This window comes from Actinoallomurus rhizosphaericola, from assembly GCF_024055675.1.
Lineage (GTDB): Bacteria > Actinomycetota > Actinomycetes > Streptosporangiales > Streptosporangiaceae > Actinoallomurus > Actinoallomurus soli.
Map to the genome: position 1 here is coordinate 1 of NZ_JAMXMW010000005.1, position 223600 is coordinate 223600.

232 protein-coding genes (1 of these 232 cut by a window edge) are annotated in these 223600 nt (G+C 71.2%); 147 read left to right on the forward strand and 85 right to left on the reverse strand.

Annotation, left to right across the window (positions count from 1 at the left end; all coding sequences use genetic code 11):
- The 3 genes from NE234_RS13455 to NE234_RS13465 all read right to left on the reverse strand — a co-directional run.
- Positions 1-240: hypothetical protein (locus NE234_RS13455; RefSeq protein WP_252779311.1), on the reverse strand; the 240-nt coding region annotated here is incomplete at its 3' end.
- A gap of 8 nt (positions 241-248) precedes the next feature.
- On the reverse strand, positions 249-587 hold the full coding sequence (locus NE234_RS13460; RefSeq protein WP_252779312.1) for an ASCH domain-containing protein: 339 nt from the start codon (positions 585-587) through the stop codon (positions 249-251).
- A 413-nt stretch (positions 588-1000) separates the two neighbouring features.
- Positions 1001-1417 carry a hypothetical protein gene (locus NE234_RS13465; RefSeq protein ID WP_252779313.1) on the reverse strand — a complete coding sequence of 139 codons (417 nt, stop codon included), beginning with the start codon at positions 1415-1417 and terminating at the stop codon, positions 1001-1003.
- Between the two features lie 88 nt (positions 1418-1505).
- Here NE234_RS13465 and NE234_RS13470 point away from each other — a divergent pair, with 88 nt between their 5' ends.
- From NE234_RS13470 to NE234_RS13480, 3 genes are all read left to right on the forward strand, one after another.
- Positions 1506-2162 carry a MerR family transcriptional regulator gene (locus NE234_RS13470; protein WP_252779314.1) on the forward strand — a complete coding sequence of 219 codons (657 nt, stop codon included), beginning with the start codon at positions 1506-1508 and terminating at the stop codon, positions 2160-2162.
- Positions 2163-2219: 57 nt separating this feature from the next.
- A complete protein-coding gene (locus NE234_RS13475; RefSeq protein WP_252779315.1) occupies positions 2220-2387 on the forward strand; it encodes a hypothetical protein in 168 nt (55 codons plus the stop codon).
- A gap of 88 nt (positions 2388-2475) precedes the next feature.
- A complete protein-coding gene (locus NE234_RS13480; protein ID WP_252779316.1) occupies positions 2476-3963 on the forward strand; it encodes a hypothetical protein in 1488 nt (495 codons plus the stop codon).
- Positions 3964-3985: 22 nt separating this feature from the next.
- Here NE234_RS13480 and NE234_RS13485 read toward each other — a convergent pair whose 3' ends face one another.
- Positions 3986-4867, reverse strand: coding sequence for a helix-turn-helix domain-containing protein (locus NE234_RS13485; protein ID WP_252779317.1), 882 nt, complete (start codon positions 4865-4867; stop codon positions 3986-3988).
- Between the two features lie 211 nt (positions 4868-5078).
- Here NE234_RS13485 and NE234_RS13490 point away from each other — a divergent pair, with 211 nt between their 5' ends.
- Positions 5079-5636 (forward strand): helix-turn-helix domain-containing protein, encoded by a 558-nt coding sequence (locus NE234_RS13490; protein WP_252780967.1) that lies wholly within the window; start codon positions 5079-5081, stop codon positions 5634-5636.
- On the opposite strand, the gene NE234_RS13495 is transcribed toward NE234_RS13490, so the two are convergent.
- On the reverse strand, positions 5623-6783 hold the full coding sequence (locus tag NE234_RS13495) for an efflux RND transporter periplasmic adaptor subunit (RefSeq protein WP_252779318.1): 1161 nt from the start codon (positions 6781-6783) through the stop codon (positions 5623-5625). The genes NE234_RS13490 and NE234_RS13495 overlap by 14 nt on opposite strands.
- A gap of 179 nt (positions 6784-6962) precedes the next feature.
- Here NE234_RS13495 and NE234_RS13500 point away from each other — a divergent pair, with 179 nt between their 5' ends.
- The 5 genes from NE234_RS13500 to NE234_RS13520 are packed head-to-tail and all read left to right on the forward strand — an operon-like array spanning position 6963 to position 11201.
- Positions 6963-8168 carry an efflux RND transporter periplasmic adaptor subunit gene (locus tag NE234_RS13500; RefSeq protein WP_252779319.1) on the forward strand — a complete coding sequence of 402 codons (1206 nt, stop codon included), beginning with the start codon at positions 6963-6965 and terminating at the stop codon, positions 8166-8168.
- Positions 8165-8905 carry an ABC transporter ATP-binding protein gene (locus NE234_RS13505; RefSeq protein ID WP_252779320.1) on the forward strand — a complete coding sequence of 247 codons (741 nt, stop codon included), beginning with the start codon at positions 8165-8167 and terminating at the stop codon, positions 8903-8905. Before NE234_RS13500 ends, NE234_RS13505 begins: the two co-directional genes overlap by 4 nt.
- Positions 8902-10164: an ABC transporter permease gene (locus tag NE234_RS13510; protein ID WP_252779321.1), complete on the forward strand. Its 1263-nt coding sequence runs from the start codon at positions 8902-8904 to the stop codon at positions 10162-10164. The genes NE234_RS13505 and NE234_RS13510 overlap by 4 nt, the downstream gene beginning before the upstream one ends.
- Positions 10157-10756: a DUF5666 domain-containing protein gene (locus tag NE234_RS13515; protein WP_252779322.1), complete on the forward strand. Its 600-nt coding sequence runs from the start codon at positions 10157-10159 to the stop codon at positions 10754-10756. Before NE234_RS13510 ends, NE234_RS13515 begins: the two co-directional genes overlap by 8 nt.
- Before the next feature lie 28 nt (positions 10757-10784).
- Positions 10785-11201, forward strand: a complete 417-nt coding sequence (locus tag NE234_RS13520) for a hypothetical protein (RefSeq protein WP_252779323.1) — start codon at positions 10785-10787, stop codon at positions 11199-11201.
- A gap of 16 nt (positions 11202-11217) precedes the next feature.
- Here NE234_RS13520 and NE234_RS13525 read toward each other — a convergent pair whose 3' ends face one another.
- Positions 11218-12405 carry an NADH-quinone oxidoreductase subunit D gene (locus NE234_RS13525; RefSeq protein WP_252779324.1) on the reverse strand — a complete coding sequence of 396 codons (1188 nt, stop codon included), beginning with the start codon at positions 12403-12405 and terminating at the stop codon, positions 11218-11220.
- A gap of 60 nt (positions 12406-12465) precedes the next feature.
- Between NE234_RS13525 and NE234_RS13530 the strand changes: the two genes are divergently transcribed.
- Genes NE234_RS13530 through NE234_RS13540 form a run of 3 tightly spaced genes read left to right on the forward strand, consistent with a single transcriptional unit; the run spans position 12466 to position 15757 of the window.
- Complete coding sequence (locus NE234_RS13530; RefSeq protein WP_252779325.1) at positions 12466-13128, forward strand: PH domain-containing protein; 663 nt, start codon at positions 12466-12468, stop codon at positions 13126-13128.
- A complete protein-coding gene (locus tag NE234_RS13535) occupies positions 13125-14570 on the forward strand; it encodes a PH domain-containing protein (protein WP_252779326.1) in 1446 nt (481 codons plus the stop codon). Before NE234_RS13530 ends, NE234_RS13535 begins: the two co-directional genes overlap by 4 nt.
- Entirely contained in the window at positions 14567-15757 is a 1191-nt protein-coding gene (locus NE234_RS13540) for a cytochrome P450 (RefSeq protein ID WP_252779327.1), read from the forward strand. Before NE234_RS13535 ends, NE234_RS13540 begins: the two co-directional genes overlap by 4 nt.
- 44 nt (positions 15758-15801) lie before the next feature.
- Here the strand turns inward: NE234_RS13540 and NE234_RS13545 are convergent, their stop codons facing one another.
- The gene (locus NE234_RS13545; RefSeq protein WP_308206884.1) at positions 15802-16809 is read right to left on the reverse strand and encodes an SAM-dependent methyltransferase; all 1008 of its coding nucleotides are present in this window, start codon (positions 16807-16809) and stop codon (positions 15802-15804) included.
- A gap of 91 nt (positions 16810-16900) precedes the next feature.
- On the opposite strand from NE234_RS13545, the gene NE234_RS13550 reads away from it, so the two are divergent.
- A complete protein-coding gene (locus tag NE234_RS13550; protein ID WP_252779328.1) occupies positions 16901-18112 on the forward strand; it encodes a sensor histidine kinase in 1212 nt (403 codons plus the stop codon).
- Positions 18109-18789 (forward strand): response regulator transcription factor, encoded by a 681-nt coding sequence (locus NE234_RS13555; protein WP_252779329.1) that lies wholly within the window; start codon positions 18109-18111, stop codon positions 18787-18789. Before NE234_RS13550 ends, NE234_RS13555 begins: the two co-directional genes overlap by 4 nt.
- Here NE234_RS13555 and NE234_RS13560 read toward each other — a convergent pair.
- On the reverse strand, positions 18753-19340 hold the full coding sequence (locus NE234_RS13560) for a TetR/AcrR family transcriptional regulator (RefSeq protein ID WP_252779330.1): 588 nt from the start codon (positions 19338-19340) through the stop codon (positions 18753-18755). The genes NE234_RS13555 and NE234_RS13560 overlap by 37 nt on opposite strands.
- A gap of 111 nt (positions 19341-19451) precedes the next feature.
- Between NE234_RS13560 and NE234_RS13565 the strand changes: the two genes are divergently transcribed.
- The 8 genes from NE234_RS13565 (at position 19452) to NE234_RS13600 (ending at position 27649) form a co-directional block, all read left to right on the forward strand.
- A complete protein-coding gene (locus NE234_RS13565) occupies positions 19452-20462 on the forward strand; it encodes an NADP-dependent oxidoreductase (RefSeq protein WP_252779331.1) in 1011 nt (336 codons plus the stop codon).
- A gap of 159 nt (positions 20463-20621) precedes the next feature.
- The gene (locus NE234_RS13570; protein ID WP_252779332.1) at positions 20622-21368 is read left to right on the forward strand and encodes an ABC transporter ATP-binding protein; all 747 of its coding nucleotides are present in this window, start codon (positions 20622-20624) and stop codon (positions 21366-21368) included.
- 2 nt (positions 21369-21370) lie between these two features.
- Entirely contained in the window at positions 21371-23869 is a 2499-nt protein-coding gene (locus NE234_RS13575) for an ABC transporter permease (RefSeq protein ID WP_252779333.1), read from the forward strand.
- 163 nt (positions 23870-24032) lie between these two features.
- On the forward strand, positions 24033-24338 hold the full coding sequence (locus NE234_RS45065; protein WP_252779334.1) for a chaplin: 306 nt from the start codon (positions 24033-24035) through the stop codon (positions 24336-24338).
- A 185-nt stretch (positions 24339-24523) separates the two neighbouring features.
- Positions 24524-25441 carry a Rossmann-like and DUF2520 domain-containing protein gene (locus NE234_RS13585; RefSeq protein WP_252779335.1) on the forward strand — a complete coding sequence of 306 codons (918 nt, stop codon included), beginning with the start codon at positions 24524-24526 and terminating at the stop codon, positions 25439-25441.
- Positions 25438-26307: a pantoate--beta-alanine ligase gene (gene panC, locus NE234_RS13590; protein ID WP_252779336.1), complete on the forward strand. Its 870-nt coding sequence runs from the start codon at positions 25438-25440 to the stop codon at positions 26305-26307. The genes NE234_RS13585 and panC overlap by 4 nt, the downstream gene beginning before the upstream one ends.
- Positions 26308-26312: 5 nt before the next feature.
- Positions 26313-26732 (forward strand): aspartate 1-decarboxylase, encoded by a 420-nt coding sequence (gene panD, locus NE234_RS13595; protein ID WP_252779337.1) that lies wholly within the window; start codon positions 26313-26315, stop codon positions 26730-26732.
- Between the two features lie 50 nt (positions 26733-26782).
- On the forward strand, positions 26783-27649 hold the full coding sequence (locus NE234_RS13600; protein WP_252779338.1) for an alpha/beta fold hydrolase: 867 nt from the start codon (positions 26783-26785) through the stop codon (positions 27647-27649).
- A gap of 3 nt (positions 27650-27652) precedes the next feature.
- On the opposite strand, the gene NE234_RS13605 is transcribed toward NE234_RS13600, so the two are convergent.
- Positions 27653-28564: a nuclear transport factor 2 family protein gene (locus tag NE234_RS13605; protein ID WP_252779339.1), complete on the reverse strand. Its 912-nt coding sequence runs from the start codon at positions 28562-28564 to the stop codon at positions 27653-27655.
- An 89-nt stretch (positions 28565-28653) separates the two neighbouring features.
- Here NE234_RS13605 and NE234_RS13610 point away from each other — a divergent pair, with 89 nt between their 5' ends.
- Complete coding sequence (locus NE234_RS13610; protein WP_252779340.1) at positions 28654-29247, forward strand: TetR/AcrR family transcriptional regulator; 594 nt, start codon at positions 28654-28656, stop codon at positions 29245-29247.
- Here NE234_RS13610 and NE234_RS13615 read toward each other — a convergent pair.
- The 3 genes from NE234_RS13615 to NE234_RS13625 form a co-directional block, all read right to left on the reverse strand.
- Entirely contained in the window at positions 29226-31394 is a 2169-nt protein-coding gene (locus NE234_RS13615) for an MMPL family transporter (RefSeq protein ID WP_252779341.1), read from the reverse strand. The two genes, NE234_RS13610 and NE234_RS13615, sit on opposite strands and share 22 nt — an antisense overlap.
- Before the next feature lie 118 nt (positions 31395-31512).
- Positions 31513-31782, reverse strand: a complete 270-nt coding sequence (locus NE234_RS13620; protein ID WP_252779342.1) for a hypothetical protein — start codon at positions 31780-31782, stop codon at positions 31513-31515.
- Positions 31782-32105 carry an ArsR/SmtB family transcription factor gene (locus NE234_RS13625; protein WP_252779343.1) on the reverse strand — a complete coding sequence of 108 codons (324 nt, stop codon included), beginning with the start codon at positions 32103-32105 and terminating at the stop codon, positions 31782-31784. Before NE234_RS13625 ends, NE234_RS13620 begins: the two co-directional genes overlap by 1 nt.
- Positions 32106-32268: 163 nt before the next feature.
- Here NE234_RS13625 and NE234_RS13630 point away from each other — a divergent pair, with 163 nt between their 5' ends.
- From NE234_RS13630 to NE234_RS13640, 3 genes are all read left to right on the forward strand, one after another.
- Positions 32269-33900 (forward strand): L-aspartate oxidase, encoded by a 1632-nt coding sequence (locus tag NE234_RS13630; RefSeq protein ID WP_252779344.1) that lies wholly within the window; start codon positions 32269-32271, stop codon positions 33898-33900.
- Positions 33897-34778, forward strand: coding sequence for a carboxylating nicotinate-nucleotide diphosphorylase (gene nadC / locus NE234_RS45900; RefSeq protein WP_252779345.1), 882 nt, complete (start codon positions 33897-33899; stop codon positions 34776-34778). The genes NE234_RS13630 and nadC overlap by 4 nt, the downstream gene beginning before the upstream one ends.
- 86 nt (positions 34779-34864) lie before the next feature.
- The gene (locus tag NE234_RS13640; protein WP_252779346.1) at positions 34865-35656 is read left to right on the forward strand and encodes a type III pantothenate kinase; all 792 of its coding nucleotides are present in this window, start codon (positions 34865-34867) and stop codon (positions 35654-35656) included.
- Between the two features lie 23 nt (positions 35657-35679).
- Here the strand turns inward: NE234_RS13640 and NE234_RS13645 are convergent, their stop codons facing one another.
- Positions 35680-36036, reverse strand: a complete 357-nt coding sequence (locus tag NE234_RS13645; protein WP_406566991.1) for a VOC family protein — start codon at positions 36034-36036, stop codon at positions 35680-35682.
- Between the two features lie 65 nt (positions 36037-36101).
- On the opposite strand from NE234_RS13645, the gene NE234_RS13650 reads away from it, so the two are divergent.
- From NE234_RS13650 to NE234_RS13660, 3 genes are all read left to right on the forward strand, one after another.
- Entirely contained in the window at positions 36102-36533 is a 432-nt protein-coding gene (locus NE234_RS13650) for a MarR family winged helix-turn-helix transcriptional regulator (RefSeq protein WP_252779348.1), read from the forward strand.
- Between the two features lie 56 nt (positions 36534-36589).
- Positions 36590-38077 (forward strand): bifunctional lysylphosphatidylglycerol synthetase/lysine--tRNA ligase LysX, encoded by a 1488-nt coding sequence (lysX, locus tag NE234_RS13655; protein ID WP_406566992.1) that lies wholly within the window; start codon positions 36590-36592, stop codon positions 38075-38077.
- Between the two features lie 276 nt (positions 38078-38353).
- Entirely contained in the window at positions 38354-38812 is a 459-nt protein-coding gene (locus NE234_RS13660) for a DoxX family protein (protein WP_252779349.1), read from the forward strand.
- Between the two features lie 160 nt (positions 38813-38972).
- Here NE234_RS13660 and NE234_RS13665 read toward each other — a convergent pair whose 3' ends face one another.
- The 4 genes from NE234_RS13665 to NE234_RS13675 form a co-directional block, all read right to left on the reverse strand.
- A complete protein-coding gene (locus NE234_RS13665) occupies positions 38973-39776 on the reverse strand; it encodes an SAM-dependent methyltransferase (protein WP_308206885.1) in 804 nt (267 codons plus the stop codon).
- A gap of 444 nt (positions 39777-40220) precedes the next feature.
- Positions 40221-40463 carry a Scr1 family TA system antitoxin-like transcriptional regulator gene (locus NE234_RS45905; protein ID WP_406566993.1) on the reverse strand — a complete coding sequence of 81 codons (243 nt, stop codon included), beginning with the start codon at positions 40461-40463 and terminating at the stop codon, positions 40221-40223.
- 288 nt (positions 40464-40751) lie between these two features.
- Positions 40752-40946, reverse strand: coding sequence for a DUF5999 family protein (locus NE234_RS13670; protein WP_252779351.1), 195 nt, complete (start codon positions 40944-40946; stop codon positions 40752-40754).
- 153 nt (positions 40947-41099) lie between these two features.
- Positions 41100-41867, reverse strand: coding sequence for an IclR family transcriptional regulator (locus tag NE234_RS13675; RefSeq protein ID WP_252779352.1), 768 nt, complete (start codon positions 41865-41867; stop codon positions 41100-41102).
- A gap of 160 nt (positions 41868-42027) precedes the next feature.
- Between NE234_RS13675 and NE234_RS13680 the strand changes: the two genes are divergently transcribed.
- Entirely contained in the window at positions 42028-43248 is a 1221-nt protein-coding gene (locus NE234_RS13680; RefSeq protein WP_252779353.1) for an ABC transporter ATP-binding protein, read from the forward strand.
- A 111-nt stretch (positions 43249-43359) separates the two neighbouring features.
- Here NE234_RS13680 and NE234_RS13685 read toward each other — a convergent pair whose 3' ends face one another.
- Positions 43360-44364, reverse strand: a complete 1005-nt coding sequence (locus NE234_RS13685) for a LacI family DNA-binding transcriptional regulator (protein WP_308206886.1) — start codon at positions 44362-44364, stop codon at positions 43360-43362.
- Positions 44365-44820: 456 nt separating this feature from the next.
- Between NE234_RS13685 and NE234_RS13690 the strand changes: the two genes are divergently transcribed.
- The 4 genes from NE234_RS13690 to NE234_RS13705 are packed head-to-tail and all read left to right on the forward strand — an operon-like array spanning position 44821 to position 46840.
- Complete coding sequence (locus tag NE234_RS13690; RefSeq protein ID WP_252840607.1) at positions 44821-45051, forward strand: transcriptional regulator; 231 nt, start codon at positions 44821-44823, stop codon at positions 45049-45051.
- Between the two features lie 33 nt (positions 45052-45084).
- Positions 45085-45600 (forward strand): amino-acid N-acetyltransferase, encoded by a 516-nt coding sequence (locus NE234_RS13695; protein ID WP_252779356.1) that lies wholly within the window; start codon positions 45085-45087, stop codon positions 45598-45600.
- Positions 45597-46229, forward strand: a complete 633-nt coding sequence (locus NE234_RS13700; protein WP_252779357.1) for an RDD family protein — start codon at positions 45597-45599, stop codon at positions 46227-46229. Before NE234_RS13695 ends, NE234_RS13700 begins: the two co-directional genes overlap by 4 nt.
- Positions 46226-46840: an RDD family protein gene (locus NE234_RS13705; protein WP_252779358.1), complete on the forward strand. Its 615-nt coding sequence runs from the start codon at positions 46226-46228 to the stop codon at positions 46838-46840. The genes NE234_RS13700 and NE234_RS13705 overlap by 4 nt, the downstream gene beginning before the upstream one ends.
- Here the strand turns inward: NE234_RS13705 and NE234_RS13710 are convergent.
- Entirely contained in the window at positions 46826-50074 is a 3249-nt protein-coding gene (locus NE234_RS13710; protein WP_406566994.1) for a UvrD-helicase domain-containing protein, read from the reverse strand. The two genes, NE234_RS13705 and NE234_RS13710, sit on opposite strands and share 15 nt — an antisense overlap.
- 631 nt (positions 50075-50705) lie before the next feature.
- Between NE234_RS13710 and NE234_RS13715 the strand changes: the two genes are divergently transcribed.
- From NE234_RS13715 to NE234_RS13730, 4 genes are all read left to right on the forward strand, one after another.
- Positions 50706-50858 (forward strand): hypothetical protein, encoded by a 153-nt coding sequence (locus NE234_RS13715; protein WP_252779360.1) that lies wholly within the window; start codon positions 50706-50708, stop codon positions 50856-50858.
- A 146-nt stretch (positions 50859-51004) separates the two neighbouring features.
- Complete coding sequence (locus tag NE234_RS13720) at positions 51005-51325, forward strand: histone-like nucleoid-structuring protein Lsr2 (protein WP_252779361.1); 321 nt, start codon at positions 51005-51007, stop codon at positions 51323-51325.
- A 241-nt stretch (positions 51326-51566) separates the two neighbouring features.
- Positions 51567-54074 (forward strand): ATP-dependent Clp protease ATP-binding subunit, encoded by a 2508-nt coding sequence (locus tag NE234_RS13725; RefSeq protein ID WP_252779362.1) that lies wholly within the window; start codon positions 51567-51569, stop codon positions 54072-54074.
- Positions 54075-54157: 83 nt separating this feature from the next.
- Complete coding sequence (locus NE234_RS13730) at positions 54158-55126, forward strand: aldo/keto reductase (RefSeq protein ID WP_252779363.1); 969 nt, start codon at positions 54158-54160, stop codon at positions 55124-55126.
- On the opposite strand, the gene NE234_RS13735 is transcribed toward NE234_RS13730, so the two are convergent.
- Positions 55123-55518 carry a type II toxin-antitoxin system VapC family toxin gene (locus NE234_RS13735; RefSeq protein WP_252779364.1) on the reverse strand — a complete coding sequence of 132 codons (396 nt, stop codon included), beginning with the start codon at positions 55516-55518 and terminating at the stop codon, positions 55123-55125. The genes NE234_RS13730 and NE234_RS13735 overlap by 4 nt on opposite strands.
- On the reverse strand, positions 55515-55742 hold the full coding sequence (locus NE234_RS13740) for a FitA-like ribbon-helix-helix domain-containing protein (protein ID WP_252779365.1): 228 nt from the start codon (positions 55740-55742) through the stop codon (positions 55515-55517). The genes NE234_RS13735 and NE234_RS13740 overlap by 4 nt, the downstream gene beginning before the upstream one ends.
- 192 nt (positions 55743-55934) lie before the next feature.
- Between NE234_RS13740 and NE234_RS13745 the strand changes: the two genes are divergently transcribed.
- Both NE234_RS13745 and NE234_RS13750 read left to right on the forward strand, forming a co-directional pair.
- Entirely contained in the window at positions 55935-56768 is an 834-nt protein-coding gene (locus tag NE234_RS13745; protein WP_252779366.1) for an SAM-dependent methyltransferase, read from the forward strand.
- Between the two features lie 86 nt (positions 56769-56854).
- Positions 56855-58840 carry a glycoside hydrolase family 44 protein gene (locus NE234_RS13750; RefSeq protein WP_252779367.1) on the forward strand — a complete coding sequence of 662 codons (1986 nt, stop codon included), beginning with the start codon at positions 56855-56857 and terminating at the stop codon, positions 58838-58840.
- Between the two features lie 39 nt (positions 58841-58879).
- On the opposite strand, the gene NE234_RS13755 is transcribed toward NE234_RS13750, so the two are convergent.
- A complete protein-coding gene (locus tag NE234_RS13755) occupies positions 58880-59518 on the reverse strand; it encodes a PadR family transcriptional regulator (RefSeq protein ID WP_252779368.1) in 639 nt (212 codons plus the stop codon).
- Between the two features lie 77 nt (positions 59519-59595).
- Between NE234_RS13755 and NE234_RS13760 the strand changes: the two genes are divergently transcribed.
- Together NE234_RS13760 and NE234_RS13765 are read left to right on the forward strand one after the other, a co-directional pair.
- On the forward strand, positions 59596-60453 hold the full coding sequence (locus NE234_RS13760; protein WP_252779369.1) for an SDR family NAD(P)-dependent oxidoreductase: 858 nt from the start codon (positions 59596-59598) through the stop codon (positions 60451-60453).
- Positions 60454-60478: 25 nt separating this feature from the next.
- Positions 60479-61306: an SDR family NAD(P)-dependent oxidoreductase gene (locus tag NE234_RS13765; RefSeq protein ID WP_252779370.1), complete on the forward strand. Its 828-nt coding sequence runs from the start codon at positions 60479-60481 to the stop codon at positions 61304-61306.
- A gap of 40 nt (positions 61307-61346) precedes the next feature.
- Here NE234_RS13765 and NE234_RS13770 read toward each other — a convergent pair whose 3' ends face one another.
- The gene (locus NE234_RS13770) at positions 61347-62237 is read right to left on the reverse strand and encodes a LysR family transcriptional regulator (protein ID WP_252779371.1); all 891 of its coding nucleotides are present in this window, start codon (positions 62235-62237) and stop codon (positions 61347-61349) included.
- Between the two features lie 99 nt (positions 62238-62336).
- On the opposite strand from NE234_RS13770, the gene NE234_RS13775 reads away from it, so the two are divergent.
- Positions 62337-62882, forward strand: a complete 546-nt coding sequence (locus NE234_RS13775; RefSeq protein ID WP_252779372.1) for a YceI family protein — start codon at positions 62337-62339, stop codon at positions 62880-62882.
- Between the two features lie 47 nt (positions 62883-62929).
- On the opposite strand, the gene NE234_RS13780 is transcribed toward NE234_RS13775, so the two are convergent.
- From NE234_RS13780 to NE234_RS13785, 3 genes are all read right to left on the reverse strand, one after another.
- Complete coding sequence (locus NE234_RS13780) at positions 62930-63382, reverse strand: DinB family protein (protein WP_252779373.1); 453 nt, start codon at positions 63380-63382, stop codon at positions 62930-62932.
- A gap of 71 nt (positions 63383-63453) precedes the next feature.
- The gene (locus NE234_RS45910) at positions 63454-63600 is read right to left on the reverse strand and encodes a DUF397 domain-containing protein (protein WP_406566995.1); all 147 of its coding nucleotides are present in this window, start codon (positions 63598-63600) and stop codon (positions 63454-63456) included.
- Positions 63601-63602: 2 nt separating this feature from the next.
- Entirely contained in the window at positions 63603-64394 is a 792-nt protein-coding gene (locus NE234_RS13785) for a helix-turn-helix domain-containing protein (protein ID WP_252779374.1), read from the reverse strand.
- Between the two features lie 125 nt (positions 64395-64519).
- Between NE234_RS13785 and NE234_RS13790 the strand changes: the two genes are divergently transcribed.
- The gene (locus tag NE234_RS13790) at positions 64520-64732 is read left to right on the forward strand and encodes a hypothetical protein (RefSeq protein WP_252779375.1); all 213 of its coding nucleotides are present in this window, start codon (positions 64520-64522) and stop codon (positions 64730-64732) included.
- A 64-nt stretch (positions 64733-64796) separates the two neighbouring features.
- Here the strand turns inward: NE234_RS13790 and NE234_RS13795 are convergent, their stop codons facing one another.
- Positions 64797-65672 carry an HhH-GPD family protein gene (locus NE234_RS13795; protein WP_252779376.1) on the reverse strand — a complete coding sequence of 292 codons (876 nt, stop codon included), beginning with the start codon at positions 65670-65672 and terminating at the stop codon, positions 64797-64799.
- 66 nt (positions 65673-65738) lie between these two features.
- Here NE234_RS13795 and NE234_RS13800 point away from each other — a divergent pair, with 66 nt between their 5' ends.
- Positions 65739-66401 carry a hypothetical protein gene (locus tag NE234_RS13800; RefSeq protein ID WP_252779377.1) on the forward strand — a complete coding sequence of 221 codons (663 nt, stop codon included), beginning with the start codon at positions 65739-65741 and terminating at the stop codon, positions 66399-66401.
- A 639-nt stretch (positions 66402-67040) separates the two neighbouring features.
- On the opposite strand, the gene disA is transcribed toward NE234_RS13800, so the two are convergent.
- On the reverse strand, positions 67041-68120 hold the full coding sequence (gene disA / locus NE234_RS13805) for a DNA integrity scanning diadenylate cyclase DisA (protein ID WP_252779378.1): 1080 nt from the start codon (positions 68118-68120) through the stop codon (positions 67041-67043).
- Positions 68121-68212: 92 nt separating this feature from the next.
- On the reverse strand, positions 68213-69613 hold the full coding sequence (gene radA / locus NE234_RS13810; RefSeq protein ID WP_252779379.1) for a DNA repair protein RadA: 1401 nt from the start codon (positions 69611-69613) through the stop codon (positions 68213-68215).
- Positions 69614-69785: 172 nt separating this feature from the next.
- Here radA and NE234_RS13815 point away from each other — a divergent pair, with 172 nt between their 5' ends.
- Positions 69786-70646, forward strand: a complete 861-nt coding sequence (locus tag NE234_RS13815; protein ID WP_252779380.1) for an SGNH/GDSL hydrolase family protein — start codon at positions 69786-69788, stop codon at positions 70644-70646.
- A 13-nt stretch (positions 70647-70659) separates the two neighbouring features.
- On the opposite strand, the gene NE234_RS13820 is transcribed toward NE234_RS13815, so the two are convergent.
- Complete coding sequence (locus NE234_RS13820; protein ID WP_252780970.1) at positions 70660-71247, reverse strand: class I SAM-dependent methyltransferase; 588 nt, start codon at positions 71245-71247, stop codon at positions 70660-70662.
- Positions 71248-71483: 236 nt separating this feature from the next.
- Between NE234_RS13820 and NE234_RS13825 the strand changes: the two genes are divergently transcribed.
- Both NE234_RS13825 and NE234_RS13830 read left to right on the forward strand, forming a co-directional pair.
- A complete protein-coding gene (locus tag NE234_RS13825) occupies positions 71484-72344 on the forward strand; it encodes a sugar phosphate isomerase/epimerase family protein (RefSeq protein ID WP_252779381.1) in 861 nt (286 codons plus the stop codon).
- A 43-nt stretch (positions 72345-72387) separates the two neighbouring features.
- Positions 72388-72972, forward strand: coding sequence for a TetR/AcrR family transcriptional regulator (locus tag NE234_RS13830; protein ID WP_252779382.1), 585 nt, complete (start codon positions 72388-72390; stop codon positions 72970-72972).
- A 79-nt stretch (positions 72973-73051) separates the two neighbouring features.
- Here the strand turns inward: NE234_RS13830 and NE234_RS13835 are convergent, their stop codons facing one another.
- On the reverse strand, positions 73052-73624 hold the full coding sequence (locus tag NE234_RS13835; RefSeq protein WP_252779383.1) for a TetR/AcrR family transcriptional regulator: 573 nt from the start codon (positions 73622-73624) through the stop codon (positions 73052-73054).
- Positions 73625-73769: 145 nt separating this feature from the next.
- On the opposite strand from NE234_RS13835, the gene NE234_RS13840 reads away from it, so the two are divergent.
- The 4 genes from NE234_RS13840 to NE234_RS13855 all read left to right on the forward strand — a co-directional run bounded on the left by NE234_RS13840 (position 73770) and on the right by NE234_RS13855 (position 77214).
- The gene (locus tag NE234_RS13840) at positions 73770-74606 is read left to right on the forward strand and encodes a class I SAM-dependent methyltransferase (RefSeq protein WP_252779384.1); all 837 of its coding nucleotides are present in this window, start codon (positions 73770-73772) and stop codon (positions 74604-74606) included.
- Between the two features lie 96 nt (positions 74607-74702).
- Positions 74703-75431 (forward strand): ABC transporter ATP-binding protein, encoded by a 729-nt coding sequence (locus tag NE234_RS13845; protein WP_252779385.1) that lies wholly within the window; start codon positions 74703-74705, stop codon positions 75429-75431.
- Positions 75428-76162, forward strand: coding sequence for an ABC transporter permease (locus tag NE234_RS13850; protein WP_252779386.1), 735 nt, complete (start codon positions 75428-75430; stop codon positions 76160-76162). Before NE234_RS13845 ends, NE234_RS13850 begins: the two co-directional genes overlap by 4 nt.
- A gap of 125 nt (positions 76163-76287) precedes the next feature.
- The gene (locus NE234_RS13855) at positions 76288-77214 is read left to right on the forward strand and encodes a proline dehydrogenase family protein (RefSeq protein WP_252779387.1); all 927 of its coding nucleotides are present in this window, start codon (positions 76288-76290) and stop codon (positions 77212-77214) included.
- A 207-nt stretch (positions 77215-77421) separates the two neighbouring features.
- Here the strand turns inward: NE234_RS13855 and NE234_RS13860 are convergent, their stop codons facing one another.
- Positions 77422-80727 carry a S8 family peptidase gene (locus NE234_RS13860; RefSeq protein ID WP_252779388.1) on the reverse strand — a complete coding sequence of 1102 codons (3306 nt, stop codon included), beginning with the start codon at positions 80725-80727 and terminating at the stop codon, positions 77422-77424.
- A 158-nt stretch (positions 80728-80885) separates the two neighbouring features.
- Between NE234_RS13860 and proC the strand changes: the two genes are divergently transcribed.
- Positions 80886-81680, forward strand: a complete 795-nt coding sequence (gene proC, locus NE234_RS13865) for a pyrroline-5-carboxylate reductase (protein WP_252780971.1) — start codon at positions 80886-80888, stop codon at positions 81678-81680.
- A 79-nt stretch (positions 81681-81759) separates the two neighbouring features.
- Here proC and NE234_RS13870 read toward each other — a convergent pair whose 3' ends face one another.
- A complete protein-coding gene (locus NE234_RS13870) occupies positions 81760-82950 on the reverse strand; it encodes an ROK family protein (RefSeq protein ID WP_252779389.1) in 1191 nt (396 codons plus the stop codon).
- Positions 82951-83064: 114 nt separating this feature from the next.
- Here NE234_RS13870 and NE234_RS13875 point away from each other — a divergent pair, with 114 nt between their 5' ends.
- From NE234_RS13875 to NE234_RS13900, 6 genes are all read left to right on the forward strand, one after another.
- Positions 83065-84117 carry an SIS domain-containing protein gene (locus NE234_RS13875; protein ID WP_252779390.1) on the forward strand — a complete coding sequence of 351 codons (1053 nt, stop codon included), beginning with the start codon at positions 83065-83067 and terminating at the stop codon, positions 84115-84117.
- Entirely contained in the window at positions 84114-85007 is an 894-nt protein-coding gene (locus NE234_RS13880; RefSeq protein WP_252779391.1) for an N-acetylglucosamine kinase, read from the forward strand. The genes NE234_RS13875 and NE234_RS13880 overlap by 4 nt, the downstream gene beginning before the upstream one ends.
- A gap of 23 nt (positions 85008-85030) precedes the next feature.
- Positions 85031-85966 carry an ABC transporter substrate-binding protein gene (locus tag NE234_RS13885; RefSeq protein WP_252779392.1) on the forward strand — a complete coding sequence of 312 codons (936 nt, stop codon included), beginning with the start codon at positions 85031-85033 and terminating at the stop codon, positions 85964-85966.
- A 4-nt stretch (positions 85967-85970) separates the two neighbouring features.
- Complete coding sequence (locus tag NE234_RS13890; RefSeq protein ID WP_252779393.1) at positions 85971-86933, forward strand: amino acid ABC transporter permease; 963 nt, start codon at positions 85971-85973, stop codon at positions 86931-86933.
- Positions 86930-87694, forward strand: coding sequence for an amino acid ABC transporter ATP-binding protein (locus NE234_RS13895; protein WP_252779394.1), 765 nt, complete (start codon positions 86930-86932; stop codon positions 87692-87694). The genes NE234_RS13890 and NE234_RS13895 overlap by 4 nt, the downstream gene beginning before the upstream one ends.
- 61 nt (positions 87695-87755) lie before the next feature.
- The gene (locus NE234_RS13900; protein WP_252779395.1) at positions 87756-88193 is read left to right on the forward strand and encodes a hypothetical protein; all 438 of its coding nucleotides are present in this window, start codon (positions 87756-87758) and stop codon (positions 88191-88193) included.
- Positions 88194-88243: 50 nt separating this feature from the next.
- On the opposite strand, the gene NE234_RS13905 is transcribed toward NE234_RS13900, so the two are convergent.
- Positions 88244-89143, reverse strand: a complete 900-nt coding sequence (locus tag NE234_RS13905; RefSeq protein ID WP_252779396.1) for a DNA-3-methyladenine glycosylase family protein — start codon at positions 89141-89143, stop codon at positions 88244-88246.
- A 190-nt stretch (positions 89144-89333) separates the two neighbouring features.
- Between NE234_RS13905 and trpS the strand changes: the two genes are divergently transcribed.
- Positions 89334-90317 carry a tryptophan--tRNA ligase gene (gene trpS, locus NE234_RS13910; RefSeq protein WP_252779397.1) on the forward strand — a complete coding sequence of 328 codons (984 nt, stop codon included), beginning with the start codon at positions 89334-89336 and terminating at the stop codon, positions 90315-90317.
- Positions 90318-90365: 48 nt separating this feature from the next.
- On the opposite strand, the gene NE234_RS13915 is transcribed toward trpS, so the two are convergent.
- Positions 90366-91373 carry an alpha/beta hydrolase gene (locus NE234_RS13915; RefSeq protein WP_252779398.1) on the reverse strand — a complete coding sequence of 336 codons (1008 nt, stop codon included), beginning with the start codon at positions 91371-91373 and terminating at the stop codon, positions 90366-90368.
- Between the two features lie 127 nt (positions 91374-91500).
- Here NE234_RS13915 and NE234_RS13920 point away from each other — a divergent pair, with 127 nt between their 5' ends.
- Both NE234_RS13920 and NE234_RS13925 read left to right on the forward strand, forming a co-directional pair.
- The gene (locus NE234_RS13920) at positions 91501-92175 is read left to right on the forward strand and encodes a FadR/GntR family transcriptional regulator (RefSeq protein ID WP_252779399.1); all 675 of its coding nucleotides are present in this window, start codon (positions 91501-91503) and stop codon (positions 92173-92175) included.
- Positions 92172-93356: a CynX/NimT family MFS transporter gene (locus tag NE234_RS13925; RefSeq protein ID WP_252779400.1), complete on the forward strand. Its 1185-nt coding sequence runs from the start codon at positions 92172-92174 to the stop codon at positions 93354-93356. The genes NE234_RS13920 and NE234_RS13925 overlap by 4 nt, the downstream gene beginning before the upstream one ends.
- A gap of 37 nt (positions 93357-93393) precedes the next feature.
- On the opposite strand, the gene NE234_RS13930 is transcribed toward NE234_RS13925, so the two are convergent.
- Positions 93394-93567 (reverse strand): DUF1272 domain-containing protein, encoded by a 174-nt coding sequence (locus NE234_RS13930; protein WP_252779401.1) that lies wholly within the window; start codon positions 93565-93567, stop codon positions 93394-93396.
- A gap of 81 nt (positions 93568-93648) precedes the next feature.
- Here NE234_RS13930 and NE234_RS13935 point away from each other — a divergent pair, with 81 nt between their 5' ends.
- The 7 genes from NE234_RS13935 to NE234_RS13965 all read left to right on the forward strand — a co-directional run bounded on the left by NE234_RS13935 (position 93649) and on the right by NE234_RS13965 (position 99213).
- Positions 93649-94788, forward strand: a complete 1140-nt coding sequence (locus NE234_RS13935) for an acetoin utilization protein AcuC (RefSeq protein ID WP_252780972.1) — start codon at positions 93649-93651, stop codon at positions 94786-94788.
- Positions 94785-95600, forward strand: a complete 816-nt coding sequence (locus NE234_RS13940) for a phosphatase (protein WP_252779402.1) — start codon at positions 94785-94787, stop codon at positions 95598-95600. Before NE234_RS13935 ends, NE234_RS13940 begins: the two co-directional genes overlap by 4 nt.
- A gap of 108 nt (positions 95601-95708) precedes the next feature.
- Entirely contained in the window at positions 95709-95912 is a 204-nt protein-coding gene (locus NE234_RS13945) for a helix-turn-helix domain-containing protein (protein WP_187233448.1), read from the forward strand.
- A 158-nt stretch (positions 95913-96070) separates the two neighbouring features.
- Complete coding sequence (locus tag NE234_RS13950) at positions 96071-96169, forward strand: 30S ribosomal protein bS22 (protein WP_018654693.1); 99 nt, start codon at positions 96071-96073, stop codon at positions 96167-96169.
- Positions 96170-96294: 125 nt separating this feature from the next.
- The gene (locus tag NE234_RS13955; protein WP_252779403.1) at positions 96295-97257 is read left to right on the forward strand and encodes an NAD-dependent epimerase/dehydratase family protein; all 963 of its coding nucleotides are present in this window, start codon (positions 96295-96297) and stop codon (positions 97255-97257) included.
- A gap of 10 nt (positions 97258-97267) precedes the next feature.
- Entirely contained in the window at positions 97268-98197 is a 930-nt protein-coding gene (locus NE234_RS13960) for a lysophospholipid acyltransferase family protein (protein WP_252779404.1), read from the forward strand.
- Positions 98198-98241: 44 nt separating this feature from the next.
- Positions 98242-99213: an aldo/keto reductase gene (locus NE234_RS13965; protein WP_252779405.1), complete on the forward strand. Its 972-nt coding sequence runs from the start codon at positions 98242-98244 to the stop codon at positions 99211-99213.
- An 87-nt stretch (positions 99214-99300) separates the two neighbouring features.
- On the opposite strand, the gene NE234_RS13970 is transcribed toward NE234_RS13965, so the two are convergent.
- From NE234_RS13970 to NE234_RS13980, 3 genes are all read right to left on the reverse strand, one after another.
- On the reverse strand, positions 99301-100425 hold the full coding sequence (locus tag NE234_RS13970) for a methyltransferase domain-containing protein (protein WP_252779406.1): 1125 nt from the start codon (positions 100423-100425) through the stop codon (positions 99301-99303).
- Positions 100426-100436: 11 nt separating this feature from the next.
- A complete protein-coding gene (locus NE234_RS13975; protein ID WP_252779407.1) occupies positions 100437-101327 on the reverse strand; it encodes a radical SAM protein in 891 nt (296 codons plus the stop codon).
- Between the two features lie 251 nt (positions 101328-101578).
- The gene (locus NE234_RS13980) at positions 101579-102100 is read right to left on the reverse strand and encodes an ATP-binding protein (protein WP_252779408.1); all 522 of its coding nucleotides are present in this window, start codon (positions 102098-102100) and stop codon (positions 101579-101581) included.
- Between the two features lie 139 nt (positions 102101-102239).
- Here NE234_RS13980 and NE234_RS13985 point away from each other — a divergent pair, with 139 nt between their 5' ends.
- Entirely contained in the window at positions 102240-103427 is a 1188-nt protein-coding gene (locus NE234_RS13985; RefSeq protein ID WP_252779409.1) for a helix-turn-helix domain-containing protein, read from the forward strand.
- Positions 103428-103468: 41 nt separating this feature from the next.
- Here NE234_RS13985 and NE234_RS13990 read toward each other — a convergent pair whose 3' ends face one another.
- Positions 103469-104347 (reverse strand): HAD family hydrolase, encoded by an 879-nt coding sequence (locus NE234_RS13990; protein ID WP_252779410.1) that lies wholly within the window; start codon positions 104345-104347, stop codon positions 103469-103471.
- A 124-nt stretch (positions 104348-104471) separates the two neighbouring features.
- Positions 104472-105089 (reverse strand): sigma-70 family RNA polymerase sigma factor, encoded by a 618-nt coding sequence (locus tag NE234_RS13995; protein WP_252779411.1) that lies wholly within the window; start codon positions 105087-105089, stop codon positions 104472-104474.
- 187 nt (positions 105090-105276) lie between these two features.
- Here NE234_RS13995 and NE234_RS14000 point away from each other — a divergent pair, with 187 nt between their 5' ends.
- From NE234_RS14000 to hemL, 9 genes are all read left to right on the forward strand, one after another.
- A complete protein-coding gene (locus NE234_RS14000; protein WP_252779412.1) occupies positions 105277-106833 on the forward strand; it encodes a putative quinol monooxygenase in 1557 nt (518 codons plus the stop codon).
- A complete protein-coding gene (locus NE234_RS14005; protein ID WP_252779413.1) occupies positions 106826-107071 on the forward strand; it encodes a glutaredoxin family protein in 246 nt (81 codons plus the stop codon). The genes NE234_RS14000 and NE234_RS14005 overlap by 8 nt, the downstream gene beginning before the upstream one ends.
- A 262-nt stretch (positions 107072-107333) precedes the next feature.
- Positions 107334-108038: a redox-sensing transcriptional repressor Rex gene (locus NE234_RS14010; RefSeq protein ID WP_252779414.1), complete on the forward strand. Its 705-nt coding sequence runs from the start codon at positions 107334-107336 to the stop codon at positions 108036-108038.
- A 67-nt stretch (positions 108039-108105) separates the two neighbouring features.
- Positions 108106-109371, forward strand: coding sequence for a glutamyl-tRNA reductase (locus NE234_RS14015; protein WP_252779415.1), 1266 nt, complete (start codon positions 108106-108108; stop codon positions 109369-109371).
- Between the two features lie 29 nt (positions 109372-109400).
- Positions 109401-110273 carry a hydroxymethylbilane synthase gene (gene hemC, locus NE234_RS14020; RefSeq protein ID WP_252780973.1) on the forward strand — a complete coding sequence of 291 codons (873 nt, stop codon included), beginning with the start codon at positions 109401-109403 and terminating at the stop codon, positions 110271-110273.
- A 47-nt stretch (positions 110274-110320) separates the two neighbouring features.
- Entirely contained in the window at positions 110321-111877 is a 1557-nt protein-coding gene (locus tag NE234_RS14025; RefSeq protein WP_252780974.1) for a bifunctional uroporphyrinogen-III C-methyltransferase/uroporphyrinogen-III synthase, read from the forward strand.
- Between the two features lie 20 nt (positions 111878-111897).
- A complete protein-coding gene (gene hemB, locus NE234_RS14030; RefSeq protein WP_252779416.1) occupies positions 111898-112884 on the forward strand; it encodes a porphobilinogen synthase in 987 nt (328 codons plus the stop codon).
- A gap of 286 nt (positions 112885-113170) precedes the next feature.
- Positions 113171-113839 carry a bifunctional DNA primase/polymerase gene (locus NE234_RS14035; protein WP_252779417.1) on the forward strand — a complete coding sequence of 223 codons (669 nt, stop codon included), beginning with the start codon at positions 113171-113173 and terminating at the stop codon, positions 113837-113839.
- A gap of 19 nt (positions 113840-113858) precedes the next feature.
- A complete protein-coding gene (hemL, locus tag NE234_RS14040; RefSeq protein ID WP_252779418.1) occupies positions 113859-115151 on the forward strand; it encodes a glutamate-1-semialdehyde 2,1-aminomutase in 1293 nt (430 codons plus the stop codon).
- A gap of 448 nt (positions 115152-115599) precedes the next feature.
- Here hemL and NE234_RS14045 read toward each other — a convergent pair whose 3' ends face one another.
- From NE234_RS14045 to NE234_RS14060, 4 genes are all read right to left on the reverse strand, one after another.
- Complete coding sequence (locus NE234_RS14045) at positions 115600-116358, reverse strand: amidase domain-containing protein (protein ID WP_252779419.1); 759 nt, start codon at positions 116356-116358, stop codon at positions 115600-115602.
- Between the two features lie 203 nt (positions 116359-116561).
- Positions 116562-117485: a TIGR03619 family F420-dependent LLM class oxidoreductase gene (locus NE234_RS14050; protein WP_252779420.1), complete on the reverse strand. Its 924-nt coding sequence runs from the start codon at positions 117483-117485 to the stop codon at positions 116562-116564.
- The gene (locus NE234_RS14055) at positions 117482-118351 is read right to left on the reverse strand and encodes a dihydrodipicolinate synthase family protein (RefSeq protein ID WP_252779421.1); all 870 of its coding nucleotides are present in this window, start codon (positions 118349-118351) and stop codon (positions 117482-117484) included. Before NE234_RS14055 ends, NE234_RS14050 begins: the two co-directional genes overlap by 4 nt.
- Positions 118352-118356: 5 nt before the next feature.
- Positions 118357-119265 carry an EamA family transporter gene (locus NE234_RS14060; RefSeq protein WP_252779422.1) on the reverse strand — a complete coding sequence of 303 codons (909 nt, stop codon included), beginning with the start codon at positions 119263-119265 and terminating at the stop codon, positions 118357-118359.
- Between the two features lie 73 nt (positions 119266-119338).
- Here NE234_RS14060 and NE234_RS14065 point away from each other — a divergent pair, with 73 nt between their 5' ends.
- From NE234_RS14065 to NE234_RS14075, 3 genes are all read left to right on the forward strand, one after another.
- Positions 119339-120244, forward strand: a complete 906-nt coding sequence (locus NE234_RS14065; RefSeq protein WP_252779423.1) for a LysR family transcriptional regulator — start codon at positions 119339-119341, stop codon at positions 120242-120244.
- 86 nt (positions 120245-120330) lie between these two features.
- Positions 120331-120843, forward strand: coding sequence for a hypothetical protein (locus NE234_RS14070; RefSeq protein WP_252779424.1), 513 nt, complete (start codon positions 120331-120333; stop codon positions 120841-120843).
- 68 nt (positions 120844-120911) lie between these two features.
- Complete coding sequence (locus tag NE234_RS14075) at positions 120912-121466, forward strand: Rossmann-fold NAD(P)-binding domain-containing protein (protein ID WP_252779425.1); 555 nt, start codon at positions 120912-120914, stop codon at positions 121464-121466.
- A gap of 66 nt (positions 121467-121532) precedes the next feature.
- On the opposite strand, the gene NE234_RS14080 is transcribed toward NE234_RS14075, so the two are convergent.
- Both NE234_RS14080 and NE234_RS14085 read right to left on the reverse strand, forming a co-directional pair.
- Positions 121533-122732 carry an RNA-guided endonuclease InsQ/TnpB family protein gene (locus NE234_RS14080; protein ID WP_252779426.1) on the reverse strand — a complete coding sequence of 400 codons (1200 nt, stop codon included), beginning with the start codon at positions 122730-122732 and terminating at the stop codon, positions 121533-121535.
- Between the two features lie 76 nt (positions 122733-122808).
- Positions 122809-123630 carry an alpha/beta fold hydrolase gene (locus NE234_RS14085; protein WP_252779427.1) on the reverse strand — a complete coding sequence of 274 codons (822 nt, stop codon included), beginning with the start codon at positions 123628-123630 and terminating at the stop codon, positions 122809-122811.
- Positions 123631-123821: 191 nt separating this feature from the next.
- Here NE234_RS14085 and NE234_RS14090 point away from each other — a divergent pair, with 191 nt between their 5' ends.
- Together NE234_RS14090 and NE234_RS14095 are read left to right on the forward strand one after the other, a co-directional pair.
- Positions 123822-124382, forward strand: coding sequence for an RNA polymerase sigma factor (locus NE234_RS14090; RefSeq protein ID WP_252779428.1), 561 nt, complete (start codon positions 123822-123824; stop codon positions 124380-124382).
- A gap of 14 nt (positions 124383-124396) precedes the next feature.
- Positions 124397-125584 carry a CU044_5270 family protein gene (locus tag NE234_RS14095; protein WP_252779431.1) on the forward strand — a complete coding sequence of 396 codons (1188 nt, stop codon included), beginning with the start codon at positions 124397-124399 and terminating at the stop codon, positions 125582-125584.
- A 73-nt stretch (positions 125585-125657) separates the two neighbouring features.
- On the opposite strand, the gene NE234_RS14100 is transcribed toward NE234_RS14095, so the two are convergent.
- Positions 125658-126563 (reverse strand): alpha/beta fold hydrolase, encoded by a 906-nt coding sequence (locus NE234_RS14100; protein WP_252779433.1) that lies wholly within the window; start codon positions 126561-126563, stop codon positions 125658-125660.
- A 65-nt stretch (positions 126564-126628) separates the two neighbouring features.
- Between NE234_RS14100 and NE234_RS14105 the strand changes: the two genes are divergently transcribed.
- Positions 126629-127171 (forward strand): helix-turn-helix domain-containing protein, encoded by a 543-nt coding sequence (locus NE234_RS14105; RefSeq protein WP_252779445.1) that lies wholly within the window; start codon positions 126629-126631, stop codon positions 127169-127171.
- Between the two features lie 9 nt (positions 127172-127180).
- A complete protein-coding gene (locus tag NE234_RS14110) occupies positions 127181-128101 on the forward strand; it encodes an LLM class flavin-dependent oxidoreductase (protein WP_252779447.1) in 921 nt (306 codons plus the stop codon).
- A gap of 330 nt (positions 128102-128431) precedes the next feature.
- On the opposite strand, the gene NE234_RS14115 is transcribed toward NE234_RS14110, so the two are convergent.
- Positions 128432-128806 carry an ATP-binding protein gene (locus NE234_RS14115; protein WP_252779449.1) on the reverse strand — a complete coding sequence of 125 codons (375 nt, stop codon included), beginning with the start codon at positions 128804-128806 and terminating at the stop codon, positions 128432-128434.
- Here NE234_RS14115 and NE234_RS14120 point away from each other — a divergent pair.
- The 5 genes from NE234_RS14120 (at position 128781) to NE234_RS14140 (ending at position 131424) form a co-directional block, all read left to right on the forward strand.
- Positions 128781-129737, forward strand: coding sequence for a helix-turn-helix domain-containing protein (locus NE234_RS14120; RefSeq protein WP_252779460.1), 957 nt, complete (start codon positions 128781-128783; stop codon positions 129735-129737). The two genes, NE234_RS14115 and NE234_RS14120, sit on opposite strands and share 26 nt — an antisense overlap.
- A complete protein-coding gene (locus NE234_RS14125) occupies positions 129734-129847 on the forward strand; it encodes a DUF397 domain-containing protein (protein WP_252779463.1) in 114 nt (37 codons plus the stop codon). The genes NE234_RS14120 and NE234_RS14125 overlap by 4 nt, the downstream gene beginning before the upstream one ends.
- A 7-nt stretch (positions 129848-129854) precedes the next feature.
- Positions 129855-130316: an HIT family protein gene (locus tag NE234_RS14130; RefSeq protein WP_252779473.1), complete on the forward strand. Its 462-nt coding sequence runs from the start codon at positions 129855-129857 to the stop codon at positions 130314-130316.
- Positions 130317-130396: 80 nt separating this feature from the next.
- On the forward strand, positions 130397-130855 hold the full coding sequence (locus NE234_RS14135) for an excisionase family DNA-binding protein (protein WP_252779476.1): 459 nt from the start codon (positions 130397-130399) through the stop codon (positions 130853-130855).
- A 2-nt stretch (positions 130856-130857) separates the two neighbouring features.
- Positions 130858-131424 carry a PIN domain-containing protein gene (locus tag NE234_RS14140; protein ID WP_252779479.1) on the forward strand — a complete coding sequence of 189 codons (567 nt, stop codon included), beginning with the start codon at positions 130858-130860 and terminating at the stop codon, positions 131422-131424.
- A gap of 153 nt (positions 131425-131577) precedes the next feature.
- Here NE234_RS14140 and NE234_RS14145 read toward each other — a convergent pair whose 3' ends face one another.
- Complete coding sequence (locus NE234_RS14145) at positions 131578-132369, reverse strand: SDR family NAD(P)-dependent oxidoreductase (RefSeq protein ID WP_252779491.1); 792 nt, start codon at positions 132367-132369, stop codon at positions 131578-131580.
- Between the two features lie 100 nt (positions 132370-132469).
- On the opposite strand from NE234_RS14145, the gene NE234_RS14150 reads away from it, so the two are divergent.
- The gene (locus NE234_RS14150; protein ID WP_252779494.1) at positions 132470-133360 is read left to right on the forward strand and encodes a helix-turn-helix transcriptional regulator; all 891 of its coding nucleotides are present in this window, start codon (positions 132470-132472) and stop codon (positions 133358-133360) included.
- Between the two features lie 58 nt (positions 133361-133418).
- Here NE234_RS14150 and NE234_RS14155 read toward each other — a convergent pair whose 3' ends face one another.
- Entirely contained in the window at positions 133419-134324 is a 906-nt protein-coding gene (locus NE234_RS14155) for a LysR family transcriptional regulator (RefSeq protein ID WP_252779496.1), read from the reverse strand.
- A gap of 82 nt (positions 134325-134406) precedes the next feature.
- Between NE234_RS14155 and NE234_RS14160 the strand changes: the two genes are divergently transcribed.
- The gene (locus NE234_RS14160; protein ID WP_252779498.1) at positions 134407-135132 is read left to right on the forward strand and encodes an SDR family oxidoreductase; all 726 of its coding nucleotides are present in this window, start codon (positions 134407-134409) and stop codon (positions 135130-135132) included.
- Positions 135133-135201: 69 nt separating this feature from the next.
- On the opposite strand, the gene NE234_RS14165 is transcribed toward NE234_RS14160, so the two are convergent.
- Positions 135202-136218, reverse strand: coding sequence for an NAD(P)-dependent alcohol dehydrogenase (locus NE234_RS14165; RefSeq protein ID WP_252779500.1), 1017 nt, complete (start codon positions 136216-136218; stop codon positions 135202-135204).
- A 93-nt stretch (positions 136219-136311) separates the two neighbouring features.
- On the opposite strand from NE234_RS14165, the gene NE234_RS14170 reads away from it, so the two are divergent.
- Positions 136312-136884: a TetR family transcriptional regulator gene (locus tag NE234_RS14170; RefSeq protein ID WP_252779503.1), complete on the forward strand. Its 573-nt coding sequence runs from the start codon at positions 136312-136314 to the stop codon at positions 136882-136884.
- Positions 136885-136886: 2 nt separating this feature from the next.
- On the opposite strand, the gene NE234_RS14175 is transcribed toward NE234_RS14170, so the two are convergent.
- Positions 136887-137495: a hypothetical protein gene (locus tag NE234_RS14175; protein WP_252779505.1), complete on the reverse strand. Its 609-nt coding sequence runs from the start codon at positions 137493-137495 to the stop codon at positions 136887-136889.
- Positions 137496-137727: 232 nt separating this feature from the next.
- Here NE234_RS14175 and NE234_RS14180 point away from each other — a divergent pair, with 232 nt between their 5' ends.
- Positions 137728-138489, forward strand: a complete 762-nt coding sequence (locus NE234_RS14180) for a maleylpyruvate isomerase family mycothiol-dependent enzyme (RefSeq protein WP_252779508.1) — start codon at positions 137728-137730, stop codon at positions 138487-138489.
- A gap of 56 nt (positions 138490-138545) precedes the next feature.
- Here NE234_RS14180 and NE234_RS14185 read toward each other — a convergent pair whose 3' ends face one another.
- Complete coding sequence (locus tag NE234_RS14185) at positions 138546-139715, reverse strand: L,D-transpeptidase (RefSeq protein ID WP_252779511.1); 1170 nt, start codon at positions 139713-139715, stop codon at positions 138546-138548.
- 168 nt (positions 139716-139883) lie between these two features.
- Here NE234_RS14185 and NE234_RS14190 point away from each other — a divergent pair, with 168 nt between their 5' ends.
- The 6 genes from NE234_RS14190 to NE234_RS14215 all read left to right on the forward strand — a co-directional run bounded on the left by NE234_RS14190 (position 139884) and on the right by NE234_RS14215 (position 145805).
- On the forward strand, positions 139884-140516 hold the full coding sequence (locus tag NE234_RS14190) for a histidine phosphatase family protein (protein ID WP_252779513.1): 633 nt from the start codon (positions 139884-139886) through the stop codon (positions 140514-140516).
- A gap of 55 nt (positions 140517-140571) precedes the next feature.
- Positions 140572-141150, forward strand: coding sequence for a TlpA family protein disulfide reductase (locus NE234_RS14195; protein WP_252779516.1), 579 nt, complete (start codon positions 140572-140574; stop codon positions 141148-141150).
- A gap of 97 nt (positions 141151-141247) precedes the next feature.
- Positions 141248-141949, forward strand: a complete 702-nt coding sequence (locus tag NE234_RS14200) for a cytochrome c biogenesis CcdA family protein (protein WP_252780975.1) — start codon at positions 141248-141250, stop codon at positions 141947-141949.
- A 25-nt stretch (positions 141950-141974) separates the two neighbouring features.
- Complete coding sequence (resB, locus tag NE234_RS14205) at positions 141975-143585, forward strand: cytochrome c biogenesis protein ResB (protein WP_252779518.1); 1611 nt, start codon at positions 141975-141977, stop codon at positions 143583-143585.
- Between the two features lie 5 nt (positions 143586-143590).
- Positions 143591-144547, forward strand: a complete 957-nt coding sequence (gene ccsB / locus NE234_RS14210) for a c-type cytochrome biogenesis protein CcsB (protein ID WP_252779532.1) — start codon at positions 143591-143593, stop codon at positions 144545-144547.
- A gap of 76 nt (positions 144548-144623) precedes the next feature.
- The gene (locus tag NE234_RS14215) at positions 144624-145805 is read left to right on the forward strand and encodes a L,D-transpeptidase (RefSeq protein ID WP_252779534.1); all 1182 of its coding nucleotides are present in this window, start codon (positions 144624-144626) and stop codon (positions 145803-145805) included.
- A gap of 64 nt (positions 145806-145869) precedes the next feature.
- Here the strand turns inward: NE234_RS14215 and NE234_RS14220 are convergent, their stop codons facing one another.
- Positions 145870-146220, reverse strand: a complete 351-nt coding sequence (locus tag NE234_RS14220) for a PLD nuclease N-terminal domain-containing protein (protein WP_252779537.1) — start codon at positions 146218-146220, stop codon at positions 145870-145872.
- A 168-nt stretch (positions 146221-146388) separates the two neighbouring features.
- Here NE234_RS14220 and NE234_RS14225 point away from each other — a divergent pair, with 168 nt between their 5' ends.
- Together NE234_RS14225 and NE234_RS14230 are read left to right on the forward strand one after the other, a co-directional pair.
- A complete protein-coding gene (locus NE234_RS14225) occupies positions 146389-147351 on the forward strand; it encodes a hypothetical protein (protein WP_252779539.1) in 963 nt (320 codons plus the stop codon).
- Positions 147352-147362: 11 nt separating this feature from the next.
- Entirely contained in the window at positions 147363-147626 is a 264-nt protein-coding gene (locus tag NE234_RS14230; RefSeq protein WP_252779542.1) for a hypothetical protein, read from the forward strand.
- Positions 147627-147680: 54 nt separating this feature from the next.
- Here NE234_RS14230 and NE234_RS14235 read toward each other — a convergent pair whose 3' ends face one another.
- Positions 147681-147896, reverse strand: a complete 216-nt coding sequence (locus NE234_RS14235) for a BldC family transcriptional regulator (protein ID WP_252779585.1) — start codon at positions 147894-147896, stop codon at positions 147681-147683.
- A gap of 217 nt (positions 147897-148113) precedes the next feature.
- Here NE234_RS14235 and NE234_RS14240 point away from each other — a divergent pair, with 217 nt between their 5' ends.
- Entirely contained in the window at positions 148114-149118 is a 1005-nt protein-coding gene (locus NE234_RS14240; protein ID WP_252779589.1) for a threonine ammonia-lyase, read from the forward strand.
- Positions 149119-149227: 109 nt separating this feature from the next.
- Positions 149228-149545 carry a DUF4229 domain-containing protein gene (locus NE234_RS14245; RefSeq protein ID WP_252779601.1) on the forward strand — a complete coding sequence of 106 codons (318 nt, stop codon included), beginning with the start codon at positions 149228-149230 and terminating at the stop codon, positions 149543-149545.
- Between the two features lie 8 nt (positions 149546-149553).
- On the opposite strand, the gene NE234_RS14250 is transcribed toward NE234_RS14245, so the two are convergent.
- Complete coding sequence (locus tag NE234_RS14250; protein WP_252779603.1) at positions 149554-150246, reverse strand: demethylmenaquinone methyltransferase; 693 nt, start codon at positions 150244-150246, stop codon at positions 149554-149556.
- 254 nt (positions 150247-150500) lie between these two features.
- Between NE234_RS14250 and NE234_RS14255 the strand changes: the two genes are divergently transcribed.
- The 16 genes from NE234_RS14255 (at position 150501) to NE234_RS14330 (ending at position 168622) form a co-directional block, all read left to right on the forward strand.
- Positions 150501-151781 carry a geranylgeranyl reductase family protein gene (locus NE234_RS14255; protein ID WP_252779606.1) on the forward strand — a complete coding sequence of 427 codons (1281 nt, stop codon included), beginning with the start codon at positions 150501-150503 and terminating at the stop codon, positions 151779-151781.
- 116 nt (positions 151782-151897) lie between these two features.
- Positions 151898-152257, forward strand: a complete 360-nt coding sequence (locus tag NE234_RS14260; protein WP_252779618.1) for an NADH-quinone oxidoreductase subunit A — start codon at positions 151898-151900, stop codon at positions 152255-152257.
- A 2-nt stretch (positions 152258-152259) separates the two neighbouring features.
- Complete coding sequence (locus NE234_RS14265) at positions 152260-152814, forward strand: NuoB/complex I 20 kDa subunit family protein (protein WP_252779634.1); 555 nt, start codon at positions 152260-152262, stop codon at positions 152812-152814.
- Complete coding sequence (locus NE234_RS14270; protein WP_252779636.1) at positions 152811-153557, forward strand: NADH-quinone oxidoreductase subunit C; 747 nt, start codon at positions 152811-152813, stop codon at positions 153555-153557. The genes NE234_RS14265 and NE234_RS14270 overlap by 4 nt, the downstream gene beginning before the upstream one ends.
- The gene (locus NE234_RS14275) at positions 153554-154900 is read left to right on the forward strand and encodes an NADH-quinone oxidoreductase subunit D (RefSeq protein WP_252779638.1); all 1347 of its coding nucleotides are present in this window, start codon (positions 153554-153556) and stop codon (positions 154898-154900) included. Before NE234_RS14270 ends, NE234_RS14275 begins: the two co-directional genes overlap by 4 nt.
- Positions 154897-155568 carry an NADH-quinone oxidoreductase subunit NuoE gene (gene nuoE, locus NE234_RS14280; RefSeq protein WP_252779641.1) on the forward strand — a complete coding sequence of 224 codons (672 nt, stop codon included), beginning with the start codon at positions 154897-154899 and terminating at the stop codon, positions 155566-155568. Before NE234_RS14275 ends, nuoE begins: the two co-directional genes overlap by 4 nt.
- Positions 155565-156866, forward strand: coding sequence for an NADH-quinone oxidoreductase subunit NuoF (gene nuoF, locus NE234_RS14285; protein ID WP_252779643.1), 1302 nt, complete (start codon positions 155565-155567; stop codon positions 156864-156866). The genes nuoE and nuoF overlap by 4 nt, the downstream gene beginning before the upstream one ends.
- Positions 156863-159307: an NADH-quinone oxidoreductase subunit G gene (locus NE234_RS14290; RefSeq protein ID WP_252779646.1), complete on the forward strand. Its 2445-nt coding sequence runs from the start codon at positions 156863-156865 to the stop codon at positions 159305-159307. Before nuoF ends, NE234_RS14290 begins: the two co-directional genes overlap by 4 nt.
- The gene (gene nuoH, locus NE234_RS14295; protein ID WP_252779649.1) at positions 159304-160650 is read left to right on the forward strand and encodes an NADH-quinone oxidoreductase subunit NuoH; all 1347 of its coding nucleotides are present in this window, start codon (positions 159304-159306) and stop codon (positions 160648-160650) included. The genes NE234_RS14290 and nuoH overlap by 4 nt, the downstream gene beginning before the upstream one ends.
- Positions 160643-161170, forward strand: coding sequence for an NADH-quinone oxidoreductase subunit NuoI (gene nuoI / locus NE234_RS14300; protein ID WP_252779663.1), 528 nt, complete (start codon positions 160643-160645; stop codon positions 161168-161170). Before nuoH ends, nuoI begins: the two co-directional genes overlap by 8 nt.
- Entirely contained in the window at positions 161167-161997 is an 831-nt protein-coding gene (locus tag NE234_RS14305) for an NADH-quinone oxidoreductase subunit J (protein WP_252779674.1), read from the forward strand. Before nuoI ends, NE234_RS14305 begins: the two co-directional genes overlap by 4 nt.
- A complete protein-coding gene (gene nuoK / locus NE234_RS14310; protein ID WP_252779706.1) occupies positions 161994-162290 on the forward strand; it encodes an NADH-quinone oxidoreductase subunit NuoK in 297 nt (98 codons plus the stop codon). The genes NE234_RS14305 and nuoK overlap by 4 nt, the downstream gene beginning before the upstream one ends.
- Before the next feature lie 10 nt (positions 162291-162300).
- Positions 162301-164241, forward strand: coding sequence for an NADH-quinone oxidoreductase subunit L (gene nuoL, locus NE234_RS14315; RefSeq protein ID WP_406566997.1), 1941 nt, complete (start codon positions 162301-162303; stop codon positions 164239-164241).
- Between the two features lie 157 nt (positions 164242-164398).
- Positions 164399-165934 carry an NADH-quinone oxidoreductase subunit M gene (locus NE234_RS14320; protein WP_252779708.1) on the forward strand — a complete coding sequence of 512 codons (1536 nt, stop codon included), beginning with the start codon at positions 164399-164401 and terminating at the stop codon, positions 165932-165934.
- A gap of 112 nt (positions 165935-166046) precedes the next feature.
- On the forward strand, positions 166047-167609 hold the full coding sequence (gene nuoN, locus NE234_RS14325; protein ID WP_252779722.1) for an NADH-quinone oxidoreductase subunit NuoN: 1563 nt from the start codon (positions 166047-166049) through the stop codon (positions 167607-167609).
- Between the two features lie 17 nt (positions 167610-167626).
- On the forward strand, positions 167627-168622 hold the full coding sequence (locus NE234_RS14330; RefSeq protein WP_252779725.1) for a polyprenyl synthetase family protein: 996 nt from the start codon (positions 167627-167629) through the stop codon (positions 168620-168622).
- On the opposite strand, the gene NE234_RS14335 is transcribed toward NE234_RS14330, so the two are convergent.
- On the reverse strand, positions 168619-169194 hold the full coding sequence (locus NE234_RS14335; protein WP_252779727.1) for a hypothetical protein: 576 nt from the start codon (positions 169192-169194) through the stop codon (positions 168619-168621). The genes NE234_RS14330 and NE234_RS14335 overlap by 4 nt on opposite strands.
- Positions 169195-169345: 151 nt before the next feature.
- On the opposite strand from NE234_RS14335, the gene NE234_RS14340 reads away from it, so the two are divergent.
- The 3 genes from NE234_RS14340 to NE234_RS14350 all read left to right on the forward strand — a co-directional run bounded on the left by NE234_RS14340 (position 169346) and on the right by NE234_RS14350 (position 172193).
- Entirely contained in the window at positions 169346-170272 is a 927-nt protein-coding gene (locus tag NE234_RS14340; protein ID WP_252779729.1) for a trypsin-like serine peptidase, read from the forward strand.
- Positions 170273-170365: 93 nt separating this feature from the next.
- The gene (locus NE234_RS14345; protein WP_252779743.1) at positions 170366-171262 is read left to right on the forward strand and encodes a trypsin-like serine peptidase; all 897 of its coding nucleotides are present in this window, start codon (positions 170366-170368) and stop codon (positions 171260-171262) included.
- Between the two features lie 25 nt (positions 171263-171287).
- A complete protein-coding gene (locus NE234_RS14350; RefSeq protein ID WP_252779757.1) occupies positions 171288-172193 on the forward strand; it encodes a trypsin-like serine peptidase in 906 nt (301 codons plus the stop codon).
- Between the two features lie 8 nt (positions 172194-172201).
- On the opposite strand, the gene rarD is transcribed toward NE234_RS14350, so the two are convergent.
- Entirely contained in the window at positions 172202-173107 is a 906-nt protein-coding gene (gene rarD / locus NE234_RS14355) for an EamA family transporter RarD (protein ID WP_252779759.1), read from the reverse strand.
- Positions 173108-173210: 103 nt separating this feature from the next.
- Between rarD and msrA the strand changes: the two genes are divergently transcribed.
- The 7 genes from msrA to NE234_RS45310 all read left to right on the forward strand — a co-directional run bounded on the left by msrA (position 173211) and on the right by NE234_RS45310 (position 178760).
- Positions 173211-173867 (forward strand): peptide-methionine (S)-S-oxide reductase MsrA, encoded by a 657-nt coding sequence (msrA, locus tag NE234_RS14360; RefSeq protein ID WP_252779773.1) that lies wholly within the window; start codon positions 173211-173213, stop codon positions 173865-173867.
- 10 nt (positions 173868-173877) lie between these two features.
- Positions 173878-174201, forward strand: coding sequence for a DUF4288 domain-containing protein (locus NE234_RS14365; RefSeq protein ID WP_252779786.1), 324 nt, complete (start codon positions 173878-173880; stop codon positions 174199-174201).
- A complete protein-coding gene (locus NE234_RS14370; RefSeq protein WP_252779788.1) occupies positions 174198-174722 on the forward strand; it encodes a flavoprotein in 525 nt (174 codons plus the stop codon). Before NE234_RS14365 ends, NE234_RS14370 begins: the two co-directional genes overlap by 4 nt.
- A gap of 20 nt (positions 174723-174742) precedes the next feature.
- Positions 174743-175960, forward strand: a complete 1218-nt coding sequence (locus NE234_RS14375; RefSeq protein WP_308206887.1) for a helix-turn-helix domain-containing protein — start codon at positions 174743-174745, stop codon at positions 175958-175960.
- A 76-nt stretch (positions 175961-176036) separates the two neighbouring features.
- A complete protein-coding gene (locus NE234_RS14380; RefSeq protein WP_252779793.1) occupies positions 176037-176339 on the forward strand; it encodes a hypothetical protein in 303 nt (100 codons plus the stop codon).
- Positions 176339-176560: a hypothetical protein gene (locus NE234_RS14385; protein WP_252779795.1), complete on the forward strand. Its 222-nt coding sequence runs from the start codon at positions 176339-176341 to the stop codon at positions 176558-176560. The genes NE234_RS14380 and NE234_RS14385 overlap by 1 nt, the downstream gene beginning before the upstream one ends.
- 1432 nt (positions 176561-177992) lie before the next feature.
- Positions 177993-178760: an ASCH domain-containing protein gene (locus tag NE234_RS45310; RefSeq protein ID WP_252779798.1), complete on the forward strand. Its 768-nt coding sequence runs from the start codon at positions 177993-177995 to the stop codon at positions 178758-178760.
- Positions 178761-178802: 42 nt separating this feature from the next.
- On the opposite strand, the gene NE234_RS14395 is transcribed toward NE234_RS45310, so the two are convergent.
- The gene (locus tag NE234_RS14395) at positions 178803-179804 is read right to left on the reverse strand and encodes an aldo/keto reductase (RefSeq protein WP_252779800.1); all 1002 of its coding nucleotides are present in this window, start codon (positions 179802-179804) and stop codon (positions 178803-178805) included.
- Positions 179805-179899: 95 nt separating this feature from the next.
- Here NE234_RS14395 and NE234_RS14400 point away from each other — a divergent pair, with 95 nt between their 5' ends.
- Positions 179900-180229, forward strand: a complete 330-nt coding sequence (locus NE234_RS14400) for a hypothetical protein (RefSeq protein ID WP_252779803.1) — start codon at positions 179900-179902, stop codon at positions 180227-180229.
- 155 nt (positions 180230-180384) lie between these two features.
- Here NE234_RS14400 and NE234_RS14405 read toward each other — a convergent pair whose 3' ends face one another.
- Together NE234_RS14405 and NE234_RS14410 are read right to left on the reverse strand one after the other, a co-directional pair.
- Complete coding sequence (locus NE234_RS14405; RefSeq protein ID WP_252779816.1) at positions 180385-181542, reverse strand: alpha-hydroxy-acid oxidizing protein; 1158 nt, start codon at positions 181540-181542, stop codon at positions 180385-180387.
- A 108-nt stretch (positions 181543-181650) separates the two neighbouring features.
- A complete protein-coding gene (locus tag NE234_RS14410; RefSeq protein WP_252779830.1) occupies positions 181651-182160 on the reverse strand; it encodes a hypothetical protein in 510 nt (169 codons plus the stop codon).
- Positions 182161-182376: 216 nt separating this feature from the next.
- Here NE234_RS14410 and NE234_RS14415 point away from each other — a divergent pair, with 216 nt between their 5' ends.
- Complete coding sequence (locus tag NE234_RS14415) at positions 182377-182574, forward strand: DUF4236 domain-containing protein (RefSeq protein WP_252779842.1); 198 nt, start codon at positions 182377-182379, stop codon at positions 182572-182574.
- 8 nt (positions 182575-182582) lie between these two features.
- Here NE234_RS14415 and NE234_RS14420 read toward each other — a convergent pair whose 3' ends face one another.
- The gene (locus NE234_RS14420) at positions 182583-183446 is read right to left on the reverse strand and encodes a DMT family protein (protein WP_252779855.1); all 864 of its coding nucleotides are present in this window, start codon (positions 183444-183446) and stop codon (positions 182583-182585) included.
- A 181-nt stretch (positions 183447-183627) separates the two neighbouring features.
- Here NE234_RS14420 and NE234_RS14425 point away from each other — a divergent pair, with 181 nt between their 5' ends.
- Both NE234_RS14425 and NE234_RS14430 read left to right on the forward strand, forming a co-directional pair.
- Positions 183628-184074: a lamin tail domain-containing protein gene (locus NE234_RS14425; RefSeq protein ID WP_252779857.1), complete on the forward strand. Its 447-nt coding sequence runs from the start codon at positions 183628-183630 to the stop codon at positions 184072-184074.
- 92 nt (positions 184075-184166) lie between these two features.
- A complete protein-coding gene (locus tag NE234_RS14430) occupies positions 184167-184823 on the forward strand; it encodes a maleylpyruvate isomerase N-terminal domain-containing protein (protein ID WP_252779860.1) in 657 nt (218 codons plus the stop codon).
- Between the two features lie 310 nt (positions 184824-185133).
- Here the strand turns inward: NE234_RS14430 and NE234_RS14440 are convergent, their stop codons facing one another.
- The 4 genes from NE234_RS14440 to NE234_RS14455 form a co-directional block, all read right to left on the reverse strand.
- A complete protein-coding gene (locus tag NE234_RS14440; RefSeq protein ID WP_252779862.1) occupies positions 185134-185454 on the reverse strand; it encodes a hypothetical protein in 321 nt (106 codons plus the stop codon).
- Positions 185455-185591: 137 nt separating this feature from the next.
- Positions 185592-186065 (reverse strand): hypothetical protein, encoded by a 474-nt coding sequence (locus NE234_RS14445; protein ID WP_252779865.1) that lies wholly within the window; start codon positions 186063-186065, stop codon positions 185592-185594.
- Positions 186066-186323: 258 nt separating this feature from the next.
- On the reverse strand, positions 186324-188135 hold the full coding sequence (locus NE234_RS14450) for an ABC transporter ATP-binding protein (protein ID WP_252779867.1): 1812 nt from the start codon (positions 188133-188135) through the stop codon (positions 186324-186326).
- The gene (locus tag NE234_RS14455) at positions 188132-189907 is read right to left on the reverse strand and encodes an ABC transporter ATP-binding protein (RefSeq protein WP_252779869.1); all 1776 of its coding nucleotides are present in this window, start codon (positions 189905-189907) and stop codon (positions 188132-188134) included. Before NE234_RS14455 ends, NE234_RS14450 begins: the two co-directional genes overlap by 4 nt.
- 213 nt (positions 189908-190120) lie before the next feature.
- Here NE234_RS14455 and NE234_RS14460 point away from each other — a divergent pair, with 213 nt between their 5' ends.
- Complete coding sequence (locus tag NE234_RS14460) at positions 190121-191398, forward strand: FAD-binding protein (protein WP_252779883.1); 1278 nt, start codon at positions 190121-190123, stop codon at positions 191396-191398.
- 10 nt (positions 191399-191408) lie between these two features.
- Here NE234_RS14460 and NE234_RS14465 read toward each other — a convergent pair whose 3' ends face one another.
- The 3 genes from NE234_RS14465 to NE234_RS14475 all read right to left on the reverse strand — a co-directional run bounded on the left by NE234_RS14465 (position 191409) and on the right by NE234_RS14475 (position 194905).
- Positions 191409-192290 (reverse strand): hypothetical protein, encoded by an 882-nt coding sequence (locus NE234_RS14465; protein ID WP_252779886.1) that lies wholly within the window; start codon positions 192288-192290, stop codon positions 191409-191411.
- 73 nt (positions 192291-192363) lie between these two features.
- Positions 192364-194163 (reverse strand): asparagine synthase (glutamine-hydrolyzing), encoded by a 1800-nt coding sequence (gene asnB, locus NE234_RS14470; protein WP_252779888.1) that lies wholly within the window; start codon positions 194161-194163, stop codon positions 192364-192366.
- Positions 194164-194311: 148 nt separating this feature from the next.
- Positions 194312-194905: an HD domain-containing protein gene (locus tag NE234_RS14475; RefSeq protein WP_252779895.1), complete on the reverse strand. Its 594-nt coding sequence runs from the start codon at positions 194903-194905 to the stop codon at positions 194312-194314.
- A gap of 141 nt (positions 194906-195046) precedes the next feature.
- Here NE234_RS14475 and NE234_RS14480 point away from each other — a divergent pair, with 141 nt between their 5' ends.
- The gene (locus NE234_RS14480) at positions 195047-195391 is read left to right on the forward strand and encodes a VOC family protein (RefSeq protein ID WP_252779906.1); all 345 of its coding nucleotides are present in this window, start codon (positions 195047-195049) and stop codon (positions 195389-195391) included.
- 33 nt (positions 195392-195424) lie between these two features.
- On the opposite strand, the gene NE234_RS14485 is transcribed toward NE234_RS14480, so the two are convergent.
- The 6 genes from NE234_RS14485 to NE234_RS14510 form a co-directional block, all read right to left on the reverse strand.
- Complete coding sequence (locus NE234_RS14485; RefSeq protein WP_252779909.1) at positions 195425-196054, reverse strand: DJ-1/PfpI family protein; 630 nt, start codon at positions 196052-196054, stop codon at positions 195425-195427.
- An 11-nt stretch (positions 196055-196065) separates the two neighbouring features.
- The gene (locus NE234_RS14490; RefSeq protein WP_406567004.1) at positions 196066-197010 is read right to left on the reverse strand and encodes a GlxA family transcriptional regulator; all 945 of its coding nucleotides are present in this window, start codon (positions 197008-197010) and stop codon (positions 196066-196068) included.
- Between the two features lie 191 nt (positions 197011-197201).
- The gene (locus NE234_RS14495) at positions 197202-198635 is read right to left on the reverse strand and encodes a serine hydrolase (protein ID WP_252779923.1); all 1434 of its coding nucleotides are present in this window, start codon (positions 198633-198635) and stop codon (positions 197202-197204) included.
- Between the two features lie 132 nt (positions 198636-198767).
- Positions 198768-199751, reverse strand: a complete 984-nt coding sequence (locus NE234_RS14500) for a ribose-phosphate diphosphokinase (RefSeq protein ID WP_252779925.1) — start codon at positions 199749-199751, stop codon at positions 198768-198770.
- Between the two features lie 45 nt (positions 199752-199796).
- Complete coding sequence (locus tag NE234_RS14505) at positions 199797-200456, reverse strand: response regulator (protein WP_252779928.1); 660 nt, start codon at positions 200454-200456, stop codon at positions 199797-199799.
- On the reverse strand, positions 200453-201613 hold the full coding sequence (locus NE234_RS14510) for a sensor histidine kinase (protein ID WP_252779931.1): 1161 nt from the start codon (positions 201611-201613) through the stop codon (positions 200453-200455). The genes NE234_RS14505 and NE234_RS14510 overlap by 4 nt, the downstream gene beginning before the upstream one ends.
- Before the next feature lie 141 nt (positions 201614-201754).
- Between NE234_RS14510 and NE234_RS14515 the strand changes: the two genes are divergently transcribed.
- The 3 genes from NE234_RS14515 (at position 201755) to NE234_RS14525 (ending at position 204202) form a co-directional block, all read left to right on the forward strand.
- On the forward strand, positions 201755-202630 hold the full coding sequence (locus tag NE234_RS14515) for an ATP-binding cassette domain-containing protein (protein ID WP_252779934.1): 876 nt from the start codon (positions 201755-201757) through the stop codon (positions 202628-202630).
- The gene (locus NE234_RS14520; RefSeq protein ID WP_252779936.1) at positions 202627-203622 is read left to right on the forward strand and encodes an ABC transporter permease; all 996 of its coding nucleotides are present in this window, start codon (positions 202627-202629) and stop codon (positions 203620-203622) included. Before NE234_RS14515 ends, NE234_RS14520 begins: the two co-directional genes overlap by 4 nt.
- 121 nt (positions 203623-203743) lie before the next feature.
- Positions 203744-204202 (forward strand): GNAT family N-acetyltransferase, encoded by a 459-nt coding sequence (locus NE234_RS14525; protein ID WP_252779938.1) that lies wholly within the window; start codon positions 203744-203746, stop codon positions 204200-204202.
- Here NE234_RS14525 and NE234_RS14530 read toward each other — a convergent pair.
- Positions 204195-205043, reverse strand: a complete 849-nt coding sequence (locus NE234_RS14530; RefSeq protein WP_252779940.1) for an ABC transporter permease — start codon at positions 205041-205043, stop codon at positions 204195-204197. The genes NE234_RS14525 and NE234_RS14530 overlap by 8 nt on opposite strands.
- Before the next feature lie 53 nt (positions 205044-205096).
- Positions 205097-207697 carry an alpha/beta fold hydrolase gene (locus tag NE234_RS14535; RefSeq protein ID WP_252779943.1) on the reverse strand — a complete coding sequence of 867 codons (2601 nt, stop codon included), beginning with the start codon at positions 207695-207697 and terminating at the stop codon, positions 205097-205099.
- 82 nt (positions 207698-207779) lie between these two features.
- On the opposite strand from NE234_RS14535, the gene NE234_RS14540 reads away from it, so the two are divergent.
- The 4 genes from NE234_RS14540 (at position 207780) to NE234_RS14555 (ending at position 212528) form a co-directional block, all read left to right on the forward strand.
- Positions 207780-209660, forward strand: coding sequence for a hypothetical protein (locus tag NE234_RS14540; RefSeq protein WP_252779945.1), 1881 nt, complete (start codon positions 207780-207782; stop codon positions 209658-209660).
- A gap of 45 nt (positions 209661-209705) precedes the next feature.
- Positions 209706-210380 carry a response regulator transcription factor gene (locus NE234_RS14545; RefSeq protein ID WP_252779947.1) on the forward strand — a complete coding sequence of 225 codons (675 nt, stop codon included), beginning with the start codon at positions 209706-209708 and terminating at the stop codon, positions 210378-210380.
- Positions 210377-211837, forward strand: a complete 1461-nt coding sequence (locus tag NE234_RS14550) for a sensor histidine kinase (protein WP_252779949.1) — start codon at positions 210377-210379, stop codon at positions 211835-211837. Before NE234_RS14545 ends, NE234_RS14550 begins: the two co-directional genes overlap by 4 nt.
- Positions 211838-211967: 130 nt before the next feature.
- On the forward strand, positions 211968-212528 hold the full coding sequence (locus tag NE234_RS14555; RefSeq protein WP_252779951.1) for a GerMN domain-containing protein: 561 nt from the start codon (positions 211968-211970) through the stop codon (positions 212526-212528).
- Positions 212529-212535: 7 nt separating this feature from the next.
- Here the strand turns inward: NE234_RS14555 and NE234_RS14560 are convergent, their stop codons facing one another.
- A complete protein-coding gene (locus tag NE234_RS14560; RefSeq protein ID WP_252779962.1) occupies positions 212536-213501 on the reverse strand; it encodes a TIGR03557 family F420-dependent LLM class oxidoreductase in 966 nt (321 codons plus the stop codon).
- 794 nt (positions 213502-214295) lie between these two features.
- On the opposite strand from NE234_RS14560, the gene NE234_RS14565 reads away from it, so the two are divergent.
- Positions 214296-215090 (forward strand): SecDF P1 head subdomain-containing protein, encoded by a 795-nt coding sequence (locus tag NE234_RS14565; RefSeq protein WP_252779964.1) that lies wholly within the window; start codon positions 214296-214298, stop codon positions 215088-215090.
- On the opposite strand, the gene NE234_RS14570 is transcribed toward NE234_RS14565, so the two are convergent.
- From NE234_RS14570 to NE234_RS14585, 5 genes are all read right to left on the reverse strand, one after another.
- The gene (locus tag NE234_RS14570; RefSeq protein WP_252779967.1) at positions 215091-215891 is read right to left on the reverse strand and encodes a crotonase/enoyl-CoA hydratase family protein; all 801 of its coding nucleotides are present in this window, start codon (positions 215889-215891) and stop codon (positions 215091-215093) included.
- 43 nt (positions 215892-215934) lie between these two features.
- Positions 215935-216966 carry a 2-oxoacid:ferredoxin oxidoreductase subunit beta gene (locus NE234_RS14575; RefSeq protein ID WP_252779969.1) on the reverse strand — a complete coding sequence of 344 codons (1032 nt, stop codon included), beginning with the start codon at positions 216964-216966 and terminating at the stop codon, positions 215935-215937.
- Positions 216963-218801 (reverse strand): 2-oxoacid:acceptor oxidoreductase subunit alpha, encoded by a 1839-nt coding sequence (locus NE234_RS14580; protein WP_252779972.1) that lies wholly within the window; start codon positions 218799-218801, stop codon positions 216963-216965. The genes NE234_RS14575 and NE234_RS14580 overlap by 4 nt, the downstream gene beginning before the upstream one ends.
- Before the next feature lie 256 nt (positions 218802-219057).
- Complete coding sequence (locus NE234_RS45915) at positions 219058-219144, reverse strand: putative leader peptide (RefSeq protein ID WP_406567005.1); 87 nt, start codon at positions 219142-219144, stop codon at positions 219058-219060.
- 164 nt (positions 219145-219308) lie between these two features.
- Entirely contained in the window at positions 219309-221084 is a 1776-nt protein-coding gene (locus NE234_RS14585) for a hypothetical protein (protein WP_252779985.1), read from the reverse strand.
- A 1139-nt stretch (positions 221085-222223) separates the two neighbouring features.
- Between NE234_RS14585 and NE234_RS14590 the strand changes: the two genes are divergently transcribed.
- Complete coding sequence (locus NE234_RS14590; RefSeq protein WP_252779987.1) at positions 222224-222595, forward strand: NADH-quinone oxidoreductase subunit A; 372 nt, start codon at positions 222224-222226, stop codon at positions 222593-222595.
- A gap of 15 nt (positions 222596-222610) precedes the next feature.
- Here NE234_RS14590 and NE234_RS14595 read toward each other — a convergent pair whose 3' ends face one another.
- A complete protein-coding gene (locus tag NE234_RS14595) occupies positions 222611-222748 on the reverse strand; it encodes a hypothetical protein (RefSeq protein WP_252779990.1) in 138 nt (45 codons plus the stop codon).
- 232 nt (positions 222749-222980) lie between these two features.
- Here NE234_RS14595 and nuoB point away from each other — a divergent pair, with 232 nt between their 5' ends.
- Positions 222981-223600, forward strand: the beginning of a protein-coding gene (gene nuoB, locus NE234_RS46250; protein WP_305886691.1) for an NADH-quinone oxidoreductase subunit B. The gene runs 637 nt beyond the window's last position; the window shows 620 of its 1257 coding nt (coding positions 1-620); the start codon lies at positions 222981-222983; its stop codon lies off the right edge, out of view.

Sequence of the window (223600 nt, forward strand, 5' to 3'; positions counted from 1 at the left end):
GCCTGCCGCCTGCCGCCTGCCGCCTGCCGCCTGCCGCCTGCCGCCTGCCGCCTGCCGCCTGCCGCCTGCCGCCTGCCGCCTGCCGCCTGCCGCCTGCCGCCTGCCGCCTGCCGCCTGCCGCCTGCCGGACGCCGCTCGGCGGCGAGCCGGCCGGTTCGCCTGCGGCAGGTCCGGCCACCACGCGCCGGAGGACCGCTCGGAGCAGATCGCCGCCGCCGTCTTCGACGGGGCGGACCGCATGGCCTGCGCTAGGAGGTCAGCTCGAAGTAGACGATCGTGATCTCGTCGTCCGGCCGGATGTCCGGGTAGTGGTACCGGAGCCGGTCCCGTAGTTCGGCGAGGTCGCGGAAGCCGTCCGCGACCGCGTCCGGCTCGGTCAGCTCGGCGACCCGCTTGCCGACGACCCCGGTGATCACGCCCGGCAGCGTGACCTCCTCCTCCAGCTCGAACACCAGGTTCACCGGCCCGACGGTAACCGGGTCACGATGCCGGATCGTGGTGACCTTCGTGCCCGCGCGTACGGCGTCGAGGTAGTCGCGGTGGAAGTACAGGGACGGGACGGCCGAGGGCGGCGCCGGAGTGTCCATCCGGCAGAAGTCACCGCATGACCGAAGCCGGTCCGGCGCCCGCCGAGGGCGGCTCTCGGCTCGCGGGGGAGCGGCCGCGCTCGTGCTCGATCGCCGGCGCCCCCTTTCCTGGCGCTGGTTGCGGCAGCACGGCGCGGCCCGGCACCGGAGAGCCGGGCTGGGGACGGCGCGGTGGCGACGTCGCCGCCACTGCGGCCACGCTGCCGCCGTTGCGGTCTCCCTGCCGTCGGTGGTGACCCATGGATGACCGGTTCGCCGGTTCTGTGAGGTCACTACCGGCGTCGCAGTGGCGGCGCGGCCGGCGGACGGGGGGCGACAGCCGCCGTATTCTCGCGGTCCCTCGTCACCTCGGCTGCTGAAGACCAGATCACTGCGTCCTATGAGCGGTGATCGCCAACGATCAACGTCACCGGTCACGCCGTCAGCAGGCCCACGCCTAGGGTCAGGACACCGGCCGCGAGGGACAGCGCGCCGATCCACAGCATCCAGACGAACCGGTTGGGTGCGGTGGCGCCTCGACCGGCGGAGGCGGCGAAGAACCCGCCGGACATCAGGATCGCGGCCACCGGCACGCCCAGCCGTGCCGTCCACAGCAGAACGCCGGTCAGGCCGGTGGCGTCCGCGTACAGCAGGCCGATCAGGCCGAGCAGCACGAGGACGCCGGCGTGGCCGTGCCCGGCGCGCGCGAAGGAGCGCTGGAAGTCGGTCATCGGCACGCCGCCGCGCGCGATCCGGGTCATGAACCAGCCGCCGAACTCGATGGTGACGATCGTGAGGAGCACGGCCCCGGCGATCATCCGGGACTCGGTGCTGAGGGCCAAGGTCTCCATGGCCACGTCCTTCCTGACGAGGGGAGACGAGCGGATAGTGGAGCTATCCGCTCTATGGATAGTGATACTATCCATAAGGTCGGAGAGGATGGCAAGGATGCGTATCGGGGAGTTGAGCCGGCGATCGGGCGTCTCGGTGCCGTCGATCAAGTTCTACCTGCGCGAGGGGCTCCTGCCCCCCGGCGAGCTGACCAGCCCCAACCAGGCGGACTACGCCGAGGCGCACCTGCGCAGACTCCGGCTGATCCGCGCCCTCATCGATCTGGCCGGTCTTCCCGTGGCGCGCGTCAAGGAGGTGCTGGAGTCGCTCGACTCAGACGACCAGGCGCTGCACCACCGGATCGGGGCCGTGCATCGCGCCCTCGCCCCGACGCGGCAGCCGGTGGAGGACGACGGCGCCCGCGCCGAGGCCCAGGTCCGTGAGCTGATCGAGAAGCGCGGCTGGGCGATCGAGCCGGACGCGCCCGCCATCGGGACGCTGGCCGAGACCATCGCAGCCCTGTACGCGCTCGGCCAGGCCGACCTGGCCGCCGACCTGGACTCCTACGCGGACGCCGTCGAACGCCTCGCCGAGCGCGAGGTCGCGGCGGTCGCGTCCCGCCCGGACACCGATCGCATCGCCGAGAGCGTCGTCGTCGGGACCATCCTCGGCGAACGACTCATGACGGCCTTCCGCCTCCTGGCCCAGGAACACGTCTCGGCCCGGCTCCTGGGCTCCGCCCCGGGCGACGCGGAATCGGAATGAACCGTTCGGTACGGGGGATCTCCTGGCGGCACGAGCGCAGCCGAAGGAGTGAGTGCGATGGGACTGTTCACCCGCTCGAAGACGAGGACGAGTCGTAAGCCGACCCGGCGGGAGCGCCGCGCCGCCGAGCGGACCGCCCAGGCCGAGGCGAGACTGCGGGACACCGAGAAGAAGATCCACGAGATCGCGAGCGAGGTCCGATCCGACCTCCGTCGATCCGCCTGAGGCTGGCCTGGTTCGGCCAAGCGAGGTGCGGGCGGTGCCCGGAATGTAGGGTTTGTGATCTTCATTCTGGGTGTGGCGGAGGGTGGCCATGGGGTTGGGGAGACGCGCGCTCGTCACCGGGATCGCCGGGGCTCTCGTCCTCGGCTCGCCGCCCGCGATCGCCTCGGCGACGACCACGCGGTACCTCACGATCAAAGGGCTGAGCCGGGCCGGAAAGGTGCCCTGGATCACCGCCCAGATCTACGACCCGGCGAGCGGGAAGTCGTGGCCGGTGATGGGCCGTGACACCGCCGTGGCGAAGCTCCCGGACAAACGGACGTACGAGATCTACGCGACGCTCGCGCGGAACGAGCCGGGCGAGTCGCCCGAGAACACCGTCGTCCTCGCCACGTACAAGGTGTCCAAGGGCCACGACCACGTCACGTTGAGCGCCAAGGGCGGGAGGCCGATCGACGTGTCGGTCGGCGATCCGTCCGTGCAGGGCCGGATCCGGGTCCACGTACGGCACGGGTCGATGGACTTCACCACCGACGACGTTCCCGGGCGGCTGTACGCGGTGCCGGTGAAGCGCTCCGGGGTGACGTTCACCCAGGGCAGCACCTGGACCGGGCCGGGCGTGCTGTACCGCCTCGGCACCTCCTACTCCGGGGGCATCCCGGCCGGGGTGACCCAGCACGTCACCAAGGCCGACCTCGCGCAGGTCAAGGTGACCTACCGGTCGTTCGGCGACGGGATGAAGGTGAACCCGCGCTGCCGGGGCGCCGTCTGGGGAGGGGACGACGAGATGTGGCTCGACGCGCCCGCGACCCTCACCGAGTACGTCCAGCCGGGCGCGGCCTGCAAGCGGGAGCTGTGGTACGAGTCGTCGTCCCACCCGCTGTTCGGCAACGTCACCCTGGCCACCCGGACGTACGCGAAGGGCACGGCGCCCGACGAGACCTGGAACGCCGCGGTGTTCGCGCCCGCCGCCCCCGGTGGTCACCGTACGGGCGACCGGCTGCACTACACGCCGGTCAACCTGCTGTCCGACGCCGCCGGGAACTGGGGGTTCGACCAGTTCACGATCGCGAACGTGAAGCTCCGGGCCGGCGCGAAGACGCTCGCCCTCGACGCGTACGAGCCGGACGTCACCCTCGGGAGGTCGGCGGCGACCTACCACCTCGACGTGACGGCCACCCGTGACGCCGCCGAGGCGACGCTGTCCGACCGCGTCCAGGTGAGCTGGGTGTTCACGTCCGCGCGGACGAAGAAGAAGACGGCACTGCCGCTGACCACGGTGCGGTTCGCGCCGCGCGGCCTCGACGGCCGGAACGCCGCCGCGCCCGGCTCCACCACCGAGATCCCGGTCCGGGTCGTGACCAACTCCGGTGCGACCGCGCACGCGGTCAGGACGCTGAAGGTCGAGGCGTCCACCGACGGGTCCAAGACCTGGCAGAGTCTCCCCGTCGCGAACGGCGTCGCCTCCGTGACCAACCCGGCCGGCCTGGGGTTCGTGGCGCTGCGCGCGACCGTCGTCGACAGCGCGGGAAGCCAGGTCACCGAGACCGTCTCGCGCGCCTACCGGGTGGCGGGCTGAGCGCCGAGCGCCCCGGCGTCGCTCACCAGTAGTTCGTGCAGGCGTCGCGCGGATGGTCCGCCGCCGGGCGCGGAGTGTCGGCGCAGGCTCGGAAGTGCCATCCCGGCGCGATCTCGTGGGCGCGGCTCGAGAAGGTCGCGCCGGTCGTCGTGAAGGGCCCGCACTGGATCCAGGTCCTGCCGTCGTTCCGGCTCCAGTCCATCCAGACCCGGTCGCCGTACCGGGCGTGGCCGAGCTGAGCCCACACCATCTGCCGGCCGTTGATGCTTCCGCTCCGCAGCTCGACCGTCGCGGTGTGGTCGTGGCCGTACGCGGCGGCGGGCGGGACCACCACCTGACCCGGTGCTCCGTTCGGCCAGGGCCAGTCTCCGCACGCGGTGGACTGCTCGACGACGGGAGGGCGGGTCCGGTCGGGCGCCAGCCACAGTCCCACGAGGACTCCGGTGCCGAAGAGGGCGAGCGCGGCCACCGTCGTCAGGCCGCCGACGACCAGTCTCCTGGGGGCGGTGAACCGCCGCCGGGAGGGCTCCGGGGCCGCCTCCTCGGCCGGCGGCCGGGACGGCTGCCCTCCCGCGGGAGGCTCCACCACGGGAAGCACCGAGCACGTCCCCTTCCGGTGGCGGTCGTCGTTGAGGTGCTCCCAAAGGGGACGCAGCCGCGCGGGGTCGTCTCCGGCCAGCCGCGACAGCCGTTCGATCACCTGCCATGGCGGCACGATCCGTCCTGACAGATAGCGGGATATCGAAGAGTCGCTGGCATGGATCAGTTGTTCGAGTTCTTTGAGGCTCTTCCCGGTGCGCGTCCGCAGGGCGCGCAACTCGGTGGCCAGGCGCGTGCCGACCGTGCAGTCATCCGGAGTCGGCCGCCGGGGGTCGCTCAGCCCTGCCTCGGTCTCCCGCTCCATCCCAATCCGTCCCATCCCCGGGTGGGGCCGGGATCGGGGCCCTGAGGCGACCTGCGCCGTCGCGGTCGCCCGGTTCGACGAACATCCCAGCCCATCCCATTTTGAGCTCCGATCGGCATCTTGAAGATATCGACGACTTAGCGTCAGGGACAGCGATATGGACGTCTTCCGTCCCATCTGATCCGAAAGGAGAAACCTCGCCTTGCGCGATATGGACGCGGAGTTCGCTGCGGCCAATCTTTTGCGGCCCGAAGACCTGCAGGCGGTGGCGTCGTCGATTCAGCGCATCGACGATCTGCCCGATGGGTGGGGCCTCCACCTCGCCGACGCGCTGGCCTCGCTGCTCGTCGCCTCCTTCACCGACACCGGCCCGCGACGGGTCGAGATGGCCGCCGACCTCACCGACCGGATCATCGCCTACGCCCTCGCGAATCTGAACGACCCGGCCCTGTCCGTCGACTCCGTCGCCCGCCGCCACGGCATCTCCTCGCGCTACCTGCACCGGCTCTTCCAGCGGCGGGGTACCACCTTCGCCGCCTGGGTCCGGCGCGAGCGGCTCATCCGGATCCGCCGGGATTTGCAGGACCCCGCTCTCGTGACCCGTACCGCCGCCGCGATCGCCGCGCGGTGGGGGATCCGCGATGCCGGCCACCTGAGCCGGGCCCTCAAGAGGGAGTTCGGCCGTACCGCGGCCGACATCCGCCGCGAGGCGTCACCGGGGCGCGGCGGCCCTGGACGGGCGGGTCGCGAGGGTCTCAGCCGGACGTGACCACCCGCTCGCCCTTGGACAGGCCCGAGGTGATCTCGACGCACGCGTCACCGCGGACGCCGACCTTGACGGTACGGGTGACGGTGCGGCCGCCTTGGCGCACCCGGACGGTCGAGGTCCCGTTCGCGGCGGTCCGTACGGCCGATGAGGGCACGTACAGGACGTCCGTCGCGGACGCGGTGGTGACCGACACGGTGCCGGACTGACCGATCAGCACCGTGGACGGCACGTCGTCGAAGGCGATCATCACGCCGTACTTGACGAGCTGGTCGCTGGTCGTCGCGTTCGTGTCGACGTGCGTGACCGAGCCGGCGTAGGTCTTCGTGCTGTCGGTGCTGAGGGTGATCTCGGCCTCCTGGCCGATGCGGATGCGCGCCACGTCGTTCTGGGAGAAGGTCGCCTGCAGCTGCAGTTCCTCCAGGTCACCGATGGTGATGAACGTACTGGAGGCCGAGGCCGTGTCGCCGGCTCGGCCGTTCACGGCGAGGACGGTGCCGTCGATCGGCGCCGTGATGACCGTTCCGGCCAGGGTGCGCTCCGCCTGGGTCAGGGTGTTCTTCGCCTGGATGACCCGGGCCTCGAGCTGCGCCGCCGAGGTCGTGCCCCCGGAGGTCCCGCCGCCCGAGGACCTGCTGGACGCCGGCGCCCTCGACGTCGGCGTCTGCCGCGGAGTGCTCGGCCGCGTCGACGGGCGTTTCGTCGCGCTCGGACTCGCCGACGGTGTGGGGCTCGGCGACGTCGTCCGGTAGGCCGCCAGGGAGATGGTCGCGCGGCCGGCCGCCGCCGCTGCCGCGTTCGCGCCGGTCGCGCCGGTCCCGGAGGACTCGGCCGCCTCGGCGGCGGCGAGCGTCGCGCGGGCCGCCGCCACGTCCTCCAGGGCCCGGGTCTGGTCGACGCGGGCCAGGCGGGCGCCCGCGCGCACCTTCGCGCCGACCTTGACGTACACCTTCGTCACCGTTCCGGAGGTGCTGAAGGCCAGATCGCGGCTGTCGGCGCTCCTGACGTTCCCCGCCGCCCCGGCCGTGGCGGTCACCGCGCCCTCGGCGACCGTCGCGTACGTCGGCGCCGCCCCGCTCCCGCCGCCGGTGCCGACGGCGACGGCCGTCACCGCGCCGATCACCGCGACGCCGATTGCGCCGGTGGCCATCTGGGTACGTTTCAGCCGGAAATTCGGCGCGGACACCCGAAATCTCATGGCGCGCCATCATGACGTGCTCGGATGAGACTGATCTGGGCCTTAAATGAGAGTTTCCTGGGGAAGGCCTCTCATCATATTTTCATTTATGAATTAGGGTAATCCCACCTTCCTCCGCCAGCTTGTGCCGGGTGAAACGTCTACTCGGGCGCAGATCCCTCATGGTCAACGGCGCGCTGGGCGTGCTGTTGGTCACCGGCATCGGCGTCGGATACCTCTCGCTCACCGGCGGGGACGACTCGGCGGGGGCGTCCGCCCTCAGCCGTACGACGCGGGTCATGCGCGGCACCGTCGTCTCGTCGGTGTCGGCCTCGGGATCGGTGGAGAGCGCCAGGAGCCGTTCGCTGTCGTTCACGACCTCCGGCACGGTCGCCAAGATCTACGTGCAGGCGGGCGACAAGGTCTCGAAGGGCGAACTGCTCGCCCGGCTCGACACGACCTCCGCCGAGGAGAACGTGACCTCGGCCAAGGCGAACCTCACCGCCGCCGAGGACGGTGACACCTCCACGGCCTCCGGCTACTCTTCGTACGTCTCGGCGAAGAACGCCTACAACCAGGCCGTACGCGCGCTCGCGGGGACCGAGCTGCGGGCGCCCTTCGCCGGCACGGTCGTCACCGTCAACGGCACCGTCGGGGGCTCGTCCTCCGGCTCGGGATCCTCCGGCTCCACCTCCCAGGGCTCTTCGTCCGGGGGATCGGACGGTCCGTCCGGGAGCGGCGGTTCCGGGGGCTCGTCCGGGTCGTCGAGCACGAGCAGCTCGTCCAGTTCGTCCAGTTCGTCCGGGAGCGGGTTCATCGAACTGGCCGACCCGAAGAAGCTCATGGTCACCGGGGAGTTCACCGAGGCCGACGCGATCAAGCTGAAGACCGGCCAGCGCGCCACCGTCTCCTTCGACGCGCTCAGCGGCGTCACCGCCACCGGCAAGGTCACCCAGATCGACATGTCGCCGACGACGAGCAACAACGTCGTGCAGTACGGCGCGACCATCACGCTCACCTCGATCCCGGGCTCGGTGCGGATCGGCCAGACCGCGACCGTCCAGGTGACCACGGCCACGGCGCAGAACGTCCTGTACGTCCCGGCGGCCGCCGTCCGCACCGCCGGCGGGCAGAGCACGGTCACCGTCCTGCAGAACGGCGAACAGGTGATCAAGACCGTGACGACCGGCGTCAAGGGCACCCAGGGCACCGAGATCAAGTCCGGGCTGAACGAGGGCGACCAGGTGGTCATCACCACGACGACGACCAGCACCAGCGGCACCAGCGGCTTCGGCCGGGCCGGCGGCGGGTTCGGCGGCGGAGGCTTCGGCGGGGCGCCCGGGGGAGGCCGGCCGTGACGCCCGAACCCGCGGTCCTCGACGTCCGCGCGCTGACCAAGGTGTACGGCCAGGGCGACACCGCCGTGCACGCCCTGCGCGGCGTGTCCCTCCGCGTCGAGCGCGGCGACTACGTGGCGATCATGGGGGCGTCCGGCTCCGGCAAGTCGACGCTCATGAACATCCTCGGCTGCCTCGACGTGCCGTCCGGCGGCCGGTACCTGCTCGACGGGACGGACGTCGGCGTGCTCGACGAACGCCGCCTCTCGATCCTGCGCAACCGCAGGATCGGCTTCATCTTCCAGTCGTTCAACCTGATCCCGCGGATGTCCGCGCTCGCCAACGTCGAACTGCCCCTGGCGTACGGCGGCGTGAAGCCGGCGGAGCGGCGGAGGCGGGCCCGCGCCGCCCTCCGGCAGGTCGGCCTCGGCGACCGCATGGATCACGAGCCGAACGAACTGTCAGGCGGCCAGCAGCAGCGCGTCGCCGTGGCCCGCGCCCTCGTCACGGCGCCCGCGCTGCTGCTGGCGGACGAGCCGACCGGCAACCTCGACACCCGCTCCACCGCCGACGTCCTCGGCATCCTCGACCGGCTCAGCCTGTCCGGCCGCACCATCGTGCTGATCACCCACGAGGACGAGGTCGCCGCCCGCGCCAAGCGGGTGATCCGGCTGGTCGACGGCGAGATCATCGAGGACCGCCGGCAGGCCCCGGTGGACGGCCCGCCACCCGCGGCCGTCGTGGAGGGCGTGCGGTGAGCCCCTGGGAGATCCTGCGATTCGCGCTGCGCGGCCTGACCGCCAACAAGCTGCGCAGCGCGCTGACCATGCTCGGCATCCTCATCGGCGTCGGCGCCGTGATCATGCTGGTCGCGGTCGGGAACGGCTCCTCCGAGCAGATCAAGAACAACATCTCCCGGCTCGGCGCCAACTCCCTCACCGTGACGAAGTCGACGTCCGGCGGCGGAGGAGGCGGCTTCGGCGGGTTCGGCGGCATGCGGAACCGCGGGCAGTCCAGCGGCCCCCGTACGCAGGCGCACGACCTCACCGTCGACGACGCCAAGGCGCTCGTCGATCCGGTCAACGCCCCCTCGGTCAAGAGCGCGTCCCCGGTCGTGACCTCCTCGTCGGTGACGACGACGTACGAGGGGACGAGCCACTCGATCAGCCAGTTCGTCGGGACGTACCCCGCCTACCTCGGCGCCGCGAACAAGGAGCTCGCGCGCGGCGCGGCGTTCACCGACGACGACGTGACGGGCGGCCGGAAGGTCGTCGTGATCGGCCGGACCGTCGCCGAGGACCTCTTCGGCGCCGTCGACCCGCTGAACAAGCAGATCAACGTCGGCGGCACGCCGTTCACGGTCGTCGGGGTGCTCAAGGAGTCCGGCTCGTCCGGCATGCAGGACGCCGACGACATCGCGATCGGCCCGCTCACCGCCGTCCAGCAGAACCTCACCGGGTTCGGCGGCCTGAACTCCATCGTCGTGGAGGCCAAGAGCTCGAAGGTCACCGACCAGGCCCAGAGCGAGGTCACCGACATCCTGGACCAGCGGCACGACATCTCCGGGTCCAACACCGCCGACTTCCAGATCATGAACCAGGCGAGCCTGCAGTCGGCGGTCAGCGCCTCCAGCAAGACCTTCACCGTGCTGCTCGGCGCGGTCGCGGCCATCAGCCTGCTGGTCGGCGGCATCGGCATCACCAACATCATGCTCGTCACCGTCACCGAACGGACCCGCGAGATCGGCATCCGCAAGGCCATCGGCGCGCCCAAGGGGGCGATCCTCGGCCAGTTCATCGCGGAGGCGACCGTGCTCAGCCTCGTCGGCGGCGTACTCGGCGTGCTGGTCGGCGTCCTCGGCAGCCTCTTCAAGGTCGTCGGCGTGAAGCCGGTGATCGTGCCTTCCTCGATCGCGCTGGCGCTGGGCGTGTCCGTCGCGATCGGGCTCTTCTTCGGCAGCTACCCGGCCAACCGCGCGGCCAAGCTGCGCCCGATCGAGGCCCTGCGCCATGAGTGACATCGAGGAGAACGACGTGACCGGCCGCAGAACGTGGACGCCGTACGAGGAGCCCGAGGCCACGGTGACCCGGGACGACGTGCTGTCCGCCTCGCCGTTCGACGGCGACCTGGAGACCGAACTCGCCGCGGCCCCCAGGGCCCGCAGGCGACTCGGCCTGACCGCCTACCTCGGCGCCGGCGCGCTGCTGGCCGCCGGTTTCGGGGCCGGAGCCCAGGTCGACCGCCACTTCGGCGACCACACGACCACCGCGGCCCAGGGCTCACGCGGGACGACGGGCGGTCAGCTGCCCGGCGGCCGTGGGACGTACGGCGGCGGCATGCCCGGCGGCGGCCGCCCGTCGGACTCCGGCGACGGCGTGAGCCCGGGGACCACCGGGACGGTGCAGAAGGTCACGGGCACGACGATCTACGTCAAGACCGCGAACGGCGTCGTCCAGGTCAAGGTGACCGGCACGACCAAGGTCCGCGTACTGCGGAGCGGCAAGGCCTCCGCCCTCAAGACCGGCACGACCGTCACCGTCCAGGGGTCCCAGGCCGCGGACGGCACCCTCACCGCCACATCCGTCCAGGGCACCTCGTCCGGCGGCTGACGGTAATCCTCCTAGAACGGGAACCAGAATGCTCACCAAGCGACTGACCATCCGACTGCTCGGCGGCACGGCCGTCGCCGGCACCCTCCTCCTCGGCGCCGCGTGCGGAGGCGGCAAGACCTCGACCCAGAGCGGGCAGCAGACCGGCCAGGGCGGCGGCCCGAACGCCGGCGCCATGTCCGCCTACCGGCAGTGCATGGAGAAACAGGGCGTGACGATGCCCAGCCGGGGACCGGGCGGCGGACCGGGCATGGGCGCCCCCGGCGGCCGGCCCTCCGGCAACCCGTCCGGCATGCCCTCGGGCAGGCCCACCGCCCGGCCGTCGGGTCGCCCGAGCGGCATGCCGAGCATGTCCGCGGCCCAGAAGAAGGCCGCCCAGGCATGCGCCTCCCTCCGCCCCACCGCGCCGGGAAACCAGAACGGCCCCGCCCAGCCCACCGGCTGACGGGTCGTGGGACGGGCTACTTGTCGATGTCGCCGACGACGAAGAACATCGAGCCGAGGATGGCGATCATGTCGGCGACGAGGTGGCCCGGCAGCATCTCGCGGAGGACCTGGATGTTGTTGAAGGACGCCGACCGGAGCTTCAGCCGCCACGGGGTCTTCTCGCCGTGGGAGACCAGGTAGTAGCCGTTGATGCCGAGAGGGTTCTCCGTCCAGGCGTACGTGTGACCCTCCGGCACCTTCAGCACCTTCGGCAGCCGTACGTTGATCGGGCCGGGCGGTAGCTCCTTCAGCCGGGCGACGCAGGCGTCGGCCAGGTCCAGTGAGGCGTGGACCTGGTCGAGGAGGCACTCGAACCGCGCCAGGCAGTCGCCCTCGGTCCGGGTGACCACGCGGAGCACGTCCTGCAGCTCGCCGTACGCGAGGTACGGCTCGTCGCGCCGCAGGTCGAAGTCGACGCCGGAGGCGCGGGCGATCGGTCCCGACACGCCGTACTGCTCGATCTGGTCGCGGGTCAGCACGCCGACGCCACGGGTGCGGGCCCGGAAGATCTCGTTGCCCCGGATGAGCTTGTCGATGTCGCCGACGCCGTGGCGCACCGCGGTGACGGCGTCGGTGACGCGGCCGAGCCAGCCGGCGGGCAGTTCGTCCTTCAGGCCGCCGACCCGGTTGAACATGTAGTGCAGCCGGCCCCCGGAGATCTCCTCCATGACGCGCTGCAACTGCTCGCGCTCGCGGAAGGAGTAGAAGATCGGCGTGATCGCCCCGACCTCCAGGGGGTACGAGCCGAGGAACATCAGGTGGTTGAGCACGCGGTTCAGCTCGGCGAGGAGGGTGCGCGCCCACACCGCGCGGACCGGCACCTCCATGCCCAGCATCCGCTCGACCGCCAGGACGACGCCCAGCTCGCTGGCGAACGCCGACAGCCAGTCGTGGCGGTTGGCCAGCACGATGATCTGCCGGTAGTCGCGGACCTCGAAGAGCTTCTCCGCGCCCCGGTGCATGTACCCGATGATCGGCTCGGCGGCGGCGATCCGCTCGCCGTCCAGGGTGATCCGCAGGCGCAACACGCCGTGGGTGGAGGGGTGCTGCGGCCCGATGTTGAGCGTCATGTCCTCGGTGGCGAGGTCCTTGGTCCCCGCGCCCACGCCCACGATCCGCTCGGTGCTCACCGCTGCCGCCGCCTTCTCACTCGCTTCGATCATCCATCCTGCCATGACGGGTCTCGCGGGAGGCGGCCCGGTTGGGGTTGACTTACTCCCGACATGAACGCTGGCGATCAGTATCCGAATCCGCGCGCGGCGCAGGACATGCCGCCGGGCAGTCCGAGCATGCTGCCGCCCGGCGCGTCGCTCGGCCCGCAGTACGGCCCGTTGCCTCCGCCGCCCGCCCCGAGCGGGCCGTCGATGCCCTCCGCGGTGCCCATCGGCGCGCGGGCGGAGCAGGCGTTCGACCCGCCGAGCGGCATGGCGTGGGTGCGGGTCTCGCCCAAGCTCACCTGGCAGCGGCGCATCACCGTGCTGCTGTGGGCGCTTCCGGTGACGATCGTCGGCGCGTTCGTGCTGTCGCGGACGCGCGGCCTCGCCGGCGGCCTGATCTGGCTCGCGGTGGTCCTGGTCGCCTGCGCGGTGGGCTGGATCGTCGCCGAGCTGAGCTACCGGTCGTGGGGCTTCGCCGAGCGGGCCGACGACCTGCTGGTGACGCACGGCTTCTTCGTCCGGCACCTCGTCGTCGTGCCGTACGGGCGCATGCAGTACGTCGACGTGACCGCCGGGCTGCTCGAACAGTGGCTGGGGGTGGCGACGGTGCGGCTGCACACCGCGGCGGCGGCCACCGACGCGCGGATCCCCGGCCTGCCCGCCCGCGACGCCGCGATCCTGCGCGACCGGCTCGCGCAGAAGGGCGAAGCGAGGTCGATCGGACTTTGAACGGTCCCTACGGGCCGGGGCGGCCGCCGTACGGGCCTCCGCCGCGCCCTCGGTTCACCCCGCCGATGTACGGGCCCGCGCCGTACGGGTACGGGCCGCCGCAGTACGGTCCGCCGCCCAAGCCGCCCGTGCACTTCTCCCGTGGCGTGCACCGGCTGCACATGGCCACCGCGGTGATCAACGCGGCCGGGGTCGTCGTCATCGCGTTCGTGCTCGGCGGCTACTCGCTACTGCTCACCCAGACCCCCGACGGCGTCGCCCTGGTCCTCACCCCGGCGGTCATCGCCCGCTTCCTCGCCGTGATGCTGCCGGCGACCGTCGTGGCCGCGGCCATCGGGTTCTGGATCTGGTGGTCGCTGAAGTTCTGGATCTCCGGGGACGATCTGGTCGTCGAGACCGGCATCCTGCGGCGCCGTAACCGCCGGATCCCGCTGGCGCACATGCAGGCCGTGGACGTCGTACGGCCGCTGGTGTCCCGGCTGTTCGGGCTCGCCGAGGTGCGGGTGGAGCTGGCCGGCGGCGATCAGGCCGAGACGAAGTTCCGCTTCCTGGGACGGCCGTTGGCCGAGCAGCTGCGGGCCGAGCTGCTGGCCCGGGCCGCCGGGCTGCCCGGCCACACGCCCGAGGCGCCCGAACGCCCGTACTGGCGGGTCGGGTTCGGGACGCTGCTCGGTTCGCAGCTGATGAAGCTACCGGTCATCGGCGCGCTGATGCTGCTGGTGGCCCTGCTGGCGTTCGGAGTCGTGTTCGGGGAGCCCGGCGTGCTGGCGGCCGCGCTGCCGGTGCTGCTGGGCCTGGCCCGCGGCGTGGTCGCGCCGCTGGTCATGCACACCAACTTCACCGCGGCCCTGTCCCCGGACGGCCTGCGGCTGCGGTACGGCCTGATGGAGACCCGGATGCAGACCGTGCCGCCGGGCCGGGTGCAGGCCGTCCGGGTCGTCGAGCCGGTGCTGTGGCGCGGGAACGGCTGGGCGCGCATCGACGTCACCGTCGCCGGTTACGTCGGGGACCGGCAGGCGCTGTCGTCGGTGCTGCTGCCGGTCGCGCCCCGGGAGGTCGCGCTGCGCATGGTCGGCCTGGTCTTCCCCGGCACGAACGCCGAGGCGGTGCCGCTGCTGCCCGCCCCCCGGTCGTGGCTGGCGCCGTTCCGCAAGGGGGAGGCCGGCACCGACGACCGGCTGTTCGTCACCCGGCGAGGCCGGGTGTGCCGCCGGCTCGACGTGATCGCCCACGCGCGGGCGCAGAGCGTCCGCCTCACCGCCGGCCCGTTCCAGCGTTTGCTGGGGCTCGGTACCGTTCACATCGACGCGCCACCTGGACCGGTCCAGGTCGCCGCGGAGAATCGCGAGCTCGGAGAGGCCCGCGCGATCGTCGAGTCGGCGGCCGGGCGGGCGCACCGGGCGCGTGCGACCGACATCCGTACCGAACGGTGGGCCCGTTGAACGAATACAACCCTGGGTCGCCGGCCTTCGTCGCCGACCCGTACCCCGTCTTCGAACACCTGCGCCGCGAGTCGCCGGTCTTCTTCCACGAGCCGACGAACCAGTGGGTCATCTCCCGCTACGCCGACGTCAACACGCTGCTGCGGGACCGGCGGCTCGGCCGGACGTACCATCACGTCGCCACCGACGAGGAGTTCGGCCGCGCGCCGCAGCCGGAGTCCCTGAAGCCGTTCTGGGACCTCAACGACGCGGGCATGCTCGATATGGAGCCCCCGGACCACACCCGCCTGCGGCGGCTGGTGTCGAAGGCGTTCACCCCGCGGATGGTCGAGGACCTGCGGCCCCGGATCCGGGCGCTCGCCGAGGGCCTGGTCGGCGGCCTGGTCGCGCGGGGCGGCGGGGACCTGATCGCCGAGGTCGCCGAGCCGCTGCCGGTGACCGTGATCGCCGAGATGCTCGGTGTCCCCGAGGCCGACCGGCACCTGCTGCGTCCGTGGTCGGCCGACATGTGCGGGATGTACCAGCTGAACCCGTCCAAGGAGATCCAGGACGCGGCGGTGCGCTCCTCGATCGAGTTCTCCGGCTACCTGCGCGACCTGTCCCGTGCCCGCCGGAAGGACCCCCGCGACGACCTCATCAGCGCGCTGTGCCAGGTCGAGGGCCTGACCGAGGGCGAGCTGATCGGCACCTGCGCCCTGCTGCTCAACGCGGGGCACGAGGCGACCGTGAACGCCACCGGCAACTCCTGGTGGGCGCTGTTCCGCAACCCCGGAGAGCTGGAGCGGCTGCGCGCCGACCACGACCTGATCCCCACCGCGGTGGAGGAGCTGCTGCGGTACGACACGCCGCTGCCGCTGTTCGAACGCTGGGTGCTGGAGGACATCGAGGTCGGCGGGGTGCCGATCCCGCGCGGAGCCGAGGTCGCCCTGCAGTTCGCCTCGTCCTGCCGGGACCCGGAGGTGTTCGCCGATCCGGACGTGCTGGACCTGTCGCGGACGCCCAATCCGCACCTGGCGTTCAGCGCCGGAATCCACTTCTGCCTCGGCGCCCCGCTGGCGCGGGTGGAGCTCGCCGAGTCGTTCCGCGCGTTCCTCCGGCTCGCGCCCGGACTCACCGTCAAGGCGGACCCCGAGTGGAAACCGGGCTACGTCCTGCGCGGCCTGCGGGCGCTCCAGGTCGAGGTCTGAGCCCTCACACCGAGGTCTGAGCCCTCACACCGAGGGCCGGGCCCTCACGCCGAGGGTTGGGCCTTGCGCAGGACGGCGGGCACGTCGACCCCGACGGTCTGGACCAGCCATCCGAAGCTGCCCAGGCCGGACGGGTCGATGAGCTCGGCGTCCTCGCCGGCGGCGCGCAGCGCCCGGAGGTAGCCGCGCGGGTCCGACCGGGCCAGGTCGAGCGCGGGCCGCTCGCCGCGCAGCCCGAGCGCGCGCAGCGCCGTGCGCTGGGTCGTGAGCAGGGTGCCGGTCGCCCCGCCCCGGAGGCCCGCCTCGGCGCAGGCGTCGAGGGCGACGTGCGCGGTGATGTCACAAGAGCCGTCGGGCACCGGGGCGACGCAGCGGCCGTCCCGGTAGCCGGTCAGGGTGCCGTACGGCGGGCGGTGGTCCCGCTCGTGCGCGTAGTCGACGGCCAGGGCCAGACCGCCTCGTAGCCGCCGCAGGACGGACTCCCACGCCGCGCAGCGATGGCGGCCGATCTCGGCGCGGTCACCGGGCTCGCGCAGCGGCCACCAGCGTTCGAACCACTCGGTGTCCTCCGCGGAGGGCGCGGGGCCCGGGATCTCCGCTCCGGTGCGCGGGTCCACGACGACCAGGCGCGGCCCCTCGTCGGTCAGCTCGACGACGTCGACGGGCACGTTGTCCAGCCACTCGTTGGCGACCACCAGCCCGGTGATCTCCTCGGGCGGTGTGGAACGCCACTCGATCGCCCCGCTCAGCCCCTCGGGCCGCGGGGCCACCTCGACGGCGATCGGCCGCAGCCGCCCGGCCAGGCTCGTCACGGGCAGGATCTCGGCGAGCAGCTCCCCGCAGCCGGCACCCACGTCCACCAGGTGGAACGGGTCCGGGTGACCCAGGGCCGTGTCGACCTCGACGATCAGCCGGGCCAGGGCCAGGGCGAACCGGTGCGAGGCGTGCACCGAGGTCCGGAAGTGCGCGGCGGGCCGCTCGCCCCGCGTGTAGAAGCCCTCGGGCCCGTACAGCGCCCACTGCATCGCCGCCCGCCACCCGACCTGACCCACCTCTCGACCGTACCGCGTGCGCCTCCCGGTGGACTCCGCCTCAGACTCGCGGCTGACGCGCCACCGGCGCCCCCGAACGTACGCTGATGCGGTGTTCGCCCGTCTCTTCGCCTGGCTCCGGCGCCATCCCCGGCTCGTCGACCTCCTGTGGGCGCTGCCGCTCACCGGCATGTCGCTGGCCTTGACCAGCTCGTACACGAGCCCGGGCATTCCCGGTCGCCGTGTGATCCCGTGGTACGCCTATCTGGTCTTCGTGACCGCCATGTGCGTTCCGATGATCTGGCGCCGGCGATGGCCGCGTGCGACGTTCGCGATCCTCGCGGCCGTCGCGTTGGTGCAGTGGGCCCTCGACGTCCAGATCGGCCCGGCGGACTTCAACCTCTTCGTCGCGCTGTACACGGTCGCGGCCGCGTGCGCGTTCCGCTGGTCGCTCGCGGCGGCCCTCGTCGTCGAGCTCGGCGCCGTGATGGCCACCTGGCGTTGGCAGAAGGGGCCGAACAGTTTCGGGAGCTGGAGCACGCTGCTCCCTCAAGCGGTCTTCACCGGGGCGATGTGGATGTGGGGGCTCTACATGAGCACCCGGCGGAAGTACACGGCCGAGCTGGAGGAGCGCGCCAAGCGTCTCGAACGCGAGCGGGACGCCCACGCCCAGGTGGCGGCGGCCGCCGAGCGCGCGCGGATCGCGCGGGAGATGCACGACGTCATCGCGCACAGCGTCAGCGTGATGGTGGTCCAGGCCGACGGCGCTTCGTACATGGTGGACATCGACCCGGCGCGGGCGCGGCGGGCGATGGAGACGATCGGGGCGACCGGGCGGCAGGCGCTCACCGAGATGCGGCGCATGCTGGGCGTCCTGCGCGAACGAGAGGACGCCGGCCCGTACGCCCCGCAGCCCGGCGTCGAGCAGCTCGCCGAGCTGGTCGACCAGATCCGCTCGGCGGGGCTCCCGGTCGGCCTCACGATCGAGGGGGTGCCGTCGGAGCTGCCGACCGCGCTGCAGCTGACGGTGTACCGCATCGTCCAGGAGGCGTTGACGAACACCCGCAAGCACGCCGGACCCGCGGCCACGGCGGAGGTGAACCTCCACTACGGTGATGAGGCGGTGGAGATCCGCATCCGCGACGACGGCCGGGGCGCGGCCACCCTGACCGACGGGCAGGGCCACGGGCTGGTCGGCATGAACGAGCGCGCCGCCCTGTACGGCGGGTCGGTGCGCACCGGGCCACGGCCCGGCGGCGGATGGGAGGTCTTCGCCCACCTCCCGGTGACCGAGTCCCGACGAGCTGAGACGAGCGCGGCATGACCGACGAGACCAAGCCGATCCGGGTCGTGCTCGTGGACGACCAGGAGCTCGTACGCGCGGGGTTCCGCATGGTGCTCGACGCGCACCCGGACCTGGAGGTCGCCGGTGAGGCCGGCGACGGCGAGCAGGCCGTGCGGGTCGCCCGGCAGACCCCGGCCGACGTGGTCCTGATGGACGTGCGGATGCCGCGCATGGACGGAATCGAGGCAACCCGGCAGATCTGCGCGCTGCCGGACGCTCCCAAGGTCATCATCCTGACCACATTCGACCTGGACGAGTACGCCTTCGCCGCGCTGAAGGCCGGAGCGGCCGGGTTCCTGCTGAAGGACGCCGGCCCGACGCAGCTGATCGAGGCGATCCACGCGGTCTGCTCCGGTGACGCGGTCGTCGCGCCCAGCACCACGCGGCGCCTGATCGACAAGTTCGTGCCGCACCTCCCGGCGGAGGAGCCGGCACCGGACGGCAGGCTGGACACCCTCACGGCCCGCGAGCGCGAGGTCCTCAACCTCGTGGCCAAGGGCCTGTCGAACAGTGAGATCGCGGGCCGCCTGTACGTCTCCGAGGCGACCGTCAAGACCCACGTCGGCCGCATCCTCATGAAGCTGGAGCTCCGCGACCGCGTCCAGGCGGTGGTCTTCGCCTACGAGACCGGCCTCGTCCGCAGCGGCATCGACTGACCGGCGGCGGCCGGCAGGACCGCGCTCGCGACGACCTCGAAGAGGCGATCGGCGCGCGGGGCGAGCGAGGGCTGATCGCCGGCCCAGGCGAGCATGGCGATCAGCGCGAACAGGTCGTCGCCATCGATGTCGCCGCGCGCCATGCCCGCGGCCTGGGCGCGGGTGAGGAGCCGCGCGCCGGCTGCGCGCAGGGTGACGCACGAGGCGTGGAGCGCGGACTCGGTGTCCTCGATGGCGGCTGCCATCAGCACGGTCACGCCCCGGTACTCGGTCGTCCACGCGACGCAGTCGCGTAGCCACGAGACGAGAGCGTCCTCGGGCGAGCGCGTCGCCTCGAGCTCGCCCGCCTTCGCCGTCAGTGCGTCGAAGCTCGTGTGGAGCAGGGCGTCGAGCAGCGCCTCGCGCGTCGGGAAGTGCCGCAGCAGCGTCGCGAGCCCGACCTCGGCCCTGCGCGCGATGTCGCGCAGGGCCACGTCGACGCCTTGCTCGGTGATGGCGGTGCCCGCCACTGCGAGCAGGTGGTCACGGTTCTTCCTGGCGTCTGCGCGCATCTGTCCCTCTTGACTATCCGGATCAGTGGTTCATATATTCGGATCAGTGGTCCACTTATGTGGATCGCTGGTCCGAATCAGCGTATCCCGCAGTACGAGCAGGAGAGAATGATGCCGACGCACACGATGAGAGCGGTCCGGTTCCATGAGCACGGCGGCCCCGAGGTTCTGCGTTACGACGAGGTGCCGATGCCCGACCCGGGGCCGGGTGAGGTGCTCGTTCGCGTGCACGCGGCCGGCGTCAATCCTCCGGACTGGTACGTGCGCGGCGGCATGACCACGATGCCCGGGGAGCCCGAAGCGACCGTCAGGCTGCCGATGATCCCGGGGACGGACGTGTCAGGCGTCGTCGAGGCCGTCGCCGCGGACGTGGACGGCCTTGCCGTCGGTGATGAGGTCTTCGGTCTGCTGCGTTTCCCCGGCTTCGACGGCGGCGCCTACGCCGAATACGTGGTCGCGCCGGCGTCGGACCTCGCACGCAAGCCGGTCGGCGTCGACCACGTGCACGCCGCCGGGGCGCCCATGGCCGGGCTCACCGCGTGGCAGTTCCTGATCGACGTCGGGCACGATCACCCCTCGCCCTTCCAGGAGGCACGGCACCGCCCGACGGCACTCGACGCCGGCACGACGGTGCTCGTCAACGGCGCCGCGGGCGGCGTGGGGCACTTCGCGCTCCAGTTGGCGAAGTGGAAGGGCGCCCACGTCATCGCGGTCGCTTCGGGCGCGCATGAGTCGTTCCTGCGCGAGCTCGGCGCCGACGAGTTCATCGACTACACCAAGACCCGACCTGAGGACCTCGTGCACGACCTCGACCTCGTCCTCGACACCGTCGGCGGCCCCGGCAGCAGGCGCTTCCTGCGCACGCTCAAGCGCGGCGGCTCCCTGTTCCCCGTGTTCTACGCGGACTTCGACGAAGAAGAGGTCGCGAAGCTGGGCGTCACGGTCTCGATCGCCCAGGTCCGCTCGAACGGCGCGCAGCTCGCCGAACTGGGACGCCTGCTCGACGCGGGCACGGTCCGCGTTGCGATCGACGGTACGTTCCCGCTCGCGGACGCCCGGGCAGCGCACGAACGCGCCGCCCGAGGGCACATCCAGGGCAAGATCGTCCTCACGGTCGCCTGAGAACCACCCTGCTCATCCTGGCCCGTACTACCTGAGGCTGATGGGGCTCATTCCTGTCACCGAGGAGGCTGACTCAACGCTGTCCGCAGGGGCGATGGCGGCGCGGCTGCGGAAATCTACCGTCGATCACGACGTTCCGACCCAGACCAAGGAGTAGTCGTGACAAGCACCGCCGTGGGCGCTCCGCCCGCCGTCCTGGCGCACAACGTGATCAAGGACTACGGCACCGGTGAGGCCGCCGTCCGGGCGCTGCACGGGGTGAGCGTGGGGTTCGCCCGCGGCGCGTTCACCGCCATCATGGGCCCGTCGGGCTCCGGCAAGTCCACGCTCATGCACTGCCTGGCGGGCCTGGACACGGTGAACGAGGGCGCGATCCGCATCGGCGACGTGGAGATCACCCGCCTGTCGGACAAGCAGCTCACCCACCTGCGCCGGGACCGGATCGGCTTCATCTTCCAGGCGTTCAACCTCCTGCCGACGCTCACCGCCGAGCAGAACATCCTCCTGCCGCTGGAGCTGTCGGGCCGCAAGCTGGATCGCCGATGGTTCGACCACGTCGTCGACACGGTGGGGCTGCGGCCGCGCCTGTCGCACCGGCCGAGTGAGCTGTCCGGCGGTCAGCAGCAGCGGGTGGCCTGCGCCCGCGCCCTCGTCAGCCGACCGGAGGTCATCTTCGCGGACGAGCCGACGGGCAACCTCGACTCGAAGTCCGGCGCCGAGGTCCTGGCGTTCCTGCGCTCCTCGGTGCGGGAGATGGGCCAGACGATCGTGATGGTCACGCACGACCCGGTGGCGGCCTCGTACGCCGACCGGGTGGTGTTCCTGCGCGACGGGCGGATCATCACCGAGCTGTACGGCCCGACCCCGGACGGCGTTCTGGACACGCTGAAGAGCCTGGAGTCCTGACGATGCTGAAGACGACACTCGCCGGGTTGCGCGCGCACCTGCTGCGCCTCATGCTCACCGCCCTCGCCATCACCCTCGGCGTGGGCTTCGTCGCCGGCACGTTCGTGCTGACCGACACGATGAAGGCCGGGTTCGACCGTCAGTTCACCGCCTCCGCCCAGAAGGTCTCGGTCGCCGTCCTGACAGACGACAAGAAGATCCCGGACGCGACGCTGCGCGCCGTACGCGCCGTGCAGGGGGTCCAGGACGCCCAGGGCCTCGTACGCGGTGACGCCGCGCTGATCGGCAAGGACGGCCGGGCCTACGGCGAGACGCCCACCCTGGGGATGTCCATCGTCAGCGGGCCGCTGGCCCGCTACACGATCACCAAGGGCCGCGCCCCGGGCGGTCCGGGCGAGGCCGTTCTGGAGAAGGGCGTGGCCGGGCACACGGGGTACGGGGTCGGCGACACGATCCGGGTCCTGGACAAGAAGGGCACCGCGCACTCCTTCACGGTCACGGGGCTGGTCGACGTCGGCGTCGACCAGGAGATCGGCTTCCGCGGCGCCGTCGGCTTCACCGAGCCGGTGGCGCGGCAGCTGACCGGGGAACCCGGCTACGTCGAGGTCGACGTCAAGGGCGCCCCCGGCGTCTCGAACGACCGGCTGCGTACCGCCGTCGCCGCGGCGGCCGGGCCGTCGTACACGACCGTGACCAGCCACGGCCTCGCCAAGAGGCTCGCCGCCACGTCGGGCCTGAACGTGGACGACATCGCGACGTTCTTCCTCGCGTTCGCGTTCGTGGCGCTGTTCGTGGCCGCGCTCGTCATCTACAACACGTTCAACATCCTGATCGCCCAGCGGACGCGGGAGATGGCGCTGCTGCGCTGCGTCGGGGCGACCCGCGGCCAGGTGTTCCGTGGGGTCCTGGTCGAGTCGGTGGTGGTCGGCCTGCTGGCCTCGGTGCTCGGCGTGCTCGTCGGGATCGGGCTCGGGTACGGCGCCGCGCTCATCTTCGACTCCGGGGGCGGCGTGCCGGGCGGTTCGCTGGTCGTCTCGCCCACCCCGTTCCTCGTCGGCATCCCCGTGGGACTCGCGGTGACCGTGCTGTCGGCGCTGATGCCGGCCCGCGCGGCGACGCGGGTGCCGCCGGTCGCGGCGCTGCGGACGCAGTCGGAGGGCCGGGTACGGGGACGCGCCGGGATCGTCCGGATCGTCTTCGGGGCGCTCCTCGGCGTCGCCGGGGTGGGCGTCGCGGCCCTCGCGCTGACCGCCAAGCCCGGTCAGGGGCCGTTCCTCGAGATCGTGGCGGCGGGCGCACTCGTCTTCCTGGGCGTCATCGCGCTCAGCCCGCTGATCGTCGGGGCGCTGAGCGGGGTCGTCGGCGGGCTGCCGGCACGGGTCTTCGGCGTCCCCGGCCGGCTGGCCCTGGCCAACTCGCGGCGCAATCCCAAGCGCGCCGCGGTCACCACGGTCGCGCTGACGGTCGGCGTCACGCTGATGACGATGTTCTCGGTGGCGCTGGCGTCCGTACGGACCACGGCGGACAACAACATCCGCGACCACTTCCCGGTCGACTACCGGCTGACCGCGCAGTCGGGCCAGGACGACCGGCCGATCCCCGGCGCCGCGGTGGCGCACCTGCGCGCCGATCCGCAGTTCTCGGCCGTCATCGAGGTACGGACGGCGTCGGCCACGGTCGGCGGCCGGAAGCAGGACGTCAGCTCGGTCACGCAGGGGACCCTCGGACACGAGCTGAAGCCCAAGGTCTCCGCCGGCTCCCTCGCGGACCTGCGGCCGGGCGCCCTCGTGCTGCACGAGGACGACGCCAAGACGTTCGGCGTACGGGTCGGCGGGACGGTGCCCGTACGGACCGTGCACGGCACCATGACCCTGCGCGTCGCCGCGATCACCTCCGGCGAGTCGGTCCTCCCGGACATCCTGCTCGACCAGGCGGACTTCACCCGGTCGTTCGGGCCGAAGGACCCTGAGCAGGTCTACCTGATCGCCGGGAAGGGGGTCTCGGCGAACGCCTCCCGGGCGGCCGTCAACGAAGCGCTCCGGGACTACCCGGCGGTGCGGGTGAGCTCGGCCGCGGACATCAAGGACCAGCTGTCGAAGGCCCTCGACCAGGTCTTCCTGCTCGTCGCCGCCCTGCTCGCCCTGGCGATCATCATCTCGCTGATCGGCATCGCGAACACGCTGACCCTGTCGGTGGTGGAGCGGACCAGGGAGTCGGCCCTGCTGCGGGCCCTCGGCCTGACCCGGCGCGGCCTGCGCCGGATGCTCTCCCTGGAGGCTCTGATCATCTCGCTGATCGGCGCGCTCGTCGGCGTGGTGATGGGGATGGCGCTCGGCTGGGCGGCGATCTCCGCCGCCGTCGACGACGCGGCGCTCGGACTGCCGGTCGGCCGGATCGTCCTGTTCATCCTCCTGGCGGCCGTCGCCGGCGTCGTCGCGTCGATCATGCCCGGCCGGCGGGCCGCGCGGACCTCGATCGTCGAGTCCCTCGCCGCCGATTAGACGGGACGTTATCGACGCACGGCGACATAACAGTCACCCGATGTAACGATTCGATTTCGCCAAGGTAGATCCGCTTACCATTACCTGGGGGTAGCTGAGTAACTACCGTACGTACCGGCCGCCCTCCGGGGCGGCTGCGAACCGAAGTACGGGAGGAGCTCAGGTGCTCAAGAAACTCACCGCGGCCGGGGTGGCGGCGGCCGCCGTCACGGGTGCGCTGCTGCTGGCCGCCCCGGCCAACGCGGCCGACATCGGTACGAGCGGCGAGGGAGGCGTCCTGTCCGGCAACCAGGTCCTCGTGCCGATCACGGCCCCGATCAACGTCTGCGGCAACAGCGTCGCCGTCATCGGCGGCGCCCTCGCCGGCTGCCGCGGCGGCGCCTCGGTCGGCGGCGGGCACGGGTACCGCCCGCCGTGCCACCACCACCACCGCCCGCCCTGCCACCACCGTCCGTGGTCGTCGTCCTGACCCGGCCGCACAGGTAACAGCGTTTACCGGCCCGCCCGCAGTGCCACCGGGCGGGCCGGTGTGCTGCCCGGCCCCCGCCTCGGCCTCGGCCCCGCCCCGGCCGCGAGGCGCGGAACGGTGTGCTGCCCGGCCCGATATAAGCTGTGGCGGCACCGTCCGGTACCCGCGAAGGACTGGAACGATCAATGACCGCCTCCCATGACCGGCCGGGACGACTGGCCGTCGGCGTGGTCGGCGTCGGCCGCGTCGGCTCGGCCCTCGGCCACGCGCTCACGCTCGCCGGCCACTCGGTCGTGGCCGCCGCCGGCGTCTCCGAGGCCTCCCGCGAACGCGCGAGCCAGCGGCTGCCCGGCGTGCCCCTTCTTCCCGTCCAGGACGTCGTCTCCGCCGCCGACCTGGTCCTGCTCACCGTCCCCGACGACGCGCTCGCGCCGCTCGTCGCCGGGCTCGTCGCGACCGACGTCAAGGTCGAGGGCAAGCTGCTGGCGCACACGAGCGGCCGCTACGGCGTCCGCGTCCTCGACCCGGCCGCGCGCGCCGGAGCCCTGCCGCTCGCCCTGCACCCGGTGATGACCTTCACCGGGCGGCCCGACGACGTCCACCGGCTCGCCGGGATCAGCTTCGGCGTGACCTCGCCCGAGCCGCTGCGGCCCGTCGCCGAGGCCCTCGTCGTGGAGATGGGCGGCGAGCCCGTCTGGATCCCCGAGGAGCGTCGCGCCCTCTACCACGCGGCCCTCGCGGGCGGCGCGAACCACCTCGTCACGCTCGTCGCCGAGTCGATGGACCTGCTGACACGGGCCGGCGTCGAGGAGCCGGGCCGGATGCTCGGGCCGCTGCTCGGCGCGGCGCTCGACAACGCGCTGCGGCTCGGCGTCCGCGGCCTGACCGGCCCGGTCGTGCGCGGCGACGCCGGTACGGTCGCCGAGCACGTCACCGAACTCGCCCGCATCTCACCCGAGGCGCACGACGCGTACATCGCGCTGGCCCGGCTCACCGCCGACCGCGCGCTGGCGGCCGGGCTGCTCCGCGCCGAGGACGCCGAACGCCTGCTCGACGCCCTCGCGGGCGGCCGTGGAGACGACATCGAGGGGACCGAGGATTGACACCCATCATCGCCCGCACACGTGAGGAGCTCACCGCCGCCCGCGCCACCCAGGGCACGCTGGCGCTGGTCCCGACGATGGGCGCGCTGCACGAGGGCCACCGGTCGCTGCTGCGCCGGGCCCGCGAGCTGGCCGACACCGTCGCGGTGAGCATCTTCGTCAACCCGCTGCAGTTCGGGCCGAACGAGGACCTCGACCGATACCCCCGTACCCTCCCCGACGACATCGAGATCTGCGCGGCGGAGGGCGTCGACCTGGTGTTCGCGCCGACCGTCGACGTCATGTACCCGCCGACCGCGCTCGGCGCGCGGGTCACCGTCGACTCCGGGCCGATGGGGACGGTCGTGGAAGGGGCCTGCCGCCCCGGCCACTTCGACGGCGTGCTGACCGTCGTCCTCAAGCTGTTCAACCTGGTCCGCCCGGACGTCGCCGTCTTCGGTGAGAAGGACGCCCAGCAGCTCGCGGTGATCCGCCGGATGGTCGCCGACCTGAACGTCCCCGTCCGCATCGTCGGCTCCCCGACCGTGCGCGAGGCGGACGGCCTGGCGCTGTCCAGCCGCAACCGCTACCTGTCGGCGGCCGAGCGCCTCACCGCCGTGTCGCTGTCGATGGCCCTGCGCGCGGGCGCCGAGGCGGTCGGCGACGGCCCCGCCAAGGTCGTACGGGCGGCGCGGACCGTGCTCGACGGCGCGATCGCCGCCGACCCGCCGCTCGAGCTCGACTATCTGGTGCTCGTCGACCCGGAGACGTTCCAGGAGGTCGACGACGCCCACACCGGTCCGGCCGTGCTCGCCGTCGCGGGCCGGGTCGGCACCACCCACCTCATCGACAACGTCCCCCTGCTCTTCGGTCCTGCCTCGGAGTGACCCCCATGTTCCGCACGATGTTCAAGTCCAAGATCCACCGGGCCACGGTCACCCAGGCCGACCTGCACTACGTCGGCTCCGTCACGATCGACGAGGACCTCATGGAGGCCGCCGACCTGCTGCCGGGCGAGCAGGTCCAGATCGTCGACATCACCAACGGCGCCCGCCTGGAGACCTACGTCATCACCGGCCCGCGCGGCAGCGGGGTCATCGGCATCAACGGCGCCGCCGCCCACCTCGTCCACCCCGGCGACCTGGTGATCATCATCAGCTACGCCGCGATGACCGACGCGGAGGCCCGGGCGTTCCAGCCCAGCGTCGTCCACGTCGACCGCGACAACCGGATCGTCGCCCTGGGCACCGACCCGGCCGAACCGGTCCCGGGCACGGCCGACGTCCGCGGCGACGCCCTGACGCCGCGCTGAGACCCGTGCGTGGCCGATGAGTTCCGTCGGCCTGGCCGGTCCGTACCTACATGACCGAACTCGAGACGTACACGCTGGCCGTGCCGGGCGCCGTGCTCCACTACGACGTCCGGCGCAATGACGCGAGCACCGAGCCGGTACTGCTGCTCATCGGGTCGCCGATGGGCGCCGCCGGCTTCGTCACCCTCGCAGGGCACTTCGCCGACCGTACGGTCGTGACCTACGACCCGCGCGGCGCGGAGCGCAGCAAGATCCCGGGCGAGGTCGCGGAGTCCACACCCGACGACCACGCGGACGACCTGCACCGGCTGATCTCCGCGCTGGACGTGGGGCCGGTGGACGTCTTCGCCAGCAGCGGCGGCGCGGTGAACGCCCTGGCCCTGGTGGCCCGGCACCCGGAGCAGGTGCGGACACTGGTGGCGCACGAGCCGCCGGCCTCCCGGGAACTCCCGGACCGGGAGGTGGTCCTCGCCGCCTGCGTCGACATCAACGCGACCTACCGGCGCAGCGGCTCCGGTCCGGCGATGGCGAAGTTCATCAGGCTCGTCTCCCATGACGGCCCGCTCCCGGCGGGGTACGCCGACGAGCCCGCTCCGGACCCCGCCGCCTTCGGGCTGCCGACCGAGGACGACGGCTCTCGCGACGACGCGCTGCTCGGCCGGAACATGATCTCCTGCAACCACTACCGGCACGACTTCGACGCGCTCCGCGCGGCGTCGACCCGCATCGTGATCGGCGTGGGCGCCGCGTCGGGGGAGACCCTCGCCAGGCGCGCGGCCGCGGCCGTCGCCGAGCGGCTCGGGATCACGCCGGTCACCTTCCCCGGGAACCACATCGGCTTCGCCGGCGGTGAGTACGGCCAGACGGGCGAGCCGGACGCCTTCGCCGCCACCCTCCGCTCCGTCCTCGCCGACTGACGGTCACCGGCCGGCCGCGGCGGCCGCCGCGAGCACGTCCAGGTAGTCGCGTTGGTGGACGATGCGGCCGTCGCGGACGGTGAGGACGATGAGGTTCGCGATCGAGCACGGCAGGCCGCTCGCCGTCGCGGTGCCCACGATGGCGTGCTCGGCGACGATCACCTCGGGGTCCGTCGTCTCGTGGACGACGACGCCGCGGAACTCCTCGATCTTCAGCGCCCCGCCCATCGCCGCCCGCAGGTGGGCCCGGATCCCCTCCCGGCCGCGCAGGGAGCGCGGGAGGCCGGGCGCGGCGAAGGGGAACTCCAGGACCGCGTCCGCCGCGTACAGGTCGGCGTAGTCGTCGGGCGACCCGTCGAGCGCGGCCCGCAGGATCCGCTCGTACACCGCGCGCGGCCCGGAGACCAGACCGTCGGCGGCGTGCGGGCCGGACGGCGACCAGGGGGAGAGTGCCGGGTCCGGAGCAGGGGCCGGGATGCCGCGGACGCCGGCGCGCAGCGCGTCGAGCGAGCCGAGGGCCTCGGCGATGGCCAGGACGGGCTGGTACTCGCGCCACAGCCGGACGCGGCCGTCGCGGACCCGTAGGACGAGGACGAACGGCGCGGAGGCGGATCGGCCGGTGGTCGTCACCGTGCCGGCCATCGCGTACTCCACGACGACGACCTCGGGGTCGGTGGTCTCGTGCACGCGGACGTCGCGGAACTCCTCGAACCGTACGGGCAGGGCCGCCCGGCTCGCCTCGGTGTGCGCGTGGAACTCCGCGCCGTTCTCGAAGCGCCGGGGTGCCCCCGGCGGCGCGCAGGGCAGCTCGATCGTCACGTCCCCGGAGCGCAGTGCCTCGGGGGCGCCCCACTCGCCGCGCAGCACCCTGGCGCGAAAGCTCTCGAACACCTGCCGTGGACCGGTCGCCGGCATGCTGAGACCTCCATTCGCTCAACGTTCGTTGAGACTCAACGAGCGTAGAGTGAAATCGGATCTTCGGTCAACGCCGGTAGATTCAGGCCGTGCGCGACGCCAACCAGCCGATGAGCCGGGCGGAGCGGAGACGCCGGACGGAGGGGCGGATCCTCGCCGCCGCCCGCGCGCGCTTCGCCGAGGTCGGGTACGACCGGACGACGATCCGCGCGGTCGCGGCGGCGGCCGAGGTGGATCCCGCGCTCGTCATGCAGTACTTCGGGGACAAGAAGGAGCTGTTCCGCCGGGCGGTCGAGGTCCCGCCCGACGACGAGCTGCCCGGCGACCCCGCGGGACTCATCGACCTGCTCCTGTCCATCGTCGGAGTCAAGCTCGGCGAGCTCCCGCAGACGTCTCTGCCGCTGCTGCGCTCGACGTTCACCCATCCGGAGGCGACCGAGCGGATGCGGGCCGCGATGACCCGGCAGGTCGAGCAGGCGAGCGCCGCCATCCCGGGCGAGGAGGCCGAGCTGCGGGCCGCGCTGATCCTGGCGATCCTGTTCGGCGTGTCCACCGGACGGAACCTGATCGAGCTCGGCCCGCTCCGCGACGCGACGCCGGAGCAGATCACGCGGCTGCTCCGGCCGTGCTTCGAGGCGCTGACCGGTCAGGTCTCGCCCGGTCAGGCGCCGCCCGAGACGTGATCCGCCGACGCTCGTGGCCCGGGGGTCCGCGGACCGTCGTCGGCGGCGGCCGGACGACGCCAGACGCGCTCGCCGAGCACGGCCATCGCCGCGGGCAGGAGGACGCCGCGCACCAGCGTGGTGTCGATCAGGACGGCGGCCGCCAGGCCGACGCCCATCATCTTGTACTCGATGGCCGTCAGGACGGCGAAGACGCTGAACGCGGCGGTCATGATCGCGGCCGCGCTGGTGACCACGCCCGAACTGGCGCCGATCCCGGTGACGACGGCCTCGACCGCCGTGTCGCCCGCCGCGCGGCGCTCGCGGATCCGGCTGAGGATGAAGATGTGGTAGTCCATGCTCAGCCCGAAGAGGATCACGAACATGAACAGCGGCAGCCAGTCGACCACCCCGCCGTACGCCGTGAAGCCGAGGGTCGAGCCGAGATGTCCCTCCTGGAAGACCCAGGTCAGTGCGCCGTAGGCGGCACCGATCGACAGGAGATTGAGCAGGATCGACACGAGCGGGACGGCCACCGAGCGGAACGAGACCGCCAGCAGCACGAACGACAGGGCCAGCACGAACCCGAACACCAGCGGCGACCGGTCCTTGATCACCTTGGTGAAGTCGTAGGCGAAGGCCGTCTTGCCCGCGACGGCGTGGTCCACCCCGTCCAGCCGGTCGAGTGCGGCCGTCTTCCGGCGGAGGTCCCGCAGCGACCGGTCGGCCTTCTCCCCGGTGCCGAAGTCGGCGAGCGGGATCCGTGCCACCAGGATCCGGTCGACGCGCGTGGTCGAGATGGGGTGCAGGCCCGTGACGGCCGTGCGCACGGCCGGATCGTCCAGCGCGCCGGGGCGCTTCTCCCACAGCACCACCCACGCGGGCGAGGGGCTGCCGGGGAAGGCGTCCTGCATGCGGATGGCCGCGTCCACCACGGGAACCCTGCGCGGCAGGCTGTCGGTGACCGCCGCGTCCTGAAGCCGCATGCCGAGCGCGGGAAGGGTCATGAGGAGCAGGGTTAGCGCGGCCACACCACCCCACAGGAGGGGACGGCGGACGACGTGTCGTGTCACCGCGGTCCAGAACCGGGACCGTCCGGCCGCGGTACGGCGGCGGCCGAGCCAGGGGACGCGGGCCTTCTCGACGTGGTGCCCGAGCAGGGACAGCAGCGCGGGCAGCACCGTCACCGACCCGGCCATGGCCAGGCCGACGACCAGGACGGCGCCGGCGGTGAGGCCCTTGAAGTTGTCCAGCCCGGTGAACAGCAGACCGGCCAGGCAGAGCATCACGGTCAGGCCGGAGACGACCACCACGTGCCCGGACGTCCTGGCGCTGATCCTCAGGGCCTCGGCGACCGACCGGCCCGCGGCGCGTTCCTCGCGCTCCCGGCGCAGGTAGAACAGCGAATAATCGATACCGACGGCGAGGCCGATCAACAGGACGATGGACGAGACCGCGCTGTTGACCGGAACCCAGTGCCCGACCACCTGCAGCAGTCCGAACGTCCCCGCGACGGTGGTGATCGCCAGCAGGAGCGGAATCCCCGCCGCGATCAGCGAGCCGAACACGACCAGCAGGATGATCACGGTGAGCGGCAGGGAGAAGTACTCGGCTCGTTTCACGTCGTCCTTGATGCCGCCGTCCACCGCGTCGGACAGGCTCTTGTCCCCGGCCTGCGCCAACCGGACCTGCGGATGCCGGGCCGCCACGTCCCCGACGCCCTTGACGATCGCGTCGTAGTGCTCGAGGAAGGCGTCGTCGGGACCGGCGATCTGGATGTTCACCAGGCCGGACCGCCCGTCCTCGGAGATCAGATCCGCCCCGTCCCGGTCCAGGGGCGAGCGCAGGGTGCCGAGACCGCGCAGCGTCCGGGTCAGGTCCAGGGTGGCCGATCGCAGTTCGGGGTCGTCGGCGAAGCGGCCCGTGCCCGTCCTGGACTGGACCAGGACGTTCTCCTGCAGCGGCACGTACGCGGTCTGGGCGTCCAGGACCCGGTCGACGCGACCGGACTCTCCCGGATCGGTGCTGTGCGTCTGCTCCAGGCCGAGCACGCCACCGGCCGCCACCGCCACGATCACCAGCGCGAACCAGCCGCAGATCGCCAGGACCCGGTGCCGGATGGACCAGCCCGCGATCCGCTCGGTGATCGGCTTGCGTTCAGGCAGCACGAAATGCTGTCCTTTCCGTGAGGAAGTGTTCCTGTGAGAGCCCGCCTTCGGGCGGGATGGTGCTTCTTCGGTTCGCTGGGCCGTCGAGTTGCCGCTCGGCGGCCCAGCTCGTTGTCCGTTACTCCACGGTCTGCAGGATCTTCTCCAGCGAGCTCATCCGCTCTTCCATCGCGGCCAGGCGCCGTCCGGCCTCGGTGAGCTGCCGTTCGATGCTCTGCTGTGTCTCGACGCCGCTCTCGGCGAGCCTGCGGTACTCCTCCTCGCGGGCCAGCGCCGCGCGGGCGCGCACCGTGGCGCCCACCTGAACGATGATCACGGTGATCACCGTCGTGATGAAGGTGAAGATGCCGATCGCGCCGGCCACCTCCGCGAGTTCATGGCCGTCCATCACGTGTCACCCTTCTCTTCGCCCGGCACGGTCAGCGTGCGCACCGCGGCCTCGATGGCCTGCGGCGTCAGCTCGATCCGGAACGGGTTGACCTCGTAGAACTTCATCGCCTTCCCGTCCTCGGACACCTCGGCCCGGCCCGTCACCAGTCCAGCCGCTTCCAATTTGCGCAGGTGGACTTGGAGGAGGGGCCGGCTGATACCCAGCTCGCGGGCGAGCCTGCTCACGTAGTTGCGCTCGCCCGACAGCGCCGCCAGGACACGCAGGCGGTGCGGGTTGGCCAGCGTGGCCAGCACCTTCAGCAGCTCGTCCCCACTTGTCATGGCACATCCCGGCACATGCAAAGAAAAGTTAGCACATGCCTATTCAAGTTGACCATGGCCTGGTGTGGCGGGGTTGGGGGCGTACGGGGGTGACCCGGCGGAATGGGGCGGTACGGGCGAGGGGTTATAGTCAATCTGACGAGAATGCCTCCGAGGAGGGTCCATGATCCCCCGACGCCTCACCGCGCCCGATCCGGGCTGGACGATCGACACCGACATCATCGTGATCGGCTCCGGCGTCGCCGGGCTCGTGACGGCCCTGCGCGCACGTACGGCCGGACGGGTGCTGCTGGTCACCAAGGCGCTGCTCGACGACGGGTCCACTCGCTGGGCCCAGGGCGGCGTCGCGGCGGCCCTGCACCCGGACGACTCCCCGGAGGAGCACCTCCGGGACACGCTCACCGCCGGCGTCGGCCTCTGCGACGACGAGGCCGTACGCGTGCTCGTGACCGAGGGCCCCGACGCCGTACGCGAACTGATCGAACTCGGCGCCGAGTTCGACCGGGGCGAGGACGGGCGGGTGGCCCTGACCCGCGAGGGCGGGCACCTCAAGCGCCGCATCGCGCACGCGGGCGGTGACGCGACCGGCGCCGAGGTCAGCCGGGCGCTGCTCGCGAAGATCAAGGATTCCGGCATCGAGGTCATCGAGCACGCCCTGGTGCTCGACCTGCTGATGGAGCAGGGCCGGGCCGCCGGGGTGACGCTGCACGTCATGGGGGAGGGGCGCCGCGACGGCGTCGGAGCCGCCCGCGCCCGTGCGGTGATCCTCGCGACCGGCGGCCTGGGCCAGGTCTTCCAGGCCACCACGAACCCGGAGGTGTCGACCGGCGACGGCGTCGCGCTCGCGCTGCGCGCCGGAGCGGCCGTGACGGACCTGGAGTTCGTGCAGTTCCACCCCACGGTCATGTGGCTCGGCCCGGACGCGAAGGGCCGGCAGCCGCTGATCTCCGAGGCCGTACGCGGCGAGGGGGCGTACCTCATCGACGAGCGGGGCGACCGGTTCATGGCCGGGCGTCACCCGCTGGCCGACCTCGCGCCCCGGGACGTCGTCGCCAAGGCGATCATGACGGTGGTGCGGGAGACCGGTGCCCCCTGCGCCTACCTCGACGGCCGGAACCTCGGGCCGCGGACCTGGGCGAACCGGTTTCCGACGATCCTCGCGACCTGCGAGGAGCACGGCATCGACCCGGTGCACGAGCCGATCCCGGTGCTGCCGGCCGCGCATTTCTCCAGCGGCGGCGTCCGTACGGACCTGTGGGGCCGCACGTCCGTGCCCGGCCTGTACGCCTGCGGCGAGGTCGCCTGCACCGGCGTGCACGGCGCGAACCGGCTCGCCTCCAACTCCCTCCTCGAAGGTCTCGTCTTCGGCCGCCGGATCGCCGAGGCGCTGCCCGCCGACCTCGCCGCGGCCGCTCCCGCCGGTACTGCTTCGGGTGGGGCCGTCGCGGGGCCCGCGTTGCTGGACCCGAGCGTGCACGCCGACGTTCAGCAGATCATGACCTCCTGCGCCGGCGTTCTGCGGAACGGTCCAGGACTGGAGCGCGCCGCACGCGACCTCGCCGCGCTCGCGGACCGTACGACCCGCGAGCCGTGCACCGAGGCGTGGGAGGCGACCAACCTGCACACTGTCGCGTCGCTGATCGTGGCGGCGGCCCGGCGCCGGGAGGAGACCCGGGGCAGCCACTGGCGGGAGGACTTCCCCGACGCCGACGAGGACTGGCTCGGTCACCTGGTCTCGACCCTCGCCGACGACGGAACCATCACCACCGACTACGAGCCCCGGGAGCTTTCGTGAACGCCGAACTCGAGACGAGACTGCGCGCCGCCGGACTCGATCCCCAGGCTGTGGACGGCCTCGTCCGTACGGCGCTGGCCGAGGACGGCGACACGGACGTCACCAGCGAGCCGATCTTCCCGCCCACCGCCACCGGCCGCGCCGACATGGTGGCCCGGCAGCCCGGCGTCGTCGCCGGCCTCCCCGTCGCCGAGCTCGTGTTCGCGATCCTCTCCCCGGAGACGGGCGACGGCCTGAAGGTCGTGACCCGCGTCGAGGACGGGGCCCGGATCGCGCCCGGCGACGTCCTGCTCACCGTCGAGGGTCCGCTGGTGCCGCTGCTGCGCGCGGAGCGCACCGCGCTGAACTTCCTCACCCACCTGTCCGGCGTCGCGAGCCTCACCCGCCGCTGGGCGGACGAGATCGCGCACACGAAGGCACGCGTCCGGGACACCCGCAAGACGCTGCCGGGGCTGCGCGCGCTGCAGAAGTACGCCGTCCGCCTCGGCGGCGGCGTGAACCACCGCATGTCCCTCGCCGACGCGGCGCTGATCAAGGACAACCACGTGGCCGCCGCCGGGTCGGTGACCGCCGCGTTCACCGCCGTCACCGCCCCCGGCCTGCACGTTCAGGTGGAGTGCGACACCCTCGACCAGGTGCGCGAGGCGCTGGCCGCCGGGGCGCGCTCGATCCTGCTGGACAACATGAGCATCGCGGAGATGACCGAGGCCGTGCGCCTGACCGACGGCCGGGCCGAACTGGAGGCCAGCGGCGGGCTCACGATCGACGGGGCCCGCGCTGTGGCCGAGACCGGAGTCGACTACCTTGCCGTGGGGGCGCTGACCCACTCGGCAGGCGCGCTCGACATCGGCCTTGACCTCTCGGGAGCGGCGAGCTGACGAGTGAGCGGAGTGGACGGCGAGGAACGAGCCGTCCGCGAAGCGAGCGAGGAGGCGAGCGCGACCATCAACACAGCGGGGACCTGATGCTGCTCACGATCGACGTCGGTAACACCCACACGGTGCTCGGCCTCTTCCAGGGAGAGGAGGTCATCGAGCACTGGCGCATCAACACCGACGCCCGGCGTACCGCGGACGAGATCGCGGTCGTCCTGCAGGGCCTCGTGCAGCAGAGTCCGCTGCTGGCCGACACCGACATCAGCGGCATCGCGCTGTGCTCCACCGTTCCCTCGGTCCTGCACGAGATGCGGGAGATGTGCCGCCGCTACTACGGGGACGTCACCGCCGTCATCGTCGAGCCCGGCGTGAAGACCGGCGTGCCGATCCGGATGGACAACCCGAAGGAGGTCGGCTCCGACCGGATCATCAACTCCCTCGCCGCCGGCCACATCTACGGCGGCCCGGCGATCGTGGTCGACTTCGGCACCGCGACGACGTTCGACGCCGTCTCGGGCAAGGGGGAGTACGTCGGCGGCGCCATCGCCCCCGGCATCGAGATCTCCGTCGACGCGCTGTCCGCGCGCGGCGCCCAGCTGCACAAGGTGGAGCTCGTGCGGCCCCGCAGCGTCATCGGCAAGAACACCGTGGAGGCGCTGCAGTCCGGCATCATCTACGGCTTCGCCGGCCAGGTGGACGGCGTCGTACGGCGCATGTCGGAGGAACTGGCCGACGACCCGGAGGAGGTCACCGTCGTCGCGACCGGCGGCCTCGCCCCGCTCGTCCTGGAGGAGGCCCGCAGCATCGACGTGTACGAGCCGTGGCTGACGCTGATCGGCCTGCGCCTCGTCTACGAGCGCAACGTCGGCGTCTCCGGCTGAACCACCAGGCGGGGGCCGACGGGTCAGCCGCCGTGCACCGTGACGACATAGCCGTCGGGGTCGCGGAAGGCGAACGTCCGGCCGAACGGCGAGTCGGAGGGCGGCCGGACGATCGGCACTTCGGCCGCGGCGAGATCGTCGTGGGTCTTGTCGGCGTCGTCGGCCTTCAGCCAGAGCGCCACGCCGAGCCCGGCCGGCCCGGCGTCCAGGTCCACGCCGGGCAGCGGCTCGCGCACCGCGAAGCTGATCGGTTCCGTGGCGAAGACCACGGCGCCCGGCGGTGACGCCGGCGCCCGCCGGAGGCCGAGGCGCTCCTCGTAGAAGGCGGCCGCCGCCGCGACGTCGCGCACCTGGAGGGCGATGAAAGAGGGTCCGCTCACGGTCATTGTCGACTCCCGTTCGATGTCAGGACTTTGACATAGGGACCGTATGTCAGGATGTTGACATGACGCAAGACGAGCTCGACCTGAGCGTGGGCTACGTGCTCAAACGCGTGCAGTCCGCGCTCCGGGCCGCCATGGACGCCGCCCTGCGTGAGCACGGGCTGACCACCCCGCAGTACGCCTGCCTCGAACTGCTCGACCAGCGGCCGGGGCTGTCCAACGCCGACCTCGCCCGAGGCGCCTTCGTGAGCCGTCAGTCGATGAACGTCGTCCTGCGCGGCCTGGAGGAGAACGGGCTCGTCGAGCGTCCGGCGCGGGCGGCTCAGGGGCGGGCGCTGCCCGTCCGGCTGACCGCCGAGGGCAGAGAACGGCTCCGCCGCGCCCACGCCGACGTCTTCGAGATCGAACGCCGCATGGTCGACGTCCTCGATCCCGAACGCGTGGCGCTGCTGCGCGCGGACCTGACCCGCATGGCCGAAGAGCTCGGTGGCTGAGCGCACGGGGACTCGGCGGCCGGTGGGGGTCCACCGGACCGGTAGCCTTTTTCCTCGTGAGCGAGTCGTACGACGATCTTCCGGAGCAGATGCGGGTCCGCCGCGAGAAGGTGGACCGGTTGCGCGAGCAGGGGGTGGATCCCTACCCCCTCGGGTTCCCGCGCACCGCGACGATCGCGGAGGTCCGCGCGAAGTATCCCGACCTCGAGCCGGGCGCGTCGACCGGGGAGAAGGTCGGCGTCACCGGCCGCGTCATCCTGGCCCGCAACACCGGCAAGCTCTGCTTCGCCACGATCCGGGACGGCAGCGGCGACATCCAGGTCATGCTCTCGCTCGCCAACGTGGGCCCGGAGGCGCTGGAGTCCTGGAAGCGCGACATCGACCTCGGCGACCACGTCGGCGTCGAGGGCGAGGTGATCACCTCGAAGCGCGGTGAGCTGTCGGTCATGGCGGACCGGTTCGCGCTGACCTCCAAGTCGCTGCGCCCGCTCCCGGAGAAGCACGCCGGCCTCACCGACCCCGAGCAGCGGGTCCGCATGCGCTACGTCGACCTGATCGTCAATGACGAGGCGCGGCGCATGGCCCGCCTGCGCAGCGACACCGTACGGGCGATCCGCGAGTACCTCACCGGCCGTGAGTTCCTCGAGGTCGAGACGCCGATGCTGCAGCCGATCCACGGCGGTGCGGCCGCGCGCCCCTTCGCCACGCACATCAACGCGTACGACATGGACCTCTACCTGCGGATCGCGATCGAGCTGTACCTCAAGCGGCTCGTCGTCGGCGGCATCGAGAAGGTCTTCGAGATCAACCGTAACTTCCGCAACGAGGGCGCGGACTCCACGCACAACCCCGAGTTCACGATGCTCGAGGCGTACGAGGCGTACGGCGACTACGACACGATCGCCACCCTCACCCGCGAGCTGTACCAGGCGGCGGTGGTCGCCGCGCTCGGCACGACGGTCGTCGTGCACAAGGGCCGGGAGATCGACCTCGCGGGCGACGAGTGGCCGCAGGTCACCCTGTACGGCGCGGTCTCCGACGCGGTCGGCGAGGAGATCACCACCGAGACGCCGATCGACGACGTCCGGAAGATCTTCGAGCGGCGCGAGCTGGAGTTCGACCCCAAGTGGGGCCAGGGCAAGCTGGTCCAGGAGCTGTTCGAGGCGCTGGTCGAGCACACCCTCGTCCAGCCGACGTTCGTGCGGGACTACCCCCTGGAGACCTCGCCGCTCGCCCGCACCCACCGCGACAACCCGCTGCTGACGGAGAAGTGGGACCTCATCGGCTTCGGAACCGAGCTGGGCACCGGCTACTCCGAGCTCATCGACCCGATCGAGCAGCGCCGCCGGCTGACCGAGCAGTCGCTGCTGGCCGCCGGGGGCGACCCCGAGGCCATGCAGCTCGACGAGGACTTCCTCCGCGCTCTGGAGTACGCCATGCCCCCCACGGGCGGCGTCGGCATCGGCATCGACCGCATGATCATGGCTTTCACCGGCAAGAACATCCGCGAGACGATCCTGTTCCCGCTCGTCAAGCCGGAGTGACCGCACGCGGGCTCCGGCGGGACGTTCCGCCGGAGCCCGGTTGCGAATCGCTGGTTCTTTCACTGTGGATCCGTCGTGTCATCGGCGAGTTCCCAGGTCAGCGGCGTCCGGGAGTTAACTGAAAAGTTGCCTGATTGACAGGTACGGTTGTCAGATCGATCCTTGGTCCAGCCTGATCAGCTGCTGAACTCCCCGCCCCGCCCGGCGACCGATCGGGAGTACGGCGACCTTCATCACCGCGCGGTCGATGGCCCCTGCTCTACCCGAGAGGCTCTGATGAACCTGAATCGACTCGACGGCCCGGTGCTGTCGCTCTTCCGCATCGTCGTCGGCCTGCTCTTCACCCTCCACGGCCTGGCCTCGCTGTTCGGCGTCTTCGGCGGCAACCGGGGCACCGGTCACGCCATCGCCGCCGGCACCTGGCCCGGCTGGTACGCCGCGCTGATCCAGCTGATCTGCGGCGCACTCGTCCTGATCGGCCTGCTCACCCGCCCCGCCGCGACGCTCGCCTCCGGCTCCATGGCGTACGCCTACTTCACCGTCCACATCAAGAGCGGGATCATCCCGCTGCAGAACGGCGGCGAGCCGGCCGCGATGTTCAGCTGGGCGTTCCTGCTGATCGCCGTCCTCGGCCCCGGCACCTGGGCCCTGGACTCGGTGATACGGCACCGCCCGCACCGTACGGTCGCCGCACGTCCCGCCGACCCCCGCCCCGACCCCGCCACCACGGCGTGATGATCCTCGCCCCGCACGACGACGTGAACGGTCTCTCGATCAGCGGCGAGCCCGACCCGGCCTGCTGATCACCCGCCGGGAGACCGCGTCCGACGAACCGTCCGGCGTCGCAGAGCCGGTCCGGATCCCCGTATCCGAACCGCCCGCGACGCCGGACGATCTAAGGCTTGCGGCCGACGCCCGCGTAGAACCAGGTCTGTACGGCCTCCTCCAGGGAGACCGGCCGCTCGGGACGCCACAGCGGCGCCCACACCAGACCGGGGTCCACCAGCGCGAACTCGCCGAACAGGTCCGTCACCTGCTCCCGGGTGCGGGGCGTCCCAGGGGCGGAGGTCCGCCGGTACACCTCGACCACCTTGGCGACCACGTCGGGCACGCCGTCGGCCGACGCGTGGGTCAGGGCCAGGTGGCTGCCCGGCGCCAGTGCCTCGCGCAGCTTCGTCATGATCCCCTGTGGGTCGTCCTCGTCCGGGATGAAGTGCAGGGTCGCGATGGTGAGCAGCCCGACCGGCCTGTCGAGGTCGAGGAGCCGCTTCCCTTTGACGTGATCGAGGATCTCCTCAGGCCGGCGCAGGTCGGCGCGGATCATCTCGGTCTGGTCCGAGTCGGCGAGCAGGGCCCGCCCGTGCGCGACCACCTGTTCGTCGTAGTCGACGTAGACCACCCGGGCACCGGGGTTCACCGCGTGGGCGATCTGGTGCACGTTCTGCTGGGTGGGCAGGCCGGTGCCGATGTCGAGGAACTGGTCGATGCCCTGCTCGGCCATGTACCGCACCGCGCGCCCGATGAAGGCGCGGTTCTCCTTGATCAGGTTGACCAGCGTGGGGTCGGCCGCGACGGCCTCCTCCGCCCGTACGCGGTCGGCCTCGTAGTGGTCCTTCCCGCCGAGGTAATAGTCGTACATTCGGGCAATATTCGGCACATTAGCATCGAATCCGCCCAGCCGGGGTACCTCGCTCGTCACCGCTTCTCCGCCCTTGACGCCCAGCCGGTCTCGGCCGACAGGGAAGCTCGCCCACTTTCCGGCACTTTACCGACTTTCCGCCCGGAGTCACCGAATCTCCCCATCGGACCGGATGTGACGGACGTCTCTCCGGCGACTCCTCCAGGGAGAACGACGGCAGCTTCAATGCGGACAATCGTTATGTGGTTTCCGGATGCAAGATAACGACCATTTCGCCGAGATTGGCGTACCGGGCGTACGCAATGCTCGGCGGAAGCGGGATGCGGGCGTCACGCCTCCCCGCGCCGGCCTGCCGGGACGTCCGGCAGACCGAAGCGGCGGCCGGTGCCGCCGGCCGTTCGGCCGTACGGGCGGGTCACGAGTGAGTGCCCTGTCACCTGAGCAGGGATTTGTTCCTGCGGGGGTTGCAGCGTCGGATCGCTTGGGGCGGACCCGGAGGTTCGGTCAGAGTGCACTAGGGCTCGCCCGGCTACTGATGCGCCGGCTCCACCTTCCCCTCAGGAGTGGCCGGCTTCGCCGGACCACTCGGTGACCTCGACGCAGTTGGATTCCCCATTTCTTTGTCTGGAGTAGCCCCGGCACAAGTCTCATGTCGTACTCGTAGATCGCGTCAGCGCGTTGTTCGAGTTCGATGCGGTCGCCGAAGGGGGTGCTGTCGTCTTGGGCCTTTTTGGAGAGTTCGGTCATGACGCCGGGGAGGTTGAAGAGGGCGTCGGCGTGTTCGCCGAGGCCGGGTGGGGGCTTGCGGCGGCCCTGTTCGACGGACGCGACCGTCCCGGCGGGTCGGCCTATAAGCGGCCTGGGGCCGGCGGGGGCGGTGGAGTAATGAACGCCGGGGCCGGCACGGTGGGTATGCCCACCCCGGCGCTCACTCAGGGGGCCCGGGGGGTCAGTGGGGGTGCCTGACGTGGGGGCGGCCGGTCCGGACCCTCAGGTCCGTCGACGGCCTCTTACTGTGATCCGCAGGCAGATGGTCTAGGCGGCTGGTACGAGGTACCCGCGGTGGTTGGGGACGCTACTGCCGTCGGGCAGCAGCTCTCCGGTGTCCTCGAAGACGATGACGCCGTTGCAGAGGAGTCCCCATCCCTGTTCGGGGTGGTAGGCGACGAGGCGTGCCGCGTCGTGATCGGGGGCACCCGCCGGTGGGCACGGCGGACGGTGCTGACACATCGCGGAGTTCATCCCCTTTCGACTGGTTCCAGCAGTTGTTCTCATTCACGAGCATGCCGTGCCGCTCGCGCTACCGAATTGGGAAAAATACCCGGTTAACTACCTGGAACCACGTAGGTAGGGGTACGCGGGCCGGGGGTGCGGCGGGCGTGGTCAGGGGTGGATCAGGTGGTACGCCGCGTACTCGATGCGCTCGCGGGCCTGGAGCAGGAGCGCCGAAATCTCGCGTTCGCGGGTCTCGTTGAGGCGGATCGCCGGGATCGACACGCTGATCGCGTCGCGTGCGGGCCGCTGGAGGCGGAGGACGACGCCGAAGCAGCAGACGCCCACGGTGTTCTCCTCCCGGTCGACGGCGTGGCCGCGTTCGCGGATCCGGCGGAGCTCGGCGCGAAGCGCGTCGCGGTCGGTGATCGTGCGCTCGGTCTGGCGCTCGAGGGTCTCGGGGAGGGCCGGGTCGGGGTGGTCGGCGAGCAGCGCCTTGCCGAGTGAGGTGCTGTGTGTCGGCACGCGCCGGCCGACCCGGATGACGGGCCGCAGGTTGTGCCGGGAGGGGCGGGAGGAGAGGTACACGACGTCGTGGTCGTCGAGGCGGCCGAAGTGAACGGTCTCGCCGGTGACCTCCGCGAGCCAGTCGAGCGTCTCGTGCGCCATGCCGACGACGGGGTCGCCGTCGATGTAGGACGCGCCCACGAGCAGGGCCCGCATGCCGATGCGGTAGAGCGTCCCCGTCGGGTCGGTCTCGACCCAGCCGAGCTGCACGAGGGTCCGCAGCAGGGCGTACAGGCTGCTCTTGGGGTAGCCGAGCTCCTGCTGGATCTCGGTCAGGCTGTACATGCCGCCCTGGCGGGCGAAGAAGTCGAGCAGCTCGACGGTCCGCGTCGCGGACTTGACGCCCGGCGCGGTCCTTTCAGATGCGTCCATGAAGCCTCCCGAGGCACCTGGCCTGCGCTGACGCGCGGCCCGGCGACCACGCCGGAGCCAGGGAACAGCTTAGTCCCGGGTAGGGCTTGTTCATATATGCGAACACTGGCTATGGTTGTGGACACTTTTAACCGGCGATGCATCCTCGGAGGATTCCCCTATGGCGAAGATCGTGCTTAGCCATGTGGACAAGGCCTACTCGAACGAAGTGAAGGCGGTGAACGACCTCAACCTGGAGATCCAGGACGGGGAGTTCATGGTGCTCGTCGGCCCGTCCGGGTGCGGCAAGTCGACCGCCCTCCGGATGATCGCCGGTCTTGAGGACATCACCGGCGGGGAGATCTCGATCGGTGACCGGGTGGTCAACAACCTGGCGCCGAAGGACCGCGACATCGCGATGGTCTTCCAGAACTACGCGCTCTACCCGCACATGACGGTCGAGCAGAACCTCGCGTTCGGCCTGCAGCTGCGCGGCACCCCGAAGCCGGAGATCAAGAAGCGGGTCAACGAGGCCGCCAAGATGCTCGGCCTCGACCAGTTCCTCAAGCGCAAGCCGGCCGCCCTGTCCGGTGGTCAGCGGCAGCGTGTCGCGATGGGCCGCGCGATCGTCCGCGAGCCGCAGGCGTTCCTGATGGACGAGCCGCTGTCGAACCTCGACGCCAAGCTCCGCGTGTCCATGCGCGCCTCCCTCAACCAGCTGCACGACCGGCTCGGCGTCACGACGGTGTACGTCACGCACGACCAGATCGAGGCCATGACCCTCGGCGACCGCGTCTGCGTGCTCCGCGAGGGCAAGCTGCAGCAGGTGGACACCCCGCAGAACCTCTTCGACAACCCGGTCAACCTGTTCGTCGCCGGGTTCATCGGCTCGCCGGCGATGAACTTCGTCACCGCGGAGCTCGTCCGCGACGAGGGCCCGGCCGTGGCCTTCGCCGGATACAAGCTGCCCGTGCCGGAGTCGGTCCTGACGGGCCGCCCCGGCTTGGACGACTACTTCGGCCGGGAGGTCATCCTCGGCGTCCGGCCGTCCGATTTCGAGGACGCCGGGCACAACCCGAACGAGTGGCCGACGATCCGGGTGCACGCGGACGTCACCGAGGAGCTCGGCAGCGAGATCAACGTGATCTTCGCGATCGACGCGCCGCCGGTCGAGCACAAGGACACCGCCGACCTCGCCCACGACGCCGACGAGGACGACGCGGCGATCCCGCTCGCCGACAACAAGGCGCTGTGGACCGCGCGCGTCAACGCCCGCTCGCACGTGCGGCCCGGCCAGGACATCGACCTGTCGATCGACACCAGCCGCCTGCACTTCTTCGACGCCGACAGCGGCCTGGCCATCGGCCACCCGGAGGTCGCGCCGGCCGCCGCCACGGCCTGACCGAGCGCACGCGGGGCCTCCTCCCCCTCTCGGGGGCGGAGGCCCTTGTTCAGGCGACAGGCGGATTCGCCGACGACGCCGTCACGGGCGGACGGTCCGTGGCGACGCCGCTCAGGCGGACTCGCGGACGATGAGCTCGGGGGACAGGACGACCTGCCGGTGCTCGTGGTGCTCCGGGTCGCCGGTCTCCGCGAGCGCGAGCTCGGTGGCGGTACGGCCGAGGTCCGCGCGCGGCTGGCGTACGGTCGTCAGCGGCACGACGGCGGTCGCGGCCAGGTCGATGTCGTCGTAGCCGACCACGCTGATCTCCGCGGGCACCTTCACCCCGGCCCGTACGAGCTCGTTGACCAGACCCAGCGCGAGCAGGTCGTTGGCGCAGAAGACACCGGTCGGCAGAGGGTCGAGCGTGAGCAGCCGGACCGCCGCCGCCTGGCCGGCCGCGGCGGTCATCTCCGCCTGCTCGAACGTCGTCAGGTCGCGCTCGGTCAGCCCGGCGTTCAGCGCCGCGCGTACGGCGCCGTGGTGGCGCTCACGTACCGGTCTGGCGGACAGCGGGCCGGTGACGAACACGAGCCGTCGGTGCCGCCGGGTCAGCAGGTGGCGGGCGGCCAGCGCCCCGCCCGCCCGGTGATCGGCCGCCACGGAGCAGACGCGGACGCCGACCCGGTCGAGCAGCACGACGGCGAGGCCGTGGCCGTGGAGCTCGGCGACGCGGTCCTCGTCCAGGTCGATCGGGCTGATGAGCACGCCCGAGACGTTCTGTTCCTCGAGGAAGTCGAGGCAGCGTTGTTCCTTCGCACGGGAGCCGTCGCTCGTGCACCACAGCGCGTCGAACCCGTCGGCGTTCATCGCCTCCTCGGCGGCGCGGCCGACCTCCGTGAAATGCGGGTTGGACATGGTCGGCAGGACCACGCCGAGGATGTGCCCGCGCCCCTGCCGGAGCTGCCGCGCGGTCTCGTTGCGAACGAAACCGAGCTCGCCGATGGATGCCTGCACGCGCTCGCGGGTGGCTTCGGCCACGAGGTTTGGCCGATTAAGGACATTCGAAACCGTGCCCACCGAGACACCCGCATGGATCGCCACATCTCGGATGCTGATGCGCGCCAACGCTTCCACCTTCCCGGTGAGACCGATTTCCGCAGGTCGACGAGGGTGAACAACTGTGGCCGATGTGTTATGTAGCGGAACGGATACGACGGCGTACGCGGCGTAACATGCCAACCCTTGACGCTCGGAAGACGGCCGCTTAGCGTTCCGGAGCGGAGCGTACCTTGAAACGATTCACGATCTTGCCGGATCGCTGCGCGAAAGGATGGGGGCGAGGGCGCACACATGACCCCACCCGGACACGCCGAAATCGGTCCCGGCAACGCCGCCGGGACGTTCCCTCGTGCACCCGAGGCGACGTTCCCGCTCAACTCTCCAACGTATGAATCGTTACCCGGAGTTCCCGCGTCGCGCATCCTCATGCGGGCGGGCGGCCAACTCCGGTCAAGTGCGCCTTCGCCTACCCGTGCCCATGCGGCGGTCGCCGCACCCCCGCAGCCATCACCCGGGATGAGGGAGGACGGAGTGGAACAGGCCACACTCGCACGCCGTGGCACCGACGATCCGCGTCTGAGCGAGGACGAGCTCCGCTTGCTCGCGCAGATCGCCACGGGCGTCACCGCAGATGTGGCGGCGCGGAAGCTCGAGCTCAGCGCACGCACCCTGCGGAGGAGGCTGCGATCGATCTGTGACCGGCTCGACGTGAACACCCCCATCGAGGCCGTCGTCTGGGCGGCGCGGCGGCAGCTGATCTGACCAGTGGGCCCTACCGGCTAGGGTTCCCTGTTCGTGGATATAGCGACCCGCCGTGCCCGCGTCAGCGACGTCCGGGCGATCCGGCGGCTCATCGACCTGTACTCCGGGCCGGGCCGCCTGCTGGAGAAGACGACCGTCACCCTGTTCGAGGACGTTCAGGAGTTCTGGGTGGCGGAGGACCGGGCGAGCGGTGAGATCGTGGGATGCGGCGCGCTCCACGTCATGTGGGAGGATCTCGCCGAGGTCCGTTCGGTGGCCGTCGATCCGTCCCGGCGTGGGCATGGCGTGGGGCACCGGATCGTCGCGCGGCTGCTCGACACCGCGCGCGAGCTGGGGGTACGCCGGGTGTTCTGCCTGACGTTCGAGGTGGAGTTCTTCGCCCGGCATGGGTTCGAGCGTCTCAAGGGCACGCCGGTCTCTCCTGAGGTGTACGAGGAGTTGCTGCGCAGTTACGACGACGGCGTGGCGGAGTTCCTCGACCTGGAGCGGGTCAAGCCGAACACCCTGGGCAACACGCGGATGCTGCTGCACCTGGAAGGTGATCGATGAGCGAGGCCTACCCGTCGTACGGCGACCAGGGCGGATACGGCGGTCAGAGCGCGTACGGCCGCCAGGACGGTGGCGGCCAGGACGGGTACGGCGGCCAGGGCGCGTACGACGATGGCGGCGCGTACGGCGGGCAGGAGCCGCCTGCGGAGCTGTTGCTGGCCCCGATCGCGCGGCGGGCCGCCGCGCGGCTGATCGACGCCGGGCTGCTCGGGGTGGTCGGGTTCGCGCTCATCCTTCCCTTCATGATCGCGGCGGTGGGGCTCAACGAGCCGGGCAGCCACGTCAAGAACGGCGGCGGCATCTGGTCTGGCACGGCCATCGTCGGCTGGATCCTCGTCCTGGGGATCCTGCCGTTCGGGTACGAGGCGGTGCAGCTCGCGCTCTGGGGGCAGACGCTCGGCAAGCGGGTGCTGCGGCTCCGCGTGGTCGGCGAGACCGGCGAGCCCCTGACCCCGGCCCGCGCGTCGGCCCGCGCGGCGGTCAACAACGTCATCTATCTCTTCGGCTGCGGAGTGGGCACCGTGATGGCGTACCTCTGGGCGATCTGGGACCAGCCCCTGCACCAGGGGCTGCACGACCGGCTGGCGGCCACCGTCGTGGTCGACGACCGAGAGTTCGCGGACGAATGACCGAGGAGGGCGTCGGCGCGGTCGCGGAGCCGTCCCAGCGGCTGGTCGCCCGGATCATCGACATCCTCATCGTCGGCGTGCCCATCGGTCTGGGCGCGACCGAGCTGTTCCCCCGCGAGACCGCGCAGCGCGTCGTCGCCCCCCTCGCCTTCGCGGTGGCCTTCTTCCTGTACGAGGCGGTGCAGGTGGCGATCTGGGGCCGTACGGTCGGCAAGCGTCTCACCGGGCTGCGGGTGATCTCGGTGACGGGGGAGCGGCCGACCGTGGTGCAGGCGCTCGTCCGGACGGCGATCTACACCCTGCCGCCCGCCGCGCGCCCCGTACCGGTCCTGAACATCCTCGCCGGGATCTTCTGGCTGGCCGAGAACGGCCTGCTGTTCGAGGGCTCCTACCGCCAGGCCCTGCACGACCGCGCGGCCGGCACGCTCGTGCTCGACGTACGGTCGCCCGCGCCGGAGCCCGGGGAGGAGCCGTCCTCGCCGGGCCCCGTGGAAGCGGAGCCCGGCGAGAGGGAAGCGGAGCCCGGCGAGAGGGAAGCGGAGCCCGGCGAGAGGGAAGCGGAGCCCGGCGACCCCTATCTCGTGGACGAGCCCGGCTCAGAGCAGCCGTAGCTGCCGGTCGCGGGGGCGGCGGCGGGCCGCCTCCGGGCGGGTCACCAGCTCCGCCGGGATCGCCCGCAGGAACGGCGAGGGCTCCCGGCGGCGCGTTGACGACAGGAACAGGTGCGTCTGCGCCCGCGTCATGCCGACGAAGAACAGCCGGCGCTCCTCCGCCTCGTCGCTGTCCGGCAGCCGCAGCGGCAGCAGCCCGTCCTCACAGCCGATGACGAACACGACCGGGAACTCCAGCCCCTTGGCCGCGTGCAGCGTCAGCAGCGCGATCCGGTCCGCGCGCGGGTCGTACGCGTCGACCTCGGCGCCCAGGGCCAGCTCGCCCAGGAACGCCTCCAGATCCTCGCCGTGGCGGCCGGCGAGCGGCGTCATCAGCTCGGCCGCCGACCGCAGCACCGCCTCGTCGTGCACCTCGGCGAGCACGCCCGTCGCGGCCCGGAGCCGGTCGCGCAGCGGGCCGCCGTGGTGCCGCAGCTCGTGCGCGAGCTCACGGACGCCGGGCCGGCCCAGCAGCCGGTCGTGCGAGCGCTTCTGGTACGGCATGCCGGCCCGCGTCAGCGCCTCCATCACCGGCTCGGACTGAGCGTCCGTGCGGTACAGCACGGCGATGTCGGAGAAGTCCAGGTGGTCGGCGTGGTGGCCGTCGGAGCGCCCGGAGTCCATCGAGTGGAAGGACGCCCCGCCCAGCAGCCGGTCGATCGTGCCGGCGACGTGGTCGGCCTCCGCCTGCGCGTCGGCGGTCTCGTGCACCTGGATGAGCCGATCGCCGGACAGCTGCGGGACGAGCGTACGGCCGGGCACCAGGCTGGTGGCGGCGATCGCGTGTACGGCTCCGTCGACGATCGCCGGCGCCGACCGGTAGTTGCGGGTCAGCTGGACCGTCGTCGCGCCCGCGAAGTCCTCCTGGAAGCGCAGGAAGAATCCGACGTCCGCGCCGCGGAAGGAGTAGATCGCCTGGTCCGGGTCGCCGATCGCGGTCAGCCCGCCGTCCGCCGGGCTCTGGGCGGTCGGCCCGCGGTCCGCCGTGCTCTGGCCGGTCGGCTCGGCGTCCCCGGAGCTCTCCCCGGTCGGCTCGCCGTCCCCTCGGCGCCGGCCGGTCAGCAGGCGCAGGAGGGCGTACTGCGTCTCGTCGACGCTGATCCACGGCCAGCGGTCGCGGTAGGTCCCGGCCAGCTCGGGGTCCTCGCCCAGGAGGCGTACGGGGAGGCGGAGCAGGTCGGTGAAGTCGGCCAGGCCGCGCTCGCGCAGCAGCTTCTCGAACGCGCTGCGGGACTCGGACTCGTCCCGCCCGCCGTCGCCCTCCGGCCGGTCGAACTCGGCCAGCAGCCGCCGCGCCTCCTTGTCCGAGCCGGTCATCTCCCGCGCGACGTCGAGCCGGTCGGTCTCGTCCGCGATCCGGAAGCCGTCGGGCAGCCCGGCGCGGGCGTGCTGCTCCCGCAGGATCAGCGCGCCCAGGCCGTGGAAGGTCGTCACGGTGAGCCGGCGGGCGCGGCCGGGCAGGAGCGCGTCGAGGCGCTCGCGCATCTCCTCGGCGGCGCGGCGGGTGAACGTGATCGCCAGGCACCGCTCGGGCGGGACGCCGCGCTCGCCGACGAGGTGGGCGATGCGGTGCGTCAGCGTACGGGTCTTGCCGGTGCCGGGCCCCGCGATGATCAGCAGTGGCCCGCCGGGATGAGCGGCCGCGGCGCGCTGGTCCGGGTCGAGCCCGTCCAGGATCGACGTCTCCTCCTCGGCCGGGAGCGACCGATCGACGGCCCCGACGGCCCCGACGGCCCCGACGGCTTCGTCGGTCTCCTCGGCTTCATCCGCCTCGACGGCCTCGACGGCCTCCAGGATGTCCTGTTGGCCCTCGATCGGTGTTTCGTCGGGGATGGTCTCCTCGACCTCCTCGCGGGGCTCTGAGGGCTCCGGGACGGCGCTCTCGAGCGGGGACGGGCGGTCCTCGGCGCCCGGAACGTCGAACAGGCCGGGTTCGCGGACCACCGGCGCCGCGTCCCGTACGACGGGTGCGAGCGCGGCGGACGGCTCGGGCAGGTCGAACAGGCCCGAGTCGTCGGGCGCGCCCATCAGGCCGACGGCGCGCTTGCCCTCCCGGCGGAGCTCGCCCGTCTCGAAGAGACGGATCACGCCGTACTCGCCGTCGAACCCGGCCTCGCGGATCACCTCGCCCCGCCGTAGCCGGGCGATCGCCTCGCCCAGCAGCTCGCCGCCCGCGCGGCGCACGTCGTCGAGCGGCACCTCGTCGAGGATCGCCAGCTCCGGCCCGAGGGCGGCCACGAGTTCGGCGATGTGGCCCAGGACGGACTTCGAGCGCGGCCCGACCCCGCGGATCTCACTGACGATCTCCGGCAGGGGGATGAGGTTGCGGAAGTCCGCCGCGCCCTCGGGCCGGCGCCCCTCCGGGTGGTCGGCGAGTTCGTCGACGCGGTAGAGCACGCCGACGGTGAGCGGGCGGCCGCAGGCCGGGCAGCGGCCGTCCTGAGCCTTGGTCTCCTCCGGCTCCAGCCGTACGCCGCACTTGCGGTGCCCATCGAGGTGGTACTTGCCCTCCTCGGGGAAGAACTCGACGCTGCCGGCGTACCCCTCACCGGTCTCCAGCGCCGCGCGCAGCGCGTAGTAGTCCAGGTCCGTCGAGAAGGCCGACGCCTCACGGGCCAGCGCGGGCGGGGAATGCGCGTCGGAGTTGCTGACGAGGCGGTACCGGTCGAGCGATCCGACCCGCCAGTTCATCAGGGGGTCGGAGGACAGACCGGTCTCCACGGCGAAGATGTGGTCCGCGAGGTCGTCGTAACAGTCCGCGACGGCGTCGAAACCGGACTTCGACCCCAGCACCGAGAACCACGGGGTCCACACGTGCGCCGGAATGAGGTAAGACCCGGGGTCGCTCTGCAGCGTGATCTCCAGGAGATGCCGGGAGTCGAGGCCGAGGATGGGCCGCCCGTCCGATGTCAGGTTCCCGATGCGGGACAGGGCGGCGGTGATGCGCTCGGCCGCCTCGAACGTTGGAGCATAAAGAAGGTGATGCACCTTCCGTGTGCGTTCACCCTTTTTGTAGATGGTCGAGATCTCCACGGAGAGCAGAAAGCGCACCGGAGCCCGGCAGGCGGGCGGTAGTGTACGGGCCACCCGCCGCTCCAGCTCGGGCCGCAGCCGGAACAGCCCGGGTTCGGCGGGAACGAGGTTCTGCCGCAGCTCCTCCATCCACGCCGGATGCGTGAAATCCCCGGTGCCCACGACCGATACGCCTTTGCGCCCGGCCCACCAGGCCAAGTGTTCAAGGTCACAGTCCTTGCTGCAGGCGCGGGAGTACTTCGAATGGATATGAAGGTCCGCGTAGAACATCACGTCGTCGCCGCCGTCTCTCGATCGTCCGACCCAACCCCAATGGATCCTGCCATGTCCCGGGACTTATGATCGCCCGATCGCCGGGGCGGCCGGATTCCCCGGAACCCCTTGCCCCACAGGGGATCTGGGACTGCGGGGGCATGACCCGCAGGCCGCATTCTCGAGCAGGCTGGGGGTTAAGGGCAGCTTCGAGGCTGTTATTCGCGATGCCGGAGGTGTCGCCAAATCGGAGAGACGCCCGTTTAGCGGGCATGGCTGTGACGGCCGTCGCCGACATGCCCACCAACCCCGGACGCTGCGGGAACGCCGAGGGCGGGCCCGTACGTTGATCAGTGGGCTCCCGGCCGGCCTCGTTCAATCCCGGAGCTCCCACGAGGCCCCGCATGGTCGCCGAGGCCGGGCCCGAAAGGGGGCGGTGCACGCCCCGGCTCGGCGCTGGGAGACAATTTCACGGTGAGGATGCAGGTCCAGAAGCGCAGCGTTCGGGGCAGGCGTCCCTTAAACCCGGCCAACGGAAGGCGTGGACAGGATGTGGAAGGACCTGGCGGCCCTCGCGCCGCCTCTCACCGTGGCCGCCGCGTTCTTGGCGGGCGTGTTCTGGGTGGTGCGGCGAGAGATGGGCGGTAAGCGACGGCGCGAACGCACCTCCGAGAAGCGCCGGAGCGGCCAGTAACCCGGGGGATCCAGAGCGATTGCCGGGGATAACGCTGCGTAACGGGCGTGCTAAACTCGGATCTGTGGTTCGAATTGTCATCGGCCACCGTCGCGGTATATCTTTGGCAACCGAATGCAGTTTGCTCCGGTGAAAGGTCAGTCTCCATGGCAGAGCAGATCATTAAGCGCCTCATCGACGACCTCGATGGTGGCGAGGCGGAGGAGACGGTTCCGTTCTCTATCGACGGTGTCTCCTATGAGATCGATCTCAGCAGCGACAACGCGAAGAAGCTGCGCGATTCTCTGTCCCCGTTCGTGGAGCACGCGCGGAGGGCCGGCGTGGGACGCCGCCGCCGCAGCCGTGCCGCCTCGAGCCGCGAGCGTAGCGCGGACATCCGTGCGTGGGCGAAGGCGCGTGGGATCAAGGTCAACGAGCGCGGCCGCATCCCCGCGACGGTCGTCGAGGAGTACGAGCGCGCGCACTGACCCGCGGCAGAGAGAAGCCAGACCGGCCCGTTGCCTGAGTTTGTCGGCGGCGGGCCGTTCGCTTGCGGCGTACGGGGAACATCCCGGGGCCGCGCGGTAGTTGGATGAGGATGAACAGCCCTAGCCCGGGGAATCTTCTCTGGTACGGCGCCGAGGTAGGGACCGCGGGGCGGGCTAGCATGCGGGAGGACAGGGTCGGACATCCCGGCCCCTGCCCGACCGCTCTGTGAGGAGCGACGAGATGTTCGAGAGGTTTACGGACCGCGCGCGGCGGGTTGTCGTCCTGGCTCAGGAAGAGGCCAGGATGCTCAACCACAACTACATCGGCACCGAGCACATCCTCTTGGGCCTCATCCACGAGGGCGAGGGTGTTGCCGCCAAGGCTCTGGAGAGTCTGGGCATCAGCCTCGAGGCCGTCCGCCAGCAGGTCGAAGAGATAATCGGCCAGGGGCAGCAGGCACCTTCGGGACACATCCCGTTCACTCCGCGGGCGAAGAAGGTCCTTGAGCTGTCGCTGAGGGAGGCGCTGCAGCTCGGCCACAACTACATCGGGACCGAGCACATTCTGCTGGGCCTGATCCGCGAGGGTGAGGGTGTGGCGGCCCAGGTCCTGGTCAAGCTCGGGGCCGACCTGAACCGCGTCCGCCAGCAGGTGATCCAGCTGCTGCACGGCTACCAGGGCAAGGAGCCGGCGTCGTCCGGCGGCCCGTCGGAGGCTGCGCCTTCGACCTCGCTCGTGCTGGACCAGTTCGGCCGCAACCTGACCCAGGCCGCGCGCGAGGGCAAGCTCGACCCCGTCATCGGGCGAGAGAAAGAGATCGAGCGGGTCATGCAGGTGCTGTCCCGCCGTACCAAGAACAACCCGGTGCTGATCGGGGAGCCCGGCGTCGGCAAGACCGCCGTCGTGGAGGGCCTGTCCCAGAAGATCGTCAAGGGCGAGGTCCCCGAGACGCTGAAGGACAAGCAGCTCTACACGCTGGACCTCGGCGCGCTGGTCGCCGGTTCCCGCTACCGCGGTGACTTCGAGGAGCGCCTGAAGAAGGTGCTCAAGGAGATCCGCACGCGCGGCGACATCATCCTGTTCATCGACGAGCTGCACACGCTCGTCGGCGCGGGCGCCGCCGAGGGCGCGATCGACGCCGCCAGCATCCTCAAGCCGATGCTGGCCCGCGGCGAGCTGCAGACCATCGGCGCCACGACGCTGGACGAGTACCGCAAGTACCTGGAGAAGGACGCCGCGCTGGAGCGCCGCTTCCAGCCGATCCAGGTGGCCGAGCCCTCGCTCAGCCACACGATCGAGATCCTCAAGGGCCTGCGGGACCGCTACGAGGCGCACCACCGCGTGTCGATCACCGACAGCGCGCTGGTCGCCGCCGCGCAGCTCGCCGACCGCTACATCAGCGACCGGTTCCTGCCCGACAAGGCGATCGACCTCATCGACGAGGCCGGCTCGCGGATGCGCATCCGCCGCATGACCGCGCCGCCGGACCTGCGCGAGTACGACGAGAAGATCGCCGATGTGCGGCGCGACAAGGAGTCCGCGATCGACGCGCAGGACTTCGAGAAGGCCGCCGCGCTGCGCGACAAGGAGAAGCAGCTTCTCCAGGCCAAGGCGCAGCGGGAGAAGGAGTGGAAGGCCGGCGACATGGACGTCGTCGCCGAGGTCACCGAGGAGCTCATCGCCGAGGTCCTCGCGACGGCCACCGGCATCCCGGTCTTCAAGCTCACCGAGGAGGAGTCCGCGCGGCTGCTCCGCATGGAGGACGAGCTCCACAAGCGGGTCATCGGCCAGAACGACGCCATCAAGGCGCTGTCCCAGTCGATCCGGCGTACCCGCGCCGGTCTGAAGGACCCGAAGCGTCCCGGCGGTTCGTTCATCTTCGCCGGCCCGTCCGGTGTCGGTAAGACGGAGCTGTCCAAGACCCTGGCGGAGTTCCTGTTCGGCGACGAGGACGCGCTGATCCAGCTCGACATGTCCGAGTTCATGGAGAAGCACACGGTCTCGCGGCTGTTCGGCTCCCCGCCCGGCTATGTCGGGTACGAAGAGGGCGGCCAGCTGACCGAGAAGGTCCGCCGCAAGCCGTTCTCCGTGGTCCTGTTCGACGAGATCGAGAAGGCCCACCCGGACATCTTCAACTCGCTGCTGCAGATCCTGGAGGACGGTCGCCTGACCGACGCCCAGGGCCGGGTCGTGGACTTCAAGAACACCGTCGTCATCATGACGACGAACCTCGGCACCCGGGACATCTCCAAGGGCGTCTCCGTCGGCTTCGCCCGGGAGAACGACCAGCAGGGGTCGTACGACCGGATGAAGGCGAAGGTCCAGGAGGAGCTCAAGCAGCACTTCCGGCCGGAGTTCCTCAACCGTGTCGACGACATCGTCGTCTTCCACCAGCTCACCCCGGTGGAGATCATCGAGATCGTCGACCTCATGATCGCCAAGGTGGACGAGCGGCTCAAGGACCGCGACATGGGCATCGAGCTGCGGCCCGAGGCCAAGGACCTGCTGGCCGAGCGCGGGTACGACCCGGTGCTCGGCGCCCGTCCGCTGCGCCGCACGATCCAGCGGGAGATCGAGGACAACCTGTCCGAGAAGATCCTGTACAACGAGCTGCGCGCCGGGGAGATCGTGATCGTCGGTGTCGAGGGCACCGGCGAGACCGCCAAGTTCACCTTCACCGGTGAGCCTAAGCCGGCCTCCGTGCCCGACACCCCGCCGCCCGCGGCCGAGTCGGTCAACCGCCAGTAGCCCGGCCTGATCGTCCCTGAGGCCCCGCGCTCCACGCGAGCGCGGGGCCTTCGGCATTGCGATGTTCGAGGAGATGGAGACAGATGGAGTACGTGAAACTCGGTGCGACCGGCCTGGACGTGTCCCGGATCTGCGTGGGGTGCATGAGCTTCGGCATCCCGGACCGGGGCAACCACGCCTGGACCCTGGACGAGGAGCAGAGCCGCCCGCTGATCCGCCGGGCCGTCGAGGCCGGGATCAACTTCTTCGACACGGCCAACGTGTACTCCGACGGCACGAGCGAGGAGATCGTCGGCCGGGCGCTGGCCGACTACGCCCGGCGGGACGAGATCGTCCTGGCGACCAAGGTGCACGGGCGGATGCGGCCCGGCCCGAACGGCGGCGGCCTGTCCCGTAAGGCGATCATGACGGAGATCGACAACAGCCTGCGCCGCCTCGGCACCGACTACGTCGACCTCTACCAGATCCACCGCTGGGACCCCTCGACGCCGATCGAGGAGACCATGGAGGCGCTGCACGACGTGGTGAAGGCCGGCAAGGCCCGCTACATCGGCGCCTCGTCCATGTGGGCGTGGCAGTTCGCCAAGGCGCAGTTCACCGCCGAGCGGCACGGATGGACACGCTTCGTGACGATGCAGAACCACTACAACCTCCTCTACCGCGAGGAGGAGCGCGAGATGATGCCGCTCTGCGTGGACCAGGGCGTCGGCGTCATCCCGTGGAGCCCGCTGGCCCGTGGCCGCCTCGCCCGCGCCTGGGACGAGACGACCCACCGCGCCGCCACCGACGAGTTCGGCAAGACCCTCTACCAGGAGGGTGACCGGGAGATCGTCGAGGCCGTCGGCGCGATCGCCGAGGCCCGTGGCGTGCCGCGTGCCCAGGTGGCGCTCGCCTGGGTGCTGAGCCGGCCGTTCGTGACCGCGCCGATCGTCGGCATGGGGAGGGACCGGCACCTCGACGACGCCTTGGCCGCGCTGGACCTGCGGCTCACCGACGACGAGATCGCCCGGCTGGAGAAGCCCTACACCCCGCACGCGGTCGCGGGCTTTTAGGCGGGTGGGTAGACCTCGACCTCCGCGTAATGCCCCGACGCCTTCTTGAGCTTGGCGTCGCTCGTGACCAGCGGGCAGTCGAGCGCTTCGGCCAGCGCGACATAGCAGGCGTCGGAGGCGGTGAGGTTGCCTCGCAGGCTCCAGACACGCTCCCCGAGGTCGCGCACCGGATAGCGCGTGAGGGGGAGCGCGGCGAAGTCTCGTCGTGCGTCATTGGCGCGATCCGGCGTCATCTTCCGCCCGAGCACCAGCCCCCGTAGTGCGTGGAGGATTTCCGTGTCGATGAGGTGAGGTACGTGCATCGGCGCGCCGGTCAAGCGTTCCGTGAGCCTGGCGTCCGGTTTCTCGTCGGCCAGCGCGCGAAGGATCGCGGACGTGTCAACGACGATCACTCGCCGCGCTCCTCCCGGATCACGGCCACGATGTCCTCACCGCGGGCGCCCCCGCTGCGCTGCCTGACCCGTTCGAAGACCTCGGCCGCGGTCGGTTGGTCGGCGAGTTCGGTGATCTGACGGAGGAGGTATTCCGAGAGGGAGAGTCCTTCTGCGGCGGCGCGCGCTCGCACTGTGGCGTGCACCCGGTCGGGCACATTGCGTATCTGCAGGTTCTTGGACATGTACTCAGCATGCCATGCGCATTGCATGATCGCCATGCGTATTGCATGCAGTCTGCGGCGGTGGGCGTGCCGAGGCCGATGCCGGTCCTCCGGCCGGGGCCGTCGAACTCTCGGGTAGCGGTGAATCGCACCGTTGGGCGGCAGGTTCTGATTAAGATCACTTGCGCCAGGCACCTTACGGGGAGGTCGTGCGTGGGGGCGAACGGGATCGGCGATGGAGTGGCCGACGCAGGGCAGCCGCTGGATCTGCGCACGGATGTCGCGCATTCGGCGCGCATCTACGATTACATGCTCGGCGGTAAGGACAACTTCGCGGCGGATCGCGCCGCGGCCGACGCCATCGCCAAGCACCTGCCGACCCTGCCGATCTCCATGCGGGCCAACCGCGACTTCATGCTCCGCATGACGCGGTACCTGGTCGGGGACCTGGGCATCCGGCAGTTCCTCGACATCGGCACCGGCCTGCCGACCTCGCCGAACCTCCACGAGGTCGCTCAGGAGCTCGCGCCGGAGACGCGGGTCGTCTACGTCGACAACGATCCGATCGTCCTGGCGCACGCACGGGCGCTGCTGACGAGTTCCGCCGAGGGACGCACGGCCTACATCGACGCCGACCTGCGGGACACCGGGGCCATCCTCGGCTCCACCGTCCTCCGCGAGACCCTCGACCTCGGCCGGCCGGTGGCGCTGACCCTGATCGCGATCCTTCAGTTCTTCGTCGACGAGGACGAGGCGCTCGCGGTCGTACGGTCCCTGGTCGAGCCGCTGGCGCCGGGCAGCGTACTCGCGCTGTCGGTGGTGCCCGCGGCCGACGAGGAGAGCCCGCTCGCCGACGGGGTGAACGCCTACCGCTCGCAGGGCATCCCGATGAAGATGCGCACCAGGGCCGAGACCGAGCGCTTCTTCGCGGGCCTGGAGCTGGTCGATCCGGGCGTCGTCAAGGTCACCGAGTGGCACCCCGACGAGCCGGCCGACCCGGACGACCCCGTGCCCCACATGTACGGCGGCGTGGCCGTGAAGCGCTGAGCGGTTCTGAAAGATTCATGGGTTTCGTTGACGTGACGCGGTGAGCTGTGTGCTATGGGAGCGCTCCCACGACGAAAGGACGCTCCGTGCGCACTGCTCCCGCACTGCTCTCGGTCGCGCTCGCCGCCGCCCTCGGCGGCAGCGTGATCGCGGCACGGCCGGCCCGGGCCGCCACCGGCCCGGCGCTGGCCGTCGACACCACGGCCGCCCGGCACGCCATCAGCCCCGACATTTACGGAATGAACTTCGCCGACGAGGATCTCGCCCGTGACCTGCGCCTGCCCGTACGGCGCTGGGGCGGCAACGCGACCTCCCGCTACAACTTCCGCAACGACACGACCAACCGCGCCGCGGACTGGTACTTCGAGAACATCCCCAACGACAACCCCGACCCGTCCACGCTCCCGGACGGATCGGAGACCGACCGCTTCGTCGAGCAGGACCGGGCCACCGGCACGAAGACCATCCTCACCCTGCCGATGATCGGCTGGGTGGCGAAGGACCGGGCGAAGGCGTGCGGCTTCAGCGTCGCCAAGTACGGCCCGCAGCAGCAGACCGACCAGTGGGCGCCGGACTGCGGGAACGGCGTCACGCCGGACGGCACCCAGATCACCGGGAACGACCCGACCGACACCAGCGTCCAGGTCGGCCCGCAGTACGCGAAGGACTGGATCGCCCACCTGAAGAGCCGCTACGGCGGTGCCGCCGACGGCGGAGTGCAGTACTACGACCTGGACAACGAGCCGGACATCTGGCACAGCACCCAGCGCGACGTGCGCCCCACCGGCCTGGGCTACGACGAGCTCCGCGACCGTACGTACCAGTGGGCCGCTGCCGTCAAGGAGGCCGACCCGGACGCCAAGACGCTCGGGCCGGTCGGCTGGGGCCTGAACTCGATCTTCTACTCCGGACTCGACCAGGACCAGTGCAACCGCACCGGCTGCTGGTCGAACCCGCCGGACAAGGCGGCGCACGGCGGTGAGGACCTCGGTCCGTGGTACCTCGACCAGATGCGCGCGTACGAGCAGGCGCACGGCACCCGCATCCTGGACTACTTCGACATCCACCTGTACCCGCAGCAGTCCGGGGTCTCCGGCAGCGATCCGGGCGACGCGGCCACCAAGGAGCTGCGCCTGCGCTCCACCCGTCAGCTCTGGGATCCGACGTACGTGGACGAGAGCTGGATCAACCAGCCGGTGCAGATGATCCCGAGGATGCGGGCGCTGGTCGACCAGCATTACCCCGGCACGAAGACCGCCATGACCGAGTACAGCTGGGGCGCCTTCGGCGACATCAACGGGGCGCTCGCCGAGGCGGACGTCCTCGGCATCTTCGGCCGCGAGGGGCTCGACATGGCCGACCTGTGGACCGCCCCGACCAGCGACCAGCCGGTCGCCGACGCCTTCCGGATCTACCGCAACTACGACGGCAAGGACGGGGCGTTCGGCGACACCTCGGTCAAGGCGACCAGCGAGGACCAGGGCAAGCTCGCGATCTACGCCGCCCAGCGGTCGAGCGACAAGGCGCTCACGATGGTCGTCGTGAACAAGACCGGCGACGACCTCACCAGCCCCGTCGCGCTCACCGGCGCCTCCGCCGGAACCGCGCAGGTCTACCGCTACAGCTCCGCCGACCTGACCGGCGTCGTACGGCAGGCCGACCAGCCCGTCACCGCGACCGGCTTCAACGCCACCTTCCCGGCCGACTCGATCACCATGGTCGTGCTGCCGAGCGGCGGCGCCACCTCGGCGGGAACCTGCAAGGTCGCGTACACGATCGGCAGCAGCTGGCCGGGCGGCTTCACCGCGAGCGTCTCCGTCACCAACACCGGGACGAAGGCGGTCGACGGGTGGAAGCTGGGGTTCGACTTCCCGGACGCCGGCCAGCGGGTCACGCAGGGCTGGTCCGCCACCTGGCAGCAGACCGGTAAGAGCGTCACCGCGACCAGCCTGAGCTGGAACGGCCACCTGAATCCCGGCGCGGCCACGTCGATCGGGTTCAACGGCACGTGGACCGGCCAGAACCCGGTGCCGACGGCGTTCACCCTGAACGGGCAGAAGTGCGGTAGCTGACCACCATGCCGGGGGCCCGCCGCGGTGCGGGCCTCCGGCTCAGGTCTCACCCGCCGCGCGGGCAGCCGCAGCGCCCTCGCCGTCCGCGTCCGACACGGCCTCGCCGTCCGCGGCCGGTACGGCCGGGGGGACGGTCTGCGCCCACTCGGCCCAGTCGGCCAGCGCCTGGTAGATCCGGTTCGCCGCCTCGATGGCGACGCGCATGGAGCGGGTCTGCTCGCTCGTCCCGAAGTCGCCGCGGTCCTTGGCCGCCGCGTAGCCGCGCGCCACTGCGGCGGTCTCGGCGAAGAACTCCTGCTCGCGCCGGAGGTGCGCCTGGAGGTCGTCGGTCTCCATGAGCCAGAAGAAGAACGACCGGAGGACGGACTCGATGCGGAGGGTGTGGTCGACCTTCTCCTCGGTGAGCCAGCGGCGGATCTCGGCCAGCCCGGCGTCGGTGATCCGGTAGGCCTTCCGGCCGCGTGGGCCGTGGCTGTCGACCTCGATCATCCCGGCGTCCGAGAGCCGGGACAGCTCCGCGTAGATCTTCGGGTGCTGAGCCGGCCACACCGGGCCCAGGTGCTCCTCGAAGCGCCGGGCCAGGTCGTAGCCGCTGGCCGGTCCTTCGGCGAGCAGCCCGAGCAGCCCATGCCGCAGCGACACCGCCTCACCGTCCTCACTCGTGATCCGGACGTCCATCTTGACATGTCCTCTCGGGACGGCTGATGATCATCATGTCCCAAGGTACATGTCCCGAAGTACATGTGAGGTCGATCATGAGTCAGGCAGCGCAGTGGAACGAACGCGCCGTCTTCGTCACGGGGGCCGGCGGAGGCATCGGCACCGCGACCGTCCGGGCCCTGGCCGAGCGCGGGTACCGCGTCTACGCCGGAGTGCGCCGCGAGGCCCCTCACCTGCGAGGACGGGAGCGGATCGAGCAGGTACGGATCGACGTCACCGATCCGGAGAGCGTCGCGGAGGCCGCCGCCGAGGTCGCCCGGCTCCAGGACGGCGAGGGTCTGCACGCCGTCGTCAACAACGCCGGGATCATCATCCAGGGGCCCCTGGAACTCGTGCCCGCCGACGAGCTGCGCCGCCAGTTCGCGATCAACGTCTTCGGGCCCGCGGAGGTGGTACGGGCGTTCGCGCCGCTGCTTCGGAGGAGCGGCGGCCGCCTGATCAACATCAGCGCCCCGACGGCCAGGCTCGCGGCGCCGTTCGCCGCTCCGATCTCGGCGAGCAAGGCCGCGCTCGACGCGCTGTCCGACGCCCTCCGCATCGAGCTCGGGGCACAGGGCATCGCCGTCGTCACCGTCGTCCCCGGCGCCGTCGACACACAGATCTTCGCCAAGGCGGACGAGGCGGCCGAAGCCGCCCTCGCGGACGCCGACCCCGCGCGCCTCGCGCTCTACCGGCCGCGGCTGGCGGCCATGGGAGCCGCCATGGCCAAGATGCGGACGTCCAAGCCCGAGACGGTCGCCCACACAATCGTCAAGGCGATGGAGGCGGCCAGACCGAAGCCGCGGTACCTCGCGAACCCCGACGTCCGGCCGATGCTGCTCCTGGCACGGCTGCCCGTCCGGCTCCGGGATCGGATGGTCATCCGGGTCCTCGGCCTGGCCAAAGCGGCCTGAGCCGACCGGGAACAGGAGAGAGACGATGACGAACACCGGGATCGCCCTGGTCACCGGCGCCACCGCGGGCCTCGGCCGGGCCGTCGCCACGGGCTTGGCGGAGCACGGGATGCACGTCCTGGTCCACGGCAGGGACGCCGACCGGGCCGCCGACGTGGTCGGCCGGATCGAGAAGGCCGGCGGCACCGCCGAGGCGTACCTCGCCGACCTCGCGTCGCTCGCGCAGGCACGGGAACTGGCCGACCGGGTGAGCGCCGACCACGGCGGGCTCCGGCTGCTGGTCAACAACGCGGGGATCGGCGCCGGCCGGCCGCCCTACCGCAGGCGGCGGCTGAGCGCGGACGGCCACGAGCTGCGGTTCGCGGTGAACTACCTGGCTCCGGCGCTGCTGGCCCGGCTGCTGACGCCGGCCCTGCGGGAGGGGGCGCCCGCCCGGATCGTGAACGTCGGCTCGGTCGGACAGGCCCCGATCGACTTCACCGATCTGAGGATGGACACCGGCTACACCGGCGCCCAGGCCTACTACCGCAGCAAGTTCGCGCTCGCCGCGTTCACCTTCGACCTGGCGGACGAACTCGCCGGCGACGACGTCACCGTCAACTGCCTGCACCCCGCGACGTTCATGAACACGCACATGGTCCGGGAGTCGATGATGCCGCCCATGTCGACCGTGGGCACGGGCGCCAGGGCGGTGCTGAACCTCGCGGCCGGACCGGCCGGCGGTGCGGTCACGGGCCGGTACTTCGACGGAGAGAGCGAGGCGAGGGCGCACGAGGGCACCTACGATCCGGCGATCCGCGCCCGGCTGCGCGCCGTCACCGCCGAGCTGCTGGAGCCCTTCCTGGGCGGCTGACCCGGGGAACGCCGGTCCGCCGGCTCCCACGCGTCGCCGGTCACAGCGCGATGGGACCGACGTCGGCGGCGGTCTGGACGAGCGCGCGGATCGCGGGACCGTCGGCGGTGGAGCGCCAGACCAGCGCCCACTGGAGGTCGGGCGCCTCGTGGATGGGCACGAAGACGATGCCCGGGTGGCGGTTGTAGCGGGCGGCGTGCGCGCTCAGCGGGTGAACGCAGTCCCCGGCGGCGACCAGGGAGAGGATCTCCTGGAAGGTGCGCGCGGCCGGTCCGCGCGGGACCCGGCGGCCGAGCGGCGTCCGCGTGGGAACCATGGACGCGAGCCAGTACTCGGGGGCGCCGGGGCCGAGGTCGACGACGTGGCCGTCGGCGAGGTCCTCCAGGGAGGCCGTGCCGCGATCGGCCACCGGATGGCCCACCGGCACGGCCAGCACACGGCCTCCGGTGGCGACGGTGGGGCCGACGGTGAGGTCGGGTTCGGCGACGGGCAGCCACAGCACGTTCACGTCCGTCTCCCCGGTGCGCAGCGACGTGAACGGGGCGCCGCCCACGACCTCGACGAACTGCACGTCGCTGCCGGGGTAGCGGCTGCGGAAGGCGTCGAGGTGGGGGCGCAGCTCGTGCCCGAACTGGCCGATCACACCCATCCGCAGGGTCTGGCCGGCGCCGAGACCGGCCGCCTCCGCGCGGGCGAGCCCCGCCTGCAGGAGGTCGTAGGCCTGCCGGAGGTCCTCGCGGAGGCGCCGGCCGATCGGGGTCAGGGCCACGCGCCGGCTGGTCCGGTCGAACAGCGCCGCGCCGATGCGCCGTTCCTGCTTGGCGATGGCCTGGCTGACGCGGGCCTGGGACACGTGCAGCCGTTCGGCGGTACGGCCGAAGTGCAGCTCTTCGGCCAGCGTCAGGAAGATCTCGATGTCCCGCAGCTCCATCGATAACCCCAATGTTATTGATTGCCGCACGAAGCCTACCTTGTTCCGCCGCTGACCTGCCTCGATGCTGAACTCACGAGATCCCTAGGAGTGATCAGCATGACGACCACGACGACGCTCGGCGCGTTGTCCGGCGACTACGTCCTCGACACGGCGCACACCAGGATCGGCTTCGTCGCCCGGCACACGATGGGCCCCAAGGTGCGCGGGCGGTTCGAGCGGTTCGAGGGGCACGCGCACCTGGACGGCGGCGATCCGTCGAGGTCGAGCGTCGAACTCACGATCCAGGCCGACAGCCTCCAGACGCACAACGCGCAGCGCGACGGTCAGCTGCGCGACCGGTTTCTGGGCCTGAAGGACCACCCGACCATCACCTTCACCTCGACCGAGACGCAGTTCATCGACGAGACCGGCTTCAGACTCACCGGTGACCTGACCATCCGCGGCGTCACCAGGCCGGTCACCGCGACCTTCCAGCGGACCGCTGCCGAGCCCGCCGCGAAGGGCGACCTGCGGGTCCGCTTCACGGGCGGCGCCACCATCGACCGCGCGGACTGGGGCGTGAACTGGAACGCCGCCACCAGGCTCCTGATCGGCAGGAAGGTGGACCTGGAGTTCGACGTCACCGCGATCCGGCAACCCTGACGAGGTGATCGAGTTCGCCGGCCTACCCGCGGGGGCGTACGGCCGGCTCAGTGCCCCGTGGCGCCGTCGATGCGCTCGCGGAGCAGGTCCGCGTGGCCGTTGTGCCGGGCGTACTCCTGGATCATCGTCGTGTACACCCAGCGCAGGCTCATCTCGACGCCGACGCGCGGGTCGAGGAAGGTCTCGTCGAGCGACCGCCCCGCCGTGGTCTTCCGCACGAGTTCGATCTCACCGGCGTACGCGGCCAGGTCCGCCTCCGCGTCGGCGTCGGCCACATCGAACTCGGCGTTCAGATCGTCGTCGGTGCAGTACAGATAGCCGGGCCGCTCCCCGGCGAACCGATACCGGAACCAGTCGCGCTCGACCTCGGCCATGTGGCGGACGAGACCGAGCAGCGACAGACCGGACGGCTCGACACTGCGAAGCTCGAGCTGCTCGGCGGTCAGCCCCCCGCACTTCCACAGCAGCGTCCGCCGATGATGGTCCAGCCAGGCGTCCAAGGTGGTGCGTTCATCCGCGGTGACCGCCGTGAAATGGGCAGAATCGCGCGGTGCCTCCGGCGCCGTCCAGGTCATGAGCTTCCGCTAGGCCATGCGGCGACCTCGACGCAGTTGGACTCACCGGTGCCGCTGTAGGCGGCCTTGCGCCACCGAAGCTGTACCTCGACACACTGGGACTCACCTTGGGTGCTGTACGTGCTCCGGCGCCATCCGGCCATACCTATGCCTCCTCTAGATACGCCTGGATCATCTCCCTCGTTAGATCCGGCGGCAATGCTAAAGCAGCGATCTGTTCGAACGCTTGCTGTGCGCGGATTACTTCGGCCGGAGTATCGATGAGCCGTCCCTCCGGCCAGCCGTCGGCGTAGGCGACGTCTGGTTCGTCGGGGAGGCGCATGATGGTGATCGGGCCGACTATCCCATCGTGGCTGCCGGCAGAGAAGGGAAGTACCTGCACCATCACATTGGGACGCGACCGGCACAACGCGGCGAGCTGCTCGCGCATGACTCGGCAGTCACCGATCTGTCGGCAGAGGACGGCTTCGTCGATGACTGCATGCAAGGTCGGTGCGTTGTCGCGATCGAGGAGTCTCTGTCGTTCTATACGCATGCGGACCACCCGGTCCAATTCCTGCGGGGGAAGCGACCGTCCGGGCAACTGGTTGAGAGCGCGGGCATATGCCGGCGTTTGCAAGAGGCCGGGAACGACTCGCATGTCGAAGAGCTTGACCAACAGCGCCCGCTGCTCCAGATCGACGAAGTCGCCGAAGGGGGTGCTGTCGTCTTGGGCCTTTTTGGAGAGTTCGGTCATGACGCCGGGGAGGTTGAAGAGGGCGTCGGCGTGTTCGCCGAGGCCGGGTGGGGGCTTGCGGCGGCCCTGTTCGACGGAGGCGACCGTCCAGACGGACCAGGGGACGCGCTCGGCGAGTTGTTCGCGGTGCCAGCCGAGGCGTTCGCGGTGGCGTCGTAGTTCGGTGCCGAAGTAGGCGACGAAGCCGGAGGAGTTCGCCATGGGTACGGGCTCCTTGTACGCGTGGGGGGAGAGCGTAGAGGTACGAGCTGGAACCATTCCGCAGCGTAATCACCCGGTGACACCATCGTCAGGCAGATGGCGAAATCCGATCACAGGAGGTCACCGTGCTGATGAAGGTCGAGGGCGTCCACGTCTCCACGTGCGCCCATGTCCCCGAGAACACGGCGCTGCGCGTCATCCGGCACGCGGATGAGGAGATCACGTCCGTGCGGTTCGGCGAGGACGAGCTGCTCGTCGTCGAACTCGACGACGCCATGGTCCCCACCCTCATCGAGGCCATCCAAGGCGCCCAGCAGCCCAAGGCCGACACGGTCTGATCGGGGGGCCTCAGGCCGGGGCGTACGCGCCCCGGCTGTCGGGTCAGGGGACTGCCTCGAAAGGTCAGCGGGGGAGGGCGAAGCGGCCGTCGTCCAGGGGGTCGATGAGGCCGTCCTCGATGAGGGACGCGAGGGCGCGTTCCCGCTGCCGTACGTCGTCCCACGCGTCGTCCAGCGCCGCGCGCTCCACGGGACCGCTGGCGTGCCGCAGGACGGCGAGGAGCCGGCCCCGGCACTGGCGGTCGGTGCCGGCGTACGCCTGGCCCTTACGGGCCGGGCCGTCGTACGCGGGTTTGCCCGCCAGCCGCCAGGCGCAGGACGCGGTGACCGGGCAGTCGGCGCAGCGCGGGGTCCGTGCCGTGCAGACGAGCGCGCCCAGCTCCATCACGGCCACGCCCCAGGTCGCGGCCGTCTCGGCGTCCGGGGGCAGCAGCGACTCGGCGAGGCGGACCTCCGCGGCCGTCTGCGTCTTCGGCGGGTACTCCACGCCGGTGACCATCCGGGCCAGCACGCGGCGCACGTTGGTGTCCAGGACGGCGTGCCGCTGCCGGTAGGCGAAGCTCGCCACCGCCGCGGCGGTGTACGCGCCGACGCCCGGCAGCGCGCGCAGATCGTCGTACGCGGACGGCACCTGCCCGCCGTGACGCTCGACGATCGCGCGGGCGCTCGCGTGGAGGTTCAGCGCGCGCCGGGGGTAGCCGAGCCGTCCCCAGGCGCGGACGGCCTCACCGGGCGGCTCGGCGGCCAGCGCGCCGGGGGTGGGCCAGCGGGTCAGCCACGCCTCGTACGCGGGCAGGACACGGGAGACCGGTGTCTGCTGAAGCATGATCTCGCTGACCAGGACCGCCCACGGGGAGGCGTCCGGCCGGCGCCACGGAAGATCCCGTGCGTTCTGGGCGTACCAGCTGAGAATGGGCTCGGCGTAGGTAGGTCGGTGCATGGTGAGTTCGATCCTGGCACGGCGGGTCGCGATGGCACGCACTGATCGAAAAAGGATACTCAGCGTATGGACTCCGACACACACGGGGACCTGGGGGAGGCGGACGCCTACTGGCGCCGCCGGGTCTACGTTCTCGCCGGGGGGATCACCGCCATCGGCCTGATGGCGTGGGCCTGCTCGGGTCCCGATCACAAGAAGCCGGCGGCCGAGGTGCGAAACGCCGCCGCCACCACGATGACGCCACTGCAGGTCACCCCGACTCCCGCTGTGACACCGGCCGCCCCGTCGGCCGCCGCGACGCCCACGGTGACGGTCACGGTGACCGCCGGCGTGCCCGTCGCGAAGCCGCGCGGCGGTGATCCCTGCGACGAGGCGGACGTCGTCGTCGGGCTCACGTCCACCAAGGACGTCTACCAGGACAGGGAGCACCCGCGGTTCCGGATCAGCGTCGTGAACACCGGCCGCCGGGCCTGCGCGTTCGACGTGGGCGCGAAGGCGCTACGGCTTCGGATCACCTCCGGCTCCGATCCGGTCTGGTCGTCCGACCGGTGCGCCGACCGTCCCGCCTCCGATCTCCGCGTCCTACGGCGGGGCGTGCCGTACATCGCGGACGTCGACTGGAACCGCACGCGCTGCGACGGCGACTCGCGCGCCCGGCCCGGGACGTACGTCGTCACCGCCAAGAGCGGCGGCGTGCGGACGCGGAGCCAGGTGTTCCGCCTGCGCTAAGACCTGTCCGGCGACGATGGGCGGCCACGTCAGACCGGCCGGCGACCCGGCCGCCTCCTGGCCCGCGTACGACCTTGCCCACTCCGGCGACGAACGGACAAAAACCCCAGACCACGCCGCCAGGTGGCCCGCCCTCTTCCACGGCCGTCTACTCAGAGGAGACGAATTCTCCCCTGAGTAGACAGCCTGAAAAACGATGCACCCACCCCGTGGGCGAACCACGTCCCGGGGCGCGACCGGGCGTCCGGTCGCCGGTGCCGTACCCTCACCGGCCGCGCCGCTCTCCAGGCCGTCCACCCTGTGGGTGCGCCACCTTCGCGTCGAAGGTGGCCTTAGCGGCTCATCGCCGGTAGCGCGGCCGGGCCGTCCGGCCGGCGCCGGAGATGGGTGCCGGGCAATGGCACCGAATCGGGCGCCCGGGTGGGTGTCCGCCTTCAGCGTGTGTCCCGCCAGAAGGAATTCGTTCCTCCTAGCGGGACAGTGTCTAACGCGACGGGGCACTCCGGCAGAGTGGACGTGCGGCGACGGCGCGTCGCGGGGATCACGCAATGCTCCCGACGGCGTCCGATCTGCCCCGATGGTGCGCTGTCCCCCGGCGTGGCGGCCGGGTCGTCTCGATCGGCGGTTTGCTGCGGGTGCTCAGACGTAGCGCTCGAGGATCGAGGACTCGGCCAGGCGGGACAGGCCCTCGCGGACGCTGCGGGCGCGGGACTCACCGACTCCGCCGACCGACTGCAGGTCGTCGATGCTGGCGGCGAGGAGCTTCTGCAGGCCGCCGAAGTGCTCGACGAGGCGCTCCATCAGCAGGCCGGGCAGGCGGGGGACCTTGGCGAGCAGGCGGTAGCCCTTGGGGCTGACCGGCGTGTCCAGCGGGTCGTTACCGCCGAAGTCGAGCACGTCGGCCACGGTGGCCAGGTCGAGGAGCTCGGAGGCCGACAGCTGGTTGAGCGCGGCGAGGACCTCATCGACCGAGCGGGAGTGGTCCTCCGGCTGGTAGTCGCGGACGATCAGCTCGCGGTCGACGTCGACGCCGGACACCAGTTCGTCGAGCTGCAGGGACAGCAGCCGCCCGTCCGTGCCCAGCTCGACGACGTAGCCCTTGATCTCGTCGGCGATGCGGCGCACCATCTCCAGGCGCTGCACGACCGCGCTGACGTCGCGGGCGGTGACGAGGTCCTCGATCTCCAGCGCCGACAGCGTGCCGGAGACCTCGTCGAGGCGCAGCTTGTAGCGCTCCAGCGTGGCCAGGGCCTGGTTGGCGCGGGACAGGATGGCGGCCGAGTCCTCCAGGACGTAGCGCTGGCCGTTGAGGTACATGGCGATGATCCGCATCGACTGGCTCACCGACAGCACCGGGTAGCCGGTCTGGCGGGCGACCCGCTCGGCCGTGCGGTGCCGGGTGCCGGACTCCTCGGTCGGAATCGTCGGATCCGGCATGAGGTGCACGCCGGCGCGCACGATGCGGGTGCAGCCGGCGTCCAGGACGATCGCGCCGTCCATCTTGGCCAACTCGCGGAGCCGGGTGGACGAGAACTCGACGTCAAGCTCGAAACCACCCGTGCACAGGCCGGCGACGACACGGTCGTAGCCCATCACGATCAACGCGCCGGTGTGACCCCGAAGGATGCGTTCCAACCCGTCGCGGAGCTGCGTCCCCGGAGCGACGGCGGCAAGGGTTGCGCGGCGTCGCTCGTCTCTGCCTCTGTCTTGTGCTGGCACGTGACCCCCGGAGGTCTCTGAACGGCGGTCAGTTTATCGGTGAACGCGAGACGCCCACCCGCTCCCCTCGCCGGTTGGCGACCGGCGCGCGGTCACGCGTCCGCGGCCGCCGTCGCGAACGCGAGGGCGAGCGCCGTCCAAACGTCGTCCACTTCTGTCACTTGCATACCCTCATCCGTCACGATCGTGCCACTGGTGCGGCCGGAAGTCGGATCGATCGACCCGCCGGGCACGATCGCGCGCCGGTAGCCGAGCCGGGACGCCTCGGCGAGCCGCCGCTTGGCCGCCTGCACGCCGCGCACCTCGCCCGCCAGGCCGACCTCGCCGAAGGCGACCAGGTCGGAGGGGAGCGCGGAGTCGTTGGCCGCGCCGGTGACGGCGAGCGCCACGGCCAGGTCGACGGACGGCTCGCTGAGCCGCACGCCGCCGACCGTCGCGGCGTACACGTCGCGGTCGTGGAGCTTGATGCGGCAGCGGCGCTGCAGCACCGCGAGCATCATCGCGATCCGGGCCGAGTCGAGCCCGGACGTCATACGGCGCGGGTTGGCCAGCGGCGACGGTGCGACGAGCGCCTGCACCTCCGCCACCAGCGGCCGCCGGCCCTCCAGCGTCACGGTCACACAGGTGCCCGGCGCGGGCTTCTCCTGCCGGGTCAGGAACAGGCCGCTGGGATCGGCCAGCCCGATGATCCCCATCTCCGACAGGTCGAAGCAGCCCAGCTCGTCGGTGGGGCCGTAGCGGTTCTTCACCGCGCGGATCATCCGGAGCCGGCTGTGCCGGTCGCCCTCGAAGTAGAGCACGACGTCGACGAGGTGCTCCAGGACGCGCGGACCGGCGATCGAGCCGTCCTTGGTCACGTGGCCGACGACGACCGTCGTGATGCCGCGCTCCTTGGCGACCCGGATCAGGTTGGCCGCGACCTCCCGCACCTGGCTCACCCCGCCGGCGGCGCCGTCGATCTCCGCAGAGCCGATCGTCTGGATCGAGTCGACCACGACCAGCTCGGGGGCGACGGAGTCGATCTGCCCGAGGACGGCCGCCAGGTCGGTCTCGGCGGCGAGGTAGAGCCGGTCGGCGATCGCGCCGATCCGGTCGGCCCGCAGCCGGACCTGCTCCGCCGACTCCTCGCCCGTGACATAGAGCGCGGTGCCGCGGTCGGCGTGCAGCGCCGCGACCTCGAGCAGCAGGGTGGACTTGCCGATGCCGGGCTCGCCGGCCAGCAGCAGGACCGCGCCCGGCACCAGCCCGCCGCCGAGCACGCGGTCGAGCTCGTCCAGCCCCGTGGCGGCGGTCTGCGCGGCCTGCACGTCGACCTGGCCGATCGGCCGGGCCGGCGCGCTCACCGGGCCGGGCGTCACGACCCGCGCCGGCTTGGCGGCGCCCGCCACATCGACGGTGCCCCACGCCTGGCATTCGCCGCACCGCCCGACCCACTTCGAGGTCTGCCACCCGCATTCGGTGCAGCGGTACGCCTGCTTCACGCTCTTCGCCATGCCCGCGACTGTACGGCCCGCCGCCGACAAATGAGAGTGACCTCGGTGACTCGGGGTGACATAGTAGTCACTGGCCGATCTCGGACAAGAGAGTTGACGGAGCCTGTCCGCCGGTCCTTACTGGCGGACAGGAGGGCAGGGGGAGGGCGCGATGCGCAGGTGGCTTGCAGTCGTGTCATTGGTTCCGGCGCTTTTCGCCGGGGGCTCGGCGCGGGCGGTCACCGCCGCCGACGGCCCGGCGCGGGAGGTCACCGGCGGCCGTTACGTCGCGCTCGGCGACTCGTTCACGGCGGGGCCGTTCATCCCGCACCGGCACGGCAGCCCGATCGCGTGTCTGCGCTCCGACCACAACTACCCCTCGCTCGTGGCGCGGATGCTGCAGCCCGCCTCGTTCACCGACGTGAGCTGCAGCGCGGCCACGACCGAGGACCTGAGCCGGTCCCAGTCCGTCCTGTTCGGCCACAACATCCCGCAACTCGACGCCGTCACCCGCGACACGACCCTGGTGACGATCGGCATCGGCGGCAACGACATCGGCTACAGCCGCATCGTGCTGACCTGCGCGGCGTTCAGCCTCGTCGATCACCACGGCGCGCCCTGCGAGCGCTACTACGGCACGACCCTGGACGAACGGATCGCCGCGACCGCGCCGAAGGTCGCCGCGATCCTGCGGGCCGTTCACGCCCGCGCGCCGCGCGCCCGCGTCCTGCTCGTCGGCTATCCCCGCATGCTGCCCTCCCGTGCGGGATGCTGGCCGAACGTCCCCACGGCCTCCGGCGACATCCCGTTCCTCGACCGGTTCGAGCGGCGGCTCAACGAGATGCTGGCCGCGGAGGCCCGGCTCGGCGACGCGCGGTTCGTCGACGCGTACACCACCGGGCGGCGCCACGACATGTGCTCCGCCGACCGGTGGGTCGAGGGCATCCTGGTGAAGAACCCGGCCGCCCCCGTCCACCCGAACGCCAAGGGCATGCAGGCCGTCGCCGACCGGGTGCTGGCCGTGCTCGGCGCGTCCCGCGTGTCCGCCGGCTGAAACGGGTACCGCGTCAGTAGCGCCGCCACCACAGGTTGACGGCGTAGTCGACCTCGCAGCCCTCGACCTCGCCCAGGAACTCCTCGGCGAGCTCGGCGGGGAACTCGATCTTCAGTACGGCCTCGAGATCCGCGCGGTCGTCGAAGCGCCAGCGCATCTCCAGTGGCGTACGGGAGAACCCATGCCGAGACCAGAACCGCTCGACGGCGCCCGGGTCGTACGACGGCAGCCAGCGCCGGAACCACGCCCCGAACGTCGACCGCGTGGCGTCGTTGTCGATGACGAACGCCGCGCCCCCGCGCCGTACGACCCGGCCCAGCTCCGCCAGGCCCGGTTCGCAGCCGGGCCCGAAGAAGTACGCCCAGCGGGCGTGGACCACGTCCACCGACGCGTCGGGCACCGGGAGCGCCTGGGCCGCGCCGACGCGTACGGCCACGTTGGGCACGTCGGCGACGCGCCGGCGGGCGAGGCCGGCCAGCCCGGCGTGCGGTTCGACGCCGACGACCTTCGCCGCCGTCCGTGCGAACGCGGGCAGGTGGAAGCCGGTGCCGCAGCCCACGTCGAGCACCACCGCGCCGTCCCAGGACCGGATCTCGCGCATGGCCCGCTCGATCCGCCCGTCCGGGTCGACCGCGCGGTTCTCCAGCTCGTAGATCTGCGGGCTGTTCCAGATGTTGGGGCTGGCGATGGCTCCAGGGGCGATCACGCCTCCACGGTAGACGGCCCCGGAGACGACCACGCGTCCGCGGTGGCCGGTGCCGGGAACGATCACGCGTCCGTGGTACGCGCGGGCGCGGTTGGCCGGACCAGACGATGGAACGCATAGGCTTGCCGATTGTGGAAGAAGTCCTCCAGGTCCCCGACGCGCCCATCGTTCTGTCCTCGGCGTCGGTCTACCCGGAGAAGACGCCGGCCGCGTTCGACCTCGCCGCGCGCCTCGGGTACGACGGCATCGAGATCATGGTCACCGCCGATCCGGCGAGCCAGGACATCGACGTGCTGCGCAGACTGTCCGACTATCACCAGATCCCGATCACGTCGATCCACGCGCCCTGTCTCCTGCTGACCCAGCGGGTCTGGGGGCGTGAGCCCTGGGGCAAGCTGCTCCGCTCCAAGGACACCGCCGAGAAGCTCGGCGCCGAGGTCGTCGTGGTCCATCCCCCCTTCCGCTGGCAGCGGGAGTACGCCCGGGAGTTCGAGCAGGGGCTCGCCCGCATGCAGGAGGAGACCGACGTCGTCTTCGCCGTGGAGAACATGTTCCCCGTACGGGCGCGCACGGCGGAGGTCGGGATGTACTCCCCGCACTGGAACCCCGTCGACATGGACTACCCCAACGTGACGATCGACCTGTCGCACGCCGCGGTGTCCGGCTCGGACCCGCTCACCATGGCGGACTCCCTCGGCGACCGGCTGGCGCACATCCATCTCGCCGACGGCATCGGCATCGTCAACCGCGACGAGCACCTGGTCCCCGGCCGGGGCAACCAGCCGTGCGCGGAGATGCTGGAGCGGCTGGCCGCGCAGGGCTACGGCGGCCAGATCGTCGTCGAGATCAACACCCGCCGCGCCACCGACCGTGAGCAGCGGGAGAGCGATCTCGCCGAGTCCCTCGCGTTCGCGCGCCTGCACCTCGCCGCGGCCGCTCCCGCCGCCGGTCCCTGGCAGGTGGACTCCGAGGGCGAGGTCACGCCCTCGTGACCGCGCCGGCGGCCCCTCGGACCCGTGACGAGGGGCGCCGCCGATGACGACGCCGACGCGCCGCCCGGGACGCCGTCCCGGGCCGTCCTCGTCGCGGGACGACATCCTGGCGGCCGCGCGCGTGCTGTTCGGCGAGCGCGGCTACGACAAGGCCTCGATCCGGGCCATCGCCCGTGAGGCCGGGGTGGACCCGGCGCTGGTCCACCACTTCTTCGGCTCCAAGGAGGAGCTCTTCGCGGCGGCGATGGAGTTCCCGGTGGACCCGGCGGTGTTCCTCGGGCAGGTGATGGCCGGCCCGCGGTCGCAGATCGGTGAGCGGATGGCGCGGACGTTCCTGCGGATCTGGTCGGATCCGCGGCTGCGGCCGCAGTTCGTCGGCATCTTCCGGTCGGCGGCCACGACGGAGCAGGGTGCGGCGCTCCTGCGGGAGTTCGTCACCCGGGCGATCCTGGCCCGCGTCGCCGACGCCCTGGCCCTGCCGCCGCTGAACCTCGCGGCGGCCGCGGCCCAGATGATGGGCGTCGTGATGCTGAAGTACATCGTGCAGGTCGAGCCCGTGGCGTCGGCGACCGAGGACGAGCTCGTCGCGCTGCTCGCGCCGACCCTTCAGCGCTACCTCGAGGGCTGACCCGCTCGACCGCATGAGACACCGATCACGAGCATGCCGATGCGCGTGGATGCCACCAGAACGACAGGCAAAAAGCTTGTCACCCCGAGCAGAGCTGCGAGCGCAGGGTGTCGTACGACCAGCGCTCCCATCGCTCGGGCGACCAGCCTCGGTCTCGGACGAGCAGTAGGTAGAGCTCCGGGCTGAGGAGGCCGTACAGCACGTCTGCGGTGTGCTCGGCCGTCACTCCGTCGCGGATCCCCGGTTTGGCCGACAGGGACCGGGCGGCGGCCGCGTGGACGGTGAACCTCGGATCGGTGTCCTGGCCCCACAGCTCGGCGATCTCCGGATCGGCCGTGGCCGCGGCGCGCAGCATCTCGATGATCGGGGCGACTCGCTCCAAGATCTCTCGCGTCCCTTGGACGTGAAGCAGCAACTGGGCGTCTGCGGTCTCCGCGGCGACGGCCTCACGGAACCACGGACGATCCATCGTCGCGATCGCCTCCTCATCGCCCGCGATGGACCCGTCGACGAGTTCTTTGAGCAGCACCCGCTTGTTGCCGAATGTGAAGTAGATCGTCTGGACGGAGACGCCGGCCCGGTCGGCGATCTCCTGAAGCGTCGTCGCGCCGTATCCGCGCTGGACGAACAGCTCGCGTGCGGCCTCCAGCATGCGCCTTCGGGTCTCCTTGGGTTTCCGGCCCCGCCTGTCCCCACCCTTGACTCCCGTCATGGCTGTAGTCTACATCTAGAGTTCAACTCTAAAGTCGGACTTCAAAATGCGGTCCGCGTACCGTCGCACCCACCGGAGGAAGACCATGCAGGCCATCGCCAACTCCCAGCACGCGGATGCGTGGAACGGCTGGGAGGGCGTCCACTGGGCGCAGAACCACGACCGTTACGACGCGACGGTCTCCGCCTTCAACGACGACCTGTTCCGCATCGCCGCGATCGGTGCGGACGACCGCGTCCTCGACATCGGCTGCGGGACGGGCCAGACCACACTCTTGGCGGCGCGCCGGGCATCCCGAGGGCGCGTCGTCGGCGTCGACATCTCGGCGCCGATGTTGGATCGCGCCCGCGCCGAGGCGACGGATCAAGGGATCGTCAACGTCAGCTTCGAGCAGGGAGACGCCCAGGTCCATCCGTTTCCCGACGGAGGCTTCGACGTCGCGATCAGCCGTGGCGGGGTGATGTTCTTCGAGGACCTGGTGGCTGCGTTCGCCAACATCCGGCGAGGGCTGCGACCGGGCGGCCGGCTCGCGTTCATGGGCCCCCAGGGCGGCAGTCCCGACAGTGACTATGCCCGCGCCACCGCGGCGTTGAAGCCGCTCATGCGGGCGCCGTCCCCCGCCGCGCGCGGGATGGGGGCCTTGACCGACCCGGCCCGCATCCGGGAGGTACTCGGTAGGGCCGGGTTCGCCGACGTCGGCGTCATGCCGGTCGAGGCGCTCATGGACTACGGCCGCGACGCCGCCGACGCGACGGAGTTCATCCTCGGTCAGGGACCGGTCCGCTTCAACCTGCAAGGAGTCGGAGAGGACGTCGTCGAACGCACGCGCCGGCAACTACGGGCAGGGCTCGCGGCCTATGAGACCTCGGACGGGGTCCGCATTCCCGGCGCCGTCTGGTTGGTGAGCGCCGTCCGCCCCTGACCGTTGGCATGGCCGCCGCCGTGTTCAGCCTGTCAGCGATCCGCCATGAAGCCCGGATGTCTTGACACCTCGGAAGTGCGGGCCTAATTTCAACGCATGATGAATTCTGTCGTCGAGGCCCGGGACCTCCGGGTCGCGCGCGGCGGGCGTACGGTCCTGCACGACCTGACCTTCGCGGTGCCGCGCGGTTCCGTCGTCGGCCTGCTCGGGCCGAGCGGCTGCGGCAAGACGACGCTCATGCGGGCCGTCGTCGGGGTCCAGATCGTCCAGAGCGGCACCGTCACCGTGCTCGGCCGCCCGGCCGGCCACCGCGCGCTGCGCCACCGCATCGGCTACGCCACCCAGAAGCCGGCCGTCTACGCCGACCTGACCGTCCGGGAGAACCTCCGCTACTTCGCCTCCGTGCTCGGCGCCGCCAAGGGCGACGTCGACCGGGTCGTCGACGAGGTCGGTCTCGGCGGCGCCCGCGACCAGCTCGTCGCCTCCCTCTCCGGCGGACAGCTGAACCGGGCGAGCCTCGCCGTCGCGCTGCTCGGCCGGCCGGAGCTGCTCGTCCTGGACGAGCCGACCGTCGGGCTGGACCCGGTGCTGCGCGGCGAGCTGTGGGAGCTGTTCCACGAGCTGGCGGGCCGGGGGACGACGCTGCTGGTCTCCAGCCACGTCATGGACGAGGCCGCCCGGTGCGAGCGGCTGCTCCTCATGCGGGAGGGCCGGATCATCGCCGACGACACGCCCGGCGCGCTGCGCGAGCAGACGGGCACGGGCGACCTGGAGCAGGCGTTCCTGAAGATCATTGAGCGGCGAGAGACGGTGGGGCGGCGATGAGCGTCACCATCACGCTCGCGACGGCCCGGCGGATCCTGAACCAGCTCCGGCACGACCACCGCACGCTCGCGCTGATCGTGGGCGTCCCCAGCCTGTTGATGATCCTGCTGCGGTACGTCATGGACCGGCCGGAGGCGTTCGACCGGTTCGGGCCGATGCTGCTCGGCGTGTTCCCGCTCGTCGTGATGTTCATCGTGACCAGCGTCGCCACGCTGCGGGAGCGGACGAGCGGCACGCTGGAGCGGCTCATGACGATGCCGCTCGGCAAGCTGGACCTGCTGCTGGGCTACGCGCTGGCGTTCGGCGTCACCGCGCTGGTCCAGGTCGCCGTGGTCGCCACGATCTCCTTGACCTGGCTCGGCCTGGACCTGCGGGGATCGGTGTGGACGCTCGTGGTCCTGACCCTGCTCGCCGCGCTGCTCGGCGTCGCGCTGGGGCTGTTCACGAGCGCCTTCGCGCGTACGGAGTTCCAGGCGGTGCAGTTCATGCCGGCGTTCGTCCTGCCGCAGGTGCTGCTGGCCGGGTTGTTCGTGCCGCGCGACCAGATGTCCACGGTGCTGCGGTGGATCGCCGACGTCCTGCCGCTGTCGTACCTCGTCGAGGCGATGCGGCAGCTGACCGATCACCCCGGCCTGACCGGCACCCTCTGGCGCGACATCGCCGTCATCGCCGGCTGCACCGTCCTCGCCCTGCTGCTGGGCGCCGCCACCCTCCGCCGCCGTACGCCCTGACCACCCGGGCCGGTTCCCCTGTCCCCGGTCAATCCGCGGGAGATCCACCGTGACCAGGGCCGTCACGGCTGGCATAGCCTGATGGGCGATCGGGACAGTGTGGTCCCTTGGGGAGAGGGGGAAGCTTGCTCCGTCAGGCTCTCTTGGCCGCCTCACACAGCAGCGGCGTACGCCGGGTCGTCGAGACCGCGCCGTACAGCAGAAGCGTCGTTCGCAGGTTCGTCGCGGGGGAGGCCGCCGCCGACGTCCTGACCACCACCGACCGGCTGATCTCCGACGGCCTGCTGGTCACCATCGACCACCTCGGCGAGGACACCGTCGAGGCCGTCCAGGCCAAGGCGATCACCACCGAGTACGAACGGCTCCTGGAGCGACTCGCCGAGGCCGGGTACGGCCCCCGCGCCGAGGTGTCGGTCAAGCTGACCGCGCTCGGCCAGCTGCTCGACGGCGGCGAGCGCACGGCGCTGGAGAACGCCCGGCGCGTCTGCGCGGCCGCCCGCCAGGCGAACACCACCGTGACCCTCGACATGGAGGACCACACCAGGGTCGACTCGACGCTGCGCATCCTGAAGGAGCTGCGGCAGGACTTCCCCGAGACCGGGGCGGTCATCCAGGCGTACCTCCGCCGCGCCGAGGAGTACTGCGCCGACCTCGCCTACGAAGGGTCGCGGGTACGCCTGTGCAAGGGCGCCTACAACGCCCCGGACTCGGTCGCGTTCACCGGCAAGGACGCCGTGGACAAGTCCTACGTGCGGTGCATGCGGGTGCTGATGGCCGGGCGCGGCTACCCGATGCTGGCCACGCACGACCCGCGGCTGATCGAGATCGCCGGTGCGCTCGCGATCCTCAATGAGCGCTCCCCGGACGGCTTCGAGTACCAGATGCTGTACGGCATCCGTCCGAACGAGCAGCGGCGCCTGACCGAGCTCGGCGGGCAGGTGCGCGTCTACGTTCCCTACGGCCGGGAGTGGTACGGCTACCTCATGCGGCGGCTGGCCGAGCGCCCGGCCAACGTCGGCTTCTTCCTGAGGTCCCTGGCCTCCAGGTCCTGAGACGGGTAAGGGCGAACCGCCCCGGCCAGGGTGGGATAACGCGCACACGCGGGAGGTGCGGGCCGGGGCGGTTCGCCGTACCCGGGGCCCGAAAGCCCCGAGGCCCCCTTAGTACTTGTCCGATAGACCGGTTTCGGTTCCCGGCCGGCCGTTCACGATGGCCGCCCGGGAACGGGCGGCCGCTCACGGCGGCCGCCCGAGGGGCGGTCAGCCGCCGGTGTAGGCGCGGATGATCGTCTGGTCGATCCTGCCGCCGGCGTCGTCGGTGGCCTGGACGCGCAGGGACACGGCCTGGCCCTTCGCCGCCGCAGGCAGCTTGGCGGTGTACCTCCCGCCGCTTCCGCTCACGGTGGCGGCCTGCCAGGTCGTGCCGTCGTCGAGGGAGGTCCACAGCTTCAGGCCGGTGACCTTCGCGGCGGCCGCTCCCTTGACGCGGGTGACGGTGAAGGTCGCGGTGTCGCCGTTCGGGTGGTTCAGCACGTCCAGCGGCAGCGCGTAGTCCACCGTCAGCAGCGGCACCCGCTCCTCACCCGGCTTCGAGCGGAACGTCCACGTCGTCGAGGTCTTCGTCGACACCGGGATCCACTTCGACACGTCGAGGTCGTAGACGAGCCGGTAGGTGCCCGCCCTGGCCGGAACGCCGAAGTCGCCGTAGGGACGCGTGGTGGTCCCGGCGAGCCTCCCGTCCGCGTACAGCCGCATCGTGCGCGACGTCGAGCTCTCCCACACGGGATCGCCGGGCAGGCAGTCGAAGCCGTCCGGCAGGTCCTGCAGGTCGACCATCTGGACGTGGATGTTCCCCCGGGCCCGGGTCGTCGGCGCCGGTTGGCAGCCGCTCGCCGACGGATCCGTCGCCGAGTACGGGCCCGGCCGGAGCGGCTGGCGGAACCAGTCGTTCGTGTAGGTCCGCCCGGCCTCGTAGCGCCGGATCGGCACCTCCGTCACCCAGCCGTATTCGCCGAGGTCGTTGCGGAACGCCTCGTCGCTCCACTGGACGCCGGTCTCGCCGGACACGTAGTCGGTCCGCGTCGAGCCCGCGGGAACGTCGCTGGACGCCTCGTTCACCAGGAAGCCGGCCGGAGAGACGCCGTACCGCTTCTCGGTGTCCGGGTGGGAGGTGTCGCCGGCCAGGGCGTCGAAGCGCTCGTCGATCCGCGCGAGGTCCTTGGGGACGGCCGTGTAGTCCACCGTCGTGGGAACCCCGGAGCCGAGGTCGTGGAGGATGTCGTAGACCGTTTTCCCGCCGTCGGTCAGCCGGCCGAAGGCGTACGCGTGGAACGTACCGGTCCGCGCGGGATCGATCGGCGTGCTGTACACGGCGGGAGAGCCTTCGAACGCCAGCACGCCGGTGCCCCAGACCTGGTTCCCGACGCCGCGTTCGGCCATGAGGCCCTGGACGGCCTCCGGGTCGGCCGTCGTGCCGGGCGCCGACAGCCGTACGGGCCGGGCGCGGGAGCCGTCGAGCGTCACGGTGGTGTCGGCGTCCACGGTGACGTCGGGGTTGCCGACGAACGCGGATCGCGCCGCGCCCTCCGTGGTGTCGTCCACGCTGCCGAACAGGGAGTAGTGGCCGGCCGGCACGGTGACGCGCGCGACGCCGTCGGCGGAGATCTCCGCGGAGTCGTCGTACAGGTTCGGATCGTCGTTGTTCACGATCCCGACGTAGCCGCCGAGCGCCCCGTCGGGGGTGCCCGGGATCGGGGTGGCCTTCAGCGTCAGGGTGTGGGTCTCCGGCTCGGCGGTCGCGCCGACCGGGACGCGGAGGGCGACGCCGTCCGCCGTCGCGGTGACCGCGCCGCTGTAGTGACCCGCCGTCGTCAGCCGGCCGGGGTCGAGCGTCAGCGTGACGGACGCCGATCCACCGGCCGGGACGCTGACCGTCGCGGGCAGGCTCAGCGCGCCGACGCTCTCGCCCTGCGGGGTGGCGAGGTGGCCGGCGAGCTTCAGCGTGACGGCGGCCGATCCGGTGTTCGTCCAGCCCAGCTGCTGGGTGAGGGCCCCGGTCGACCCGTGCGGGATCGCTCCGAACGAGACGCCCGGACGGTCGCCGACGACGGTCGCCCCGACCGCCGCGCCGACGTCGAGCCGGCCCGCGCCCGTCTCGTACACCGTTCCCGACGCCTCGTGCGCGGTGGTCACCAGCGCGGCCTTCAGCTGCGCCGGCGTCCAGGACGGGTGGCTCTGCAGCAGGTCGGCCGCCGCCCCGGCGACGTGCGGGGTGGCCATGGAGGTGCCGCTCGCGGAGGTGTACCGCGCGTCGACGACGTTGCCCATCGCCGTGCCCGCGGCGCGGGCCGCGACGATGTCCACACCGGGGGCGGAGATCTCCGGCTTCATCAGCGCGCCGCCGCGGCTGGAGAAGCCGGCGACCTTGTCGTTCCCGTCGACGGCGCCGACGGTGAGCGCCGACGGGGCGACGCCGGGCGACTCGATGCTGTCGGGGAGCCCGTCGTTCCCGGCCGCGACGACGAACAGGGTCTTGTCCTGGGCCGTGAGCTCCTCGACGGCCTTGGCGGTCGGGTCGTTCGCCGGGTCGTCGGTCCAGCCGCCCAGGCTCATGCTGACGATCCTGGCCTTGGGAGCGGCCCACTCCATGCCGGCGATGACGTCGGAGTCCCGGCCGCCGCCGTCGTCACCGAGCACCTTCCCGATGAGGAGGTCGGCGTCGGGGGCGACACCCTTGCGTTCGCCGTGGGCGGCGGCGCCGGTCCCGGCGATCGTCGCCGCGACGTGCGTGCCGTGCCCGACCCGGTCGACGGTGTCGGCGCTGTCGCTGAAGTTCTGCTGCTCGGCGATCCGCCCCTGGAGGTCCGGGTGGGTGGCGTCGACGCCGGTGTCGAGAACGGCGACCTTGACGCCCTTCCCGGTCGCGCCGGCCCTCCAGGCGGCAGGGGCGCCGATCTGGTCGAGGTTGTGGTCGAGCGCCTGCGCGTGGACCTTGCGGTCGAGCCAGATGTGCTGGACGTCCCCGGCCAGCGCGCTGCGGGCCAGCGCGGGTCCCTTCGCCCGCGGCTGGCGGACCGCGGTGGCGCCGATGCTGCGGAGGCTCCGGCCGCCGGCCGCGAGCGCCTTCACCCCGCCGCCGCTCTTGACGATCAGCGGCAGCCCGGTGCTCGCGGCGTCGTCGTCACCGTCCTTGATCAGCGTGGTGACGTCGAAGAGCGCCGGATCGTAGACCTTTCCGATCTTCGAGACGACGTCCTGGGGGACCACCCGGACGGTCCCGTCCGGCCGGATGTCCTTGACGAACGGGATGTTCTTCCGGCCCGCTCCGGGTTGCACCGAGACGAGGGGCGGGCGGTTGGCGACGGTCTGCACCCGGACGACGTCCCCGGTGAGCAGGGTCACCGTCCAGGACCTGCCGGAGGGGAGCTCGGCCGTCGCGGGCTTCGCCGTCGCGGGCCCGGCCGTCTTCCGTGGCTGGGGGGCGGTCGCGGCGTGCGCGGTGGCGGGGACGCCGGCGGCCACGACTCCGGCGAGTGTGATCACCACACTCGCTCTGGGTCTTCTCATGCGGACTCTCGATCCTCATGGACAACAGCGGTCACAAGGAATTCACCGAAGAGGCCGAGATCTTTCCGGCCCGGGAGGAGTTCTCCGGCGGCCGCAGGTCAGGGAGCGGCCGGGGCGGACGGCTCGGTACGCTTCGGGGAGACGGGAGGCTGGAGACGATGATCGCGATTCTCGGTGCCGGCAAGATGGGCGAGGCGCTGCTGTCCGGAGTGCTGCGGGCCGGGCGCAAGCCGGCCGAGCTGCTGGTCACGACGCGGCGTGAGGAGCGCGGAGCCCTGCTGCGGGAGCGGTACGGCGTCCAGGTCGTCACCAACGCCGAGGCCGCCGCGACGGCGGACACCCTCGTCCTCGCCGTCAAGCCCCAGGACATGGGCACGCTGCTGGGGGAGCTGCGGGATCACGTCCCGGCGGGCCGGCTCGTCATCTCGATGGCCGCCGGCATCCCCACCGCGTTCGTCGAGGAGCGCCTGCCCGAGGGCGTCGCGGTCGTCCGCGTCATGTCGAACACCCCCGTCCACGTCGACGAGGCGATGAGCGTCATCTCCGCCGGCACGCACGCCGGAGAGGAGCACCTGAAGCTGACCGAGGAGCTGCTGAGCCCGGTCGGCAAGGTGCTGCGCATCCCCGAGTCGCTGCAGGACGCCGCGACCGCCCTGTCCGGCAGCGGCCCCGCGTACTTCTACTACCTCGTCGAGGCGATGGTCGACGCGGGCATCCTGCTCGGCATGCCGCGCGCGGCCGCCCTCGAGATGGTGATCCAGTCGGCGGTGGGGGCGGCCATCATGCTGCGCGACTCCGGCGACCACCCGGTCATGCTCCGCGAGGCGGTCACCTCGCCCGCCGGGACGACGATCTCGGCCATCCGCGAGCTGGAGCGCCACGGCGTACGCGCCGCCGTGATCGAGGCCATCGAGGCCGCCCGCGACCGCGGCCGCGAACTCGGCGCCGGCTGACCGCCGTACCGGCCGGCCGAGCCCGCCGTGACATCGCGCGAGACCGCGCGGGCAGCACGGCGGGATCGATGCGCCGGCCTCAGGCGGTGACGACCGAGGGGCGCTCGACCAGCGGTGAGTGATAGCCGTCCAGGATCGAGCCCAGCGCGTAGTCGCCGGTCAACAGCGCGGCGCCTTCGAGGGTCGCGTCGTCGCCGAGTTCGGTGACGGTGACCGCGATCTCCTGGCCGAGGTCGCGCAGCGCCGCGCCCACACCCGGCAGCAGCTGCGGATTCTTGCCGACCCCGCCGCCGAGCACGACGAGACCGGGATCGAGGATCGCGGCGACGGCGGCGACGAGACGCCCGACCTCACCCGCGTGGTCGGCGACCTGAGCCTGAGCGGCGGCGTCACCGGCGGCGGCCGCCTCGAACAGCTGCTGGGCGGTCTCGGGCGGGGGAACGACACCCGCCCGCCGGGCCCGGTCGAGCAGGGCGTCCGAGCCGAGGTGGCGTTCGAGAGCCTCGCGTTCCGGATGAACGCCGGGAGCCCAGGGGAACGGCAGGAAGGACACTTCTCCTCCCGCGCCGGTCGCGCCGCGCAGGAGCCGGCCGCCCATCACGATTCCCAGGCCGATCCGCACGCCGATCTGCAGGTACGCGAAGTCGCCGGTGCCGCGGGCGGCGCCCTGGTGGGATTCCGCGAGGGCGGCGCAGTTGACGTTGTTCTCGAAGATGACCGGGACGCCGTCCGGCAGGCGCATGGCGGTGACGAGGTCGCGGGCGAGCCGTTCGATCGGTCGTGCGGTCCGGTCGGCGGGGGACAGGTCGAGGCCGGGCGGGATGATCCTGCCGACGGCGACCGCGACGGCGCGCAACGGGCCGTGCGCGGCCAGGCCCTCCGTGATCGCGCGGACGATGTCCCCGGCGTGCGCGGCGACGTCCTGGGCCCGGCCCTGGCGCACGGCGTGCCGCTCGCGTTTGAGGTCGTCACCCGCCAGGGACCGCGCCAGGACGTCGACGTGGGTGTTGCCGAGGTCAACGCCCAGCACCCAGCCGAGTCCCGGGCCGGGGCCGTAGACGGTCGCGGCGCGGCCGAGCGCACCCTGCGTGGTGCCGACCCGGGCGACGAACTCGCGGCGTTCGAGCTCGGCGAGGGCGGTGCCGACGGTCGGATGCGAGAGGCCGACGTCCGCCGTGAGCTGCGGCCGGGTGACCTGTCCGCGATCGACCACCTTGGCCAGCACCGCTTTGGCGGTATCGGGTAGCGGGGCCTCCGCACGCGTCGGCATCACCGAACATTCTCCCCTCTCGGGTTCCGTCTCGGAACACTCTTGACCGTACTTATTTAAGTAGATTACTTTTACAAACCATCGCAGGTCACAGCCTTAAGCAAGGAGTTCGACGTGGTCGATCGGCAGCACGCCGCCCAAGAGCGCATCCCGTACCTCGAGGCCTTCGCCGCCCAGCCCCGCCAGCTCGACAAGGCGGCCGTGTTCGTCGCCGACCGGCTCGCCGCCGGGTCCTTCGACGTGTGGCGGGCACCGCAGAGCGTGCTGCTCGCCGGGATCGGCGCCAGCCACGCGGCCCTCGCCGCACCGGTCCACGCGCTGCGCGCCCGAGGCGTCGTCGCTCAGCGGACGTCGTGCGGGGAGCTCCCGGCACACCGGAAGACGCAGCCCGCCCGTCTGGCCGACCTCTACGTCGGCGTCTCCCAGAGCGGCCGGAGCCGGGAGACGGTCCAGACCCTGCTCGACGTCGAACGGGAGGCGCGCGCCGGGGTCGCCAACTACGCGGACTCGCCGCTCGGTGACGTCTGTGACGCGCTCCTGTCATTCGGCGACCTACCCGACAGCGGGGTCTCCACCATCGGCTTCACCGGCACCCTCCTGGCGCTCGGCATGGCCGTGGAGCGCTGGACCGAAGGGGCCGTCGGAGCCGGCTGGTCCGGCCTCGGCGACCAGGTCGAGGCCGTCATGGAGGAGGCGGAGCCGGTCGTCGACGCGTTCGCCGAACAGGTCGTGGGCGTCCGCGCGGTCGACGTCGTGGGCGGAGGGCCTTCGGTGACCGCCGCGGAGGAGGGCGCTCTGCTGCTGCGGGAAGGAGTGCGCTACCCCGCCATGGGCATGGAGACCCGCTCCTACCTGCACGGGCCGATGGACAGCGCCGGTGACACCGCGCACGTCGTGCTCGGCCGGGAACGCGAGGGACTGCTGATCGACCAGCTCGCCGAGCGGACGGACAACCTCCTGTTCATCACCGACCGGGACGTTTCCACGTCCGCCGGCCGGGTGATCCGGCTGCCCGAGGTGAGCGCGTGCCGGCGGGCCATCCTCGAGATCGTCGTCCTCCAGCTGCTGCTGCGGTCGACGGCCCGGCTCCTGTCGGCCGACATCGACGAGTCGGTGTTCCGGCGGCTCGACACGAAGATCGACGCAGTACGCGAGCTGTCCGCATGACCGACGTGGTGGCGGGCTTCGACGTCGGAGCCACCAAGACGCGGCTGCGCGCCGAGACGCCGGCCGGGGAGGCGGTCGTCGACCTGACCTGGCCGAGCGGGGACTGGCGCCGGTACTCCTATCCGGTCCGGGCCAAGCGGCTGGCGGACCTGCTCGAGGAGGCGCTCGGCGCCGGATCCACCCTCGTCGCGCTGGCCGTCGGCGCCCATGGGTGCGACAGCGCCGAGCAGTGCGCCCGCTTCCAGGAGGTGCTCGCCCCGCTCGTCGACGTCCCGTGCACGGTGGTCAACGACGCCGAGCTGATCGTCCCGGCGAGCGGCCGGCCGACCGGCATCGGCCTCATCGCCGGCACCGGGTCCATCGCGGTCGGCCGGACCTCCGACGGCGAGACCCTCTACGCGGGGGGCTGGGGCTGGTTCCTCGGCGACGACGGCGGCGGCGCCGGCCTCGTACGCGAGGCGGCCCGCGCGGTGCTGCGGGCCCGCGACCGCGGGCACGACGACGACCCGCTCATCGGCCACCTGCTGCAGGCGCTGCAGCTGCCCGACACCGCGGGCATCTCGACGCGCCTCACCACCGGGACGCCGGAATGGTGGGCCGGATGCGCGCCCGTCGTGTTCGCCGCCCACCGCGACGGGTCCGCCGCGGCCCGCCACGTCATCGAGTCGGCGGGACGGGAACTCGCCGAACTGGTCCGCACCCTCGCCGATCGAGGGGCGTCCGCCGACCGCGTCGTTGCGGCCGGCGGCGTGATCGTCCACCAGCCGCCGCTCCTGGCGGCGTTCACCGCGGCGCTCGGCGACCTCGTTCCCGGGTGCCGCGTCGAGGTCCTGACCGAACCCCCCGTCAATGGAGCGGTCCGGCTGGCCCGCGCCCTGGCGACCGCCTGACACGACAGCAGGGAGACAGTGAGATGAAGACCACGGCCAGATGGCAGCGCGCCGTCCTGCCCCCGGCGGCCCTCATGGTGCTGCTGGGGGCATGCGGGAACGGACCCGCGGCGGACGGCGGATCGGCGAAGGCGGCCGCGCTCGGGCCGATGCAGGGCATCCCCACACCCGCCAAGGACGCGAAGCTGGCCGCGCTCGTGCCCACGGCGATCCGGAACAAGGGCGAGATCACCGTCGGTACCGACGCGACCCTCGCCCCGAAGGAGTTCGTCGCCGAGGACGGCAAGACCATCCAGGGCCTCGACATCGACATGGTCTATGCGGTCGCCGGGGTGCTCGGCCTGAAGGTACGGCTGCAGAACCTCAACTTCCAGAGCCTCATCCCGGCGGTGACCAACGGCAAGTTCGACATGGGGCACTCCTCCGCCGCGCCGACCCCCGAACGGGAGAAGGTCCTCGACTTCGTCACGACGGACTACTCCGGCGAGTCACTGCTCGTCCGGAAGGAGGACGCCAAGACCATCACCGGCCTCGACGACCTGTGCGGCAAGACCGTCGCCGTCGTCCAGGGATCGCTCGAACTGACCGACGCGCAGGACCAGAGCAAGAAGTGCACCCAGGCCGGCAAGCCCGCCGTGACGACCCAGGCCTTCCCGGACCAGTCGTCGGCCAACCAGTCGCTGGCCAGCAGTCGTACGCAGGTGCTGTTCGCCGACTATCCCGTCACCGCCTACCAGGCCCAGCAGTCCCACGGCACGCTCGTCACCGTCGGGCCGATCATCCGCGCCGGCCTCGAGGCGATGTTCATGAAGAAGGGCTCCGGCCTCGACAAGCCCCTCGTAGGCGCGATGAACAAGCTCATCGCCGACGGGACCTACTCCAAGATCCTCGCCAAGTGGGGGCAGCAGAAGTCCGCCCTCACCAAGTCCGTCGTCAACCCGCCGACCGAGAAGGGGTGACCCGATGAGCCTCACCGAGCAGGCGCGGGAGGTCGACGCCCCCGCCCCCGGCGACGAGATCCACGCCCGGCGCCGGCGGCAGCCCGCGAGCTGGGTCGGGGCCGCGGTCGTGGCCGTCCTCGCCGCGATGCTGGTCCACACCCTGATCCGCAACCCGCGCTACCAGTGGTCCGTGGTCGGCGACTACTTCACCTCCCGGCAGATCCTCTCCGGCCTGCTCCAGACCCTGGAACTGACGGTCCTCGCGATGCTCATCGGCGTGGTGCTCGGCACCGTGCTGGCGATCATGCGGCAGTCGCGCAACCCCATCCTCTCCGGAACCGCGTGGGGCTACATCTGGTTCTTTCGCGGCACTCCACTGCTCGTACAGGTCATCTTCTGGTACAACCTCGCGTCGCTGTACCCGCGGCTCTCCGTCGGGATCCCGTTCGGGCCCGCGTTCGCCACCGCCGACGCCAACCACCTCGTCTCGCGGCTCACCGCCGCGCTCCTCGGGCTCGGCCTCAACCAGGCCGCCTACACCGCCGAGATCGTGCGCGCCGGCATTCTGTCGGTGCCGCGCGGCCAGATCGAGGCCGCCGCGTCGCTCGGCATGACCCCGATGACCCGGATGCGGCGCATCGTCCTGCCCCAGGCGATGCGGATCATCATCCCGCCGATCGGCAACGAGACGATCGGCATGCTCAAGACCACCTCGCTCGTCAGCGTCCTGGCCATGCCCGAGCTCCTCTACAGCGCCCAGCTCATCTACTCCCGGACATACCAGACGATGCCCCTGCTCATCGTCGCCAGCATCTGGTACCTCATCGTCACCACCGTCCTCACCCTGATCCAGACCCGGATCGAGAAGCACTTCGGCCGCGGCACCGGACGGCGTCCGGACCAGGGGGCCGTACGCCGCTTCGGGAGGCGTGCGTTCACGTTCCACGGCGCGCCCCGCGTCACCGAGGGAGGCCCGACCCGATGACCGAGCCACTGGTCCGCGCCGAGCGGGTGTGGAAGCGCTTCGGCGACCACCACGTCCTGCGCGGCATCGACCTGGACGTACGGCCGGGGGAGGTCGTCTGCCTCCTCGGGCCGTCCGGGTCCGGCAAGACGACGTTCCTGCGCTGCATCAACCACCTGGAGAAGATCGACGCGGGCCGGCTGTACGTCTCCGGTGAGCTGATGGGATACCGCCGCCGCAAAGGCCGCGTCGAGGAACTGCCGGAGCGGGACGTGGCCCGCCAGCGCGCCGGCGTCGGCATGGTGTTCCAGCAGTTCAACCTCTTCTCCCACATGACGGCGCTGCAGAACGTCACCGAGGCCCCGGTCCGGGTCCAGCGGCGGGCCCGCCCGGACGCGGAGAAGCAGGCGCGCGAGCTGCTGGCCCGCGTCGGGCTGGCGGACAAGGCCGGGCACTATCCCGCCGAACTGTCCGGAGGCCAGCAGCAGCGGGTCGCGATCGCCCGGGCCATGGCGATGCGTCCCCGCCTGCTCCTGTTCGACGAGCCGACCAGCGCGCTGGACCCGGAACTCGTCGGCGAGGTCCTCGACGTGATGCGCGACCTCGCGCGCGACGGCATGACGATGGTCGTCGTCACGCACGAGATGGGCTTCGCGCGCGAGGTGGCCGACCGGGTCGTGTTCATGGACCAGGGCGTCATCGTGGAGAGCGGGGCGCCGGCGGAGGTCTTCGACGAGCCCCGGAGTCCTCGTACCCGCGCCTTCCTCGCGAACGTTCGCTGAGCCGCGCCGATTTCTCGGCCTGACGTTGAACCGGAACGGCCCCGCGAACGGTGATGCAGGTATGGGCCTGATACTTCGCCTGCTCGTCGTCGCGGGGCTCGCGGTCGACGCGTACGTTCACTTCCACCTGGCCGGGGACACGGGGTCGTCGGGCGGCGGCCTCACCGAGGGGACGCTGTTCTGGATCCAGGGGGTGCTGGCCGCGCTCGTCGCCGTGCTGGTGCTCATCCGCGCGACCCGGCTCACGTACGGGATCGCGTTCCTGGTCGCGGCCGGCGCGCTCGGCGCCGTCCTGCTCTACCGGTACGTCGACGTCGGGTCGCTCGGCCCGCTCCCGAACATGTACGAGCCGGTGTGGTACGCCGAGAAGGTCGTCACCACCGTCGCCGAGGCCGTGGCCACGGTGGCCGCCGCCTTGGGCGTAGGGCTCACACCAGCGCGAGGGGACGGCCGGCGCCGGGAATCCTCGTCGCCGACGCGACGAGAGGCCTCGGCATAGGGCGCCGGGAACACGACTGCCCACCCACCGCGCACAGACCGCCGGAGAACTCAGCGGGTGACGCGGCGGCCGCGGGCGATCTCGGCGGTCTCGGTCTCGCGCCGGGCGCGCAGCAGCAGCGCGACCCACGACCGGTAGGGCCGCCAGGCCTCGGCGATCGCCGCGAGGCGTGCCGGGCTGGGGTCGTGCAGGCCGTACTCGTGGGCCATCTCGTCATGCAGCCGTCGCTCGGAGGCCGGGAAGACGTCGGGGTGCCCCGCGCCCCGGATGAGGATCAGCTCGGCGGAGAACAGCCCGATGCCGGGAATCCGCTGCAGCTCGACGAGCGCCTGCGCGATCTCCATCGCCCGCAGCCGGCCGGCGTCCAGGTCGCCGTTCAGGGCGGCGCGGGCGATGCCGTGCAGGCGCTCGATCTTGACCGGCGGCAGCCCCGGCACGTCCGTGACGGCCAGCAGCCGCTCCGGGCCGGGGAAACTCGCCACCCCGCCGACGGCGTCGCCGAGACGCTCGGCCATGCGCTGCTTGATGCCGGCCGCCTGGGCGATCCGGATGCGATGCCCGATCACGGACCAGCAGGCCGCCTCGTACGGCGAGTGGAACAGCACCGGCCGCAGCCCCGGGAACCGCTCCCGGAGCCGTACGACGTGCGGGTCGTCGAGCGCGGCGAAGCCGGTGCCGTCGACGTCCAGCGACAGGATCCGCCGGGCGTGCTCGGCGGCCGGCGCAACGTCGTCGGGATGGGCCTCGATCTCGGCGCGGACCGCGCTCCCCTCCTGCCGGAGCCGGACGCCCACGGGACGCCAGGACGGCGCGGCGGGGAAGGCGAGCGCGAGGGCGCCCCGGTGCCGCCCGGCGTCCGGCCGGCCCGCCGGCGTGAATCCCTCCAGGAACCGGATGCTCGCCGCCAGGTCGAACGGCCCCCGCACGGCGAGCGCGACAGTTTCTGCCATGACGCGATGGTCACACCCGGGTACGACGTTTCCGGGTTAAACTGATCGGCATGCGAGGATCGCTCCACAGCAGTAGCTGGTGGGCCGCCTGACGGCGGCCGACCTCCCTCGCGTACCCATTCGACGGCCGCCGCCTCGGCGGCCGTTTCTCGTGACGCCGGTGCGGTGGCCCTGTCCACAAGGAGTCACCGTGGCCCGCGTCCTCAGCCTCTTCACTCCGTCCGGCCGTCCGACGCTCGGCAACCTGCTCGGCGCGCTGCGGCCGTCCGCGCAGCGCCTGACCGCCGACGCCGCCCGCACGGACCACGTGTACGGGATCGCCGACCTGCACGCCCTCACGAGCCCGCACGACCCGGCGCTGCTGAACGACCGGGCGCTGGAGCTCGCCGGGCTCGCGGTCGCGGCCGGCATCGACCCGGAACGCTGCGTGTTCTTCCGGCAGAGCGCGGTCGCCGCGCACACCGAGCTGTCGTACCTGCTGGAGAGCACCGCGCACTACGGCGAGATGCAGCGGATGATCCAGTTCAAGGAGAAGTCGGCGCGCCATGAGGTCGTGCGCCTGTCGCTGCTCACCTACCCGGCCTTGATGGCCGCCGACATCCTGCTCTACCAGGCGACCGACGTCCCGGTCGGCGCGGACCAGTCCCAGCACCTCGAACTCGCCCGTGACCTGGCCGACCGGTTCAACCGTGAGTACGGTCCGGTGTTCACGCCGCCCCGCGCGGTCCTGCCGGCGACCGCGGCGCGCGTCATGGACCTGGCCGACCCGTCGCGGAAGATGAGCAAGTCGGTGGACTCCCCGGGAACCATCCACCTGCTCGACCCCGTCGACGTCGTACGCCGCAAGGTCATGCGGGCGGTCACCGACTCCGGCTCGGAGGTGACGTACGACCCGGCGGCCAAGCCGGGCGTGTCCAACCTGCTGGCCATCCTGTCCGCGTGCACGGACACGCCGGTCGAGGCGCTGTCGTACTCCTCGTACGGCGCGCTGAAGCGGGACACCGCCGACGCGGTGATCGCGCTGCTCGAACCGCTGCAGCAGCGGTACGCCGTCATCGCCGCCGACCGGCCCGGGCTGGAGGCGGTCCTGCGCACCGGTGCCGAGCAGGCCCGCGCCCTGGCGGCGCCGACGCTCGCCGCCGCGAAGAGCGCGATCGGACTGACGGCCGCCTGAAGGACGTCCGCCTTAAGGACCCCGCCGCCCACGGCCGGGCGGCGGGCGTCAGGCGGCTTCGGGGACCGAGCCGTGGTCGGCGTCGCGGCGGATGAAGCGCGCGGCCTCCCGCATCGCCTCGCCGGCCTCCGGGATCAGGCCGTTGAACATCTGGAACACGTGCATCTGGCCGGGCCAGACCTGCAGCTCGTAGTCGGCCCCGGCCTCGGCCAGCACCTCGGCGAACCGCTCGGCCTCGTCCCGCAGCACCTCGATCCCGCCGACCTGAATGAGGAACGGTGGCAGCTCGGCGCTCGCGCAGCTGAGGATGGACAGTCGTGGATCGTTCCAATCCCCGGTTCCCACGTACAGCCGGCCGAACCGCGTCGCGACGGCCGGGACGATGAACGGGTCCCGCCGCAGCATCGCCGAGGTCGTCGCCAGTTCGCCGGTCAGGTCGATCCAGGGGGAGAACAGCACGACCTTGCCGGGCGTCGGCAGGTCCGTACGGCACGCCTCGCCGGTCAGGGCGGCGGCGAGGTGCCCGCCGGACGAGTCGCCCACGAGGGTGATCCGCTCGGCCGGTATGCCGCGCGCCAGCAGCAGGCGGTACGCGTCCAGGGCGTCCTCGAACGCCGCCGGGAATGGGTGTTCCGGCGCCTGCCGGTAGCGGGGCACGAGCACCGGCATGCCCGTCTCCATGGCCAGCCGGGTGGTGATCACCCGATGGGTGCGCGGTGAGCAGATCGCGTACGCCCCGCCGTGCAGGTAGAGGACCACGCCGCGGCCCGCCTCGCCGCCCGGCGGCCGCAGCCACTCGCCGCGGACGGGGCGCCGGATCCGCGGCACGTCGACGCACGGGTCGCTGAACGGCTCGACGCGGACGCGGGGATCGGCGCGCAGGCAGTGCGAACCCGCGCCCAAGAGGGTGCGCCACAGCCGGATCCCGGCCGGGCCGCCCTTGACGCGGCCGGAGAAGGGGCGGATCCCCAACCGGATGGCCGCGGCCAGCGCACGGCTCTGGGAGCTGGGGATCCGCTCGTACGGCGGAAGTTCGGCTTCTGTGACGTGCGTCATGGCAACCGCCTCCTGGGCCAGGAGTCACCTGGTTAGTTAGATGCCCCACATGTCCTGTTCCTCACGTCACAAACATGTAGAGTCAAGCGAAAGATGTCTGACATCTGGCAACTGAGGGGAGACGGGCGTGTCGCTGCAGCCGGTGCGACGGGAGTCCGCCGTCGAGGCCGTGCTCGACCAGATGCACGACCAGGTCGCCTCCGGTGCCTGGGCGGTCGGTGACCGCATCCCCGGCGAGCACGAGCTCAGCGCCCGGTTGCACGTCAGCCGGCCCGCCGTGCGGGAGGCGATCCGCGCCCTGAGCCACGTCGGCGTGCTCGAGGTCCGGCGCGGCGACGGCACCTACGTGCGCAGCGCCGCCGACCCCCGGCCGCTGTTGCGCCGGGTCGAGCGGGCGTCGCTGCGGGACGTGTTCGAGGTGCAGCTCGCCTACGACGTGCAGGCGGCCAAGCTCGCCGCGCTGCGCCGTACGCCCGAGGACCTGCGGCGCCTCGAAGGGCTCCTGCGGAACCGCGACGCGGCCGAGGATCCCGCCGACTTCGGCGAGGCGGACTCCCGGTTCCACCTGGCCGTCGCCGAGACCGCGCGGAACCCGCTGCTGACCGAGGCGTTCCGGTTCTTCCGGCACCGCCTGCGCGAGTCGCTGAGCGCCGTCCGCGAGGACCGCGACCTGGCCGAGGGCGGCCCCGAGCGCCACCATGCCGTGCTGGCGGCGATCGCCGCCGGCGACGCCGAGGCGGCCGGTCGCGCCGCGTCCCGGGTCGTCGAGCCGACCCTTCGCGCGCTGGAGGATGTGCTGTGAGGCGCTACGCCGGAATCGCGTTGATCGTTCTTGTCGCGCTCAACCTGCGCCCCGCCATCGTCGCGGTCGGCCCGCTGCTCAGCCAGATCTCAGGCGACCTGCACCTGTCGGGGGCGGCGGCCGGCGCGCTGACCACGCTCCCGCTGGTGTTCTTCGGCTCGTTCGGGCTGGTGCTGCCGCTCCTGCGGCGCTCGCCGCGCGGCGAGCGCCTCCTCGTCGCCAGCATGCTCGTGCTCGTCGTCGCGCTGCTGGTCCGCGTGCTGCCCTCCACGGTCGCGCTGTTCGGTGGGGCGCTCCTCGCCGGGATCGCGATCAGCGTCGGCAACATCGCCGTCCCGTCGATCATCAAGCGGGACCATCCCCAGGCGATCATGGCGGTCACGGCGGTGTACACGATCGCCGTGACCGTCGGCGCGGCGGTCTCCTCCAGCGTCGCCGTGCCGGTCGAGCACGCCGCCAGGTCGTCCTGGCGGCTTCCCCTCGCGCTGCTGGCGATCCCCGCGGCCATCGCCGCGCTGGCCTGGCTGCCGCGGGCCCGCAGGGCGGCGGCCGGGGTGGCGGCCGCCGCGGGCTCGCGGCAGGTCTGGAGGTCCGGGCTGGCCTGGCAGGTCACCGCGTTCATGGGGATCCAGTCGCTGCTGGCCTACGTCGTCTCCGGCTGGCTGCCGACCCTCTGCCAGGACCGGGGGCTGAGCGAGACGGCGGCCGGCTACGCCCTCGGCGTCACCAGCCTCCTGCAGGCCGTCGGCGCGCTGGCCGTCCCGGTGATCGAGCGCCGGCTGCGCGACCAGCGGCCCCTCGTCGTCCTGGTCGGCGTGCTCTGCCTGATCGGCTTCGCGGGCACCGCCTGGGCCCCGATCGGCTCCGTCTGGCTGTGGATCATCGTGCTCGGGCTCGGGCAGGGCGTCGGGTTCGCCACCGCCCTGTCGTTCATCGGCCTGCGCGCCGCCGACGCGCACGTGGCGGCGCAGCTGTCGGGGATGGCGCAGGGCGTGGGCTACGTGATCGCCGCGCTGGGCCCCCTCGCCGTCGGCGCGGTGCACGACGCCACCCACGGGTGGAGCGTTCCGACGGTCATCCTGCTGGCCGTGTCGGTGATCCTCGTGCTGCCCGGCCTCGGCGCCGGCCGTACCCGCACGATCGGCGCCGAACCCGAGCCCGCCCTCGCCGGCCGCTCCTGAAGCTCACCGTCGGCTTGCGGCTTCCCGCCGCGGCGCGTCAGACGCGGGTGGGGCGGCGGACGAGCTCGCCGCCGCACACGGAGCAGACGTGGGACAGCCACCGGGTGCAGGCCCCGCAGAAGGAGTCCTCGTAACTGCAGATGTAGGCGAGGCCGTTCTGGTCCAGGGGGGCGTCGCAGCGTTCGCACGCGCCGCGCATCTCGAGCGCCATGGCCGTGCACTGTACAGGTACCGTGACCGGTGGGAGTTTTGGGCGCGGTCGGGAGGTCGAGCGGTGAGTGCCTCGTTTCGGGTGTTCTGGGACGACCGGCTGGTGACGTACGACTTCGGCGCCGAGCACCCGATGAACCCCGTCCGCGTCGAGCTGACGATGGCGCTCGCCCGTGAGCTGGGGGTGTTCGACGCGCCGCACGTGTCCGTCGAGGGATTCGAGCCGGCCGGTGACGACCTGCTGACCCTCGTCCACGACCCGGCCTACATCGAGGCGGTCCGCCGGGAGCGGCTCGACGTCGCGCGGGGCCTGGGCCTGGCCGACAACCCGGTCTTCTCTGGCATGCACGACGCGTCCGCGCTCGTCGCCGGGGCCTCGGTGGCCGCGGCGCGCGCCGTGTGGACCGGCGAGGCGGAACACGCGGCCAACATCGCCGGAGGGCTGCACCACGCCATGCACGGCGCGGCCTCGGGGTTCTGCGTCTACAACGACCCGGCGATCGCGATCGCCTGGCTGCTCGGCCAGGGCGCGGAGCGGGTCGCGTACGTCGACGTCGACGTGCACCACGGCGACGGCGTCCAGGCGGCGTTCTACGACGACCCGCGCGTCCTCACGATCAGCCTGCACGAGACGCCCCGGACGCTGTTCCCCGGCACCGGGCTGCCCAAGGAGACGGGGGCGCGGGGCACGGCGGTCAACGTCGCACTGCCGCCCGGCAGCGGTGACCGGCACTGGCTGCGCGCCTTCGACGCGGTGGTCCCGCCGCTCCTGCGGCAGTTCCGGCCGCAGGTCCTGGTCACCCAGCAGGGCTGCGACAGCCACGAGCTCGATCCCCTCGCCCACCTGACGCTGAGCGTCGACGGGCAGCGCGCCGCGTACGCCGCGCTGCACCGGCTGGCCCACGAGACGGCCGGCGGCCGCTGGGTCCTGACCGGCGGGGGCGGCTACGAGCTCGTCCACGTGGTCCCGCGTGCCTGGACCCACCTGCTCGCCGAGGCGGCGGGGCGGCCGATCCCGCCCGGCACGCCGACCCCGGAGTCCTGGCGGGAGCTCGTACGCGACCGCACGGGGCGGCGGGCGCCCGAGCGCATGACCGATGGAGCCGACACGGAGGTGCGAACGTGGGAGAGCGGCTACGACCCGGCGGATCCGGTGGACCGGGCCGTGCAGGCGACGCGGCAGGCGGTGTTCCCGGAGCACGGTCTGGACCCGATGCCGTGAGCCTCGCCGACCATCCGGTCCCGACGCGCGACGAGCTGCGCGCGCACCTGGTCCGTACGCTGATCGCCGGGGTGGTCGCGACGCCGCGCCAGGGCAACCTCCTGCACTACCGGCGGATGGCGGCGCGCAAGCCGTACTACCTGTTCGGGCTGGAGCTGGAGCAGGAGTGGGGGTTCGACCAGATCTTCGCGCTGATGGTCAAGAAATGCGGGATCAACCCTGACCCGGCGCACCTGTACGGCGACGACACGATCGACCCCGACCGGACGATCGACGCGCTGGAGGCCATGGCCGGCCGGCTCGCGCGGGCGGCGGAACGGCGGGAGACGGTGCTGCTGGCCACGGGGCATCCGGGCGGCCTGCTCCCGGTGTACCTCGCGGTGGGCCGGGCGCTGCGGGCGCGGGGCTGCCGGGTGCTGACGCCCGCGTCGGGCTGGGCGTACGAGGTGGAGACGCCGCGCGGCGCGGAGCGCCGGGTGATCCGCTACATCGAGGGCGTCGCGGCGTTGAGCGGGGGCGCGGCGCTGCACCATACGCACGACGCGGAGCCCATGCGCGCGATTTTGCGAGAAGTTTCCGGCGACGGTGGCCCCTGGCCGGATCTGGTCATGGCGGACCATGGTTGGGCCGGCGCGGCGGGCCAGGCGGGTATCGACACGGTCGGCTTCGCGGACTGTAATGACCCGGCCCTGTTCGCGGGGGAGGCGGAGGGGAAGGTCCATACGGTGGTGCCCCTGGACGACAACGTGCTCCCGGATCACTACACCGCGCTCACTGTGTATCTTTTGACACATTCGAGCCTGATTGATTGAACTCCCCTCTTGCGACTCGGGAATCACGATTTACGCTGGAGGAAAGTACACGGCCGTGATCAAAGTCACCCAAAGGTCTGACGCGCGGCGTGTGGAAGAGGGCGTCCGATGAGCTCAGGCGAGCGACCTCTGAGCGAGGTCAGGTTCCTGACTGTGGCCGAGGTGGCTGCGGTGATGCGGGTGTCCAAGATGACCGTATACCGCCTCGTTCACTCGGGAGAACTACCGGCGATTCGCGTGGGACGTTCGTTCCGCGTACCGGAGCAGGCTGTCCACGACTATCTGCGGGACGCGTACATCGAAGCGGGCTGACGCGCGCGCGATCCGCCGGAGTCACGGCGGTTTCCACGGCGCGTGGCGGCGGCCCGCGAACGATCGGCGTCGAGGCGGCGGTACCCTTGGGCACCGGGCTGTGTGCCCGCCAAGGGTGCTGATCGCCCGTCTCCTGCTGATCATCGAGTGAGGGTTCCGTGGGCTCTGTCATCAAGAAGCGTCGTAAGCGCATGGCCAAGAAGAAGCACCGTAAGCTGCTGAAGAAGACGCGCATCCAGCGTCGCAACAAGAAGTAACGCAGCCGTCCACGGATGGGGGGACACCGGTGCCGTCGACGCGTCCCTCCGCGAGCGCAGCATCAGGTTCCGGCGCGAGCCGGGTGGTCCTGGTCACCGGCGTTTCCCGGTGGCTCGGAGCACGGGTGGCCGAGGCCCTGCAGGCAGAGCCGAGCATCGAGCGGGTCATCGGCGTGGACACCGTGCCGCCCGAGGCGACCCTCGGACGCACCGAGTTCGTCCGGGTCGACATCCGCACGCCGAGCATCGCCAAGATCATAGATTCGGCGCGCGTCGACACGGTCGTGCATCTGAACCTCGTGACGATGACCGCGGCCGCGCGGATGGCGACCAAGGAAGCCAACGTCATCGGCACGATGCAGCTGCTCGCCGCCTGCCAGCGGTCCGCGGCCATGCGCAAGCTGGTGGTGCGGTCGTCGGCGGCGGTGTACGGCTCGTCGGCCCGTGACCCGGCCGTGTTCACCGAGTTGGACGAGCCCGTGGCGCCGCCGGCGCACGGCTACGCCAAGGACGCGGTCGAGGTCGAGGGGTACGTCCGCGGGCTGGCCCGGCGCCGTTCTGACCTGCTCGTCTCCGTGCTGCGCTTCGCGAACTTCCTCGGCCCGAACGTCGACAACCCGCTCAGCCGCTACTTCCACATGCCGGTGGTGGCGACCGTGCTGGGGTTCGACCCGCGCCTGCAGTTCATCCACGAGGACGACGGGATCGAGATCCTGCGCCGGATGGCCGTGGAGGACCATCCCGGCTGCTTCAACGCGGCCGGAGACGGCGTCGTGCTGCTCTCCCAGGCCCTGCGCCGGGCGGGCCGCCCGATCGTGCGGCTCCCGTCGCCCGCCGTCCAGACGCTCGGCGACGTCGGCCGCCGGTTCGGCGGGCTCAAGGGCTTCTCGCCCGAGCTGCTGCGCTGGCTGACGTACGGCCGGGTCATCGACACCACGCGCCTGACCAACGAACTGTCCTGGCGCCCCAAGTACAGCTCCGAAGAGGCCTTCGCCGACTTCGTCGACTCGCAGGGGCTCGGGCGAAGCCTGCGAGCGGGCATCTTTGACCTGGTCACCGGCGGGGTAGGGGGCTTCAGCAGGAGGTGACCGCAGTCTGATGTCCGAGGAAGCGAGAGCGGTGGTGGGTCGCGCGGCCGAGGTGATCCCACTCCACGGCGACAGGGCCGAACACCGCGCCGAACCACCCGGTGAGCTGGAGCAGAAGGTCGCGTCGGCGCTGCGCTTCGTGCGCCGCCGGATCGAGGGCGACTACCACGTCGACGAGTTCGGCTTCGACCCCGAGCTGAACGACACGCTGCTGATGCCGCTGGCCCGTCAGCTGTACGAGCGGTGGTTCCGCGTGGAGATGTTCGGGCTGGAGAACGTCCCCGACACCGGCCCCGCGCTGGTCGTCGGCAACCACTCCGGCACCCTCCCGCTGGACGGCGTCATGCTCCAGGTGGGGCTGCACGACCACCATCCGGCCAAGCGCAACCTCCGGCTCCTCGGCGCCGACCTCGTCTACCAGATCCCGGTGCTGGCCCACCTGGCGCGCAAGAGCGGGCACACCCTCGCCTGCCAGGCCGACGCCGCGCGGCTGCTGGCCAAGCGGGAGCTCGTCGGCGTGTTCCCCGAGGGGTTCAAGGGCGTCGGCAAGCCGTACAGCCAGCGGTACAAACTGCAGCGGTTCGGCCGGGGCGGGTTCGTCGCGACCGCGCTGCGCGCCCAGGTGCCGATCATCCCGGCCGCGATCGTCGGCGCGGAGGAGATCTACCCGAAGATCGCCGACCTGCGGCCGATCGCCCGGCTCTTCGGCCTGCCGTACTTCCCGGTCACGCCGACGTGGCCGATGTTCGGCCTGTTCGGCCTGGTCCCGCTGCCGTCCAAGTGGATCATCGCGTTCGGCGAGCCGATCATGACGGACGAGTACGACCCGGACCAGGCCGACGACCACATGACCGTGCTCAACCTGACCGACCAGGTCCGCGAGACCATCCAGAACATGCTCTACGACCAGCTCCGCCGCCGGGCCTCGATCTTCTTCTGATCGCATTTGACTTAGAGCGCGCTCTAAGGGGCAGCCTGGTTGCCATGGAGAAGAGAAGACTGGGCACACAGGGACTCGAAGTGTCGGCGCTCGGCCTGGGCTGCATGGGCATGACCTGGGCGTACGGTCAGGGCGACGACACCGAGTCCATCGCCACCATCCACCGGGCGCTGGAGCTCGGCTGTGACTTCTTCGACACCGCCGAGGTCTACGGCCCCTGGACCAACGAGGAGCTCCTCGGCCGGGCGCTGCGGGGCCGCCGCGACGAGGCCGTCATCGCCACGAAGTTCGGCTTCGATCTGGACGAGAACGGCGAGCGCCGGGGAGTGAACAGCCGTCCGGAGCACATCAAGGAGGTGCTGGAGCAGCAGCTGCGGCGGCTGGGCACCGACCACGTCGACCTGCTCTACCAGCACCGGGTGGACCCCGACGTGCCGATCGAGGACGTCGCCGGCGCCGTCGGCGAGCTCGTCCAGCAGGGCAAGGTCCGCTACTTCGGCCTCTCCGAGGCCGGCGCGCAGACGATCCGCCGCGCGCACGCGACCTTCCCCGTGTCGGCCCTGCAGTCGGAGTACTCGCTGTGGGAGCGGGGTCTCGAGGACGAGATCCTGCCGACCGTCTGGGAACTGGGCATCGGCCTCGTGCCGTACTCCCCGCTCGGCCGCGGCTTCCTCACCGGTGACGTGCGCCGGGCCGAGGACTACCCGGAGGACGACTACCGCCGCACCGACCCGCGCTTCCAGGGCGCCAACTACGACGCCAACGTCAAGGCCGCCGAGACCGTCCGCGAGATGGCCGCGAGCAAGGGCGTGACGGCGGGCCAGCTCGCCCTCGCCTGGCTGCTGCACCAGGGTGAGGCCGTCGTGCCGATCCCCGGCACGAAGCGCCGCGCCCGGCTGGAGGAGAACCTCGCGGCCGCCGACATCCGGCTCACCGACTCGGAACTGGCCGAACTGGAGCTGCCGGTGTCCGGTGCCAGGTACCCCGAGGCCATGCTGCGGATGGTCCGCCGCTGACCGGCCGTGCAGGTCCGAGCGCCCCGCTCCGGTGGGGTGGGGCGTTTCGGGCGTTCGTGGTCAGGCGACATCGATGCGATACCGCGCTCAGACGATGGTCGCTTGCCAGTCCCCACGGGCAAGATGGATCTTGCCCCCTTCCGGGGGGATGAACGCCTGAGCGCCGTACAAGTGGAAGTAGCCGTGACTGAGCCAGTAGTCGCGGAGTTCGTCGAGGATGTCCCACAGTCGGCGAGGGCCGCCCTGGTGGACGACCGGGGCATCGGTGCCGTGCGCGGTGGCACGAGCCCAAGACTTGTCAGCGTGCACCATCCATGCCGTGCGCGTACCATCCTCTGTCTCGTCGTAGTAGTGCGTGATGCCCGGTGCCGTGATCTCAAGCACCGACGACAGTTCCCACGCCTCGGCGACTTGGATCACCGGATACCGCCCGGTCGTCACCTCCTCGCCGTCCGCGTACTCGATCGCGGTGAACAGCTCTCCCGCGTCAGGCGGGTAGTCCGGGCATGAACGGGCTGCCATGAACCCGGCGCGGTCCCATTCGATACGTCCTTCCGCCCAGCCATCGTTCTGCTTGGTGGCCGTGAGGATCGCGGTCGTGCCCGCTATGACCGTGACGAGCCGGCCGCCCGGCCGGAGCGCGGCCATCCAGCCCGCGGGGATCGGCTTGACTGACACCGACGCGACGATCCGGTCGTAAGTGCCGGGGAGCGGACCGGTCGCATCCACGGTTTCTACTCGTGGGTGCAGACCGGTGGCGGCGAGCCGCTGGGAAGCCGCTTCGCTCAGATACGGGTCGACGTCGACGCTCGTGACCTGCGCGTCCCCGAACCGCTTCGCCAGCAATGCGCATCCGTACCCGGATCCGGTCCCGACGTCGAGGATGTCCGCGCCGTCGAACAGGCGGCCATGCCGGTACATCCGCACCATGAGGCTCGGCAGGGTCGCCGAGGACGTCGGCAGCCCTTCCGGACGGTCGTCGGGCTCAGCTGCGTCGGCATGCAGCGGGCCGAGACGAGTGACCAGCGTGCGGTCGCTGTAGGCGGCTTCGAACCACGCCGCCTCGTTGTCCGGGCCGTTCCGCAGCACGCGATTCTCCCACCATCGGGGGACGAACACATGCCGGGGAGTGGCGGCGACCGGCTCGCGCCAGCGCGATACCGGGTCGGTGACTTCGCCGGCGAGCCGTTGAGCGTGCGAGTGCCAGTCCACGTGACCGATCCTCACTTATACGCGGGATTGCATGCCGGCTTTTCCGCAGGGTGACAGTCGCCGCCGTCCACCTTCGGCCTGCAGCCTGCCTTGTCGGGACCGCACGGCTTCGGCGGCTGATCGGGCTGGAAAGGACCTCTCCGCCCTGCCCGTGGTGCAGCGATCGATTCCACGAGTTCCCGCATCGCCGGACCGGTGAGAATTTCGGCCAGCGTCCGCTCTTTGACGTTGCCCGCGCTCATCCAGCGTGACATGACGCACGGATGCACGTCGCCTTCCGGCGTGATCGCTGCGAGCCCTCTCCCGCAGTGACCGCACAGCTCTGCAGGGGTCGGGAGCATGCCGGCCGGCGCTCTGCGGCCGATGCCGCGGAGCCGGTCGGTGCCGATGCTGGTGACGCCCAGGGAACGGAGGTCGGCCTCGGCTTCGGCGGCCCGCCGGGCGTCGCCAACGTCAATGATGCCGACACGGAGGGGGATGGAGCGGCGGACGGCTTCGGCGATGTTCGCGCGGGTGCGGGCGTGACTGCCCCGGCGCTGGGTGATGGCTTCGTGCCCGGTCGGGCCCGCAGCATAGTAGCTGGTGGCCAAAGACACGCGCGTGCTGGTGAACAGGTCCCACCAGGCCGCTTTGATGGATACGAGGTTGGAGAAGATCTCCACGTTCAGGCCGGTGCCAGCTGCCTGTTCGATGAGGCGGGCGAAGTCGGGGTGGAGTGTGGGCTCGCCGCCGATGAACTGGATGGTGCGGACGCCGATCTCGGCGGCCTGGTCGATGACCTGGTACCACTCCGATGTGGTCATGGTGCCGTGGGTGCCACGGGGGCTACTGTCGGCGTAGCAGTGGGTACAGGCGAGTTGGCAGCGGCCGGTGATCTCCAGCCAGAGTAGATCGAGGTTCATCGCGTTCCTTCCTCGGTTGGGAATGTCCGTACTCGCACCGTGGCGGCTGGGCGGAATCCGCGCCATGCCCAGAGGATTCGGTGTCTGGTGGCCGCCAGGTCCGTCCCCTCTCACGGACCCGGCGGCGGTCCCGGTCCTCTCCTGCCGAGTCGTTCTGGGGCAGCCGAGAGGGTGCCGAACTTGTGCGGTCCGGCGCTGTAACGCCGGCTGCTGACTCTCTCGGCGGCCCGGCGCGCCCGGGAAGCTGCGCGTCACGTCGGCATCCCGACCTTCTCCAGCTCGGCGGGCGACAGGATGACCCCTGTCGCGGCGATCAGGACGTGGACGGTCTTGGATCGCTCGTCGTACGTCACCCAGCGCGCGGCGGCCAACTGGTCGACGATGGACAGTCCGCGGCCGTACTCGGCGAGCCGGCCGCCCCGGTCCGCGCCGGCGAGGGGCCGGTGGTCAGGGTCGGTTACGGCCAGGTGCACGTACCGATCGGTGGCGATCATTCGGATGCTGATCGGTGACATGCGGTCCGGCCACGCCCCCAGGGCGCGGGCGGCGTTGACCGCGTTGGTGACGAGCTCGCTGGTGATCAGCCCGATCTCGTAGGCGTCGAACGGCAGGCCGAACACCTCGGACGAGGCGAAAGACCGTGCCCGGGCGACTTCGCCGGGCCGCGCGCGAAGGCCGCACCATGCGGGCCGGCGGGATGCGGGCCGGTCGGCGACGACCAAGCTTTTGCTCGTGCGGACCGGTGGTGAGGGATTCTCGTCCTGTGAGTGCATCTGTCACTCCTTGATGTGCGCGGCGTCGAGGTGCTGAGCACGCTATGAGCGCTCACACGGAAGCAGAAGTGACAGAGTGTCCTAACTTCGTTACCCATAGTCGCTATCGAGATGGGGCATGTCGTCCTACTCTGAATCCATGGGTGACGGGCTGACCATTGGTGAGCGGGTAGCGAGAGTGCGCCGGCAACGGCACCAGACCCAACAGGAACTTGCCGACCGGGCGGGCGTCAGTGTCGACCTGGTACGCAAGCTCGAACAGAACCAGCGGCGACAGACCAGACTCGCCAGCTTGCAGGCCATCGCCGGAGCGCTCGACGTCCAGGTGTCGGCGTTGCTCGACGGGCCGACAGCCAACGATGCGAGGAATCCAGGGGCAGGGATCAGCGAGATACGTCGGGCGCTCACTCCGTCCGGCCGCTCCGGCCCGGCCGAACTCCCGACCGAGCTGGAGATACGGCTCAGCGCTGACGAAGCCTGGCGGCTGCACCAGCGCGGTGACTACGTAATGCTGGCGCGGATCTTGCCTGGCCTCGTCGACGGCGCCCGCATCCGCGCCCAGGAGGAGCCGGGAGACGACGCCTACCGGCTGCTCGCCGAGGCATACCAACTTGCAGCCATGCTGCTGCTCGGAGTTCGCTCCGAAGATTTAGCGTGCGTGGCCGCAGACCGGCTACAAGCCGCCACGGACAACGTCGGTGACCCTGCGACGGTCGCCCGTGCTGCTGACACCTGGGCGTGGGTCTACAGCCGTCAGGGCCGCCATGACGACGCCCAGGACGTCACCATCAAGGCCGCAGACGAGATCGAGCCTGCCCGGTTCGCCTCGGCATCGCCGGAGGAGCTATCGGTGTGGTGCGGGCTGCTACAACGAGGCGTGATGGTGGCCTCCCGCAAGGACGACGCACCCATGGTCGACAACCTGATCAGCCTCGCCGGTGCGGTCGGTCGGCGCATCGGTGAGGACCGCATCGACCAGTGGACGGTGTCCGGTCCGACGAACGTCGCGATGCACGCCGTACGGTCCGCGATCGAGTTGGGAGACCCGCATAAGGCGTTGCGGCTCGCTGAGGATGTTCCGCGTTCGGCGTCGCTGCCGACCGCGTGGTGGAATCGGCATCTACTCGAGGTGGCGCACGCCCAGTACGCCGTCAAGCGCGACGAGGACGCCGTGTCTACACTGCTGCGGATCGATCGCCGGGCGCCCGGGTGGCTGCCGTATCAGGGCATGGCGCGGGAGATCGTCACGGAGATGCGGCGCCGGGAAACACCCTCACGGATCCGAGGTCTTCGACAACTCATCGAGGCGATCGGCATCGATGAGTAGGGGCGCGCCTCTACGTTGCTCATGCGTGGGTCCTCTGCGGGTCAGCGGTCGCGGTAGTGGCGGCGGAGCGCGACGCCGGCGGCGACGCCGCCGGCGAGCGCGCCCGCCCCGGCCGCGGTCGGCAGCGCGACCATGGTGACCTTGCGGCCGGTGCGGAAGTCGTGCACCGGCCAGCCGTGTTCGCGGGCGTGCTCGCGCAGGTCGGCGTCGGGGTTGACGGCGTGCGGATGGCCGACCGTGGTGAGCATCGGCAGGTCGTTGAAGGAGTCGCTGTAGGCCGAGCACCGCGCGAGGTCCAGACCCTCGCGCTTGGCGAGGGCGCGGACGGCGCCGGCCTTGGCCGGGCCGTGCAGGAGGTGACCGACGAGCCGGCCGGTGTAGACGCCGTTCTCGGTCTCCGCGACGGTGCCGAGGGCGCCGGTCAGGCCGAGCCGGTGGGAGATGATCCGGGCCAGCTCGACCGGCGTGGCGGTGACGAGCCAGACCTGCTGGCCGGCGTCCAGGTGCTTGAGCGCGAGGGCGCGGGTGCCGTGCCAGATCCGGTCGGCCAGCTTGTCGTCATAGATCTCCTCGCAGAGACTGACGAGCTCGCTGACGCTGCGCCCGGCCACGAACGCCAGGGCGGCCTCGCGCGCCGTGCTGATGTGCTCGGCGTTCTCCGCGCCGCGCATCCGGAAGGCCGCCTGGCCCAGTGCGAACAGCGCCAGGTCGCGAACGGTGAACAGCTTCCGTGAGGCGAGCCCGCGCGCGAAGTGGTAGATGGAGGCGCCGCGGATCAACGTGTTGTCCACGTCGAAGAAGGCCGCCGCGCTGGGGTCGGGGTCCGGTGGCGGCGCGTCCACCACCGCGGCGGCCGCCGCGGCGGCCTCACCCGCCAGCTCCGCGTCATCGGCATCATCACGCCTTGGCCAGAACCGCATGAGACGAGCGTAACCACTTTCGATCACCGGTAACCGAGAGGGAGCGTCAGTGTCCCCTCCGCAGCCGCGCCGGACCCCTCGGCGGATGTCGCGGGAGACCCTCGGCGGACGTCGCCGGGGATCCTCAGCGGACGTCGCGGGGGACGACGCGTGCGAGGGAGCGTACGGCGCGGTGCTGGAGCGCCTTGATCGCCCCGCTGTTCTTGCCCATCACCGTGGCGGTCTCCGCGACCGACAGGCCGTGCAGGAACCGCAGGACGACGCACTCGCGCTGCTCCGATCCGAGGGCGCGGACCGCCGAGAACAGCGCCCGGTGGGTCCAGGCGTCCAGGACGGCGCGCTCGGGGCCCTCCTCCCAGCGGTCGCCTTCGCCGGGCTCCGCCGTGCAGACCTCCATGCGGTACCGGCTGGACTTGTAGTGGTCGAGGATCAGGTTGCGGGCGATGGTGACGAGCCAGGCGCCGAAGTCCTTGCCCTGCCAGGTGAACACGCTCATCCGGCGCAGCGCCCGCAGGAACGTCTCGCTGGTCAGGTCCTCGGCGAGCGGGTGGACGCCGACCCGGTAGTAGACGTAGCGGTAGACGAGATCCACGTAGCGGTCGTACAGGGCGGCGAACGCGTCGGACTCGCCGGCACGGGCGCGGAGTACCAGCTCGCGCAGCTCATCCTGGTCGCCGGCCGGTTTGAGGGCGGCCGGCCCCGCGGGCGACACGGGCGGGGGGTCGAGGGTGAGGCTGCGCATCGGGACTCCTCGGTGCTGATCGGCCACCGGGTGTGTCGAAACATGCTAGATACTCACCAGTAACTGGTGCAATGGTGACGGATGATGAATCCCGCCTGATATCCGCGCGGCCCGGACGTAGCGAATCCACGCGCGGACAGGGGGATCCGTTACCTGTCCGCTCCGGAGATCGGGCACCATTGGTCCGATGGTGAACGTCGCGGTGGCGCTTGTGGCGACCCTCGCCGCCTTCGGGTGCGCGGGTCTGCTCGGCGTGCGCGGGTTCCCCGAGCGGCGGATCCACCTGTTCCTGTGGACGTTCACGCTGGCCGCGCTCGGCCTCGCGCTCGGCGCGATGACCGCGGGCTACGCGATGGGCTTCTCGCCCGCCCTGCTGCGGTGCGTCACGCTGTTCGGCGCCCTGCTGGCGCCCTTCAGCCTCGCGCTCGGAGTCGTCGAGCTGGCCGCGCGCTCGGTCCAGGCGCGGTTCGCGGCCCGGCTCATCGCCGGGTCGTACGTCGTCGTGGCCGTGGTGATCGTCCTGCTCGACCCGATCATCGGCACGTTCGGCAAGAGCCTGCCGGAGGCGACGGGGCACTACTCCTCGCTGCCCAAGCTGGTCATCAACGGGGCGCACGTCTTCGCGGTCGTGGCCCTCGTCTCCTGCGTGGCGGTCACCGCGATCCGCGGTAACAAGCGCGACCGGCGGGCGACCGAGATCATGCTCACCGTGGCGATGGTCGCCTTCGCGGGAGTCCTCCTCGTCACCGCGACGCGCGGTTTCCTGCCCGGCCCCCTGGCGCCGCTGGCGCTCGGCGGCGCCGTCGCCCTGATCTGGTTCGGCGTCTCCCGCATCCTGTCGAAGCGGGCCGATGACGACGAAGACGAAGATGAAGAAGAAGCGGAGGCGTACGACGAGATGTCCAACTACGCAGGGCAGCCTCCCCTCGGCCGGCCGTCCGGCCCGCCGCCGCAGGGGCCGCACGCCCAGGGCCACCAGACCGGCGGGCAGTACCACTCCCAGCCGTCGTTCGCGCCGCAGCCCGCGGCCCCGGCGCTTCCGTTCCCGCTCGGGCAGTACGGCCGGATCACGATGTACACGCTGCACGACGGCCACCAGGAGGCGTTCGACCGGCTGGCCGCCGAGGTCACCCGCGCGGTGATCGAGCGCGAGCCGGGCACCCTCGTCTACGCCTGCCACTCCGTCGACAGCGCGCCGCTGCAGCGGATCTTCTACCAGCTCTTCCGCGACGCCGCGGCGGTGGAGAACCACACCCGGCAGCCGCACGTGCAGCGGTTCGCGGGCGAGGTGCGCTCGCACGTCGCCGGCACGAACGTCATCGAGCTGACCGCGACCGCCGCGAAGGTTGCGCCGCCGCCCGACGCCCAGCGGCCGCCGCACGACCCGCAGCGCCCTCCGTACGACCAGTCGCGCCCGCAGGACTCGCAGCGGCCCGCGTACGACGCCCAGCGCCCGCAGGAGCCGCAGCGTCCCGCGTACGACGCCCAGCGTCCCCAGGAGCCGCACCGGCCCGCCTACGACCCGCAGCGCCCGCAGGAGCCGCAGCGCGCCCCGTATGACCCCTCCCGGCAGCCCGCGGCCCCGCGGCCGCACGACGTGACGGGCCCCCGCCCGGTCCAGCGGCCCGCCCAGGACCCGGGCCGCCCGCGGCACGACATGACCGGCCCGCGGCCGATCCAGCCGCCGCCGAACGGCCGGCCTCCCCACCAGCCGAACCCGTCCGGACGTTGGCCCCATGGCTGACACCTCACGCGTCCTGCTGCTGAGCAAGCCGGGCTGCCACCTGTGCGACGACGCCCGCGAGATCATCGCGCGGGTGTGCGGTGACCTGGGCGTCGGCTGGGAGGAGCGGGACATCACCGCGTCCGAGGAGGACACCCGGCTGTACTGGGAGCAGATCCCGGTGACCTTCGTCGACGGCGTCCAGCACGATTTCTGGCGGGTCGACGAGGGACGCCTGCGCGCGGCCCTCGGCGCCTGACCAGCGTGTCAATGTTCTCTGCGTCACACCGGGCGACGGTCCCAGCCGGCTCGTGAAGATCGCCCGAACGCACCGGAGGCCCGGCTGAGCTGGGGGTCGAGGGCCCCGTGACGACCCGCTCCGGGTGGCCGGGCGGGACCTGCGCGGATGAGCACCGACTTTGTGCGTGCGTTCACAAAGGCTTAATCTGAGGGAAGTCCAGGCGACCGGGCCGACGGGCGACTCAGGACCGGCCGCGAGTCGAGTCCCGAAGAGCAGGCTTGTGACCCGTCGATCCACCCTCGGTGCGCGGAACCGAGGCATCCCCGAGGCGACCGTCGCCAGGCTGCCGGTCTACCTCCGCGCCTTGCACACGCTCGCCGAACGCGGCATCGTCACCGTCTCGTCGGAGGAGCTCGCCGCCGCGGCGGGCGTCAACTCGGCCAAACTCCGCAAGGACCTGTCCCACCTCGGGTCCTACGGCACCCGGGGCGTCGGATACGAGGTGCAGTACCTCGTCTACCAGATCTCCCGCGAGCTCGGCCTCACCCAGGACTGGTCGGTCGCCATCGTCGGACTCGGTAACCTCGGCCGCGCCCTCGCGGGGTACGGCGGGTTCGCCTCGCGCGGGTTCCGGATGTCCGCCCTGCTCGACGCCGACCCGGCCATCGTCGGGGAGCGCATCAACGGCCTGACCGTCGAGCACATCGACAAGCTGGAGCAGGTGATCGCGGACTGCGGGATCTCCATCGCGGTCCTGGCCGTGCCCGCCTCGGCCGCCCAGCCGGTCTGCGACCGCGTGGTGGCGAGCGGCGTGACGAGCATCTTGAATTTCGCCCCTGTCGTCCTGACTGTGCCAGACGGGGTGGATGTGCGTAAGGTCGACTTGTCGATCGAGCTTCAGATCCTCGCGTTCCACGAACAGCGCAAGGCCGGCGGCCCCGCCGGTGTGGAGCAGGAGTATCTCGAAGCGGTGGACGGCTCATGAGCAGCGCGGACGTGGCGACACCGCCGTCCCGCCGCTCGGGGCCGTCGGGTGAGGGACGGGAGCACCAGTGAGCATTCTCGTGGTCGGGCTGAGCCATCGCAGCGCCCCGGTCGCTCTTCTGGAGCGCACCGCGGTCACCGGAGAGCGTTTGGTGAAGCTGCTGCACGACGTCCACGGTTCCCCCAATGTCAGCGGGGTCGTCGTCGTCTCCACCTGCAACCGCATCGAGGTGTACGCCGACGTCGACAAGTTCCACGCCGGCGTCTCGGCGATCTCCGAGCTGCTGTCCCGGCACTCGGAGGTGCCGCTGGGCGAGCTGTCCCGGCACCTGTACGTCCACTACGAGGAACGCGCGGTCCAGCACGTCTTCTCGGTCGCCTGCGGCCTGGACTCGATGGTCGTCGGCGAGGGCCAGATCGCCGGCCAGCTCCGTACCGCCCTCAAGCTCGCCCAGAAGTACGGCACCGTCGACCGGGCGCTGAACGAGGCGATCCAGCAGGCGCTGCGCGTCGGCAAGCGGGCGCGGAACGAGACCGGCATCGACCGGGCGGGCGCCTCACTCGTCAGCGTCGGTCTCGGCCGCGCCGGCTCCCTGGAGGGCCGGCGCGCGCTCGTGGTGGGCGCCGGTTCGATGAGCTCGCTCGCCGCCGCGACCCTCGCCCGCGAGGGCATCGGCGAGATCATCATCGCCAACCGCACGTACGAGCGCGGCCAGCGCCTGGCCGAGGCCACCGACGCCCCTGCGCGGGCGATCCGCCTGGAGAACCTGCGGGAGGCCCTCGCCGAGGCGGACATCGTCGTCTCGTGCACGGGGGCCACCGGCCTCGTGATCACCCCGGACATGGTCCGGGGCCCGGTCTTCCTGCTCGACCTCGCCCTGCCGCACGACGTCGACCGCGCCGTCCGCGACCTGCCCGGCGTCACCCTCGTGGGCCTGGACGACCTCAGCGCCGCCGACGACGCGCCCGCCGAGGCCGACACCGACGCCGTCCGGCGGATCGTGTGCGAGGAGGTCAAGGCCTTCCAGCTCGGCCTCGTCGCCGCGACGGTCGCCCCCACCGTGGTCGCGCTGCGGAGCAAGGCCGCGGAGGTCGTCGAGGCCGAGCTCGGCCGGCTCGGCGGCCGCCTGCCCGAACTCGACGACAGGTCACGGGCGGAGATCGCCCAGACCGTACGCCGCGTGGTCGACAAGCTGCTGCACGCCCCGACCGTGCGCGTGAAGGAGCTTGCGGCCTCCCCTGGCGGCGACGCGTACGCCGACGCGCTGCGCGAACTCTTCGACCTCGACCCCAAGGCCCCGGAGGCGGTCATCCGGGCGGAGGACGTCCAGTGACTCTTAAGCTCGGCACCCGCCGCAGCCTGATGGCCATGACGCAGTCCGGTCTGGTGGCCGACGCGCTGACCGCGCGTACCGGCCGGCCGGTCGAGCTCGTCGGCGTGACCACCGAGGGCGACGTCTCCAAGGCGCAGCTGGCCCAGATCGGCGGCACCGGCGTGTTCGTCAACGGGCTGCGCGAGCGGCTCCTCTCCGGGGAGATCGACTTCGCCGTCCACTCGCTGAAGGATCTGCCCACCGGACCGGCCGAGGGCATCGCCCTCGCCGCCGTCCCGCACCGCGACGACCCCCGCGACGCCCTGTGCGGCCCGGCCAAGCTGGCCGACCTGCGGTCCGGCGCCCGGGTCGGCACCGGCTCGCCGCGCCGTGTCGCGCAGCTGCGGGCGATGCGGCATGATCTCGACGTCGTGCCGATCCGCGGCAACGCCGACACGCGCCTGCGGAAGGTCACCGAGGGCGAGGTGGACGCCGTCGTGCTGGCGTACGCGGGGCTGAACCGGATCGGCCGCCTGGAGGCCGTCTCGGAGATCTTCGAGTCCGACCAGATGCTGCCCGCGCCGGGCCAGGGCGCGCTGGCGGTGGAGTGCCGGGCCGACCGCGAGGATCTCATCGAGCTCCTCGCCACCCTCGACCACGCCCCGACCAGGGCGGCTGTTACGGCCGAGCGGACGCTTCTGGCCACGCTGGAAGCGGGCTGCTCGGCTCCCGTGGGCGCATACGCTGCATGGGAAGAGCAAATCGTGCATCTGACCGGAGTCGTTGTCGGGTATGACGGTGAACGGCAGATTCGGTTGTCGGTAAGCGGCTCCCCGGATGATTCCGAGCGTCTCGGGCGTGATCTCGCGCTCAGGATGCTGGCGGAGGGGGCCGACCAGTTGATGGGGGAGAGCACATCTTGAGCCCCGCGAGCAAAAAGGCCGCACATGACGAGGGCGAGGCCCCCACGATGACGGACGAGACGACGTCCGCCGCACGGCAGGGCCGGGTCGCCTTCGTCGGCGTCGGCCCGGGCGACCCGGAGCTGCTGACGCTCCGGGCGGCCAGGATCCTCGGCGCGGCCGACGTCATCGTGGTCCACGAGACCCTGGCGCCGCCGTACGAGCCGCACTTCAACCCCGCCGCCGAGGTGATCGGCCCGGCGGGCGTGAACCTCGCGAGCCTGGCCCGGCCGGGCAAGGTCGTCGCGCGGGTCTTCGCCGGCGACCCCGGTGTGGGCTGCGCCGTGGCCGAGGACGCGAAGGCCTGCGCCAAGGCCAAGATCCCGTTCGAGATCGTCCCCGGCGTCTCGTCGGTCATCGGCGTGCCCGGCTACGCGGGCATTCCGCTGACGGACGGCAAGCACCGCGAGGTGACGATCGTCGACGCCCAGGAGGGCGGGATCGACTGGACCGCCCACGCGGGCGCGGCCACCCTCGTGATCCTCGGCGTCGAGAACACCATCGGCGAGGTCGCCAAGGGCCTGATGGCCGCCGGGCGGTCCGACACGACGCCGGTGGCGGTCACCTCGATGGGCACGACCACCGAGCAGTACACCGTCGACTCCACGCTGGCCAAGGTCGCCTCCGACACCAAGCACCTGGAGTCCCCGGCGCTGCTGGTCGTCGGCGACGTCGTCCGCTGGCGCGACAAGCTGTCGTGGTTCGAGACCAAGCCGCTGTTCGGCTGGCGGGTGCTGGTGCCCCGCACGAAGGAGCAGGCCGCGTCGCTGTCGGACCAGCTCCGCTCGTACGGTGCCGTGCCCGACGAGGTGCCCACGATCTCGGTGGAGCCGCCGCGCACGCCGCAGCAGATGGAACGTGCCGTTCGGGGTCTCGTGACCGGCCGCTACGAGTGGGTGGTCTTCACCTCGACCAACGCCGTGCGCGCCGTACGCGAGCGGTTCGAGCAGTACGGCCTGGACGCCCGCGCGTTCGCCGGCCTGAAGGTCGCGGCCGTGGGCGACCAGACCGCCGCCGCGCTCGTGGAGTTCGGCGTCAAGCCCGACCTCATGCCGAAGGGGCAGCAGTCCTCCGAGGGGCTCGTCGAGGTCTGGCCGCCGTACGACAAGGACCTCGACCCGATCAACCGGGTGCTCCTGCCGCGCGCCGACATCGCCACCGAGACCCTCGTCGCCGGGCTCACCGAGCTGGGCTGGGAATGCGACGACGTGACCGCCTACCGGACCGTACGCGCGGCGCCGCCGCCGGCGCCGATCCGCGAGGCGATCAAGGGCGGCGGCTTCGACGCCGTGCTGTTCACCTCCTCCTCGACGGTCCGCAACCTCATCGGGATCGCCGGCAAGCCGCACAACGTCACGGTCATCGCGTGCATCGGCCCGCAGACCGCGCGCACGGCGGAGGAGTACGGCCTGCGCGTCGACGTGATGGCGGACAAACCGTCCGTCAGCGCCCTCGCCGAGGCCCTCGCGGAGTACGGTGCGAAGCGGCGGGCCGCCCAGGTCGAGGCCGGAGACCCCCTCCGCAAGCCGAGTGAGATGCGCCGCGGCGCGCGCCGGCGCAAGTGATCGTCTGAAAGAAGGCCCTCGTGACCGCGCAGTTCCCCGTCGTACGTCCCCGGCGGCTCCGCCGCACCCCCGCGCTGCGGCGGATGGTCGCCGAGACCCGGCTGCACCCGAGCGACCTGGTGCTGCCGCTGTTCGTGAAGGAGGGCATCACCGAGCCGCAGCCGATCGCGTCGATGCCCGGCGTCATGCAGCACACCCGGGACTCGCTGCGCAAGGCCGCGCACGACGCGGTGGAGGCCGGCGTCGGCGGGCTGATCCTGTTCGGGATCCCGGCGGTCAAGGACGGCCGCGGCTCGGCCGCCGACGACCCGGCCGGCATCGTCCAGAAGGGCCTGCGCGACCTGTCCGCCGAGCTCGGCGACTCCACGGTGCTCATCGCCGACCTGTGCCTGGACGAGTACACCGACCACGGGCACTGCGGCATCCTCACGCCCTCCGGTGAGGTCGACAACGACGCCACCCTGGAGCGCTACGCCTCCATCGCCGTCGCCCAGGCCGCGGCCGGCGTCGACGTCGTCGCCCCGAGCGGCATGATGGACGGCCAGGTCGCCGCGATCCGTACCGCCCTCGACCAGGCCGGCTACGGCAACGTCGCGATCATGGCGTACGCCGTGAAGTACGCCTCGGCGTTCTACGGCCCGTTCCGCGACGCCGCCGAGTGCGCCCCGCAGTTCGGCGACCGGTCCGCGTACCAGCAGGACCCGGCCAACGCCGAGGAGTCGATGCGGGAGGCGCTGCTGGACCTGGACGAGGGCGCCGACTTCGTCATGGTCAAGCCCGCGCTCACCTACCTCGACATCGTCCGGCGGGTGCGCGACGCGGTGCACGTCCCGGTCGCCGCCTACCAGGTCAGCGGCGAGTACGCCATGGTCGAGGCCGCCGCCGCGCAGGGCTGGATCGACCGCGAGCGGATCATCATGGAGACGCTGCTCTCCGTCCGCCGCGCGGGCGCCGACATCGTCCTCACCTACTGGGCCACCGAGGTGGCCCGCTCCCTGCGCGCCTGACCTGGGCTGCGCTGTCGGGTCGCTCGCGGGCCTCACTCGCTCCGCGAGCGACCTCGTCCCTCGGCCGCTCACTCCACTCGCTCCGGCGGCTTCGCTGCGCTCACGGGTCGCTCGCGCGCCTCACTCGCTCCGCGAGCGACCTCGTCCCTCGGCCGCTCACTCCACTCGCTCCGGCGGCTCGCTCCTCCCGCCCTAGCAGGTCACGGCTTCGCCGCTATTCAGGGGTTCCCGCAACTCGGGAAAGAGCGGCGCGCCATCATCGAAAGAGGAGCGGAGGGGGAGCAGGATGCTGGACGTAACAGCGAAGCGAACGAACCGGTCGGCGCGCCGCCGCCAGACGGGCGAGTCGGCCAGGCGCGAGCGCATGGCGGCCGCCGTACAGGAGTACGCCGCCCTGGGCTGGCCCTGTTATCCGGGCGAACATCCGGCGACCGACGGCACGCGGGCGTGTTCCTGCGACCGGATCGGCTGCCCGTCGCCCGCGGCGCATCCCCGGTCCCAGGTGTGGCAGCGGCAGGCCACGGTCGACGCCGACACCCTGGGACGCTGGTGGGCGGAAGACCCGGACGCCAACATCGTCCTGCCGACCGGGCGGGTCTTCGACGTCTTCGACGTGCCGGCCGAGGTGGGCCGCGCGGCCCTGGAGCGGATGGAGCGCGACGGCGTCCAGGTCGGCCCGGTGGCCGCGCACGGCGACGAGCGCTACCTGTTCTTCGTCGCCACCCGCGGCGCGCCCGTCGACGAGGACGAGTGGTGGTCCTCCCAGCTCGACACCGTCCCGGAGACGATCGCCGACAACCCCGGTATTCGCTGGCACTGCCGGGACAGCTACGTCGTCGCGCCGCCGTCGATGCTGCCGTTCGACCGCGCGGTGACCTGGGTCAGGGAGCCGCACGGCGTGCCGCTGCCGGACCCGGTGCGGCTACTGGAGATCCTGGCCGACGACGCCGAATGACGTCTGGGAGACTCGTGGGGTGACTTCCACGAATCGTTCCGAAGAACTCTTCGACCGGGCGGGCGCCGTCATCCCGGGCGGGGTGAATTCCCCGGTGCGCGCCTTCGGGGCCGTGGGCGGCACCCCGCGGTTCATGGCCTCGGCCCGTGGCCCGTACCTCGTCGACGCCGACGGCAACGAGTACGTCGACCTGATCTGCTCGTGGGGCCCGATGATCCTCGGGCACGCGCACCCGCAGGTCGTCGAGGCCGTGCACCACGCCATCGAGCGCGGCACCTCGTACGGCGCGCCGACCGAGGGCGAGGTCCTCCTGGCCGAGGAGATGGTCGAGCGCACGCCGATCGACAAGGTCCGCCTGGTCAGCTCCGGCACCGAGGCCACCATGTCGGCGATCCGGCTGGCGCGCGGTTTCACCGAGCGCTCGAAGATCGTGAAGTTCGCCGGTTGCTACCACGGCCACTCCGACGCGCTGCTGGCCGCCGCCGGGTCGGGCGTCGCGACCTTCGGCCTGCCCGACTCGCCGGGCGTCACGGGCACGGCCACCGCCGACACGATCGTGCTCCGCTACAACGACATCGCCGCCGTCGAGGAGACGTTCGGCGAGTACGGCCACGAGATCGCCTGCGTCATCACCGAGGCGTGCCCGGCCAACATGGGCATCGTCCCGCCGACCCAGGACTTCAACGCCGCGCTGAAGCGCGTCTGCGAGCGTCACGGCGCCCTGCTCATCATCGACGAGGTGCTGACCGGCTTCCGCGTCTCCCGCTCCGGCTGGTACGGCCTGGAGGGCGTCGCCGGCGACCTGTACACCTTCGGCAAGGTGATGGGCGGCGGCCTGCCCGCGGCGGCGTTCGGCGGCCGCGCCGACATCATGGACCACCTCGCCCCGGCGGGCCCGGTGTACCAGGCGGGCACCCTGTCCGGTAACCCCCTGGCCACCGCCGCCGGCCTGGCCACCCTCCGCGCCGCCACCGACGAGGTGTACGCGCGGATCGACCGCGCCGCGAGCGTCGTCGCCCAGGCCGCCACGGAGGCGCTGGCCAAGGAGGGCGTCCCGCACCGGCTGCAGACGGCGGGCAACCTGTTCTCCATCTTCTTCGCCGACGAGGCGGTGCTGGACTTCGAGCAGGCCCAGCGGCAGAACACCCGCAAGTACGCGGCGTTCTTCCACACGGCCCTGGACCACGGCGTCTACCTGCCCCCGTCGGCGTACGAGGCGTGGTTCCTGTCCGCCGCCCACGACGACACGGCCCTGGAGCGCATCACCGAGGCCCTCCCGCATGCGGCGAGAGCCGCCGCCGAAGCCGCATAGCCAACGACCCGGCACGTTCGCCGGCGCCGAGACTTTTCGTCGCCATCGCAGCGGAAAGTCTCGGCGCTGCCGGGCCGCCCGGTCTGGGCGCCGGAACGCCCGCGGAAAAAAGAAGATCCGGCCCACGAGGCGCCGGGTGACGTCTCTGTTCGCATTAGCCGAACTCATATTCGGTTAATGCGAATGATCCAGTCCGGAGGCCGGTCAGGCGTCGGGCCCACTCTGGCCGACCTGATCGGCCGCGAACCGCTCAGCTTCTGAGGCCGTCCTCCGCGAGCAGCTCACCCGATAGCCGTTCGGTCGGACACTCCCGACCACCCTCACCGACCCCCGCCGGCAAGCCCGCTTCCGCCATGGGCCGTTCGGTCGTCGCGCAAGGGCCGTCACCCAGGAGGCGGCGGACGGGACGCTTCTCTGGTCCCGTCCACCACTTCCCGGTCGTTATCCCTCAGACACCGTTGAGGTTGACGTCCGGATGGTGGTCCGGCGGCGTCGTGAGCTTGATGGAGTAGATCCACCAGTCGAAGTCGTGGTCCGAGTCGGCCCAGCCCGTGAGCGTGGTGACGTGGTTGGGGCTGTGCTGGGCGATCTGAAGGCCGCTGGCCTGCCCGGGATTGCCGGTGATCATGCCTGCGTGGCCGATCCCTCTGGTCCCCGGGTAGAGCGGTGAGTCCTTCCAGTTCGCGAAGATGACATCACCGGGTTTCACGGCGTGGACATCGATGCCGTTCAGGTCGTTCGAGCCTGAGGCGACGAGGGTCGCGAACCCGCTGACCTGCAGGAAGTCGTGCAGGTCAGAGGAGCTCGCCCAGGAGTAGGAGGCTTTGTCGGAGGGGCTGGTGACGCCGCGCGGGAACCAGTAGTAGTCGCTGCGGTACAGCCCGGGGCCGTCCACCATGCGGTACTGCATGCCGCCTCCGAAATGCATGGCCTTGGAGACGAAGTCGGTGCAGTCGTCGTCTCCATACTCGTTGCTGGATGGGTCGTCGTTGGCGTGAGTGGACGCCCACTGCGCCGCGCCTGCCGCGTCGTAGACGTCCTGCGCCGTGGCCGTGCCCGCGGGCAGCGCGTCGGCGTGGGCGGGGACGGTCCAGACGGCGGTGACGGACAGTGCCATGGTGGCCGTGATGGCGATCGCCAGCGCGAGGACGAGGCGCCGCATGTTCGCCGTGAGGATCCGGATGGCCGGGGCTGGGAGACGTTTCATGGAAGGGTCCTCCTTCTGGGGGGAGCGGTCACCCCAGATGTAGGACCCGCGTCATTGTTCGTCATCGCCCGAACGACGTGGACAAACAAATGGCGAACAATCCCATCCGCCAGGTGACGGGCCCGCCCCGCCGGCCGCCGGGCCCATCGGAGCGCGAGGGGAGTGCTTGACCTGTGGTTCGGATGGATCCGCCGGATCGGCGGTCAGGCGTCGGGGGAGAGAGCCTCGATGATCTCTTCGGCGCGGGCGGTCGCGGCCTTCGGCTCGGCGTCGGGGCTGCCGACGAGGGGGTCCCAGTTGAGGTCGTAGAACAGTTCGGTGACGCCCTGCTCGGCGAGCCAGGCCGTGTCCTCGCGGATCTGGTCGTAGGAGCCGGACAGCCGCAGGCGCTTGCCGGCGTCGTAGGTGGCCTCCTCGCCCGCCCGTACGACGCCGCGGACGACGACGCGGACGGCTTCGGGGTCCTTCCCGGCGTCCTCGGCCGCCTGCCGGACGATCGCGATCTGCTCGTGGATGCGGGACAGGTCGGTGGCGCTGCGGCTGAGCCAGCCCTCCGCGATCCGGCCCGCGCGCTTGAGCGCGGCCTCGGCCACGCCGCCGAGCAGCACCGGCGGGTGCGGCTTCTGCACGGGCTTGGGCGCCTGACGGCTCGGCGGGATCGTGTAGAACTCGCCGTCGTACTCGCTGACCTCGTCCTCCCACAGCGTGCGCAGCGCGGCCACGAACTCCTCGGCGCGCGCGCCGCGCCGCTCCTCCGACGTGCCGCTGGCGACGAACTCCTCGTGCTGCCAGCCGGCGCCCAGCCCGAGGTCGAACCGCCCGTTGGACAGCACGTCCAGGGTGGCGGCCTCCTTGGCGAGGTAGACGGGCGTGACGAACGGGAAGTTGACCAGCGAGACGCCGAGGCGGATCCGGGAGGTGCGGGCGGCGGCGTAGGTCAGCGTGAGGAGCGGGTCGAGCACGCTGCGGTACACCGGGGCCAGCGCGTCCTTCTCGGCCGGGGTGAGCAGACGGTGGAACGTCCACAGCGACGCGTACCCGAGATCCTCCGCGCGCTCCGCGAAGTGACCGACGTTCCGTGGCGTGGCCCATGCCCCCGACACCGGGGCGCCGAATCCGATCCTCATGATTCCAATGTTCGCAGCCGTTCGAGCGCCGTGGTCAGCGAGGCGGCGGTCGGCGGCCGCAGCGGCGACCGTACGGTGGCGTCGGCGATCAGCCCGCGCTCGGCGAGCACCGCCTTGATGACGCTCGGGGAGGGCTCGGCGAACAGCGCGTTCACCAGGGGCAGCAGCGCGTTGTGGAGCTCGCGGGCGCGAGACGCGGCCCCGTGCCGTACGGCGTCGGCCATCGCCGTGAAGGCCGCCGGGGCGACGTTCGCCGAGGCGGTGATGCCGCCCGCCGCGCCGAGGTGCAGCAGCGGGTACAGGAACGCGTCGTCCCCGCCGAGCACGCCCCGTCCCTCGGCCAGCAGGGTCAGGGTGTCCGCGTCGATCGCTCCCGCGCAGTGCTTGATCCCGGCGACGTACGGGGTGGCGAGCAGGTCGAGGAGCGTCTCGACGCGGAGCGTCTTTCCCGTGCGGTACGGGATGTTGTAGAGGATCAGCGGCACCCCGGCCGCCGCGGCGATCGCCGCGAAGTGGTCGCGGACGCCCTCGTCGGACGGCCGGAGGTAGTACGGCACGACCGCGAGCAGCAGGTCCGCGTCGGCCGCGCGGTCGATCGCCTGCCGGACGGACTCGTCGGTGCCGATCGTGCCGACGCCGACCGTGAGCGGCGTCCCGTACCGTTCGCTGATCTTCCGGCAGGTCACGATGACGGTGCGCCGTTCGTCGCCGGTGAGCAGCGCGGCCTCGCCCGTGGTGGCGAGCACGACCAGCCCCGCAGCGCCCTCGGCCAGGACGTGGTGGGCCAGGCGTTCGAGCGAGGGGACGTCGAGGGCGCCGTCCGGCCCGAAGGGCGTGACGAGCGGAACGTGGATTCCGTGGAGCATCGGGGTCACCTCTCGGCGAGTGCGGCGGCCGGGGCGTCGGCCGGGGAGAGGACGGGCCGCGGACGGCGGCGAACGCCGCCGAGGGCGACGCCGCCGACGATGAGGACGCCGGCGACGACGTCGGGGACCGTGACGCGCTCACCGAGCAGGAGCGCGGCCGAGGACACCCCGAACAGCGGCACCAGCAGCGAGTAGATCGCCACCTGCCCGGCGTCGTACCGGCGCAGCAGCGCGCCCCACAGGCCGTACCCGACCAGCGTCGACAGGTACGCGATGTAGGCGAGCGCGCCGAGGCCTCCGGCGGAGATGTGCGCCAGCGCGTGCAGGTCCGCGCGCGGCCCCTCGAAGATCAGCGACAGCGCGAGCAGGGGCAGCGGCGGGACCAGGCTGACCCAGACCATGAACCCGAACGTGTCCGGCGGCTGGGCCTTGCGCAGGCCGATGTTGGCCAGCCCCCACATGCCCCCCGAGCCGAGACACAGCGCGAAGGCGAGCACCGGCCCGCCCTGGCCCAGCGACACGGCGATCACCGCGATCCCGGTGAAGGCCACGAGCATGCCCGCGACCTGCGCCCGGCGCATGCGCTCGCCGAGCATCGGCACGGCGAAGGCGGCGGTGAACAGCGCCTGGGTCTGCACCACGAGCGACGACAGCCCGGCCGGCATGCCCAGGTGCATCGCGATGAACAGCAGGCCGAACTGCCCGACCCCGAGCGGCAGCCCGACGAGCGTCATCCGCCGCCACGGGATCGCGGGCCGCCGTACGAACAGGACCGCGGGGACCGCCGCCGCCAGGAACCGCAGGGCCGCGAACAGCAGCGGCGGCAGGGCGCCGAGCCCCACGTGGATGACGACGAAGTTGAAGCCCCAGATCGCGGCGATCATCACCGCGATCGCGATGTCGCGAGGTCTCATGACGTCGATCGTTCCGGCCATGACGTTTTAGGACAAGCGAATGTTCCTTAAGGCGTCCATGTAGCATGTCTACATGCTCGATCTGGAGCGGCTCCGTGCCCTCAACGCCGTGGCCACGTACGGTTCCGTCAGCGCCGCGGCCGAGGTCCTCCACGTCACGACGTCCGCCGTCTCCCAGCAGGTCGCCAAGCTGGAGCGGGAGACCGGTCAGAAGCTCCTGGAGCGGAACGGCCGGGGAGTCCGCCTCACGGACGCCGCCGCCCTCCTCGCCGCGCACGCCGAGCGCATCCTCGCCATGGTCGAGGCCGCGGAGTCCGACCTGGAGGCGCACCGCGGCGCCGCCGTCGGCGAGCTCGCGGTCGCGGCGTTCCCCACGGCGGCGCGCGGCCTGATGCCGCGGGCGCTGAGCCTGCTCGCCAAGGAGCACCCCCGCCTGACGGTGACGCTGCGCGAACAGGAGCCGCACGCCAGCGTGCCCCTCGCCGCACGCGGCGAGATCGACCTGGGCATCGTCCAGGACTGGTTCAACGTGCCGCTCGCCATCCCGGACGGCCTGGTCAAGGCGCCGCTGCTCGACGACGTCGCGGACGTCGCCCTGCCCTTCGACCACCCGCTCGCCGACCGGAAGGTCATCGACCTGGCCGACCTGCGCGGGGAGACTTGGATCGCCCAGTCGGTCGGCGCGATCTGCCGCGACTGGCTGGAGCACACCCTGCGCACCGCCGGCCTGGAGCCGCGCATCAGCCACACCGCCGACGAGTACGCCACGCAGCTCGCGCTCGTCGCGTCCGGGCTGGGCAGCGCCGTCCTGCCGCGCCTGGGCCGCTGCGACGTCCCGCCCGGCGTCCGCATCGTTCAGGTGCGCCCCGCGCTGAACCGGCACGTGTACGGCATCTGGCGCGCCGAGGCGGCCCGCCGCCCGGCCATCCGCGCCGCCGTCGCCGCCCTCCGCGCCGCCGCCGCGGACGTGGACGTCTGAGCACGGCCCTCGCGCTCACAGAGGGTCACGGAGCGCCGCGCCCGGGTAGGGGCGCGGACATGTGGACACGAGCAACGATCGAAGGAATGGCCGCCGGACTCGTCGGCGCGCTGGCGATGACGGCCGGTGAGAAGCTGGAACAGCGATGGACCCGCCGCCCGGACTCCCACGTCCCGGCGCGGACCCTCGAACGCCTGACGGGCCTGCCGGAGCACCACCGGGGGCGGCCGGCCGCGCGCAACCTCGCCATGCACCTCGGCCAGGGCGCGCTGCTCGGCGGGCTGCGCGGGGTGATGGCCACGGCCGGGCTGCGCGGTCCCTGGGCGTCGGCGATGTTCGGGGTGGTCCGCCTGACCAACGACCAGATTCTGGAGAACGCCACCGGCGTGGGCGCCCCGCCGTGGACCTGGCCACGCCGCGAACTCGCCGTCGACCTGCTGCACAAGGGGGTCTACGCCGCGGTGACCGGCCTGGTCGCCGACGCGCTGGCCGCCTGGCACGGCCCGGGCCCCGGCCAGTGGCACGCGGCCCTGCGCCCGGGCCGCCGAGGCGACGTCGCACCGGTCCCCAGACGGCGGCCACACCCCGTGCCCAGGTGACGACCCAGAATTAATCTTTCGGCCGAGATTGCGGATCTCGACCGCATTCCCGCAGGTCAGCGAGAAATGTGCGCGGCCACAACGATCCGAGCCGTGACGACGACGATCCCATCGAGGCGCCCCACCGCGTCCTGCACCGGGCCATCGAGACTTCCGGCCTCGAACGGACGCACATCTTCCCCGGCGAGTTCATGGCCAACACCCGCGAGTGGACCGCCTCGATCAGGACGGAGAGCGTCGTCCGCGCCCCGTTCGGCGACTGGACGAGCGCGATGGTCCACGAGGCCGACATCGCCGCCGTCGCCATGGCGGCGCTCCTTGACGAGGGCCACGCCGGGCGCACCGACGTCCCGACCGGTCCCGAACCCGTACGGCGTCGCGACGCCGTACGGATGATCGGCGAGGCCATCGGCCGCGAGGTCCGGTTCATCGAGCTGACCCCCGACGAGGCGCGCGAGCACTGGAAGGACCGGTACCCCGAGCAGGTCATCGAGTGGTTCCTGGAGATGGGCCGTCACCTCGACGGCAACGCCTGGGTCTCGCCCGCCGTCGAGGAGGTCACCGGCCGTCCGGGCCGCACGTTCGCCCGGTGGGCCGCCGACCACGCCGACGACTTCCGCTGACCGGCGGCGCGTCAGCCCTTGTTGACGTCCTCCCCCGCCTGAAGGCGGGGGATTCCAACCCGATCCCTACCCGGAGGAGAGAACAGGTTGAGGTTCGCGGTTCACGGCCCCGCCCAACGGCTGGAGGGCTCCCCGCGCTGTCACCGTCCGCCCGACGGCGATGTCTCTGATGTTCTTGGCCGCGTTCACATCCGCATGATCGACATGCCCGCAGGCGCGACAACGAAAAACCGCTTGGCTCTCACGGCTCTCCGCAACGCAATGCCCACAGGCATGACAGATCTGAGACGTGTACGCGGGATTGACCTTCTCCACCCGGCCCGGCGCCTTCTGCTCCAGACGGGTGACCAGCAGACCCCAGCCGGCGGCGTGGATGGAACGGTTGAGCCCGGCCTTGGCCCGGACGTTCGTGCCCGGCGCGGCGGTCGTGCCGCGTGCGGATCGCACCATGTTCTTGATCCTCAGGTCCTCGACCCGGATGAGATCGAACCGGCGGGCCAGATCAGTGGAGGTCTGCTCCACCCAGTCGTTGCGGCGGTCGCTCTCACGCGCCTTGACCCGGGCGATCGCGGCCTTGACCCGGGCGCGGCGATTCGACCCGCGCTTCGCGCGCGCCAGCCTGCGCTGCAACCGCCGCATGCGTGTGGCCTCGGTGGCACGCAGGCCGGGCACCGACAGCCGCTCGCCGGTGGACAAGGCCGCCGAGACGGCCACGCCGCGGTCGATGCCGACGACCTGTCCGGTACCTGGCCCGTCGACGGGCGGCGGGATCACCGCGAACGCAACGTGCCAGCGGCCCGCCCGATCCCGCCTCACCCGAAACGACTTCGCGATGCCGGACACCTGCCGGGACCAGCGGAACCGCACCCAGCCGACCTTCGGAATCCACACCTGCCCGACCTTGCGGGACAGGCGGCGCACGTCCCAGGCCTTGCCGCGCTGCCCGACGATCCGGAACCCCTCATGCACACCCGCCTTACGCCACGTCGGCCGCCGATGAGTCCCGGCGAAGAAGTTGCTCAGGGCCTGGGCGAAGTCCCGCAACGCCTGCTGCTGCACCGTCTGCGACCCCGCCCCCAGCCACGCCAACGCCCGCCTGGCCTCGGTCAACTGACGCGACAGCTCCGCATAACCCGGCGCACCCGCCCGGCCCGGCCGCCAATGCCGATGCTGCTCCACCGCAAGATTCCACACATAACGGGCGTGCGAACAATGCTCCAGCAATGCCTGCTCCTGGGCGGGCGTGGGCGCAAGCCGGAACCGCATGCCCGCACCCTGAACACCACCACCGACAATCCGAGGAGGGAACGGCGTTTCCTCCTCGGCCTGAAGGCCGGGGACTTCACGCCGAGAAGCCGATGAACTCGAGGAGGTCGGCGTTGAGCTCGTCCTGGTGGCTGACGAAGATGCCGTGCCCGGCGGTCGGGTACTCCTTGTAGACGGTGCCCGGGATGATCTCGGCGGTACGGCGGCCGGTCACGTCCACCGGCGCCGAGAAGTCCGCCGCGCCGTGAACGACGAGCGTGGGGATGGTGATCTCGCGCAGCCCGGCGCGGTGGTCGGCGTGGAACAACGCGTGCTGGAACTTCAGCACCGCCCACGCCGAGGTCTTCTCGCACTCCCGGATCATCCAGTCGACGAGGGCGGGGGAGACCGCCGGGCCGAGGTGGGTGGCGAAGAAGACCTGGGCCTGGTCGGAGAGCCACTTGGGCCGGTCGGCGCGGATCTTCGCCTCCGTGGCCTCGAAGAGGGCCTCCGGGATGCCGGCCGGGTTGTCCTCGGTCTGCTTCATGAACGGCAGCATGGCGGAGATGAACACCGCGCGGGCGACGCGCTCCTCGCCGTGCCGGGCGAGGTAGCGGGCGATCTCGCCGCCTCCCATGGAGTGGCCGACGAGGGTGACGTCCCGCAGGTCGAGGTGCTCGATCAGCGCGGCCAGGTCGTCCGCGCTGGTGTCCAGGTCGTATCCGCCGGAGGGCCGGTCCGAACGCCCGTGGCCCCGCCGGTCCAGCGCGACGCAGCGGTAGCCCCGCTCGACGAAGAAGGGGATCTGGTACTCCCACATGTCGGTGCTCAGCATGCAACTGGCGACGAAGACGATCGCCGGGCCCTGGCCGTAGTCCTCGTAGGCCAGGCGGGTTCCGTCAGCGGTCTCGAAGAACATGGGGTCGCTCCTTGATCTGTCTCGTGTGGTCCGACGTCATGAATCCTCCCGGCGGGAGGGAACGCGGTCGATTACGTCTCAGGTAAGCGACGACGCTCGGCGATCTTGTTCGGGAGTCTTCGGTAAGGGCGGCAGGGGCCGCCGGAAGTACTGGTGAAAGGTCACCGACTCACCGAAGGGCAGGGACTCCGTTGGACGACTCCGAGGAATCCCGAAGACGCTTCACCGAGCTGTACGACGACAACTACCGGCGCGTGCTCGGCTACGTGATCACGCGGACCGAGCCGCACGTGGCAGAGGACATCGTCAGCGAGACGTTCTTCGTCGCGTGGCGCCGCCTGGACCACATCCGCGATCCGGCGCTGCCCTGGCTGCTGGGCGTCGCACGGAACCTGCTGCTGAAGCAGCGGGACAGCGGCTTCCGGCGGCGCGCGCTCGTCGACCGGGTCACCGCGATGACCACCGACGCCGACCTGGTCGCGTGGGACGTCGCGGACCACGTCGTCGAGCGCGACAGCGCCCTGGCGGCGATCGGCCGCCTCTCCGACGGCGACCTCGAGGTCCTCTCGCTCGTCATGTGGCACGGCCTGGCTCCACGCGAGGCCGCCCGGGTCGTCGGCTGTACGACCGCGGCCTTCTTCGTCCGCCTGCACCGGGCGCGGCGCCGCCTCGCCAGGGCGATCGAGAACGCCCCCGCGACCCGCGCCTGCCGTCCCGCCGCCTCCCGCGCCGCCGACAAGGCCGCCCGTTGAACCCCGGAGCCTCCATGAACCACGACACCGACGCCATGTTCCGTACGCTCAAGCCCGCCGGCCTGGACACCACGGTCGCCGAGGCGCACGCCCGCCGCCGCGAGCAGGACCTCGCCGCAGCGTGGGACGCCACCGGGTCCGGCCGCGGCGTCTCCGCGCCGGCCGCGCGGCGCCGGATGCCGCGCGTCCTGGTGGCCGGTCTGGCCGCCGGGGCGGTCGCCGCGAGTGCGGCGTTCGTCATCGCCGCCACCGACGGCTCCGGGAACTCCCCGGGCGCCCGGCCGACGGCCTCCGGGACCGTACGCGCGCTGGACGCGCGCGCCATCCTGCTGGCCAGCGCCGACAGCGCCGCCAAGGCACCGCTCACCACCGGCGCCTACTGGTACACCCGCGAACGCGAGACCCATTTCGTCGCCCCCATGAAGCTCACCGAGGCGCAGCAGAAGGAAGTGGACCGGAAACTGGGCACACGCCTGAAGGGCAAGACGAAAGCGGACAAATCATCGCCGGTGACCGCCTGGGTGAGCCACACGCAGGAGAGCTGGTCCGGCCGCGACCGGCACGCACGCACGATCGTCGGCATCGACCCGAAGATCAAATTCGCCTCACCGGCGGACGAGGCGAAGTGGAGGACTCTGAGCGAGTCGCAGCGGGCGAGGCTCCAGCTGGACGTCCCGGCCGAGCCGCACGTCAATAATTACGACTTCTCGCACGCCAAGCTCCTCAAGACGGATGAGGAGAAGCAGGTCAGTGCGCTGGCCAAGCTGCCGTCGGATCCGGCCGGCCTCGAGAAGACCCTGCGGAAGTGGTACCAGGACGAGCGCGCGCTGGAGATGTCGCTCGACGGCAGGACGTCGGAGAACAGCTTCGCCGCTTATGTCTTCGGCGAGGCGCAGGACCTGCTGGCCGGGCCGCTGACGCCGGGCGCGAAGGCCGCGCTGTACCGGGTGCTCGCCGAGCAGCCGGGTATCCGTTACCTCGGCACGGCCACTGACTCGATGGGCCGTAAGGGCGCGGTCCTGGCCCTGGGGACGAACGGCGACGATACCGGGCCGATCGGGAAGAACTTCGAGATCCGTCTGATCGTCGACCCGCGGTCGGGCCGGCTGCTCGCCCAGGAGTCCGGGGACCGCAAGGCGCCCAGCCTGACCATGACGTACGAGGCGATGGGCTGGGTGAACAGCCTCGGCGCCCGCCCCTGACCCGCCCGCTCCCTCCCCGCGCCGGCGGCGCCTGGATCCTCCGCCGTCGCGACGCTGATCCCGAAGCAGCGGGTCAGCTCGCGGCGCGGAGGAGGTCGGTGAGGGCGGCGAGGACGGCGTCGGGGCGTTCCTCGTGCATCCAGCCGTGCCCGACGTCGTCGAGGACCCGCTGTTCACCGCGGGGGACCGACGCGGCGAGCTCCCCGTGGATCGTCCGTTTCATGTCGTTGATCTCGCGCAGGAGGTCGCCGGGCCACAGGTGGGCCTGGGTGGCGTCGTGGCCCATGGCGGTGAGCACGATCAACGGCACGTCGGGCAGGCCCGGTGCGTTCCGGAGCTCGGCGGCCACCTCGGTGTAGAGGTTCTTGTCCTCGTTCCACGCCGTACGCCACGCGGTGAGGTGGTACTCGACGAGCGGCCCTCGTACGGCCTCCGGCCAGGCCGCGAAGTGTTCGGCGAGCGCCTCACGGGACCGCTGGATCTGGTCCTCGGTCGGCTCCGGCAGCTCCCGGCTCTTCATCTGCTCCAGCATCTCGGGCACCTGCGCGGGCGCGCGGACCAGGAAGTCCTCGTGGCTGGGGTCGAGGAGGAGCAGCCCGGCGACCTCGCCGGGGAAGCGCTGCGCGTAGTGCCGCGCGTAGGCGCCGCCCAGGGAGTGCCCGACCAGCACGTACGGGCCGGGGACCCCGGCGGCGGCCAGCAGGGCGCGCAGCTCGCCGGTGACCTCGCCGGCCGTACGAGGCAGAGAAACGGGGTCGCTCCAGCCGGTGCCGGCCCGGTCGTAGATCACGCTGGTCGTCAGGCGGGCGACGCGGTCGTGGAGATTCGCGTAGTCGAGGCCGACGAGGCCGGCCCCGGCCAGGAGGACCACGGCGGGCTCTCCGGCGCCGGACCGGTGCAGCATCAGCCGCCGGCCGCCCACCTCGTACAGCCGCCCCAGCGGGGGCTCGGTCCGGGACTCCGGTGTCGCAGGTCGCATGGCTGACGCCCTCCCCTGATCGTTCTCAACTTTGAGAAAGGTATCAGGTGTGAGACCGTCAGGCCATGGACCCGGTGGATCTGCTCCTGCACCCGGTGCGGCTTCGCATCGTGCACGCGATGTCGGGCGGGCGGACGCTCACGACCGCGCAGCTGTGCGAGCTCCTCCCGGACGTCTCGAAGGCGACCGTGTACCGGCACGTCGGGTTGCTGGCCGAAGGAGGGCTCCTGGAGGTCGACGGCGAGCAGCGGGTGCGCGGCGCCGTCGAGCGGACGTACCGCCTGCGCCGGGCCCGCGCGGTGATCGACGCCGAGACGGCCGCGTCCGTCTCCCCGGAGGACCACCGCCGCGTCTTCGCCGTGGCCATGGCCACCCTGCTCGCCGAGTTCAACGCCTACCTCGACCGCGACCCCGACCCGGCACGGGACATGGTCGGCTACCGGCAGCACGCGATCTGGCTCAGCCCGCGCGAACGCGCCGAGATGATCGAGGAGCTGCGCGACGTCATCGTCGCGCGGATGGCCAACGAACCCTCACCGGAGCGCATCCGCCACCTCCTCAGCCCGATCCTCTTCCCCGCCGAGGAGCCCCCGGCCGCGCTCGAATAGCGTGAACGCATGCGCTTCGCGATCTCGATCCCGCAGTTCTTCGCCGACGGGGAGTTCGACCCGGCCGCGTTCCGCACCTATCTCACGCGGGCGGAGGAGCTCGGCTTCCACAGCGGCTGGACCCAGGAACAGGTCCTCGGCTCGGCGCCCAACCTGGGTCCGATCGAGACGATGACGTACGCGGCCGCCTGCACCGAACGCCTGCGGCTGGGCTGTGCGGTCTTCGTCAGCACCCTGCACAACCCGCTGCACCTGGCCAAGAGCATCAGCACGCTCGACCAGCTCAGCCGGGGGCGGCTGGAGGTGGGCGTCGGCACGGGCGGTCGCGGCCGGGCGTTCGCGGCGTTCGGCATCGACACGGACGCGTTCGTCGCCCGCTTCACCGAGGGCATCCGGCTGATGAAGGCATGCTGGACCGAGACCGAGATCGCATTCCCCGGGCGGTTCTGGCAGCTCGACGGCCAGGGCATGGAGCCGAAGCCGTTCCAGAAGCCGCACCCTCCGCTCTGGTTCGGCGGCAACCACCCCAACGCGATCCGCCGCGCGGTCCGGTACGGCGACGGCTTCTTCGGCGCGGGGTCGCAGACGACCGCGCAGTTCACCGACCAGGCCCGCGTCGTACGGGAGGCGCTCGACGAGGCCGGCCGTGACCCGGAGGGCTTCCGGCTCGCCAAGCGCGTCTACATCGCGGTCGACGACGACGCCGCGCGGGCCCGCCGGCGTATGACCGACGCGCTGAACCGGCTGTACGGCCGCTCCGGAGACGACGACCTGACTCCCGTCGCGGTCTTCGGCCCGCCGGACGAGTGCGTGACCCGGCTGCGCGAGGTCGCGGACGCGGGCGCCGAGATGATTCTGTTCACGACGCTCTTCGACGAGGCCGACCAGATGGAGCGCTTGGCCGCCGAGGTCATGCCCCACCTGTCCTGAGACGGGAAGGGCCGGCGACCCGGCGACGGGCCGCCGGCCCTTCTTCCGCCCCGGCTCGGCCGATCCTCCGGCCACGTTCCTGGGGGCGGCCGGTTCGACGACCGGGCGGTCAACGGAGCGCCAGCGGCGCCACCAGAAAGCCTAACGGCCTCGGCTCAAGATCAATTTGAACGATCATATCGAGTCCGCGGTGCACTTGTGCCGACGCCGCTGAAGTGCGCCTGACGTCGTACGGGCCACGGCGAGCACCGGCCCCTCACCTCCGTGCTCGCCGTGGCCCCTGCCGCGCGACCGGATTCGGGGGAAGGCCCGACCGCGCGGAGCCTCGGGTCAGCCGCCGCACCGCGCCCAGACCGTCTTGCCGTCGCCCTCCGGCCGCCAACCCCACTCGGTGGCGTACGCCTGGATGATGAACAGCCCCCGGCCGTCCTCCTCGTCCAGCCCGGCGGCCCGGATCTCGGGCTCGCCGTCGGCGAAGTCCCGCACCTCGATCAGTACGACACGGTCACGCGGCCGGCTGATGGTCAGCTCGAAGACGGCACCGAGCCGTGCGGCGTTGGACACCAGCTCGGTCGTCACGAGGTGGACGTCGTCCAGCAACTCCGGCAGCGCCCAGTCCTGCAACCGCCGCTCGACCGCCAGCCTGGCCACCTTGGCGGCGCCCGGATGCGGACCGAGCTTGAGGGAGTACGAGTCGGCGATCATGGCCCTGCCCATCGCGTCCGTCGGGGGATTTTCGATTCGCCTCTCACTCTGTTGCCGTGTGACTACGCTCGGCAACGGAAGCGGACCGACAACCCCCGACAGCGACAGCCCGGAGGGCGACATGGGATATCGGCGCGAGGTCGACCCGACGACATCAGTGGCGGCGCTCTTCGCCCACAAGCTCCGTAGATACCGCGACGCGAACGGCTGGACGCAGGACGCCCTGGCCGACCGCGTCGGCTGCACCGGCGACCTGATCTCGAAGATCGAAACCGCCAAGCGCTCGGCGACGACCTCCATGTCGGAGGACTTCGACCGCCTGTTCGCCCTCGACGGCTACTTCGCCGAGCTCCAGCCCCTCGCCGCCCGTGAACTGGCCCTCGGCTGGTTCCGCCCGTTCCTCGAAGCCGAGGGCACCGCGTCCTCCATGCACATCTTCGAGCCGATGCTGATCACGGGCCTCCTCCAGAACGAGGACTACGCCCGCGCCGTCCTCAGCGCCGGCAACCACCCCGACAAGGTCGAACAGCTGGTAGCCACCCGAATGGAACGCCAGCAGATCCTCCGCCGCGACGAACCCCCGTGGATCGTCCTCCTGCTCGCCGAGTACGCCATCCGCCGCAAGGTAGGCGGCCCCGAAGTGATGCGCGCCCAACTCCAGCGCCTCCTCGACGCGATGAAAGAGCCGAACATCACCGTCCAGCTCCTTCCAGAGGAAGCGCCCGTCTACCTCGCGATGCCCTTCACAATCATGGGCTTCGAGGATAGGCCGGACGTGGCCTACGCGGAGACGAGCGAAATCCCAAGTGGTATCACGAAGGAACATCGGCACGTCGGGAAGCTCAAGGCCCGCTTCGATCTGGTCCGGGCAGCAGCCTTGTCTGCCATGGCGTCCGAGGAACTCATTCGCTCCGTTCTGGAGGACACATGAACCTGGAAGAACTGCCGTCGCTCCAATGGCGGAAGAGCACGCGGACCAACGAGGAAGGCGGTCAGTGCGTGGAGGTGGCCGTCGTCGAAGAGGTCCGTGTCGGCGGCTGAGCAGGAGGTGCGTGACGGATGCATCGCGTGTGAGCTGAGCTCCGGGGTGCGGCCGTTGCCGGGTGGGCGGCTTCACGAGGTCTCCGGTCTGGTCGTGGAGCACTGCGTCGGTCCGCTCGGCGTCGGCACGCTCGTGGTCAAGCCGTTGCGGCATGTCCTCCACGTGGCCGACCTCGACGAGACCGAGAGCGCGGCGCTCGGCCCGCTGTTGCGGCGGACGGCGGCGGCGGTCACGGAGGTGGTCCGGCCGGAGCAGGTCTACGTCTGCCTGTGGTCTCACGCGGACGGGAGGCCGGGCCACATCCACTTCGTCGTCCAGCCGATCACCAGGGCGGACATGACCCGCTTCGGAGAGTCCGGCCCCAAACTCCAAGTCGCGATGTCCCGCGCCGGTGAGTTGCCGGGGGAGGCCGAAGTCGACGCCGTCTGCGCGCGCCTGCGTCCGCTCCTCGCAGATCAGCGCCATTGATCCGAGGACATCGACGGACCGGCAGCTGTTGCGTTTGCTTCGACTGTTGCGCATACTGCGGTTAGGAGGGAGGGGTGGCCATGCCTGCTGCCCAGGTCAAACGATCAATCGAGCCGGGAGCGATCGACGCCGAGGTCGCGGCGCGTGCGCTCAGGCGTATCAAGGACTACCTCATGCGGCATCCAGACCGTGATGCCATTCCGGTCATCGGTGAACACGGCGCTGAAGAAGCTGTGATCCTCCCACGAGAGGCCGTCAGCCTGTTCGCCTACATCCTGGCTCAAGCGGCTGAGGGTAGAGGGGTCTCGGTGATACCGTCGCATGCCGAATTCACCACTCAGCAAGCGGCGGACGTACTGAATGTATCCCGCCCGTACCTTATCGGCCTGCTGGAGGCGGGGAAGATTCCTTATCGGATGGTGGGGAGACATCGCCGTATCACCGTCGATGCGCTGATGGAGTACAAGCGACGCGACGATCAGGAGCGGCGCACCGCCGCGGACGGCCTCGCCGCGCTCGGCCAGGAACTCGAAGCCTGACCATGGCCTTCGTTGTTATCTACGACGCTAACGTCCTCTATGGGAATACGATCCGTGATCTCCTTATTCGTCTGGCTCAGGCCGGTATGGTCCAAGCCAAGTGGACGAACCAGATCTTGGACGAGATGCTCAAGAATCTCGCCGCGAATCGTACCGACATCCCGGCAGAGAAGATCGCGCGTCTGGGCGACCTCATGAACGCTGCGATCCGGGATTGCTTAGTAGAAGGTTATGAACCGCTGATAGAGGGCTTGAAGCTGCCGGATCCCGAGGATCGGCATGTTCTCGCGGCCGCGATCAAGGCGGGTGCTCAGGTCATCGTCACTTCCAACCTGTCGGACTTCCCGAGGGAGGAGCTTGCGGTCTGGGGCATCGAGGCGAAGTCGCCAGACGACTTCCTGCTCGATCAGATCGACTTGGACGACCGGATCGTCTGGGCCTGCATTCAGCAGATCGTGGACTCTCGAGTGAATCCGCCGGAAACGATCGAGGATGTTCTCGACGCGTTGGAACGTGCCGGTCTTGTCGAGTCCGCCGCCGCATTGAGAGACGGCCGGTATCCGGCCTGACGCGCAGTCGGCTCCTGAGGCGGACTGCGGTGGGATATCCGAATCGTCGCGATCGGCCGATCTGAGGCGGAGGTGAGTCCGTCCCCGCCTCAGACGGTCCGGGTGGCGAGGCGATCGCCGGCACGGCGGCGGTCAGTTCGCTTCTCCGCGGCGTCAGGCCAGGCGGGTGGTGGTGATGCCGCCGTCGACGTAGAGGGTGGTGCCGTGGATCATGCGGGCCTCTTCGGAGGCGAGGAAGGCGACAGCGTGGGCGATGTCCTCGGGGGTGACCGGGACTCCGGCCGGAGTTCCGGCGGTCATCTGTTCGATCACGGGGCGGGCGCTCTCGTTGCCGGGAGTCAGGGTGACGCCGGGAGCGACGGCGTTGACCCGGACACCGCGCGGGCCGAATTCGGCGGCCCAGGTCCGGGTCATCTGCTCGTCGGCGGCCTTGGTGGCGGTGTAGAGAGCGGCGAACGGACTTCCCACAGTCGCCATCCAGGACCCGATCGTCACGATCACCCCGGCGCCCCGGGCCGCCATGTCCGGCGCCATCTGGGCGACGAGCACATGGGGTGCCCGGATGTTCACGGCGAGCATCGCGTCAAGGGCGTCGTCGGGGAGGTCCGGCGTGGACGTCGCGGGATAGATGCCGGCGTTGTTCACCAGGATGTCCACCTTCCCGTCCGCGGCCGCCGTCGCCCGGACGGCGAACTCGCGCACCGCGTCGGCGTCGCCCGCCAGGTCGGCGGGGACGAAGTCGGCCTTGTCTCCCGCGGCGCGGATCCCGGCTACCACCTCCTCGCCGCGTCGCGGGTCACGGCCGCTGATGATCACGTGGGCGCCACGTGCCGCGAGCACGCGAGCGATGGCGGCGCCGATGCCGCTGGTCGACCCGGTCACGACGGCGCTGCGGCCGTGAAAGGGCGGTACGGGGGAGGGGCGGAGTTCGTTCGATGAGGTCATGACGCCATTTCACGGGCCCTACCGGCGCGGGACCAGTGCGAGTGTTCCCTAGGCACGGCGTGACCAGGCAAGGCCGTGCCGGCGGCCGTACCGTAGGGGCATGGGTCGAGACCGCTCCGCTTTCGGCGCCTTCCTGCGGGCCCGCCGAGACCGGCTTACCCCCGCCCAGGCCGGGATCGACGCGTTTCCCGGCCCCCGACGGGTGCCCGGCCTGCGCCGGGAGGAGCTGGCCATGCTGGCGGGCCTGAGCACCGATCACTACAGCCGGTTGGAACAGGGCCGACAGGCGACGGTGTCCGAATCCGTGCTCGTCGCGCTGACGCGTGCTCTGCGGCTGAACGAGGTAGAGGCGGCGCATCTTCGGGACCTCGCGGCTCCGGAGATCCGTACCCGCCGGCCGGCGCCGGAGGTGCAGCGCCTCGATCCGGGGCTGATGCGCCTGGCCGCGACCCTGGACCACGTCCCGGTGCTGCTGCTCGGCCGGCGTTCCGAGGTGCTCGCGCACAACGCACTGCTCGAAGCCGTTCTCGGGCGCACTCTGCCGCCGGGCTCTTCCTTCATGGACTACCTGTTCCGCGATCCTCTGGCCCGGGAGCGCATCGTCAACTGGGCCGAGTTCGGCGCCCGGTCGGTCGCCGCGATGCGGATGGAGGTCGGCAGGCGACCGGACGACCAGCGGCTCCTGGCCGCCGTACGCGACCTGCGGCGTACCGACCCGGACGTCGCCCGCTGGTGGGACGACCACACCGTGCGTGACTACGCCTCGGTTCCTAAACGCATCGCGCACCCCGAAGCCGGGGTCCTCGACTTCAATATCGAGATCGTCACCGCGCCCCACGCCCCCGATCAGCACCTCATCGTGTACACCGTCGAGCCCGACTCGTCCACGGCCCGGGTCCTGCCGATCCTGGCCAGCTGGGCCACACCGGCGAGCGCCCGGTCCGGCCGGCAGGGCGGCCAGTGGGTGGAGGATGCCGAGTCCGGTGGCTGAGCAGGCGGCACGCGGCGGATGCGTGGCGTGTGAGCGTTCAACCGATCACCAGGGTGGGCTATCGCTTTCCGCGCCCGGATGGTGCGCGGTCCGCGGGTGAAGGCGGGGCGGTGTCGCGGAGTTCGGCCGCCGAGCGGACGAGTGCGGCGACCGCCTGCGAGCGACTGTTCGGCGGCCATGCGATCACCGTGGTGACCTCCGGCGCGTCGACGACGGGCACGGCGACGTGTTCGGGCCACTGCCAGGCACGGCTGGAGACCGGGATGACGAGCAGCGTCCTGCCGAGCGCCACGAGCTGGGCGAGCTGCGACTGGGTGCGCACCTCCGGTCCGGGCCCGTCCGGGTAGGTCCCGTCGAGCCGGGGCCACCGAGCGATCGGCAGGTCCGGCACATCGCTGACCTCGGCCATCGTGAGCAGATCGCGTGACGCGAGCGGATGCTTCGCGGGAAGGATCGCGACCTGCCCTTCGACGCAGAGGTCCTCGGTGTCGAACCCGGCGAGGTCGTCGAACGGCCGGTGCATGAGGGCCACGTCGGCGTGCCCGTCGCGGAGCAGCCCCGCCTGCTCGCCGACCTCGCACAGGAGGACCTCGATCGGTGCCGCACCGGGTTCGTTCGCGCGCGCGTCGAGGAGCCGCTGCAGCAGTTCGTGGGACGCCCCGGCCTTCGTCACGAGCACCAGTGGCCGTTTCGGATCCCCGGCACGCCGCGTCCGGCGCGCGGCGGCCGCCACCGCGTCGAGGGCCGTTCCGGCCTCGCGGAGCAGCACCCGGCCGGCGTCGGTGAGCGCCACTCCGCGACGGTCCCGATCGAACAGCCGGACTCCGAGCCGCCGCTCCAGCAGGCGGATCGCGCGGGAGAGCGGCGGTTGCGCGATCCCGAGCCGATCGGCGGCGCGTCCGAAGTGCAGTTCCTCGGCGACGGCGACGAAGTACCGGAGCTCGCGGGTCTCGAGATCGTCCACGGACGGAACCTACCGCCTGATACCCGGTGAGTATCACAGCCCACTTAGACGATCTTGGACGCCGAGTGCGCGGCTCACGAGCATGGATGGAGTGAACGACAGGAAGACCGCGCTGGTCACCGGCGCGAACAAGGGAATCGGCTTCGCCATCGCCCAGGGCCTCGGGGCGATCGGCTTCACGGTTGCGGTGGGGGCGCGTGACGATGTCAGGCGCGAGGAGGCCGTCGAGCGGCTGCGCGCCGCAGGCGTCGACGCGTTCGGGGTCGCACTCGACGTCACCTCCGACGACAGCGTCGCCGAGGCGGCGGTGGCGATCGAGAAGACGACGGGGCGGCTCGACGTGCTCGTCAACAACGCGGGTATCGCCGGCCGGACCGACGGCGGCGCGCAGGACCCGACGACGCTCGACCTCGACGTCGTCCGTTCCATCCTCGACACGAACGTGTTCGGGGTCGTCCGGGTGACGAACGCGATGCTGCCGCTGCTCCGCCGCGCGGAGTCGCCGCGCATCGTCAACATGTCGAGCACCATGGGCTCGCTGACGCTGCAGGCCGGCCCGATCATGGCCGCGTACGCCCCGTCGAAGTCGATGCTGAACAGCGTCACGGCGCAGTACGCCCGCCGGCTCGCCGACACGAACGTCATCGTGAACGCCGCCTGCCCCGGCTACGTGGCGACCGACTTCACCGGCTTCAACGGGACGCGGACCCCTGAGCAGGGTGCCGCGATCGCGATCCGGCTCGCCACCCTGCCGGATGACGGGCCGCGCGGCGGCTTCTTCGACGACGAGGGCGTCGTCCCCTGGTGACGCCCGGGCCGTGAGCGCCGAGGATCCTCGTCGTGGGAACGACGAGGATCCTCGGCGTTCCCCTCTGGCTCAGAACTCCAGGACGGCGCGGTAGTGGGCGCGACCCTGGCGGACGTGGTCCAGGGCCTCGTCCATGCGCGTGACCGGGAAGAGCTCGACCTGCGGGCGGATGCCGTGCCGGGCAGCGAAGTCGAGCATCTGCCGGGTCTCCGTCGGTGATCCGGTGATGCCCCCGACGATGGTCCGTTCGCCGGGGAGGAGGCTGAGCGGGCTGATGGTGAGCGCGCCGCTGGGAAGGCCGAGGACGCACAGCCTGCCGCGCGGGCGCAGGGTCGCCAGGTAGGCGTCCCACGGCAGATCGGCCGAGACGGTGGAGAGGACGAAGTCGAACGAGTTCGACACCCGCTCGAGCCCCGCACCCTCGGCCGTCGCGACGAAGTCGTGGGCGCCGAACCGGTGGGCGTCGTCCCTCTTGGCAGGCGTGGAGGAGATGGCGGTCACATGGCAGCCCCACTTCACGAGGAACTGGATCGCCAGGTGCCCCAGACCACCGATCCCGACCACGGCGACGCGGTCCGTCGGCCGTACGCCGTGATGAAGGAGCGGGGGGAAGACGGTCGTCCCGGCGCACAGGAAGGGCCCGGCGTGCTCGGAGGCGATCACGTCGGGGATGGGCTGAACGTGCCGCCAGTCGCTGGCGCGGACGTGGCCGGCGAAGGCCCCTCCGGTCCCGCGGACCACCACGTTGTCCTTGGTCGGGCACAGTTGCTGCCGGCCGCTGAGGCACCATTCGCAGGCGAAGCAGGAGCCGGCCGTGGCTCCGACGCCCACCCGTTGGCCCACGGCCAGCCGCGTGCGATCGACCCCCTCGCCCAGGGCCTCGACCACGCCGACCGCCTCGTGGCCCGCGACGACGGGGAACCTCGCGACGCCCCACTCGTCGTCGATCACGCCGAGGTCGGTGTGGCAGATCCCGCAGTGGGTCACCGCGACCTCGACCTCGAGGGGCCCCAGGGGCGCCGGCTCGTACTCGTGGACCCGTACGGGGCCGCCCGCCCGTTCGACGGCGTACGCACGCCTCGTCATCATTCGCTCCTCAGGTAACTAACTAGATAGTTACAACCTAGGCGGTCGATTCGTTGCACGTCAACCAACTAACCGGTCAGATACCATCGGCGGATGCCCGTCCGCGATGCCGAGGCCACCCGTCGCAGGCTCCTCGCCGCCGCCACCGCCGACTTCGCCGCCCACGGGATCGCCGGTGCGCGGGTCGACCGGATCGCGGCCGAGGCCGGCGTGAACAAGGCGCTGCTGTACTCCCACTTCGGCGACAAGCTCGGACTCTTCGACGCCGTCTTCCGCATGAACGCGGACGCCGTCGTGGAGACGACCCCGTTCACCCCTGAGGATCTTCCGGACTACGCCGTACGCCTGTACGACGCGGCGATCGCGCGGCCGGAGCTGATCCGGCTCGCCACCTGGGCACGGCTCGAACGCGTCACGCCCGGCGGCCTCGTGATGGACGAAGCGGCGAGCGACGCCAAGCTACGGGCGATCGCCGAAGCGCAGCGGACCGGATTCATCACGCCCGCGATGGAGCCGCGGGACGTGCTCGCGCTGGTCATCGCGATGGCCCTGACCTGGTCCTGCGCGAGCCTGTCCTACGTCGCCGCCCCCGGCGACCCGGACGCGGACCATCAACGCCGCCGGCAGGCCCTGTCCACGGCGGTGTCGGGCGCCTTCCGCCCCTGAGCTCAGGCGGCGGGCCAGATGCGGCGCATCGAGGGGACGGCCATCAGGTCGCCGACGACGAACTCCTGCGCCGGGCCCTGCCAGGCGAACGGCATGAACACCGCGAGGGCGCAGCCCGACTGGTGCTCGACCTCCATGGCGACCGCGTCGACGGTGCCGGGCGGGGCCGCGCTCGGGTCGTTCCGCCAGTCCGTGGTCCGGCGGAGCCGGACGTCCACGGGTGCGGTGTCGCCCGGCGACGGCTCCTTCATGCGCACGTAGTAGGCGATCACGGCGCATCGCAGCTCGGCCGCACGGGCGCGGTACCCGTCGGCGAGGTGGTGCAGCGCCCCGGCGGTGGCCGTCGTGTCGTAGGAGTAGTCCGCGTCGTACTGCCCGGCCTTCCGCAGCACCCCGTCGGCGTCCATCACCAGGCCGAACGGGTAGAGCATGCCGGCGTCGGGCTCCGGGCGGAGCCGGCTCTCGGCGCCTTCCAGGGCGGCCGCGAGGCAGGCGTCCATGTCGCCTCGGGCCCGCCGGGGGACGGAGCCGTCCATCAGCATCAGCGTCAGCGTCTGCATCGGATGCGGATAGGTGGGGGGGAAGTCGCCCGCGGCTCGCCAGGAGGACACGGCCCGAAATCCTAATCGACGAAGATGCGCCGGGTCCGGCGACTTCGACGGATGAAAAGCCGTTTCGTCGTTTTGCCTCCCCGGCCCTCGGTCGAAGGCGTACGAAGCGCTCGGTGAAGGCACCGTCGGCGAGGTGATTTGTACTGATACGCGCATTCGGTGGCGGCGATCACCGAGACCTCTGCCCGCCCCGAGCCGACGTGGCCGGGGCGACGCGGTACGGTCGGCGATCATGGCTCACCGGACCTATGAGGAGTACTGCGCGGCCGTCGAGGCCGAGGTCGCGCGGTTCGTCGCGATCGTCGGGGAGGCCGACCCGGCCGCGTCCGTCCCCACGTGTCCCGGTTGGACGATCGCCGACCTCACCAGGCACCACGGCACCACCTACCGGTGGATGACCCATCTGGTGCGCACCCGGGCCACCGAGCGCGTCTGGTCGCGGGACGTGCCGCTCGACCTGCCGGAGGACGTGCGGGCGTACCCGGCCTGGGTGGCGGAGTCGGCGGCGATCCTGCTGGAGACCCTGCGCGCGACCGACCCCGACCGGCCGAACTGGACGATCGGCGCCGACCGGCACGTCCGCTTCTTCCCCCGCCGGGTCCTGTTCGAGGCCGTCGTCCACACGGCGGACGCGGAGATCGCGGTCGGCCGCCAGCCTCGGGTCGACGCGGCCACGGCGGCCGACGGCATCGAGGAACTCCTGGAGAACCTGCCGGCCTTCGGCTGGGTCGCCGACCGCGTACGCGAACTGGACCGTGACGGCGAGACCCTGCACCTGCACGCGACCGACGGCGACGGCGAGTGGATGATCCGGCCGGGCGACGGAGGCTTCACCTGGGAGCGCGGCCACGGCAAGGGGACGACCGCCGTACGGGCGGCGACCGGGGACCTGCTGCTGCTCGTCTACGGCCGCCTGCGGCCTGACGATGAAAGGCTGGAGGTCTTCGGCGACCGTGATCTGCTGTCCGCGTGGCTGGCGGCCACCGGCCTCTGACGCGCCGTCCGCCCGCGCTCGGCGGGACAGGTCGCCATGCCCGCAGGCCAGAGGCCCTAAAGGTCGCCGTCCTTGAGCCAGTCGCTCCAGGAGTAGTTCCAGTACTTCCAGTCGCCGTCGTTGGGCTCGTCGACGAACCGGCGGGACGTACCGGTGATCTTGACGATGTCGCCGCGCTGGGCGATGCCGAAGAAGTAGCGGGCGCCGGCCGGGGAGGTGCGGACGCAGCCGTGGCTGGCGTTGCGGTGGCCGAGGGCGTCGTACTCCCCGACGCTCTGGTGGACGTACTCGCCGCCCATCGAGATCCGCACCGCGAGGTGGACGTTCTCCTTGTAGTAGTCACAGTCGGGCTGGTCGGGTTTGCAGTTCGGCGACTCCATCTGCACCACCGGCTTCTTCTCCCTGGTCAGGTGGATGCCGCTGGTGGTGGTGTACTCCCGGGTGGTGCCCTTGCCCATGCTGATCCGGAACGTCCGCACCAGGCCGTCGTGGTCGACCCTCATCCGGTGTGTGCGGGCGTCGGCGACCGTGATGTTCGACGCGCCGATGGCGAAGGTCCGGGTGACGTCCGCCGTCCCGTACACGCCCTTGGCGGCGCGTACGCCGGCCAGGTGCGCGGTGAAGACGACGTTCTGGTGCGGCTGCCAGTAGCGGTGGGTCCGGTAGACGACCTGACGGTCCGACGTCCAGTGCCAGGCGCCCTCGTCCCCCTTGTCGGCCTTCACCTCGAGGGCGCGCGTGACCTGGGCACGGTCGCCCACCGGGCCGTCGAACGTCACGATGATCGGCATTCCGACGCCGACCTTCTCGCCGGCCTGCGGCGTGACGTCGGCGATGCCGATCCGGTGCGCGGCCGGAGCCGTACGGAAGCGGCTCATCACCGCGGTGACCCGGCCCTCGGCGTTCCGGGCCAGGGCCTTCACCTGGTACCAGACCCCGGGTCTCAGGGTCCACATGGTCCGCCACGACCGGCGGTCGGGGCCGAACGCACCGGGTGTCGTCGTGCCGTCCTGGCGTACGTCCACCTCGTCGAGCCGCCCGCCGGAGACGGTGACCTCGACGCTCCGATCCGGCCGTACGGTCCGCCTGCCGTCGGCGGGCTTGATCGTGATCTCCGCGTCCGCCGCGGCCGAGGTCGCCTTCCGGCCGCCGCCGGAGCAGGCCGGCGTCAGGGCGACGGTCGCGGCGGCGATGGCCAGACCGGCGATCAGCCGCCGATTCCTCATGTGGATCTTCACTTCCTATGAGATGCGCGTACGGCGGGCAGGTTCGCCGGAGCGGCGTACCACCCAAGCATCCGTCGAGACGACGCCGAACGCCGCGATTGCGCGCGGCGTGTCCGCGACACCCGGGTCACATCAACCGCCTCCGGGGGCCGGTAGTGTGGGGGCGCTATGAAGACGATCGTTCATCTGCTGCGCCACGGCGAGGTGCACAACCCCGAGGGTGTCCTGTACGGGCGGCTGCCGGGATACCACCTCAGCGACGACGGCCGGCTGATGGCGAAGGCGGCGGCCAAGTGGTTCGACGGGCGCGACATCACCGTGCTCGTGTCCTCGCCGATGGAGCGTGCCCAGGAGACGGCCGAGCCGATCGCCGAGACGCTCGGCCTGCCCGTCGGCACCGACGAGCGCCTCATCGAGGCCGCCAACCACTTCGAGGGCCACACGTTCGGCGTGGGCGACGGGTCGCTGCGCCGCCCGGAGCACTGGCCGTTCCTCTGGAACCCCTTCCGGCCGTCCTGGGGCGAGCCGTACGAGGAGATCGCCCGGCGCATGCTGGCGGCGATGGCCGACGCGCGCGACGCCGCGCGCGGGCACGAGGCGGTGTGCGTGAGCCACCAGCTGCCGATCTGGGTGACGCGGCGGCGGGTCGAGGGCCGCCGGATGTGGCACCACCCGGGGCGCCGGCAGTGCGCGCTGGCCAGCGTGACGAGCTTCACCTACGACGACGATCGCATCGTCAAGGTGGGCTACGCGGAGCCGGCGGGGGACCTGTCCCGCCGCCCCAGTGTCCCCGGCGCCTGAGCCCTCCTGCACAATAGAAGCGAGTACTACACGATGTAGTAGTAGGAGTGTGCCCGTGACCCCCCGTGCCCTGACCCTTCCGGCGGTGGTTCTGCTCGGCATCGGCGCGCTCGCGGGATGCGCGGGCACCGACGCGGTCCAGAGCGGCGCCGGGAACTCCGACTCCCGGTACGTCGCCGGTGACAACTCCAGCCAGATCATCAAGAACCGCAAGCCCGCGCCGCAGGTGAAGGGCACGACGCTCGACGGCAAGCCGTACGACCTCGCCGCGCAGAGCGGCAAGGTCACGGTCGTCAACTTCTGGGCGTCCTGGTGCGCGCCGTGCCGCGCCGAGGCGCCGACGATGGAACAGATCTACGAGCAGACCAAGGGCTCGGGCGTGCAGTTCCTCGGCGTCGACATCAAGGACGGCAAGGACAACGCGCAGGCGTTCCTCCGCACCTTCAAGATCACGTACCCGAGCCTGTACGACCAGGCCGGGCAGGTGGCGCTGGCCTTCCGCGACATCCCGCCGAACGCCGTGCCCTCCACGCTCGTCATCGACCGGCACGGCAAGGTCGCGGTCCGCATCATCGGCAGCGTGCCGTACTCCCACCTCCGGGACCTCGTCACCAAGGTCGCAGCCGAGAAATGAGCCGTACCCCGATGCGCCGTCGCGCCGTGACACCCTCGGCCACGGCCGTACGGGTGGTGATCGCGTGGTGAGCACCATCACCAGCGGATCGCTCGTCATGGCGCTCCCGGTCGCGGCGGCGGCCGGGCTCGTGTCCTTCCTGTCCCCGTGCGTGCTGCCCCTGGTGCCGGGCTACCTGTCGTACGTCACCGGGATGAGCGGCGCGGACCTCGGGGAACAGCGGCGGGGGCGGCTCCTGCTCGGGGTCGCGCTGTTCGTCCTCGGGTTCACGGTGGTGTTCGTGAGCGCCGGACTGGCGTTCGGCGGGTTCGGCGCGCTGCTGCAACGACACGCCGACGTGATCACGAAGGTCCTGGGCGGGGTCACGATCCTGCTCGGCCTGGCGTTCATGGGCTTCATCCCCGGGCTGCAGCGGACGGTCAAGTCGAGCCGGCTGCCCGCCGCCGGAGTGGCGGGCGCGCCGTTCCTCGGCGCGCTGTTCGGGCTCGGCTGGACGCCCTGCATCGGCCCGACCCTCGCGGCCGTGCAGGCGATGGCCTACACCGAGGCGAGCGCGACGCGCGGGGCGCTGCTGTCCTTCGCCTACTGCCTCGGCCTGGGCGTGCCGTTCCTGGTCACCGCCGTCGCGTACCGTAAGGCACTGGGCGCGTTCGGCTGGGTCAAGCGCCACTACCAGGCCGTGATGCGCATCGGCGGCGGCCTGCTGGTCGCCATCGGGCTGCTCCTCGTCACCGGGCTGTGGAGCGACCTGACGGTCCAACTACAGAGCTGGGTCTCCGGCTTCAAGACGGTGATCTGATGAGCTTCGACAAGGGGGCACGCCCGTGAGCGTCGACGCTCCTGAGGCACAGGCCGCGCCGCAGGCGCCACGGGAGCGCCCGGCGGGCATCGGCGTGCTCGGCTGGCTCCGGTGGGGCTGGCGGCAGCTGACCTCGATGCGCACCGCGCTGGTGCTGCTGTTCCTCGTCGCGCTCGGCACCGTGCCCGGCTCGTTCCTGCCGCAGCGGGGGCTCGCGCCGGAGAAGGTCACGACCTTCTTCCAGCAGCACAAGACGCTCGCGCCGGTGCTGGACAAGCTGTCGCTGTTCGACGTGTTCGCCGCGCCCTGGTTCGCGGCGATCTACATCCTGCTGTTCGTCTCCCTGGCCGGCTGCGTGCTGCCGCGCGCCAAGCACCACCTCGTCCAGCTGCGCTCCCGCCCGCCGAAGGCCCCGCGCAACCTCGGCCGGCTGCCGGAGGCCGCGTCGTACGAGACGGACGCCGCCCCCGACGAGGTGCTCGCCGAGGCCCGCACGATCCTCAAGGACCGGCGGTTCCGCGTCGACGCGTACGACGACGCGGTCGCCGCCGAGAAGGGCTACCTCCGCGAGACCGGCAACCTGGTCTTCCACGTGGCCCTGCTCGTGCTGCTGTTCGCGGTCGGCTCCGGCGCGGCGTTCGGCTACAAGGGCAACGTCCTGGTGACCGAGGGGGAGGGCTTCTCCAACACCCTCGCCTCGTACGACGCGTTCAAGGGCGGCCGCAGCTTCACCGCCTCGAAGCTGCCGCCCTTCACCGTCTGGCTCGACTCCTTCTCGGCGAGCTACCTGCCGAGCGGCCCGAACCGCGGGCAGCCGACGAACTTCTCGGCCAAGATCCGGTACCAGAACGGCCTGAAGTCCGCGGTCAAGTCCTACGACCTGAAGGTCAACCACCCGCTGAACGTGGACGGGGCGCGCGTCTACCTCCTGGGCCACGGCTACGCGCCGCGCTTCACCGTGAAGGACGGCAAGGGCCAGGTCGCCTTCCAGGGGGCCGTGCCGTTCCTGCCGACGAACGAGGCGACGTACGCCTCCGAGGGCGTCATCAAGGTGCCCGACGCCCAGCCCGACCAGCTCGGCTTCATCGGGCTGTTCTGGCCCACCGCCGTGCCGAACCAGCAGGGCAAGGTCGTCTCGGCCTTCCCCGCCGCGTGGAACCCGCAGGTCGCGCTGTTCGCCTTCAAGGGCGACCTCGGCCTGTCCAACGGCGCCCCGCAGTCGGTGTACCGGCTGGAGACCGCCAAGCTCAAGCCGCTCCTGATGGGCAACAAGGTCAAGCCCCTCGCGGTCGGCCAGACGCTGCAGCTGCCGAGCGGCGCCGGCTCGGTGACCTTCGACGGCTACCGGCAGTACGTCACCATCCAGGTCAACCACGATCCCGGCCGGGTCCCCGCGCTCGCCGCCGGCATCGTCGCGATCATGGGCATCGTGACCTCCTTCCTCGTGCGCCGCCGCAGGGTGTGGGTCCGTGCGAAGGCCGCGGAGGGCGGGCGTACCGTGGTCCAGGTCGGAGGGCTCACCCTCGGCGGCGCCACTCCCGACTTCCAAGCGATCGTCGAGCGGCTCAAGACGGCCGCCCCGGAAGAGCCCCGGAGCACGGCTCCGGACGAACCCCCGAACACAGACGAGGAGTGACGGCCGTGGTCGACCCCTATCTGGCCCACCTGAGCAACCAACTGATGCTCGGCGCGGTGCTGTTGTACGTCGTCGCCATGGTCGGATACGCCGCCGACATCTCGTTCGGGCGGCGGCGCGTCGCGGCGGTGCCGCAGGAGGCGAAGGTCCTCGTCGGCGCGGGCGGCCCCGAGGCCGTGGAGGACGTGCCGGAGGCCACGGACGAGCCCGAGGGCGAGCGCCGCAAGGTCGACTGGGGCCGGTTCGCCATCCTGCTCAACGTGCTCGCCTGGGGCGTGCACGGCGCCGAGATCGTCACCCGGGGCATGGCGGCCGACCGCGTGCCCTGGGGCAACATGTACGAGTTCGTGTCCGCGATCACGTTCGCCGCGGTGACCGTGTACCTCGTGATGCTCTGGCGCTACAAGACCACCTGGCTCGGCCCGTTCCTCATGGTGGCCGTCGTCATCGCGCTCGGCATCGCGACGATCTGGCTGTACGACGACCCGGGCCCGCTCCGCCCGGCGCTGCACTCGTACTGGATCGCGATCCACGTGACCGCCGCCGTGACCGCCACCGGGATCTTCACCGTCGCCGGCGTCGCCACGATCCTCTACCTGCTCAAGGCCCGCCGGACGGCGCCCAAGCCGGGCGGCCTGTTGGAGCGGGTCCCGGACGCCGAGACGCTCGACCGCATCTCCCACCGCACGATGATGTTCGGCTTCCCGATCTGGACGTTCGCCATCATCGCCGGCGCGATCTGGGCGGACTCCGCGTGGGGCCGCTACTGGGGCTGGGACCCCAAGGAGACCTGGTCGTTCATCACCTGGGTCGTCTACGCCGGGTACCTGCACGCCCGCGCCACCGCGGGCTGGCGGGGCCGCAAGGCGGCCGTCATCTCGCTGATCGCCTTCGGGTGCCTCCTGTTCAACTTCTTCGGAATCAACTACCTCGTCTCCGGGTTGCACTCCTACGCTGGGTGAACATTTATCTCCCACCGCCAACTTTTTGCCGACGCCGTGCGTCGGACAAGGCGTGGGTGAAACTGGGAGGACTCGCGTGGGTAACAGGCGGTCGGCCGTTGGCATGCTGGCGATGGTGGCGCTGCTCGCCGGTGCGTCCGCATGCACGGGCAGCAGTGAGGCGGGCACGAACGGCAAGGACGGCACGAAGGCCCCCGACGCCCAGGTGCGCATCACTCCGGCCAACGGCACCGGCGCCGCCCGTCCCGACCAGGGCGTCGCGGTCGCGTCGTCGGGCGGCAAGCTGGAGCAGGTGACGGTCACCCAGGGCGGTGCGCCGGTGCCGGGCGACTTCACCGCCGACCACATGCAGTGGAAGACCAAGTGGACGCTCAAGCCCGGCGCGTCGTACAGCGTGAACGTCACGGCGAAGAACGCCAAGGGCAAGACCACGACGACGCAGAGCACGTTCACGACGCAGAAGGCCACGCAGAGCTTCAAGATCGCCGACATCACGCCGATGCCGGGGGAGAAGGTCGGCGTGGGCATGCCGATCATCGTGAAGTTCGACACGCCGATCGCCAACAAGGCGAACGTCGAGCGGGCGCTCGAGGTGAAGTCGGACAAGGGTGACACCGGCGTCTGGCACTGGATGTCGCCCACGGAGGTCGTCTTCCGTACCCAGAAGTTCTGGGGCGCGCACCAGAACGTCACGTTCACCGCCCACCTCGCCGGCGTCCGCGGCCTCAAGGGCGTGTACGGCAAGGCGGACGTGTCCCAGTCCTTCAAGATCGGCGCCTCGAACGTCACCGTGGCCAACGCCAAGACGCACTACATGAAGGTGAACCACGACGGCGTCGTCAAGACGTTCCCGATCAGCACGGGCATGGGGACGACGACGGAGTACACCACGACCAGCGGCCTGCACATCACGCAGGAGAAGTCCGAGAGCGTGACGATGGAGTCCCCGGGCCGCAAGCCGGGCGACGCCGGCTACTACAAGGAGGTCGTGCACCTCGCGGTCCGGATCACCAACCGCGGTGAGTACGTCCACCAGAGCGTCGGGGAGTACGACGCCCTCGGCCACCGCAACGCCAGCCACGGTTGCGTCCGCACCTCGCCGACCGGAGCCCGGTACTTCTACGACATCGCCCAGCGCGGCGACATCGTGAACGTCACCGGCACGAGCCGGAAGCTGGCCAACGAGGTCGACTCGAACGGCTGGGTGTTCTGGGCCCTGCCGTGGAACAAGTGGGTCGCGGGCAGCGCCCTGGCCTGACCCGCCGAAGACAGCTCGCTCCGGCCCCGGCCGCCGTCACGGCGCCGGGGCCTTTGAGATCTATCTAGGACTCCTCGCCGCGGAGGCGGCGGTCCAGCTGGCGGAGGAACTCCGGGTCGTCGTCCGGGCCGAGCGGGCCGCGCCGGTCCGCCGGCCCCGGATCGTCCCGGCCGAACTCCCGCGAGGTGAGGAACTCCGGCGGCCACGCGGTAACGCCGGCCGTCACGAACCTGCGGCGCCGGCCGAAGAGCAGCCAGGCGATCGCGCCGAGTTCGAAACCCAGCAACACAATGAGGAACCACGCGAACTTCGGCAAATGCCGAGTTTCGGTCTCATCGGTCGACAGGACCTCAAATAGGCAGAAAAGCCACACGCCGAGTGCGACAAGGACGAGCACGACGGCAAGGACGAGCATGCTCGCAGGGTAACCCGCCCACCTGAACGCCACCGCAGAGGTGACCGCATCGGGTCTTGAAGGTGGCCGTACGGGGGTGCGGCGGGACGCCGGATCGCCGGCGGTGGGGATGACGGGCGGACGGAGGCTGGCTTACGCTTCCGCTTAGCCGAGGCGAGGGGCCGTGTCATGCGTTACCGGGTGAACCGTCGCCAGCAGCCCGAGGCGCCGGCCGCCGAGTCCCGGACCGGGCGCCACCGCCGGAGCAAGGACTCCGCCGGAGACGCCGATCGGACGGCGCCCGCCGAACGCCACGTCGCCCGTCCGCGCCGCCTGCAGCCCAGAGACGCGCTCGGCCGCTTCCGCAAGCTGCGCCCGGACGAGGAACGGCGGCTCACGGACCGCGCGGACACCCCGCTGCCCGACCGGCCGAAGACGCCCGACCGGCCGGCCGAGGCGCGCTACACCTGGCGCGACTTCGAGCTCGACGACGAGCTCCCGCGCGCGGCGCCGCACTCGCCCGACGCGCCCGACGTACGGGACGGACGCCGGCACTGCGGATCGCTCGAGGACATCCTCTACCGCCAGTGGCCCGCCGACGGGGAGCCGGTCTCCCCGGACGTCGTGCGGGCCGTGGACAGCCTCGCCGAGCTGCCCGACGTGCTGAAGGACAAGCTGGCCGAGAGCCTGAACGGCATCTACGTGGGCTCCGGCGGCGTGCCGGACCTCGACGACATGGCCTACCTCCGGGGCGAGCCCCTGCCGTCGGGCAAGGCGACCTGGGACATCTGCGCGGGGGCGTACGGGGACCGCACCATCGTCGTCGGTGACCGTCCGTCACCGACTCCAGACGTGATGCTGCACGAGATTGGGCACGCTCTTGACGACATCGACGGCACGATGACCGATGAGAGCGGCCGACAATGGCAGTCCGACAGTCCGGAGTTCCGTGCGCTGTACGCCCAATGTCTTCCACACTTGGAGAGTGAGTTTCACCGGCAGGCGGAAGATCTGGGCCGTCACGAGTTCTTCGCGGACGCCTTCGCGGCGATCGCGTCCCGCCAACGGCCGGCGCTTGTCGACATGCTCGGCGGGGATACCCGAACAGCGCTCAACGTAATGCTTTTCTTCAACCGCAAATACGGGATTTAGGTGATGGCGCGATGTACGTGATCAGGCTCCCCGGCGGGAACCTGCGGGTGCCCGCGAGCGTGCTGGCACCCGGACGGCGGGCGCACGGAGGGACGGGGAGCGTGATCGGCCAGGCCTATGTGGAGATCGGCCCGGAAGACCCCGACTACCAGCGACTTCTCGCGGAGTCGATCTCGGAAGAGGAGATGGCCGAGAAGCGACGTCGCTGGCGCGAGGACGACGAGGCGCTGCGCGCCGAATTCGAGGAGTTCAAGGCCCGGCAGGCGGAGGAGTGACGGGCCTGACAGGCGGAGGGATGACGGCGAGGTCCGGTCGCCGCCGTCGACCGTCTACCGGCTGAGTTCGCTGCGTACGGAGGACTCGACCGGCTCCTCGCCCCTCAGTAGTGCGTGCACCTCGGATTCCCGGAAACGACGGTGCCCCCCCGGCGTCCGGATGCTGCTGATCCGACCGGCCGCTGCCCAGCGTGTTACCGTTTTCGGGTCGACCCGGAACAGGGCGGCGACCTCACCCGGGGTCAGCAGGCGCTCGCTCGTACTCTCCACGTTTTCTCTCCCCCTTTGTCCCGCTCTCGTCGCGGGTGGACTGTTTCTCAGTCTGCCGTGTCAAGACCGATTTCTCCCTTGTTTTCGGAAAACATCACGCTGCGTAGTTTTGTGACATGCAGTAATGACTGGACGTGACGGATCAGTTGCGGCCCTCCGGTCGGACGATCGACCTGTCGCCCACAGTGACGCCCCGGAGCCACGTAGGGTGCTCGCTATGTCCGATCTTGTAACACCGGAGGAGATCGAGGACGCCGCCCGGCGGCTGTCCGGGGTGGCGATGCGCACCCCCCTGGTGCCGCTCCGCGGCACGGCGCCCTCGGCCCCGCTCCTGCTGAAGGCCGAGTCGCTGCAGCCGGTCGGCTCCTTCAAGCTCCGCGGCGCGTACGCCGCGGTCAGCGCACTGCCCGAGGAGGAGCGTAAGAACGGCGTCATCGCGCACTCCAGCGGCAACCACGCCCAGGCGGTGGCCTACGCCGCGCACGTGCTCGGCATCCCCGCCGTTCTCGTCGTCCCGCACACGATCCCGGCCGTGAAGGCCGACGCCTGCCGCGCGCTCGGCGCCGAGATCGTCTACGTCGAGCCGACCATGGAGGCCCGGGTGGAGACGGCCGACCGGCTGGCCGGCGCGCACGGGTACGCGCTCATCCCGCCGTTCGACGACGCGCGGATCATCGCGGGACAGGGCACGATCGGCCTGGAGATCCTCGAGGACGAGCCCGAGGCCGACGCGGTCTTCGTGCCGATCAGCGGGGGCGGCCTCATCGCCGGCGTCGCCACGGCGATCAAGGCGAAGCGCCCCGAGACCAAGGTCATCGGCGTGGAGCCCGCGCTGGCCGCCGACGCGCGCGACTCCTTCCGCGTCGGCCGCCGGATCGGCTGGCCGGCCGCCGAGACGAGCCGGACCATCGCCGACGCCCTGCGCGTCGAGCGCCTCGGCGAACGGCCCTTCGAGCACATCCGCGCGTACGTCGACGACGTCATCGTGGTCTCCGAGGACGAGATCCGTTCCGCGATGCGGCTGCTCGCCCGCCGCGCGGGCCTGGTCGCCGAGCCGGGCGGAGCGGTGGCGACGGCCGGGCACCTGGCGGCGACCGGGTCGCGCGGACGGCACCACACGGGACGCCCCCGGCGTCACGTCGCCATCGTCTCCGGCGGCAACGTGGACCCGGCCCTGTACGCGGAGATCCTCGCCGAGCCGGAGCAGCCCGAGCGGAACTGACGGCCCGGGAGACACCGACGGTCCGAGCGGAACCGACGCTCGTGGTCCGGGGACCGGCGGGCCGGGCCCCGGACCGACTCCCGCGAAGGGGGGATAGTCTCAGAACGTCATGCGTTCCGTACTCGTTTACACCCTTGCCCGGCTGGCGCTGTTCGGCGCGACCGCCGGAGTGCTGTTCCTGGCCGGAGCGCGTGGGTTCCTGCTCCTCGCGCTGGCCATCCTGATCAGCGGCGTCATCAGCTTCGTCCTGCTGTCACGTCAGCGCGACGCCGTCTCGTCCTCCGTCACCGAGCGCGCCGCCCGGATGCGGGAGAACCTCGCCGCCGGCGCCGCCCGCGAGGACGAGGACGACGAGGACGCCACGAAGAAGGACGTCCCGGCGCCCTCGTCGACGACCCGTCAGGACGACCGGGAGCCCAGCGCCTGACTCACCGGTCAGCGGACGGCGTGGTGCAGGGCCACCGCGCCGAACGTCAGGTTGCGCCAGCGGACCGAGGTCCAGCCGGCGTCCTGGATGAGCCGGGCGAACCCCGCCTGGTCGTGCCAGGCCGCCGTCGACTCCGCGAGGTAGTGGTAGGAGTCGGGGTTCGAGCTGACCTTCGCCATCAGCGGCAGGCCGACCTTCAGGTGCAGGCCGTGCAGGGTCCGCAGCACCGGGTTCGGCGGCCGGCTGACCTCGCAGACGAGCAGCCGCCCGCCCGGCCTCGTCACCCGGCGCATCTCGGCCAGCGCCCGGACCGTGTCGCTCACGTTGCGGATGCCGAAGGAGATCGTCACCGCGTCGAAGGACTCGTCGGCGAACGGGAGGCGCAGCGCGTCCCCGGCCACGAACCGCACGCCCGCGTACCCGTTGCGGCGCACGCCCTCCCGCAGCATGCCGAACGAGAAGTCGCAGGCGGTGGTGTGCGCCCCCGCCTCGGCGAACGGGACGGACGAGGTGCCCGTGCCGGCGGCGAGGTCGAGGACCCGTTCGCCGGCGCGCACGTCGAGCGCCTTGACGACCTCGCGCCGCCACAGCCGGTCGAGGCCGCCCGTCATCAGGTCGTTGAGCAGGTCGTAGCGCGCGGCGGTGCGGTCGAACATCGCCGCCACCTCCGCGGGTCGCTTGTCCAGGGATGCCCGCGTCATGAGAAGTAAGCGTACGCAAGCGGCCGGTTAACGCGGCACGCGGGCAGGCGCGTACGATCGGGCAGCGCGCATGGTTCCCGAGCATCGAGAGGCACGGTCTACACTCACGGTGTAGGGAGCTTGTGAAGCGCTTCACAAAAGAACAAAGAGAGCCACCCCGGGTCGCACCCGGCTCCACGCAGCCCCGTACGATCCGTCGCGGCAGCCCCCGACTCAGGGGCGCACAACCGAAACCGTGCACCCGAAGGAATCCCGTGACCGAGCCAGTGTCCACAACGCAGAAGGACCCCGAGACCGAAGCCGACGTCATCGTCGTCGGCGCGGGCCCGGCGGGCTCGACCACTGCCTACCACCTGGCGCAGGCGGGTCTCAACGTTCTGCTGCTGGAGAAGACGACCTTCCCGCGCGAGAAGGTGTGCGGTGACGGCCTGACCCCCCGTGCGGTCAAGCAGCTGGTGAAGATGGGCGTCGACATCGACGCGCCCGGCTGGATCCGCAACAAGGGGCTGCGGATCATCGGCGGCGGCGTCCGGCTCGAACTGCCCTGGCCGGACCTGGCGAGCTACCCCGACTACGGCCTGGTCCGCACGCGGATGGACTTCGACCAGATCCTCGCCGAGCGCGCCGTCGCCGCCGGCGTCAAGCTCCACATGAACACCAACGTCACCGGCCCGGTCCTCGACGACCGCACCGGCCGGATCACCGGCGTCGTCGCGAAGACCGCCGACGGCGAGGTGACCTACAAGGCGCCGCTCGTCGTCGCGGCGGACGGCAACTCCACGCGGCTCTCGCTCGCGATGGGCCTGCGCAAGCGCGACGACCGGCCGATCGGCGTGGCGGTCCGGCGCTACTACACGAGCCCGCGCCACGACGACGACTTCCTCGAGTCCTGGCTGGAGCTGTGGGACGGTGACCGCCTGCTGCCCGGCTACGGCTGGATCTTCGGCGTCGGCGACGGCACCTCCAACGTCGGCCTCGGCCTGCTCAACACCAGCGAGGCGTTCAAGAACGTCGACTACCGTGCACTCCTGCGCAGCTGGCTCGCCGGGATGCCGGAGGAGTGGGGCTACCAGGAGGACAACGCCACCGGCCCGGTGCGCGGCGCGGCCCTGCCGATGGGTTTCAACCGGACCCCGCACTACACCCGCGGCCTCCTGCTCGTCGGTGACGCCGGCGGCATGATCAACCCGTTCAACGGCGAGGGCATCGCGTACGCGATGGAGTCCGGCGAGATGGCCGCCGAGATCATCGCCCAGGCTCTGGCCCGGCCGACCCCCGCGCAGCGCGAGCGTGCCCTGCACGACTACCCGCGCGTGCTCAAGGAGGCCTACGGCGGCTACTACACGATCGGCCGGATCTTCGTGAAGGCGATCGGCGATCCGCGGATCATGAAGTTCGCGACGCGCCATGGCATGCCGCACCCGACGCTGATGAGGTTCACGCTCAAGCTGCTCGCCAACCTGACCGATCCGCGGGGCGGCGACGCGATGGACCGCGTCATCAACGCGATGTCGAAAATGGCTCCGGCGGCGTGAGACGAGAGAAGAAATGATGATCGCCCTGCCTAGGATTGGGAATCCCGCCTCTGGACCGCGGCCGTGCCGCGCCGGTGGCGCGCTCGAAGGCAACACCAAGAGGGGGGTGTAGGGATTTGAACCTCTACGTTCCTATTGTCGTACTCGGCGCGCTCGCGCTGCTGTTCGCCGTGGGTTCGGTCATCATGGGGTCCTTCACAGGTCCCAAGCGCTGGAACCGCGCACGTCTCGAAGCGTACGAATGCGGCATCGAACCGACGCCGCAGCCGGTCGGCGGTGGCCGCTTCCCGGTGAAGTACTACCTGACCGCGATGCTGTTCATCGTCTTCGACATCGAGATCATCTTCCTCTACCCCTGGGCGGTCGCCTTCGACCACATGGGGCTGTTCGGTCTCGTCGAAATGGTGCTCTTCATCGTCACCGTCCTCATCGCGTACGCCTACGTGTGGCGTCGCGGTGGTCTGGAGTGGGACTGACAATGGGTCTTGAAGAGAAACTCCCCGCAGGCGTCCTGCTGACCACGGTCGAGCAGGTCATCGGCCTGGCGCGCAAGAGCTCGGTCTGGCCGGCGACGTTCGGTCTGGCCTGCTGCGCCATCGAGATGATGGCGACCGGCGACCCGCGCCACGACTTCTCCCGGTGGGGCATGGAGCGCGCCTCGGGCTCGCCGCGGCAGGCCGACCTGATGATCGTCGCCGGCCGGGTGAGCCAGAAGATGGCCCCCGTCCTCCGGCAGATCTACGACCAGATGGCCTCGCCCAAGTGGGTCATCGCGATGGGCGTGTGCGCCTCCTCCGGCGGCATGTTCAACAACTACGCGATCGTCCAGGGCGTCGACCACATCGTGCCGGTCGACATCTACCTGCCCGGCTGCCCGCCGCGCCCGGAGATGCTGCTCGACGCGATCCTCAAGCTGCACGACAAGATCCAGAACACCAAGCTGGGCGTGCACCGCAAGCGGGAGATCGAGGAGCTGGAGAAGGCCCGGCTCCGCCAGCTCCCGCTCCTGGACCAGCCCGAGGTGGTGTCATGACTTCACAGCACCCTGAGCAGCAGGCCGAGCAGGCCGCCGACCAGCTCCCGGCGCACGCCGAGGAGGACCGGCGCGAGCAGCCGATCGCCCGGATGGGCATGTTCGGCGCCAAGACGACCGGCGACACCTCCGGCTACGGCCGGCTCGTCGTCCGGCAGTCGCCCAAGGTCTCCAGCCCGCGCCCGTACGGCGGTCCGCGCACGACCGGCGCCGAGGGCGAGTTCGACGAGATCGCGGACGCGCTGGAGCGCGCCTACCCCGAGTTCGGCGAGGCGATCGAGCGCGTCGTCGTGGACCGCGGCGAGCTGACCCTCGTCGTCCGCCGCGAGCACCTGGCGCAGGTCGCCCAGGTGCTGCGCGACGACCCGGCGCTGCGCTTCGAGCTGTGCACCGGCGTGTCCGGCGTGCACTACCCGGCCGAGACCGGTTCGGAGCTGCACGCGGTGTACCCGCTGCTGTCGATGACCCACAACCGGCGCGTCCGGCTCGAGGTCACCGCCCCCGACGCGGACCCGCACATCCCGTCGCTGGTCAAGGTCTACCCGACCAACGACTGGCACGAGCGCGAGACGTACGACCTGTTCGGGATCGTCTTCGACGGCCACCCGGCGCTCACCCGGATCATGATGCCGGACGACTGGCAGGGCCACCCGCAGCGCAAGGACTACCCGCTCGGCGGCATCCCCGTCGAGTACCGCGGGGCCAAGGTGCCCCCGCCCGACGAGAGGAGGTCGTACGTATGACCGCCACGGATTACGACGCCTACGGCACGGGCGAGGCCGCCGAGGGCACCGTCTACAACGTCAACGGCCAGGACTGGAACGAGGTCGTGGACGCAGCGGCGTCCGGCGACGAGGACCGCATGGTCGTCAACATGGGTCCGCAGCACCCGTCGACCCACGGCGTGCTCCGGCTCATCCTGACGCTCGACGGCGAGACGGTCGACGAGGCCCGGCTGGGCATCGGCTACCTCCACACCGGCATCGAGAAGAACATGGAGTACCGGACGTGGACCCAGGGGACCACGTTCTGCACCCGCATGGACTACCTCTCGCCGCTGTTCAACGAGGCGGCGTACTGCCTCGCGGTGGAGAAGCTGCTCGGCATCACCGACGACGTCCCCGAGCGGGCGCAGGTCATCCGCGTGATGATGATGGAGGTCAACCGGATCTCCTCGCACCTGGTCGCGATCGCGACGTTCGGCCTCGAGCTCGGCGCGACCACCGTCATGCTCAACGGGTTCATCGAGCGTGAGTACGCCCTCGACATCTTCGAGATGGTCGCGGGCCTGCGCATGAACATGGCCTACATCCGGCCGGGCGGCGTCGCCCAGGACCTGCCGCCGGGCGCCATCGACAAGATCGGTGACTTCGTCAAGCGGGAGAAGGGCCGGCTCAAGCAGCTGCGCAAGCTCCTCGACGCGAACCCCGTCTTCGTCGCGCGGACCAAGGACATCGCCTACCTCGACCTGACCGGCTGCATGGCGCTCGGCGTCACCGGCCCGGTCCTGCGCGCCGCGGGCCTGCCGTGGGACCTGCGCAAGACCCAGCCGTACTGCGGTTACGAGACGTACGAGTTCGACGTGCCGACCGTGGACACGTGCGACGTGTACGGCCGGTACCTCGTGCGCATGGCGGAGATGGAAGAGTCCCTGAAGATCATCGAGCAGTGCCTCGACCGGCTGAGCTCCGGCTCGGCCAAGTCGGGCCCGGTGATGGTCCAGGACAAGAAGATCGGCTGGCCGGCGCAGCTCGCGCTGGGGCCGGACGGCACGGGCAACTCGCCGAACCACATCGCGCACATCATGGGCCAGTCCATGGAGGCCCTCATCCACCACTTCAAGCTGGTGACCGAGGGATTCCGCGTTCCGGCCGGCCAGGTGTACGCCGCGGTGGAGTCGCCGCGCGGCGAGCTCGGCTGTCACGCGGTCAGCGACGGCGGCACCCGCCCGTACCGCGTGCACTTCCGCGACCCGTCGTTCACCAACCTGCAGGCGGCCCCGGCGATGTCCGAGGGCGGCCAGGTCGCCGACGTCATCGCCGCGGTGGCCAGCATCGACCCGGTGATGGGGGGAGTCGACCGATGAGTTTCGAGCCAGAGGTTCTTGAGCGGCTCGAACGGGATGCCAAGGAGATCATCGCCAAGTATCCGAAGCCGCGGTCGGCGCTGCTGCCGATGCTGCACCTCGTGCAGTCCGAGGTCGGGTACGTCAGCGAGGACGGCATCCAGTTCTGCGCCGACATGCTGGGCATCACGCCCGCGCAGGTCACCGGCGTCGCGACGTTCTACACGCAGTACAAGCGCGAGCCGGTCGGCGAGTACCACGTCGGCGTCTGCATCAACACGCTGTGCGCGATCATGGGCGGCGACCAGATCTGGGAGGAGCTGTCCGAGCACGTCGGCGTCGGTCACGACGAGGCGACCCCGGACGGCAAGATCAGCCTCGAGCGTCTCGAGTGCAACGCGGCCTGCGACTTCGCTCCCGTGATGATGGTCAACTGGGAGTTCTTCGACGACATGACGCCGGAGAAGGCCAAGCAGCTCGTCGACGACCTGCGGGCCGGCAAGCCGGTCGCGCCGACCCGCGGCCCGGGCTCGGTGTGCACCTGGAAGCAGGCGTCGCGGGTGCTCGCGGGCTTCAACGACGGCCGCGCCGGCGAGGGCGTGCAGGCCGGGCCGGAGTCGCTGGTCGGTCTCGAACTGGCCAAGCGCGAGGGCTGGACCGCTCCTGAGGCCGAGGAGACCACCAAATGACGACGACTCTGACCCCGATCCTCACCAAGACGTGGGACCAGGCGGACTCGTTCACCCTGCGCGGGTACGAGAACGCCGGCGGGTACCAGGCGTTCCGCACGGCCCTGGGCATGAACCCGGACGACATCATCCAGGCGGTGAAGGACTCCGGTCTTCGCGGCCGTGGCGGCGCGGGCTTCCCGACCGGCCTGAAGTGGGGCTTCATCCCGCAGGGCGACGGCAAGCCGCACTACCTCGTCGTCAACGCGGACGAGTCCGAGCCGGGCACGTGCAAGGACATCCCGCTGATGATGGCCAACCCGCACGTGCTGGTCGAGGGCATCATCATCAGCGCGTTCGCGATCCGCGCGAACCACGCGTTCATCTACGTGCGCGGTGAGGTGCTGCACGTCATCCGCCGCCTCCAGCAGGCGGTCGCCGACGCGTACGAGGCGGGCTACCTCGGCACGAACATCCTCGGCTCCGGCTTCGACCTGGAGCTCGTCGTCCACTCCGGCGCCGGCGCGTACATCTGCGGCGAGGAGACGGCGCTGCTCGACTCGCTCGAGGGCTACCGCGGTCAACCCCGGCTCAAGCCTCCCTTCCCGGCGGTGGCCGGCCTCTACGGCGGCCCGACTGTGATCAACAACGTCGAGTCGATCGCGAGTGTTCCCGGCATCATCGCGAACGGCGCCGACTGGTTCGCCTCGATGGGCACCGAGAAGTCCAAGGGCTTCGGCATCTTCAGCCTGTCCGGCCACGTCACGCGGCCCGGCCAGTACGAGGCGCCGCTGGGCATCACGCTCCGCGAGCTGCTCGACATGGCGGGCGGCATGCGGAACGGCCGCCGGCTGAAGTTCTGGACGCCGGGCGGCTCGTCGACGCCGCTGTTCACCGACGAGCACCTCGACGTGCCGCTGGACTTCGAGTCCGTCGGCGCGGCCGGCTCCATGCTCGGCACCCGCGCGCTGCAGCTCTTCGACGACACGACCTGCGTCGTACGGGCGGTGCTGCGCTGGAGCGAGTTCTACGCGCACGAGTCGTGCGGCAAGTGCACGCCGTGCCGCGAGGGCACCTACTGGTACAAGCAGATGCTCAAGCGCCTGGAGAAGGGCGAGGGCAGCGAGAAGGACCTCGACACCCTCCTGGACCTGTCGGACAACATCCTCGGCCGGTCGTTCTGCGCCCTCGGCGACGGCGCGACCAGCCCGGTGACCTCGTCCATCCAGTACTTCCGGGACGAGTACATCCAGCACTTCGAACAGGGCGGCTGTCCCTTCGACCGGGCCGCCTCGACCGCGTGGGCAGGTGTTAAGTGACCGTCACCAGCGACAGCACCGGGGTCGAGAAGCGCGAGGACCTGGTCACCGTCACGATCGACGGCTTCGAGATCAGCGTTCCGAAGGGCACGCTGATCATCCGGGCCGCCGAGCTGCTCGGCATCCAGATCCCGCGGTTCTGCGACCACCCGCTGCTCGACCCGATCGGGGCCTGCCGGCAGTGCCTGGTGGAGATCCCGGACGCCGGCAACGGGCGGCCGATGCCCAAGCCGCAGGCGTCCTGCACCACCACGGTCATGCCGAACATGGTGATCAAGACGCAGCTCACCTCGCCGGTGGCCGACAAGGCCCAGCACGGCGTGATGGAGCTGCTGCTGATCAACCACCCACTGGACTGCCCGATCTGCGACAAGGGCGGCGAGTGCCCCCTGCAGAACCAGGCGATGTCCAACGGCCGTGGCGAGTCCCGGTTCGTCGAGACGAAGCGGACGTTCCCGAAGCCGGTCGCGCTGTCCACCGAGGTCCTGCTGGACCGCGAGCGGTGCATCCAGTGCGCCCGCTGCACGCGGTTCTCCGACCAGATCGCCGGCGACGCGTTCATCGACCTGTTCGAGCGCGGCGCCAAGGAGCAGGTCGGCGCGGCCACGGACGAGCCGTTCCAGTCCTACTTCTCCGGCAACACGGTGCAGATCTGCCCGGTCGGCGCGCTGACCGGCGCGGCGTACCGCTTCCGCTCCCGGCCGTTCGACCTGGTGTCGACGCCGAGCGTCTGCGAGCACTGCGCCTCCGGCTGCGCCCAGCGCACCGACCACCGGCGCGGCAAGGTGACGCGGCGGCTGGCCGGTGACGACCCGCAGGTCAACGAGGAGTGGAACTGCGACAAGGGCCGGTGGGCGTTCACGTACGCCACCCAGCCCGACCGCCTGACCCACCCGCTGATCCGCAACGAGGACGGCGTGCTGGAGCCGGCGTCCTGGCCGGAGGCGCTGAGCGTCGCGGCCGAGGGCCTGGCCCGCGCCCGCGGCAAGGCGGGCGTGCTGACCGGCGGTCGCGTCACCCTCGAGGACGCCTACGCGTACAGCAAGTTCGCCCGGATCGCGCTCGGCACCAACGACATCGACTTCCGCGCCCGCGCGCATTCGGCCGAGGAGGCCGAGTTCCTCGCCGCGACGGTCGCGGGACGCCCGATCACGGTGTCCTACACCGACCTGGAGAACGCCCCGGCGGTGCTGCTGGCCGGCTTCGAGCCGGAGGAGGAGTCGCCGATCGTCTTCCTGCGGCTCCGCAAGGCGGTCCGCAAGAAGGGCCTGAAGGTCTACTCCGTCGCGCCGTACGCCACGCGCGGCCTGCGCAAGCTGTCCGGCACGCTCCTGGCCACCGCGCCGGGGGCCGAGGCCGAGGTGCTCGGCGACCTGATCACCGGCACCGGCCTGGACGACACCGGCAAGGCCGCCGCCGAGCTGCTCAAGGCCGAGGGCGCGATCGTCCTCATCGGCGAGCGGCTCGCCGCGGTGCCCGGCGCCCTGTCGGTCGCCGGCCGCCTGGCCGCCGCCACCGGCGCCCGCCTCGCGTGGATCCCGCGCCGGGCCGGTGAGCGCGGCGCGATCGAGGCCGGCGCGCTGCCGACCCTGCTGCCGATCGGCCGCCCGGTCACCGACGCCGCCGCCCGCGGCGAGGTCGCGCGGGCCTGGACGGTGGGCTCGCTGCCGGAGACGCCGGGCCGCGACACGGCGGGCATCCTCGCCGCCGCGCGGGACGGCGGGATCGACGCGCTGCTCATCGGCGGCGTCGACCCGTACGACCTGCCGGACCCGGCGGGGGCCCTGGAGGCGCTCGAGAACACCCCGTTCATCGTCAGCCTGGAGCAGCGGGTCAGCGCGGTCACCGACCGGGCCGACGTGGTGCTGCCGGTCGCGACGGTGACGCAGAAGGCCGGGACGTTCGTCAACTGGGAGGGCCGCGGCCGCCCGTTCGACGTCGTGCTCAAGACCCCCGGCGTGATGTCGGACCTGAAGGTGCTGGCCGCGATCGCCGACCAGCTCGACGTCCACCTCGGCCTGCCGGACTCGGCGGCGGCCCGCCGCGAGCTGGCCGCGCTCGGCGCGTTCCGCGGCGACCGGCCGAGCCTGCCCAGCGTGCCCGCGGCCGTACCGGCCGACCCGCGCAAGGGCGAGGCGCTGCTGGCCACCTGGCGGATGCTGCTCGACGCGGGCCGGATGCAGGACGGCGAGCCGTACCTCGCGGGCACCGCGAAGACGCCGGTCGCGCGGCTGAGCGCGACGACGGCCGAAGAGATCGCGGCGGACGGGAAGGTCACCGTGGCCACGGCGCACGGCGAGATCACCCTGCCGCTGGAGATCGTCGACATGCCGGATCGCGTGGTCTGGCTCCCCGAGAACTCCCCGGGCTGCGCGGTCCACCGGGACCTGGGCGTTTCGGCCGGGGCGGTCGTGAAGATTCAGAACGGGAGCGTCGCATGAGCGAGACGCACGTCCTCGCCGAGGGCGCCACGCTGAACAGCTTCGGGCACGACCCTTGGTGGATCATCATCCTCAAGGCGCTCGTCGTCTTCGTGTTCCTGCTGCTGACGGTGCTCATCACCGTCTGGGCGGAGCGCCGGATCATCGGCCGGATGCAGCTGCGTCCGGGCCCGAACCGCGCCGGCCCCTTCGGCATCCTGCAGGCGCTGTTCGACGGCATCAAGGGCGCGCTGAAGGAGGACATCGTCCCGCGCGGCGTGGACAAGGTCGTGTTCTTCCTCGCGCCCATCCTCGCCGCCGCGCCCGCGATGGTGTCCTTCTCGGTCATCCCGTGGGGCGGGGTCGTCTCGATCGGCGGTCACAAGACGCCGCTGCAGCTCGCGGACCTGCCGGTCGCGGTGCTGCTGCCGCTGGCGATGGCCTCGATCGGCGTGTACGGCTTCGTGCTCGCGGGCTGGTCGTCGATGTCGCCGTACGCCCTGCTCGGCGGTCTGCGCTCCAGCGCCCAGGTGATCTCCTACGAGATCGCGATGGGCCTGTCGTTCGTGGCGGTGTTCCTGTTCGCCGGGACGCTGTCCACCTCCGAGATCGTCGCGGCGCAGGCGCACGGCACGGCGTTCAAGATCGCCGGGGTGACGTTCCACACGCCGTCCTGGTACGCGATCCTGCTGCTGCCGTCGTTCATCATCTACATCTTCACGATGATGGGTGAGTCCGGCCGTATCCCGTTCGACCTGCCCGAGGGCGAGGGCGAGCTGGTCGCCGGTTACCACACCGAGTACTCGTCGCTGAAGTTCATGATGTTCTACCTCGCCGAGTACGTGAACATGACGACGCTGTCGGCGCTGTGCACGACGCTGTTCCTCGGCGGGTACCGCGCGCCGTGGCCGATCACCTGGTTCTGGTCCGGGGCCAACTCCGGCTGGTGGCCGGTCCTGTGGTTCCTGATCAAGATCTGGATGTTCACCTTCTTCTTCATCTGGCTGCGCGCGGCCCTGCCGCGGGTCCGCTACGACCAGCTGATGAAGCTCGGCTGGAAGGTCCTCATCCCGGTCTCGCTCGGCTGGATCCTGTTCGTGTCGGTGGTGCGGGCCCTGCGCAACGAGCACCACGACGTCGGCCCGATCATGATCGTCGCCGCGATCGTCGTCGTCCTGCTGCTCATCGCGTCATTCCTGTGGGAGCGGGTCTCGGCGAGCGAGGCGCAGCCGGAGGAGACGGAGGCCGCGGCCGAGCACGACCCGATGGCGGGCGGCTTCCCGGTGCCGCCGCTCGACGCGCCGCACTACCACGGCGTCGGCAACGGCCGTGCGCCCAACTCCGCGGAGGCCACCCGTGCTTGATTTCCTGAACCCGATCAAGGGGTTCGGCGTCGCGTTCCACCAGATGCTCAGCAAGACCGAGGTGGTGGAGTACCCCGAGGTCAAGAAGCCGACGGCACCGCGCTTCCACGGCCGGCACCAGCTGAACCGCTGGCCCGACGGCCTGGAGAAGTGCGTCGGCTGCGAGCTGTGCGCCTGGGCGTGCCCCGCCGACGCGATCTACGTCGAGGGCGCCGACAACACCGAGGAGGAGCGGTTCTCCCCGGGTGAGCGGTACGGCCGCGTCTACCAGATCAACTACCTGCGGTGCATCCTCTGCGGGCTGTGCATCGAGGCGTGCCCGACCCGGGCGCTCACGATGACCAATGAGTACGAACTCGCCGATGTCAGCCGCGAGAGCCTCATCTACACCAAGGAGATGCTCCTCGCGCCGCTGACCGAGGGCATGGAGGCCCCGCCGCACCAGATGCGTCTCGGCGAGACCGAGGAGGACTACTACCGCCTCGGCGCCAAGAGCGAGTCCAAGGACGGTGCCAAATGACCGGGGCAGTGGCCGCGGGCGCGCACCAGACCGGCGAGAGCGCGATCTTCTGGATCCTCGCGATCGTCTCGGTCGGGGCGGCCCTCGGCATGATCCTGACGCGGAAGGCCGTGCACTCGGCGCTGATGCTGGCGGCGGTGATGTTCTCGCTCGCGGTGCTGTACGCCGTGAACGAGGCGCCGTTCCTGGCGTTCGTGCAGGTGATCGTCTACACCGGCGCGGTGCTGATGCTGTTCCTGTTCGTCGTCATGATCATCGGGGTCAGCTCGACCGACTCCCTGGTCGAGACGATCAAGGGTCAGCGCGTCGCCGCCGCGATCGTGGGCATCGCCTTCGCGGTCCTGCTGTTCGTCGGCTTCGGCCACGCGACGCTGCCGAAGACGGCCGGCCTGAAGGACGCCAATGCCAACGGCGGCAATGTCATGGGCCTGGCGCGGCTGATCTTCACCAAGTACGTCTTCGCGTTCGAGGTGACCAGCGCCCTGCTGATCACCGCGGCGCTGGGCGCGATGGTCCTCGCCCACCGTGAGCGGCTGCGCCCGAAGCCGACGCAGAAGCAGCTGTCGAAGGAGCGGATCAAGAGCGACCGCGTCTCGCCGCTGCCGCCGCCCGGCACGTACGCCCGCCACAACGCCGTCGACATGCCGGCCCTGCTGCCCGACGGCAGCATCTCGGAGCTGTCGGTCAGCCCGGTCATCGCCCGGCGCCGTACCGGCGAGCACGAGGACCTGCACGGCGCGTCGCCCGAGGTGGTCGCCCACGAGGGCACCAAGACGGTCAAGGCCGTGATCGAGAAGCCGGTCGAGGTCGAGGAGGAGGAACAGTGACGGGCCACTATCTGGTTCTGTCCGCCATCCTGTTCACGATCGGCGGGATCGGCGTGCTCATCCGCCGCAACGCCATCGTGGTCTTCATGTGCGTCGAGCTCATGCTCAACGCCACCAACCTGGCGTTCGTGAGCTTCGCCCGTATGCACGGCAGCCTCGACGGGCAGATCATCGCGTTCTTCGTGATGGTCGTGGCCGCGGCCGAGGTCGTCGTCGGACTGGCGATCATCATGACGATCTTCCGGAGCAGGAAGTCCTCGTCGGTCGACGACGCGAACCTGCTGAAGTACTGAGGACATCCCGATGACCACGATGAACGCTGTTCTTGCCGCCGGTGGGCCGGAACTCCACCCCCAGGCGGCCGAGGGCGTCCAGTCCGTCGCCTGGCTGCTGATCGCCCTGCCGCTGGCCGGCGCGGCGATCCTGCTGCTGAGCGGGCGCCGTACCGACAAGTGGGGCCACCTGCTGGGCACCGCGATGTCCCTCGGCGCCTTCGTCGTCGGCGTCCTCGCCTTCTTCCAGATGCTGGGTCAGAACGCCGACGGCCGCAGCCGGCTGGTGCACCTGTTCCCCTTCATCTCGGCCGGGTCGCTGAAGGTCGACATGAACCTGCTGGTCGACCCGCTGTCGATCAGCTTCGTTCTGCTGATCACCGGGGTCGGCTCGCTGATCCACATCTACTCGATCGGCTACATGGCCCACGACCCGGACCGGCGCCGGTTCTTCGCCTACCTGAACCTCTTCGTGGCGGCGATGCTCCTGCTGGTGCTGGCCGACAACTACGTCGGCCTGTACATCGGCTGGGAGGGCGTGGGTCTCGCGTCGTACCTGCTGATCGGGTTCTGGCAGCACAAGCCGAGCGCGGCCACGGCGGCCAAGAAGGCGTTCATCGTCAACCGGGTCGGTGACTTCGGCCTGTCCGTCGCCATCATGGTGATGTTCGCGACGTTCGGCTCGCTGAGCTACCAGGACGTCTTCGGTCAGGCCTCGCAGGCGTCGCAGGGCACGATCACCGCGATCGGCCTGCTGCTCCTGCTCGGCGCGTGCGGTAAGTCCGCGCAGCTCCCGCTGCAGTCCTGGCTCCTGGACGCCATGGAGGGCCCGACCCCGGTGTCGGCGCTCATCCACGCGGCGACGATGGTCACCGCGGGCGTCTACCTGATCGTCCGCTCCCACGCCATCTACGAGCTGTCGCCGGACGCGCGCCTGCTGGTCACGATCGTCGGCGTCGCCACGCTGCTCGCCGGTGCGATCATCGGTTGCGCCAAGGACGACATCAAGAAGGCCCTCGCCGGCTCGACGATGTCGCAGATCGGCTACATGGTGCTGGCCGCCGGCCTCGGCCGCCCCGGCTACGTCTTCGCGATCGCGCACCTCATCGCGCACGGCTTCTTCAAGGCCGGCATGTTCCTCGGCGCCGGTTCGGTCATGCACGCGATGAACGACGACGTGAACATGCGCAAGTTCGGCGGCCTGCGGAAGGTCATGCCGATCACGTTCGCGACGTTCGGCCTCGGCTACCTCGCCATCATCGGCTTCCCCGGCCTGTCCGGCTGGTGGACCAAGGACGGCATCATCGACGCAGCCTTCGAGAAGGGCGGCACGTCCGGCCAGATCCTCGGCTGGCTCGCGCTGATCGGCGCCGGCATCACCGCGTACTACATGTCGCGCCTGATGTTCATGACGTTCTTCGGCGAGCCGCGCTGGGACGAGGACGTGCACCCGCACGAGTCCCCGAAGGTCATGACGGTCCCGCTGATCCTGCTGGCCATCGGCTCGGTCGCGGGCGGTGCCTTCCTCATCCTCGGCGACCGGTTCGCGAAGTTCCTCGCGCCGGTCGTGGGCGAGCCGGAGGCGTCGCACCGCCTGATCACGCCGTACACCGGGATCGTGTTCGCGCTCATGGTCGTCGGCGTCGGCCTCGCGTACGTCCAGTACCTGCGCCGCCCGGTCCCGCGGACGGCCCCGGCGGGCAACCCCGCCGTGACCTTCGCCCGCAAGGACCTGTACGGCGACGCGCTGAACGAGTCGCTGCTCATGCGGCCCGGTCAGTGGCTGACCCGCCTCACGGTCTTCTTCGACAACCGCGGCGTCGACGGTGTCGTCAACGGCCTCGCCGCGCTCATCGGGGGGACCTCCGGCCGAGTCCGGCGCGTCCAGACCGGTTTCGTCCGCTCGTACGCACTGTCCATGTTCGTCGGCGCCGCGCTGGTCGTCGGTGCCCTGTTCCTGGTGAGGATCTGATGGCCACGACTGCCGCAGTGGCCGACCACCGGTGGCATGGCGTCGTACGCCCTGTCCATCCGTGCTCGCTGGAGAGCCGCACTCGTCGTCGGTGCCCTGTTCCTGGTGAGGATCTAGTGGTCGCCACGACTTCCCTGCCGCACCGGAAGGTGGCCTCATGCTGACCGCCCTCATCGCGATCCCGGCCGTCGGCGCACTGCTCGTCGCGCTGCTGCCCAAGGGCCGTGACGCGCTGGCCAAGCAGGTCGCGCTCGGCGTCACGCTCGTCGTGGCGGTGCTGTCCATCGTCATGGCGGTGCAGTTCAAGACGGACGGCCCGCGCTTCCAGTTCACCGAGAAGTACTGGTGGATGAAGCAGTTCGGCGTGCACTACGCGGTCGGCGTCGACGGCGTCGCGCTCGTGCTCATCCTGCTGTCGACGATCCTCGTTCCGCTGGTCGTGCTGGCCTCCTGGAACGAGTCGGGCCGCTCGGGCGGGGTGGACACCCCGCCGAAGCGGTCCGTGAAGAGCTACTTCGCGCTGCTGCTCAGCCTCGAGGCGATGATGGTCGGCGTCTTCGCGGCGACCGACGTCTTCCTCTTCTACGTCTTCTTCGAGGCGATGCTGATCCCGGTGTACTTCATCATCGGGTCCTACGGTGGGGCGCAGCGCTCGTACGCCGCGGTGAAGTTCCTGCTGTACTCGCTGTTCGGCGGCTTGCTGATGCTGGCCGCGGTGATCGGCCTGTACGTGGTCTCGGCGAACGCGGGCCACGGCACGTTCCTCTTCGACGAGCTGCGCACCCTGCACATCGCGCCGACCACGGCCAAGTGGCTGTTCCTCGGCTTCTTCATCGCCTTCGCGATCAAGGCGCCGCTGGTGCCGTTCCACACCTGGCTGCCGGACGCCGCGGGCCAGGCCCCGGCCGGCGCCGCCGTGCTGATCGTCGGCGTGCTGGACAAGGTCGGCACGTTCGGGATGCTGCGGTTCTGCCTGGAGCTGTTCCCCGGCGCGTCGAAGTGGTTCACGCCGGTGGTGCTGACGCTGTCGGTGATCGGCATCGTGTACGGCGCGGTCCTCGCGATCGGCCAGGTCGACATCAAGCGCCTGATCGCCTACACGTCGGTCTCTCACTTCGGCTTCATCACGCTGGGCATCTTCGCGATGACCTCGTCGGGCCAGAGCGGCGCGACGCTGTACATGGTGAACCACGGGTTCTCGACCGGCGCGCTGTTCCTGCTCGCCGGGTTCATGATCTCCCGTCGCGGGTCGGCGCGGATCGACGCGTACGGCGGCGTGCAGAAGGTGGCGCCGCTGCTGGCCGGCACCTTCCTCGTCGCGGGCCTGTCCGGTCTGTCGCTGCCGGGTCTGTCGAGCTTCGTCTCGGAGTTCATGGTCCTGGTCGGCACGTTCTCCCGCTACAAGGTGCCCGCGGTCATCGCGACGGTCGGCATCATCCTCGCCGCGATCTACATCCTGTGGATGTACCAGCGGACGATGAACGGCCCGACCGCCGAGGCGGTCAAGGGCATGAAGGACCTGTCCAAGCGTGAGCTGATCGTCGTGGCGCCGATCATCGCGATCATCGTCGCGCTCGGCTTCTACCCGAAGCCGGTGCTGGACGCCATCAACCCGTCGGTCAAGCAGACCCTGATCCAGGTCCACCAGCAGGACCCGAAGCCGACGGTCGCCGAGAAGGGAAGCCACCAGTGACCCGGAGCGAATCCGCCGCAGCGAGCGGAGTCGTCGGCCGAGCAGTGTTGCTTTGCGCGCCTCCGGCACGACGAAGGTCGGCGGCGGAGCGAGTGAGAAGGATGAGCGACCAATGAGCACGGTCTACATGGCGGCGGGGGACATCCCGACCCCCCACATCGAGTACGGGCGGCTCGCGCCGGTCCTGATCGTGCTCGGGGCGGCGTGCGTCGGGGTGCTCGTCGAGGCCCTCGCGCCCCGTGCCCAGCGGTACGGGCTGCAGGTGCTGGTCTCGGTCGTCGGCCTGGTCGCGGCGTTCGCGTGGACGATCGCGCTCGGCATCGGCGACCAGCCGCACCACGTCGCCGCGATGGGCGCGGTCGGCGTCGACGGACCGACCCTGTTCATCCAGGGCACGATCCTCGTCCTCGCCCTGATGTCGATGCTGCTGATCGCCGAGCGGACGAACGGGGACAGCCCGTTCACGGCGCAGGCGTCCACGGTCCCCGGCAGCCCGGAGGAGCGCGAGAGCCTCGTCGCGGGCCTGGTGCAGACCGAGATCTACCCGCTCGTGCTGTTCGCGGTCGGCGGCATGCTGATCTTCCCGGCCGCCAACGACCTGCTGACGATGTTCGTGGCCCTGGAGGTCATGTCGCTGCCGCTGTACCTGCTGTGCGGCCTGGCGCGGCGCCGCCGTCTCCTCTCGCAGGAGGCCGCGGTCAAGTACTTCCTGCTCGGCGCGTTCTCCTCGGCGTTCTTCCTCTACGGCACCGCGCTGCTGTACGGCTTCGCCGGTTCGGTGCGGCTGTCGGACATCGCGGCGGCGATCAGCAAGCAGGGCGGCACCGAGCCGCTGCTGCTCGCGGGCGTCGCGCTGCTCTCGGTCGGCCTGCTGTTCAAGATGGGCGCCGCGCCGTTCCAGGCGTGGAAGCCGGACGTGTACCAGGGCGCCCCGACGGCGCTCACCGCGCTGATGGCCTCCTGCACCCTGGTCGCCGCGGTCGGCGGTGTGCTGCGCGTGTTCTACGTCGGCCTGGAGACGCTGCGCTGGGACTGGCGGCCGATGATGTGGGCCGTCGCGATCCTCACGATGCTGGTCGGCGCGATCGTCGCGATCACGCAGACCGACGTGAAGCGCATGCTGGCGTACTCCTCCATCGCGCACGGCGGCTTCCTGCTCACCGGCGTCATCGCCACCAACAAAGCGGGCCTGTCGAGCACGCTGTTCTACCTGGCGGCGTACGGCTTCACCACGGTCGGCGCGTTCGCGGTCATCACGATGGTCCGCGACGCCGGTGGCGAGGCCGGGCACCTGTCCCGGTGGGCGGGCCTGGGCAAGCGTCAGCCGCTCGTCGCCGGAACGTTCGCCTTCTTCCTGCTGGCGTTCGCCGGTATCCCGCTGACCAGTGGGTTCACCGGGAAGTTCGCGGTCTTCCAGGCCGCGATGGCCGGCGGCGCGATGCCGCTGGTGATCGTGGGTGTGGTGTCCTCCGCCATCGCCGCGTTCTTCTACGTCCGGGTCATCGTGCTGATGTTCTTCAGCGAGCCGCTGGCGGACGGGCCGAGTGTGGCCTTCAGCCCGACGACCGCGGCGGCGGTCGCAGTTGGGGCGTTCGTTACCCTGGTCCTCGGCGTGATTCCCGGCCCCGCGCTGCACCTGGCGCAGTCGGCCGCAAATCAGCTGTTCGTCCGCTGAGACTTGGGGAGAAGTCTGTGAGTAGTGCCCTTCTGGGCCTTCCGGCCGTCGATGACACACTCGCAGCAGGCATCCAGGAGAGACTGGCCGAGGTCGAGGAGGCGCTGCGGGACGCGGTGCGCAGCGACTACGCGCTGATCACCGACGCCTCGCGGCACCTCACCGACGCGGGCGGCAAGCGGTTCCGGCCGATGCTGGTGCTGCTGGCCGCCCAGTTCGGCGACCCGGCCGCGCCCGGGGTCATCCCGGTCGCGGTCGTGGTGGAGCTGACTCACCTGGCGACGCTCTACCACGACGACGTGATGGACGAGGCCGTGATGCGCCGCGGTCAGGTCTCGGCCAACAACCGGTGGAACAACACCATCGCGATCCTCACCGGCGACTACCTGTTCGCCCGCGCCTCGGACCTCCTCGCCGACCTCGGCCCGGAGGCGGTGCGCATCCAGGCGCGGACGTTCGCGCGGCTGGTCCGCGGGCAGATCCAGGAGACCGCCGGCCCCGCCGAGGACGCCGACCCGCTCGACCACTACATCGAGGTCATCGCGGGCAAGACGGGCTCGCTGATCGCCGCGTCCGCGCAGCTGGGGTCTCTGCTGGCGGGCGCCAGCCCGGAGATCGTCGAGAGGCTGACGTCGGCCTGCGAGAAGATCGGCGTCGCGTTCCAGCTGTCCGACGACATCCTCGACATCAGCTCGGAGTCGGAGGAGTCGGGCAAGACGCCCGGCACCGACCTGCGCGAGGGCATCCGCACGCTGCCGGTGCTCCACGTGATGCGTTCGGCGGCGGACGAGGACGCCCGGCTGCGCGAGCTCCTCGGCTCCGACCTCACCGACGACGCGCGGCACGCCGAGGCCCTCGCCCTGCTGCGCGCCCACCCGGCGATGGACCGGGCCCGCGCCGACCTGCGCCGGTGGGTCGACGAGGCCCGCGCCGAGCTGCTGACCCTGCCGGACGTTCCCGCGCGGGCGGCGTTCCTGTCGCTCTGCGACTTCGTCCTGACCCGTACGAGCTAACCGCGCCGGCGGCGGACGAGCAGCGTGCCGGCGCCCGCGAGCAGCAGCGCGGCCATCACCGCGCCGATCGCCAGGAACGGCGTCTTCGAGTCATCGTGGCTCTGTGAGGCCGTCGGTGTGGCGCTCAGGCTCGCGGGCGCCTGCGGGGACGCGGTGTGCTCCGCCCCGGGCGGCGGAATGACCGGCGCCGACGAGCGTGTGCCGCCGGTACCAGGTGCGCCGGACCTGCCGGCCTTGACCACGACGACGACCTCGCCGCGGATCGTACGTCCGTCTCCGCACGACGCGACGATCGCGTACGGACCCGGCCGCAGGTCCTTCTTGATCCTCGCGTCGCCCTCGCCGGTGTCCGCCTTGCCGTAGAGGTCGACGTCGCGGGTGAACGCCCGGGACCTGGCGACATGGGCCGTCGGGCCGACGCTGCAGCCGGGCACGGAGATGTGGACGCGCTGCCCGGGGTGAGGGGACTGCGGCAGGACGGCGATGCCGTCCGCGGTGGCCGGCGCGGCGCCCAGCCCGGTCGCCGTGACGGCGGCGACGGTGACCGCGACGGCCCTACGAACTGGTCGCACTGCGTCCTCCTCGGAGCCTCGCGGGCTCTGGCGCCCATGGCCGGTACGGGACATGCAAGTTACTGCATACCTTGATCAAGAGTGGAGATGTTAGGGCTACGCTATTGGTTCGCTTTGCCGGGGTTAAAGAATGTCATCAACGGGGTGAGTGGTGCGCGCGACGAGATTCCTGCCGATTGTGCTGGTCCCGGCCGCGTTGGTCACTCTGGCCGGGCCGGCGGTCGCCCGATCCACCCATCGGCACGGCGCCACCGTGGCCAGCGCGCAGACGGACGATCCGTACGGCGTCTCCGACGCGGCCACCCTGGCGTTCTGGACGCCCAAGCGGATGGCGGCGGCCACGCCGCTCGACGGCCGGCCGACGCAGGCGCCGAGCGGCAAGATGAGCGTGGCGTCCAGCCGGCCGACCGCCAACACGTGGTCCGGCAGCCCGGTCGTCGGGGCGCTGTTCCTCAGCAACGGCAGCGGCAGCCACTACTGCACCGCCAGCGTCGTCAGCACGTCCCAGAAGAGCCTCATCCTCACCGCCGGGCACTGCCTGTACGGCACGAACGGCTGGGCGAAGAACATCGTCTTCGTGCCGCGCTACAGCAAGACCAAGGGCGCCCGGCCGTACGGCGCCTGGACGGTCACGTCCATGTACGTCGACTCCCGCTGGAAGAGCCACCGCGACCCGGACCTCGACTTCGGCTTCGCGGTGGTCGGCACGCTGAACGGCAGGCGCATCGCGGACGTCGTGGGCGCGAACCGGCTCGTCATCAACCAGGGCTACACGAACCGGGTCCGCGTCATCGGGTACCCGATGAAGAAGTACTCCTCCGTCGACAAGCCGATCTACTGCAACGTCACGACCCACAAGGCCTTCAAGTACCAGATCTACTTCGACTGCAACGGCTTCTACGGAGGCACGAGCGGCAGTCCTTGGATCAAGAATTACAACACCACGACCCGGCGCGGCGACGTGCTGGGCGTCATCGGCGGCTACGAGGAGGGCGGCAAGTACGACTGGCGTTCGTACAGCTCCGTCTTCGACAAGGACATCAACAACCTCTTCACGACGGCCAAGAAGCACGGCTGAATCGCGACACGGCTCGCGAAAGCCCGGCGGCGACGCGGCGATGGTGCAATAGTTCGTCATCGTGTACGCCTGCGCACGGAGGGTGAGCCCCGGGTGAAGACCACACGACTGCTCTGTGCCGTCCTGGCCGGCCTGGCGCCGCTCACCCCGCTCCCGCACGCCTCGGCCGTGAGCGCGGACGGCGTGCACGCCGTCAGCTTCGTCGACCGCGCCGCGGGAACCCACAGCGCGGCGTACTGGACCGAACGTCGCATGGAGACCGCGACACCCGTCGACCCCCGTCTCGTACGGCAGGCGGGGCCGCCCGACGCCATCCCGTCGGCCGGCTACACCGGTGGCAGCCGCGTCGTCGGGGCGCTGTTCCTCAGCAACGGCACCGGCCGGCACTACTGCACCGCCAGCGTGGTCGGCTCGGCCAAGCGGAACCTCCTGATCACGGCGGCGCACTGCCTGTACAGCCCGAGCGGCCGTACCTGGAACCGCAACATCGTGTTCGTGCCGAAGTACAGCCGCGGCCACCGCCCGTACGGCACCTGGCCGGTCTGGCTGATGGTGGCCGACCAGCGGTGGATCGACCACGGCGACCCGGACGCCGACGTCGCGTTCGCCGCCGTCCAGGAGATGGACGGCCGGCGCATCGCCGACGTCGTCGGGGCGAACGAGCTGCTGATCAATACGGGTTACTTCAACCGGGTCACGGTGATCGGGTACCCGTCGCGGTCGAACAACCCGAGCGACCGGCCGATCCGCTGCGCCGGCCAGACGTACCGGCAGGCCGACGGCCAGCTCCGCTTCGACTGCGCCGGCTTCACCGGCGGCACGAGCGGGAGCCCGTGGATCGCCGAGTACGACGACCAGGCGCAGCGCGGTTACGTGGTCGGGGTGATCGGCGGCTACCAGCGAGGCGGCGACACCGACTGGCGGTCCTACAGCCCGCTGTTCGACGACGACATCGGCCACCTGGCCGTCAACGCGAACGACCAGGCCTGAGCGGGCCGTCCAGAGCCGGCACCCGATGCGGATCGGACGAGGGGCGCAGGGGCTCCTGCTGACGGCGGGCCTGTCCTCCGTGGCGGCGTCGGCCGCCGCCGACGTCGAGACGGTCCGCGCGGTGAGCCACGCCGAACCCGACGCGGCCCGTACGGCCGCGTACTGGACCGTCTCCCGGATGGCGTCCGCCACTCCGACGGGACACCGATCGGCCCGTAAGACCCGGAAGCGGTCCGGGCCCCCCACCGGAACGCCCGCCGCCGAGAAGGACGGCGGCAGCCGGTCCGTCGGCGCGCTGTTCTACGACGACGGCGACGGCGGCCACTACTGCACCGCCAGCGTCGTCCATACGCCGAAGAAGGACCTCATCCTCACGGCGGCCCACTGCCTGTACGACCCGAAGAAGCACATCTACGCCCGGCACATCGCCTTCGTGCCGGACTACAACGCCGCACGGCCCAGGCCGTACGGCGTCTGGCCCATCCGCAGGACCTGGCTCGACGCGCGCTGGACGAGACACGGCGACCCGGACCTCGACGTCGGCTTCGCGGCCGTGCGCAAGGTCGGCGGCCGCCACATCGCCGACGTCGTCGGCTCGAACACCCTCCGCACCGGCCAGGGGTACACCAATCGGGTGACCGTGATCGGGTACCCGGTCAGGAGCCACAACCCGGCGGACAAGCCGGTCCGGTGCACGAACCGGACGTTCAAGCAGGCGAGGCACCAGCTCGGCTTCGACTGCCGGGGCCTGTACGGCGGCACGAGCGGCAGCCCGTGGCTGATCCGGTACGACGCCAAGAAGCAGAGCGGCGACGTGATCGGCACGATCGGCGGTCACCAGGACGGCGGATCGACCCACTGGCGTTCCTACAGCCCCGTCTTCGACGACGACATCGCCAAGCTCATCGTCAAGGCCGACAGGGAGTCCTAGAGGCGATCTCAGGCGGCCTCGGCGACCGGCTCCGGCCGCGGCGCCGCGCGGCGCTTGGAACGGGCCGCACGCAGCCCGTCCCCGGTGAGCATCACGAGCGCCGCCCAGACCAGCAGGAACCCGACCCACCGGCTCGCCGGCATCTCCTCGTGCTGCACCAGCAGGCCGATGAGGAACTGGATGACCGGCGCGAGGTACTGCAGCATGCCGATGACGGTCAGCGGCACCCGCGTCGCCGCCGTGTTGAACAGCATCAGCGGGATCGCCGTGACCACGCCCGCGCCGGCGAGCAGCGCGACGTGCCCGACTCCGTGCTCGGTGAAGGTCTGGTGCGGCGCGAGCAGCGTGTACGCCAGCGCGGGCACGAACAGCACCGCCGTCTCGACCGTCAGGCTCTCCGCCGACCCGGTCGCCGCGAACTTCTTGACCAGCCCGTACGTGCCGAAGCTGCAGGCCAGCAGCAGCGCGATCCACGGCAGCCGGCCGTAGTCCGCGGCCAGCACCCCGACCGCGACCACGCTGACCCCGATCGCCGTCCACTGCCAGGGCCGCAGCCGCTCGCGGAAGACCAGGACGCCGAGGAGCACGCTGACGAGCGGGTTGATGAAGTAGCCGAGGGCCGCCTCGATCGTGTGCCCGCTGTTCACGGCGTAGATGTACGTACCCCAGTTGACCGTGATGATCAGTGCGGCGACCGCCAGCAGCAGGATCCGCCGCAGCCCCAACGTGCGGAGCCACCCCCAGTGCCGGCGCACGGCCAGGACGACGAGGACGGCCACCAGCGACCAGATCATGCGGTGCGCGAGGATCTCCAGCGCCCCGGCCGGCTTCAGCAGCGGCCAGTAGAGGGGGAACAAGCCCCACATCGTGTACGCCGCGATGCCGGACACAATGCCACGACGGGTATCAGCCACGTCCAAATCGTATCAAGCCGTAATTAGCGTAAACGCTTAACGGTACTGTCCAGTGCTGCTACACGGACGGGGTCTCGCTTGCGCCGAGGGATACCCTGCAAGGGTGTTCGGATTCGTGAAGCAGACGATGGTGACCCCCGAAGAGGCCCTGCCGGGCCGCGACACCCCCATGCCCGTCGCCGGGCGGCACACGGTGCTCGGCACCCCGCTCGCCCCGCCGTACCCGCCGGGCACCGCGATCGCCGAGTTCGGCGAAGGCTGCTTCTGGGGCGTCGAGCGCGCCTTCTGGAAGATCCCCGGTGTCGTGTCGACGGCCGTCGGCTACGCGGGCGGCTACACCCCCAACCCCACCTACGAAGAGGTCTGCTCCGGCCGCACCGGCCACGCCGAGGTCGTGCGCGTCGTGTACGACCCGGCCAAGATCTCCTACGACCAGCTGCTCAAGGCGTTCTGGGAGGGCCACGACCCGACCCAGGGCATGCGCCAGGGCAACGACGTCGGCACGCAGTACCGCTCGGTCATCTTCTACCGCGACGACGCCGAGCGCGACGCCGCCCTCGCCTCCCGCGAGGCCTACCAGAAGGTCCTGAACGCCGCCGGCTACGGCGAGATCACCACCGAGATCGTCCCCGCAGGTGAGTTCTACTTCGCCGAGGACTACCACCAGCAGTATCTTTCGGACGCCAAGAACCCGAACGGCTACTGCGGCGTCGGCGGCACCGGCCTCACCTGCCCGGTGGGCGTGGCCCGCGCCGAGTAGGCGGCGGACGGTGGTGGAGAGGCCGGGCTGGTACGGAGTCCGTTGCGTCATCCGTTGGCCGCAGAACACGGCGTACGAGGAGAGCATCACCGTCTGGCGTGCGGCGTCCTTCGGCGAGGCGATCGAGAAGGCGGAGGCCTCGGCGCGCGACTACGCGGCATCGTGCGGCGGCGAGTACACCGAGCTGGCGCAGGCGTACTTCATCGGCGATGAGGAACTGATCACGGAGGGCGCCGAGGTCTTCTCGTTGATCCGGAAGAGCGACCTGGAGCCCGACGACTACCTCACGACCTTCTTCGACACGGGTGACGAACACCAGGGTGCTGTTGGGTGAACCACGAAGCCGGGCGGGTCCTCTATGTGGTCGTCTGCGCAGCTCCGGCGGCCTCGGATGTTGAGGACCTGGTGCTCCTTACGCAGGCGGCGGGGTGGCGCGTCTACGTGATCGCCACTCCGCTGGCACTGCGCTTCATCGATGCCGACCGGCTCGCCTCGCTGACGGGTGAGCCGGTGCGGAGTGAGTGGCGGATGCCGGGGGAGCCCAAGGTGCTGCCTCCGGCCGACGCGGCGATCGTCGCTCCGGCGACCTTCAACACGATCAACAAGTGGGCGACCGGCATCACCGACACGTTCGCCGTCGGGGTGCTGTGTGAGCTGGCCGGATCCGGTGTCCCGATCGTGGCGGTTCCGCTACTCAAGGACGCTCTTGCCCGCCATGTGGCGTTCGGACCCAACGTCGACGCGTTGCGCTCGATGGGCGTGCGGGTGCTGTTCGATCCCTCTGCGCCACCGGATGCCCGTATGCCACCCTGGAAGCAGATCCTCACGGAGCTTGCCGCACTTCGGGCACCGTAGCCCCTGGCGAAAGGCACAGCGTGGACGCTCGCGCGGAGATCGGTCGTCGCATCGCCCGCCAGAGACGGCGGCGAGGAATGAGCCAGGCCGTGTTGGCCCAACTGGTCGGACGTTCCGAAAGCTGGCTGAGCCAAGTGGAGCGCGGTCTCCGATCGATCGACAGCCACTCGGTGCTCATCCAGCTCGCCGAAATCCTCGGCGTGGACATCAGTCAGCTCACGCCAAGCGAGACGGGTACGGAGACGGTGAAGTACGAGCCGGTCGCGAGCATCCGCGAAGCCATGACGCGGTACGGGGCACTCCCCGGAGTGATCAACTCACGGACGAACGGCGGTCGTCGGCCGAGTCTGCAGTGGCTGCGTAACGAGGTGCGCCGTGCCAACGGCCTGTACCAGGCGGCCCGCTACGACGACGCCGGACGACTGCTGCCGGGGTTGATCGATGCGGCAGAGGAAGCGCGTGTGTCGTGCCCTGCGGCAGAGCGTCGAACGGCGGACGCACTGCGGGCGCTCGTCTACCACTCGGCCACCATGACACTGAGCCGGGTCGGTGAGCCGGAGTTGGCCTGGACGGCGGCGGACCGTTCCGTCGCGGCGGCAGAGGTGGCCGAGCGGCCCGTCCTGGCGGCGGTGAGCGCATACCGGCTCGGGTACGTCCTGATCGGCCTCAAGCACGCGAGCCGAGCGGAAGACCTCGTGCTCCGAGCGGCTGAGGCTCTGGCGGGTTCCAGCCGACGCGCCAAGCCTCCCGCGCTCTCCGTTCGCGGGGGCCTCTACCTCGCGGCGGCTTCGGCAGCGGCAGCGCGCTTCGACAGAGCAACCACTGACCGGCATCTCCGGACGGCACGAGGGATCGCGGAACAGGTCGGACAGGACCGCAACGACTTTTGGTCGGCGTTCGGACCGACGAACGTCGTCATCCACGAGGTATCGGCTGCCGTCGCGTTCGGCGACGCCAAGTTGGCGCTGTCGCGGGGCGAACCGCTCGACGTGCAGCGGCTGGGGCCTGGTCTTCGGGGGCGACGGGCTCAAGTCCTGCTCGATTTGGCGCGCGCCTACGGACAACAGCGGAAAGACGCGGCCGCGGTACACACCCTGCTCAAGGCCGAGCAGGTCTCGCCGGAACTCATCCGGTACGACGCACGCACCAACGCGCTGCTCACCGAACTCGTCCGGCGAGAGCATCGCGCCAGCACACCAGAGCTGAGAGGACTGGCGCGCCGGGCCGGCGTCGTCTGACCCGCACTCGACTGCGGCCTTTTTACCCTTACCACAGTGCGGCTCGAACTCGTCCGACGGCGGCACCCTCGACGTCATGACGGAACAGGCGACACGACCAGAGATTCCCGAGGACGTACATACGATCGCAGACCGCCTGGCGCGGGCCTGCCGGGTGGAGGGACTGAGCGCTGACGTGCTCGGCCCTACTCGGGTACGGGCCTGCGTCCCCGAGACGCATGCGGGGCTGGCGGAAATCATCAAGATCATGCCCGATGAGGGCGAGGTCCTGTCCTTCTACTGGAGCTGGGGCGAGCGCATCTGCCCGGCGGCCGACATCGCCAGGGCGGTGGCCGCGATCAAGCACGTCGTCACCCCGCCGCTTCATTCGGCGTTCTGATGGCGTCGCCGGACGAGCTGATGCGCTCGGTGCACAACTTCCACGCCGCCGCCGATCGGATGCGCCGACCGGGCGTCTCGTGGATCGCCGAGGTCGCCCAGCTCAAGATCCTGGTCGGCAAGTATCCGGACCACGCTCGGGAATTCCTGGCGCGCTTAGGCGAACCCGTCCCCGGCGGGGGATGCCCGGTCGGCACGACGACAGAACAGGGAAGGGCGTGATGACCGTTGTGATGAGTCCCGGTCTCTCCGGGTGGGCGCGCGTCGGGAACGACGTGAACAGTGTCCCCTTGTGGCAGTGGAACGGGGAACCGGTCTATGCCGCGACTCGTGACACGGATCAGCTCCTGTTCCTCGGTGCCGCTCTGACTCGGTTCGACGAGATGAGCGCCGAGGAATTTCACGCATTCATCTCGTCGGCGACCGTGCCCGGCAGGAGGGCCGAGCGGCCGTGATCTGCCTGCGCCCCTGATCCTTCAGATCCCGCCTTTTCTGGCCATCCCTCGCTGTCTTTCGCGGCCGTGTGCCCTCGATGTGCCCCGGCCAGGTCGGGCATGTGCACGCCCGACCTGGCCGACGCCGTACAGCCTCTCGGCTAGAGGCCCCAGCCGGTGTAAGACTCGGGCGGCTCTTCTTCTCGCGGAGAGAATGACACGGGGAGCGTGTAGACCTCCGCGTCGTAGGCGTTCTCTTCAGACCACTCGACATGTGCGGTACCGCACCCCCGCAGACACATCGTGTCCGGCGCGGGCTCATCGCCGAAGTCGTGTTCGCAGACGCGGCTCGTGTGCCAGGCGCTCACCAGTGAACCTCCTCGTGAGATGGGTCACTGACCCGGCGAGGGCCTGCTTCGGCGGTTGACGGGCGGGAAAGGTGTTGCTTACATGGCACGGCGAACTCCTCCGTGGTCCTTGAGCATGGGCGTAATTGGGGGTAGTTCGTTCGAGGGCCGGTTAGGAGAGTGGGCGCTCTCCCAACCGGCCCGCAGGAGTTACGGGGGTCGGGCTCTTTCCATCCGGGGGTCCTCAAACGCTACGACCGATCGGCGCCTTGTCGGAGATGGAGCTTGATGCGCCGAACTATTGAACGACTCTAGTTAGTCCACCGCCTCCTCGAAAGTCGCCCATCAAGGCATCAAACGCCTAATTCGGGCACATCGATGATCAGTGAATTAGCGCTCTACCTGCGACTTCATGCCGCATCAGTTCATCTCGACGGCATTCGCAGCCATACCCGTAATCGGCGTGTCGCCTGTGACCGGCGGTGCTGCTGTGACTTCACAGACACGACGTTAGGGCGGATGTGTCACATTTCCCCCTGCTCCCGCTAGCCGCCCACTCCGGGGACTCTCGGGCAGGTTCTGTCTGCCGCCTCATCTCCGTCCGGGTCGGCTTGGTTCCCGGGCTCCCCAGCTCGTCGCCGTGGGATAGGTGATATCGAGCCTGGGCCGACGATCACACCCGTGCTTGTCGGCGATGCCGTCCAGCTCCGCGGCGACGTAGCGCGATGTGCCCTGAGGGCGGTGCGGAGGCGTACCTGCTGAAATCCGTTTGCGGCCGGCCGCCTGTCCGATCATGGTAGGGACGTGAGCGCCTGACCCGAGGAGACGGCTGTGTTCGTACCCCCATCAGCCCGGCCACTCGATGAGGACGAGGTGGAGCTCGTCGAACTGGCCCGCCGTACCATCGACGCCAATACCGACGCCGGCCCGGACGAGGACGGGATCCACACGGCTGGTGCGGCCGTAATGGCGGCTGACCATCGGACGTTCACTGGTGTGAACCTGTATCACTTCACCGGCGGTCCGTGCGCCGAACTCGTTGCCCTTGGTGCGGCTCGTGCACAAGGGGCGCGGCAGATGAAGTGCATCGTCGCCGTCGGTAACCACGGACGAGGTGTCATGGGGCCGTGCGGGCGTGATCGTCAGATCTTTGTCGACTACTACCCGAAGATGCGTGTCATCGTGCCCACCCCGGACGGGCTGCGGTCGGTGCTGGCTGCCGATCTGATGCCGCTGGCCCAACCGTGGAGAACAGAGGCGGGCACGACCCATCTCGACGAGTCGCTCTATGAAGATCCCGAAACGACAGGTCCCCAGATCGTGCGGTTTCACCCGCGGTACCTCGCGGCGGTCCGGTCGGGAAGCAAGAGCAGGACCACACGCTTCAACGACCCGGCCACGATCGGACCGGCAAGGTTCCTTTTCGAGAGCGATCCCGAGGTCGTTCTGACCGGCGAGGTGACCGACGTCAAGCGTTGTCGGCTGAGCGAGGTCACCGATGAGGATGCCCAAGCCGAAGGAGGCCAGGTTGCAGCCGATCTCCAGGAAGGGTTGAAGGCTCACTACCCTGACATCGAGCTCACAGACGAGGTCGACGTCATCACCTTCCGGATTCACCGGGTCGGCGCCGAGTCCGCCTGACCTCCGGCCGCGTCGGGCCGGGGGCCGGCGGCGTACCGGAGGTCAGCGCCGGACGAACCGCGACTGCAGTTTGTACGGGTAGGGCGGCTCGATGTCGCTCGCCGCGGTGAGCCGGTCCACCTGTTCGGCGGTCAGTGACCACTCGGCGGCGGCGAGGTTGTCCTTCACCTGGTCGAGGGTGCGCGCGCCGATGATCGGGGCGGTGACCGGCGCGCGCTGCATCAGCCAGCGCAGCGACACCTGCGCCGCCGTACGGCCGGTCTCCTCCGCGATCGCGGAGACCTCGTCGACCACCCGCCAGGTGCGCTCGGTGGCGTACTTGCTCCAGGGGATCGTCCCGGAGTGTTCACCCTGCTTGACGCGGCTGCCGTCCGACGGGGTGGTCGTGCCGCGCCGGTACTTGCCGGACAGCCAGCCGGCCCGCAGCGGCGACCAGGGGATCACCCCGAGCCCTTCGGCTCGGCAGACGGGGAGCAGTTCCCACTCGGCGTCGCGGTCGAGCAGGTTGTAGAGCGGCTGAAGGCACACGAACGGCTCCCAGCCGTGCATCGCCGACAGGTCGAGGGCCTTCTGCAGCTGCCAGCCGCAGAAGTTGCTGGCGCCGACGTACCGGACGATTCCGTTCCGTACGAGCGTGTCAAGGGTGGACAGGGTCTCCTCGAGCGGAGTGGCGTTGTCCCAGTTGTGCACCTGGTACAGGTCGATGTGGTCGGTGCCGAGCCGGCGGAGGCTGGCGTGCACGGCGTCGAGGATGTGCTTGCGCGACGAGCCGCGGTCGTTCGGGCCCGGGCCCATCGCGTTGAATCCCTTCGTGGCGATGATGAAGTCGTCGCGGTTCTTGGTCTTCAGCCAGCGGCCGAGGATCTCCTCGGAGCCGCCCTGGGCGTAGACGTCGGCGGTGTCGAGGAAGGTCCCGCCCGCATCGGCGTAGGCGTCCATGATGTGGCGACTCGTCTGTTCGTCCGTCTCCACGCCGAACATCATCGTGCCCATGCAGAGCTCACTGACCTGGAGACCGGACCTACCGAGAAATCGTTGCCTCATGCCACGGACGCTAGGATTTGAAGTGCACTCTAGGTCAAGACGCCAAGAAACCGAACGCCTACTGCGGCGTGGGCGGCATAGGAGTCAGTCGTCCGGTGGGCATCAACGAAGCGGTCTTCAATGAGGTCTCGGTTCTGTGGGCGGAGCATCTCGGGCTGACGTTCCCGGATGACCTCAAGGGGCTGGAGGCCGACGGCGAACCCGTTGCCCTGCTCGACACCTACATGGCCGGCTGCGTCAGTGGCTATCTGGGTGGAGGGCTGGACGCCGAGAAGCGCGTGATCCTGGATGACTGTAGCCGCGTGCTCCAGAAGCTTCTTCCAACGCTCCCTCATGGCGGCGGACGCGGATATGCGGCGCGCCTCGTCCGGATGGCCGACCTCATCCTCAGCGACTCGCCGTCACCCCGGTCGAGTGAGACATGACCCTGGCACCGCGCGCGGCAACGCCGAGGAATGGCAGGCATTGTTCACAATGCGCACGCCGGGGTCGCCTGTCGTCTGCCAGTGCCGTCTACTGACAGGAGAATATGTGCACTGTCAGTAGACACCACGAGAAAGATTGCCCCCGGCTGGGGTGGTCAGGCCACGCGGCGGAGTGACTCGGGGGTGAGGTCCTTCAGAGTGGGGTAGCCGTCGACGGCCATGATGAGGTCTGCTTCGGCCAGGAGCGAGCGCAGGACGTGGACGACGCCGTCGACGCCGCCGATCGCGAGGGCATAGGCGTACGGGCGGCCGATGCCCACCGCGGCGGCACCCAGGGCGAGGGCCTTGATGATGTCGGCGCCGTCGCGTACGCCCGAGTCGAACAGGACCGGCAGCCCGTCGGCGGCGTCGAGCACGTCGGGCAGGCAGTCCAGGGCGGTCAGTCCGTTGTTGGCCTGCCGGCCGCCGTGGTTGGAGCAGTAGATGGCGTCCGCGCCGTGGTCCTTGGCGCGGCGGACGTCGTCGGGATGGCAGATGCCCTTGAGCATCAGCGGCAGTTCGGTCTGCGACCGGAGCCAGTCGAGGTCGTCCCATCTGAACGGTCCGCCGAAGATCGGCAATGTGCGCACCGCCACCTCGACGGGATCGTCGCCGGGCTGCAGCCGCTTCCGGAAGACCGGGTCGCTGGTGTAGTTGGTCAGGCAGCCGCTGGGCACCTGCGGGTAGTTCGAGTCGCGCAGGTCCCGCGGCCGCCAGCCGGTGACCCAGGTGTCGAGGGTCACGGCGATGCCCTTGTAACCCGCCGCCTCCGCCCGGTGCACCAGGCTCGCGGCCATGCCCCGGTCCGGCGGGGTGTAGAGCTGGAAGAAGCCGGGCGTATCGCCGAGTACCGCGGCCACGTCCTCCATCGGGTCCGCCGACAGCGTCCCCTCGAAGAACGGGACGCCGGTGCGGGCGGAGGCACGTGCGCAGGCGAGGTCGCCGTGGCGGTCCTGGGAGCAGACCCCGATCACCCCGATCGGCGCCATGAACACCGGCGAGGGCAGCTTCACCCCGAACAGCTCGATCGACATGTCGCGTTCGGTCGGGGCGACCAGCATGCGCGGATACAGGCCCCAGCGCTTGAACGCCTCGCAGTTGGCCCGCTGGGTGTGCTCGTCACCGGCGCCCCCGGCCACGTACCCCCAGACCTTCGGCGGCATCGCGGCCGACGCCTTCGTCTCCAGGTCCGCGAACTTGATGGGGTACTGGGGCTGATGCCCGGACAGTCCCTGGGCGTACAGCTCGTTCTGGTACTCAGCAAAAGCTGCCATATCTGGCGTGCTACCCCGCGAGCACGCTCCGTCAACCTGGTCGCGCGGGCGGGCCGTGCCGGTGGCGGCGTCCCGGTCCTCACCTGGGTCGGGACGCCGCCGTGCGGATCAGTAGTGGTAGTACGGGTTCTTGATGTACTTCTTCGTGACGCACTTCTGCTGGGCGTTGCTGACCGGCAGGTTCTGACAGACCTGCACCTTGACGCCGCGCAGGAACGCCTTGCCGGTCGAGGTCTTCTTCCAGTCGAGGTGCTTGCCCTTACCGCAGGCCTTGCCGCTCGTGTATTCGACGTCGTTCCCGGGGACGTCCAGGATGATCCGGGCCTGGGCGCACCACTTGCCGCTCGCGATGTCGGTCACCCGTACGCTCCACTCGGCCTTGTCGGTCAGCGTCCCGTCGTGCCAGCCCACCCAGGCCTTGCCCTTGGGAATGCCGCTCAGCCTGGTGCCCAGTCCGCTCAAGGTGAAGTACGTCTTCTTCGAGGCGCCGGCGGTCGTGACGGAGCCGTCGGCCTTGACGGGGCCGGCCTGGGCCGAGGCCATCGGCACCAGCGCGAACGCCGCCGCGGCCGCGACCGAGAGCATGCCGACGCGACGGGAGATCCGGAGAGTGGTCATCGTTTCCTCTGGGGGCGAAGGGATCGACGGCCACATCCTGTTGGTCGTGGAGTCTCGGGAACAGATCCCCAGGTCCCGATTCCGAATGGTGCCCCGGCACTAGTCCCGCAACGACGGGTGCCAGGACATTGGCGTCCAACTGCGGAAAGTTTGGCCGGGGGCATGGCGGGCATCTGCTGGCGCATCTATCGAAAAGGCACGAAGGGGAGCGCAGCGATGGGCGTGATGTTCCGTAAGCGGCAGAAGTTCGGGCCGCTGATCTTCAATTTCACCGAGCACGGCTTCTCGTCCTGGAGCATCAAAATCGGTCGCTGGTCGTGGAACTCCCGAAGCCGTGCGCATCGGGTCGATCTGCCCGGTCCGCTGTCCTGGAAGCAGAACAAGTCCCGCAGCCGCGCCCGCGACCACGTGTGAGGCCGGGCTCAGTGGTGTGACGTCGGCGCGGGGGCGGGCTCGGCCGTCTCTGTGGCGGGCTCGCCGAAGCGGGCGAGGGCGAGCGTTGCCGCGACGGCCAGGAGGAAGCCCAGCACGGCGCTCCAGGCGTACCCGTGACGGGTGCCGTCGCCCAGGAGGACGACTCCGACCAGCGCCGGCACGACGGTCTCGGCCACGACCATGGCGGCGGTGGTCGTGGTCACCGAGCCGCGCTGCAGCGCGGTCGCGAAGAACAGGAACGCGGACAGACCGCCGGCCGCGATGACGTACGCCGCCGGGTCCGTCAGCAGATCGAGCGGGGACAGGCTCACCAGCACCCGCGCGCCGATGGCGACGAACCCGAACCCCAGGCCCGCGACGAACCCGAGCACCGCGGACCGGGTCTCTCCGCGCAGGCGTCCGGCCGCCATTCCCGCCGCTCCCAGCACGACGACGCAGCCGAGCAGCGCGAGCCGGAACGTCAGGCTCACCGAGGCCGGGTTCTCGTGGCCGGCGGCCAGGCCGAGCAGGGCCAGGCCGACACAGACCGTGGCGACCGCCGCCCACTCCCGTACGGACAGGCGGACATGCAGGACCCAGGCGGCGACGACCGCGGTGACCGCCAGGTTCGCGGCGATGACCGCCTGCACGACGAACAGTGGAAGCGACCGCAGGGCCGCCAGTTCGGCGACGAAGCCGAGCACGTCCAGCCCCGTGCCGATGAGGAACGGAAGCCGCCGGATGAGGCGGACCAGCAAGCGCGGGTCGACGCCCGTGCCCGTGGGCGCGGTGCGGGCGGCGAGGGCCTGCAGCACGCTCGCCGTGCCGAAGCAGATGGCGGCGGCGACCGCCCCGAGCAGACTCCAGACCATTCCCCGAGCCTAGGGCCGATCGGCCGTGCTGTCCGCTCCGGTACGCCCTCGCGCCGCCGCAGGCGACCGGCGACGACGCCGGCCGGGAGGTCATGGTTGTCCCGCCGGCCCGTCCTTATCGGGCCATTCCCTACTGACCGGTCATAACGTGTGTACTCGGGCGAAAAACTACGATCACGCCATGAAGTCGCGTCACATCGCCGGAATCACCGCAGCCCTTGCGGTGGCGGCCACCCTCTCCTCGGCGCTTCCCGCCGAGGCGGCCTCGACCGTTCGGATCTACCGGGTCTACTACGACTCCCCGGGCTCCGATAACCGCAGCAACACGAGCCTGAACGCCGAGTGGGTGCAGATCATCAACCGCGGCTCGACGCCCCGGTCTCTGACCGGCTGGAAGCTGCGCGACCGGACCGGCTACACCTACACGTTCGGCAGTTTCCGGCTGGGCGCACGGAAGACCGTCTACGTCCACACCGGCAGGGGCACCGACACCACGAAGAACCTGTACTGGGGCCGGCGGGCCTACGTGTGGAACAACACCGGTGACACCGCCTACCTGCGCAGTTCCTCCGGTAAGTCGATCGACAGCTGCTCCTGGGGCAGGTCGGGCAGCTCCCGGTACTGCTGACACGCGTCCACGCGCTGATCACTGGCCGCCACTGCGCCCTATCGGCGGTGAACGCCAGTGATCAGCCCCCATCCGGCTGCGATACTCCCGCCATGGGCCACGAAGTTCTCGAAACGGCTTATGCCCCTCTGCTCGCCCTGGTCGAGGGGCTGGACGACGACGCGGCCTGGCGGCCGACCGGCTGCGCCGGATGGGCGGTGCGCGACCTGGTCTTCCACCTGCTGGGCGACGCGCAGCGGGCGCTGGTGGCGCTCGGCACGCCGGCGACCGGGCCCGCGGACGTCGACGCGGTCACCTACTGGCGGGTGTGGTCACCGGAGGACCCCGGCGCCGATTCCTCCCGGCGCCACACCCGGATCATGGCGAGCGTCTGGTCGGGCATCCGCCCGCTGGCCGACCTGTACGCGGAGACGGCGCGGGCCGTGCTCGTCCACGCGCGCCGGTTCGCGGGTGACGAACTCGTCGCGACCCAGGGGCACACGCTGACGGTCGGCGACCTGCTGGCCACGCTGGCGGTGGAGGCGGGCGTCCACCACCTCGACCTGACGGCGCACCTGCCCGGCCCGCCGCCGGCGCCGGAGGTGCTCCGCCTCGTCCGGGACGTGCTCGACGGGCTCGCGGGCCGGCCCGTGGCACCGGACTGGGACGACGTCCACTACGTCCGCGTCGGCACCGGGCGTACGCCGCTCACCGCGGCCGAACGGGAGTCCCTCGGTCCGGTCGCCGAACTGTTCCCCCTCTTCGGCTGAACGGGCAATGGGGCCCGGCCCACCGCTCCTCCGGTGGACCGGGCCCGCCGCCTCCGGATGGACCGGGCCCGCCGCCCCCGGGTGGGCCGGGTCCTGCCGCCGCGCCGGCGGTGGGCCCGCGGTGCGACGAAACCCCGGGGGGATAGTTCGGTTGTTGCCCCTACCGGGCCGTGACCGGCCCGGTAGGGGCAACAGCGGAGCCTGGTCAAGATCTTCCAGGTGCTCGGCTGCGCGTTCGCTCGCTCGCCGAGTTCGGCGTGGGAGTCAGACGCTCACCGACAGCCGCTTTGCCTTCGGTCGTGGCCTGAGGTCACCAGGTTGTGTTGCAGGAGGGCACGAACCCAGTGACGCCGGTCGCGATGTCGCGGCCGTGCAACGACGTCCACGACGTCACACCGTTGTCGCACGTGTAAGCGGGGGCGGAATACACCATGTCGACGTCGAAGCCCTGACCCGGGTAGCCCAGCCCGAGGATCCCCGAGTAAGGGTCGTTGAGCGCACCATTCGCCCAGATCCTGACGCCGGCCACTCGGAAATCCGTCCCGGTCCCGGCGTCGGCGGGCGCCGCCAATGGCCCGACCGCCGCCACCGTGGCACCGGCCATGAGAGCAGCCATCGTGATCTTCCCCATGCGCACTATGAATCATCTCCTTGATCTCGGGGGAATGAATTTACGCGAAATACCTGATCATCGCCTCATGGGTCCATGGTGAGTCATCGCTCACTACGACAGTCTTCGGCTAACGCAGCAGAGGGCTCCTCTCCAGATCAGAAACGGACGTGGTGGGGGGAGACGAATTGGTAGTCGGCAACGAATCCGCCGTTGACGTCGGCCTTGCCGTGGCCGGCGGGTACGGCCTTGGAAACCAGGGATCGTGCGGTCTCGCGGGTCTCCCAGGCGTAGTCGTTCTTGTGGGTCTTGGTGTTGTAGTACTGGATGCTGGTGAAGATGTAAGTCCCCCGGTGGGCGTATTCGGCGGACTCGTCGACGCGGACCCAGAGGGTCTTGCAGGTCGCGGAGTGGTAGACGCGCAGGGTGCCGCCGGTGGCCTTGGGGTGGCCCTCGGAGTCGTAGCCGGTGAGCTTGGCGGTGAGGATGAGGCGTCCGTGGTACTTGCCGGCTGCTTTGGTGCAGGGGCTGGACTTGGCGGTGGACGCCTCGGCGGCGGTGGCGGTGGCCATCGCGCCGGTGGCGATGGCGGCGACCGTGAGCAGCGCGGAAATGCGGCGGCTGATTTCCATGGTGATGTTCCCCTCGATGAGGCGACCCGAATGGCCGCCTTCTGCCCTATTTGACCCGCCGCTCGGATCCTTGGTTGACGAAAGAACATCACGAACACATAACGACCGCATGATTCCGTCCGAGTCGAAGGCGCGATGCCCTGGTGACCTGCGTTCGAGCGAATATGGCAGGACTAGCGCAAATAGCCGACTCATTATCGACCTGTCAATACCACTAAGGTGGAAGTCGATTAGGAGCCACCGGTCCGCCTCTCCGGGTCATTGGACGGTGGTGTCCGCCTGCTCCTCGGCCTCGGCGAGGAGTTCGCCGGTCCACAGGCGGCGCATCTCCGCGCAGTCCTCCAGGAGCTCGCCGAGCCGGCCCTGACCGACGACGCGTCCCCGGTCGAGCACCACGACCCGGTCGGCTCGTTCGAGGGCCGCCCGGCGGTGCGACACGACCAGCAGCGTCGCCGGTCCGCGTCCGTCGCGCGCGGCGTCGGCGATCCGCTCCCACAGCAGCCGCTCGGTCTCCACGTCCAGCGCGGAGGACAGGTCGTCGACGACGAGCAGGTCCGGGGCCCGTACGAGCGCCCGCGCGGCCGTGGCCCGCTGCACCTGCCCACCGGACAGCCGTACGCCGCGGGGGCCGACGACCGTCTCCAGGCCGTCCGGCATGGCCGCCACGTCCGCGTCGAAGGCCGCGAGTTCGATCGCGGTGGCGAGCCGTTCGCCGTCCGCGCCGAGCAGGAGGTTCTCCCGGAGGGAGTCGGAGAACAACCGGGGGATCTGGCTCGCGTACGCCACCCGGCCGGGGACCAGGTACGTCCCCGGGTCGTCGACGGGCCGGCCGTTCCAGGAGACCGTCCCCGCGTCCAGGGGCACGAGCCCCAGCAGCGCCCGTACGAGAGTCGTCTTGCCGGCTCCGACGGCTCCGGTGATCACGGTGAACGACCCGCGCTCGATCCGCAGGTCGACGGCGTCCAGCCCGCGGCCGCCCCCGTACCGCACGGTCAGGCCCCGGCCCTCGACGACCTCCAGGGGATCGGGGTGCGGCGGCGCCTGGACCGGCGGCGGATCCCGGCGGAACCAGACGCCGCTCACCCGCGCCAGGTCGTGGACGTCCTCGTGCGGGGCCATGAGCCGGCCGAGGCGTTCGGCCGCGACCGCGGCCTGCGGCAGCCGGTACAGGAACGTGCCGAGGGAGCGGGGCAGCGCGGTCAGCCAGCCGAGGTAGCCGGTGAAGAGCGCCAGGTCGCCGACCGTGAAGCTCCCGTGGTGCATGGCGGGGGCGGCGATGAGCAGGACGATGCCCATGCCGATCTCGACGGTCGCGCTCGTCACCGTGTCCAGCAGGTCGGTCGCGAGCCGGTCCCGTACGGCGGCGTTCCGGCGCCGGCGGTTGTGCGCGCGCAGCCGCGCCAGCACCGCGTCCTCGGCCCCGGCCGTCTTGATCGCGAGGATGCCCGCGAACGCGTCGCCGACGTGCGCCGTCACCACCGCGCCGAGCCGCCGGGCGCGCCGGTGCAGCCGCCGGATGGCCGTGCCGAGCAGCCGGCTCAGCACGCCCACCGCGATCATGGGCAGGACGAGGGCGAGCGTGATGGCGGGGTCGACCGTCGCCATGATCACCAGCGCGGTGACGCCGAACAGCACGGTGCCGGTCAGGTCCACCAGGTCGTCGGTGACCTGGACGAGGTCGCTCACGTCGTCGCGGAGCCGCGCCAGCGCCTCACCCGACGAGTACGGCAGCCGGGCCGCGGCGGCGCCCCGGGCGGTGAGGACCGAGCGCAGGACGTTGACGCGCAGCGTCGTCGCCGCGGCCTCCCACCAGTAGACGCCGTACGCCCAGGCGGTCACCAGGTTCAGGCCACGCACCACCTCCAGCCCGACGAACGCGGCGCAGAGCCACAGCGCCCCCGGCAGGCCGGCGGCCCGATCCCCGCTCAGCCGGTCGAACACCTCCTTCAGCAGCAGACCGCCGCCGATGGGGAACAGGTACGTCGGCAGCCACAGCAGGGCGCCGAGCACGTACCGGCCCAGCCCGGACGAGCGGGCCAGACCGGCCATCACGGTCGGCACGGGCCTCATCGCGCCACCCCCGCCGCGCTCAGCAGCCGCGCGAACCGGCTCCCGCGATCGGCCGCCAGCGCGTCCCGGCGGCCGTACTCGACGATCCGGCCGCCGTCGACGACCGCGACCACGTCCACCCGCGCGAGCGAGGACAGCCGGTGGGCGATCAGCACGCCGGTACGGTCGGCGAGGAGCCGGTCCACGACCTCCTCCACACACCGCTCGGTCGCCGGATCCAGTCGGCTGGACGCCTCGTCCAGCACCACCAGCCCCGGATCGGCGAGCAGCGTACGGGCGAACGCCAGCAGCTGCGCCTCACCGGCCGAGACGCCGACCGCGTCGCCGCCCAGCCCGGTGTCGAGACCGTCGGGCAGCCCGGCCAGCCATTCACCCAGGCCGACCTCGTTCAGGATCTCCCGCAGCCGCCGGTCGTCGGCCAGACCCGGCCGGAACAACGTCAGGTTGTCCCGCACGCTCGCGGTGAAAAGCTGCACGTCCTGCGTGACGACGCCGATCCGCCGCCGTACCGACTCCGGGTCGGCGTCCCGCAGATCCAGCCCGCCGACCCGTACGACGCCCTCGGTCGGGTCGTACAGGCGCAGAATGAGCCGGGCGATGGTGGTCTTGCCACTGCCCGTACGGCCGACCAGGCCGAGCGTCTCGCCCGGCGCCAGCGCCAGGTCGACGCCGGACAGCACCGGCACGCCGTCGTCGGCGTACGCGAACCCGACCCCGTCGAGCCGCAGGCCGAGCGGGCCCGAGGCCGGCAGCGGCCGGGGATCGGCGGGCTCCGGCAGCGTACGGCGTTCGGCCAGGAGGTCACGGACGCGGGCGACGCCCGCCAGCGCCGCCTGGTACTCCCGCAACTGGTCGATCAGCCGTTCGAACGGCGTCCGGACCATCTGCGTGTACTGGAACAGCAGCACGGCGGTGCCGACGGTCAGCGTTCCGGACCCGCGGGCCCACGCGGCCACCGCGAGGACCAGCGCCGTACCCGTCGCGAACGCCACCGACGTGCCCGCGAGCAGGCCGCTGCCGACGCGCTCGGACCGGAACTCCGCGCGGTACTTCCGGCCGCTCGCCCGGTGGACGCGGTCGACCGCGTGCTCGCCGGCGCCGTTCGCGCGGAGGTCCTCCAGGCCGGCCAGGCGCTCCTCGATGTCACCGAACAGCGCGGCGTATTCCGCGCGGGAACGAGCGGCCGACGGCACGGCCAGCCGCTGCGCCCGTGCCATCGCGAACCCGATCAGCACGCAGTACGCGAGCAGCAGCGCGCCGATGAGCGGCTCGACGGTCAGCATGACGACGAGCACGCCCGCCAGGAGCAGGACGCCCGCCACGACGTCGAGCAGGAAGGCGACGACGAACTCGGCGATCGCGACGACGTCGCCGTCGACCCGTTCGATCAGCTCGCCGGGGGTACGCCGCCCGTGGAAGCCCATATCGAGACCGAGCGCGTGCTGGGCCAGCCGCTCCCGCAGGCGGTTGGTGCCGTCCCAGGCCAGGCGGCTCGCCAGCCAGGCGGTGAGGGTACGGGCGCCCTGCCCGGCGACGGCCAGGGTCAGGTAGCCGACGGCGACGAACACCAGGTGGCGGGTGCTCGCGCCGCCGATGGCGTCGTCGACGAAACGCCGGGTGAGCTGAGGTGCGGCGAGCGGGAGCGCGGTCGCCGCCGCGATCGCGGCGGCCAGGGCCGCGGTCGCGCGAGGGCCTGGGCGAAGGCAGCCCAGGACGGAGGTCGAGGTGGTCTTACCGGCGTCTGCCCGCGCCGGTCGGTTCGATGGTCGCACGTGGCGTCGTGTCCTTCGCGTAGGCGGCGAATACCTGCTGGGCGGACACGTACGCAGTACGCATGACCATCTCCTCGGTCGGCTGCTCGTACGCCGGGAGTACAACAGAGGGCGGCCACGGCGGCAACGCATTTTCCGGCAGGGAATATCGTGCGAGGTGGGCAGATCGACCGCGCAGGGCGGCCGACGAGGGCGAAAGGTGCGTGGGGGCCGGTGGCCGGTGCGGTACGGAACTGGGCGGGCAACATCGGCTTCCGGGCCGAGGAGGTCCGCTACCCGACCTCTCTCGCCGAGGTACGCGGCCTGGTGACACGCGGCTCGAAGGTGCGCGTGCTGGGCAGCGGCCACTCCTTCAACGACATCGCCGACACGCCGGACACCCTGATCTCGCTGGCGAAGCTCCCCTCCGCCGTGGAGATCGACGGCACCGCCGGCACGGTGAAGGTCGGCGCGAGCGTGCGGTACGCCGAGCTGAGCCGCGAGCTGCACGACAAGGGGTACGCCCTGCACAACCTGGCGTCCCTGCCGCACATCTCCGTCGCCGGCTCGATCGCGACGGCGACGCACGGATCGGGGGAGAGGAACGGCAACCTCGCCACGGCGGTGTCCGGGCTGGAGCTGGTCACGGCCGCCGGTGACCTGGTCGCGCTGGCCCGCGACCGGGACGGTGACCGGTTCGCCGGGGCCGTCGTCGGGCTCGGCGCCCTCGGCGTCGTCGTGAGCGTGACGCTGGACATCGCGCCGACGTTCGACGTGCGGCAGCGGGTGTACGAGGGGCTGCCGCTGGAGGTCCTGGACGAGCGCTTCTCCGCGGTGGTGTCCGGCGCGTACAGCGTGAGCCTGTTCACCACGTGGCGCGAGGCGCGGATCGACCAGGTGTGGGTGAAGGACCGCGTCGACGCGGCGGGCGTGGACCCGATGCCGGAGGAGTGGTTCGGCGCCCGGGCCGCCGACGGGCCCCGGCACCCGGTGCCCGCCATGTCTCCCGTCGCCTGCACCGAGCAGGGCGGTGTGCCCGGCCCGTGGTACGACCGGCTGCCACATTTCCGGCCCGACTTCGCGCCGAGCAGCAGCGGCGACGAGCTGCAGTCGGAGTTCCTCCTGGACCGAACCCGCGCCGTCGAGGCGCTGCACGCCCTGAACGAGGTCCGCGACCGGATCGCCCCCGTCCTGCAGATCTGCGAGATCCGGACCGTCGCGGCGGACGACCTGTGGATGAGCACGTCCTACGGGCGGGACACGGTGGCCCTGCACTTCACCTGGGTCAAGGACGCCGACGCGGTGCGCCCCGTGCTCGACCTGCTCGAGGAGCGCCTGGCGCCCTTCGACGCCCGGCCGCACTGGGGCAAGCTGTTCACCACCCCCGCCGACGCGCTGCGCTCGCGGTACCCGCGCCTAGCGGACTTCCACGCCCTGGCCCGCGACTACGACCCGAACGGCGTCTTCACCAACGACTTCCTCGCCCGCCACCTCTTCGCCGAGCTCGGCTGACCCGCGTCGTTCAGTCGAAGAGCGCGTCGACCGTGCGGACGATGACGGAGCGCTTGACCCAGGCCTCGATCTGGGCGACGTCGGTGCAGGCGGTGATGCGTTCGCGCGCCTCGTCCGGGACCATGACGCCGCGCGCCTCGAGCACCTGGAGGAGGGTGCTCACCCTGCCTTTGACTTCGCCTTTGACCTCTCCTTCGGCCTCGCCTTCGGCGTAGGTCCTGCGGAACGCCTCGCTTTTGTAGGGAGATGTGTCGCTTCGCACGAATGCCTCCAGTTCGGCGGCGGGTGTCTCCGGCAGAGCCGCGAGCACGATGTCAATGTACAGTTTCGCGCGGTCTCCGTCCTCCATCCTGGCCAGGGCGGAGAGCAGGGCGTGGAACATTCTCGCCCGGTCGTAGGCGGCGCCGTGGGTCATGGTCGACAGGACGGCCAGCTCCGGCGCGCGGACGGCCTCCGCGGCGTCGGTGACGACCGGGACCGCCTCCGGCTTGAGCACCAGAGGAGTCAGGGTCCAGCCCGGATGGCCGAGCCCGATCGGCTCGGCGCACCAGTCGCCGACGGCGGCGTCCGTGCAGATCACCAGCAGGATCGCCGGGCAGCGGGTCCGCGCGCGCAGGCCCGCGAGGTAGACCGGCCAGCTCCACCGCTTGCCCTGGTCGCGCCCGAGCTGGATCTCCACGACCACGGCCAGCACCGGGGAGTCCGCCTCGAAGACGACGACGGCGTCCGCGCGGAACTCCGCCGGATTCCACTCGGTGAGATCGTCGGATTCGACCCGGACGGCTTTATAGCCTGGGATGTCGACTTTTAACGCATTATGGAGGATTTCCGCCGCCAGGGCCGGGCGGTTCTTGAAGAGCAAGGCGAGCGATTCATGACTCAGTGATGGCATGGCCGGGACTTTAAACCGGCCATGCCGTCGACCGCGAATTGATCAATCGTCAATTGCGACAAATAGTGAATAGTTAGACGTGTTCGGGGCGATAGGCCGTCAGCCAGTCGTTCAGGCCGACGATGCGCTCCATCGCGGTCCGGTTCTCCTGGAGGCTGGCCCGGCCGATCGGGCGGCGCAGGGCGGCGCGCGCGGCCTTCACGTCGAGATAGGGCCGTACGGGGGCGTTCGGGTCGGCGAGGATGCCGGACAGGCGGTCGCGTACGGACCGTTCGTAGCTGGGGTTCTGGGTGGCCGGATACGGGCTCTTCCGCCGCCGTACGACCGATGCGGGAAGGAGGTCGGCGACGGCGCCGCGCAGGAGGCTCTTCTCCCGGCCGTCGTAGGTCTTGTACGCCCACGGCGTGTTGAAGACGTACTCGACGAGCCGGTGGTCGCAGAACGGCACGCGGACCTCCAGGCCGACCGCCATGCTCAGCCGGTCCTTGCGGTCAAGGAGGAAACGGACCATCCGGGTGAGGTGGAGGTGGCAGATCTCCCGCATGCGGCGTTCGAGGCCATCCTCGCCGGGCAGGCGGGGCACCTCGTCGATCGCCTGGCGGTACCGCTCGGCGACGTACGCGTCCGTGCGCCGGTCGAGGTCGCGGTCCACGAGGTCCGTCACCCGGCCCAGGCCGTGGAGCCAGGGGAAGGTGTCGGCGGCGACCGCGGCCGGATCGTGGAACCAGCGGTACCCGCCGAAGACCTCGTCGGCGGACTCGCCCGACAACGCGACCGTGGAGTGCCGCCGGATCTCGGCGAACAGCAGGTACAGCGAGGTGTCCATGTCACCGATGCCGGGCAGGTCCCTGGCGCGCATGACCTGCTCGACGGCCTCGGGGGAGGACAGGCTCTCACCGCTCAGAACGACGTCGGTGTGGTGGGACCCGACGTGCTTGGCGACGTCATGGACGTACGGCGTGTCGGACGTGTCCCGCATGGCGTCCGGCACGAACCCGCCGCCCTCATCGGTGAAGTCGACCGCGAAGGTGCGCACGGTGCCGAGCCCCATCGCCCGGTCGGCCAGCGCGGTGAGGGCGCTGGAGTCCAGCCCGCCCGACAGCATCGTGCACAGCGGGACGTCCGAGATGAGCTGCCGCTCGACGATGTCCTCCAGGAGCTCGCGGACGCGCCGGACGGTCCGGGGGATGCCGTCGGTGTGCTCCCGTGCGGTCAGCGCCCAGTAGCGCCGGTCGGTGACCCCCTCGCGCGAGACCCGCACGACGTGCCCGGGCTCGACCTCGTACATGCCGTCGAAGACGGCGTGGCCCGGCGTCTTCGCGGTGGTGAGCAGCTCGAACAGGCCCTCGTCGCGGAGGCGCGGGGTGAACAGCGGGTTGGCGAGGATGGCCTTGGGCTCGGAGCCGAACAGCACCCCGTGGCGCGTCGGCGCGTAGTACAGCGGCTTGATGCCCATCCGGTCCCGTACGAGGAGGAGCTCCTCGGTCCGCCGGTCCCACAGCGCGAACGCGTACATCCCGTTCAGGTGCTCGACGAGGTCGGAGCCCCAGTGCAGGTACGCCCGCAGGACGACCTCGGTGTCGCTCCGGGTGCGGAACCGGTGCCCGTGGAACTCCAGCACCTTGCGCAGCTCGCGGAAGTTGTACGTCTCGCCGCTGTAGACCAGGGTCACGGGCCCCTCGCTCATCGGCTGCCCGCCGCCCCGCGGGTCGATCACGGCGAGGCGCCGGTGCCCCAGCGCGACGTGGGAGTCGATCCACAGCCCTTCGGCATCGGGGCCCCGGAGCGCCATCGTGCGCGTCATCGCGAGGGCGGTGTCGCGTTCGAGCGTGAGGTCGCGGTCGTAGTCCACCCAGCCGGCCATGCCGCACATGCAAGAGCCTCCTCAGTCGGCTGTACTATGCACGTGACTGACGCTAACTCTGTTTGTCAGAAACATCCAAGTAACGAACCTCACGGCACACGGGCCTGGACATCGGGGCCGGGCCGTGTACCCCTCGGCTCGGCGACCGGGGTACCTCTCAGCCGGCGACCGGGCCGTTCTCGCCGTTCACCACGCCGTGGAGCCAGTCGAGCGATCCGGTGGCGAGCGCCTCATCCGCCAGCTTCTTCCCGGACGGCGTCTGCAGCGCGGCCAGCGAACTGTCGATCCACGGCTGGATGGTGTGGTGCCCCTGGTCGCGGTACTCGATGGCCTGTAGCAGGCACTCGAGCTTGTCGGCGTCCCGAGCGCAGCGGGCCTCCAGGCTGGCCCGCTGCTCGTACTCCGCGACCGACCCGGAGATCAGCTCCGCCACCGGGGCGGGCAGCCCGCGCACCTGATTCGCGGTGACCTGCTCGTTGGGCGTACGGGCGACGTACCGCTGGGCGAGGTACGGCAGGTCGGTCAGCCGGGTCTCCTGACTGTCGTGGAAGAGGCTGAGCAGGACGGCCCGCTCCGGACTCGCGCCCTCCAGGGCGGCCAGGACGCCGGCCAGCACCGCCGCCCGGAAGGAATGGTCCGCGATGCTCTCGGGCGCGGCGACCCCCGCGACGAGCCAGCCGCTCCGCTTGTAGCGCTTGAGCAATCCCATCTCGTAGACGAACTCCGTCAAGCGCGCGAGCTCCTCCGGCATGCCTGCCCCCTCAGTCTCGGCCGCCCGGGTATCTCACGGTAGACGACTTTCCCCAGATCAGACGGTAAGCGGAGGCCAGATCTCGACCCGGCTCCCGCCGGGCCGGGGAGTGCGATCCGGACCGGCGGGTAGCGTTCCGGCATGATCGGACGATTGAACGAACTCGTCATCGACTGCGCCGACCCGCCGAAGCTGGCCCGCTTCTGGACGGCGGTGGTCGGCGGCGAGGCCGTCGACCGCGATCCCGACTGGTCCTACGTCGACCCTCCCGGCGGGCCGATGCGCCTGGCGTTCCAGATGGTTCCCGAGAGCAAGGAGGTCAAGAACCGCCTCCACCTCGACGTCGAGGTCGCGGACATCGACGCCGCCCGCGACCGCCTCTGCGCCGAGGGCGCCACCGCCGTCGAGGACACGCGCACCGACTCCCACGGCCGGTTCCAGGTCATGCGCGACCCGGAGGGCAACGAGTTCTGCCTGGTGACCTGACAGCGCTGTCCGGCGCCGCCGGGCAGCGCTGGGTCATCCGGCCGCCAGGTGGGCGGTGACGAAGTCCAGGACCTCGGGCGAGGCCTTCGGGAGTGAGCCGCTGTCGAAGGGCGGCCGCGGGTCGTACTCGGTCCAGAGCTGGATCGCCTGTGCGGCGACGTCGCCGCCCAGACGGGCGGCCAAGGTCAGCGCCATGTCGATGCCGGCGGAGACGCCCGCCGCCGTGACGATCTTCCCGGTCGTCACGACGCGCTCGGGGACGTACGTCGCGCCGGTCGCCTCGAGTTCCTTCCGCACGCACCAGTGCGTCGTCGCCCGCAGGCCGTCGAGCAGCCCGGCGGCGCCGAGGATCAGCGAGCCGGAGCACACCGAGGTCGTCCACCGCGTCGTGGGATGCACGCGCCGGACCCAGTCGACGTACCGCTGATCGCCGAGCACGACGTCGCGGGTGCCCGGACCGCCCGGCACGAGGAGGACGTCGCACCGGTCCAGGTCGTCGAACGCCGCGTCGGCCAGTACGGTGAGCGCCCCGTCCGAACCGACGGGGCCGCGTTCGGCCGCCGCGAATACCGCCGTCACGCCCGGCAGGCGTGACAGCACCTCGTACGGCCCGACGGCGTCGAGCGGGGTGAACCCTTCGTACAGCGCGAACACGATCCGCACGGGAATGCTCCTCATCGGGATGCCACGGACGCGTGGCCGCGGAACCGGCGGCGGTAGTCGCCGGGAGTGACGGACACGGTCCTCCGGAAACTGCGGTGCATGGTCTCGGGCGTGCCGAAGCCGCAATCGCGGGCGATGACGTCGAGCGGGCGGGTGGTGGTCTCCAGCAGCCGGCGGGCTGCCTCGACCCGCACCGACTCGACGTACGACCCCGGAGTCACGCCGACGTCGTCGCGGAACACGCGGGCGAAATGACGCGTGCTGAGCCCCGTACGGGCGGCCAGCGCCTCGACGGACAGGTCCGCGGTCAGGTGGTCGGCGATCCACCGCTGCAGCTCCCGCACGGCGGGCCGGTCCGGCCGCTGCGCGGCCAGCTGGGCGCTGAACTGGGCCTGCCCGCCCGGCCGCTGTACGAACACGACCAACTGCCGGGCGATCGCCCGGGCGGTCGCGGCGCCGAGGTCGTCCTCGACCATCGCGAGCGCCAGGTCGATCCCCGCGGTCACGCCCGCGGAGGTCCAGACCGGATCGTCCCGTACGAAGATCGGGTCCGGATCGACCTCGACCGATGGGAACCGCTCGGCCAGCAGGCGGCAGGCGGACCAGTGCGTGGTGGCCCGCCGGCCGTCGAGCAGCCCGGCCCGCGCCAGCAGGAACGCCCCGCTGCACACCGAGCCGACACGGCGGGCGCGGCGCGCGGCGGCCGAGATCCACGCGATGGTCGGCTCGTCCCGGGCGGCCTCCGCGGTTCCGGGTCCGCCGACCACGATGAGGGTGTCGACGGGGTCGTCGTGGAAGGCGCGGTGCGGGAGGACCGCCAGGCCGCTGGACGCCTCGACCGGCGTACGTTCGGCGGCGACCACCTCGGTGGTGTAGGCGTCGCCGGCCAGGGCGAAGACCTCCAGGGGGCCGGTGAGGTCCAGCGACTGGAATCCGGAGTGGACGAGGAACGTGATCCGCACGCCCTCAGCGTCGCCGCCCCGGCCGAGTGTCCGCAATGACGCGGATATGACGATTGCGGCCATCTGTCGGTCCGCGGACCGGCAGATGCCCGTCGGTGCGCGGACCCCAGGAGATGAGTCCTACATCGCCGGATCAGCAGAAGGGGCCGGGATTCCCCGGCCCCTTCACCCCGTGCCCGCCTGGGTCAGCGCGCGGCCTCGTAGGCGTCCATCGTGCGTCCGAGCAGCGCGAACTTCTCGGTCCGGTTGACCGACGGCTGAACGTCCTGACGGTTCGGGTCGATGTACCGGTAGCCGAGGTTGCTGAACGCGGCGATGATGTAGTGCCGGTTCGGCTTGCCGGGCAGCGACGTGACGATGCCCGCGTCGCTCACCGCGTTCTCCGACAGCCCCGTCTTGTGGGCGAACGTCACCTGGGCGGCGTCCTGGCAGGGCTGCACGGGGTACTGGTACTTGCCATCGGTCGGGTCGTCGTTGACCGTCACGGTTCCGTCAGGGCCGATCCACCGTTGCGAGATCCGCTGCGGCATGCCCGCCGTCGGGTAGGTGTAGCCGCAGTAGTTCGTCGTCGACAGGACGTTGTTCCAGCCCTGGTCGCCGAGCTCCTTCAGGAAGAACTCCCGGGAGGACGTGCTCAGGACGTCGCTGGTGACCGCCTTGCCGTTCGGGGCGGTCCATGCCGTGCCCGACACTCCGTTGATGAGCGCCAGCAGCTTGGCGGTGTCCAGCGAGGACATGTTGATGCCGGAGGTCCAGTTTCCGCCGTTGGCGGGGTTGGTGTTCTTCAGCTGCAGCGTCTCCAGGCCGATGTCCTGGAAGGTCTGGTTGAGACCGTCGATCGCGCCCTTGTCGTTCAACAGCTTGATCATCGCGCACGCCGAGCCGTTGTCGGAGACGGTGATCATGCGGTCGAAGTAGTTCCGGACGGTGTCGGTCGTGGCGGCGCCGCACAGGTCGGAGGCCTGCGTCGGCTGGTAGGAGTACGTGTCGTCCAGCGTGATGACGCCCTCGTCCACGAGCTGGAGGACGCCGAAGCCGACCAGCAGCTTGAGGGTCGACGCCGGGTAGGGCGACATGAAGTCGATGGGGGCGTTCTCGCGGCCCGGGACGACGTCGGTGTCGCCCTGCCCGTTATTGGTGTTCCAGAGGTTGGTGTCCCAGTGCCGGTAGCGCACCGCGGTGGTGTGGAAGTTCCGGTCGACCGGGACGATGACGCCGTTTTTGTACGTCGGGCTCGTCACGACGGTGCCCGAGGAGACGGGTCGGCCGTTGCCGTCGAGCTCGAGGACGGTCACGTCGACGTTCGGCTGCTGGTGGATCTGTGTCGCGGCCGCGATGGCCGCCGCCTTCAGCTTGGGCGCCCGATCCCGTCCCGCGAGCTTCTTCTCCGGGTCGACGTCGACCGAGGCGGACTTCTTCGCCTGGGTGGCCGTGGGGGGTTCGGTGTCCAGGACCTCGCCGAACCTCAAACCCGCGATGGTCCTTTGAAGCTGCCGTGCGACGGCGCTGGTGTCGGTCTCGGCGGCATGCGCCGGCGGTACGACGGCGGCCAGCAGCACGGCCGCCCCGCTCAGGGCGACCCAGCCACGACCGCGCGCGCGACTTCCGTTCAAGATCATTCTGACAAAGTAGTCTTACGGCACTGGACTGCGCAGGTTTTCGGGCGAGTCGGAACTCCGCCGGGCGGCGGTCGCGGGAAGTGCTCGATCCACGGCTGAATCGCGGGACCGCCCCGAGGACGGCCGCCAAAGTCAGAAGTCGAACAGGACGCTGATGCTCTCGCGGCGGTGGATGCGGGCGATCGCCTCGGCGAACAGCGGCGCGACCGAGACCTTCTGCACCTTCGGCGACAGGCGTACCGGCTGGTTCTCCACCGTGTCGGTCACGTAGAGCCGCGAGATCGGGCTGGAGTCCAGGCGCTCCATCGACTTGCCGGTGAACACCCCGTGCGTCACGGCCGCGCGCACGCTCCGCGCACCGTGCTCCATCACGGACTCCGCGACCTCGGTGAGCGTGCCGGCGGTGATCGTGAAGTCGTCGACGATCACCGCGTCCCGGCCGCGTACGTCGCCGATCAGGTCGACGACCCGCGCGGTCTCGGTGTGGTCGACGCGCTCCTTGTCGGCGATGGCGAGCGGCGCGCCGAGGCGCCTGGCGTACTTCCGTGCCTGCTTGGCGAACCCCGCGTCCGGCGACACGACGACGAGGTTCCCCGAGTCGCCGATGGCCTCGGCGAGCAGCGGGAGGGCGTACAGGTCGTCGACCGGCCGCGTGAAGAACCCCTGGATCTGCGGGGCGTGCAGGTCCATCGTGACGACCCGGTCGGCCCCGGCGACCTCGATCGACTGCGCGCAGACCCGGGCTCGGATCGACACCCGCGGCTCGTCCTTCTTGTCGGCCTTCGCGTAGCTGAAGTAGGGCATCAGCACGGTCACCGACGCGGCGCTGGCCCGCTTGAACGCGTCGATCCAGAACAGCAGCTCGACGAAGTTGTCATTGGCGGGGAACACCGTGGACTGCACCAGGTGGACGTGCCGGCCCCGGACGTTCTGGTTGACCTTCACGAACAGGTTGCCGTCGGAGAACCGGATGACCTCCCCGCGCCCCGGCTTCACGCCCAGGTGATCACAGATCGCCGCGGTGAGCCGCGGACTGCCCGATCCGCCGAACACCAGCAACTCTTCGAACTCCGAACCGGTCACCCGCATCGCCTCCCGCGCGTCCGCCTCGATCATGCCCGGAAGAGGCCTGTTCGTCACTATCGATCTGCCGTGCGCCGGTCACCGGCCGGACGGATGCGCGAGCCCGTTCTCCCAGGCCCAGGCGGCGATCTGGACCCGGTTACGGACACCGAGCTTCGCCTGGACGCTGGCCAGGTGGCTCTTGACCGTGCTCACCGAGATGAAGAGCTCCGCGCCGATCTCCTGGTTCGTACGGCCCCGGGCGATGGCCCGGATGACCTCGGTCTCCCGTACGGACAGCGGCACCGCCGGAGGCGCGGCGGGAGTCCGGGCGGGCGCGAGGTGCCGGAGCAGTCGTACGGTGACCGACGGGGAGATCAGGGCGTCGCCGCTGCCCGCGGCGCGTACGGCCTCGACGAGCAGGGCCGGGCCGGCGTCCTTGAGGATGAAGCCGACGGCGCCCGCGCGCAGCGCCCCGTAGACGTACTCGTCGAGGTCGAACGTGGTCACGATGACGACCCGGAGCGGGTCGGGAACGTCCGGACCGGCCAGGAGACGCGTGACCTCGATACCGTCGAGGCCCGGCATCCGGATGTCGACCAGGCACACGTCCGGCCGCAGCCGGCGCGCCAGGGCGACGGCCTCGGCCCCGTCGGCGGCCTCGGCGACGACGGTGATGTCCGGCTGGTCCTCCAGGATGAGGCGGAGCCCGCCCCGGACCATCGCCTGGTCGTCGGCGATCAGCACCCGGGTGCTCATGAGCGGCTCGGCACGGGCAGGCTGGCGCGCACCGACCAGCCGGCCCACGGCCGCGGACCGGCGACGAGGGTTCCGCCGAGAGCCTCGACGCGTTCGCGCATTCCGACGAGGCCGTACCCGCCCGAGTGGGGGAACCTCGGCGAACCGGCGGGGGAGGCGTCGTCGGTGACCTCGACGGTGATGTCGCGCCGGTCGTGGGTGAGGGCCACGATGACCTCCCCGGCGCCGGAGGCGTAGCGCGTGATGTTGGTGAGCGATTCCTGGACGACCCGGTAGACGGTCGCGGTCACCTCCGGCGGCCACGCGGGGTCCGGCGGCCCGTCGGGCAGGTCGAGGCGTACGGCCGGGCCGCGCCGGGCGAAACGCTCGACCAGGTCGGTCAGCGCCTCGGGCCCGGGGGCCGGTCCGCCGGGATCGTCGGCCTCCCGGAGCAGGCCGATCACCTGGCGCATGGACGCGAGCGCCTCGGTGGCGGCGGCCTCGATGCCCGCGAGCGCGTCGTCGAGGCCGGCGGCGCTCCGGCGGGCGGCGATGCGGGCGCCCTGCGCCTGGAGCACGACGCCGGTGATGTGGTGGGCCGCCGAATCGTGCAGCTCCCGGGCCAGTTCGAGGCGCTCGTCCCGCCGTACGGCGTCGATGGCGGCCTCCCGGCGGGCGTCGAGGCGGCGCAGCACCAGCCCGGCTCCCACGATGGCGACCCATCCCTGCGCCATGATCCAGGTCGCGGAGTAGGAGACCGGGGCGCCGGTGGCCAGGAAGTGGGAGTAGCGCTCGAGACTGCCGGCCACCACGACCGCCCCGCCGGCCGCGACGGCCGCCGCCGTGCGGACCGGCAGCACCCTCACCGCCGAGGCGATGAGCACCCCCAGGGCGAGGATCGCGGCACCGGACGGCTCGCCGGACAGGCCCCAGCGCCAGGCGGCCGCTTCGGCGACCCCGGCGACGGCGAGACCGACCGCCGCGGCCCACGTACGCGAGCGCTCCCGCACCAGGGCGGCGGCCGACACCACAGCCCCGGCGGCGAGCGTGAGGGCCCAGTCGTCGTGCCGGTCCCTCAGAAGGTGGATCTCATAGCCCAGCGCCGCCGCGAACACGATGCCGAGCACGGCGTTCACGGCCGCCCCGGGGCGCGCCATCAGGCGATCCAGAAGACCCATGACGCTCAGGCTAGAGATCCGCCGCCACCGGCGGATCAGCCGAAAGTACGACCGGCCTGGCCGGAACCGTCCTTCCGGCCGGTACCCGCGCGGAGCCCGGGCCCGCACAGTGAACCGCATGCCTTTCACGGAGAGACGCTCATGAGCGCGGTGCTGCGGGCTCGGGGACTCGGCAAGAGATACCGGAGGCGCTGGGCGCTGGCGGACTGCACCCTCGACATCCCGGCCGGGCGGGTCGTCGGCCTGGTCGGCCCGAACGGGGCCGGCAAGTCGACGCTGCTGGGCCTGGCCGCCGGCCTCCTGACGCCGACGACGGGCACCATCCAGGTGTGCGGCGAACGCCCCGGCGCCGACCCGGCACAGCTCGCCAAGGTCGGCTTCGTCGCCCAGGACACGCCGACCTACGCCCGGCTGACCGTCGCGGAGCACCTCACGCTCGGCTCCCGGCTGATCCCGGGCTGGGACATGCGGCTGGCGACCGAGCGGGTGCGGCGGCTCGGCCTGCCCCCCGATCAGCGGGCGGGGAGCCTGTCCGGCGGCCAGCGCGCCCAGCTCGCACTCACTCTCGCACTCGCCAAGCGCCCCCGGCTGCTGATCCTCGACGAGCCGGTCGCCGCCCTCGACCCGCTCGCCCGCAACGAGTTCCTCCGGGAACTGAGCGACGCCGTCGCCGGCCGGGAGATCAGTGTGGTGCTCTCCTCGCACCTGGTCTCCGACGTCGAACGGGTCTGCGACCACCTCATCGTGCTCGTCGGCTCCCGCGTCCAGGTCGCCGGCGACGTCCGCGAGCTGCTGGCCGCGCACCACCTGATCGGCGCGCCGCGCCTCGACCCGGCCGCCCTCCCCCCGGGCGTGCACGCCGTCTCGGCCGACCACGCCGACCGGCGGACCACCCTGCTCGTCCGCGCCGACGTCCCGGTCGACGGCCACGGCTGGGCGGTGACCCCGGTCGGGCTGGAAGACCTCGTCCTGGCGTACATGAGCCGGTCCACCCCGGTCCTGGAGGAAAAGCGATGATCTGGCTCACCTGGCGGCAGCTCCGTACGCAGGCGGCCGTGGTGTTCGGCGCCGTCGCCGTCCTCGCCGCCCTCCTCCTGGCCACCGGCCCGCGGATCGCCCACCTGTACCACGCCCACGGCAGGGCGTTCCTCGACGAACTGGGCCGCACCGAGAGCAGCCTCTATCTCATCGGTACCTTCGCCGTGCTCTTCGCGCCCGCCCTCATCGGCACGTTCTGGGGCGCCCCGCTGGTCACCCGGGAGCTGGACGCCGGGACGCACCGGCTGGCCTGGACCCTGACCACCCGCACCCGATGGCTGCTCGTCAAGCTCGGGGTCGTCGGCCTGGTCGCGATCGCCGCCACCGGGCTGCTCAGCCTCGTGGTGACCTGGTGGAACGGCCCGATCGACGCGGCCATCGCCCGCAACAGCGGCGCTCCCGGCCACGGCGTGTTCCTGTTGCCGCGCCTGCACGCCCTGGTCTTCGACACGCGCGGTGTCGTCCCCATCGGCTATGCCGCGTTCGCCTTCGTCCTCGGCGTCACCATCGGCGTCGTCATCCGGCGGACCCTGCCCGCGATGGCCCTCCTCCTCGCCCTCTTCACCGTCGTCCAGGCCACGATGGCCCTGGAAGTCCGGTCGCACCTGCTGCCTCCGGACCACGTCACCACCACGATCACCTCGGCGAACCTGATGCTCATCGACATCACCGGGAACCTCACGGTGCGGATCGACGAGCCCGGCGCCTGGATCGTCTCCCAGCACACCGTCAACGCCGCCGGTCATGCGGTCTCCCCGCCGTCCTGGGTGGGGAAGTGCCCGCTGGAGGCAGGGCAGGCGTCTCAGACCTGCTTCGACAGGCTCACCGCCCTCGGCTACCGGCAGCGGGTCGCCTACCACCCCGCCGGCCGTTTCTGGACCTTCCAGTGGGAGGAGACGGCGATCTACCTGGTCGCCGCGCTCAGCCTGGCCGGATTCTGCGTCCGATGGATCCGCCGGCGCGTGTCCTGACCGGCCCTCTGCCGACCGGCGCCCTCCCGAAGCCCGGCCCCGCCCGCCGGCAGGACACGACTTTGTTCTCCTGAAGTCCTCCGGGGTGTGAAACTCTCGGTCGGGTGAGGAGGGACCATCGATGGACGTCCTGATCAGAGAAGCCTCGGCCGTCGACGCCCCGGTGATAGCCGAGCTGGTGACGCAGCTCGGCTATCCGTCGACCGTGGAGCAGACCGCCGATCGGATCGCGCGGTGGGGGGAGGATCCGCTCAGCCGTGTCGTCGTCGCGACGCTCGACGATCGCGTGGTCGGGGTCCTCGCCTTCCACGCCATTCCCTTCTTCGAGCGCGACGGCCGGCGCGGCAGAGTGGTGTCCCTGGTGGTGGACGAGGAGGCTCGGGGGCATGGGGTGGGAGCCCGGCTGATGAGCTTCATCGAGGCGGAGGCGCGCCGTCTCGGCTGCGAGGACCTCGAGCTCACCAGCTCCCGGTACCGCACCGGCGCGCACGCCTTCTACAAGCACCTGGGCTTCGAGGACGCCTGCCACCGCTCCGCCCGATTCGTCCGCCCCCTGAGCACCCCCGGAGATGTCAGCTGACGATGTCCTTGGAGCGGAAGCGGCGGACGGCCAGGGCGAGAAAGACGATGGCGTACGAGGCGGACAGGGCCGTGCCCTTGATCATGCCGGTCCACTCCAGGTGCGGCTGGAGGGCGTCGGTCCAGGCGAACGTCCAGTGCGTCGGCAGGAACTCCCGCCAGTGGCCGAGCGCCGTCACCGCGTCGATGATGTTGCTGAGGATGACGAGGCCGACCGCGCCCCCGACCGCGCCGAGCGGCGAGTCGGTGGTGACGGACAGCAGGAACGCCAGGGCGGCGACGACCAGCTCGGATGCCAGGATGTAGGCGACGATGATCAGCAGCCGGGTGAGGGCCGTGCCGTTCGGCAGCGCGACGTCGCCGCCCGGCACTCGCAGACGGGCCCAGCCGAAGACGTAGATCCCGGTGATCATCGCCATGGCGGGCAGGCTGACCACGGCCAGCGCAGCATACGCGAGGGCGACGATCAGCTTCTGGCGCAGCAGCCGGACGCGCGGCACCGGGGCGGCGAGCAGGTAGCGCAGGGACGCCCAGCCCGCCTCGCTCGCGACCGTGTCGCCGCAGAACAGCGCCACCGCCACGACGAGCAGGAAGCCCGCGGATGCGAACAGCGTGAACGCCGTGAAGTTCAGCGCGCCCGCGGTCGCCACCGTGACGAGGCCAGGGGTGTTCGCGGCGTCCCCCGAGGGCGAGCCGCCGATCTTGAAGGCGGCGGCGAGCACCCAGGGCAGGGCCAGCAGGACCAGGAACGCGATCCAGGTGCGCCGCCGGCGCAGCTGGCGTACGGCCTCGACGCGCAGCGGCAGCGTCCGGCGCCGCCGGTACGCGGGATCCTCGGCCACGCGCCCACCTCGGCCGTCGAGCGCCTCCCGTGTCACCGAGCCTCCCCGATCCGTCACGAGCCGTCTCCGATCAGCGCGAGGAAGGCGTCCTCCAGGCGGCGGTGCGGCGTCACCCGGTCCACCGGAACACCGCCCGCGACCAGGGCGGCGACCACGGCCGCCGGGCCCGAGCCGTTCAGGCGCACGAGGACGCCCGGGGCGTACGGCTCCGCGCCCTCGACGCCTTCCAGCGCGGTCAGCACGCTCATCGCGCGGTCGACCTCCGGGGTGCCGATCAGGATCGAGCCGTCGTGGCCGGCGATCTCGGCGACGGGACCGGCGGCGACGAGCGTGCCCCGGTGCATGACGACGACGTCGGTGCAGGTCTGCTCGACCTCGGCGAGCAGGTGGCTGGAGATGATGACGGTCCGGCCCGCGGCGGCGTACCGCACGAGGACCTCGCGCATCTCGGCGATCTGCGGCGGGTCGAGGCCGTTGGTCGGCTCGTCGAGGACGAGCAGGTCGGGCAGGCCGAGCATGGCCTGGGCGATGGCGAGCCGCTGCCGCATCCCCTGCGAGTAGGTGCGCACCGGCCGGCGGATCGCGTCCCCCAGCCCGGCGATCTCCAGGGCCTCGTCGAGGTACGCCTCGCCGCGTCCGGCGGCCTTCCAGTACAGCTCCAGGTTGTCGCGGCCGGACAGGTGCGGCAGGAAGCCGGGGCCCTCGACGAACGAGCCGAGCCGGGACAGCACCGGGGCGCCGGGTCGTACGGGCTCGCCGAAGATGCGGATGTGCCCGGCGTCGGGGTGGATCAGGCCCATGAGCATGCGCAGCGTGGTGGTCTTGCCGGCGCCGTTCGGGCCGAGCAGGCCGCAGACCTGTCCGCGTTCGACGCGGAAGGACAGGTCGTCCACTGCCAGGTGGCCGTTCTTGTACCGCTTGGTGAGCCCGCTGATCTCCAGCGGCACCTCGGGGTCGCCGGGGCCCGCGCCACTACGTCGCCGCCCGCGCCCCGTCGCCACGAGGACGACGGCCGCCGCCACCGCGATCGCCGGGAGGCCCCACACCCACCAGGGCAGCGGGGCGGAGGGCGTGCGCAGCGCCGGGTCGACGGGGACGGTCAGCGGGGAGTCCACGGACACGCGGTACGAGGCGGCACGGGTCGGGGAGGCGAATCCCATGTCCGTCGTGCTGAACACGACCCGGACGCGATGCCCCGCGTCGAAGCGGTGGTCGAGGGCGGGCAGGGCGACGTCCACCGTGCCGTCGGCGTTGAAGGGGGCGGCCAGTCGGCGGGCCGGCTCGGCCTGGCCGTCCGGCCCGACGTCGTACACCTTGGCGAACAGCGTCGCCCGCCCGCCGGCGACGTGGACGCGGACGTGCGCGGACCCGGTGAGCGTCACCGGCGCGTCCAGGGGCTCGGTCTCGAACACCGCCGACTGGCCGGGCATGTCGAACTGGGCGCCCCCGGCGCCGAGCCCGCCGGCCGCGTTCAGCGCGCCGAGCCCGGGCAGCGTGGAGATGGACGCGGGTGACCCGCCCGGGGGGTTCTGGATCGTCTGTTCCTGGCCGCCCAGCGGGAGCGTGCGGCGGGACGCGCCGGACAGGCCCGGATATCGGGGCGCGGTGGCGGCGGTGACCACGACGCGCTGGGTGGAGGAGTCGATGCCGCCGCTCCGCGTGACGGTGAACCCGCTCTCCGCCGCCGTGCGGTCGCCCTTGAGATACCGGTCGAACCAGCCCGTGACCAGGCCGCGGACCCGCGTGGTCTCGGGGTCGCCGCCGTCGTGCCCGCCCTGGAACCACACGACCTTCACCGGCGCGCCGGCGACCGCCCGCGCGTTGCCGTCGGCCTGGTCGAGGGGGAACAGCGAGTCCGACTGGCCCTGGACGAGGAGGGTCGGGACGTGGATCCGGCCGGCGACGGAGGAGGCGCTGGACCGGCGCAGCGTCGCGACCGCCTCGGGCGTGGGCCGCCCGGTCTCCGCGACCTTCTGGTACATCGCGCACAGCGACGGCAGGAACCGTCCACACCCTGTGGACGACGCGCCCGCGGTGAAGAAGATGCCGGCCCAGACCTTCTTGAACACGCCGTTCGCGGCGCCCTTGCCGGTGGCGTCGGGGAAGAGCGAGTCGGCCAGGTCGTACCAGGTGATCTGCGGCGCGATGGCGTCGACGCGGCGGTCGTATGCGGCGGCCAGCAGGGCGATCGCGCCGCCGTAGGACTGCCCGGCGACGCCGACGCGCGGGTCGCCGGGTCCGTCGAGCCGCACCTCGGGGCGGCGGGCCAGCCAGTCGATCAGCTGCCGGACGTCCTTCACGTCGTAGTCGGGGGAGTCCAGGGTGATCTCGCCGTCCGAGCGGCCGAACCCGCGCGCGGACCAGGTGAGCACGGCGTACCCGTGCCGGGCCAGCCGCTCGGCCTCGCCGCGGGTGTCGTCCTTGCTGCCGCCGAACCCGTGCGCGAGCAGCACCGCGGGGGCGCGCCCGTGGCCGGCGGGCGCGAAGAACGTCGTGTCGAGGCCGACGCGCCGGTCGTCGTGCGGCCCGTCGACCACCTGGATGCGCTGCTCCGACGTCCGTACGTGCGGCGGCGCCGGCCGTGCCGCCCAGGTCACGCCGCCCGCCAGCACGGCCGCCGCGCCGACGACCGCCGCCCACCGACCCCGCCTCATGGCGTAGACCCTACGCGGCGTGTAACAGAACACGGACATCGTACGGACAGGGCCATGACACTGGTTAGCGATCTTGGTCCGCATGTCGTCTCCGAGCACTCTCGCCATCCGGACCCCGGTACGGCCGCGCCCACCGGCGGCACGCCGGCGGCGCCGGCCCTCCTGGCCGCTGCTCGTCCTGGCCGGCTGGCTGGCCCAGGTCGGCATCCGGTTCGCGCTGACCGGCGGTCAGGGCGTCCCGGTCGCGTTCCCCGACGAGAGCGGGTACCTCCTCGCGGCACGGTGGCTGACCGGCGGGCCGGGCGGCGACCTGTCGGGCAGCACCTTTTATCAGGGCGGATACCCGCTGCTGATCAGCCCCGCGTTCTGGCTCAGCCACGACCCGCAGACCTGCTACCGGATCGTGCTGGGGATCAACGCCCTCGTCGGCGCGGCGATCTTCCCGCTCGGCGTCGTCGCGCTGCGCCGGATGCGGCTGGCCCGCCCGCAGGCGTACGCGCTCGCGTTCGGGGCCGCGCTGCTGCCCGCCGCGACGGTCTTCGGCGGTTTCGCGCTCACCGACGCGGTCCTGCCGACCCTGCTCCTCGGCTGGCTGCTCGCGCTGCACTCGTTCCTGCGCGCCTGGTCCCGTGGGCGGAACACCTCCGGGGACGCCCGGCGTGCGTACGCGCGGCGGACCGTGGCGGCCGGCTCGCTGGCGGGCCTGGCCGCGGCGTACGCCTACACGACGCACGCCCGCGGTTCGGTCGTCCTGGCCGTCCACGTCCTCACCCTGGCCGCCGTCCTGGGGCGCGACCTGGTGCGGAGAGGGACGCCACGCGCCGCCGTCCCGGGAGGACCGGGGAGGCCGCGCGCCATCGTCCTGGCGGAGGGCCCGGGAGAGCGAGGGAGGCCGCGCGCCGCCGTCCGGCCGATCCTGATTCCGATGGCCGTCGTCCTTCTCGCGGCCGGTGGCGGATGGGCGCTGAACGGCGCGGTACGGTCCGCGCTGTACCCCCACGGTGTCCGCGACCTCGGCGGCCTGCTGTCCACGCGGCTCACCACGGTCACGGGCCTGGAGTGGGCCGTGTGCGGCGCGGCGGGCCAGATCTGGTACCTCATCGTCGCCACCTGGGGGCTCGCGGGGATCGGCCTCGTCGCCACAGCCCGTACGCTCTGGCGGCCCTGGAGCGCCCCGGCCGACCGGATCCTGTCCGGGGTGCTGCTGGCCGCGACCGCCGGCACCGCCCTGGCGTCCTCGGCGGCGCTGCCGGACGAACACCGGGTCGGCAACTACTTCTACGGCCGCTACCTCGCCTGTCTCGCCGTCGCGCACGCGCTGTGCGGCCTCGTGGTGCTGATCCGGCGGCGGCACGCCGTCGCCGGGTACGCCTGCGCGGCGGGGGTCGTGCTCGTCGGGGCCGGGCTGTCCGCCGCGGTGTTCGCCGGGGAACGGCTCACCCACTACACGTTCATCGCCTTCGACTTCCCCGAGACCTGCTTCCTGACGGGGGACTGGACGTCGTTCCGGCTCGGAGCGGCCTCGCTCGCCGCGTTCGGGCTGCTGAGCGCGCTCGTCGTGCTGGCCTTCCTGCCGCGCCCGGCGTGGACGATCGCCGCCGGGCTCACGGCGTTCAACCTCGTCGCGGCCCTCGTCATCGCCAAGCCCTGGCTCCCGGCGCGCGAGCCGATCTTCCGTCCCGGTGCGCCGTACGGGGGAGTGGCCGTCGACGCGGGCCTGACGTGGCGGGTCTGGGTGCGGCAGACCTACCAGGTCTGGTGGACGCGGGTCGGCTTCTTCCACTCCGCGAACGAGGCGCCACCCGCCGGGACCTGCATGGTCATCGTGCCGGTTCCGGGCCGTACGGCGCCCGGCGCGTCGTGGCCGCGGCACCCGGACGGCTGGCGGGTCGCGTACTCCGGCGTATCGCCCGCGCCCTGGGCGGCGTGGAAAAGTTCGCGATGTTCCAAGACTGTGACATGATCATTTTGTTCTGACCATTGCGCCGACTGTCCTGATAATGGGCGCGTGGCGACAATCTTGCTCGTGGAGGACGACCCGTCGGCCCGTGCCGGACTCGAGTTCGCGCTGACCCGGCTCGGACACTCCGTCACCGCGCGCGAGACCGGCGAACTCGGTCTCGAGCAGGTGCGCACGCGGCGCCCGGAGATCGTCATCCTCGACGTCATGCTGCCGGGCATCGACGGCGTCGAGGTCTGCCGCCGGATCCGCGCGGAGGACTCCCTGCCCGTCATCCTGCTCACCGCCCGCAGCGACGACATCGACGTCGTCGTCGGCCTGGAGGCCGGGGCCGACGACTACGTCGTCAAGCCGGTCGAGCCGCGCGTCCTGGACGCGCGGCTGCGGGCGGTCCTGCGCCGCGTCGAGCGCGCGCCAGGGGACCGTTCCACCCACGGTGATCTGGTCATCGACCGCGGGACGATGAAGGTGCGGCGGGCCGGTCAGGACGTCCACCTCACCGCCACCGAGCTCCGGCTCCTGCTCGAACTGTCCCGGCACCCCGGCCAGGTGCTGACCCGGCAGCAGCTGCTGGCCTCCGTGTGGGAGCACGACTTCCTCGGCGACTCGCGGCTCGTGGACGCCACCGTGCAGCGCGTCCGGTCGAAGATCGAGGACGTGCCGTCCCGGCCGAAGTACATCGAGACCGTACGCGGCTTCGGCTACCGCTTCGTCGCCTCGTGATCGGGCTGCGCGGCCGGCTCGTCGCGGCGTTCGCCGCCGTGGCGCTGCTGGCCTCGGCGGTCACCGCGGGGATCGCGTACTGGCTCGTACGGCGGGCGTTGCTGGAACGGGTGCAGAACGCGGTCGTCAACGACGTCCGCAACGTCCTCGCCCAGACGGTCCCCACGCGGCTGCCCGAGACGACGCTGACCTCCGACCTGCTCCAGCCCATCAGCAGGGCCCTCGCCCGTCAGCCCGGCCGCCAGTCGTGGGTGCTGGGCGACGAGCCCGGGGGATGGGCCACCAGCGGGGCGCACTTCACCGGCCTGCGCATCCCGCCCAAGCTCCTCGCCGCCGTCCGCGGGCCCGGCCCGCACAACCGGTTCGCCCGGCCGTTGCGCGGGCAGCAGATCTACTTCCAGCGGATCTCCTCGCGCGGCGTGCCGTACCTGGTCGTCGGCACGCCGGTCTACCTGCCGGCCACCGGTGGCCGTTACGCCAGCCCCATCGAGGCGTACGTCATCGTGAGCCTCCAGCGCGAACGGGACGACCTCGACCGGATGGCCCGCTCGGTCGCGGCCGGGAGCGGTGCCGCCGTCGTCGTCGCGCTGCTGCTGGCCCTGCTCGCCGCGCGCAGCGTGCTGCGACCGGTCCGCCGGCTCGCCGCGGCCGCGCAGGGCCTGGGCGCCGGCGACCTGCAGCGGCGGGTCGACGCGCGCGGCAGGGACGAGCTCGCCCGCCTCGCCCGGATCTTCAACTCCAGCGCCGAGGCCCTGGAGGCCAGCGTCACCGAGCTCCGGGAGATGGAGCGGTCGGCCCGCCGGTTCGTGGCCGACGTGTCCCACGAGCTGCGCACGCCGCTGACCGCGATGACCGCCGTCACGGACGCACTGGAGGAGGAGGCCACCGGAAGCGCCGCCACGGCCGCCGGCCTGGTGGCCGAGGAGACGCGCCGCCTGCGCACCCTGATCGGTCACCTGCTGGAGATCAGCAGGTTCGACGCCGGGGCGGCGGCGCTCGTCCTGGACGACGTGGACCTGACGGAGCTGGTCGTGCAGAGCCTGCGGCTGCGCGACTGGAGCGAGGAGGTCGAGACCGACCTCGTCCCCGACCTGCGCGCCCGCGTCGACCCCCGGCGCTTCGACATGATCCTGGCGAACCTGGTCGGCAACGCCCTCAAGCACGGCGAACGCCCCGTCACCGTGCGGCTGCGGCGCTCGTACGTGCCGGACGGACCCGGCATCCGGCTGCGCGTGTCCGACAGCGGGCCCGGCATCCCCGAGGAGGCGCGCAGGCACGTGTTCGAACGGTTCTGGAAGGCCGACGCCGCGCGGACCCGCAGTGAGGGCAGCGGCCTCGGGCTCGCCATCGCCCGCGCCAACGCCGAACTGCACGGCGGCGAGCTGACCCTGCTCGACACCGACACCGGCACGACGTTCGAGCTGTGGCTGCCCAACCCGCCCGTGGAGCGCCCGTGACGGCCCGTCGCGGGTGCGCCCGACCGCCGGTGGAGCGCGTGTGACGGCCCGTCGCGGGTTCGCCCGGCCCGCCGGGGAAACGCGGGTGAGGGCCCGTCGCGGGTGCGCCCGAGCCGCCGGGGGAGCGCGCGTGACGGCCCGTCTCGGGTTCCGCGTCGTCCTCGCGGTGGCCGCCGCGCTCCTCGGCGCGGCCTGCGGGGTACGTCCCACCGGCGTCATCGGGGCCGGTGAGCCCGCCCTGGCGCAGCAGGCCGTCCCGCAGACGACCGTCTACCTCGTCCGGAACGGCCGGCTGGTGCCGGAGCGCCGCGTGGCCTTTCCCGGCGCTCCACAGGCGGCGGTGTACGCCCTGTGGCTGAGCGGGCCGACCCAGGACGAGATCGCGGCGGGCATCTGGAGCCCGCTCGCGAAACTCCCCCTGTACGAGATCACGGTCGACGACGGGATCATGACGGTCCACTACGACCGGGACGGAATGATGACCCGTCTGGTCATGGCGCAGATCGTCTGCTCCGGCACCGCACAGCCGGATGTCCGCCGGGTGCGGGCGGCCGGCTGGGCGCGAGTGGTCGGCCAGGAGGCCGCGCCCGGCCCGCCCCCGTTCGACCTCCGCCACCCGCCGTACGGCTGGACGGTCGTCGTCGGCCACCAGAAGAAGTGCTCGGACTACGCCGACCTGATGGCTCCCTGACCGGTCCTCAGAGCGAGCGCACCGCGGGCAGCAGCTCGCGTTCGGCCCAGGAGATGAAGGAGTCCTGGTGCTCGCCGCCGATCTGCACGAGGGCGATCTCCTCGAACCCCGCGTCGACGAAACCCTTGATCTTCTCCACGTGCTCGTCGACGTCCGGGCCGCACGAGAGCTGCTGGGCGACCTGGTCCGGGGTGACGAACTGACTCGCCGACTCGAACGCGCCCGTGCCCGGCAGGTTCGCGTTGACCGGCCAGCCGAGGCCGAACCACCGGAACTGCTCGTGAGCCCGCTTGACCGCAGCCTCCCGGTCGGTGTCGTACGCGATGGCGATCTGCCCGACGCGCGGCTTGCCGGATCCGCCCGCGGCGTCGAACATCTCGCCGAGCTCACTCTTCGGCTCGGTGGCGATCATCAGATCGGCCTGCTCGCCCGCCAGCCGGCACGACTCGGGCCCCGACACGGCCACGCCGATCGGGATCCGCTCGTCGGGCAGGTCCCACAGCTTGGCCGACTCCACGTCGAAGTGCGCGCCCCGGTAGTCGATCGTCCCGCCGTCGAAGAGCGCGGAGATCACCTCGATCGCCTCGCTCAGCATCTCGTGCCGGACGCTCGTCATCGGCCAGCCCTTGCCCACGACGTGCTCGTTGAGGTTCTCCCCGGCGCCCAGGCCGAGACGGAACCGCCCGCCGGACAGGATCTGCACGGTGGCGGCCTTCTGCGCCACGATCGCCGGGTGGTAGCGCATCGTCGGGCACGTCACGTAGGTCATCAGCGGAATGCGCTCGGTGGCCTGGGCGGCGGCCCCCAGGATCGCCCAGGCGTAGCCGGCATGGCCCTGCGCGGGCAGCCAGGGGAAGTAGTGGTCGCTGATCACCGAGAAGTCGAACCCGGCGTGCTCGGCGGCACGGACGTCGCGCACCAACTGGTCCGGCGCCGCCTGCTCGCACATCATCGTGTATCCGATGGCAACCATGTCTCTTCCCCTCTCCATGGTCCTCGGGCCGGCCGGAACCCGTACCCAGGGTGCTGATGACCTGACGCTAATACCCGACCGCGTCGAGTGAATCCCGAACGGCGCACGTAAGATCGACAACGGCCCCGGACTCGAAACCTCCTCCGGGTTCGGCGCCGCGTTCGCGGCACCTGCTACCCGGACGGGACCGGCGAAAACCTGGGATACGGTCGGCGGCCGCAGACGCGGAAGCCCCCCGGTCTGGCGCGCCAGGCCGTCCGCATGATGCCATTGACCCGATTCACGCCTTGGCGAGAGACTTCCGCCCGCCCCCACGCGGAGGAGAAGACACCTTGAGGTTCGCGGTTCACCGGTCCGCCCGCCGACCGGCCTCCCCGCACGGACAGCCCCAGGAGCCCGGCGGCGACGCCGAGGACACGACCCGTCCGATGCCTCCGGTCCCGCCCCCGCCGTCGGCCGACGCTCCCGAGCCGGGCGCGGCGCCTGCCACAGAGCCCGCGCCTGCCGGTCAGCCGGCGCCTACCGGGGCACCCGCACTTGCCGGGCAGCCGGCGCCTTCCGCGTCGTCTGCGCTCTCCGCGCCTTCCGGACAGGCCGGTGGCGACGCCGAGAGCCCGACCCGTCCGATGGCCCCGGTGGGGTCGCCGGGGTCCGGCGGCGGCGACGCGGCCGGCCGGACGCGCCGGATGCCGCCGGTCGGTACCCCGCTCGCCCCGGCACCGGACGCCGCCGGCAGGACAACCTCCGGCGGCGGACAGCCGTCCTCCTCCGGGGAACCGGTGGAACGGAGGTCGGTGTTGCGGATCGTGCGGCGCACGGGCGCACGGCCGGGCCGGCGGCCCGGCGCGGGGGCCGCGCGGCGGGCCGCCGGCCGGCCGGGGCTGATCGCGGTCATCGTCATCCTGTGGCTCGTCATCGCCGCCATCGCCCTGGCCGGGACGCTCATCGTCGCGTTCTCCCAGGAGCACCCGACGCGCTTCGCCGCACCACTGAAGATCTTCCCGGTCACGCAGGCGATCCCCGGTCAGCAGTGCCCCGCCGGAGTGCAGGGGATGATGGGCCAGACCGGGATCGGGCCCGTCTGCTACGAGCTGACGGAAGGCATCACCATCAAGCGGGTGAACGACCTCCACGTCGAGCGCGCCAAGCAGGGCGGCGGGTACGCCGTCTCGATCAGCCTCATGCCGGCGGACGGCAGGGCGCTCAAGCGCCTCACCCGCAACGCCGCCGGCCGCAACTTCGCGCTGACCGTACGCGACCAGGTCGTGGCCGCGCCCCGGGTCGACGCCCCGATCACCAAGGGCCGGGTGCTCATCACCGGCAACCTCAGCCAGAGCGCCGCCGAAGAGATCGTGAACCGGCTCAAGACCGGGAAGGGAGCGCCGGTGCCCACCCCGACCCCCGTCTACACGCCCCCGGCGCCGGCCCCGAGCCCCACGTCGACCTCGCCGACCCCGTCGCCGACTCCGGACCAGACGTCGACCTCGACCTCGACCTCATCGACCTCGCCGAGCCCGACGCCGACCGGGACGACGTCGACTCCGACCCCGGGCGCGACGAAGACCACGAGCCACCCTCTGTCGGTCTGATCAGCCGCCGAAGGAGCCGTGCCGGCCGGCGCCGTCCCGGAACCGCTGGACGCCGGCCAGGCCGGTCTCCTCGAGGACGGCGCGGCCGTGGCGATACTCGTTCGCGATCGCGGCGTCCTCCTCCAGGCCCTGCTGCTCGAGCATGGACATGCGGTCGTGCCGCAGGCAGTCCTGGGGGAACCCGGCGATCTGGGCGGCCAGCCCCTCCGCGGCCGCGCGCGCCCGTCCCGGCGGCACGACGCGGTTGACCAGGCCCATCTCGTGCGCCTCGGCCGCAGGCACGGCACGACCGGTGAGGATCAGGTCGGCCGCCCGCGACTCGCCGATCAGGCGCGGCAGGCGCACGGTCCCGCCGTCGATCAGGGGGACGCCCCAGCGGCGGCAGAACACCCCGAGCACGGCGTCCTCCTCGGCGACGCGCAGGTCGCACCAGAGCGCCAGCTCGAGGCCGCCCGCGACGGCGTGCCCGCTGATCGCCGCGATCACGGGCTTGGACAGCCGCATTCGCGTCGGCCCCATCGGGCCCTCGGCCGAATGGGACACGTCGTGCGCGGAGGCGCCCGCGCCGGGCGGATCGACCCGGTTGCCGCGGTCGGTGCCCAGCGCCTTCAGGTCCGCGCCCGCGCAGAAGGTGCCGCCCTCGCCCCACAGGACGGCGACGCTCGCCTCCTCGTCCGCGTCGAACCCCTGGAACGCCTCGGCCAGCGCCCGCGCGGTCGGCCCGTCCACCGCGTTACGCACCTCGGGACGGGACAGCACCACCGTCGTCACCGGCCCCTGCTTCTCTACGCGAACGCCCATGGAACCGAACGATTCCATGGGCGTGCGAGCGGAACAAGGGAGGTCAGTCGATGCGCCAGGTGTCCCCGCTGCCGAGCAGGGCCGCCAGGTCGCCCTGGCCCTGCTGGGCGATCGCCTCGTCGATCTGGGTCCGCATCAGCTCGTCGTACGACGGACGCTCGACGTTGCGGAAGATCCCGATCGGCGTGTGCTCGAACGCCGGCGAGTCGAGCCGGGAGAGCGCGAACGCGAGCGAGGGATCCGGGTTCGTGGCGTCGTGCACCAGGACGTCCGGGGAGTCGGCCGGGACGATCTCCAGCGAGCCGGAGGCCGAGCGCCGCAGCGCCTTGTCCCGGTTCGCGCCGAACACGATGGGCTCACCGTGCTCGAGCCGGATCGTCACGTCGTCGCGGGTCTCGGGGTTCTTCAGTGGCGCGAACGCGTCGTCGTTGAAGATGTTGCAGTTCTGGTAGATCTCGACCAGCGCCGTGCCGTTGTGCGTGGCGGCCTCCCGCAGTACCGACTGCAGGTGCTTGCGGTCGGAGTCGATCGTCCGGGCGACGAACGACGCCTCCGCGCCGATGGCCAGCGAGATCGGGTTGAAGGGGGAGTCCAGCGACCCGAGCGGGGTCGACTTGGTGATCTTCCCGATCTCCGAGGTCGGGGAGTACTGCCCCTTCGTGAGCCCGTAGATCCGGTTGTTGAACAGCAGGATCTTCAGGTTCACGTTGCGGCGCAGCGCGTGGATCAGGTGGTTGCCGCCGATCGACAGCGCGTCGCCGTCACCGGTCACGACCCACACCGACAGGTCCGGCCGCGAGGACGCCAGCCCGGTGGCGATCGCCGGGGCGCGCCCGTGGATCGAGTGCATCCCGTAGGTGTTCATGTAGTACGGGAACCGCGACGAGCAGCCGATGCCGGAGACGAAGACGATGTTCTCCCGCTTCAGGCCCAGCTCCGGCAGGAAGCCCTGCACCGCCGCGAGGATCGCGTAGTCACCGCACCCGGGGCACCAGCGGACCTCCTGGTCGGTCTTGAAGTCCTTCGCGGTCTGCCGCTCGGGGTCCTTCGGCACGAGGGCGAGAGGGTCGCTCATGAATTGATCACATCCCGGATGACGTCCGCGAGCTCTTCCGCCTTGAAGGGCAGGCCGCGGACGCGGTTGTAGCCGATCACGTCGACGAGGAAACGGCCGCGCAGGATCAGCGCGAGCTGACCCAGGTTGATCTCCGGCACGATCACCTTGTCGTACGAGCGCAGCACCTCTTCGAGATTGGCCGGGAACGGGTTCAGGTGACGCAGGTGCGCCTGCGCGACCTTGTCCCCGGAGACCCGGATGCGGCGCACGGCCGCGGCGATCGCGCCGTACGTGCCGCCCCAGCCGAGCACGAGCACGCGCGCGTCACCGTCGGGGTCGTCGACGGCCAGCGGCGCGATGTCGCGGGCGATGCCGTCGATCTTCGCCTGGCGGAGCCGCACCATCAGGTCGTGGTTGTCCGGGTCGTAGGAGATGTTGCCGCTGCCGTCGGCCTTCTCGATGCCGCCGATGCGGTGCTCCAGCCCCGCGGTGCCCGGGACGGCCCAGGGGCGGGCCAGCGTGTCCGGGTTCCGCTTGAACGGCTGGAACTCCTCCTGGCCCGGCTGCGCGAAGGCCGGGTCGATCTCCGGCAGCGCGTCGACCTCGGGCACCTGCCACGGCTCGGAGCCGTTCGCGAGGTACCCGTCGGACAGCAGGATCACCGGCGTCCGGTACTTCACGGCGATGCGCGCCGCCTCGATCGCGGTCGCGAAGCAGTCCGACGGCGTCGCGGGCGCCACCACGGGCACCGGCGCCTCGCCGTTGCGGCCGTACATCGCCTGCAGCAGGTCGGCCTGCTCGGTCTTGGTCGGCATGCCCGTCGACGGGCCCGCCCGCTGCACGTCGATGACGACCAGCGGCAGCTCCGTCGCGACGCCCAGGCCGACCGTCTCGGCCTTCAGCGCGAGGCCCGGGCCGGACGTCGTCGTCACGCCGAGCGCGCCGCCGAACGACGCGCCGAGCGCGGCGCCCACCGCCGCGATCTCGTCCTCGGCCTGGAACGTTCGAACCCCGAACCGCTTGTGCTTGGACAGCTCGTGCAGGATGTCCGAGGCCGGCGTGATGGGGTACGAGCCGAGGAACAGCGGCAGCCCGGACCGCACGCTCGCCGCGATCAGCCCGTACGCGAGCGCCATGTTGCCGGAGATGTTGCGGTACAGCCCCGGCGGCAGCGTCGCCGGCTTCACCTCGTACGACACCGAGAACGACTCGGTCGTCTCGCCGTAGTTCCAGCCCGCCTGGAAGGCCGCGATGTTGGCCTTCATGATCTCGGGCTTCTTGGCGAACTTCACCTCGAGGAACCGGACCGTCGCCTCGGTCGGCCGGTGGTACAGCCAGGACAGCAGCCCGAGCGCGAACATGTTCTTCGCCCGCTCGGCGTCCTTCTTGGAGATGTCGAAGTCCTCGAGGGCCTTCACCGTCATCGAGGTGAGCGGCAGCGAGTGCACGCGGTACTCGTCGAGCGAGCCGTCTTCGAGGGGGTTGGCCGCATACCCGACCTTCGCCAGCGCGCGCTTCGTGAACTCGTCGGTGTTCACGATGAGGTCCGCGCCGCGCGGCAGGTCGCCGACGTTCGCCTTGAGGGCCGCGGGGTTCATCGCGACCAGGACGTTCGGAGCGTCGCCCGGCGTCAGGATGTCGTGGTCGGCGAAGTGCAGCTGGAAGCTGGAGACGCCGGGGAGCGTGCCGGCCGGCGCGCGGATCTCGGCGGGGAAGTTGGGCAGTGTTGACAGGTCATTGCCGAAGGCGGCCGTCTCCTGAGTGAAGCGGTCGCCGGTCAGCTGCATGCCGTCGCCGGAGTCCCCGGCGAAACGGATGATGACGCGGTCGAGTTGCCGGACCTGTTTGGTCACAGAGCAGGACCTCCTCGACGCGCGGCACTCGGGCGGAGGGAGGCATCCGCAACCGACGTGCCACTTAGGCTTACCTTCATGCTACGTCCCGGATCACGTGGTTATTTCAACATTGGCCGCTAGAAGCGCGCTTGTGAGATGCGTCGCAGCGCCCAGTGATCCGCCCCGCTCGCATCACGCCCCCGTACTGATTTCCCAAGTCACGGCGTAGGCATACATGCGATGGCGGCTCGGCGCGCTGCGGAGGGCGGCCGGATCAGGCCGCCGCGGGTTCCGGACACAGCGCGCTCGCCGACCGGCAGAGGTCGACGTGCAGCCGTGCGAAGAGCAGGAGTCCGGACACGTGCCGAACTATATGGCCTCACCCATGGCATTCCTCGAAACGGGGAGCCGTGGCATGTCCCGGCGGCCGCGCGGCCCGGGCCCGCGAACGCCGCGAAAACCCGTGAAAACCGGTGGAACAGGGGGCGGCGGGCGCCGGGCCGCACGACCCGGCGCCTCCCGCCCTCAGTTCGTTCGCTGCTCCTCAGTGAGCTTGGCCAGCAGCCCGTTGACGTCGGAGGCGGTGTTGACGGTCCCGGAGAACGACGGCGTCGCGTGGATGGTGAATCGCCCGACGTGCGAGCGGTACCAGGACGACCACTTGCCGCCGCTGGTCCGGCAGGACAACCGCACCTGGGTGTCCATCTTCGTCGACGCGGTGTCGGTGCAGGTGGACACGGCCGCCCCGTCGGTGGCGCCACTGAATTTGATCTTCATGCCGACGCGGACGCCTCCGGTCGAGTCGTGAAGCGACGTCGCCTTGACGTCGGCCCGCACCGTGCAGCTCGACTCGGTGCAACTGCCGAACTGCAGCCTGCTGAGCGGCAGCACGGTCAGGTCGGGGTCGTAGGCGTCCTTCAGCGCCTGCACATCCGTCCGGAGCCCGCTGAACACCTCGCCGGCGCCGGCGGAGGACAGCGCCTTGACGTCGAACACGTACTGATCCGACCCCGAGGCGCCCTCCAGCCGGAGCACCCGGCGGGGTGCGCTCTTCGTGATGTAGTAGGTCCGGGCGCCGACCCTCACCTTGAGGGCCTGCACGCCGTTCACCGTCGTCCGCGCGGCGAGCGGGTCGTTCGCCGCCTGGCCGAGGACGGACGACAGTCGCGCGGGCGCCAGGTCGGCCAGGTTCAGCGTCGTGATGTCGTCAGGGGCCTTCGTCCACGTGCCACTCGCCTTTTCGGCTTGGTCCGAGTCCAGACCCTGGTCGTTCCAGTAGCCGCTGCTCGCCTTCAGGTAGGTGGTCCCGCCGACGTCGACCCGGCTGACCTGCGAACCGCTCGCGCTGAAGGTGCCGCGGGCGCTCCCCGCCTTCGTCACGCTGAACGTCGCCCGGCTCCCGCCGTAGGTGCCCGTGAGCGTCACCCCGGCCGCCTGGCCGATCGCATGACCCGCCTCGCGCGCCGCCTTGCCCGACGTGGTCTTGGGGTCGTCGCCGGAGCGGCCCAGCGCCACGACACCGACGACGGCGAGGACGACGAACACCACCCCCGCGCCGGCCAGCACCGAGATGAGGACGCCCTTCGACTTCTTCGCCCGCGGGGGCGGCCCGTACTGGTACGGCTGGGGCGCGCCCCAGCCCTGCGCGCCGCTCCAGCCCTGCGGGCCGCCGGGAGGTCCGGGTGGGCCGCCGGGGTTCTCCCACGGCCCGGGCCCCGTGGGGTTCCCCAGGTACGGGCCCGGCCCACCGACGCCCTGCCCGTACGGCCCGGGCCCGCTCGGGCCTCCCGCGTACGGCCCGGGCACCGGGTTCTCCCCGTACGGCCCTGGAGCGCCGGGCCCTCCGGGGTAGGGCGCAGGCCCGGCGGGATCACCGGGGTAGGGCCCGGAGGAGGCGGGTCCGCCGGGGTAGGGCCCGGGCACGGCCGGGTTCCCCGCGTAGGGACCGGGAGCGGCCGGGCCGCCCGCGTACGGGCCGGGGCCGCCGGGGTCCTGCGGATAAGGGCCGGGTCCGATGGGACCCGTGTCCGGCCCGTCGGTTCCGGCGGGCTCTTCGGGGCCGCCGGACACGGCGGGCGCGGAGGCCGGGGTCCCTCCCGGACCGAACGGCGCCGCCGGTTGCCGAGGGGCGGCAGGAGCGGACGGAGCAGATCCCGGCTGTCCCTGCCACACTCCGGTCTCGGCCTGCGGCACGGAAGGCTCCGCCCACGCGCCGGTGCGGCCGTCGCCCGGCCCGGCCGACTCCGCCGGTTCGCCCGGACGCGGCTCGTCGCCCGGGGAGGGCGACGCGGCATCGCCCACCGGCCCATCCACCGGGGCGGACTCCCCGTCCGACGCGGACTCGGCGGGCTCTCCGGCCTGGCCAGGCCACCCGGCCTCCGCGGACTGCGCGGGTTCCCCAGGCTGCGCGGGTTGCCCGGGCTGCGCGGGTTGCCCGGGCTGCGCGAATTGCGCCGGCCGGCCAGGCTGTACGGGCACCTCAGGCTGCGCGGACTGCGCGGGGTCTCCGGCCCGGCCGGCCTGCATGGCCTGGCCGGGCTGCCCGGATTGGGCGAAGTGCGCGGGCGGTGGAGGCGGGAGCGGGGCCACCTGCCGGTCGTGCCCCGATCCTGCGCCTTGCGGGGACGGTTCGAGTGGGCTGGAGGGTTCCGTCTCCGCTGGACCTTCGCCTGGTACGGACGTGTCCGCCCCTTCCGGCGATCCGGCGTGCTCGATCTCCTCCGGTTTTCCCGGTTGTTCCGGCGACGGCTCCTGAACGCCGTCTCGCTCCGTGCTCAATGATGTCCCCTGTATAACGATCGACGCCGTGACCTTACGTTTACGCTGATCGTCGGACAAGGCGGAGAAGCGGTCTGTTACCCGGTCGATGCCCGTAGATCACCGTCTGCCGGCCGCGCCCGCGCGGTGCCTCGGCCGGCTCCTCTCCGGCCACCGGCCGGCTCCCCGAACGCCCCGTGTAGCGGCGCGGTGACGTTCGTCCTGGTGACGGGCGGGCGAAACGCTCGGAATGCCGCCATCATCGAGCCGTGGGTTCGCAGGCCCGGGCCGGCCTTTCCGAGAGTTGTCCACAGGTTGTGGATAAGGCCGGTGCCGGTCAATCCCTCTGCCGGATGCTCTCGACCATGGACCCGGTCGTCTTCATCGCCCGAAACGGCGGAGCCGTCACCTGCGCCCGACGGCTGCGCGTGGTCGGTCGCCGGACGGCGGACGCAGTCCTCGCCGACGCCCGTTCCGCGGCACCCTCGCCTTACCCGGCACGCCGCGTGCCGTCGCCCCGCCGTTCGCTACGGCGTGGCGTCTCCCGTACGTCGGCGGCCGAGCGGAGTCTCGGCCCGGCGGCGGACCGCTCACCGAGCGTTCCGCGCCGGCGGGGTGAGGAACGCCGCGTCGGAGGCCAGTCGAGGTCGTCCGCGGCGGGTGATCCGATTACGCTGAGGCTCGTGCACGGCTACTACGGGAACTACCTGACCGTCGTCGTGCTGTTCGCGATCGGCGCTGCGATCGTGGGCGGCGCGCTCCTCGCCAACCGGGCACTGCGCCCGCACCGGCCCACCCCGGAGAAGCTCACGACGTACGAGTGCGGTGTCGACCCGGTCGGTGAGGGCTGGGCGCAGTCGTACGTCCGCTACTACGTCTTCGCGTACCTCTACGTGGTCTTCGCGGTCGACGCGGTGTTCCTGTTCCCCTGGGCGACGGTCTTCTCCGCCAAGGGATACGGCTACGTCACGCTCGGCGAGATGTTCGTCTTCCTCGCCTTCATCACGGCCGGCCTCGCGTACGCCTGGAAGAAGGGCGTCCTCGGCTGGGTCTGAGCCGCAGGCGGCGGGTCAGTCGTCCTCCGGCAGCAGCTCCGCCGGGTCGGACTCCACCGGACAGGGCAGCGTGACCCGGCTCTTGGTCTCGCCGGCCAGGCGTTCGACGAGCCGGTAGGACCAGGTCTCCTCGTCGATCGCATGCACGAGCACGACGGGCGGCTGCTCTCTGGGCTGCGGCGGCCCACGGAATCTCCGCAGCTCCACGCGCCAGAAGCACGGAACGCCGGCGCCGGCGTGAACGGAGGGAGCGACTTCGCACAGTGACTGATCGAATACGCGGTGTCCTGTGAACAGTGATCGGCCGGTGACAAGTCCCCCCACCGCGGCGATCCCCATCCACCTTGCCGTGAGGCACGCCCCAAGGACACGTAAGAATGGGGGCATGGGTGCCGTCGATCTCCCCGAGCCGCGTATCGGGCCCGCCTCCCGGCTCGCCCCGAAGCCGATCAAGTTCGTGCTCAACTGGGGGCGGCGGTACTCCCTGTGGGTCTTCAACTTCGGCCTGGCCTGCTGCGCGATCGAGTTCATCGCGACGTCGATGTCCCGGCACGACTTCATCCGTCTGGGCGTCATCCCGTTCGCGCCGGGACCGCGGCAGGCCGACCTGATGGTGGTGTCCGGCACGGTCAGCGACAAGATGGCGCCGGCCGTGAAACGCCTCTACGAGCAGATGCCCGAGCCGAAGTACGTCATCTCGTTCGGCGCCTGCTCCAACTGCGGCGGCCCGTACTGGGACTCCTACTGCGTGACGAAGGGCGTCGACCAGATCATCCCCGTCGACGTGTACGTTCCGGGCTGCCCGCCGCGGCCGGAGGCGCTCCTGCACGGCATCCTCAAGCTGCAGGAGAAGATCGCCGCCGAGTCGCTCGGTGACCGGTACACCGGGAACGGTGAGGCCGTCGCGCCGCCGCCACCGGTCGTACGGCGGCCGCCCACGCCCGCGGTCCTGCGCCGGCCGCTCGTGCTGCCGCCCGTGCCCGAGCCGGAGGAGATCGAGGCGGC

Bases quoted from the DNA above. Each gene is read 5' to 3' on its own strand.
- NE234_RS13460 (WP_252779312.1), bottom strand. From the start codon at position 587: ATGGACACTCCGGCGCCGCCCTCGGCCGTCCCGTCCCTGTACTTCCAC.
- NE234_RS13465 (WP_252779313.1), bottom strand. From the start codon at position 1,417: ATGGAGACCTTGGCCCTCAGCACCGAGTCCCGGATGATCGCCGGGGCC.
- NE234_RS13470 (WP_252779314.1), top strand. From the start codon at position 1,506: ATGGCAAGGATGCGTATCGGGGAGTTGAGCCGGCGATCGGGCGTCTCG.
- NE234_RS13475 (WP_252779315.1), top strand. From the start codon at position 2,220: ATGGGACTGTTCACCCGCTCGAAGACGAGGACGAGTCGTAAGCCGACC.
- NE234_RS13480 (WP_252779316.1), top strand. From the start codon at position 2,476: ATGGGGTTGGGGAGACGCGCGCTCGTCACCGGGATCGCCGGGGCTCTC.
- NE234_RS13485 (WP_252779317.1), bottom strand. From the start codon at position 4,867: ATGGAGCGGGAGACCGAGGCAGGGCTGAGCGACCCCCGGCGGCCGACT.
- NE234_RS13490 (WP_252780967.1), top strand. From the start codon at position 5,079: ATGGACGCGGAGTTCGCTGCGGCCAATCTTTTGCGGCCCGAAGACCTG.
- NE234_RS13495 (WP_252779318.1), bottom strand. From the start codon at position 6,783: ATGGCCACCGGCGCAATCGGCGTCGCGGTGATCGGCGCGGTGACGGCC.
- NE234_RS13515 (WP_252779322.1), top strand. From the start codon at position 10,157: ATGAGTGACATCGAGGAGAACGACGTGACCGGCCGCAGAACGTGGACG.
- NE234_RS13520 (WP_252779323.1), top strand. From the start codon at position 10,785: ATGCTCACCAAGCGACTGACCATCCGACTGCTCGGCGGCACGGCCGTC.
- NE234_RS13525 (WP_252779324.1), bottom strand. From the start codon at position 12,405: ATGATCGAAGCGAGTGAGAAGGCGGCGGCAGCGGTGAGCACCGAGCGG.
- NE234_RS13530 (WP_252779325.1), top strand. From the start codon at position 12,466: ATGAACGCTGGCGATCAGTATCCGAATCCGCGCGCGGCGCAGGACATG.
- NE234_RS13555 (WP_252779329.1), top strand. From the start codon at position 18,109: ATGACCGACGAGACCAAGCCGATCCGGGTCGTGCTCGTGGACGACCAG.
- NE234_RS13560 (WP_252779330.1), bottom strand. From the start codon at position 19,340: ATGCGCGCAGACGCCAGGAAGAACCGTGACCACCTGCTCGCAGTGGCG.
- NE234_RS13565 (WP_252779331.1), top strand. From the start codon at position 19,452: ATGCCGACGCACACGATGAGAGCGGTCCGGTTCCATGAGCACGGCGGC.
- NE234_RS13575 (WP_252779333.1), top strand. From the start codon at position 21,371: ATGCTGAAGACGACACTCGCCGGGTTGCGCGCGCACCTGCTGCGCCTC.
- NE234_RS13585 (WP_252779335.1), top strand. From the start codon at position 24,524: ATGACCGCCTCCCATGACCGGCCGGGACGACTGGCCGTCGGCGTGGTC.
- panD (WP_252779337.1), top strand. From the start codon at position 26,313: ATGTTCCGCACGATGTTCAAGTCCAAGATCCACCGGGCCACGGTCACC.
- NE234_RS13600 (WP_252779338.1), top strand. From the start codon at position 26,783: ATGACCGAACTCGAGACGTACACGCTGGCCGTGCCGGGCGCCGTGCTC.
- NE234_RS13605 (WP_252779339.1), bottom strand. From the start codon at position 28,564: ATGCCGGCGACCGGTCCACGGCAGGTGTTCGAGAGCTTTCGCGCCAGG.
- NE234_RS13620 (WP_252779342.1), bottom strand. From the start codon at position 31,782: ATGGACGGCCATGAACTCGCGGAGGTGGCCGGCGCGATCGGCATCTTC.
- NE234_RS13625 (WP_252779343.1), bottom strand. From the start codon at position 32,105: ATGACAAGTGGGGACGAGCTGCTGAAGGTGCTGGCCACGCTGGCCAAC.
- NE234_RS13630 (WP_252779344.1), top strand. From the start codon at position 32,269: ATGATCCCCCGACGCCTCACCGCGCCCGATCCGGGCTGGACGATCGAC.
- NE234_RS13640 (WP_252779346.1), top strand. From the start codon at position 34,865: ATGCTGCTCACGATCGACGTCGGTAACACCCACACGGTGCTCGGCCTC.
- NE234_RS13650 (WP_252779348.1), top strand. From the start codon at position 36,102: ATGACGCAAGACGAGCTCGACCTGAGCGTGGGCTACGTGCTCAAACGC.
- NE234_RS13660 (WP_252779349.1), top strand. From the start codon at position 38,354: ATGAACCTGAATCGACTCGACGGCCCGGTGCTGTCGCTCTTCCGCATC.
- NE234_RS45905 (WP_406566993.1), bottom strand. From the start codon at position 40,463: ATGACCGAACTCTCCAAAAAGGCCCAAGACGACAGCACCCCCTTCGGC.
- NE234_RS13670 (WP_252779351.1), bottom strand. From the start codon at position 40,946: ATGTGTCAGCACCGTCCGCCGTGCCCACCGGCGGGTGCCCCCGATCAC.
- NE234_RS13675 (WP_252779352.1), bottom strand. From the start codon at position 41,867: ATGGACGCATCTGAAAGGACCGCGCCGGGCGTCAAGTCCGCGACGCGG.
- NE234_RS13680 (WP_252779353.1), top strand. From the start codon at position 42,028: ATGGCGAAGATCGTGCTTAGCCATGTGGACAAGGCCTACTCGAACGAA.
- NE234_RS13700 (WP_252779357.1), top strand. From the start codon at position 45,597: ATGAGCGAGGCCTACCCGTCGTACGGCGACCAGGGCGGATACGGCGGT.
- NE234_RS13705 (WP_252779358.1), top strand. From the start codon at position 46,226: ATGACCGAGGAGGGCGTCGGCGCGGTCGCGGAGCCGTCCCAGCGGCTG.
- NE234_RS13720 (WP_252779361.1), top strand. From the start codon at position 51,005: ATGGCAGAGCAGATCATTAAGCGCCTCATCGACGACCTCGATGGTGGC.
- NE234_RS13725 (WP_252779362.1), top strand. From the start codon at position 51,567: ATGTTCGAGAGGTTTACGGACCGCGCGCGGCGGGTTGTCGTCCTGGCT.
- NE234_RS13730 (WP_252779363.1), top strand. From the start codon at position 54,158: ATGGAGTACGTGAAACTCGGTGCGACCGGCCTGGACGTGTCCCGGATC.
- NE234_RS13740 (WP_252779365.1), bottom strand. From the start codon at position 55,742: ATGTCCAAGAACCTGCAGATACGCAATGTGCCCGACCGGGTGCACGCC.
- NE234_RS13755 (WP_252779368.1), bottom strand. From the start codon at position 59,518: ATGGACGTCCGGATCACGAGTGAGGACGGTGAGGCGGTGTCGCTGCGG.
- NE234_RS13760 (WP_252779369.1), top strand. From the start codon at position 59,596: ATGAGTCAGGCAGCGCAGTGGAACGAACGCGCCGTCTTCGTCACGGGG.
- NE234_RS13765 (WP_252779370.1), top strand. From the start codon at position 60,479: ATGACGAACACCGGGATCGCCCTGGTCACCGGCGCCACCGCGGGCCTC.
- NE234_RS13770 (WP_252779371.1), bottom strand. From the start codon at position 62,237: ATGGAGCTGCGGGACATCGAGATCTTCCTGACGCTGGCCGAAGAGCTG.
- NE234_RS13775 (WP_252779372.1), top strand. From the start codon at position 62,337: ATGACGACCACGACGACGCTCGGCGCGTTGTCCGGCGACTACGTCCTC.
- NE234_RS45910 (WP_406566995.1), bottom strand. From the start codon at position 63,600: ATGGCCGGATGGCGCCGGAGCACGTACAGCACCCAAGGTGAGTCCCAG.
- NE234_RS13785 (WP_252779374.1), bottom strand. From the start codon at position 64,394: ATGGCGAACTCCTCCGGCTTCGTCGCCTACTTCGGCACCGAACTACGA.
- NE234_RS13795 (WP_252779376.1), bottom strand. From the start codon at position 65,672: ATGCACCGACCTACCTACGCCGAGCCCATTCTCAGCTGGTACGCCCAG.
- NE234_RS13800 (WP_252779377.1), top strand. From the start codon at position 65,739: ATGGACTCCGACACACACGGGGACCTGGGGGAGGCGGACGCCTACTGG.
- radA (WP_252779379.1), bottom strand. From the start codon at position 69,613: ATGGCGAAGAGCGTGAAGCAGGCGTACCGCTGCACCGAATGCGGGTGG.
- NE234_RS13820 (WP_252780970.1), bottom strand. From the start codon at position 71,247: ATGCGCGAGATCCGGTCCTGGGACGGCGCGGTGGTGCTCGACGTGGGC.
- NE234_RS13830 (WP_252779382.1), top strand. From the start codon at position 72,388: ATGACGACGCCGACGCGCCGCCCGGGACGCCGTCCCGGGCCGTCCTCG.
- NE234_RS13835 (WP_252779383.1), bottom strand. From the start codon at position 73,624: ATGCTGGAGGCCGCACGCGAGCTGTTCGTCCAGCGCGGATACGGCGCG.
- NE234_RS13840 (WP_252779384.1), top strand. From the start codon at position 73,770: ATGCAGGCCATCGCCAACTCCCAGCACGCGGATGCGTGGAACGGCTGG.
- NE234_RS13845 (WP_252779385.1), top strand. From the start codon at position 74,703: ATGATGAATTCTGTCGTCGAGGCCCGGGACCTCCGGGTCGCGCGCGGC.
- NE234_RS13850 (WP_252779386.1), top strand. From the start codon at position 75,428: ATGAGCGTCACCATCACGCTCGCGACGGCCCGGCGGATCCTGAACCAG.
- NE234_RS13860 (WP_252779388.1), bottom strand. From the start codon at position 80,727: ATGAGAAGACCCAGAGCGAGTGTGGTGATCACACTCGCCGGAGTCGTG.
- proC (WP_252780971.1), top strand. From the start codon at position 80,886: ATGATCGCGATTCTCGGTGCCGGCAAGATGGGCGAGGCGCTGCTGTCC.
- NE234_RS13870 (WP_252779389.1), bottom strand. From the start codon at position 82,950: ATGCCGACGCGTGCGGAGGCCCCGCTACCCGATACCGCCAAAGCGGTG.
- NE234_RS13880 (WP_252779391.1), top strand. From the start codon at position 84,114: ATGACCGACGTGGTGGCGGGCTTCGACGTCGGAGCCACCAAGACGCGG.
- NE234_RS13885 (WP_252779392.1), top strand. From the start codon at position 85,031: ATGAAGACCACGGCCAGATGGCAGCGCGCCGTCCTGCCCCCGGCGGCC.
- NE234_RS13890 (WP_252779393.1), top strand. From the start codon at position 85,971: ATGAGCCTCACCGAGCAGGCGCGGGAGGTCGACGCCCCCGCCCCCGGC.
- NE234_RS13895 (WP_252779394.1), top strand. From the start codon at position 86,930: ATGACCGAGCCACTGGTCCGCGCCGAGCGGGTGTGGAAGCGCTTCGGC.
- NE234_RS13900 (WP_252779395.1), top strand. From the start codon at position 87,756: ATGGGCCTGATACTTCGCCTGCTCGTCGTCGCGGGGCTCGCGGTCGAC.
- NE234_RS13905 (WP_252779396.1), bottom strand. From the start codon at position 89,143: ATGGCAGAAACTGTCGCGCTCGCCGTGCGGGGGCCGTTCGACCTGGCG.
- NE234_RS13915 (WP_252779398.1), bottom strand. From the start codon at position 91,373: ATGACGCACGTCACAGAAGCCGAACTTCCGCCGTACGAGCGGATCCCC.
- NE234_RS13930 (WP_252779401.1), bottom strand. From the start codon at position 93,567: ATGGCGCTCGAGATGCGCGGCGCGTGCGAACGCTGCGACGCCCCCCTG.
- NE234_RS13945 (WP_187233448.1), top strand. From the start codon at position 95,709: ATGAGCTCAGGCGAGCGACCTCTGAGCGAGGTCAGGTTCCTGACTGTG.
- NE234_RS13960 (WP_252779404.1), top strand. From the start codon at position 97,268: ATGTCCGAGGAAGCGAGAGCGGTGGTGGGTCGCGCGGCCGAGGTGATC.
- NE234_RS13965 (WP_252779405.1), top strand. From the start codon at position 98,242: ATGGAGAAGAGAAGACTGGGCACACAGGGACTCGAAGTGTCGGCGCTC.
- NE234_RS13975 (WP_252779407.1), bottom strand. From the start codon at position 101,327: ATGAACCTCGATCTACTCTGGCTGGAGATCACCGGCCGCTGCCAACTC.
- NE234_RS13980 (WP_252779408.1), bottom strand. From the start codon at position 102,100: ATGCACTCACAGGACGAGAATCCCTCACCACCGGTCCGCACGAGCAAA.
- NE234_RS13985 (WP_252779409.1), top strand. From the start codon at position 102,240: ATGGGTGACGGGCTGACCATTGGTGAGCGGGTAGCGAGAGTGCGCCGG.
- NE234_RS13990 (WP_252779410.1), bottom strand. From the start codon at position 104,347: ATGCGGTTCTGGCCAAGGCGTGATGATGCCGATGACGCGGAGCTGGCG.
- NE234_RS13995 (WP_252779411.1), bottom strand. From the start codon at position 105,089: ATGCGCAGCCTCACCCTCGACCCCCCGCCCGTGTCGCCCGCGGGGCCG.
- NE234_RS14000 (WP_252779412.1), top strand. From the start codon at position 105,277: ATGGTGAACGTCGCGGTGGCGCTTGTGGCGACCCTCGCCGCCTTCGGG.
- NE234_RS14005 (WP_252779413.1), top strand. From the start codon at position 106,826: ATGGCTGACACCTCACGCGTCCTGCTGCTGAGCAAGCCGGGCTGCCAC.
- hemC (WP_252780973.1), top strand. From the start codon at position 109,401: ATGGCCATGACGCAGTCCGGTCTGGTGGCCGACGCGCTGACCGCGCGT.
- NE234_RS14025 (WP_252780974.1), top strand. From the start codon at position 110,321: ATGACGGACGAGACGACGTCCGCCGCACGGCAGGGCCGGGTCGCCTTC.
- NE234_RS14035 (WP_252779417.1), top strand. From the start codon at position 113,171: ATGCTGGACGTAACAGCGAAGCGAACGAACCGGTCGGCGCGCCGCCGC.
- NE234_RS14045 (WP_252779419.1), bottom strand. From the start codon at position 116,358: ATGAAACGTCTCCCAGCCCCGGCCATCCGGATCCTCACGGCGAACATG.
- NE234_RS14050 (WP_252779420.1), bottom strand. From the start codon at position 117,485: ATGAGGATCGGATTCGGCGCCCCGGTGTCGGGGGCATGGGCCACGCCA.
- NE234_RS14055 (WP_252779421.1), bottom strand. From the start codon at position 118,351: ATGCTCCACGGAATCCACGTTCCGCTCGTCACGCCCTTCGGGCCGGAC.
- NE234_RS14060 (WP_252779422.1), bottom strand. From the start codon at position 119,265: ATGAGACCTCGCGACATCGCGATCGCGGTGATGATCGCCGCGATCTGG.
- NE234_RS14065 (WP_252779423.1), top strand. From the start codon at position 119,339: ATGCTCGATCTGGAGCGGCTCCGTGCCCTCAACGCCGTGGCCACGTAC.
- NE234_RS14070 (WP_252779424.1), top strand. From the start codon at position 120,331: ATGGCCGCCGGACTCGTCGGCGCGCTGGCGATGACGGCCGGTGAGAAG.
- NE234_RS14080 (WP_252779426.1), bottom strand. From the start codon at position 122,732: ATGCGGTTCCGGCTTGCGCCCACGCCCGCCCAGGAGCAGGCATTGCTG.
- NE234_RS14085 (WP_252779427.1), bottom strand. From the start codon at position 123,630: ATGTTCTTCGAGACCGCTGACGGAACCCGCCTGGCCTACGAGGACTAC.
- NE234_RS14095 (WP_252779431.1), top strand. From the start codon at position 124,397: ATGAACCACGACACCGACGCCATGTTCCGTACGCTCAAGCCCGCCGGC.
- NE234_RS14100 (WP_252779433.1), bottom strand. From the start codon at position 126,563: ATGCGACCTGCGACACCGGAGTCCCGGACCGAGCCCCCGCTGGGGCGG.
- NE234_RS14105 (WP_252779445.1), top strand. From the start codon at position 126,629: ATGGACCCGGTGGATCTGCTCCTGCACCCGGTGCGGCTTCGCATCGTG.
- NE234_RS14110 (WP_252779447.1), top strand. From the start codon at position 127,181: ATGCGCTTCGCGATCTCGATCCCGCAGTTCTTCGCCGACGGGGAGTTC.
- NE234_RS14115 (WP_252779449.1), bottom strand. From the start codon at position 128,806: ATGATCGCCGACTCGTACTCCCTCAAGCTCGGTCCGCATCCGGGCGCC.
- NE234_RS14125 (WP_252779463.1), top strand. From the start codon at position 129,734: ATGAACCTGGAAGAACTGCCGTCGCTCCAATGGCGGAAGAGCACGCGG.
- NE234_RS14135 (WP_252779476.1), top strand. From the start codon at position 130,397: ATGCCTGCTGCCCAGGTCAAACGATCAATCGAGCCGGGAGCGATCGAC.
- NE234_RS14140 (WP_252779479.1), top strand. From the start codon at position 130,858: ATGGCCTTCGTTGTTATCTACGACGCTAACGTCCTCTATGGGAATACG.
- NE234_RS14145 (WP_252779491.1), bottom strand. From the start codon at position 132,369: ATGACCTCATCGAACGAACTCCGCCCCTCCCCCGTACCGCCCTTTCAC.
- NE234_RS14150 (WP_252779494.1), top strand. From the start codon at position 132,470: ATGGGTCGAGACCGCTCCGCTTTCGGCGCCTTCCTGCGGGCCCGCCGA.
- NE234_RS14160 (WP_252779498.1), top strand. From the start codon at position 134,407: ATGGATGGAGTGAACGACAGGAAGACCGCGCTGGTCACCGGCGCGAAC.
- NE234_RS14165 (WP_252779500.1), bottom strand. From the start codon at position 136,218: ATGACGAGGCGTGCGTACGCCGTCGAACGGGCGGGCGGCCCCGTACGG.
- NE234_RS14170 (WP_252779503.1), top strand. From the start codon at position 136,312: ATGCCCGTCCGCGATGCCGAGGCCACCCGTCGCAGGCTCCTCGCCGCC.
- NE234_RS14180 (WP_252779508.1), top strand. From the start codon at position 137,728: ATGGCTCACCGGACCTATGAGGAGTACTGCGCGGCCGTCGAGGCCGAG.
- NE234_RS14185 (WP_252779511.1), bottom strand. From the start codon at position 139,715: ATGAGGAATCGGCGGCTGATCGCCGGTCTGGCCATCGCCGCCGCGACC.
- NE234_RS14190 (WP_252779513.1), top strand. From the start codon at position 139,884: ATGAAGACGATCGTTCATCTGCTGCGCCACGGCGAGGTGCACAACCCC.
- NE234_RS14200 (WP_252780975.1), top strand. From the start codon at position 141,248: ATGGCGCTCCCGGTCGCGGCGGCGGCCGGGCTCGTGTCCTTCCTGTCC.
- NE234_RS14220 (WP_252779537.1), bottom strand. From the start codon at position 146,220: ATGCTCGTCCTTGCCGTCGTGCTCGTCCTTGTCGCACTCGGCGTGTGG.
- NE234_RS14225 (WP_252779539.1), top strand. From the start codon at position 146,389: ATGCGTTACCGGGTGAACCGTCGCCAGCAGCCCGAGGCGCCGGCCGCC.
- NE234_RS14230 (WP_252779542.1), top strand. From the start codon at position 147,363: ATGTACGTGATCAGGCTCCCCGGCGGGAACCTGCGGGTGCCCGCGAGC.
- NE234_RS14240 (WP_252779589.1), top strand. From the start codon at position 148,114: ATGTCCGATCTTGTAACACCGGAGGAGATCGAGGACGCCGCCCGGCGG.
- NE234_RS14245 (WP_252779601.1), top strand. From the start codon at position 149,228: ATGCGTTCCGTACTCGTTTACACCCTTGCCCGGCTGGCGCTGTTCGGC.
- NE234_RS14250 (WP_252779603.1), bottom strand. From the start codon at position 150,246: ATGACGCGGGCATCCCTGGACAAGCGACCCGCGGAGGTGGCGGCGATG.
- NE234_RS14265 (WP_252779634.1), top strand. From the start codon at position 152,260: ATGGGTCTTGAAGAGAAACTCCCCGCAGGCGTCCTGCTGACCACGGTC.
- NE234_RS14270 (WP_252779636.1), top strand. From the start codon at position 152,811: ATGACTTCACAGCACCCTGAGCAGCAGGCCGAGCAGGCCGCCGACCAG.
- NE234_RS14275 (WP_252779638.1), top strand. From the start codon at position 153,554: ATGACCGCCACGGATTACGACGCCTACGGCACGGGCGAGGCCGCCGAG.
- nuoE (WP_252779641.1), top strand. From the start codon at position 154,897: ATGAGTTTCGAGCCAGAGGTTCTTGAGCGGCTCGAACGGGATGCCAAG.
- nuoF (WP_252779643.1), top strand. From the start codon at position 155,565: ATGACGACGACTCTGACCCCGATCCTCACCAAGACGTGGGACCAGGCG.
- nuoH (WP_252779649.1), top strand. From the start codon at position 159,304: ATGAGCGAGACGCACGTCCTCGCCGAGGGCGCCACGCTGAACAGCTTC.
- NE234_RS14305 (WP_252779674.1), top strand. From the start codon at position 161,167: ATGACCGGGGCAGTGGCCGCGGGCGCGCACCAGACCGGCGAGAGCGCG.
- nuoL (WP_406566997.1), top strand. From the start codon at position 162,301: ATGACCACGATGAACGCTGTTCTTGCCGCCGGTGGGCCGGAACTCCAC.
- NE234_RS14320 (WP_252779708.1), top strand. From the start codon at position 164,399: ATGCTGACCGCCCTCATCGCGATCCCGGCCGTCGGCGCACTGCTCGTC.
- nuoN (WP_252779722.1), top strand. From the start codon at position 166,047: ATGAGCACGGTCTACATGGCGGCGGGGGACATCCCGACCCCCCACATC.
- NE234_RS14350 (WP_252779757.1), top strand. From the start codon at position 171,288: ATGCGGATCGGACGAGGGGCGCAGGGGCTCCTGCTGACGGCGGGCCTG.
- NE234_RS14380 (WP_252779793.1), top strand. From the start codon at position 176,037: ATGACGGAACAGGCGACACGACCAGAGATTCCCGAGGACGTACATACG.
- NE234_RS14385 (WP_252779795.1), top strand. From the start codon at position 176,339: ATGGCGTCGCCGGACGAGCTGATGCGCTCGGTGCACAACTTCCACGCC.
- NE234_RS14395 (WP_252779800.1), bottom strand. From the start codon at position 179,804: ATGAGGCAACGATTTCTCGGTAGGTCCGGTCTCCAGGTCAGTGAGCTC.
- NE234_RS14405 (WP_252779816.1), bottom strand. From the start codon at position 181,542: ATGGCAGCTTTTGCTGAGTACCAGAACGAGCTGTACGCCCAGGGACTG.
- NE234_RS14410 (WP_252779830.1), bottom strand. From the start codon at position 182,160: ATGACCACTCTCCGGATCTCCCGTCGCGTCGGCATGCTCTCGGTCGCG.
- NE234_RS14415 (WP_252779842.1), top strand. From the start codon at position 182,377: ATGGGCGTGATGTTCCGTAAGCGGCAGAAGTTCGGGCCGCTGATCTTC.
- NE234_RS14420 (WP_252779855.1), bottom strand. From the start codon at position 183,446: ATGGTCTGGAGTCTGCTCGGGGCGGTCGCCGCCGCCATCTGCTTCGGC.
- NE234_RS14425 (WP_252779857.1), top strand. From the start codon at position 183,628: ATGAAGTCGCGTCACATCGCCGGAATCACCGCAGCCCTTGCGGTGGCG.
- NE234_RS14430 (WP_252779860.1), top strand. From the start codon at position 184,167: ATGGGCCACGAAGTTCTCGAAACGGCTTATGCCCCTCTGCTCGCCCTG.
- NE234_RS14440 (WP_252779862.1), bottom strand. From the start codon at position 185,454: ATGGGGAAGATCACGATGGCTGCTCTCATGGCCGGTGCCACGGTGGCG.
- NE234_RS14445 (WP_252779865.1), bottom strand. From the start codon at position 186,065: ATGGAAATCAGCCGCCGCATTTCCGCGCTGCTCACGGTCGCCGCCATC.
- NE234_RS14450 (WP_252779867.1), bottom strand. From the start codon at position 188,135: ATGAGGCCCGTGCCGACCGTGATGGCCGGTCTGGCCCGCTCGTCCGGG.
- NE234_RS14465 (WP_252779886.1), bottom strand. From the start codon at position 192,290: ATGCCATCACTGAGTCATGAATCGCTCGCCTTGCTCTTCAAGAACCGC.
- asnB (WP_252779888.1), bottom strand. From the start codon at position 194,163: ATGTGCGGCATGGCCGGCTGGGTGGACTACGACCGCGACCTCACGCTC.
- NE234_RS14475 (WP_252779895.1), bottom strand. From the start codon at position 194,905: ATGCCGGAGGAGCTCGCGCGCTTGACGGAGTTCGTCTACGAGATGGGA.
- NE234_RS14480 (WP_252779906.1), top strand. From the start codon at position 195,047: ATGATCGGACGATTGAACGAACTCGTCATCGACTGCGCCGACCCGCCG.
- NE234_RS14495 (WP_252779923.1), bottom strand. From the start codon at position 198,635: ATGATCTTGAACGGAAGTCGCGCGCGCGGTCGTGGCTGGGTCGCCCTG.
- NE234_RS14500 (WP_252779925.1), bottom strand. From the start codon at position 199,751: ATGATCGAGGCGGACGCGCGGGAGGCGATGCGGGTGACCGGTTCGGAG.
- NE234_RS14505 (WP_252779928.1), bottom strand. From the start codon at position 200,456: ATGAGCACCCGGGTGCTGATCGCCGACGACCAGGCGATGGTCCGGGGC.
- NE234_RS14510 (WP_252779931.1), bottom strand. From the start codon at position 201,613: ATGGGTCTTCTGGATCGCCTGATGGCGCGCCCCGGGGCGGCCGTGAAC.
- NE234_RS14515 (WP_252779934.1), top strand. From the start codon at position 201,755: ATGAGCGCGGTGCTGCGGGCTCGGGGACTCGGCAAGAGATACCGGAGG.
- NE234_RS14520 (WP_252779936.1), top strand. From the start codon at position 202,627: ATGATCTGGCTCACCTGGCGGCAGCTCCGTACGCAGGCGGCCGTGGTG.
- NE234_RS14525 (WP_252779938.1), top strand. From the start codon at position 203,744: ATGGACGTCCTGATCAGAGAAGCCTCGGCCGTCGACGCCCCGGTGATA.
- NE234_RS14535 (WP_252779943.1), bottom strand. From the start codon at position 207,697: ATGAGGCGGGGTCGGTGGGCGGCGGTCGTCGGCGCGGCGGCCGTGCTG.
- NE234_RS14540 (WP_252779945.1), top strand. From the start codon at position 207,780: ATGTCGTCTCCGAGCACTCTCGCCATCCGGACCCCGGTACGGCCGCGC.
- NE234_RS14560 (WP_252779962.1), bottom strand. From the start codon at position 213,501: ATGGTTGCCATCGGATACACGATGATGTGCGAGCAGGCGGCGCCGGAC.
- NE234_RS14570 (WP_252779967.1), bottom strand. From the start codon at position 215,891: ATGGGCGTTCGCGTAGAGAAGCAGGGGCCGGTGACGACGGTGGTGCTG.
- NE234_RS14575 (WP_252779969.1), bottom strand. From the start codon at position 216,966: ATGAGCGACCCTCTCGCCCTCGTGCCGAAGGACCCCGAGCGGCAGACC.